The organism is Streptomyces sp. NPDC055013, from assembly GCF_053608645.1.
This window is the reverse complement of record NZ_JBSGVW010000001.1, coordinates 226,791-457,476: the sequence shown is the minus strand read 5'-3', so window position 1 is coordinate 457,476 and position 230,686 is coordinate 226,791. Positions and strand designations below refer to the sequence as shown.

Below are 230,686 nucleotides of genomic sequence, written 5' to 3'. Positions count from 1 at the left end.
GCCACCCGCACGAACTGTCCGGCGGGCTCTCCCAACGCGCCGCGACCGCCCTCGCGCTGGTCGGCGACGCGCCCCTCCTGCTCGCCGACGAACCCACCACCGGGCTCGACCGCGACCTGGTCGAGCACACGGTCGACGAACTGCGACGCCACATCGACGACGGCGACCGGGGCCTGCTGATGATCACCCACGACCTGGCGGCGGCCGAGCGCATCGCCGACCGGGTCGCCGTCATGTACGCGGGCCGCATCGTCGAACTCGCCGCCGCAGCCGCCTTCTTCGGCAGCCCCGGCCCCCGTCATCCCTACAGCCGCGGCCTTCTCGACGCCCTCCCCGACCGCGCCTTCGCGCCCATCCCCGGCATGCCCCCGGAGCTCGGCGACCTCCCCGCCGGCTGCGCCTTCGCGCCGCGCTGCGACCGTGCCACGGACGCCTGTGCCGGCCTGCCACCGCTGGCCGAGGCCGTGGCCTGCCACCATCCGCACGTCCCGGAGGACGCCCGTGCTTGAACTGCGCGCCATCACCGCCGGATACGACAGACGCGCACCCGTCGTACGGGACGCCTCCCTGACGGTCGAACCCGGCGAAACCGTCGGCCTGCTCGGCCCCAGCGGCTGCGGCAAGTCCACCCTCGCCCGCGTCGCCGCGCTCCTGCACCGCCCGGAAACCGGAACCGTCCTCCTGGACGGCACCCCGGTACGCCGCTGGCGCCACGCCGCCCCGCGCGAGCAGCGCACCGCCTTCGGCGTCGTCTTCCAGCAGCCCCGCCTCTCTGCCGACCCCCGGTTGCGCCTGGCCCAGCTGATCGCCGAGCCGCTGCTCGCCACCGGCCGACGGGAGGGCTCGGCCGACCGGGTCGCCGAACTGGCCGAAGCCGTCGGCCTCACCCCCGACCTGCTCTCCCGGCGCCCCCACGAGGCCAGCGACGGCCAGCTCCAGCGCGCCTGCCTCGCCCGCGCCCTCGTGCTCCGCCCGCGCTGGCTGGTGTGCGACGAGATGACGGCCATGCTCGACGCGTCCACGACCGCCGCCCTGGTGAAGGTGGTCGAGGACTACCGCCGGACCACCGGCGCGGGCGTACTGGCCATCGGACACGACCGCACGCTGCTGCGGCGGTGGTGCGACCGCACGGTCCACTGGGACGAGGTGGGCTCCGAGAAGCCCCTGGCGCGACGGCCCTGAACCACTCCACGCGCCCTGGACGCGGGTGTCAGTCCTCGGCCGGCATCACACGGGTCACCTTGCCCTTGGTATCGGCCTCCAGGTAGCCGGCCTGGTAGGCGTCCGTGAGGTAGACGGCGATGCCGGCCGGAGTGTCGAAGACGTCGCTGGGCTGCCGTACCAGCAGGTAGCGGGATTCCGGCTTGTCGACGTTGAGCTTCTTCTCGGCCTCTTCGAGGAGCGCGGGAACCCGGTCCCAGTTGAAGTCGTCGAGGCTGACGGGCTGGTCGCCACCGGAGAGGGTGCCGGAGATGATGCCCTTCTCCACACCCTGCCCCGGGCGGTAGGTGTAGGAGTCGTACTTCGTGTCGCTGCCGTCGACCATCAGCTCGGCGGACGCGTACTCCGGGTACACGGTGAAGTCGCCGAACCTGTCCCGGCCGGTCTCGTCCTTGAACGCATTGATGGCTTCGCGGATGCCGTCCGGGGTGAGCAGGGTGCCGGTCGTCGGCTGCTCCGACTGCCGGGCCGCCGGATCGGCGCCGGTGTCCGCGTCGGTCGGTGAGACGGTCGGCTTCGGGGTCGATGTGGCGGGCGTGTTGCCGCGCGCGTCCGCGTCACCCGACTCGCCCCCGACGGGCAGCAGCCACCACAGCAGAGCCAGCGCGCCGGCGAGGGAGGTCCCTGTGACGGCCAGCAGGGCGGTCCGGCCCGGGCGGCGTCGGGGGGCTGCTTGCGCGGGCATCGTCAGCGGCTGGGGAGGGGTCTGCCCCGGCCATGGGTGGACCGGTGGCGGCCCGAATCCGGCGGGGGCGGGCGTCGAGGCGGGGCCGCCCGACGGGAAGGACGTGGCCGGCGACGAGGAAGCCCCGCCGGGGTATGAGGGGGCCGTAGGGGCGGAGCCCGGGGCGGACATGTACGTGGGACCGGGCGGCGGGTTCAGCGGATACGACGTGGCCTCGTCCCGCACCGCCGGGCCGTCCGACCCGCCCGGAGCGGACTCGGCCTCCGCCAGCTTGAGGTCCAGCACGGCGGCGGACGGCCGCGCCGACGGGTCCCGTACGAGCACGCTCATCAGTACGTCCCGCAACGCGCCGGCACGCACCGGCGGCGGCACGTCGTCGTGGAGTACCGCGGCGAGGGTGGCCAGGGTGTTGGCCCTGCGCAGCGGGTGGTGACCCTCCACGGCGTTGTACAGCATCATCGCCAGCGACCACAGGTCGGAGGAGGAGCCGCCCTCGTGCCCCGAGATGCGCTCCGGCGCCATGAAGTCGGCCGTGCCGATGATGGAGCCGGTGGCGGTGAGGTTGGTCGACTCACGGATCGCGGCGATGCCGAAGTCGGTGAGCACGGGGCGGCCGTCGGGCCGCATCAGAACGTTGGCGGGTTTCACGTCCCGGTGCTGGATGCCGGCGTCGTGTGCGGCGGTCAGCGCGGCGAGCACTCCCCGGCCGATGCGCGCCGCCTCGGCCGGCGGCATCGGGCCCTGGGCCAGCCGGTCGGCCAGCGAGCCGCCGCTGACCAGTTCCATGACGATCCACGGGTAGGTGCCGTCGCCACCGTCGACTATGTGGTGGATGGTGACGACGTTCGGATGGTCGATCCGGGCCAGGGCCCTGGCCTCGCGCAGCACGCGTTCGCGCAGCATCCGCGCGCTGTCGGGATCGTATTCGGCGAGGTCCCGGTCGGGCGGCCGGACCTCCTTGACCGCCACCAGCCGGTGCAGCACCAGATCCCTGGCCCGCCAGACCGTCCCCATCCCGCCGCCACCGAGGCGGGCCTCCAACTCGAAGCGCCCGTCGACGACTCGTCCACCGGGACCTCTGTCTGCCTCACTCATGGGCGGGAGCTTAGTTGTCGCCACGGACAGTGCTCGTCGGCGGTCATGGCTACGGGGCGGATCGCGGGTGAGAGTGACGGGAGCGCCGTCTCGTACAAACGCACATGCGACCCCAAGAGGCATTCATCCCAGCTCATGCGATGCGACAGGAGACTTTCCCATCGTATCTGCGGCATTATCATCGACGGATGCGGCCGAATGGCGGCGTGGTCCGTCGGGACCGCCAGTGATTGTGCGTCCGTCAGGACCAGAGGGAGTGGACCCGTGATGACCCGTACCGCGCGCCGGAACCGCCGGACCCTGCAGGCGGCCGGCGCAGGCGCCGCCGCGCTGCTGGCGCTGAGCGCCTGCTCGTCGTCCGACGACTTCTCCTCGAAGTCGGACACCTCCGCGTCCGCCTCCTCCTCGGGCAAGCTCTCCGGCGAGGTGACCGTCTTCGCGGCGGCCTCGCTGAAGGAGAGCTTCACGACGCTGGGCAAGGAGTTCGAGAAGGAGCACCCGGGTACGAAGGTCACCTTCAGCTTCGGCGGCAGCGACTCGCTCGCCGCGAGCATCACGGGCGGCGCTCCGGCCGACGTGTTCGCCTCGGCCAGCCCCAAGACCATGAAGATCGTCACGGATGCGGGGGGCGCCTCCGGCACGCCTTCGACCTTCGTCCGCAACGAGCTGGAGATCGCCACCCTCCCGGGCAACCCCGACAAGATCTCCTCCCTCAAGGACCTCACCAAGTCGGGCCTGAAGATCGTGCTCTGCGACAAGGAGGTGCCGTGCGGTGCCGCCGCGCAGAAGGCGCTGGAGGCGAGCGACCTGAAGCTCACGCCCGTCTCCTACGAGCAGGACGTCAAGGCCGCTCTGACGAAGGTCGAGCTGAAGGAGGCCGACGCGGCCGTCGTCTACAAGACGGATGTGCACGCGGCGGGTGACAAGGTGGAGGGCGTGGAGTTCCCCGAGTCCGCCGACGCCATCAACGACTACCCGATCACGCTGCTGAAGGACACGCAGAACGCCGAGGCCGCCAAGGCGTTCATCGCGCTGGTGCAGTCCGCCGAGGGCCAGCAGGTCCTGACCGCGGCCGGGTTCCTCAAGCCGTGATCCCGAGCGACAAGGCCGGCGCGGCGACCGACTCCCTCCGGGGTGGGCCGCGGCGTCGCCGTATCCGTACGGGCGTGCCACTTCCCCTGCTGTTCCCCGCCCTGATCGGTGTGGCGTTCCTCGTCGTGCCGCTGATCGCCCTGCTCGTACGGACCCCGTGGCGGAATCTGCCCGAGCAGCTGACCAGCGCCGAGGTGTGGCAGGCGCTCCAGCTGTCCCTGGTCTGCGCAACCTTGGCCACCGCCGTGAGCCTGATCCTCGGCGTGCCGCTGGCCTGGCTGCTGGCCCGCGTCGAGTTCCCCGGCCGGGGCCTCGTACGGGCCCTCGTCACCCTCCCTCTCGTCCTGCCGCCGGTCGTCGGGGGCGTGGCGCTGCTGATGGCGCTCGGCCGCAACGGCATCGTCGGGCAGTGGCTGGACTCCTGGTTCGGGATCACGCTTCCGTTCACCACGGCGGGGGTCGTGGTCGCGGAGGCGTTCGTGGCGATGCCGTTCCTCGTCATCAGCGTCGAGGGCACCCTGCGTGCCGCCGATCCCCGCTACGAGGAGGCCGCCACCACCCTGGGCGCCTCCCGCTTCACCGCATTCCGCCGGGTCACGCTGCCCCTCATCGCCCCTGGCATCGCGGCGGGCGCGGTCCTGGCCTGGGCTCGCGCGCTCGGCGAGTTCGGCGCGACGATCACCTTCGCCGGCAACTTCCCCGGCCGCACCCAGACCATGCCCCTGGCCGTGTACCTGGCGTTGCAGAGCGACCCCGAGGCGGCCATCGCGCTCAGCCTGGTGCTGCTGGCTGTGTCGATCGCCGTGCTGGCGGGGTTGCGGGACCGATGGATGACAGCGGGATGAGCGGGGGTGCGGGACCGGGAGGACATGACCGCCACACACCCGCTCCCACCGACCGCAGCGCGACGACCAGGCCTGAACCACCGCAGGATCGCCCGCCCACCCCGGGCCGGCCCTGCCCGACCGTGAGATGACTGCCGGATGACCGAGACCTACGACGTCCACGCCGACGCCGTTCCGGACGGGCTCGACGCCCGACTCGTCGTGGACCGTGGTGCCTTCCGCCTCGACGTGACGCTGACCGTCGCTCCCGGCGAGGTGGTCGCGCTGCTGGGCCCGAACGGTGCCGGCAAGACCACCGCCCTGCGTGCCCTCGCCGGCCTGACCCCGCTCAGCGCCGGCCATCTGCGGCTGGACGGTGCGGAGTTGGACCGTACGCCGCCCGAGTCCCGGCCGGTCGGCGTCGTCTTCCAGGACTACCTGCTCTTCCCCCACCTCACCGCGCTCGACAACGTGGCGTTCGGGCCGCGCTGCCAGGGCGCGTCCAAGGCTGAGGCGCGGGCGCAGGCCGCCGAATGGCTCGGCCGCCTGGGGCTGACGGCTCACGAGGGCGCCAAGCCGCGCAAGCTGTCCGGCGGCCAGGCCCAGCGTGTCGCCCTCGCCCGCGCGCTCGCCACGAGCCCCCGGATGCTGCTGCTCGACGAGCCGCTGGCGGCGCTGGACGCCCGTACCCGCCTGGAGGTCCGCGCCCAACTCCGGCGTCACCTCGCCGAGTTCGAGGCGGTCGCCGTGCTCGTCACGCACGATCCGCTCGACGCCATGGTCCTGGCCGACCGCCTGGTCGTCGTCGAGCACGGCCAAGTCGTCCAGGAGGGCGCCCCGTCCCACATCGCCCGCCACCCCCGTACGGACTACATCGCCCAGCTGGTCGGCCTGAACCTCTACCGGGGCGAGGCCGAGGGCCACACCGTGCGACTCGCCGCCGGGCCGTCCGTCACCACGACGGAGGACCTGTCCGGTCCCGTCTTCGTGGCGTTCCCGCCCAGCGCGGTCACACTCCACCGCGACCGCCCGACCGGGTCCAGCGCACGTAACCTCTGGCAGTGCCAGGTGGCCGGCCTGGAGACGCACGGCGACCAGATCCGCGCCGATCTCACCGGCGAACTCCCCCTGGCCGCGGACCTCACCACGGTCGCCGCCGCCGAACTCGATCTGCACCCGGGCGCGGAGGTCTGGGCGACGGTGAAGGCGGCACAGACCCACGCGTATCCCGTTTGAGCCCCCGAGTCCGCGCGTCGAGGCTCGCGACGGCTGACGTGTGAGGCGGATAGGTCCGGTGGGCCTCGTCTCAGGACCGCCGCCCGCCGAACTGCCAGTCGTGGACCTCGACATCGGCGTACCGCTTCGGCGTCAGTACGGCGCGTGCCGTCGCCGGGTCCGGCGCCCGCACCAGGGCAGCCGTCCCCAGCCACGCGGTGCCGTCGTCGGACAGCAGGGGCCCGTAGGCGATCAACTCCTCCCGCTCGGGCGGCAGATCCTGGTCGGCGGCCTGTCCCGAGCCGAGGCCGAGGACCAGGTAGCGGTTGCCCTCGGTGGCGCCGCCGGGGAAATCCCACATGGTGCGTCCGAGCAGGTTCTGCCAACGCCGCAGCAGCACGTCCCGGTACACACCGGCCTGATAGTTGGGCTCGTCGAAGGCGAACGCGCGGGCGGTGGCGGCATCGGGCAGGTCGACGATGTGCACGCTGCCGGACGGCGTGTCACCGTCGGCGGCGAACGTCGGCCCCCGGGCGATCATCTGTGCCGCGAAGAGGTCCATGTACGACCAATGCTCCTCCAGCAGTTGGTCGCGCAGTTCCAGGGAGTCGGGCCGATCACGGTGGTAGCAGAAGAACTCCATGCCAACAGTCTTCACCACCCCCCTCGTACGCCGCCGAGAGCGGAGCGGAGCTCGCCACTTCCCGCACGTGAGGGCCAATGCCTCACTCGCTGTGGCATGATCCGCTGCCATGCCGTCGTTACCCGCGTGGTCGTCAAGGGCCGCCGGCCGTCTGCTGATTGTCCTGCTCGCGTTGCTCGCCGCACAGGGCGCCACCGGGGCCGATGCCGTCACGGCATCCGGGGCCGAGGCCACGACCACCGCAACGCCCGCCGCGACACCCGACCGGCTTCGCTACGACGTGTCGCTGCGCGGCAACGCCGACGGCTCTCGCTGGACGGGTCGGCAGCGCGTGTCGCTGCGCAACTCCTCCGATCGGCCGCTGCGCGAAGTGTTCGTCCGGCTCTGGGGCAACGGTGTGGACGAATGCGGCTCGCCGGGAGCGCCGTCACCGGTCGAGGTGTCCAGGATGAGCGGGGGCACTGCGGGCGGGCTCTCCGTGAACTGCACGGCTCTGCGGATCGCTCTGCCGAGGCCGCTCGCGCGCGGGGAGCGCGCGGTCGTCGCCTTCGACGTGTCGATCACCGTGCCCGAGCGCAACGGCCGCTTCGGCCGCTAGGGCGCCTTCCATTTCCTGGGTAATGCGCTGCCGGTGCCGGCCGTGCAGGATGCCAAGGGCTGGCACCTCGATCCGTACGTGTCGACCGGGGAGAGCTTCCACACCCTGGCCGGCGATTTCCGGGTGGCCATCGACCACCCCACGGCGCTCAAGGTCCCGGCCACCGGACGCACTTGGACGCGCCCCGGCAAGCACGGTCGCAGCCTGACGCTGAGTGTCGCGCACCGAGTGCGGGACTTCGCATGGGCGGCGGGCCCGTTCCGCACCGCCACCGAGACCACGCCCGGCGGCGTGCGGGTGAGGTCCTACTGGGCGCCGGGCACGTCCGCGGAGGGGGTGCGCCTCAGCCGCCAGGACGGTGCCGCCGCGGTCGACCGGTTCGGCGAGGTGTCGGCCGCTATCCCTACGACGAGCTCGACCTCGTGATGACCAGCGGGTTCGGCGGCGGGATGGAGTACCCCGGACTGGTCCTGCTCGGCACCCACCGAGGAGGGCAGTGCCGTCGTCCACGAGGTCGCCCACCAGTGGTGGTACGGCATCGTGGGCAACGACGAATACGGCGCGCCCTGGCTCGACGAGAGCTTCGCCCAGTACGCCAACGCCCGCTTCTACGGCTGGGAGACCCGCGACTGCTGGTCTCAGGTCGACTGGCCGAGCGACGAAACGGCGCTGACCCATTCGATGGCGTACTGGGCCGGACACCCCGGCGAATACCACTTGCTCTATACGGCCGGCCCCTGCGCGCTGGCGTACCTGGAACGCACTCTCGGCGCGAACACCATGGCCCGCCTCCTCAAGCAGTACGCCCGCGACCACTGGTACGGCGTTTCCACCACCGCGGAATTCAAGAAGGCCGCGCAATCCGTGACCGGCAAAGACCTCAACCCGTTCTGGAAGCTGCACCGGATCCGGTGAAGGACGGTCAGGGAACCAGCTTGATCGAGTTGTACGGCGTCAGCGAACCGTGGAACGCCTTCCCGGCGGGAATCGTCACGGTGCAGTTCGTGCCGTTGTAGCCGAGGCAGAGCAGTGCGCGCGCCCCGCCGGTCTGGTTGTTCCAGACGGTGTGGTCGTCGTACTCGTTCACGAAGTTGTACGTGCCGTAGTGGTAATAACGGTGCTCGGGGACCGGGTTGCCCATGGGAATCAACGTGTCGTAGACGCAGACGTGGCCGGGCGAGCAGTTGTCGACGGTGGGGCCGGGATTGTCGTCGATCCACATGGCCGCGGCAGGAGACGCACCGACCATGGTGGTGACGGCCGCTACGGCGATGGCGGCGGATACGGTGGCACCACGCAGCCTCAGACGTTCGATCCGGTTCTTGAGCGTCATTCGGAATCCCCCGGTTTCATGAAGTGCACTCGCACGAACTCGCCCGAAGCTACTGGTAGTTGAGCGAGTATCACAAGTCCCGCAATTATCGGTCGGATCAGTCCTTGGAGAATCGGCGCTGTATGTCGGGCCGGGACCTGAGGCGGTCCGGGTAGCCGGGGCCCATCCGTGCGGTCGTGTCGTCGGCGTGCAGCGGCTCGTGGCAGGCGGAGCACACCACTTCCGCCCGACCGTCGTGGCCGCAGGTCTCGTGGTGCAGGGTGACCGGGGGTCCCTCGGGCCCGGCGAGCCAGCGGTCACCCCAGCTCGCCATCGCGGCGAGGACCGGGAAGAGGTCCTTGCCCTTCTCCGTCAGCAGGTACTCGTGGCGTGGCGGCTCGCTCTCGTAGAGCCGTCGCTCCAGCAGCCCCGCCTCGACCAGGCGCCGCAGCCGGTCGGTGAGCGTGTTCCGGGCGATGCGCAGCTCTGTCTGGAAGTCGTCGAAGCGACGGCAGCCGTAGAACGCCTCCCGCAGGACCAGCGGGGTCCAGGCGTCCCCGACCACGTCCAGGGTCCGCGCGATGGAGCACGGCCAGTTCGCGAAGGACGTCCGCGCGCTCATGTCCGCGCTCCGGCCTCGTGGACCAGCTCGATCGCGCGGCCCAGGGTGTCGAGCCGGGCGGCCAGGTCCGCACCGGACGGGTACAGGCGGACGGTGTCCACGCCCGCGTCGCGCCAGACTCGGAGCCGCTCCCGGACCATGGGCTCGGTGCCGATCAACGTCGTCGCGAGGACCATCTCGTCGGTGACCAGCGCGGCTGCCCCGTCCCGGTCGCCGGCCTGCCAGCGCTGCCGTACCTCTGCGGCGACCTCCGCCCAACCCTGCCTGCTGTAGGCACGGTTGTAGAAGTTGGTGGACGCCGAGCCCATGCCGCCGAGGCTGAAGGCCAGTTCCTTCTTGCGGCCGGCCACCATGGCGCTCAGGGCTTCCTCGTCGGGGGCGAAGGCCACTTCGGCGCCCTGGCAGACGTCCAGATCCGCTCGGACGCGCCCGCCGTGCGCCAGCCCTTCGTCCAGGTGAGCGAAGTAGGCGCCCGCCGCTCCCTCGGGCACGAAGCTCGTGCCGAGCCAGCCGTCGGCGACCTCGCCGGTCAGCCGGAGCATGGCCGGTGACAGTGCGGCCAGGTACAGGGGCACTGGGTGCTCGGCCCGCATCGACAGTTTCATCGGTACGGCGTCGCCGCCGGGCAGCGGGATGCGGTACTCGGTGCCGGAGTGGTCGATCTTGCTGCCGGCCAGGACCTGCCGCACGATCTCCACCGTCTCGCGGACGCGCGCCAGCGGGCGGGCGAAGGGAACGCCGTGCAGTCCCTCCATCACCTGCGGGCCCGAGGGGCCGAGGCCGAGCAGGAAGCGTCCCTGGGAGAGGTTGGAGAGGGTGATCGCGGTCTGCGCGAGCGCGACCGGGGTGCGCGTTCCTACCTGCATGACTCCGGAGCCCAGCAGCATGCGTTCGGTGCGGGCGGCGTAGTAGCCCAGGGCGGAGGGCGCGTCCGAGCCCCAGGCCTCGGCCACCCAGCAGATGTCCAGGCCCAGCTTCTCCGCCTCGACGACGAAGTCCGCCTGCCGGGTCCAGGAACCGAGCCCCGACGCCTCGACCGTGATCGCGGCCCTCATCACGCCTCCGCCAGCTTCTTGATCTGCCCCAGCGTGACGGTCATGTTGCGCTCGAACTCACGCAGGCGTACGAACACGATCTTCTGTTCCTTGTCCGGCATCGCGTCGATGGCGAAGGACAGACCGGACCGGCCGGGGCCCATCTGCATCCACTCGGCCAGTTCGGTTCCGCCGTCCTTGGACTCCAGGCGGAAGCGCCAGACGGCAGAGGGACTGGCAGGGTCCGACACGGCCCAGGCGAGGAGGTGCGGAGGCCGGCACTCGATGACATGCGAGGTGGTCTCCCACTCGCCCAGGGACTCGTGCCTGCTCCTGCCGACGAACCGGGCACCCACGGCGGGCCGGACCGCGCCGTCGAGCCACTGCACCGACTGGAGCTCGTCGCTCATGTCCGGCATCAGCGTGACATCGGAGACGATCTCCCACACCCGGTCCGGCGGCGCGTCCACCCACGTCCGCACTTCGACCGTGGGCGTGTCCGCATAGCGTGCGCCCGTCCACTCCACTCCGCACCAACTCCATCCCCGACAAAGACCCGTGAAGCCTGTGACCTTCAGAGTTGCGTAACGAGACTCACTGCGTCAAGAGTGCTGCCGAGCCAGGTCGCGCCCGTCCCTGTCTCTACGCGTCGCCCCCTTACGCGTCAGCCCTACGCGCCGACGTCGCCCGTCTCCTTCTGCCGGACGGCTCTCCTCACTTGCGTTTCGACATCGCTGCGCTGCTCGCCCTGCGCCTTCGCATAGTCGGCAACCGCGGTCCGCACATCCCGAGCCAGGTCCCGCCAGGCCCGCAAGGCAGTGTTGTACGTGGTGGTCTGCCGCTGACTCCAGCCGCCTTCCTGAGTGGGCGGCCCGTACATGCCCCGCAGCTTCTCCACGCGGTGGTGCGCCTGCTCGGCCGCGCGCTGCTTCTCCACGAGCTCATCAAAAATGTTCGTCACACAAATGGAGCATAGGGAGGTAAATGCCGCACCGCGCGTCGAGCCGGGACCTGGCTGGGACGGACGCCCACCGGGTGTATCGCCCGGCTCAGGCCGACGGCGCCACGGCGGCCCGTTCCGCCCACTCCTGCACCGACAGATCGAGTAGCGCTTCCATGTCCTGCGAGCCGGGCAACGGACCGTGGTCTCCGGTCACTTGGAGGGCGGAGGCGGCGGTGATGTGGCCCAGTCGCAGGGCGCGTGCCGTGGTCCTGCCCCGCAGGAGGCCCGCGAGGAAGCCGGCCGCGAAGGCGTCGCCGGCGCCGACGGGCTCCACCACCGTCGCGCGCGGCGTCGGCACCGTGGCTCTGCCTTCGTCGCTGAACGCGGTCGCGGCGTTGGCGCCGTCCTTGACGACGAGGATGTGCGGGCGCGGGAGGTGCTCCCGTACGTCCTGCGGTGTCAGGTTCTCGCCCCACAGGGCCTGTGCCTCGTCCAGGCCGACGAAGACGATGTCCGCCCGGTCCGCCAGCTCGCGCAGCACCGTCGGGGCCGAGCCGTCCGGCCACAGGGCGGCACGATGGTTGACGTCGAAGCTCACCGCGTACGGGCGTGCGGCGCCCTCGGGGTCCAGCGCCCGCGCCACCAGGCGACGGCACGGCTCGGAGAGCGCGGGCGTGATACCGGTCAGGTGCAGCAGCGAGGCCGTGCGCAGGGGCTCGCAGTCCAGGACCTCGGGGCCCAGGGCGGAGGCGGCCGAACCGCGCCTGTAGTAGTGCACGCGGGTCCCGGCGGGGCTCGGGTCCTTCACCAGTAGGCCGGTCGGGCGGTGGGGGTCGGTGCGCACGTGCGACACATCGACGCCGGCGGCGGCGACGGTGGCACGCACACGCTGTCCCAGCGGGTCGTCGCCGAGCGCGGAGAGCCAGGCCACCGGGATGCCGTGGTCGGCGAGATACATGGCGACGTTCGACTCGGCACCCGCCACGGACACCCGCAGGTGCGCCGCGTCCACCAGCGGGGTCGGCGGGTCGGGGGCCATGGCCGCCATCGTCTCGCCGACGCAGACGACGGGGCCCGGGGTGGGGCGCCAGGGGGTGGTCGTGCTGGATGCCTGGGCGGCGGGCGTAGGGGGTGCCTCCGGGGGTGCCGTATCGGATGGCGGCGGGGCGGTCATGCCGGTCGGCTCGGCGGGTGCGGCCTCGGATGCTCCCAGAGCCCCCACACCGAACGGCGGCCCGCCCGTCATGCCGGAAGCCTCAGCAGGCGCGGCGCCGGATATCTCTACGGCCGCCATGCCGGACGGCCGCCCACCATGCACCCCGGAGGTCTCCGCGGCTGTTGCAGCAGACGGCTGAACAACGGCCGCACCGGAAACCTGAGCAGGCGCGGCGCCGAACGCCCCTACCGCTGCCATACCGGACGACCACCCGACACACACCCCGGAGGTCTCCGCGGCAGCCGCAACAGACGGCCGAACAACGGCCGCACCGGATGCCTCAGCAGCTGCGGCCCCTGATGCTCCCAGGGCCCCCACACCGAATGGCGGCCCGACCGTCACACCGGATGCCTGCGCGGCGGCGGCAGCGGATCCGGTACCGGACAGCCCCGCGGCGGTCACGGCTGGTCCCCGACGGCGGTGGGCCTCGGGGGATCGCCGGCATTGGTCCGGCTCGTCCGATCCCAGGTGGTCGTAGCATGCCGGGCGATGTCCAGCCGGACCGCGGGCGTCGGCGTGCCCGGCACGTTCACGCGGGTGGTGAACAGGGCGCCGTCGTCCGGGCCCGGTGCGGGCAGGCCCACGTGGGCGGTCGTGATGTGCAGGACGTCGTGGGCGAGGCACAGACCGGCCGGCTGTCGTGCGGGCAACCGCAGGGTGCGGTCGAGCGTGCCGTCGGGGAGATGGCGGCGGACGGTGCCGGTGCCCCAGACGGCGATCCACACGGCGCCCTCGACGTCGACCGCCATGCCGTCGGGACTGCCCTCGCCGATCGTCACGAAATCCCGGGGTGCGCCGAGGGCCGCGGTGACGGGGTCCACGGGGTAGCGCCGGACCACGCCCCGCGCGCTGTCGGCCAGATACATGACGCTGCCGTCCGGCGTGAACGCCGGTCCGTTGGGCACGGTGATGCCCTCCAGTACCCGTACGACCGTGCCGTCCCGGTCGAGGCGGTACAGCGAACCGGCACCCTCCTCGGCGTCGTAGGCCATGCTGCCGGCCCAGAAGCGGCCGAACGGGTCGGCGACGGCGTCGTTCATGCGCATCGGGGGCCGGGCGTTGTCCTCCGGCCGTGCCAGCCAGTCGGCCTTGCCGTCGGGGTGGAGGATGCAGATGCCGGTGCCCGCGGCGGCGATCCACGCGCCGACGTGACCGGCCAGGGGTGCCACGGCGCCCAGCGGGACGGGGAGTTGGGCCACCGTGTGCAGGGGTGCCGCGGGGTCGTCCGGGGCCGACATGAGGCAGCCGGTGAGGATGTCGACGAGGACGATGCCGGAGCCGGTCCAGCGGATGCCCTCGCCCAGTTCGAGGCGGTCGGGCCGGGTGGGGCGCAGCTCCGGCGTCACCGCGTCACCTCTTCCACAACCTTGCGGAAGGCACCGGCCCGCTCCCTGAGCGCGGTGATGCTGCCGCCGTCGGCCGCGTCGCCGACGAGGGGGGAGCCGACGCCGACCGCGATGGCCCCGGCCGCGAGGCAGGCGCGGGCGACGACCTCGTCGACTCCGCCCACCGGGACGAACGCGGCGTCGGGGAACGGGCCGCGCAGGGCCTTCAGATAGGCCGCTCCCCCGGCCTCGGCGACCGGGAAGACCTTCAGCGCGGCCACTCCCATGGCCTGCGCCGCGATGATCTCGGTCGGGGTCAGCACACCGGCCAGGACCGGCATGCCCAGCTCCCGCGCCGCGCGGACGCCGTCGCCGAGTCCCGGCGTGACGGCGAAGTCGGCTCCGGCACGGTGGGCGGCGCGGGCGTCCTCGGCGGTCAGGACGGTGCCGGCGCCGAGGGGTCGGTCCGGGCCGAGCGTGGTCCGGGCGCGTTCGATGACGGAGAGGGCGCCCGGGGCGGCGAGTGAGACCTCGATCAGTTCGACGCCCTCCTCGGCCAGGGCCAGCACGGTGCGCAGGGCGGCGTCGGGGTCGCCGCCCCGCACTATCGCGACCAGGCGGTGGGTGGCCAGCGCGGCGGTCAGGTCCACGGACGGTGCTCCTTCGGTGCGGGGGTCGAGGGGCAGCGGCAGGCCCCGGTGAGCGTGAGACGCCAGCGGACCTCGCCGGACGCCGGTACCCGCGCGGCGTCGTCGGGGCCGGCGTCGGCGAGGTCGAAGACGCGGCCGAGCATGGGCTCCACGCCCGTGCTCCGGTACGGGTGCGGCCGGGGGTAGCCGGCGAGGTTGCGCCACAGGGCGATCGACACGGGTTGTCCGTCCGCCACCAGTTCCAGGGCGAGCCGGTCGCGGTCGTCGTGGACGCAGCATCGCGCCGAGTCGACGACCGCCCCGACCGCGGTGCCGTCGTCGGGGCCGAGCCGGTCGAGGGGCAGCCCGTGCGGTGCGGGCCAGCTGCCGGTGATCCAGGGTGCCCCGGCGGGCCAGGTCCGGGCCATGAGAGGGGCGGCCTCGGGGAACAGGCGGGTGGCCGCGCCGGCCGGCATGCGCAGGGTGGCGTGCGGCGAGAGGTCGAGCAGGGCGTGCGCGGCCCAGACGAAGCGGAAGCCGGGCCGTGCGGTGAGCGTGTAGTCGACGTGGGTGCCGTCGGACATGGCGCGGATCGACCGTGCGAGGGCGAAGGACTCGCACTCGACGTGTTCGGTGTCGCCGGTGCGGGTCCAGGGGCGTGACCAGGCGTCGCCGTGATCGGGAAGGCCGCGGACGGTGGGGACGCACTCCTCGAGGCCGCCCGCGTCCACGAACGCATCACCCGGTACGGCCTTGTCCCGTTCCGGCGCCGTACGGTGCCACAGCCATTCACGGCCCCCCGAACGCAGGGACGTCCAGCGGCCGCCGTGCGCGGGGTCGGTGGTGATGGCCGGCACCCTCGTCACCATTCGGCGAAGGAGCCGTCGGCGTGCCGCCAGACCGGATTGCGCCAGGTGTGTCCGCTGCGGTCGGCCGCGCGTACGGCCGCCTCGTCGATGGTGATGCCCAGGCCCGGGGCGTCGTTCAGCGGTGCGTGACCGGCCACGAAACGGAACGGGGCGGGGTCGGCGAGGTAGGACAGCAGGTCGGCGTCCTTGTTGTAGTGGATGCCGCGGCTCTGTTCCTGGATCAGGAAGTTGGGTGTGGCGAAGGCGACTTGGAGGCTGGCGGCCAGCGCGATCGGGCCGAGCGGGCAGTGCGGGGCGAGCTGGGCGCCGTAGGTGTCGGCGAGGGAGGCGATGCGGTGGACCTCGGAGATGCCCCCGGCGTGCGACAGGTCGGGCTGGGCGACGGCGATGCCCGCGGTGAGGGCGGGCAGGAACTCGGCGCGGGAGTAGAGGCGTTCGCCGGTGGCGAGGGGGATCGGGGTCGTGGCGACCAGGCCGGGCAGCAGATGGCCGTGTTCGGGGACGACGGGTTCCTCGACGAACAGCGGGTGCAGCGGGGCGAGTTCGGCCAGGACCCGGCGGGTGCTCGCGGCGGTGAAGCGGCCGTGGAAGTCGACGGCGACGTCACGGTCGGGGCCGAGTGCCTCGCGGGCGGCGGCCACACGGGCGACCACCGCCGCGGTCTCGGCCGCGGTGCCGATCGGCGAGGTGGCGCCGGCGCCGTTCATCTTGACCGCGGTGAAACCGGCCTCGACCTGGGCGGCTATCTGTTCGGTGAGCTCGGCGGGTTCGTCGCCGCCGACCCAGGCGTAGACCCGGACGCGGTCGCGCACGGGGCCGCCCAGCAGGGCGTGCACCGGGGCTCCGTAGGTCTTGCCGGCGATGTCCCACAGGGCCTGGTCGAGGCCGGCGACGGCGCTGGACAGGACGGGGCCGCCGCGGTAGAAGCCGCCCTTGGTGAGGACCTGCCAGTGGTCCTGGATGCGCAGCGGGTCCTGGCCGACGAGGTACTCGGCGAGGACGTCCACCGCGGCACGGACCACCTCGGCCCGTCCCTCGACGACGGGTTCCCCCCAGCCGACCACGCCGTCGTCGGTCTCGATCCGGCAGAACAGCCAGCGCGGCGGGACCAGGAAGGTTTCTATTCGGGTGATCTTCACTTACCGCCGTTGCCTTTCGTGTCGTCGGGTCCGTCGATCCGGTCCAGGTCGCGTCCGGCCTGGACGAGAAGGGCCCGCATCGCCGCCTCCGCGGCCTGCGCGTTCCGGTCGCGTACGGCGTCCAGGACGGCCCGGTGGGCCGGTACGGGGTCCTCGCTGTGCGGGTGGCTGTGCACGATGCGGTCGCGGTGGGCGAGGCCGGGCTCGATGACCATCTCCATGCGCTGGAGCAGCTCGTTATGGGTGGCGCAGAGCAGGGCGCGGTGGAAGGCGAGGTCGGCCTCCACGGCCTGTCCCGGGTCGGAGCCCTGCTCACCCATCGCCTCCAGCGCCGCGTCCAGGGCCGCCAGGTCGGCGTCGGTACGGCGTTCGGCGGCGAGGCGTACGGCGGCCGGTTCGACGATGGCGCGTACTTCGGCGAGGTCGGCCAGCAGCGTCCGGTCGGCATCGGTGGCGACGTCGGCGCCCTCGAACTGCCAGCGCAGTACGTCGGCGTCGAGGAGGTTCCAGTCGGCGCGGGCTCTGACGAAGGTGCCGCGTTTCTGGCGGGCGTCGACCATCCCCTTGGCGGCGAGCACTTTCAGGGACTCGCGCAGGGCGGTGAGACTGACGTCCAACTCGCTCTGCAGCGCCACCAGGTCGAGCGTGGCTCCCTCGGGGATCCGGCCGCCCAGGATGCGGCGGGCGAGGGCCTCCACTGTCTGGCCGTGCACGCCGCGGCGGGCGTAGGGCGTCATGTCGTACAGCCTTTCTGCTGGGAACTGGGGACGGCGGCGGTCATGCGGACGCCTTCACGACGCTCCAGCCGCCGTCCACGACCAGGCTCGTGCCGGTGATGTAGGCGGCTTCGTCGGCGCTCAGGAAGGCGATGGCCGCGGCCACCTCCTCGGGGGTGCCGAAGCGGCGGGCGGCCGTCTCGGCGACGCTGCGCTCACGGTCCTCGGGCGGCACCCGGTCCCAGGCGGCGGTGAGGATGGGGCCCGGCAGGACGGCGTTGACGCGGACGTCGGGCCCGTACTCGACGGCGAGCTGACCGCACAGGGACAGCAGCGCGCCTTTGGACGCGGCGTAGGCGGGATGGCCGGGGATCCCCACGCGGGCGTGCACGGACGAGGTCAGCACGGTCGCCCCGCGCCGGGCCCGCAGATCGGGCAGCACCGCCCGGAAACCGAGGAAGCTCGCGGTGAGGTTCACGGAGAGCTGGCGCTGCCACGACTCCAGGGTCATCTGGTGGGCCGGGACGACGTCGACGGTGTAGGCGTTGCCGACGAGGACGTCCACGGGTCCGAAGTCGTGGGCGGCGGCCACGATCCGCTGCCAGTCGTCCTCCGCCGCCACGTCGGCCCGCACGAACCGGGCCCGGCCGCCGTCCTTCGCGATCCGTTCGGCGACCGCCGCACCGGCATCCTGCGACAGGTCGGCGAGGACCACGGCGGCTCCCTCCGCCGCGAGGCGTGCGGCGGTGGCGGCGCCGATTCCGGAGGCCGCACCGGTGACGACGGCCGTGCGGCCGGTGAAGCGGTCCATCGTGGGTCGACTCCTTCGTGAGCGTGTCGCGGGTGCTCCGTGAGCGGGGACAGGCCGTGCGGGAAACATATGCGGCTCACTGACGTGTCAGTACCACGAGGTCCGCGTCATGATCGGCACTCCAGGCGAACGGCAGCCCGTAGTGCAGCAGATGGGCGCCGCTGTACGTCGTCCCGGTGGCGGTGTCCCGATAGTGGGCCGTCGGCTCCAGTGCCCGCAGCCGGAGCCGGTCGGGGCGGCCGGGCACGAGGGGCGAACCGTCGAGCCGTCCGGTGCCGAGCGCTGCGACGACCGTGCGGTCCCCCGCGTCGTACTGGACCCCGCAGGTGGGGTCGGCCGGAGAGCCGAGCAGCCGGGCCTCGCCGTGGTGGACGACCTCGCGCAGATCCTTGTAGCGGGCGATCCACCGCGCGGCCTCGACCCGCTGCTCCGGAGTCCATGCGCGCAGGTCCGCGCCGATGCCCAGGACCCCGCACATGGCGTTCACGAAGCGGAAGGCGAGGCTGCGCGGGCGCGGGTCGAAGATGCCGGGCGCGTCGGTGACCCAGGAGCTCATGACGTGCGGGGCGTGGGCGTGCAGGAAGCCGTGCTGGATGGAGAGCCGGTCCAGCGGGGCGGTGTTGTCGCTGGGCCAGACGACGTCGGTGCGGGCCAGGGTGGCGTGGTCGACGCGTGCGCCGCCGCCCGCGCAGCCCTCGACGGTGACGTGGGGGTGGGTGGTGCGCAGGTGGTCGAGCACGCGCAGGTAGCCGTGGACGTGCTCGGCGTCCAGGTCGAGGCGGTCGGCGGGCCCGGCGCCGGGGCGGCCGCGTTCGGTGGGCGGGCGGTTCATGTCCCACTTCAGATAGCTGATGTCGTACGTGCCGAGGAGCCGGTCCAGGGTGCCGGTCACGAAGTCCTGGACGTCGGTGCGGCCGAGGTCGAGCAGGAGTTGGTTGCGGATCAGGCGGACGGGCCGGCCGTCGATGCGGTAGACCCAGTCGGGGTGTTCGGTGTGGAGCCGGCTGCCGGGGCTGACGGCCTCGGGTTCGACCCACAGGCCGAAGTCGAGGCCCAGGCCGTGCACCTCGTCGACGAACCCGTCGAAGCCCTGTGGGAACGCGGCCGGGTCGGGATGCCAGTCGCCGAGCCCACCGGTGTCGTCGCCGCGGCCGGTGAACCACCCGTCGTCGACGACGAACAGTTCGGCCCCGATGTCCGCCGCCGCCTTCGCCAGCTCCAGCTGTGCTGCGGCGTCGACGTCGAAGCCGGTTGCCTCCCAGGAGTTGTAGAGGACCTTGCGGGGGCGGTGCAGCCGGTCGCCCGCGAGGTGGCGTTCGTAGCGGTGCCAGACACGGGACAGCCCGTCGAGTCCGTCGGGGCTGAAGGCGCAGGCGAGGCGGGGAGTGACGAGGGTGTCTCCGGGCGCGAGGAGGACCGCGCCTTCGTGGGGGACCCGCCCGGCGCGCACGCGCACCGAACCGCCCGGTTCGGCCTCGGCGGTGATGTGCCAGTTGCCCGGCCATTCGAGCGCGATGCCGTACGTGGCCTGCGCGTCCCCGTCCTGCACGGCGAGCCAGGGCGCGTACGCGTGCCCGGGCGCGCCCTGGAGGCTGCCCATGGTGAACGTCCCCCTGAGCAGGTCGAGTTGGGTGCGCTGGAACTCCTGCGACCACTGGCCGGTGAGGTAGGTGAGCCGGGCCGCGTCGGTCACCGGGATGTTCACCGCGCCGGAGTCGAACCGCTCCAGTCGCAGTTCCGCCCTGCCGGTGTGCTCGGTCCAGCGGAGGATCACGTCCGTGCCCGGCACGGTCTCGTAGCACAGGACCGTGCGCAGACCGAGCACCTCGTCGGTGAAGGCGAGCCGCAGCGTCCCCTGCCCTTCCTCCGCTCCCTCGAAGTCCCACCACACGCCCCGCTCCTCGCCCGGGCGTGCCGCGATGAGGTCGGCGCCGGTGAAGGGCCGCAGTCCGTGCGGCACATACTCGGCGGGGGCTGCGTCGGCGGGCGTGACGAAGTGGGTACGCCGGGAACGGTCGAGGGCGGAGGGGCCGTACTCGACGCCGAGCGGGCCCCAGGCGTCGAGTTCGGCCCACGGGCCCTGCGGGGAGAGGCGGACGGTGTAGCTGGTGTGCTCGGTGTGCAGGGTCCAACGCCGGTGCGAGGTCACTTCACCGCTCCCAGGTTGAGGCCGGCCACGAAGTGCCGCTGGAACCGCAGGAACACGGCGACGGTGGGCGCGGCGGCGATGACGGAGCCGGCGGCGATCACGTTCCACATCGACACGTACTGGCCCTGGAGTCCGATGAGGGCGGCGGTGATCGGCATTTTGGTGTCGCTGCGCAGCACGGTGATCGCCCACAGCAGGTCGTTGAAGATCCAGGTGAACGACAGGGCGCTCAGCGCGGCGAGCGCGGGCCGGGTCAGCGGGAGGATGATCCGCCAGAAGATCTGCCAGGGCCCCGCGCCGTCGACGACGGCGGCCTGCTGGATCTCGGCCGGTATCGCCCGCATGAAGCCGTGCAGGACGAAGACGTAGAACCCGACACCGAAGCCGATCTGCACCCCGATGAGCGCGGTCAGGGTGTCGTGGACGCCCATCAGCTCGCTCAGCTTGGACACCGGGATGAGCAGGATCTGCGGCGGGAGCAGGTTGCCGCCGAGCATGAGCAGCAACAGGGAGCGGCGCAGGGGCAGTTCGTAGCGGCTGAGGGCGAACGCCGCCATGGCCGCCAGGGCCAGGGTCACCAGGACGCACGGGACGGTCACGAGCAGGCTGTTGATCAGGGCGCGCTGCTGACCGCCGTCGACCCAGGCGAGCCGGAAGTTGTCGAGGGTGAAGGAGTGGGGCCAGCTGCCCAGGCCGTGCGCGGCGATGTCGTCGAAGGAGCGCAGGCTGGTCACCAGGACCAGGGCGATGGGCAGCAGCCACAGCACCGCGAGCGCACCGGCGCCGAGGTGGAATCCCGCGGTGGCGGTGCGGCGGCGGCGCAGCGCCGCGGAGCCGGCGGAGGTGCGCGGGGCGGAGGTACGGGTGGCCGGCATCAGTCGGCCTCCCGGAAGGCGCGCACGAGGTAGGAGGCGATGACGCCGAAGGCCAGCAGGAAGATGACGACGGCCAGGGCGGAGCCGTATCCGAGGCGCAGGGACTGGAAGGCTGTCGAGTACATGTAGGTGCTCAGCAGTTCGGACGAGTGGTAGGGGCCGCCGCGGGTCAGCGACCACACGACGTCGAAGGAGCGCAGCGAGTCGATGATGATGACGGACACAACGACCGCGTTGACGCTGCGCAGTTGGGGCAGGGTGACGTGCCGGAAGCGCTGCCAGGCGCTCGCGCCGTCGACCTTGGCGGCCTCGTACAGCGCCGGGTCGATGCCCTTGAGCCCGGCGAGGTAGAGGACCATCACGTAGCCGATCTGCCGCCACAGCGCGGGCACGATGACCGCGTACAGGGCGGTGTCCTGGTCGGCGAGCCAGGCGTGCCGCAGGCTGCCGAGGCCCACCGACTCGAGGAGTTGGTTGAGGACACCGTCGGGCTGGTAGATGGCCTGCCAGACCAGGGCGGTGGCGACCAGGGAGAACACGACGGGCAGGAAGAGGGCGGCGCGGTAGAAGCCGATGCCGCGCCGCTCCTGCTGGAGCAGCATCGCGGCGGCGAGGCCCAGCAGGGCCGAGAGGCCGCCGAACAGCACCAGCCACAGCACGGTGTGCCCGACCGCGCCGCGGAAGACGTCGTCGCCCGCCATCTCCCGGAAGTTGTCCAGGCCGACGAACTTCGGTGCCGACACACCGTCCCAGCTGGTCAGGGCGAGGTAGAAGCCCTGCAGCGCGGGCCAGAACACCCACACCGCCTCGGCGAGCAGCGGGACGAGGACGAAGGCGACCACCAGCGGGGGTGTGCGCCCGGGTCCCCGGCCCCGGCCGCCACGGGACGGCGCCGGGACCGGGAGCTTGCGGTGGGGGGCGGTCAGGACGGCCATGTCAGGCGTTCCAGATCTTCTCGGCGTCGCGCTGCCAGTCGGTGAGGATGCTCCCGATCTCCTTGGGCTTGGCGAGGAACTTGGTCAGCGCGGTGTCGGCGGTGGGCTGGAGGGCGTCGCTGGAGTCGCGGTTGAAGTACTGGGTGATCTCGGCCGCCTCCTCGATGTGCTTACGGCCCTTCTTCACCAGCGCGGTGCCGGCGTCGGCGGCGTCGGGATGGCAGGGCAGGGCGGTGCCGGACGATCCCTTGATGTAGATCTCCTGCGCCTCGGCGGTGGCGAGGTAGCCCAGCAGGTCGAGCACCCCGTCGCGGCGGCCGGTGCGGGCGCTGGCGAAGTAGCCGTCGGTGGGGGCCTCTTCGGCCGGCGGGACCTTCGCGTCGATGACCGGGAAGCGGAAGAAGTCGATGTCGTCGAGGGCGTCCTTGGGTGCCGCGTCGGCGAAGAAGGTGCCGATCAGCATCATGCCGCTACGGCCGTTCAGCAGGGCGGTCGTGGCGTCCTGGAAGGCACCCGCGGTGCCGTTCGGGTCGAAGTACGGCAGCACTTCCTGCCAGCGGTCGAAGACCTTGCGGACCTCGGGGTCGTCGAACCGGTGCTGTCCGGCGAGCAGGTGGCGGTGGTATTCGGCGCCGTTGATGCGGATGTCGAGGTAGTCGAACCAGGCGGAGGCCACCCAGGCCGTGTTGCCGCCTGCGCCGAGCCCGATCGGGGCGACGCCCTTGCTCTTGAGCTTGTCGCACAGGTCGAGGAAGTCGTCCCAGGTCTTCGGCTCGCGCACGCCCCACTTGGCGAAGTTGGACTTCCGGTAGAACATGCCCCACCAGTAGTAGGTGGTGGGCACGAAGACCTTCTTGCCGGAGCCGGCGGTGCACAGTGAGTTCAGTGCCTTGGAGTAGCGCCCCAGGTCGGGCGACTGCCAGAGCTCGCCGAGGTCGAGCAGCAGGTCCTTCTTCGCGTAGGCGTCCGCCACCGAGCCCGGGTACCAGGTGTACACGTCCGGGGGGTTGGCGGAGGTCAGGTACGTCGGCAGCTGGGTCCGGAAGGTCTCCGCGGCGACCGTGTTGAGGCTGACGCTCCCGGCGTTCTTCTTGCCGTAGGCGGCGACGATGTCCTCCATCGCCGCCTTGGCCTGCGGTGCGGACAGGTTGGACTGGAGGGTGACCGCGCCCGTGGACGAGGACTTCGAGGAGGAGGTGGACGTGACACAGCCGCTGAGCAGCGAGGCCGTCCCGGCGGCGCCGAGTCCGGCGAGGAAGCGCCGTCGGCTGGGCTGAGGGTTGGTCATGAAGAGCTCCCTGTGGGTCCGCGCGGCGGATCCAGGTTCGCGTGGCGCTTCCACCACGTCAAGATTAATTACTAATTTATTTGAACTGGGTCCGGTGGACGTATCCGTCGACCCCGCGGAACACGGCGTCGACCGCACCGTCCTCCCCCGCGACCGCCCCGAGCGAGCCGTCGAAGGCGGCACTGGGGAACTCCTCCCGCTTCGACCAGCCCTGCCATGCCGCACCGTCGTGGCGGCGCTGCCAGAGCGTGTAGTCACCGGCCCGCGCGTACAGCACCACGGCGTCGCCCACGGCGACGAGCGTCGGACTGCCGCTCACGGTCCCGCCGAGCGAGGCCCACTCCGACCACTCCCCCGAGGCGTCCCGCACCCGTGTCCACACGTCGTCCGCCGAGGTCCGCACGGCGACATGGACCCGCCCCCGCGCGTCGACCGCGGCGGAGGGCCTGCCGTACGTCGGCCGGTCGCCCGGCGCACCGAGCGACGACCATCCGGAGGACGGCCCGCGCTGCACGATCCGCCCGTCCGCCCCGCGGGCGACGAGCGTCCAGTTCGTGGGGTCGGCGAACGCGACCGACGGCGCGTCGGTCACCCGTCCGCCCAGGCTCTGCCAGCCGCCCCACCGTCCGTCGGCGAACACCCGCCGGTACACACGGGGGTCGGCGCCGCGCGCGAACACGTCGATCCGGCCGCCGGAGGACGCGTAGGCGGCGGGCTGGCCGAGGATCCCGCCCCTGGCCGGGCCCCCGAGGTCCCTCGTACGCGGTGTGCCGCCGCCGTTCGTCGACGCCGAGTGCTGCACGAGGTTCCCGCGCGGTCCGCGGTAGAAGGTGGTCAGCGTGTCGCCGTCGCGCACCAGGGCCGGGCTCGCGGTCGCCTTCTCGCCCAGGCTCCTGCCGGGCAGGGCGTCCTCCCCGGTCAGCTTCAGGAACGCGGTGCCATGGGCGGGGACCTCGACGGTGTACGACCCGGTGTGCGTGCCGCGATCGGCGCGCGCCCTCAGGTCGCGTACCTTGACCGCGCCGCCCAGCGTCGCGTCGGCGAAGGTCACGGTGCGCCGGACCGGCCGGTCGGAGCGGTTGAGGAGAACGACCGCGCGGCGGCCCTGCCCCGAGAGGACCTTGCTGTAGACGTCGCCGACGGAGTCGGTGGCCACGCGGACGCCCTGGACGGCGAGCGGGTCCTGGTTCACGGCGATGATCTCGGGGTTGCGCAAGGTCTTGATCATCGACTCGGACAGGGTGCGCGGGTCGGAGCCGAGGACGAGCGGCGAGGCCATTTCGGCCCACATCACGAACTGGGTGGTGGACTCCTCCTGCGTCAGCTCGTACGACCCGTCGGTCATGCGGCGCATCGGGATGAGGTAGTCGGGGTCGTTGTAGTGGCCGGGCCCCTGAGCCTCGGGGTGCCAGGCGTTGGCGTCCATGTTGCGCAGGACGTTGGGCCACTGGCCCGGGCTGGGCGTACCCCAGGCGATGTCGGTCCCGGTGCGCCAGGAGTCCGCGATGGTCGGGGCGTAGGCGTAGGTGTTGTGCGCGTCCTGCTCGGGCGTGTGCGGCAGGCCCCAGTCGTCGGTGAGCGGGTTGCACAGGTTGAGCAGCATCCTGCGGCCGGACTTGGCGACGGCGTCGCTGAACTCCTTGAACGCGGGCCCGGGATCGAGCTTCGCGCCGATTCCGCACAGGAAGTCGACCTTGATCGCGTCGACCTTCCAGTCGGCGAACTGCCGTGCGTCCTGGTCGTAGTGGCCGCGGCTGCCGAGCCCGCAGGTCTTACCGCCGTCGTAGGCGCCGGCGTCGGTGTAGATGCCGGCCTTCAGACCGCGCTTGTGGAGGTAGGAGACCAGGGCGGGGATGCCGGACGGGAAGCGCTCGGGGTGGGCCGTCAACCGCCCCTGCGCGTCACGGGGGTTGTCGGCCTGCCAGCCGCCGTCCAGCCACACGATGTCGTAGCCGCTGTCGCGCAGCCCGCTGCTGACGAGCTTGTCGGCGACGGCCCGGACCTCCTTCTCGGTGGGCGCGCCGAGCCCGTAGTAGGTGTTCCAGCCCATGTACGGCGTGGGGGCGAGACCGCTGTCGTAGTAGTCGGGCGCGCCCTGGTCCACGGTGGTGTGCGCGGTGGCGGTGGGGGCCGCCGAGGCGGTCAGGACCACGGAGATCGCGGTCGCGAGAGCGAGTGAAGTCACGTGCCTCTCCCGGAGGTTGGGAAGCAGGAGGAGGTGTGACGCGGGCCGCGCCGGAGGCCGGGGCCGTCGGCGTCACGGCGATGACTGTGGCGCGCGGCCGGAACCCTGTCAATATTAATTACTAATTTAAAGAAACAAGGATCCGGCCCTGTCGGAAGTCTTGACGGGCCCACACCCACGGTGCAGGGTTTGGCAACGTTGTCAGCGATCCTCCGACAACGTTGTCACAATCATGCTTCCAGGTCGCCTCCTTCACCGGACATCCCTGATCGGAGCCCTCGCCCCATGCCGGATCAGCCTTCTGCGCCGTCCCGCCGTGCCGTACTCACCGCCGGGTCCACCCTTCTCGCGGGCTTCGCGATCGGCATGAGCCTGCCGCCCGGCGCCGCCGCGGCCGGAACCGGCCACCCGCGCCAGGCTCCCACCCGCGGCGAACTCGCCGCCTACCGGCCGGTGTCGGTCTCCTCCACGGACTACGCCCCCACGCCGGCCGAGTTCGCGGTGGACGGCCTCGACGGCACAGGGGTGCGCGGGACGGGCTGGCGTGCCGCGGGCGGTGACCCGCAGTGGATCTGCGTCGACCTCCAGGCGCTGTGCGAGGTGGAGTCGCTGCGGCTCACCTTCGAGGCGACCGTGGACGATCCGCCGTACGTCGACGCACCCGGGGGCAATCCGCGGGACAACACCACGGGGCAGGAGATCCTGTCCAGCTGCGCGGTCGGCTTCGTGATCGAGACCTCGCGCGACCGGCAGTCGTGGACGTCCGTGTACCGCACCGAATCCGGGCGGGGCGGCGTCGTGGAGCTCGCACTGCCACGGCCCGTCAGCGCGCGGTGGCTGCGCATGACCGTCCACAAGCGCTCCAACGCCAACCCTCTGGGCCTCAACGGCCTCCAGGTGTACGGCACTTGCGGTGAACGTCGCCCGGATGTCACCGGCTGGACGGACTGGGGCGTCCGGCACCGCACGCCGCCGGCGCTGAAGGTCGCCGCGGACGGCACCGTACCGCTGGAGTCCGGCTGGGACCTGACGATGGACGACTGGGCCGGCGGGGAGGGCACCGACCTGTCCGAGTCGTCGGTGGACACCAGCCGCTGGCTGCCGGCCACCGTGCCCGGCACCGTGCTGTCCTCCCTCGTGGACCAGGGACACCTGCCCGACCCGGTCACGGGGCTCAACAACCTACGCGTGCCGGAGGCCCTCTCCCGCCACGCCTGGTGGTACAGACGTGAGTTCCGCCTGCCCAAGCAACTGCGCACCGGCACCGGGCGCCGCATCTGGCTGGAGTTCGACGGCGTCAACCACGAGGCCGAGGTCTGGCTCGACGGCAGCCGCGTCGGCACCGTCACGTTCCCCTTCGCGCGCGCCGCCTTCGACGTCACGAAGTTGCTGACCGACGGCGGTGATCACGCCCTGGCGGTGCGGATCAAGCCGATGCCGTATCCGGGCAGCCCCGGCGACAAGGGCCCGGCCGGTCTGGCGTTCGTGGACGCCGGGGCGAACATGATGAACCGCAACTCGCCGACGTATCTGGCCGCTTCGGGCTGGGACTGGATGCCGGCGGTCCGCGACCGGGCCGCCGGCATCTGGAACCACGTCCGGCTCCGCTCGACGGGCGCGGCCGTCATCGGCGACCCGCGCGTGGACACCCGGCTGCCCGAGCTGCCCGACACCGCAGCCGAGCTGACCGTCGTGGTGCCGGTGCGCAACGCGGACCCCGTCGCCCGGAGCGTCACCGTCTCCGCCGCCTTCGACGACGTACGGCTGACCCGGACCGTCACGGTTCCCGCGGGCGAGACGGCCGACGTCACCTTCAGCCCGGCCGATCACCCGCAACTGCGCATCCGCAAGCCGAAGTTGTGGTGGCCCAATGGCTACGGCGAGCCCGCCCTGCACCGGCTGACGCTCACCGCCTCGGTCGCGGGCGAGGTCAGCGACCGGCGCACGACCCGGTTCGGCATCCGCCAGTTCGGCTACGAGTACGACGTCCCGCTCACCTTCCAGTCGGGCGGCGACGCCTACGCGCAGACCGTCGGCCTCGCCCGGCAGAAGGCCCGTCACGTGCGGATCCTGTGCCATACCCGGGCCACCGAGTGGGGCTCGTCGATGTGGAACCTGTCGGTCGTCGACAGCACGTCACCCGGCACCGACCTGGCCCTGCACAGGCCGGCCACGTCGTCCTCCGTCGACGACCCCGCCAACCGGCCCGGCAACGTCACGGACGGCGATCCGAAGACGCGCTGGTCCTCGGAGTTCGAGGACGAGCAGTGGATCGAGGTCGACCTCGGCGCGGCGGTGTCGTTCGACCGCGTGGTCGTCACGTGGGAGCAGGCGTACGCGAAGACGTACACCGTCCAGGTCTCCGACGACGGCGAGAACTGGCGGGAGGCCTCGGCCGTCGACAACACCGCCGCTCCGCTCCCCTTCCGCACCGGGGGCCCGGCCGCGCTTCAGAACGTGGAGTTCGAGGCGCGGACCGCGCGCCACGTCCGGGTGCTGTGCCACAGCCGGGCGACGAGCTGGGGCGCGTCGATGTGGAGCCTGTCGGTCGTGGACAGCTCCTCCCCCGGCACCGACCTGGCGCTGCGCAGGACGGCCACCGCGTCCTCGGAGGAGGGCTCCGGGAGTGCGGCCGCCAACGCCGTGGACGGTGATGCCCACACGCGGTGGTCATCGGCGTACGAGGACGAGCAGTCGATCCAGGTCGACCTCGGCGCGAGGGTGTCGTTCGACCGCGTGGTCATCCTGTGGGAGCAGGCGTACGCGAAGACGTACACCGTCCAGGTCTCCGACGACGGCGAGGACTGGACGGACGTGAAGTCCGTCGACAACTCCACCGTGCCGCTCAAGATCAGCGTCAACGGTGTCCGGGTGTTCTGCCGGGGCGGGAACTGGGGCTGGGACGAGCTGCTGCGGCGTATGCCCGCCGAGCGGATGGACGCGGCCGTGCGCATGCACCGGGACATGAACTTCACCATGATCCGGAACTGGCTGGGGAGCAGCAACCGCGAGGAGTTCTATGCCAGTTGCGACGAACACGGCCTGCTGGTATGGAACGACTTCCCCAACGCCTGGGCCATGGACCCGCCGGACCACGAGGCCTTCCTGAGCCTGGCGCAGGACACCGTGCGCCGCTACCGCAGCCACCCCAGCATCGTCGTGTGGTGCGGCGCCAACGAGGGCAACCCTCCCGGGCCTGTCGACGACGGCATGCGCGCCGCGGTCCGCGCCGAGGCGCCCGATCTGCTGTACCAGAACAACTCCGCCGGCGGCATCGTCTCCGGCGGCGGCCCCTACGGCTGGGTCGAACCGCAGCGCTACTTTGCCGCGACCACCTACGGCAGCGGCGGTTTCGGCTTCCACACCGAGATCGGCATGCCGGTACTGCCGACGGCGCAGACCATGCGCCGGCTCATGGGCGACGAGCCGGAGTGGCCGGTCAAGGGCGCCTGGTACCACCACGACTGGAGCACCCGCGGGAATCAGGCACCGCAGAACTACCGGGCGGCCATCGAGACCAGGCTCGGCGAGGCGAAGGACCTCGACGACTTCTGCCGCAAGGCGCAGTTCGTCAACTACGAGAACTTCCGGGCCATGTTCGAGGCGTGGAACGCCCGGCTGTGGGACGACGCGAGCGGGCTGATGCTGTGGATGTCCCATCCCGCCTGGTACAGCACGGTGTGGCAGACGTACGACTACGACTTCGACGTCAACGGTGCCTACTACGGCGTGCGCAAGGCGAGCGAGGCCGTGCATGTGCAGGCCGATCCGGTGAGCGGGGAGGTGATCGCGGTCAACCACACTCCGCGCCGCATCTCGGGCGCGACGCTCTCCGCGCGCCGCTACGACCTCTCCGGCCGTCGCCTCGGCGCCGTGCAGCGCGCGACCGTGGACGTCGCCGCCTCGTCGACCGCGCCGGCGTTCACCGAGGACCGGCCGGACGACCTGCCCGGCCTCCATCTGCTGCGGCTGCGCCTGGTGGACACGCGCGGGGAACTGCTGGCCGAGAACACCTACTGGCGGTACCGCGAGGCCGCCGACATGGGCGCCCTGAACCAGGTCGGCCGGACCAGGGTCTCGGTGGAGATCATCGATGCGGACCGCTCGGGCGACCGCCAAGGCCTCACCGTCCGCCTGCGCAACCGCGGCACGACGGTCGCGGCGATGGTGCGCGTCTCGCTGCTCGACGCCGAGTCCGGACACCGGGTCCTGCCCACGCTGTACGGCGACAACTACCTCTGGCTGCTCCCCGGCGAGTCCCGCGCGGTCAGGCTGTCCTGGCCGGCCACTTCCCTCACCTCCGGCAGGCCGGCCGTTCGGCTGGAGGGCTACAACGTGCCGACGACGACCGTGGGCCGGGCGCGCACGTGAGGCTGCCACGTCATTCAGAAACGGCATCGCTGAATCCGATGAAAAGGATGCGTTGGACGTCAGAATCAGGCAGGAGCACAGTGAACACGTCCTCACCTGGACCGAACCACCCCGACTGCACCCCTGCGGAGAACACTCGATGAACCACGTCGCGGATCCCGAGCGCTACGACGGCACCATGCGATACCGGCGCACCGGACGCTCAGGACTCGACCTTCCCGTGCTGTCGCTGGGGTACTGGCACAACTTCGGTGACGACCGGCCCTTCGAGGCCCAGCGCGAGATCGCCCTGCGAGCCTTCGACCTCGGCATCACGCACCACGACCTCGCCAACAACTACGGCCCGCCCTACGGCGCCGCGGAGATCAACTTCGGCCGGCTGATGAAGCAGGACCTGGCGCCGTACCGGGACGAGCTCGTGGTCTCCACCAAGGCCGGCTGGGACATGTGGCCCGGTCCGTACGGCCAGGGCGGCGGCTCGCGCAAGTACGTGCTCGCCTCGCTCGACCAGTCCCTGCGGCGGACGGGCCTGGACTACGTCGACATCTTCTACTCCCACCGGCTCGACGCGAGCACGCCGCTGGAGGAGACGATGGGGGCGCTCGACACGGCCGTCCGCCAGGGCAAGGCCCTGTACGTCGGCATCTCCTCCTACGACGCCGAGCGCTCCCGGCAGGCGGCCGCCATCCTCCGGGAGCTGGGCACCCCGCTGCTCATCCACCAGCCGTCGTACAGCATGCTCAACCGCTGGATCGAGAACGAGGGCCTGCTGGAGGCCGCCGGGCAGGAGGGCTTCGGCGTCATCGGCTTCACCGCGCTCGCCCAGGGACTGCTGACCGGGCGCTACCTCGACGGCGTCCCCGCCGACTCGCGCGCCACGCAGGGCAAGTCGTTCGACGAGACGTGGCTGTCGCAGGACATGCTGGGCAGGCTGCGCGCGCTCAACGACATCGCGGCCCGCCGCGGCCAGAGCCTCGCCCAGATGGCGCTCGCCTGGGCCCTGCGCGACCCCCGTGTGACCTCGCTGGTCATCGGCGCCTCGCGCACCGAGCAGCTGGAACAGAACGTGGCCGCGCTGGAGAACCTCGACTTCGGCGACGAGGAACTGGCCGAGATCGACAAGTACGCCACCGACGGCGGCGTCGACCTGTGGCAGGACGCGCGGACCGGAAATCTCGGCTGAGTTCCGGGCCGCCCGCCCTCCACTCGCCCCCGTCGCTGGTATGGACCTGATGCGTCGTCAGGGCTAAGCTCTGCCCGACCCGGAATGAGAGCGCTCTCAGATTGCGGTTGTTCCACCCCACCTTGTTGGAACGACGAAGGGCAACTCCCTTGAGACGCATCAGACTCACGTACGCCGGCCTCGCAGCGCTCCTGGTCCTCGGCAGCTGGACCGCGGGCGGAACCGCGCAGGCCACGGCGGACGACTCCGCCACCGTGGCGGACGCCGAACCGGCCTCCCCCGGACTGCTGCAGGCGATGCAGCGCGACCTCGGCCTGTCGAAGGAGCGGGCCGAGGCGCGCCTGGCCGCGGAACGCACCGCCATGGACGTCGCACCGATGGCACGCAAAGCCGCCGGGTCCGCCTACGGCGGCTCGTGGTTCGACGCGAAGAGCGAGCGGCTCGCCGTGGCCGTCACGTCGGACGCAGCGCCCGCGACCCTGCGGAAGGTCCGCGCCACCGGCGTGACGGTGCGCACCGTCACGCACAGCGCGCGCGATCTCGACGCGGCCAAGGCACGCATCGACCGTCTCCCCACACCCTCCGGCGTGAGCAGTTGGCACGTCGATCCGGCGGCCAACACGGTCGTCGTGAACGTCGTCCGCGACAAACGGTCGGACAACGATGTCCGCGGCTTCGTCTCCCGCGCCCTCGCGGCCGGACCCGTCACCGTCGAGACCGTCGCCGCGGCCCCGCAGACGTTCGCGGCGGGAACGGTCGGCGGCGATCCCTACTACACCGGCAACGTCCGCTGCTCCATAGGCTTCTCGGTGCATGGCGGCTTCGTCACGGCCGGGCACTGCGGTGGGCAGGGAGCGGGTGTCCGGGGCTGGGACGGCAGCCACATCGGAACGTTCCAGGGCTCCTCGTTCCCGGGCAACGACTACGCCTGGGTGAGCGTCGGCAGCGGCTGGTGGACCGTGCCGGTGGTCCTCGGCTGGGGTACGGTCCCGGACCGGCTCGTGCGCGGCTCGGCCGAGGCGCCCGTCGGGTCGTCCATATGCCGCTCCGGCTCCACGACGCGCTGGCACTGCGGCGCCGTGCTGGCCAAGAACGAGACCGTCAACTACAGCCAGGGCGCGGTGCACCAGATGACGAAGACCAGCGTCTGCGCCGAGGGCGGCGACTCCGGGGGCTCCTTCATCAGCGGTGACCAGGCCCAAGGGGTCACGTCGGGCGGCTGGGGCAACTGCTCCGGCGGCGGGGAGACCTGGTTCCAGCCGGTGAACGAGATACTCGGCCGGTACGGGCTGACCCTGCACACGGCCTGACGCGCCTGAGCTGATGCGCCGGAGCTGATTCGTGGTGCCACACCTGTGAAGCACGAGCCGCCGCGCGTCCGCAGGCGGCCGTGCGGCAGGATGAGGACCATGAGCGTAGTCAAGATCAACGTACTGACCGTGCCCGCCGAGCAGCGCGAGACGCTGGAGAAGCGCTTCGCCTCCCGTGCCCACGCCGTGGAGAACTCGGACGGGTTCGAGTGGTTCGAGCTGCTCCGGCCGGTCGAGGGCACCGACACCTACCTCGTGTACACGCGCTGGCGCGACGAGGGGTCCTTCCAGGCCTGGATGGAGGGCCCCATGAAGTCGGCCCACCAGGGCGGCGGCCAGGAAGGCGCCGAGCGCCCGAAGCCGGCGGCCAGCGGGTCCACGCTGTGGTCCTTCGAGGTCGTGCAGCAGGCCGGGCCGAAGGGCGAGTGACGACGAGCGGTCGGCGGTGAGCGGCGGGGGCTGGAGCAAGCCCCCGCCGTGCTCGGCTCCGGTCGCGTGCGGGATGCCAGAATGCGCGCATGGTGTCCTCGCGCAGTCTCCCCGCTTCCTCCGACGGGCGCCTTCGGGCCCGGTTGGTCGACCTGGTCGACGGCATCGAGCCCTGGGACGACCTTGAGCGGGACCACCTGCGCCTGGCCGGTGAGTGGCTCGCCGGCGGCGCACCGGTCTACCGGACGCGTAAGCCTGATGTCCCGGACACTCACCTCGTGAGCTACTTCGTCGTGCTGGACGCCGAGTGCGGCGAACTGCTGCTGGTCGCGCACCGCAAAGCCGGCCTGTGGCTGCCCCCGGGCGGGCATGTGGAGCCGGGTGAGGACCCGTGGGCGGCGGTTGAACGCGAGTGCCGGGAGGAGCTGGGCATCCCGGCACTGGCCTCGGACATCACCGGCGAGCACCCCCTCTTCCTCACCGTCACCCGAACCCGTGGTCAGGGGGAACACACCGACGTCTCGCTCTGGTACGTCATCACCGCGGACGCGCGAACCCTCACCTCCTACGACGAGGAGGAGTTCACGGCGGTACGGTGGCTGACTCCCGAGCAGGTGCTCGCCGAGCCGCTCGACTCCATGGACCCCCACATGCATCGCTTCACTCGCAAGCTGATGCACGTCGGCGGTGCGACCGGGTCACTGCCGCGAGGACGAACGTCACGCTGATCAGCAGGGCCCAGGCACCGAACTTCTCCACTCCCACGGGCTGCCAGCCGTCGAGTTGGTAGGGGTAGCGCCAGGCGCCCACGTAGGTGGCGAGGTTCTCCGCGACCCACAGGAAGAAGCCGATCAGGACGAAGGACAGCGCCAGGGGCATCCGGCGGCGGGTGGTGCGCACCGTGTAGCAGACCGAGGTGCCCGCGGTCACGGCCAGGAGCAGTGCGGCGAGGAGCCAGCGGACGTCGGGGAGCCAGTGGTGGCTGAAGAAGTTGACGTAGATGGCCGCGGCGACCACGGCCGTCGCCCGCGGGCGGTACCGGACCAGCTCCAGGTCGAACAGGTGCCAGGCACGGCAGACGTAGCTGCCGACAGCGGCGTAGAGGAAGCCTCCGTACAGCGGGACGCCCGCGAATTTCAGTACGGCGGGCTCCGGATAGCTCCACGAGCCGAGGGACACCTTCACCAACTCGAAGGCCAGGCCGATGACGTGGCAGACCGCGATGACCGCGACGTCCCGCGCATTCTCCCAGCCCCGCAGCCAGAACAGCAGCGTCAGCAGCACCCCGTAGACGACGAGCAGGTCGTAGCGGGCCACGGGAAGGCCGGGCAGCAGGGCGGAGGCGGCCACGCCGGACATCAGGGCGATGGCGAAGGCGCAGGACCGTGTCTGTATCCAGGCGAAATCGAGCAGCTGGCGCAACGACGCCGTCAGGGTGCCGGCGATACTTGTGGTGACCATGATCCCAAAGACGAGCTCGCGGCGCCCTCGGTTGCGTGGAGGACGGTGCCCGAGAAGTCTCAGGATCCGTGTGGCCTCGTGTTTCCCTGGAGTTCCGAGCACGGGTCGAGGCCGGGGGTGCCCTCTCCCGGTCACCGAAAATCCGTTGCGGCCGCCCTCCCCTCCCCCGACCCTTGGCCCATGCCCTACGCCCTTCGTCCGGCCGGCCTGACCGACGCGCCGGCCATCACCGAACTCCTCAACGAAGTCGACCGCATCGAGATCGGCCGGCCCGAGACCGACCTGCACACCGTCGAGGCCGACCTGAAGCACCCCGAGGTCGCGCTGGACCGCGATTCGTGGCTGGCCTTCGACGGCGACCGGCTGGTGGCGTACGGCCTGTTGTGGGACGAGTCGGCCGGTGAGCGCGTCGACGTCGACCACTACGTGCTGCCCGACCACCAGCGGGCGGGCGAACTGATCCTGGACGCGCTGCAGGCCCGAGCCCTGGAGAAGGCCCGCGAGAACGGTGCGGCCAGGGCGGTGGTGCATCTGCACCTCAACACCGTTCCCACGCTCGACACGGAACTGATCGAGCGACGGGGCTGGCACGTCGTACGGCGCTATCACGTGCTGCAGCGGCCCGTGGACGGCGCCGCGGACCTCGTACCGGAACTCCCGAACGGCATACGCCTGCGGCCGTGCGCCGAGGAGGCGGACCGTGCGCGTGTCCACGCGCTGTACCAGTCGAGCTTCGCCGAGCACTTCGACTTCCAGCCGCGGAGCTACGACCAGTGGCTGCACGACGTCGACGCCGATGTGCTCGACTGGTCCCTGGTGTGGATCGTCGGCACCGACGAGTCGGGGGACGCCGGATTCCTCATCGCCCGCGACGACCGTGAGGCGATGGGCTGGATCCGGAGCATCGGCGTGCTGAACGAGGCACGCGGCTCCGGTCTCGGCGGTCTGCTGCTGCGGCACGCGTTCGCCGCGTTCGCGGCGCGAGGGCGTGACACGGTGGGGCTGGGCGTGGACACCGCCAACCCCACGGGGGCGCCCGCGCTGTACGCCCGGCACGGCATGGCCGTTCACTACGCCGTCGACACCTGGGAGACGGTGCTCAGCTGACGTGGGCCTCAACCTGGCCGGAGCCCCTCGGCGCGCCGGCTCTCGAGGCGCAGGGCCGCGCCCGTGACCACCGCGCCGATCCCCTCCCACAGGCCCACGCCCAGGAAACCGGCGGGAGCACGGCCACTGACCACCGCCAGCGTGAACACCGTGCAGGTCAGCAGGCGGAAGGGGACCGTCCAGCGGAAGAACGCCTTCCAGTCGGAGAGCGCGGCCAGGACGTAGTAGACGCCCATGTTGAGCGCCGCCATCGAGGAAGCGGTCAGAAAGACCAGAGTGTGGTCTCCTTCCGCACGCCGGGAGCCCGCGTCGGGGGCGAAGCCCATGACGGCGAGCAGGGCGTCCGGGGCGACGAGCCCCACCGCACCCATGACGGCGGCGAGGACGCCGAACACCGCCATGGTCCAGCCGGACAGGGAGCGGGGCAGGCGTCGCACGCGGTCCTCCATGGGTGACGGGGTCAGCGGCCTCTCGCGCCCGGCTGGGCGCTGCTTCTACGGGTGTTGTTGTACAGGCGCAGCAGGTGTTTGGCGACTGCGCACGGTATCGAGTCGGCGTAGCACTGCCGGCAGGTCCGCATGTGGTGGTCGTAGTCGGCACGTGCCTGCTGCAGGGCATCGGTCTGAGACGACATCGAGGTCCTCGGAGTTGACGACGGAAGGGGGGTTGGTGGCGGAGCGGGTGTCGCGGTGACTGCGAGGTCCACCTGAGGACAAAGTTGATCATGTTACTTGTGGTACGGGAAAGTCGTGTTTCGTGTGCGACCGCACGCTCCGGCGCGGGTCCCCGAACGCCCCCAATGAGCCCCCCACCGACCGGAAAACGCTTGGACTTCGCGGTCGCCGCCACGGGACACTACGGTCGAAATGGGAACTCCTGAATCGCACAAGGTTCAGCCGGGCAAGCGCTCGGCACTTCTCGCACTTCGTTACTACGGACGGGAGTTGGCCCGGCTTCGCCTGCTGACGGCCCCCGCGATGGTGCTGTCGGCGCTGGGCAACATCGGCATCAACTACGTCGCGCCGCTGATCGTGGCCAAGCTCATCGGCGACATCGCCGGGGGCGGGGACGTCACGGTCGGCTCGACGCTGCCGTACGTCCTCGGCTTCGTCGGTGTGCTGCTGCTGGCCGAGGCGTTGTGGCGGGCCGCGCTGCACTGCCTGAACCGGCTGGACGCCCTCGGCATCGAACATCTGTATGTGATCGGGATGGACGAGCTGTTCGCGAAGGACGCCGCGTTCTTCCACGACAACTTCGCAGGGTCGCTGACCAAGCGCGTACTGAGCTTCGCCTCGCGTTTCGAGCAGTTCGTCGACACGCTGACGTTCCAGATCGTGGGCAGCTTCGTGCCGCTGGTGTTCGGCGCGGTGGTGCTGTGGCGCTACGAACCGCTGCTCGTCGTCGGGCTGTTGACGATGATCGCGCTGACGGGGGTGTGTGTGGTGCCCCTCATCCGGCGCCGTCAGGCCCTCGTCGACCAGCGGGAGGAAGCGATCGCCCGGGTGTCGGGGCACGTCGCCGACAGCCTGATGAACATGGACACGGTGCGCGCGTTCGGCGCCGAGGAGCGCGAGGCCGCCGAGCACCGCTCCCGGGTCGCGGTGTCACGTCGGCTGACGTTGCGGGCGTGGGACTACGGCAATCTGCGCATCGACACGCTGGTCGCGCCGATGTCGGTGCTGACCAACGCGCTGGGGCTGCTGCTCGCGGTCACGCTGGCCGGGGGCGCGCACGGTGTGGAGGCGATCGTGGTGGCCTTCACCTACTACAACAACGCGACGCGGATCATGTTCGACTTCAATCAGATCTACCGTCGGCTGGAGAGCTCGATGACGGAGGCCGCGCAGTTCACCGAACTGCTCCTGACGCCGCCGACCGTGCTCGATCCGCCGTCACCGGAGCCGCTGCTGCCCGCGCCCGCCGACGTCCGCTTCGAGAAGGTCACCTTCGCCCACGCCGGTGGCCGGCCCCTCTTCGAGGGACTCGAACTGGCCGTGCCCGCCGGGGCGAGGATCGGCCTCGTGGGCCGGTCGGGCGGCGGCAAGACCACACTGACCCGGCTGCTGTTACGGATGACGGACATCGACGCCGGGCAGATCCTGATCGGCGGTCAGGACATCACCATGCTCCGCCAGGCGGACCTGCGCGGCCTGATGGCCTATGTGCCGCAGGACCCGGCGATGTTCCACCGCACGCTGCGGGACAACATCGCCTTCGCCCGGCCGGACGCCACCGACACCGAGATCCGCCGCGCGGCGCAGGCGGCGCACGTCACGGAGTTCGCCGACGCGCTGCCGTACGGCTTCGACACCATGGTGGGCGAGCGTGGCATCAAGCTGTCCGGCGGCCAGCGCCAGCGGGTCGCCCTCGCCCGGGCGATCCTGCGCGACGCACCGATCCTGCTGCTCGACGAGGCGACCAGCGCTCTGGACTCCGAGAGCGAGATCCTCGTCCAGGAGGCGCTGTGGCGGCTCATGGACGGGCGGACCGCGCTCGTGGTGGCGCACCGGCTCAGTACGGTCGCAGGTATGGACCGGCTCGTCGTCCTGGATCGCGGACAGATCGTCGAGCAGGGGTCCCACGACGAACTGCTCACCCTGGACGGTGCCTACGCCAAGCTGTGGCAGCACCAGTCGGGAGGTTTCCTCGACGAGTCTCCCGCGCGGGCCGAGCTTCCCTGAGCCCGGCCCGCGTGCCGGAGCGCTATCCGCGTGCCGTACGGTGTCGGCGCACCAGCAGGAAGGCGCCCGCTCCGATGCCCACGGCTGCCGCAGCGGCGCCCGCGATGGGCAGGACCGAGCCGGAGCCGGTGCTGGCGAGGTCGCCGGAGACCCCGGCGTCGGTGGAACCGGTCGCCGACCCACCGGTCGCGGAGGAGCCCCCGTCGGTGCCGGATCCACTCGTGGCGCCGGAACCACTCGTGGCGCCGGAACCGCCGGTGGAGCCACTGCCTCCGGTGGACGAGGAGCCGCCGCCGGAGGACGAGCCACCGCCGGTCCCTCCGGCGCCGGTCACGTCGAGCGTGATGGCAGCCTTGTCATTGGCCTTGTCCGGGTCGAACGGCCGGGACTCGTCCGGCAGGGTCACGGCACCCTTGGCACCCGCGACGGCTTTGTCGATCCTCAGCTTGAAGGGGTAGGACGTGCTTTCGCCCTCGTCGAGCCAGACCTGACGGAAACCGCACTCGTAGGTCCCGGAGGCGACCTTCGTGCAGCTGCCCTTCTTCGTCACCGTCGTGCCGGGGGGCATCTTGACCAGGACCTTGGTCGACGGGATGCCGCCCTTGTCCTCGTTCACCCAGGCAGGCCCGGCGTTGGTGAACCCGACCTTCAGATCCACTGTCTGTCCGACGCGTCCCTTCAGCGAGGCACCCGTCACCTGGAAGTCGGCGGTGTTCGCCGCGGTCACCGCCACCTGCTGCATGTTCGCGTCCTCGCCCACCGCGGAGCCGGGTTCCGTGGTGGGGGCGTCGGGCTGCTCAGCCAGCTTCAGGGCGGGGCCGGTGCCCTGCACGGGACCCGAACTGGCCTCGTCCCCCGGAACATTGTCGTAGTCGGTGACCACGACGCTGAGCCTCTCGTAGAGCGCTCGGTCCAGGGCGTCGACCCGTAGACCGCCCTGAGGTGCGTACACCACGCCGGGCTTCACCGTCTGGTCGAACGCGCAGAGCGCTGTGGCGCCGGTGGGAACCTCGTCGTAGCCCCAGGTCTGCCAGGAACGGCAGTTGGAGGGCACGTCCCCCACGCTCATCCCGTGGCTGACCGTGTACCGCACCCACACCTTGTCGAGGGCTTCGGAGCCCGTGTATGTGAAGCGGGCGGGCACCTTGAGCGTGCTGCCCGGCTTCACCCCTTCGTACGGGGTCATCTCCTCCAGCACCAGTCCGGGGGCGGGGTCTTCGGCGGCGGCGGGTGTGGCGCCCAGCGCCATCAGGGCGACGGCGCCCATGGCGCCGGCGGTCTGGCGGAACACGCGGAGTCCGGGGACGGTGTGGGGCATGAGGTCCTCTGATTCGAACGACAGTGACGGACGGGTGAACTGTGGGGGAACACTGGTCCTCCACAGGAGACGTTCGCCACGGTCGAAGGGTTGTACGGGAGACCCGAATTCGATGAGCATGCTGAGTCCTGCTGGTGCACGCCGTGCCGGCCGGTGACTGCGAGACGGTGGCCTGCTGGCCGGACCGTGGATGTCGCTCCGTGTTGCTTCAGGGCTAAGATTTCTCCGAGGTTGCGCAGGGCCACGGAGCCCGCGTTTCCCGACAGGAATCCGCGAAGGGACGACATGGCTCAGCGCAGGGCGAAGCGGCCGGATGCCGTGGCGCGGATCGTGGAGGACTGGGCGCGCGAGCGACCGGGGCTGGACACCTCGCCGCTGGAGGTGCTCGCCCGGCTGCACCGTGCCTACCTGCAGTACCAGTCGCGGCTGACCGCGCAGATCGAGAAGCACGGCCTGTCGGTCGCCGGTTTCGACGTGCTCACGGCGCTGCGCCGGTCCGGTGCCCCCTACCGGCTCACCGCGGGCCAGCTGGCCGCCTCCGGCCTGATCTCCTCGGCGGGAGTGACGCTGCGTCTGGACCGGCTGGAGAACGACGGGCTCCTGGTGCGCGAGCGCGACGCGGTGGACCGCCGCGTGGTCTACTCGCGGCTCACCGACGCCGGGTTGAAGAAGGTGGACGAGGTGTTCGCCGAGCACCTGGACAACGAGCGGCGGATGCTCAGCGGGCTCTCCCTCACCGAGCGCCGTCAACTCGCCCGGCTGCTGTCCGGGCTGGAACTCTCGATCGTCGAATCCGACACGGCGGGGGAGGACGCGGCCGGCTGAGCAGCGGGCCGCGCCCCCGCCCGGGGCGTCACGCGGCCGGACCCGCCGCGACCGTCCCGGACCGCTGCGCCGACGCGGACTGCTGCGCCGCCCGGGCCTGGTAGAGGCGCCGCAGGCGGACCACGCCGAGGTCGTGCTGGTACAGGTTCTCGTACTGGTCGGCGTCGGCGGGCATGGCCTCCAGCATGACGCGGTCCTGTTCCAGGACCTGCCAGTGGCGTTCCTCGATGAGCGTCTTGTAGAGGAACCGCCAGCTGTCGCGCTGCCAGCCGTCGACCCTGCGGTAGCGCCAGAAGAAGACCCCGGTGCGTTCGGCGTCCACCGGGCAGGCCATGCCGACGATGCCGAAGGCGCCGCCCGGTCCGGCCGACGGCGGGTACGGAATGGACAGGTCCACCCAGTCGATGCCGGTCCGGCACAGCTCCACCCAGTCGAAGTTGACGCCCCGCTGGTCGGTCTTCTCGAAGAAGTAGCCGCGCTCGGTCTCCCGGATGCGGAACTTCGCCTGGGTGTCGCCGTCGTACATGGTGTGCGACTCGTGGTGCAGGAAGGCGCCGTGCATCGGGTCGAGGAGGTTCTCCATGGCGTAGCGCCACGGCACGTTCCACTCGGCGTAGCACAGGAAAGCGGAAACGGCGGGGTCGGTGAGCGGTTCGGGAAGGGTCAGGTCCGCCGGCTCCGGGTGCTCCTCGTCGCCGAAGTAGGCGAGGATCGCGCCGCCGACCTCGCGCACCGGCAGGGACGTGACGAGTGTCTTGCCCTCCAGGTTGCAGCCGGGCAGGCCGGGTACGGAGGTGACCGTGCCCGAGCCGTCCACCTCGACGCCGTGGTACCAGCACGCCACCCGGTCGCCCAGGTGTTTGCCGAGGGAGAGCGGCGCGCCGCGGTGCGGACAGCGGTCGGCGAGCATCGACAGGGTGCCGTCGGCCTTGCGGAACAGCAGCCAGTTCTCGCCGAGGGCGGTGACCTTGCGCAGACCGCCGGGCGCGACGAAGTGGGAGGGGACGACCGGGTGCCACTGGTTGCGCAGACCGTGGGCGTAGACGTGGTCCGCGGTGTCGGATACGGAAAGTGGCATGTCAGGCTCCCAGGCGGTGCATCTCGGTACGGAAGGTCTCCTCGGTCCAGGGCTCCCCGGACGGGGTGCGGACCTGCCGGGCGTTCAGCCCGGCGACGACGTCGGCCAGTTCGTGGCCGTCGTGGGTGAAGATCTCCTCCAGCGTCCGGGCGAGCTTCTGCTCGTAGGGGGTGGGCTCGTGGTCGCGGGTCTGGTGCGGGGCGAGGTAGGGCCAGGGGGTGGCTTCGGTGGTCATCAGGGTCTCCGTACGGGTCACAGGTCCAGGACGAGGCGGTCGGAGGCGCACCGGGAGACGCAGAGCATCATCGTCTTGCCGGTGGCGCGTTCGGCCTCGCTGAGCAGGAAGTCGCGGTGGTCGGGGGTGCCGGCGAGCACGCGGGTCTCGCACGAGCCGCAGACGCCGTCCCGGCAGGAGGAGTTGACGTTCAGCCCGGCGTTCTCGGCGGCCTCCAGGACGGAGGTGGTGGCGTCGACGGTCAGGGTCACGCCCGACGTTCGGCACTCGACCTCGAAGGCGGTGTCGTCACCGGTGCGCTCGACGACGGGGGCGGCGAACCGCTCCACCCTCAACTGCCCGGCGGGGCAAGCCGCTTCGACGGCGTTGAGCAGAGGTTCCGGCCCGCAGCAGTAGACCAGCGCGTCGGCCGGCAGGTCACGGAGGACGGCCGCCAGGTCGGGGTGGCCACGCTCGTCCTGCGGTACGAGGGTCACGTCGCCGGTGAGGGCGGACAGCTCGGCGCCGAAGGCCATCGAGGCCCGGGACCGGCCCCCGTGGACCAGGCGGTACGGGATGCCGTCGCGGTCCGCCTGGCGGGCCATGGCCAGGATCGGGGTGATGCCGATGCCGCCGGCGAGGAGGACGTACGAGGAGGCGGGCTCCAGCGCGAAGTGGTTGCGCGGGCCGACCGCACGGACGCTCTGCCCGGGGCGGAGCTTGGTGTGTACGTGCCGCGAACCGCCCCGCGATGAGGGCTCGTTGAGGATGCCGAGGCGGTACGTCGTCGAGTCGGCGGGGTCGCCGCAGAGGCTGTACTGGCGGACGAACCCGCCGATGTGCAGGTCCAGATGGGCGCCCGGGGTCCAGGCGGGCAGCGGCTTGCCGTCCGGCCGGGTCAGTTCGACGGAGAGCACGCCGTCCGCCTCCCAGGTCATCCGGCGTACGAGGAGGTCGAGTTCGTGCTCGTCGGCAGTGTTGGTCATGACGGTGGCCTCCCTACGCGGTGGGGATCTTGACGGGCGGGGTGAACGGGTTCTTCATCGGGCCGAGCGCGGCGAGGTCGACCTCGACGAGGGTCGGGCCGTCGGCGGCGAGGGCGGCCTCAAGGACCGGCACGGCGTCCGCCGGGGCGGCGATGCGGGCGTACGGCAGTGCGCAGGCGGCGGCGAGCGGGCCGAAGTCGGGCGTGAACAGGTCCACGCCGGAGCGGCGTTCGGCGTACTTGTCCTGCATGTTGCGCAGCACCCCGTACCCGCCGTCGTTGAAGACGATCAGTGTCAGGCGGGGCCGTTCCTGTGCGACGGTGAGGAGTTCGCCGAAGTGCACGGCGAGACCGCCGTCGCCGGCGATCACCACGGTCGGCTCGTCGGGGCGGGCGAGCGCGGCGCCGATGCCCATGCCGAGGCCCTGTCCGATGCCGCCGCCGCGCGGGAAGACGTTGGCGCGGGGGTCGTGGATCGGCAGAAGCCGGTTGCCCCAGGAGGACGACGGGATGGTGACGTCGCGGGCGACCACCGTGCCGCGCGGCAGGGCGGCGGCGAGTGCGTCGCAGATCGCGGCCTGGGGTCCGATGCCCTCGTGCAGGGCGGCTCGGACCTCCTCGCGGACAGCGGTGACACGGGCCGTCCAGTCGGTGTCGGCACGGACGGCGGCCCCGGTCAGGGTGGGCAGGACGCCGGCCGCGTCGCCGTGCAGGGCATGGCGTGCCGGGTAGACCCGGCCGAGGGCGTCCGCGTCCACGTCGATCTGAATGTGCGCGTCGGGAAGCTTCAGGCCGTAGTCGGCGGTCTCGTTGGACCGGAAGTGGGTGCCGACGGTGACGAGGACGTCGGCGTCGGCGAGCAGGGCGCGGGCGGCGGGTGTGGTGGCGAAGTTGCCGATCACGAGGGGGTGGTCCTCGGGAACGGAGCCACGCCCGGAGTTGGACGTGAGCAGTCCGGCGCCGGTCGCCTCCAGCAGCGCGAGGAGTTCCGGCCGGGCACGGCACGCACCGCCACCGGCCCAGATCAGCGGGCGTCGAGAGACGCTCAACAGCGCCTGCGCGGCGGCGAGTTCGGCGGCATCCGCGAAGGAAGCCGAGGCGCCGGGCACCGCCTCTTCGGGGTCCTCCTGCGCCGCGTACTGCAGGTCGATCGGCCACTCCACGCTGGCGGGGCCTCCGGGCACCGCGAGTGCCACCGACGTCGCCTCGCGCAGGACGCGCCCGGCATCACGAGCGGAGGTGACGGTGGCCGCGTACGCCGACACCGCGCTCAGCATGCCGAGTTGGTCCTTGGTCTCGTGGATGAAGCCCCGCCCGCTGCCCAGGTATGCCGACTCGACCTGTCCGGTGACGTGCAGGACGGCCGTCCCGGACGCCAGTGCCTCGATCAGCGAGCCGGCGGCGTTCCCCGCGCCCGTGCCGGTCGAGGTGAGGGCGCAGCCGATCGAGCCGCGCGCCCGTCCGTAGCCGTCGGCCGCGTTGACGGCGGTCGCCTCGTGCCGGACCGGCACGAAGCGCAGGTGCCGGTCGACGGCCTCCACGAGCGGCAGGTTGTGTACCGACACGACGCCGAAGACGGTGTCGATGCCGAGGGATTTCAGGTGGGCTACGAGGAGTTCGCCCCCGTTGTCGTACTGCATGGGAAGAGTCCTCACAGGATGCCGCGGCTGACTCCGCCGCAGACGTCGATGCTGGTTCCGGTGATGTACGAGGCGCGCGGGGAGAGCAGCGCGACGATCGCGTAGGCGACCTCCTCGGCGCGCCCGAGGCGTCCGAGGGCGACCCCGCGGTCGGCGGCGAGTTCGGCCTGCCACTCCTCGTACGTCCGGCCGCTGTCCGTGGCTGCGTGGCGGCGGGTCCACTGGCCGGTGTCGATCAGGCCGAGGCAGACGGAGTTGACCCGGATGCCGTCGCCGGCGAGTTCGACGGAAAGGGATTTGGAGAGGTTGAGGATGCCGGCACGTGCGGCGCTGGTGGTGATCAGGCGGGTCTCGGGCTGCTTGGCGAGGACCGCGTTGACGTTGACGACGGCGGCCGTGTCCGAGGCGCGCAGGTAACTCCGCGCGGCGGACAGCGGGTTGAGCACACCGGCGAACTTCAGCTCCAGTTCGTCGCGCCAGTCCTCGGCGGTCGTCTCGTCGAGGCGCTTCATACGGGACTGGCCCGCGTTGTTGACCAGACCGTCGAGTCCGTCGCCGAAGTGCTCGGCGGCCTCCTCCGTGAAGTGCCGTACGGCACCCGCGTCGCGGACGTCGCACGCTCCGGTGAACAGCCGGTCGGGGCCCGCGCCGAGCCAGGCGGCGGCCTTGTCGAGCCGTTCGGCGTCGCGCCCGCAGGTGGCGACGCGCGCGCCCTCGTCGAGCAGGGCGCGGACCGTGGCCAGGCCGACGCCCGAGCTGCCGCCGGTGACCAGGACGGTCCGGCCGGCGAGGCCGAGATCCATGACGTACTCCTTGCAGATCGGGTGGTTCAGTGCATGGTGAAGCCGCCGTTGACGGCGATCACCTGGCCGGTGAGGTACCGGGATTCCTCGGCGAGGAGGAAGGAGACGAGGCCGGTCAGGTCGTCGGGCCGCTGCGGTCTGGAGATGGCACGGCGCTCGGCGTAGAGCGCGTGACGCTCGGGCGGGACCGTCTCGGTGGCCTCGACCTCGGTGAGGCCGGGGGCGACCGCGTTGACGGTGATGCCCCGCTCCCCCAGTTCGCGGGCCATGGCCCGGGTGAGGGAGATGACCGCGCCCTTGGAGGCGATGTAGTGGGCGAGGCGCGGCGAGCCGTGAAGGGCCGCGTCCGAGGCGATGTTGACGATCCGGCCGGGCCGGGTCATCAGCGGCAGCAGGTGCTTGGCGACGAGCCAGGGTCCGCGTGCGTTGACCGCCATCAGCCGGTCCCAGGTCTCGACGTCGATGTCCTGGAACTCCCTGCCGCCCACGCCGTTGGCGAGCGCCGCATTGTTGACCAGGCCGTGGACGGGGCCGTTGGCGGCCAGCCGGTCCGCGAGCGCGGCGACCGACTCCGGGTCGGCGACGTCGAGCGGTACGAACTCCGCCGCGCCGCCCTCCTGTCGGATCCGCGTGGCCGTACGCTCGCCCCACTCCTGGTCGAGCTCGGCGACCACGACCCGGAATCCGTCCGCCGCCGCCCGGCGGGCCATGGCCTCCCCCAGGCCACGGCCCGCCCCGGTCACGACGACCGTGCGCGCAGAGCTCTGCTCAGTCACGGGTGACGCCGTACAGCGGCGAGTACTCGGGGTAGGTCGGCACCTGCGGCTTCTGCGTGCCGATGATCACGCAGAAGAGCGCGTCGGTGTCGCCCTCGTTCTTCAGGGAGCGGGTGACGCCGGCCGGCACCACGATCATGTCGCGGTAGCCGAGGGTGCGGTACTCGACCTCGTCCGGGCCGCGGTGGATGCCGACGCGGACCTGTCCCTCCAGGACGAAGAACGCCTCCTCCACGTCGTGGTGGGTGTGGGCGGGGCCCTCGGCGCCGGGCGGCAGCAGCATGTTGGAGAAGGTGAAGCCGCCGGAGGGGAGGATCCGGTTGTCGCTCTCGTGGTTGCCGGTGGCGCCGGAGCCGACGTAACGGATCTGCGCGCGCTTGTACTGCGGACCGGCCTTCTCCTGGAAGGACAGGGTGCCCCAGTCGGGCTCACGGGAGTCCTTGGTGGCGATCAGGGCGTCGGTGTACTTGGTGAGGTCGCCGCCGTTGTCGTACTCGGTGGTGGTCAAAGGCATGGGATTCGGCCCTTCCTAGCGGTGGGTGACGGTCTGTCGATGGGTGGCGATGTGCAGATGGGAGGCGAGCCACGCGTTGACGTGCTCGGGCTGCTCCTGGTTGGCCAGGTGACCGGCGTCCTTGACGATCACGTACGCGGTCCTGTGCAGACCGCCGGCCAGGACCTGTGAGGCGTCGGGACCGGTGACCCGGTCCTGGTCGCCGCACAGGACGAGGGCGGGCGCGGTGACGCGGTGCAGTTCGCCGCGCAGGTCGGTGGTGGCCATGGCCTCGGCGGCGTGGCCGTAGCCGGGCAGTCGGACGGCGGCCGCCATGGTGGCGGTGACGCGCTCGACGAGGTCGGCGGGCGCTGCGGCGGTCAGCAGCCGCGGACCGCGGACCGCGGCGAAGGCGTCCGGGCCGAGCCGGGCGAGCTCACCCGCGCGCTCCCGCATCGCGGCCGCCTTGTCGGGATCTGTGCCGGAGCCGGGCGTCGAGGCGACGGCCATCAGGGACTCGACCAGGTCCGGGTGCCGGACCGCGAGCCGCAGCGCGACCACGCCGCCCCAGGAGACGCCGAGGACGTGGGCGGCGCCGCCGCGAGTGCGGATCACCTCCGCCGCGAGGTCGGCGTAGTCGTCCATCGTCAACGGGCCGGTCGGGTCGGCCGACTTGGCGTAGCCGGGGGCGTCCCAGGCGACCATCCGGTACGACCCGCTCAGCGCCGCGAACTGCGGGGCGAAGGCGGCCGAGGACGAGCCGATGCCGTGCAGGCACAGCACCAGCGGGCCGCTGTCCCCCGCCTCCTCCAGGTGGAGCCCGGCCAGGGCGTACGGGGCCGCAGGGGCGGTCACAGGATCTGCCCCGTCCGGCCGGCGAGCGCGGCGAGGGAACGCAGTACCGCGTACGGGACGACCTGGCTGGTCGCCGGGTTGGCGGCGTCGGGCAGGTGCCGTACCTCGAAGCGGTAGGTGCCGTGCGTGCCGCTCGCCTCCACCACATGGGAGGTGTGCGCGGCGGCGGGATCGGCGACGACGCTCACCATCACCGCGTCCAGGTCTCCGGTCGCGAGGGCCACTGACGCGGCCACGTTCGTCGACTTGGGGAACTTCACGGGTACGTCCCGCGCGGTGCCGGCCATCACCTCGACCGGCCCGGTGGCCGACCGCATCCGGTCGAGCAACTCCTCGTCCATCCACGGCTGTTCGAGGGTGGACGGCAGCTTGGTGGTGGTCAGCCGTACTTCGTCGAGGGGGCCCATGGCGCGTACGGCCTGGAGCAGGTCGAGGCCGCCGACCGCGCCGCCGGTGAAGTACACCCGGCCCGGACCGGCGTTCAGGAGTTCCTTCGCCAACTGCTCGTCCGTGAGCGCCCCGGTCGAGGCGACGAGCAGGTCCGTGCCGGTGGCGAGGATCGCCGTGCCCCACTCCCGTACGACGCCCTGTCCGGCGGCCTCGACGATCAGGTCGCAGGATTCCAGGGCCTGTTCAAGGGTGCGCTGCGGTGCCGGAACCGAGTCGCCGAGCGGCCGGTTGTCGATCACGCAGACCAGTTCGGCGCCCGGAATCCCGCCCGCGGCGAGGGCACCGCCGACGACGCGGCCGATGGCGCCCCAGCCGATGAGGCCGACTCGGCGGGGGGTGGCGGACCGGCCGGGTGCGGTGCTGTTCATGCGGGGACTCCTTCGGCGGCTTCGGCATCTTTGGCGGCTTCGACGTCGACCGGCGGGACGACGGGGCTGCCGTCCGGCGTGCCCGCCATGTGCGCGCGGATCTGCGGGGAGGGCGGGCCTGCCGTGCCCCAGACGTCGGAGAGTTCGGGTGTGCGCCGCCACACCTTGCAGATCCAGGCGTCCTCGACGACCTGGGCGACCTCGGAGGTGTACTCGCAGACGAGGCCGGTCGGGTCGGTGAAGTAGGAGAAGGTGTTGTCGCCCGGCCCGTGCCGCCCGGGCCCCCACTCGGGGGTGACGCCGTGGTGCCGGAGCCGGCCGAGGCCGCGCATGAAGTGGTCGACCGACGTCATCTCGTACGCCACGTGGTTGAGCGACACCCAGGGCGCCTGGTTGAAGGCGATGCTGTGGTGGTCGGCGTTGCAGCGCAGGAACGCCATCTGGTGCTCGGACCAGTCCGAGACGCGCATGCCCAGGACGTCCCGGTAGAAGGCGACCGAGGCGTCGATGTCGGGCGTGTTGAGCACGGCGTGGGTGACGCCGACCGGCACGGCCGCGTCGCGTCCGCGGGCCGTGACGGCCCAGGTGTCGGCGGAGAGTTCGATGAGCCGTCCGTCGATGTCGTGGAAGCGCAGGCCGTAACCGCCCCCGACCTGGTCGAGCCGTCCCGGCCCGCTGACCGGCGTGATGCCGCGCGCTTCGAGTCGCCGTGCGGCTTCGTCGACCTCGGCGGCGGTGGCCACGGCGAAGGCGAGCCGGCCGAGGCCGATCCGGTCGGCGCGGGTGAGCTGCAGGGCGTGGTGCTCGTCACCGGTGCCGCGCAGCCAGCTCGTGCCGGGCTCGGCCTCGACGACCTCCAGCCCCCACACCTCCTCGTAGAAGTCGGTGGCCTGCGTGAACTCCGGGGTGTGCAGCTCGACCGAGCGCAGGGCGCGCAGCCGGGCTATCGGGGGGTGAGTCATGGTGAGGGTCTCCGGGGTGCGTTTCAGTTGGCCCAGGGCAGGGGCGTGGATTCGGTGCCCCAGTACAGGGACTTCTGCCGCTGGTAGGAGCGGATGAGGTCGCGGCCCTTCTCGGTGCCGAGGCCGCTGTCCTTCATCCCGCCGAAGGGCGTGGAGATGGAGAACTGCTTGTAGGTGTTGATCCAGACGGTCCCCGCGTCGATGCGCCGGGCGAGCCGCCAGGCGGCGCGGGCGTCACGGGTCCAGATGCCGCAGGCGAGCCCGTACACGCTGTCGTTGGCCTGCCGCACCAGGTCGTCCTCGTCGTCGTAGGGCAGCGCGACGAGCACCGGGCCGAAGATCTCCTCCTGGCAGGTCCGGGCGGAGTTCGGCAGGCCGTCGATGACGGTCGGCAGGTAGTAGGCGCCGTCGGCGTAGGCCTCCCCCGCCGGGATCGCGCCCCCGCACAGGACGCGCCCGCCCTCCGCCCGCGCGAGTTCCACGTACGCGGCGACCGCGTCCCGGTGCCGGGGATGGACGAGCGGGGCGACCTGGGTGCCGGGGTCGGTCCCGGGCCCGACGCGCAGCTTGCGCACGCGCTCGACGAGCTCGGCGAGGAAGGATTCGTACAGGGACCGGTGCACGAAGAGCCGGGAGCCGGCGATGCAGGACTGCCCGCTGGAGGAGAAGACCCCGAACAGCACGCCCGCGAGGGCCTGCTCGATGTCGGCGTCCTGGCGGACGATCGTCGGTGACTTGCCGCCGAGCTCCAGGGAGGCGGGGGCGAGCTTGTCGGCGGCGGTGCGGGCGATGGCGCGGCCGGTGGCGGTGCCGCCGGTGAAGCCGATGCGGCGCACGAGCGGGTGGGTGACGATCGCGTCCCCGACGACGCGCCCCTTGCCGGGCAGCACGGACAGCAGCGCGGTCGGCAGCCCCTCCTCGGCGAGCACCCGGTGGACCAGGCGACCGAAAGCCAGGGAGACGAGCGGGGTCCACTCGGCCGGCTTCAGCAGCACCGCGTTCCCGCCGGCGAGGGCCGGGGCGACCTTCTGGGCGTCGGAGGCGATCGGCGAGTTCCACGGGTTGATCGCGCCGACCACGCCGATCGGCTCGTGCACGCTCATCGTGACGTACGGCCCCCGGGCGGGGGTGAGCGCGTCCTCGGCGGTCTCCAGCGCGGCGGCCGTGTACCGGAAGGTGGCTGCGGCGCTCAGCGCGAGCGCCCGGGTCTCGGTGAGCGTCTTGCCGGTGTCGGCGGTCTGCAGGGCGGACAGGTCGTCGGCGTGCTCCTCGATCAGGTCACCGATGCGGTGCAGGACGCGGGCGCGCCGGTGCGGGAGCAGGTTCCGCCACGCGGGCGCCGCCACGGCTGCGGCGGCTGCCTCGGCCGCCTCGTCGACATCGGCGGGCGAGGCGGCGTGGACGGTGGTGATCGGGGTGCCGTCGGCGGGGTTCACGGTCTCGATCGGCGCGCCCGTGCCGCGCCTGAAACACCCCGCGATGAGGATCTCGTCGACTGGCGTGCGCGGCATGGCAGGACCTCCGGATCGGATGTATCGAAGTGCTGAACATCTAAGGGCTTAACTATTTTGACCGCAAGGGGAACCCGGCAAGTTTTTTACACGACGTGAGGACGAACCCTTGACTGGCCGCTCCACAGACGGGATAAAACTTGAGCGCTGAGAGATTTAGCGCTTAGCCAGCTGGCCTCACCGGGCCCCGATCTCCGAGCCCCGTCCCCCTCTGTCGCCGAGCCGGCGTACGGCTGTCCAGCCACCGCCGACCGGCCCGAACCGTCCCGTGCGTATCCTGTGCCTTTCCCAGCACCCCGTGCGCGGGTCCGGAGGACCCCTCCATGACGACCGACACTCCCCATGCCACCGCGGGCCGGCCCGCGGACACCGCGGCGCTCGTCGCCGCGATCGGCGCCCGCTTCGAACGCCTGCCGCTGTGCCGGTGGCACGTCACCGTCCGGCTCATCATCGGCGCGGTGACCTTCTTCGAGGCCTTCGATCAGTTGCTCATCGCCTACGCCCTGCCCGAACTGCGCGCCGAGTGGCAGCTGACCACCGGGCAGACCACGTCCCTGATCACGGTCGGCTCCCTGGGCATGCTCGTCGGCGCACTCCTCTCCGGCCGCCTGGCCGACCGCATCGGCCGGGTGAAGGTGATCGCGGCGTGCATCGCCCTTTCCAGCGTCTGCAGCCTGCTGCTCACACTGTGTGACTCGCCGGGGCCGTTCATGGCACTGCGCTTCGTGCAGGGTCTCGCCATCGGCGGCGAGGTGCCGGTCGCGGCCACCTTCATCGCCGAGATCACCCGCGCCCACAAACGGGGACGCTTCGTCCTGCTGTACGAGCTGGTCTTCCCGGCGGGTCTGACCGCGTGCGCCGTGCTGGCCTGGTGGCTGATGCCGATCCTCGGCTGGCGCTGGATGTTCGGCCTCGCCGCGATCCCCGGTGTCCTGTGCGTCCTGGTGACCCGCTTCGTGCCCGAGTCGCCGCGCTGGCTCGCGGACCACGGCCGGCACGAGGAGGCACTGGCGACGATGGCGTCGATCGAGACGAAGGTCGAGCGGATCACCGGCGAGCCGTTGCCGCAGCCGGCGCCCGCGGCTCCCGTCGCACGGCAGTCCGCCGCCAAGGGCGGTCTGCGCGAGCTGCTCTCCGGCCGCTACCGCAAGCGCACCCTGGTCGTCTGCGTCCTGTGGTTCTGCGGCTACTTCGTCAACTACGGCATCTCGTCCTGGCTGCCCACCATCTACGGTTCGCGGTTCCACCTGGACCTGTCCGACGCGCTGCTGTACTCGACCGTGACGTCCTGCGCGGGCTTCCTCGGCTGCCTCGCCGTCGCCCTGACCGTGGACCGCGTCGGCCGCCGGCACACCGTCACCTGGTGTCTGGGCGGCGCCGCCCTCAGCCTGCTCTTCCTCGGCCTCTTCGCGGGCGGCTCGGCGAGCAGCGTGCTGATCTGGACGTCCCTGTCGGCGGTGTTCTTCTTCGGCGCCAACATCTGCCTGTACCTGTACACCCCCGAACTCTTCCCGACCCGGATGCGGGCCCTCGGCACCAGCCTCGGCGGCGCCGTGAACCGGCTCGGCGTCATCCTCGGTCCGATCGTCGTCGGCGCGGTGTACGCGGGCGGCGCCCTCGGCACCGTCTTCGTGACCCTCGCCGCGGTCGCGCTGGTCGGGGCGGTCACGGCAGGAGTGGCGGCGGAGGAGACGAGCGGCCGGCGACTGGAGGACGTGGCGCCGTAGATCCCCGGCATGACGGGACACGCCGGCCGCCGGGATCCAAGGACCCCCGGCGGTCGGCCCCAAACCGTCCCCACCTATAGGAATTCAGGGAAATAGCCCATAATGCCTGCAAGGAGAACCCTTGTGAGCAATCCCGCCGACGAGCTCGACTACCGGACCCTCCGGCTCGACCGCACCGGTCAGGCCGAGGCCTTCGACGCCATCGGCGAGCGCTACGACGAAGCCTTCCCGCACAAGGAAGGGCAGGTCGCGGCCGCAGAGTGGCTCATCGGGTCGCTGCCGCCCGGATCCCGAGTCCTGGACCTCGGGAGCGGCACCGGCCTCCCGACCGCACGCCGGCTGGCGGAGGCGGGCTTCGACGTCGTCGGGGTGGACCTGTCGGAGCGGATGGTCGCGCTGGCCCGCGATCATGTGCCCGGCGGCGAGTTCCACCGGGCGGACATCGCGGACCTGCGGCCCGCAGGCTCCCTGGACCTCGGCCGCTTCGACGCGCTGACCGCCTTCTTCGCCCTGCTCATGCTGCCGCGCCCCGAGATCCCCCTAGCCCTGCGGACCATACGCCACCTGCTGGTTCCGGGCGCACCGTTCGCGCTGTCGATGGTGGAGGCCGACGTGGACGACTTCGCGATCCCGTTCATCGGCAGCAGCATCCGCGTCTCCGGCTATCTGCGGGACGAGCTGCGCGAGGTCGTCGAGTCGGCGGGCTTCGAGATCGTCGGGGAGTCCTCGTACAGCTACGCTCCGGCGGTCGCCGACATCCAGCCCGAGGTACAGATCTTCCTGCGGTGCGTACGGCACTCCTGACGCCCCCTGACCCGCCCGCCCCGGCGCAGGCCGCACGGACGGAAGGACAGGCATGACGAAGCAGCTCGGAGGTGGTGATCCCGCGCCGCCGGCCACACAGGCTTCCCCCGGCACCCCCCTCGCCGGCGGACCGGTCGACGCCGAGCCGCAACTCGACAGGCTCCGCTACCTCGACGCGGCGACCCGCCGCATCGCCCGGGGCATGGACCTCGACGAGACCCTGCACGAACTGTGCGGCGCGGCCGTCCCGGCCTTCACCGACACCGCCTTCGTCCACCTGTACGCCCCCCTGCCCGTCGGCGACGAGGCGGGCGCCGCCCCCGGCGTCCTGCGGCTGCACAGCGCGGACCGCGCGTCACCTCCGGACCCGGGCACCCGTTACTCCGGACCGCCCCCGACCGACCTGCGCGCCGTCCGGGCGGCAGAGGTCGTGAACCCCGCCGCCGACGGCCTGCTCAGCAAGCTGCTCCAGGACGGGCGGCCGGTGTTCGGAAACACCCCGGGCGTCACCTCAGCGGCGGCCGAACTGCTCGGGACGGCGGGCGCTCCCCCGGCCGTGCCGCCCGGGCGCCGGCTGATCATCGCCCCGCTGCACGGCCGCAGCCACGTCCTGGGCAGCCTCGTCCTCATCCGCGGAACCGGCCGCCCGGAGTTCACCGACGACGACCTGATCGTCGCCTCCCAGCTCGCCACGCACACCGCACTCGGGCTGGAGAAGGCGATGCTGTACGAGCGTGAGGCGGCCGTCGCCGACACGTTGCAGCGCACCATGCTCCCGCCGTCTCTGCCGGAGCCGCCCGGTGTCCGACTGGCCAGCCGCTATCTGCCGTCCTCGCGGACCGCGCAGGTCGGCGGCGACTGGTACGACGCGATCCCGCTGCCCGGCAACCGGGTCGCCCTGGTCATCGGCGATGTGATGGGCCACTCCATGACCTCGGCCGCGATCATGGGCCAGCTGCGCACCAGCGTGCAGACCCTGGCCGGGCTCGATCTGCCCCCGGACGAAGTACTGCACCACCTCGACGAGCAGGCGGGCCGGCTGGGCAGCGAGCACACGGCGACCTGCCTGTACGCCATGTACGACCCCGTGCAGCACCGGCTGGTGGTGTCCAGCGCCGGCCATCTGCCACCGGTGCTGCTCCATCCCGACGGCCGGGCGGAGGTCCTCCACGTCCCGCCCGGGGCGCCGATCGGCGTCGGCAGCGGCGGATTCGAGTCCGTCGAGACGCACGCACCGGCCGGGGCGACCCTGCTGCTCTACACCGACGGCCTGGTCGAGTCCCGCGCCTCGGACGTCCTGACAGGGGTGGAGGCGCTGCGGGCACGGTTGCGCGCGGCCTCGTCGGGGTCCGTGCCGCCGGCGCTGGAGAAGCTGTGCGACGAGGCGCTCGGCGCGCTGGGGGCGGGTGGCCGGGACGACGACATCGCGCTGCTCGCCGCCCGCTTCGAGGGGATCCTGCCGGAGACCGTCGCGTACTGGTACATGGCACCCCGCCCGCAGACCGCGGGCCAGGCCCGTCGGCTGACCCGCCGGACGCTGGACCACTGGGGAATGGAGTCCTTGGTGGAGACGACCGAGCTGATGGTCAGCGAGGTGGTGGCGAACGCCGTGCGCTTCGCGTCCCGGCCGATCACCCTGCGGCTGCTCTGCACGGACGTGCTGCGCTGCGAAGTGGGCGACGACTCGCCGATCGTTCCGAGGATGCGGCACGCCCGGCTGAGCGACGAGGGCGGCCGGGGCCTGTTCCTGGTGGACCAGTTGGCACAGCGCTGGGGCGCGACGAGGGTGAGCACGGGCAAGGTGGTCTGGTTCGAACAGCCCCTGCCCGACGCATCCACGGGTGACTGAGCCCGTCAGTCGGCGCAGCAGTCGCCCTCGGTGCTGCCTGCGGTGATCGCGTCGAGTCGGCAGAAGCAGGAGGCCTCGACCGGTACGTCCGCCAGTGCGGCGGCAAGACGCAGCTGCTTGGCGATCATCTGTGCCTCGCCGGTCCGGCCCAGGCGCGTCAGGCACTCGTGCAGTCCGTGCAGGGACCAGACGTTGTTGGGGTGCTGAAGGGCGCGCGGGAGGGTGCCGTCGAGGCCCAGGTCGGCCCGGTAGACCGCCTCGGCTTCCCCGACCCGGCCCTGTTCGAGGAGGAGGGCGCCGTAGGCGTGCCGGGTGGGCTGCATCCAGCCCCACGGTTCGTCGTAGGGGAGGTTGTCGTCCAGTTCGATGGAGCGTTCCAGTGCGGCGAAGGCGGCGTCGTGGTTGCCCTTGCGGTATTCCAGTTCGCCGTCGAGCATCGCCGAGGCGATCGCGAGGATGTCGGCGCAGGTGTTGTTGAAGAGCATGCGGGTCTCGGGGACCCGGGCGACGGCCTCGTGGAAGAGCCGGCGTTCCGTCTCCGCCTCCGGGACGCGGTGTGTCGAGGACAGGGCGACGCCGCGGGCGTAGTGGAGCATCGCGGTCGTCACGCAGTACAGCTCGGGGTCGGCGGGCATCGGCAGGGCGAGGATGTCGTGCCAGCGGCCGAAGCGGATCAGGGCGTGGAACCGCATGCCGAGGAAGGCCTCGAGCCAGTCGGCCATGGGCGGGCTCGGCACGCGCAGCAGGTCTTCGGGGATGGACGCCTCGAGTTCCGCGGCGGTCCTGAGGGCGACTTCCGACTGGCCGAGGAACATCGCGCCGTAGATCTTGAAGTGGTAGTTGTGCGAGCGGTACAGGGTGTAGAAGTTCATCGCGCCGGAGCGGGCGTGGTACTTCTCGTCGACCGCGATCGCCGCCGTGTTGTCCGAGACCACCCGACGGTAGTCGCCGCAGAGCACCTCCAGGTGCGAGGGCATGTGATGCAGGTGCCCGGCGTCGGGCACCAGCCCGCGCAGCCGGTCCGCGATCGACAGGGCGGCTTCGGGGGTCGGGGACATCTCCATCAAGTGGATGTAAAGGTGGACCAGGCCCGGGTGGTCGCGTCCCGCGTCGGTGGCGAGGGCGCGTTCGAGGACGGCCCTGGCGGCCACCGTGCGCGCGCCTTCGGCCGGCTCGCCGGTCCTGAGGTCCCACAGCTGCCAGGGAGTGAGGTTCATCAGGGCGTCGGCGTACAGGGTGGCGACGTCCAGGTCGTCGGGGGCGAGCTCGTAGACCGCGCGCATGCTGTCGGCGTAGGGGGCGTTCCAGACCGAGCAGTCGTCGACGGCCTTCGCCTGCGGGTAGCGGGCGCGCAGTGCGCCGATCAGGGCCTGCTCGACGGGGGTGGCGGCGGCCGCCTTCTCGTGGGCCGTCTCCACGGCGGCGTGGGTGCGGTCGACGGTGCGCACCAGGTCCTCGTCGTCGAAGAACTCCCACGGCTTGTTGTAGTTCGGGCCGAGCGCGTAGGCGATGCCCCAGTGCGCCATCGCGCAGTCGGGGTCGGCCTCGGCAGCCGCCTGGAAGCAGGCGACGGCCTCCTCGTGGTGGAAGGCGTACGTCCACATCAGCCCGCGGTCGAACCAGAGTTGGGCCTGCGCCGAAGAGGTGGTCACGGAGCGTGCGTAGGTGCCGAGGTCGTAGTACTCCATGGCTCTGTCTCCTGCCTGTGCGCCCCGCCGGTCTGTCCCCGAGTCTTCCCGAGAGCACCGGGTCTCGCACCGACAACGGGGACAGGCCCCGCCCGGTTGCGGGGAGCTGCCCTTTCGGGTGCCGGCGTCGGTCCGCGTCATCTGGGTACTCGGCACGGTGGTGCGGTGACGAGCCCGGTGCCGCGACCGGGTGAGTCGGTTCGTGCCGCCCAGGTGCGGGCGGGGGGCCTCGTGGCGCATTCTTGCTGTGTCGCGCGCGTGACGGCGTACGGACGAGGTAGGGCCGATGACTGGGAGCGCCGAGGGCGCAGAGCGGGCGCCGGGCAGGCTGGCGGCGCTGCTGATCGATGCCTCGGCGGAGGCGATCAGCGCGACCGGTGCCCACGCCGGTGGGGTCTATCTGCGCTCCGGCACGCCCGGCCTGCTGCGTCTGGCGGTGCTGGAAGGGCTTCCGGGGCCGTTGTTCCGGCCGTGGTGGCGGGTGCATGTGGAACGGCCGTTCCCCGTCGCGGACGCCTATCGGCTCGGGGTCGAGGTGGCGCTGCCCAACGCGACGGAGACGATGCGCCGCTATCCCCAGTTCGCGGCCGGGTTGCCGTTCCCGTTCGGGTCCCTGCACGTTCCCGTCGCGGGTGCGTCGAGCGTCTTCGGTGTGCTGACCGTGCTGCTGCCGTCGGCGGCGGACGGCACCGAGCTGATGCCCCTGCGCGACCGCGTCGCGCGGCTGGCCGAGGAGCTCGGGGTGGCACTGGAGAAGCTGGAGGACCAGGACGCGTCGGCGGTGTCCTGGGAGAGCGGGCCCCTGTGTCTGCGGCCGCCGGCCGGCCGCCCTCCGTCCGGGCAGCTCGGGCGGTTCACCTGGGATCCGGTGACGGGCGTCCTGGCGGCGGACGAGCGGCTGAACGTCGTACTCGGCATGGCTGAGGCGGAGGCCCACAGCACCGCGGAGGCGTTCGCGGACGCGGTCGCTCCGGCTGACGCGGTGCGGATCCTGGCGGCGCTGCGGGAGGCAGCCGGTGGCCGGCCACCCGCGCTGCCGCTGTACGTGCGCTCGGCGGACGGGGCACTACGCCTGGTCGAGGTCTGGGGGCCGTACGACGACTCCGCACGCTCCCGTTCGACGAACGTACGGGGTGTGGTGGTCGACCCGGGGCCGGGCGCGGTGGCGGACGCGGCGGCCGATCTGCTGCCGGACGGCGTGCTGTGCCTGGACCGGCTGGGGACGGTCGTCTACGCGAATCCGCACGCGGCGCGGCTGCTGCGCCGGCCGCGCACCGAACTGCTGGGCCGGGCTCTGTGGGAGGGCGTGCCGTGGCTCAACCAGCCCACCCTCGAGGACCATATGCGCGGCGCGCTGCTGTCCCCGGATCCGGTGCACTTCCACGTTCGAAGACCGTCCGCGCACGTCCGTGAGCGCGCCACCCACCCGGTGGCGGGAGACTGGCTCGCCCTGTCCATCTATCCCGGCCCGGACATTCTGACCTGCACGATCCGTCTGGGGCACCGGGTCGCGGACAGTCCGTCAGGTGCCCCGGAGGCGCACGGCACCCCGGCGCCGACCGGTGCGCCGTCGCTCGCCCCGCTGTACCGCCCGATCGTGCTAGCCATCGCGCTGACCGAGGCGGTCACCGCCCGTCAGGTGTCGGCGGTGGTGATGCGGGAGCTGCTGCCCGTGTTCGGCGGCCGACGGCTCGCGATCTACTTGCTGCAGGAGCGGCATCTGTACCTGGCATGGGAGACGGGCTTCCCCAAGGGGTTCCTCGCCCCGTTCGACGGGGTCGGGCTGGACGAGCGGCTGCCCGGGGTCGAGACGCTGACCAGCGGGCGCCCGTTGTTCTTCGACTCGATGCAGGAGCTCTCCGACGCCTATCCGGGCATCGCGCTGGACGCGACGGAGGGGGCCCGGGCCTTCCTGCCGCTGATCGCCTCCGGGCGCCCCGTCGGGTCCTGCATCCTCGGCTTCGACCGGCCGCGCAGTTTCAGCACCGAGGAGCGCACGGTGCTCACCGCCATGGCCGGACTGATCGCCCACGCCATGGAGAAGGCGCAGCGCTACGAGAGCGAGGCCGCGCTCGCCCGTGGGCTGCAGCAGGCGCTGCTCCCGCGGCGGCTGTCGCAGCACCCGCTGATGGAGACCGCCGGACGCTATCTGCCCGGCACCCAGGGCATGGAAGTGGGCGGCGACTGGTACGACGTCGTCGCCGCCGGGGACGGCCTGGCCCTGGTCATCGGCGATGTGCAGGGGCACGGCGTGCAGGCGGCGGCCACCATGGGCCAGCTGCGCAGCGCCGTGCGGGCCTTCGCGCTCGGCGACCGGCCGCCCGACGAGGTCATGAGCGGCACCAACCACCTGCTCATCGACCTCGACGCCGGCTTGTTCGCGAGCTGCTGCTACATCCGGCTCGATCCGAGGACCGGCATCGCCCAGGCCGCCGTGGCCGGGCATCCGCCGCCGCTGCTGCGCCGCCCGGACGGCCGTACCCATGTCGTCGACCTGCCCGGCGGGGTCGTGCTCGGCGTGGATCCGCAGGCCACGTATCCGGTGGCGGAGCTGCGGATGGAGCCGGGCGCCGTCCTCGCGCTGTACACGGACGGGCTGGTCGAGCGGCCCGGCGCCGACATCGACGACGGCATCAGCGCCCTGCGGGTGGCGCTGGCCAAGGCGGGTGCCCCCGGTGCCCGGCCGGGCGGACGCTCGCTGGCCGGCGTGGCCGACCGGCTCACCGCGGCGGCCCGGCACATGGCGGACCGCCCCGACGACATCGCGCTGCTGCTCGCCACTCGGCGCGCCACCGCCCTGCGCCCGAGCTGAGGCGCGCGGCGAGGGCACCGTGCGGCACTCCCGGCGCCGTAACCCTGCTGCGGGGACGGGAGTTGCCCCAATCCGGGCATCACACCCGTGGCCGTGCTGGGAGAGAGCCGGCAAGTCCTGTCACGGTCTGTGACGTCTCTCGCCTCCCGGGGCCCGGCAGTGTAGACATGGGCACATGGTCCGACTATTGGGTCGATCCGGGGCCCGGTCGGCCCCTCGTCCCAGCGGTCTGCGCACACGCGGTGCGTCCGACCGCTTCCTTGGAGTGTCCGAGCCGGGGGTCCCTGGCGACGAGCCGGCTCAGGGGCGGCGCAAGGGGTGGTTCTCCGCCCTGCGGGCGGCGGTGGGCGGACGCAGTGTCGCCGGGCAGGTGTTCCTGCTGCAGGTGGTGATCGTGCTCCTGCTGGTCGTCGCCGCGGTGGTGGCACTGGTGCTGCAGGTGCGCTACGACACCACACAGGAGGCCCGTAACCGCTCGGTGGCCGTCGCCGAGGCGTTCGCCAACGCGCCCGGCACCCGGGAGGCGCTGAGCAGCCCGGATCCGTCCGCCGTGCTGCAGCCCCGTGCCGAGGCGGCACGCGAGGCGACGGACGTGGACTTCATCGTCGTCATGAACACCGACGGCATCCGTTACACCCACCCCAAGCCGGACCGGATCGGCAAGCAGTTCGTCGGGAACATCGCTCCCGCGCAGGCCGGGCGGGTCGTGACCGAGGAGATCACCGGCACCATCGGACCGCTCGTGCAGGCCGTGGTGCCCATCAAGGCACCCGACGGGCAGGTCGTCGGACTGGTCTCGGCCGGGGTCACCAAGGCGACCGTGGGCGGTACCGCGGACCGGCAGCTGCCGCTGGTGCTGACCGCGGCGGCGGTGGCGCTCGCCCTGTCGACGGCGGGCACCGCACTGGTCAGCAGGCGGCTGCTGCGGCAGACGCACGGTCTCGGACCGCACGAGATGACGCGGATGTACGAGCACCACGACGCCGTCCTGCACGCCGTGCGGGAGGGCGTGATCATCGTCGGCACCGAGGGTCGGCTGCTGCTCGCCAACGACGAGGCGCACCGCCTGCTCGACCTGCCCGCCGACGCCGAGGGACACCGGGTGGTGCACCTCGGCCTCGCCCCCGACACCGCCGAACTGCTGGACTCCGGCCGCATGGCCACGGACGAGGTGCACCTGGTCAAGGACCGGCTGCTGGCGGTCAACCAACGCCCCACCACCCTGCGGGGCCGCCCGTCCGGCAGCGTCGCCACCCTGCGCGACTCGACCGAGCTGCGGGCCCTGTCCGGCCGGGCCGAGGAGGCCCGCGAGCGCCTGAACATGCTGTACGACGCCGGTGTGGGCATCGGCACCAGCCTGGACGTCACCCGCACCGCCGAGGAACTGGCGGAGCTGGCGGTGCCCCGGTTCGCGGACTTCGCCACCGTCGACCTGTACGAGGCCGTGCTGGGCGGCGGGCAGCCGGAGGCGGCGACGCGGCTGCGCCGCACGGCGAGCAGCGGCATACGCAAGGACGCGCCGCTGTACCCGGTGGGTGAGCAGCTGAGGTTCGTCGACTCCTCGCCGCAGGCCCGCGCGCTGAAGGACGGACAGGCCGTCATCGAGCCGCGGCTGGACGAGGCACCGGGCTGGCGTGCCCAGGACCTGGAGCGTTCGGCGCAGGTCGTGGAGTTCGGCATCCACTCCCTGATCGCGGTGCCGCTCAGGGCGGGGTCCCTGGTGCTGGGCGTGGTCAGCTTCTGGCGGTCGCAGAAGGGCGAGCCGTTCGACGCGGACGAGGTGGCGCTGGCCGAGGAGCTGGTCGCCCGGGCCGCGGTGTCGATCGACAACGCCCGCCGGTACACACGCGAGCACAGCATGGCGGTGACGCTGCAGCGCAGCCTGCTGCCGCGCCGTCTGCCCGAGCAGAACGCCCTGGACATCGCCTACCGGTATCTGCCGGCGCAGGCCGGAGTGGGCGGCGACTGGTTCGACGTGCTGCCGCTGTCCGGCGCCCGGGTCGCGCTGGTCGTGGGGGACGTCGTCGGACACGGGCTGCACGCGGCGGCGACGATGGGCCGGCTGCGTACGGCCGTGCACAACTTCTCCGCCCTGGACCTGCCGCCCGACGAACTGCTCGCGCTCCTCGACGAGCTGGTCGCCCGTATCGACCAGGACGAGGCCCAGGAGGGCGACAGCGCCCCGGTGACCGGCGCGACCTGTCTGTACGCGGTCTACGACCCGGTGACCCAGCGGTGCACGATGGCCCGCGCGGGCCACCCTCCGCCGGCCCTGATCGAGCCGGACGGCACCGTCGGCTTCCCCGACGTGCCCGCCGGTCCGCCGCTGGGCCTGGGCGGGCTGCCGTTCGAGACGGCCGAGCTGGAGCTGGCGCAGGACAGCCGGCTCGTGCTCTACACGGACGGTCTCGTGGAGGACCGTGAACGGGACATCGACGAGGGCCTCGAACTGCTGCGCGACGCTCTGTCCCAGGCCGGCCCGACGCCCGAGGAGACCTGCCAGGCCGTCCTGGAGGCCCGGCGCCCGGCCCGGGCCGGCGACGACATCGCGTTGATCGTGGCGGGCACCCGGGCGCTCGGGGCCGACCTGGTCGCCGAGTGGGAGGTGCCGTCCGATCCGGCGGCCGTGGGTCAGGTGCGCTCGGCCGTGACGCGGACGCTTCAGGCGTGGGATCTGGAGGAGCTGTCGTTCACCACGGAGCTGATCCTGAGCGAGCTGGTCACCAACGCGATCCGGTACGGCGGTGAGCCGATCCGCGTGCGCATGCTGCACGACCGCAGTCTGATCTGCGAGGTCTTCGACAGCAGCAGCACCTCGCCGCATCTTCGCTACGCGACCATGACGGACGAGGGCGGGCGCGGCCTGTTCCTCGTCGCGCAGCTGGCCGACCGCTGGGGCACCCGGTACCTGCCCGCGGGCAAGGTGATCTGGGCGGAGCAGCCGCTGCCGTAGCCGGCGGCCGTTCGTACCTAGGTACGAACCTTGGACGCGACCGGTGCTCCCACACCCGCCTTCTGATAGGAAACCTTCCTATCAGTGTCCCCCAACGGCCAACCCCCCACCCCCCACCTCCACTTGGAGCCGCCGTGAAGCACCCAGCACGCACGTCGCGCCGAACTCTGCTCGCCCTGATCGGCGCGTCCCTGGCGTCAGTCCCCCTCCTCAACTCCCCTCACGCCGCCGCGGCCGCGGTGGGACTCGACGACCCGGCGAAGAAGGAGATCGCCATGAAGCTGGTGTCGAGCGCGGAGAACTCCTCGCTCGACTGGAAGGCCCAGTACAAGTACATCGAGGACATCGGTGACGGCCGCGGCTACACCGCCGGGATCATCGGCTTCTGCTCCGGCACGGGCGACATGCTCGATCTCGTCGAGCTCTACGCCGACCGCCGCCCCGGCAACGTCCTCGCCCCGTACCTGCCGGCGCTGCGCCGGGTCAACGGCTCCGACTCGCACGACGGACTCGACCCGGACTTCCCGCGCGACTGGGCCCGGGCCGCGCAGGACCAGGAGTTCCGGCGAGCGCAGGACGACGAGCGCGACCGCGTGTACTTCGGCCCGGCCGTGCGGCAGGGCAAGACGGACGGGCTGCGCGCGCTCGGGCAGTTCGCGTACTACGACGCGATCGTCATGCACGGCGACGGCACCGACCCGACCAGCTTCCGCAACATACGCAAGCGCGCCCTGAACCAGGCCTGGCCGCCGGCGCAGGGCGGTGACGAGGTCACGTACCTGCACGCCTTCCTGGACGCTCGGGTATGGGCCATGAAGCAGGAGGAGGCCCACAGCGACACCAGCCGGGTCGACACGGCCCAGCGAGTCTTCCTGCGCGCGGGCAACCTCGACCTGAACCCGCCGCTCGACTGGAAGGTGTACGGGGACAGCTACCACATCGGCTGACCCACCCACGGGGTGCCGTACCGCCTCAGTCCGCTACGGCACCCCGCGTCATCCTCATGCCGCGCAGCCCATAGAATTGATTTATGAGCTCATAGGTTGGACCCGCGTACCGACTTAGGCTTGCCTTAGTTTAGGCTTCCCGACGAGATCGCTTGTCATCGCTCGAAGGGACCCTGATCATGCCCCGCCCCCTGCGGGTAGCCATCGTCGGAGCCGGCCCCGCCGGGATCTACGCCGCCGACGCCCTGCTCAAGTCCGACGTGGCCGCCGAACCCGGCGTGTCCATCGACCTCTTCGAGCGCATGCCGGCGCCGTTCGGACTGATCCGGTACGGCGTCGCCCCCGACCACCCCCGCATCAAGGGCATCATCACGGCCCTCCATCAGGTCCTCGACAAGCCGCAGATCCGCCTCTTCGGCAACGTCGACTACCCGACCGACATCAGCCTGGACGACCTGCGGGCGTTCTACGACGCCGTGATCTTCTCGACGGGTGCGACGGCCGACCGGGCACTGCCGATACCCGGCGTCGACCTCGACGGGTCGTACGGCGCCGCGGACTTCGTCTCCTGGTACGACGGGCACCCGGACGTTCCGCGCACCTGGCCGCTGGAGGCCGAGAAGGTCGCCGTCCTCGGTGTCGGCAACGTCGCCCTCGACGTGGCCCGCATCCTGGCGAAGACGGCGGAGGAACTGCTCCCGACGGAGATCCCGCCGAACGTCCACGAAGGCCTGAAGGCCAACAAGGCCCTGGAAGTCCACGTGTTCGGCCGACGTGGCCCGGCGCAGGCGAAGTTCAGCCCCATGGAGCTGCGCGAGCTGGACCACTCCCCCAACATCGAGGTCATCGTCGACCCCGAGGACATCGACTACGACGAGGGCTCGATCGAGACCCGGCGCGGCAACAAGCAGTCCGACATGGTCGCCAAGACCCTGGAGAACTGGGCGATCCGCGACGTCGGCAACCGGCAGCACAAGCTGTTCCTGCACTTCTTCGAGTCGCCCACCGAGATCCTCGGCGAGGACGGCAAGGTCGTCGGCCTGCGCACCGAGCGCACCACCCTCGACGGCACCGGCAACGTCAAGGGCACCGGCGAGTTCAAGGACTGGGACGTCACCGCGATCTACCGTGCGGTCGGCTACCTCTCCGACAAACTCCCCAAGCTGCCCTGGGACATCGACTCGGGCACGGTCCCGGACGAGGGCGGCCGGGTCATCCAGGAGTCCGGCGAGCACCTGCAGTCGACGTACGTCACCGGCTGGATCCGACGCGGCCCGGTGGGCCTGATCGGCCACACCAAGGGCGACGCCAACGAGACGGTGTCCAACCTGCTGGACGACTTCGCCCATGACCGTCTGCAGACGCCGGGTTCGCCCGAGCCGGAGGCGGTGGAGGCCTTCCTCGCCGAGCGCGAGATCCGCTTCACCACCTGGGACGGCTGGTACAAGCTCGACGCCGCCGAGAAGGCGCTGGGCGAGCCCGAGGGCCGTGAGCGCGTGAAGCTCGTCGAGCGCGAGGACATGCTCCGGGAGAGCGGCGCCTGAGACGCCGAAGCTGAAGCCGTGAGGGCCGGGGGTTCCAACCCCCGGCCCTCACGGCCGTTGTCAGCGCGCTCCGGATGATCAGTACCTGCTAGCGTCCCCCGGTGTTCTCACTCCTGGAGCCCCCTTTCTTCACCCGGCTGCGCGATGCGCGGCGGGTGCTCGTCGCCGGTGCGGGCGGCGGTTTCGACGTGTACGCCGGGCTGCCGCTGGCCCTCGCCCTGCGCTCGGCCGGCAAGGAAGTCCATCTGGCCAACCTGTCCTTCTCCGATCTGTACGGGCTCTCACTCGACGCGTGGGTGGACCACGACATCGCGGCGATACGCCCGGACACCGCGGCGCGCGGCGACTACTTCCCGGAGCGGACGCTCGCGCGATGGTTCGCCGCGCACGACCTGCCCGACACCGTGTACGCGTTCCCCCTCACGGGCGTCCAGCCGCTCAGGGCCGCTTATCGCGCGCTCCTGGAGCACCTGGGCGGCGTGGACGCCGTCGTGCTGGTGGACGGCGGGACCGACATCCTGATGCGCGGCGACGAGCACGGGCTGGGCACGCCGGAGGAGGACATGGCCAGCCTGGCCGCGGTGTCCGGGCTGGACGAGGTTCCGGTGCGACTCGTGGCCTGCCTCGGGTTCGGCGTGGACGCCTATCACGGGGTCAACCACTCCCTGGTGCTGGAGAATCTCGCCGCGCTGGACCGCGAGGGCGGCTACCTCGGGACGTTCTCGCTGCCGCGCCACAGCCACGAGGGGCGCCTGTACCTCGACGCGGTGGAACACGCCCAACGGGCCACGCCGGAGCACCCGAGCATCGTCCAGGGCTCCGTCGCGGCGGCCGTACGCGGTGACTTCGGCGATGTCCGGTTCACCGAGCGCACCAGGAACAGCGAACTGTTCATCAATCCGCTCATGGCCCAGTACTTCTGCGTCGACGCACCCGCCCTGGCCCGCCGCAACCTGTATCTCGACCGCATCGGGAACACCGCGTTGATGCGCCAGATCAGCTCGGTCATCGCGGAGTTCCGCGACGACCTCGCCCAGCAGCGGCCACCGCGCGTCTACCCCCACTGACGCGCCCGCGTCTCAGATTTCGGTGAAGCCTCCACACCGCGCCCGTGCGTTGCATACACTCCTGATCTTCACACAAGCTCCACACAGGGGGGATGTTTCTCCATGCGCATACGCATTGTCGCCACAACCGCCATCGCCGCCGGCACGCTCGCCGCGCTCTCCGCCGTACCGGCCCAGGCCACCGAGTACTCGTCCGCGCTGAAGATCCGCGGCATCCAGTACGACGCACCCGGCAGCGACTCGAACAACTGCCGGACCGGCAACACCGACGAGGAGTACCTGACGATCAAGAACTACTCGTCCGGTACCACGGTCAACCTCAAGGGCTACGTCGTGAAGGACAAGGCCGGCAACCGGTTCGCCTTCACCGCCAACCACTACCTCCAGCCCGGGGACTACGTGAAGCTCCGAGGCGGCAACGGCAGCGACTCCGACGCCAAGAACGTCGTCTACCGCGACAACTGCAACTTCATGTGGAACAACGACAAGGACTCGATCTACCTGAACAAGCCCTCGGGCGCCGGGGCCGACTCGCACTCCTACACCAAGAGCGGGAACGACGGGGACCGCAACGGCTACATCACGTACCACAACTGAGCGGACCCCGAGTCACGAGCAGGACCCGCCCCAATGCGGATGGTGGGCGGGTCCTGCTCACCGAGTCATTGTCATGACCGGAAGCGGTGCGGACCACGAGTGAGGGACGCCGGCCGGTGCGGATGGCGCACACCCCGTGTGCGGACCCCGCCCGGCGGGCAGGCATCTGCGGCGACGATACTGATACGAGCACGTGCTCCCGCCCACAGATGGACCCCATGCCCAGCTCCTCCAGCACCCGCCCCACGACTCCCCCCTCGGTGTGGTTGGCCCGTGGCCGCCACCTCGGGCCCGCCGCGGAAGAGGTACTCCGGCTCAGTCTGCGGCAGCTCAAGGACAGCCGGGCCATCGACGACTTCCTGGAGCTGCCCGAGACCGAGGGTGCCCAGGAGTGGATGTTCGAGGCCCGATGGCGGGTCGCCGGCTCGGTGACCGTGCGAGCCCGGCTGACCGTCGAGCACGACACCGGCAGCGGCCAGGACTGGATACTGATCGCTGAGGCGGAGGCGCCGTGGGACCCACGGTGGCCGTCGCCGGCCACCCTGTTCTGGCCGCAGGAGCCCGACGCGACCTGGGACCACACGCCGGTATCGGACCTGCGCCTGACGGACATCAACCCCCTGCCTTCGGACGACAAGGCCGTACGGCACCTGCTGCGGGACTGCGCGCGTGACCGCTGGAGCATCCATGTGGTCGTCCACGAGGCCATGACCACGGACGCGGCCGGCCGCGCGCCCCTGGCCGGCTTGCTGCCGCCGAGCCTGCGGCACCGGCTGGTCGAGCACCGCGCCGCACCCAGCCAACTGCGCGTCGTGAACTGGGCCCTGCGGGACCTCGGCGTACAGGTGCCGCGCGGGGGCGCCGTCGTGCTGCCCGGAAGTCCGGCGCCGTCCGGCTACGAAGCGGACGACTTCGCCGTACGCAGCGTCTTCCTCGACGGCACGGAGCCGGCCGAGCTGATTCACGCCGTGACGCGGTTCGCCGCCCTGTCGCGTCCCCTGCCGGACGGCGCCCAGGAGGCGCTCTCCGCCCTGCGGGAGGACTGGCGGCTGCTGACGCCGGCGGAGGAGCTCGATCGTGAGCGCAAGCTCGTGGCGATGTACGCCGACGCACTCGAGGCGATGACGAAGTCCCGCGACCTGTACCGGGAGGCCGCCGAGCAGGCGCACGCGGCGCTGGCCGCCTTCCGGGAGTCCGCGGCCGCCGTGCCCGAGAGCCGGCCCGACACCCCCGCGTCCCCGGCGGGGTCCCCGCTCCAGCAACTGACCCGGACCTTCGAGCGTTTCAAGGGCTCCGCCCGGACACGCAGGCCCGCGGCCGGGTCGGTGGACGCGCAGGAGGACAAGGCCGTCGAGGAGCAGCCGGAGATCCCGGGCCGCCGGAGGGCGTAGGACGGCTGCGCCGGATCCCCGGTGGGGGCGTACTGCGTCCTGCGGGCTCGCTTCGGCGCGCGGGTGGACGGGTCGTGCGCCTGCGCGAGCAGGTGACCGGGCCGATTTGTGCGTCTTCCGTCCTGACGGGTGACGGCGTGCGGCCGAGTGAGCGCTGCCATGCAATGCACAGGCCGCAAGGGGGAATCCGACCGGCAGGTGCGCATGGTGCGCGCCGCCGGCAGAAGGAGGGTCCATGGAGTCGACCACCGCGGTGATCGTCGTCATTGTCGCCCTCGCGGCCGTCGTGCTCGCCGTGGCCGTCTGGGTGCTGGCGCGGCTCGTGCGCACCCGACGTGTGATGCGGCGTGCCGGGCTGCCGACGGGGCCGCGCTGGGTGTTCTGGGGCGCGGTCCTGTACTTCGTGCTGCCGGCCGATCTGGTGCCCGATCCGGTGTATCTGGACGACATCGGCGTGCTCTTGCTGGCACTGCGTACCCTGCGCCGTTCTCCCGATGCGGGACCGCCGGACGCCGTTGATTACAGAAAGTAAGGAAACCAATCACTCGTTCGATTCGTTTAAGTAAGTGGAAACCGAAGGACGTCGCCGGGCCGAGGGACGCTCCTGGGTGACCAGCTCGATCGGAGCAGCACCTGTGAGGGAGAGACGATGCAACCGTTCGCGCTCAACTATGCACGGCCGGCAGCGGAGTTGGAGGTCACCGCTGCGTATGCTTACGACTCCGGTCTGCAGTTGAACGTGCTGCGTGACGGGCGAATAGCCGCTTGTGATCACGCGCTCTTGCGGGAGTTGGGGACCACTACATCCACGGCGGGCTCGAAGACCCACTTCGACGACTGAACGCAGGTCGCCGACGATGACGGTCTTGATTGTGACCAACGAAGAGGACGTGACGGCCGACATGGTGGTCGTGCACCTGAACGCGTCCGGTGTTCCGGTGGTCCGGCTCGATCCCGCCGACGTGACCGGCGGGGTCGCGCTGTCGGGCGAGTATGTGCACGGCTCGTTCCGTGGCCATCTGTCGTCCGCGGGACGCCTGGTGAGCGTCAACGGCCTGCGGTCGATCTGGATGCGCAGGCCGGGGGCCGCGGCGGCGCGGGCGGCGGCGCCCTCCCCCTGGCTGACTCAGGAGGCGGAGCAGGCGCTGTACGGCATGCTGCGCGGCTGCGACGTGCGCTGGATGAACCACCCCGACGCGGCGCGCCGGGCTCGCTACAAGCCCTGGCAGCTGCGACTGGCACAGCGCTGCGGTCTGCCCGTTCCGGCCACGTTGATCACGACTTTCCCGCAGGCCGCCCGCGAGTTCGCCGAGCGCTATCCGGATCTGGTGGTCAAACCGGTGTCCGGCGCGCATCCACAGGATCCGCCCCGTGCCGTGCCGACCAGCAGGGTGGGGCCGGACGCGGACTTCTCCGCCGTCGCGTTCGGGCCGACCCTGCTGCAGCGACGCGTGGCCAAGCGTGCCGACATCCGCCTCACGGCGGTGGGTGAGCAGCTGCTGGCGGCCCGCAAGGCGACCGGCGCCGAGGCCGAGGTGGACGTCCGGTTCGCCGCGTCCGACGCGCCGTGGTGTCCCGTCGAGGTCGCGCCGCGCGTCGCCGAGGGCGTCCGCGCCTATCTGCGGGACGCGGGACTCGCCTACGGCGCCTTCGACTTCGTCGAGGACGCCGACGGGACATGGTGGTTCCTGGAGTGCAATCAGTCGGGGCAGTTCGGGTTCATCGAGGTGGACACGGGCCAGCCGATCGCCCGCACCATCGCCGAGTGGCTCGCGCAGCCGGCCTCCGGGGAGCAGCCGCACGCCAACGGGGCGAGCGCGAAGGTGCCGTGACCGGTCCGCCCGGCCGTCCACGGCTCAGCGCGACTGCGGCCCCGGCGGCAGGGCGCTGCGCTGCCAGGTCGGGGCGGGGGGTGCGGGGCGTCCGGGAGGGGGTACGTGGCCGCCGGACTGCAGCAGGGGCTGCATGGCGAACTCGACTTCCCTGCTGACGCGTTCGGCCTCCCTGCGCACCTGGGTGGGGATGTCGCCGCGCTCCGCGATGAGCCGGTCGTAAATGGGGGAATCCTGGAACACCCGTCAACGCGCCTTTCATGTCGTGGCCCTGTGTGCAGATGGGCACGGCTGTCGAGTCTAGGCGCCGACGCACACTGAAGTGCGAATTCTGCCAGAGCGCTTGACGTGCGACGAACGGGCGGTTCCTCCCCGACGCGTGGACGCGGTGGCGCCCGTTCCCCGCCGGCTCCTCCGGGTGTCAGGCGCCCGTCGTGGAACCGGGCCGGACGATCATCAGCACCGTGACGGTCGCCCACAGCAGGTTGAAGATGCCGGTGAACATGGCGAGTTGAACCGTGGCCGCGTGCTCGACGGGCTTCTCGGCACTCAGTTGACCGACGAGCTCCTCCTGACGGGGCAGGACGAAGGCGATCAGGATGCCGGCGGCCGCGGCGGTCAGGGCGATGGAGGTGATGAGCCATCCGCTGCCCAGCACTCCCATCGCCAGGCCGGTGGCCAGGCCGAGGACGGGGACCGAGACCCCGACGGCACCGTAGACGCGGCAGATGCGGTGCAGGAGCCGGACGGTGCCCACCGCCACCGCCCCGTCGGTCGCCGGGACGCGGCGCGCGGCCGGGGGGAACATGCTGGCCGCGACGGTGACGGGGCCGACCGCGACGATGGCGGCCAGGACGTGAAGAGTGAGGAGGATCTTGGTCACCCGCCCCACGCTAGGGATCTCCCGGGTGATCGCACAGGGGCTGAAACGACAGCTTCCAACGGTTTCTCGCCAGCCGATCTGCCCGCTCCATCACCGCGGCCCACCTGAGCGACCTGCACTTATGGCCGTGGCGGGAATCCGCCTAGGGTGTCACTCATGCACACCGTGGCGATCCTGGTTCTCGACAACGTGGTGCCGTTCGACATGGCGACACCGTTCCAGATGTTCGGCTGGACCCGGCTGCCGGACGGCCGCCGCCCCTACCGGGTCCGGCTGTGCGCCGAGTCGCCGGAGGTACGCACGGAGGGCTTCGCCCTGCGGATCGACCGAGGGCTCGACGGGCTGGAGGACGCGGACACGATCATCGTGCCGGGCTGCGACGAGACCGGACCGCCCTCCCCCGGCGTGACGGCGGCCCTGCGCGAGGCGGCCCGGGCCGGCACCCGGATCGCGTCCGTCTGCGTGGGCGCCTTCGTCCTGGCCGAGGCCGGGCTGCTGGACGGACAGCGCGCCACCACCCACTGGATGGCGACCGACGAGCTCGCACGGCGCTTCCCGGACGTCCATGTGGAACCGGACGTGCTGTACGTCGACAACGGGCAGATCCTCACCTCCGCCGGGGCCGCGGCGGGAATGGACATGTGCCTGCACATGATCCGGCGCGACCTGGGCTCGGCCGTGGCCGCGCACACCGCCCGCATGTCCGTCGTACCGCTGGAACGGGAGGGCGGACAGGCGCAGTTCATCGTGCACGAGTATCCGCCCGTGCCGCGCGGCTCGGCGCTCGAACCGCTGCTGGAGTGGATCGAGGACAACCTGGCCGGGGAGATCACCCTGGGGGCATTGGCGGAGCGCTCGGGGATGAGCGAGCGCACCTTCAGCCGGCGGTTCCGTGAGCAGACCGGCACCACGCCGCTGCAGTGGCTGCTGCGGGCGCGTGTGCGGCGGGCCCAGTACCTGCTGGAGAACAGCGACCATCCGATCGAACGGATCGCGCGGCAGGCGGGGTTCGGGTCGCCCACCGCGTTCCGTGAACGCTTCCGCCGGGTGGTCGGCACCACGCCACACGCCTATCGGGCCGCGTTCCAGGCAAAGGCCCTGGCCGGCGCCCCCGTCATGACGTGCCGGCCCTGCCGTCAGGTCACGGTGGGATAAATCACCCGAGTCCACGCGGGCCGTCAGCAGTTGGACAAGGGTATCGATCCCGCCCCAAGGACGGTGTACGCCCATGAACTGCTCCAGCCGCCTGCTCTGCGTCCTCTACATCGCCACGAGCGCGGGGCTCGCCTGGACCTCGGTCCTGGAAATCCGGTACGGGCCCGCGTGGGCGGCGTGTCTGTTCGCCGCCGCCAGCCTCGTGCCGGTCATCGCCGTGGTGCGGGAGACCGTGATCGGCGAACAGCGCCGGTGGCTCCTGGAGTTGGTCGCGCGGGCCGGGCGCGCCAGCGATGCCGCCGAGGCGATCGTCCGTGCGGAGCTGGACTCCGCGTGCTGCGAGCGCTGGTGGACGAGCCTCGGCAGTGAGCACGAGCTGACGTGCCGGCACTGGATGCCGCGGAGCAGCAGCGCCGCGTGAGCGTCCGTGACGCCGTCCCACGCACCGAGCCGGCGCACGGCGGGACGGCGTCACGGACGGGCGTCACCGTCCGAGCGCCCGGTCGACCTCCTCGCTCAGGAGGGCGACGTAGTCGCGGGTCCAGCCCTCGATCGTGCTGCGGTCCCACAGGTCGGCCGAGTACTCGACGAAGCCCTTCAGTTCGTCGCCGGCCGGGACGAGCCCGAACGTGAGTTCCGTGCGGGCCGCGGCGGGCGCGAGGTCCTCGATGGCCGTGGTCAGGCCGGGCAGTTCGACCTCCGCGTCCAGCGAGCTCTGGTAGGCGAAGCCGACGTCCAGCCGGTCCGGCACGTCCACTCCCGTGTGCTCCCTCATCGCGGGGGCGATCCGGCGCACCGGCAGGGCCCGGTCCATGCACTCCACGGTCGTACGGGCGACCTGGTCCGTCAGAGTGGCGAAGGATCCGCCGACGCCCTGCCGCACCGGCAGCGCGAAGCCGGTGACCGTACAGGCCAGCAGGGATTCGAACGCGCGGCGCTCGCGGTTGGCGTAGGAGACGTTGAACACGACATCGGACTGCCCGGACTTGCGCGCGAGCATCCGGCCCAGGGCCGCGGCCGTGACCACGAACGGCGTCGTCCCCCGCTCCCTGGCCAGCCGCTCCACGGCGGCCCGTGCCTCGGCCGGCACGGTGAACATCACTGCGCCGCCCCGTCCGCTCGCGCTCTGCGGCCGGGGCCGGTCCAGCGGCAGGTCGACGGTGAACGGCACCCCGTCGAGCTCACGCAGCCAGAACTGCACCTTCCGCTCCTCGGCGGCGTCGTCCACCTGGTCCTGCTGCCACCGGGCATACGCCACGGGCTGGCACTGCACCGGCGGGAGGGCATGGGGCTCGCCCGCCGCGGCCGAGCCGTAGAGCGCGGCGAGTTCCTTCAGCAGCAGGCTGACGGACCATCCGTCGCAGGCGGAGTGGTGCAGGACGAGGAGCAGCGACCAGGTGTTCTCACCGGTACGCAGGAGGCGCAGCGCCACCGGAATCCCACCGGTGGGGTCGACAGGCGTCTCCGCAGCCTCGGAACTGGCCCGGTCCAGGGCCGCCTGCCGTTCCGGCACGGGCAGTCCGGTGAGGTCCTCCACCGGCAGTTCGACCGGGCGGGGCCGCAGCACCTGCTGCTCCCAGCCGTCGCCGCTGCGGGCCAGCCGGGTCCGCAACCCCTCGTGCCGCTCCACGAGCCCGGTCAGGGCGGTGCGCAGGGCTGCCACGTCCAGGGCACCGGTGAGGGTGAGCCGCAGGGCGACGTTGAAGACCTGCGGGAGGCGGTGGTCGGCGTGCACGGTGGCGAAGCGGGACTGCTGCACGGTGGCGGGGGCGCGCTGCTCCACCGTGCCGGGTCCGTCGTCGGCCTCGGGCGAGGGATGTGCGGAACCCGGCTCCGCCGTCTCGCCCGCCGCCGCGGCCAGTTGGGCCGTCATGGCCCGTAGCGTCGGCTCCTGGTAGAAGCTCAGCATCGGGTACTCGGTGCCGAAGTCCTCCCGGACCCGGTTGACCAGTCGCATCGCGGTGATCGAGTGGCCGCCCAGGTCGAAGAAGGAGGCGTCGGCCGCGATGCCGTCGGCGTCGACGTCGAACTCCTCGGCCCACAGCTCCCGAACCCGCCGCTCGATGCCCGTCGGGTGACCGGCGGCGGGTGCTTCGCCGACGGCACTCGCCGTGCGGGTGGGGGCGGAGGTGACGAGGTCGGGTGCCGGCAGCGCGGAGCGGTCCAGTTTGCCGTTGCCGCTCACGGGCAGGGCGGTCAGGACGCGCCACGCGCGCGGTACGAGGTACTCCGGGAGCCGGGCCGCCAGTTCCTCGGCCAGCAGATCGGCGTACGCCTGCCGGTCGTCGGCCTCTTCTCCTATCGGGTCGGCGGGGACGGCATAGGCCGCGAGGTACGCATCACCGCGGTCGTTGCGCCGGGCCAGTACGGCCGCCTCGCGCACGCCGTCCAGGGCGTTGAGCGTGCGGGAGACCTCCTCCGGCTCGACCCGGTAGCCCCGGATCTTCACCTGGTCGTCGGCCCGGCCGCAGAACTCCAGCGTCCCGTCCGCGGTCCAGCGGACCAGGTCGCCTGTTCGGTACCTGCGCGCGTCCGGGCCGCCGTCCGGGTCCGGCAGGAACCGCTCGGCGGTGAGTTCGGGGCGGTGGAGATAGCCGAGGGCCACGCCCGGTCCGCCGACGTACAACTCCCCGACCGTGCCGACGGGTACCGGGCCTCCCGACTCGTCGAGCACGCTCAGCCGTACGTTGTCCGCCGGGCGTCCGATCGCGATCGGACGAGCGGGGTCGTCGCTGTGCGCGGCGACGGTTTCCGTCGTGCACAGCACGGTGGTCTCGGTGGGCCCGTAGACGTTCACCGTCTCGTACGGCGCCTCGGGGCGCGGCCTGGTGCGCAGTACGTCACCGCCCAGCAGGAGGTGGCGCAGGGGCGGCTGCTCGTGTGGTGGCAGCCCCAGCAGTTGTTCGCCCAGGGCGGTGGGGAGGATGGAGAAGGTCACGTGCTCGCGGGCGTACCAGCGGGCCAGGGTCAGTGGATCCCTGCGGACTTCCTCTTCGGCGATGGTGACCGACGCGCCCGCGGTCAGGGCCGGCCAGATCTCCAGGATCGAGGCGTCGAAGCTCTGGCTGCACACGACTGCGCTGCGGTCGGCCGAGGTGAACGCGAAGCGCCGGTGGTGCCACTCGCACAGGTCGAGGACAGCGCGGTGCGCCAGCACGACGCCCTTGGGTGTGCCGGTGCTGCCCGAGGTGTAGAGGACACAGCACGGGGCCTGGTTGTCGATGGCGGACGCGGAGCGCGGCGGGTGCGATGCGGCCGCGTCGGGGGATACGACGGTCACGCCCGGCGGCAGCTTCAGAACGGCCGCCTCACCGGGCGCCGACACCACCGTCCGCGCCCCGCACTCGGCGATGACCTGCTCGGCGCGCACCCGGCCGAGCGACGGATCCAGCGGGACGTAGGCGCGGCCCGCTCCGAGCGCGGCGAGCATGGCGACGACGAGGTCGGCGGAGCGCGGCAGCCACAGCGCCACGACCTCGGCACCGCCGTCCGTGGCGGGCTGTTCCCGCAGGACGGCGGCCAACTGCGCGGCGCGGTCGTGCAGTTCGCGGTACGTCAGCCGGGTGTCGCCGCTGATCACGGCGGTGCTGTTCGGCCGAGCGGCCGTCTGCCGGGCGACCAGGTCGTGAACGGTGATGTCCGCGAGCGGGCGGGACGGGCCGTGCTGCCAGGAGCTCGGTACGGGCTCACCGTCGGCGGCGGTGTCGACGGGCGCCGGGGCGAGCCGGGACAGCGGCGTGTCAGGGGTGTCGACCGCCGCGGCGAGCAGGTCCCGGAAGGTGGCGAAGAACCCGTCGACCGTCTCCTGGTCGAACAGGTCGGTGTTGTACTCCAGGTGGCAGCGGATGCCCTCGGGCTGGTCCGTGAAGTAGACCGTGAGGTCCGTCAGGGACTTGTCCGGGCCGGCGTCCAGCGGCGTGGCCTCGATGCCGGGCAGGTCGAAGCGGAACGGTTCGGCGCGCTGGAACTCAGCGAACGCCTGGAACACCGGTGTCCGGTCGACGGCCCGGGGCGGGGCGAGCTCGCGCACCACGGTTTCGAAGGGCACGCGCGCGTGGTCGTACGCGTCGAGAGCGACCGTGCGCACGCGGTCCAGCAGCGTGCCGAACGCCGGGTCGCCGGACAGGTCGAGGCGCAGCGCGAGGGTGTTCACGAAGAACCCGAGCAGATGCTCGGCCCGCTCGGGCCGGTCCGAGATCGGGGTGCCGACGACGATGTCCGTCTGCCCGGTGACCCGGCGCAGCATGGCGCCGTATCCGGCGAGCAGGGTCATGAACAGGGTGCTGCGGCGGGCACGACTCAACTCCCGCAGTCGTGCGGAGAGTTGGGAGTCGAGGGTATGGAAGACCGCCCGGCCGTTCGAGGTCATCGTCGACGGGCGGGGCCGGTCGGTGGGCAGGGCGAGGACGGGCAGGTCGCCGCCGAGGGTGCGGCGCCAGTAGGCCAGGTCCTCGCCGGCCTCGGGGCTGTCCGCGGACGCCGCCAGCTCCCTGGCGTGGTCGGCGTAGTTCCAGGTGAGCGCGGGCAGGTCGGGGGTGTTGCCGGCGCGTTCGGCGCGGTAGAGCGCGGACAGGTCGCGGGCCAGGACGGTGGCGGAGGCCGCGTCGACCACGATGTGGTGGAGGGACAGCACGAGGACGTGCTCCGCCTCGGCGAGCCTGACCAGCCGGGTGACGAACAGCGGGCCGCCCGCCAGGTCGAAGCGCCGTGCGCTCTCGGCGGCCAGGACGTCCCGCAGGGCGGTCCGCGGGTTGCCGGTGCCGTCGACGACCTCGAAATCGGGCTCGACCGGCGCCGCCCGCACCACCTGGCGGGGCTCGCCTCCGCTCTCGCGGAAGACGGTACGGAGCCCCTCGTGCCGTGCGACGAGGCCGCGCAGTGCCGCGCGCAGAGCCGGCACGTCGAGGGGGCCTTCGAGGCGGATCGCCTTGACCTCGTTGTAGGCGGTACGGCCCGGGAGCAGGCGCTCCAGGAACCAGATCCGTTCCTGGCCGGGCGACAGGGGCGCGTCGGCGGGGGCGGAAACGGGTGCGGGCCGGTACGTGCGGCGCAGCGCGTCCAGGTGTGGCAGGCCCTCGCGCAGTTCGTCCGGAGCGACACCGAAGTCGACGAGGGCGACGATCTCGTCGGCGCCCGCCGCGGTGACCGCGTCCACCACCGGGCGGACGGTGTCCACCGTGCCGATCAGAGCGCGCTGATCGCAGTAACGGCCGTAGGCCCGGCGGAACACCGCGTCCAGGTCGTCCTCGCTGAGCTCGGCCAGGTCGACGTTGTGCCCCAGGCTGTTGGTGACGCCGCTGAACACGGACAGGGACGCGCGCATGTAGCGGGACAGCGGTTCGTAGGCCTCGGTGCGCGCGGTGTCGTGGTCGTCGGCGAGGTAGGTGTGCAGCAGGACCGCCACCCGCCCGGCGTCCGGGTCCAGGCCGTACCGAGCCCGGGTGCGCCGGTAGCGGGCGATGTTCTCCGCGAGCTGCTCGACGCTCTGGGTCATCAGGTTGGTGACGACGCCCAGGTCGTGGCGGGCGGCGAGTTCGAAGGAGGCGGGGTTGCCGACCACCGCTGTGTACATGGGCGGGGCGTCCTGCACGGGTCGCGGGAAGAGGCGTACCTCGGCCTCGCCGTCACCACTGGCCCGGCGCACGGCGTCGCCGCGCCAGAACTTCCGTACCTCCTCCAGCTGTGCGTACATCAGCTCCTTGTGCCGGCCGAAGCGGTCGGGGAAGAACACGAAGTCCTTGGCGCTCCAGCCGCTGGCGACGCCGATGCCGACACGTCCGCCGGAGAGGTTGTCCACCATCGACCACTCCTCGGCGACCCGGATGGGGTCGTGGAGCGGCAGGACGACGGAGCCCGCGTTGAGCCGGATGCGTTCGGTCTCCCGGGACAGCGCGGCGGCGAGCACGGCCGGGTTGGGGAAGAGGCCGCCGAAGGAGTGGAAGTGGCGCTCGGGCATCCACAGCGCGTGAAAGCCCTGCTTGTCGGCGAACCGGGCCACGTCCATGAGGAGTTCGTACTGGCCGCCCTGCCTCGGCGCGGAGGAGTCCTGGGGGTAGTCGCCGAAGAAATAGACGCTGAAGTCGGTGGTGCGGGCGGCGGGTTCGCTCGCGGATGCCGTGCGGGAGTCCGTGACGGCTGCGGCGTTCCAGGCCATGGCGGCGACCGGGGCGGGCGCCTCCGCGGGGACGGCAGGGTCCGGTGTCGGTTCCGCTGCCCGGCTCGGCGCCGGAGCGGGTGCCGGTTTCGGTGTGGGCGGCGCAGCCTTCGGCGCCACCGGCCGCCCGCCCGGGAAGAAGCCCGCCGTCCGCAGCTCGCGCAGTGAGTCCCGTACGGCGTCCGCCACGAACTCGAGGTCGCCGTCCGTGTGGGCGGTGGACAGGAAGAAGTTGCGCCACTCCCAGACATGCACGCCGCGCAGCATCAGGTGGTGGTAGAGGAGTTCCATGTCGGCGCGGTGCTCGAAGCGGAACTGGGAACCGAAGTGGCTCATCCGCAGCGGGAATTCCTCGGCCTCGAAGAAGCCGTTGAGCGTCGCGGCGAGTTCGGCGGTACGCGCGTTGAGCCGTTCCTGGAGGCGCGGGCTGTGCTCCTTGAGGTGGGTCAGCACGGCGCGCGCGGCGACCATCGACACCGGGTGCTGGATGTACGTACCGCCGAAGAACGTGGTGTCGGCGGGCGGGTAGCTGTCGTCGCCGTAGGACCAGTGGCCGCCGTCGACGCCGTCCATGATGTCGGCGCGGCCGGCGATGGCCCCGATGGGGAACCCACCGCCGAGCAGCTTGCCGTAGGTGGCGAGGTCCGGCGTGACGCCGTACAGGTCCTGCGCGCCGCGCAGCGCCGGGCGGAAGCCGGTCAGCATCTCGTCGAAGAGCAGCACGATGCCGTGGCGGCGGGTCAGCTCGCGCAGCTTTCGTACGAACTCGACGGGCCGCAGGGAGGGATGCCTGCTCTGCACCGGCTCCACGACGACCGCGGCGATGTCGTCCGCGTGCCGGGCGATCGCCTCCAGGGCGGCGTCGGTGCCGTAGTCGAGGACCAGCAGATCGGAGACCGAAGCCTGCGGGATGCCTCGGGAGACGGGCACCGTGACCTGGTCGGTGCCGCTGCCCGAGGTGCGGCCGAGGACGTTGTCGGCGTGGCCGTGGTACGCGCCCAGGAAGGTGACGATCTTGTCGCGGCCGGTCGCGGCGCGGGCGAGACGGATGGCCGCGGAGTTCGCCTCCGTACCGGAGTTGGCGAAGGCGACCCGTTCCAGACCGGTCAGTTCGGCGAGGAGTTCCGCCGCCTCGCCGGTCTCGACGTTGCGCGGGCCGAGCTGGATGCCCCGGGACAGGTGCTCGCGCACGGCCTCGGTGACGAAGTCGGGTTCGTGGCCGAAGAGGAGGACGCCGAAGCCCATCGTGATGTCGACGTACTCGTTGCCGTCGACGTCCTGGAGCCGCGCGCCACTCGCCCGGTGGCCCGCGATCGGGTAGAGCATCTCCTTCGTACCGCTGCGGAAGCCCACGACGGCACGGCTGTCGGCCAGGACGCGGCGGTAGCGCTGGGCGATGCTCTTGGAGGTCGGGGTCCTTGCGGTGTAGCGGCGGACGAGGTCGGCCAGGTGGTCCTGCTGGGAGTCCGGTGAGACGTCCTGCACCATGCCGGAGGTCCTGGCGACCGTCACCCGGGGGCCGTGGACGCGTGGTGCCTGCGGCGACCGCTGCTCCGGGACGGAGGCGTCGGCTCCGCCCATCTGCTCGGCTATGCGCTGGGAGAGTTCCGCCATCGCCGCCAGGTCCTGGTCCAGTGCCGCGGATATGCCGTGCAGCCCGGTCACTTGGCCACCTTGCCGTTGATCCGCTCGGTCACCGAGGCCGTCTGGAGGGCCAGCAACTGGGAGAGCTGGGACATCATCTGCAGCTGTATCTGCGATATCTGCTGGAGTTTGCGGGCGAGGTCCTCCAGTTCCTCGCGCGTGGCGTACTCGGGGGCTGCTGCGGGGGCGACGGGCGCGGGTGCGGGAACCGGTGCGGGTGCAGGTGCGGCGACCCTGGGCGGCGCGAGGGGCTCGGGAGCGACGGGCTCCGGAGCAGCGGGCGCGGGAACAGCGGGCACGGGTGCAGGAGGCTCGGGAGCGACCGGCTGCGCCAACCCCGCCGCCCCCGGCATGCGGGCGACGATGAACTCCGCGAGCCGCCGTGGCGTACCCGTCTCCTCGAACAGCTGCCGCATCGTCACCTTGACCCGATGTTCCTGCTCCAGCTCCCGCAGCACGCTGATCATCTGCAGCGAGTCGGCGCCGAGGTCGAAGAAGGACGCGTCACCGACGATCGCCGACGGCTCCTCGCCGAGGTGCCGCGACGTCGCCTCGACGATGCTGTGAAGTACGCGCGCCACCGCTGCCTCTTGCTGAACCACTTCGGCTCCTTCTCTCGCTGGTGTTTCTGTGCTGAGGGCCGTCAACTCCGGCCCCGTCCAGTGGTCCTTGTGCTGGAACCGGTATCCGGGCAGCGGGATACGCCTGCCGCCGCTGCCGGCCAGCAGCACCCGCCAGCCGACGTCCGCCCCGGCACAGTGCAGGCCCGCCGCCGCACCCCAGAGGGCACCGAGCCCGGTGCCGCGCCGCAGGGACGGCAGCGACCGCAGGTCGGGCAGTGCCCGGCGGGCCAGACCACTGAGGGTGGTGTGCGGCCCGATCTCCAGCAGGGCGTCGGGCCGCCCGGCTCCGATGCCGCGCAGTGCCTCGTCGTAGCGGACGGGCTCGCGGGTGTGCCGGAGGAGGTAGTCGGCGTCCGGGGTCCAGCCGGGCGGGCGGGTCATGCCGTCCAGGGCGCTGACGAACGGGATGCGTACCGGCTGGAAGTCGACGTCGTCGAGGATCTTCCGGAACTCCTCCAACATGGGTTCCATCAGCGCGGTGTGGAAGGCCCGGGTCACCGTCAGACGCTGCCCCGGCGTGCCGCGCTCGTCCAGCAGGGCACACGCCCGTTCCACGGCGTCGACCGGCCCGGCGAGCACCTGTGCGCGTTCCGCGTTGATCACGGCGAGCTCCAGGCCGGGCACTTCGGCGGCCAGGGCTTGGGCGGCCTCCCGGTCCAGCGCTGCGGCCACCATCGCGCCGGGGGCACAGCGTTGCTGCATCAGCCGGCCGCGCTCGATGGTGAGACGCAGACCGTCGTCGAGCGACAGGGCTCCGGCCGCGTACAGCGCGGCGTACTCCCCGACGCTGTGCCCGGTCACGGCGTACGGTTCGATGCCGGCGTCACGCCAGAGCCGGACCAGGGCGCACTGCAGGGCGAACAGCGCGGGCTGCGCGGTGTCCGTGCCTGCGAGCGGCCCGTCGGGCGTTCGGTCCGGTGCCCCTTCCCCCAATGCGTCCGACGCCCGCGGCGCCGCGAGCAGTGAGTCGCCGGTGAGGTCGCGGTAGTGGTCGTCGCAGGCGTCGAGCACCTCGCGTACGACGGGAAAGCGCTCGCGGAGGGCGTCGGCCATACCCGCGTACTGGCTGCCCTGCCCCGTGAACTGGAACGCCACCCGCGCGTGGCCCTCCGCCGGCGCGGTCCCCGCCGTGACCGTCGCCCCGGCCGTTCCGGTGAGCCAGGCGTCGAGGGCGTCGGCGAGGGCGGCCGGGGTGGTGCCACGGACCACCAGCCGGTGGCGGCCGTGGACGCGGCCGAGGGCGGCGGTGGTGACCAGGTCCGCCGGTCGGGGTGACGGCGGCCGGCGTAACCGGTCGCGGAAGGCGCGGGCGTTGTCGGCGAGGGCGGCCTCGCTGCTCGCGGAGACCAGCAGCACGTCGGCAGGGGCGGCGGCGTCGGTCCGGGGAGCGGGCTCGGGGGCCTGTTCCAGGATCAGGTGGACGTTGGTGCCGCCGACGCCGAGCGAGGTGAGGCCCGCGCGGCGGGGCACGGCGCTCTCGGGCCAGGGCCGGGCGGTGCCGGGGATGTAGAAGGGGCTGTGTTCGAGGTCGAGGCCGGGGTTGGGCTCGCTGAAGTTCGCCATCGGCGGGATGACGCCGTGCTTGAGGACCAGCAGGGTCTTGACCAGTCCGGCGAGGCCGGAGGCCGCGTCGAGGTGGCCGATGTTGGCCTTGGTAGAGCCGAGGGCGCAGTAGCCGGCCCGATCGGTGTCCTCGCGGTAGGCGCCGGTGGCGCCGTCGAACTCGATCGGGTCGCCCTTGAGTGTGCCGGTGCCGTGGGTCTCCAGGTAGCCGATGCTGTCCGCGCCGACGCCGGCGCGCCGCAGGGCCTGGCGGACGGCCACGCGCTGGCCCCGGGCGCTCGGGGCGGTGAACGCCTTCTTGTCGGCGCCGTCGTTGCTGATCCCCCAGCCACGGACGACCCCGTGGATCGTGTCGCCGTCGGCGACCGCCCGGCCCAGCCTCTTCAGTACGACGGCCAGGACGCCCGTTCCTCCGACGGTGCCGTCGGCTCCGGCGTCGAAGGCGCGCAGGCGGCCGGACTTGGAGAGGATCGAGCCCTTGACGTAGCGGTAGCCGACGACCTGCGGCACGTGGACGGCGGTGGCGCCGACGAGGGCGATGTCGCAGTCGCCCATGAGCAAAGACTGTGCGGCGGCCTGCACGCCGACCAGCGAACTGGAGCAGCCCGTCTGGATGTTGACCGCGGGGCCGGTCAGGCCCAGCCGGTAGGCGATCCGGGTGGCGGTGAAGTCGGCGTAGTTGCCGACCGTGATCTGCATGCCGGCCATCCAGTCGGTGGCGGCGTGGCTGGGCAGGACGTTGTTGAGGAGATAGTTCTGCAGGGTGTAGAGGTGATATCCGGTGCTGGCGTAGACGCCGACGCGGCTGCCGTCCCGTTCGTCCGGGTAGCCGGCGTTCTCCAGGGCGTGCTGGGCGCACTCCAGGAGCATGCGGTGCTGCGGGTCGGTGAGCCTGGCCTCGCGGGCGCTCATGGCGAAGTGCTGGGCGTCGAAGCCGGCGATGTCGTCCAGCACCCCGGAGGCGCCGACGAAGTCGGCCGCCCGGTACTCCTCGGCGGGTACACCGGCGGCGTCCAGCTCCTCGTCCGTGAACCGGGTGACGCAGTCCGTGCCGTCATGGATGACCCGCCAGAACTCCTCGGGCGTGTTCGCGCCGGGCAGCCGGAAGGCCATGCCGATGACGGCCATCCTCGGGTCGGGGTCGCTCGTGGTCATCAGCTGCGTCCCTCCGTCACCGTCGGTTTGTCCTGACTGACCGTTTCCTCGATGCCTTGGTCACCTGTGCGTCCCCGGCGCAGAAGCAGCAGGAGCAGCGCGCCGCACAGGACGATCGCCAGGCCGTGGAAGGAGGCGACGACCTGCAGCGGCGAGAACGTCTCCAGCAGGGCGCCGCTCACGAGCATGCCGAGACCGAAGCCGGTGTTCTCGGCCGAGGCGGAGAGTCCGAAGAGGCGGCCGCGCTGCTCGTCCGGGGCGGCCTGCAGCCGCGACACGTAGACGATCTCCGTGAACCCGTCGGCGGCGCCGGCGACGAGCGCGGCGATGACCGCGGGGACGGTCGGCAGCCCACTGAAGACGACGATGAATCCGGCCGACATCACACAGGCGCCGAGCGCGAACGCCCGCTCCCCGGGTGTGCGCCCGGTCTTCTTGGTGACCCGGCCGATCACCTGCTGGACGACGATGTTGCCGATGGCCCAGGTGGCCCAGAACTGGCTGATGAACGTGGCCGGATGGTCGGGGTCCAGGCCGCTGGAGTAGATGGGCAGGGCGACGTTGTGGGAGGAGGAACCCAGCCCGTCCACCGCCCGGATGGCGATCATCGCCATCAGCAGCGGAGCCGTGGCCAGCAGCATCCGCGCCGTCCAGCGGGCGGCGCCCGAGGACTCCGCGGCGCCGCCGCCCGCGGCGTCCTTCGCCGCCCTGGTGCGTACGGGCAGCAGGAACAGCACCGTCGCGGAGACCAGGAAGGACGCGGCGTCCAGGGCGAACGCAGCCGAGTAGCCGAGCTGCGCGACCACCACACCCGACGAGGCGAACCCGGCGATCATCGCGAGCGAACGCCCGGTGACCAGCAGCCCGTTGGCACGCACCCGGTGCTCGGCGCCGACGATCTCCGGGATGCTGCTGCGCAGGGCGACCTGGGAGAGCGTCGAGCAGCCGCCGGTGACCACGGCAAGGACGTAGAGCAGCCCCACGCGGGTGGCGTCCGGTGCGATCAGCAGTGTCAGCAGCGCCACGGCCTGGCACAGGTCGGCACCGACCATCAGGCGCTTGCGGTCGTAGGCCGAGACGAGACGACCGCTCACCCAGCCCGACACGACACTCGTCGCCAGGCGTACGGCCATGAAGAGGCCGGCGGCCAGCGCGCTGTCCGTGGCGTCGTAGACGAAGACGTTCAGCGCCACCATGTTCAGGTAACTGCCGTACGCCGAGATGCCGTTGCCCAGGACGAGCAGCCGGAAGTACCTCATGCACCTTCCTCTGGTCTGCAAGAAGGGTGTGAGTGGTGTGCGAGGCCGGGATGCGGCGCCCGCGCGCTCAGCGGCGGGGCGGAGTCGATACGGACGGCAGGCTCCGGGACGTTCGCCCGTCGCGTCGGCCGCGCGGGAAGCGATGCCGCGGTGTCCGATACCCGTTCATCGGCCCCGGCCGCTGTCGACCCGGCAGGGCGCACACCGTTGACGCAGGGCACGTCCATGCCCCCTTGCCGGCCCAGCACAAAAACCATTCCCCCTATGCGCCGCCGGTCGGCGGCCAATGGTCCGTCAGCCAAGCAGACCCGGACACGGGGGTTCAAGGCTCCGGGGGAGGTCTAGACGACTTCAGGTCCAGATTTGGCGAGTTCGGGCATCAGATTGCGCCAAATCTTTCGGGTCGTTGCGCCCCGGCACGGCGATCGTACGGTTCAGGACAGACCTTGACCGTGAGTGGAACGCCCGAGTCGGACTACGGAGCCGCCGACCGGTCGTCCCCGCGGGCACCCTCGTCAAGGTCGACTCGTCAAGGTCGAATGAGGGCACTCCGGAAACGGCCGGTGCGCGGGAGGAAGTGCCTCAGCCCTCCCCCCGCCGCCGTCCGGCGATGCGGCAGGGCACCGCGAAGTCGGCGACCCGGCGCTCGACTTCGGTCCTGGTGGCGGCCGGCGCCGAAGCGCGCAGCGTGACGGTGACCGTCACCGATCCGGAGCCGGCCTCGGCGCTGACGCCTGCCACGTCGTCGATACCGGTGAGGGCGTCGGTCAGTACGCGGCGGGCGGCGTCGGCTCGCAGGGGAAGCTTGAACGGCTTGCCGACCGCGGTGACGGGGAGCGCGTCGAGGACGTGGACGGCCTTGGGCGCGGCGGCTGCCTCACCGACGCGCTCGGCGGCCCAGGCCCGGAGGTCGTCCTCGGTCACCGTGGGGTCGGCGAGCGTCACGTACGCCACGGGCACCTCCCCCGCACGCCGGTCCGGCTGTCCGACCGCCTGGGCCCCGGTGACCGCGGGGTGCTTGAGCAGCGCGTCCTCGATGATCCGGGGGTCGATGTTGTGGCCGCCCCGGATGATCAGGTCCTTCGCGCGCCCGGTGAGGTGGAGGAAGCCGTCCTCGTCGAGGTAGCCGAGGTCGCCCGTGTCCAACCAGCCGCCGACCACCCTGCCCTCGCCGCTGAGCAGGTAGCCGTCGCCGTCGCGGCCCTGGACGTACCCGGGGAAGACCGTGGGGCCGCTGATGAGGACGGCGCCCACCTCACCGCTCGGCCGCTCCTCGGCCGTGGCCGGGTCGACGATCCTGATGCCCTGGTACGGCAGCCGCCTGCCGACCGAACCGGGCCGGCGGACCTCCAGGAAACCGCGGACGCTGGCGCAGGTCGCCTCGGTCAGGCCGTATCCCTCCAGCAGCGGAATCCCGGTCGCCGTCTCGAAGTCGGTGCGCACACCGTCGGGCAGCGCGGAGGCGCCGACCATCGCGCACCGCATCGAGCCGATGTCGGCCCCGTCGACCGGACACGTGGCGAGAACCGCGTACACCGTGGGCACGGCGCTCATGGCGGCGATGCGGTAGTGCTCGACGATGCGCCAGAACTCCGCGTACAGCGTGATGTCGCGGTAGCCCAGCGGTCCCGCCCACACGACCTGCTGGCCGCGCAGCAGCGGTGCGAGCAGGGTGACGACGAGTGCGTTGACGTGGAACAGCGGCAGGGCGGCGAAGACGACCGAGTCCTCGTCCAGCACGGAGTTGGCCGCGATCATCCACGCGTCGCTGACCTCGTTGGTGTGCGTGTGCGCGGCGAGTTTGGGCGCCCCGGTCGTACCGCCGGTGTGGAAGAAGGCGGCGAGGTCGGTGGCGGTGGGCGGCTCGCCGACGAACCGGTCGCGCGGGCGGTCGGCCGCGATGTCCGCGAGGCGGGCCACGGTGGCGTTCTCCGCGGTGGGCGGTGCGGGCGGCTCCTGCGGGTCGCCGGTGGGGCGCAGGACGAGCACGTGGTCCACCAGGCCCTGGCGGGCGAGTTCGGCGCTGGTGGCGAATGCCTCGGGGTCCAGCTCCGGGGAGGCGGTGATGATCACGCGGGCGCCGGCCCGGCGGACCAGCTCGGCCACGTGGTCGCGGGCGAGCGCCGGATTGACGGGGGTGACGATGCCGGCGAGCTGGGCGGCCAGGAGCGCGGTGACGAGCTCGTCGCAGTTCGGGGAGAGCAACGCGACGGTGTCGTGGCGGCGGACGCCGAGGCGGTGCAGGGCGTTGGCCGCCTGGTGCACGTCGGCGAGAAGCTCCGCATAGCTGCGGTTCCTGGGCGTACGCCAGGACGCCGCGTCGGGCAGGACCGTGAGCGCGGTCCGCTCAGGCCACTGCTCGGCCGCTCGCCGCAGCACGTCGTACGAGGTGCCGGGCAGTCCGCGTGCGGCGAGCGGCGTCGCCTCGATGACGGCCAGGTCGTCGGGGTGGTCGTAGCGCGGCCACGCCATGGGGGTCTCGGTGGTCACGCGTACCTCACCTTGTTCCGCTGGGTGCCGAGGTCGACGGCGCCGTCGGGGGTTGTGATGGACAGCTCGAGTACGTCGCCGTCCTGGAGGTATTTCGGGTTCTTCGCCTGGGAGTTGAAGAACGCCTTCCACTTCATCGCCGGCGGCAGGAGAGCGCCGATGATCTCCACCGCCCTGGGCGGCGCCTTGAGGGCGGTGCCGCCCGGGGTGCCGGTGAGGACGAGGTCGCCCGGTGCGAGGGCCTGGAAGCGGGAGAGCTCCTGCAGGGTCTGCAGGGGGCTGTAGATCATGTCGGTGAGGTCGCTGTTCTGGCGGATCTCGCCGTTGACCTTGAGGACGAGCCTCAGCTCGGACAGACGGTCGAGTTCAGTGGCATCGAACAGGACCAGGGCGGGGCCGACCGGGGTGAAGGTCGGATAGGACTTGGCCTCGTAGAACTGGGTCTTGGGCAGCTGTACGTCGCGTGCGGAGACGTCGTTGGTGATGACGAGGCCGGCGATGTGGTCCTTCCAGTTGGCGGCGGTCACGGTGGCGCCGACCTCGAGGGGACGTCCGATGACCAGGCCGAGCTCGATCTCGTAGTCGAGGAACCGGACGTGGGCCGGCTTCACGATCTCGTCGAACGGGCCGCTGATCGAACCGGAGGTCTTGCGGAAGAAGGTCAGCGGCACGGTCTCGGGGTTCATGCCCGAGTCCCGCACGTGGGAGACGTAGTTGGTCATCTGCGCGACCACCCGGCACGGCGCGCTGACCGGGGAGACGAGCGGGAGTTCGGCGATGCGGCGCGGCTGCGCCGACCCGTTGCCCGAGCGGGCCTCGGCCAGGGCCATGTGGACCGTGACCACGTCGTCGAGGAGTTCGGCGGTCGTCGTCGCGGAGGTCTCGACCGGGACGGCACGGTGCTCGTCGAGCGCGACCCACCAGGCATCGGAGGTACGGAGGACGGAGAGGGTCATGAGGAAGCAACTTTCAGCAGGCCGCGCAGGCGCTCGAGGTCGAACTCGTTGTCGTCGTTCCGGAGGGCGGTGATGATCGAGCCCAGCTCGGCGAGGGATTCGCGGCCGGGGGCCATGCCCATGAAGTCCTTGGTGGCCGGCGGCCCCCACTGCGCGAGGCCGGAGGCCGTCATGGGCGCCCAGCCGGGCTCCAGGGTGTTGTCGAACATGTCGCTGTCGGTGAAGTGCTCGACGAGGAGGCCGTCGGGGTCGCGCCAGTAGTCGAAGATCTGGCTGCCCTGGATGTGCCGGCCGATGCCCCACGAGCGCCGGTAGCCCGCGCCGAGCAGGTGCTCGCCGCCGGCGGCCAGCGCGTCGAGGTCGGTCACCTCGTAGGCCGAGTGCACATACCGGTTGGAGGGGCCCAGCGTCAGGGCCAGGGTGTGGTGGTCGGTCAGGGTCCGGCCGCGGTCGCAGCGGATGAAGCTCATGGTGGGGCCCCGCTCGCGCTGGCCCTCGTAGTAGAGGAAGTCGCTGACGATCAGGCCGAGGTGCTCCAGGTACCAGTTCAGCGTGCGCAGGTAGGTGGTCGTCTGGAGCACGACGTGCCCGAGGCGCCGTACGCCGGCCGGTTCGCGCGGCGGACGCCGGGTGGTGTTGGTCCGGTCGAGGCCGCCGCCGAAGTTGAACGACTGCGACCGCTGCCCGGGCACCGCGGGCAGCTCGTCCGCGTCGGCGATGACGCGGACCCGCAGGCCGCTCGGGTCGAGCACGTCCACGACCGACCCGCCCAGGGGCTCGGGCAGCGGGTGCACCCGGGTGCCGGCGGCGTCGGCCAGCCGCAGCAGGTCGCGGGCGTCGGCCGCGCGGAAGGCGGGGCCGAGGAACCGTGACTTGCGGCCCCTGCGGACGATCACGCACGGGGTTCCGGCCCGGGTGCCCCGCAGGTGCAGCTCGCCGCCGTCGCGGTACGACGTGACGAAGCCGAACGCCCGGGCGAAGGCCTCGGCGCGGTCCAGGTCGGGCTTGCAGAACTCCAGCCACGCGATGTCGTGGACCTTGATCACCGGGTTCGCCGCCCGGCCCGGATGCTCTCCGGGGAGCGCGCCCTGCTCGGAGTGCAGGTCGTTGTGCGTGCCACCCACGGTCACCACCTCCTGAAGAAATATTCACTTCCGAACTTGCCGTCAGTCAATAGAACTGAAGAAATCTTCAGGAAACAAGTGCGGGCCCGCTAGAGTGCGGGGTGAAGCGAGTGACGGGGTGGCATGGAGGATGGTGTGATGGCCGAGCGGACCGCATCCGGGCGCGTCGACCGGCGCAGGGCACGGACGCGCACGGCACTGGTGGGCGCGGCGCAGCGACTGCTGGCCGAAGGGCGGACGGACGTTCCGATCCTGGAGATCACCGAGCTCGCCGACATCGGGGTCGGCTCCTTCTACAACCACTTCGACAGCAAGGAAGAGCTCTTCCGCGTCGCGGTCGAGGAGGCCCTGGAGTGGTGGGGCACGCTCATGGACCGCCTCACCGCGGACATCGAGGACCCCGCGGTCGCCTTCGCCCAGAGCTTTCGGCTGACCGGCCGGCTGCACCGCCGCCACCCGGAGCTGAGCCGCGTCCTGCTGAGCCAGGGGCTCGAACTGGCCCACTCCCGGCGCGGTCTGGCGCCCCGCGCGTTCCACGACATCCGGGTCGCGGTGGACGCGGGGCGGTTCGAGGTGGAGGACCTGGACCTCGCCCTGACGATGACGGCGGCCGCTGTACTGGCGCTGGGCTCCTTGCTCCACGCCCAGCCCGACCGCGACGACGCCCGGTCCGCGGACCTGGTCGCCCGCGGCCTGCTGCGGCAGTTCGGGATCCCCGGCGCCGAAGCCGCGCGGATCTGCTCGCTCGACCTGCCGGACCTCGATGTGGTGGACACCCTGGTCGGTTGACCCAGCACCGGTCCTGCCGCCAGGGCACCCCTCCTGCTGCAGTGCCGCCATTCCTGCTGTAGGGGATGCTCCAATTAGAGTGGACGCTTCAGGACATGATCGTTCACAGAGGTCCGTCGGCCCTGTACGACCGGAGGGGCACCCCATGACCAGGCCGGAGACGGCGCGCAAGAAGCGCGCCAACGGGGTGGAGTCACGTCAGCGCATCCTCGACGCCGCCGTGGAGATCGCCGGTGAGCGCGGCTACGACGGCACGTCCATCGCGGCCGTCAGCGCCAAGTGCGGGCTGCCGGCCAGTTCCATCTACTGGCACTTCAAGGACAAGGACGACCTGATCGCGGCGGTCATCGAGCGCAGCTTCGAGGCCTGGCTCACGGCCGTCGAACTGCCGGGCGAGGAGACCGGTACGCCCCTGGAGCGAGTGACCGCCATGGCCGCCAACGTGGCCAAGTCACTCGTCGACGCACCGGACTTCCTCCGCCTCGGCCTCATGCTCGCCCTGGAGCGACGCCCCACCGAACCCCGGGGCCGCACGGCGTTCCTCCAGGTCCGTGACATCACCCACCGGAAGATCGCCGAGGTCGCCGCCGCCCTGTTCCCCGGCCTGGACGAGCACGCCGTGGACACGCTCACCACGTACGCCATCGCGGGCGCCGACGGCCTGTTCGTGCACCGCGAGGTCAAGGGCGAGACCGTCGACCTCGTGGCGTTGTTCGAGCTGCACGCACAGGTCGTCCACGACGCGGCGACCCGGATGTCGGCGGGGCGTTAGCAACCTGGGCGAGGCCTACGACACGGCCCCGCCGGAGCCGGCCGTGAACGCGCGGGCGTGTTCCGCCGCCCACTGTCCGAAGGTGCGGGCCGGTCGCCCGGTGACCTTCTCGACGGTGCCGGCGACCGTACGGCCCACCTCCGGGGTGTTGCCGTACGCCTCCAGCAGGAAGCCGATCACGTCCTCCGGGTGACCCGCCGCCCGCCACTGGGCGACGGCCTGCTCCTCCGTCAGCTCGACGAGAGCGATCTCCCGGCCGCGGGCGGCGGCGACGGCGGTCACCTTGTCGGTGACGGTGAGCAGTTCGGGCCCGGTGATCACGTACTCCTGGCGCCCGTGCCCCTCCTCGGTGAGCGCTACGGCGGCCACGGCGCCGATGTCGCCCTCGTGGACCATGGCGCTGAGCCGGGCGACGAAGGGCTCGCGGACCTCGTCCGAAGCCACGATCCCGTCCGCCCACTCGAGGGCGTTGGCCATGAACTCGACCGGCATGAGGACGGTCCAGTCCACCCCGTCGTCCGCCCGTACGGCGTCCTCCAGCAGGGACGGCCCGCCGCCGTGCAGCACGGTGACCCTGCGCACGCCGGCCGCGCGCGCGAGCTCCAGGATGCGCGGACCGGTCTCCAGCGGGGCGAAGTAGGCCCCGCCGAAGGTGATCAGATGAAGGCCGGTGACGCCTTCCAGGGCCGGGACCAGGCTGTCGGGCTCCGTCAGGTCGCCCCGGACGACCTCGACGCCGGCCGGGAAGTCGGACCTCGCCGGATCCCGGGTGAGCGCCCGGACCAGGTGGCCGCGGGCCAGCAGCTCGGCGACGACCTGACGGCCGACGGTTCCGGTGGCACCGGTGACAAGAATCTTCTGCGTCTCAGTCATGGAACGACCGTATGAAGGCTTGCGGTCAGGTTCTGTCCGCAAGTACCGAGAGGTCGTTGTCGACCGTGTAGTAGGGGCGCACCACGGAACCACCGACGTCGGTCGCGGGAAGGACGAAGATCTCTTTGCGGTCCGCCACGTCGTCCAGCAGGCGACCGATCCGGACACCTGCCGTCCCCGCGGCGGATCCGGCCTGGACGAACAGGTCCCAGACCCGATTCCCGGTGCCGCCGTCGGCGACCAACTCGCCGAACGCCACGGTGAACCGGAAACCGTGGCCGTCGTCCTCGACCTGCGGCACAAGGTTCAGCACGGTGCCGCCGCCACCCCGCAACCGCAGTCGCACAGAGGCACCCTCGGCGAGCGAGCCGCCGTGCAGCCTGGCCCCGACGGTCATCGACCGGTCCCTCATGTCGATGCCCTCGACCTCCGCGTGAGCGGCCCGCAGCCACGCCCGCAGCGCGAGGTAGCCGTCCTTGGTGACGTACGGAATCCGCACGGCGACCGGCGCCTGCCGGTCACTGCGGTGGCCGTCGACCAGGGTCCGCAGGTCACGCAGTCCGGGGCGCAGGCGCTGTCGTGGCGCACCGGGCTCGGGGAGCAGGTAGACGTCCCAACGGCCCTCGGCGAGCGCGGGCTGCGGATCCAGTACGGCACGAAGACGCCCGTCCTCAGCAGGTTCCAGGTCGAGGGCATGGAGGGTCTTCTCGGGCTGCCCCTTCTTGGGGCGAAGCCTCAGAAGCAGGTGGGCAGCATCCGACGACTGGAGGGCGGCGGCCGACGACGGCTGGAGGGCGAAGGTGATCCGGCCGTCGGAGTCGACCGTGCAGTCGGTGCGCAGGTTCGTGCCGCTCGCCGTCCCGGGTTCCATCATCATCACTGCCCCTTCCGTACCGTACGCAGCGCGCGTGAGGCCACGGCATACGCGGTGTCACGCGCGGCGAAGCCCTGGCTGACCAGGGCCCGCTCTATTCGGCGCGCTATCGGGGCGCCTTCCGGTGCCGGGGCCGGTCGCCCGGTCCCGCGCGCCGCCGTGGCCTCGTCGATCAGGCGCTCGGCCTGCTCGAGGACGGGGACCGGGGCGAACCGGCCCGCGTTGCGGACGGCGGTACGGCCCATCCGCCGGCGCCTTTCGTCGTCGCGGACGAGCTCGAGCAGTGCGGCGGCCAGTGCGTCGGGGTCGCCGACCGGGACCAGCCGGCCGTCGACGCCGTCCTTGATGATCTCGCCGGGCCCGTAGGGGCAGTCGGTGCTCACCACGGGCAGGCCGCAGCGCATGGCCTCGACGATGGTCATGCCGAACGGTTCGAAGTTGGACGCGCTCGCGGCGATCGAGCCCTTGACCCACTCCGCTTCCATGGGGGCTGCCGCGCCCATCAGAAAGGCCTTGTCGTACAGGCCGAGTCTCTCGATGAGCTGCCGCAGCCGCGCGTGTTCCTCCCCCTTGCCGTAGATGCGCAGGCGCCAGTCCGGGTGTGCGGCGGCGACCTGGGCGAACGCCTCGATCAGCAGGTCGTAGCGCTTCACCGGGACCAGCCGGCCGGCCGCGACCACCACCTTCGCGGTGCCGTCCGCAGCGGGCAGCAGCGGATCGGGGACGCTGTTGGGCAGTGCCTCGACCCGGACGCCGGGCAGCCGCATCTTGCGCCGGTAGGCGGCGGCGTCCGCCTCCGTGACCGTGGTCAGCACGTCGAGCCGGCGATAGGCACGGCGCAGTGTGGTGCGCAGCCGGGGCGGGTGGTTGTCGAGGGTGAGGTGCTCCTGCCCGACGCGGATCACGTGCTCCGGCGCCTGGCGGGCGAGGTGCACGTTGAGTCCCGGCCGGGTGCCGATGACGACCTCGGCGTCGGTCGCCGCCAGGCTCTCGCCGATCCGCCGGTCGGTCAGCTCGCTGTACTGCCGGTAGCGGTACTCGGCGACCGGGAACACCTTCGCGGGTCTGAGATGCAGGGGGTGTTCCTTCTCGTGCCGCAGGTCCACCAGTGGCTTTAAGGACACTCTCGGGTCCAGGGCGAAGTTGGGACGTTCCCGGTGCCGCAGCACGGAGACGATCTCCACCTCGTGACGGTCGGCCAGGGCGTGGGCCAGGTTGAAGGTGGTGGCGATCGTGCCTCCGATCCCGTAGGCGTTGTGCAGCAGGAAAGAGATCTTCATGGCGGACTAGACCGCGGTAAACCCCCTTTAGTTGCCTGTTGTTATATCTCCGTTGTCTTGCAGGTCATCGCGGTGCCGCCGGTCACACGACGAGACGGACCAGCACGACGGCGGGCGTGCGCGGCAGCGACACCCGCAGCCCGTCCCCGGTTCCGACGACCGAGCTCGCCGCGGACGACGGGTTCAGGATCTCCACGCGAGCGTCTCGGCCCGTCAAGCGGCCCACGGGCAGGCGCAGTTCCGGGTCGCCGCCGGCACGCCACACCAAGACGTACGACGTACGGTCGTCGGGGACCCGCATCCCCAGGGCCGGCCATTCGTCCGTCCACCCGTGCAGCCCGAGCGGCCGGAAGGGCCGTGCCCGCCCCAGGCCGGGCGGATCGCCTTGCACGTCGTCACCGCGCCTCGGACGAAGGTGAGTTGGCGCTGCGACATGCCGTCGAGGTGGCCCGACGCAGGGATCCGGCCGAGCATGGCCCCGCCGAGTGTGAAGGCGATCAGGTCGTCATCGAAGGCGGGCTGCGGGTCTGCCCGGACGGCGCGCCCTGGTGCCCACGCCCCGGTCACCGACGAGGCGATCCACCGTCTTGTCGAGGTGCGCGCGGGCCGCCGCATGGCGCAGCCGAGCTGGTGGCACGGTGCGCTGGAGGAGGCCGCGCAGATCGCCCGCATCCCGTGTCCGGCACCGCCTGCCACAGTCTGAACACCCCACACGGGCACAGCTGTTCTGGTTCCCACAAGAGCACGACCGTGCCATCAGCCGCACTTGGAGCAGCCACCATGGCAGCCACTCTTCCCACCACGGGCCCCACGACCGGTGCCGAGGCCGAGGTCGACCCGCAGCGCCTCATCGTGGACCTGTCCGCCTCCGAGGGGCCGGTGATGCTCGGCGCCAACGGCGCGCTGTACGGACTCAGCGACGACGGCGTGCCCAGCGACGCCGCGCTGGAGCCCCTGAAGGTCACCAGCGTCTCGCAGAAGCCGGAGGGCGGTGCCTTCAAGAACACCTGGAGCCCGGACGACCACTGGACGGTGGACATCCCCGTCGTACTGAGGAAGGGCGCGAACTAGGTGACGTTCGGCAACGCCGCGGCGTGGGCGCCGGACATCGACCGGATCGAACTCGGCCGGGTGGTGGACGGCCGGTAGTCCGGCCGTCCGAGCGGGTGCGTCAGGCGACCTGCCCGCTGTGCAGTGCGGCATACGCCCCGTTCCGGCGCAGGAGTTCCTCATGGGTGCCGATCTCCTGGATCCGGCCGTCCCCCATGACCACGATCCGGTCGGCGCCGCGCACCGTGGAGAGCCGGTGTGCCACCACGAAGGTGGTGCGGCCGTGCAGGAGACGGGCGAGGGCCTGCTGCACGAGCGCCTCCGAGTGGGTGTCCAGGGCCGAGGTCGCCTCGTCGAGCACCAGCACCCTCGGATCCCGGATCAGGGCCCGCGCGATGGCCAGGCGCTGGCGCTGTCCGCCGGACAGCCGTGCCCCGCGCTCGCCGACCACGGTGTCGAGGCCCTGGGGCATCCGGTCGACGAACTCCAGCGCGTTGGCGTCACGCAGCGCCGCGCGCACCGACGCCTCGTCGGCGTCGTCCATGCCGTAGGCCACGTTCTCGCGGATGGTGCCGTCGAAGAGGATCGACTCCTGCGGCACGACCGAGAGGAAGCGGCGGTACGTGCGCAGGTCGAGGGTGTTCATGTCCGTGCCGTCGAGCAGGAGTTGGCCGCAGGTCGGGCGGATGAAGCCGATGACGAGGTTCAGCACGGTGGACTTGCCCGCACCGGACGCGCCGACGAGGGCGATGGTCTCCCCCGGCGCGACGGTCAGGCTGAAGTCCCGTACGGCGGGCCGGCCGTCGTCCTCGTACGCGTACCCGACCTTTTCGAAGGTCACGGCGCCGTGCAGTGAGGCGAGTTCGGCCTTGCCCTCGTTGTCCTCCAGTTCGGGCGCCTGGAGCACCTCTCCGACGGAGCGGACGGACTCCAGGCCCTTGGTGATGACCGGGGCCAGTCCCGCCAGCGTGGTCGTGGAGTTGGTGAGGGTGGTCAGGAACGCGCTCAGCATGACGACGTCGCCGGCGGTGACGCCCCAGACGTCGTAGTACGAGATCAGCGCCGCGCCGGCGAGCACGAGCACGCCGACCACGTTCAGGACGACCCAGGCGAGCGAGCCGAAGCGGCCGTTGACGAGGTCGAGGCGCATGCCGGAGGTCAGCAGCCGGTGCAGGGTGCCGTCCATGCGGCGCAGCGCCTTGCCCTCCAGGCCGTGGGCACGGGTGACCGGGATGAGTCGGGTCATCTCCGTCACCCGGGACGACAGGGTCTCGACCTCGTGGCGGAAGTGCTCGTTGTGGGTGCGCAGCCGCGCCCTGAGGCGGGCGACGACCAGTGCGGCGGCGGGCACGACGACGAGGAAGACGGGCACGAACTCCGGTGTCCGTACGGCGATGATGACGAGCCCGCCGATCAGGACGGTGCCCGCGCCGAGCCCCGTCTCAGCCGTCTGCTGCACCATCTGCTCGACGGTCTCCACGTCGCGCACGACCTTGGCCTGCAGCACTCCGGCGCTGACGCGCGAGTGGTAGCCGATGGAGAGCTGCTGCATGCGCGTGCACAGCGAGGAACGCAGGCTGGTGCCCATTCGGCGCACGCTGCCGTACAGCAGACGGACGTACAGCACGTGCAGGGGGTAGTTGACCAGCAGGATGAACATGATCACGCCGGTGCTCAGCCAGAGCCTGCTGATCGGCTGGTGCTGGACGACGGTGTCGATGATGGACGCCGTGATCAGCGGCAGCAGCCAGACCGGGCTGTGCTTGACGGTGAAGACGCCGACCGCCGCCGCGAGGCGGTGGCGGTCGGCGCGGAACAGATAGGCGAGGGTGCGTACCGGGTGTTCGCCGCGGTAGCGGTGGTCGAGGGGTCTCTCGTGCGACGACGCCATCGGCGTTGTCCTTCCCAGGGTTCCGGACGAATTGCAGACGCCCGCAGTGCAGCAAGCGCTTTCTCGCTCCGTCCCGAGAGAGTACACACGCGTTCGGGAATGGATTCCCGGAGTGGTTCAGACCGCGTCCAGGCCGCGATCTCCTCCGCGGTGAGCGTGAGTTCGGTCGCGGCGAGCGAGTCCAGGATGGTTTCCGGCCGGCTCGATCCCGGGATCGGGACGACGACCGGCGACTTGGCGAGCATCCAGGCCAGGCAGACGCGCTGCGGGCTCACCCCGTGGGCCTCGGCGACCCGCGCGAACGGGGCGTAGGCGGAGCCCAGTTCACGGGCGCGGGAGATGCCACCGAGCGGGCTCCACGGCAGGAACGCGACGTCCAGTTCGTCGCACAGGCGAAGCTCCGGCTCGCTGGAGCGGAACGCCGGGGAGAACTGGTTCTGCACGGAGACCAGCCGACCGCCGAGGATGTCGTTCGCCTGCTTGATCTGCTCGGGGTTCGCGTTGGATATCCCGGCAAAGCGGATCTTGCCCTCGTCGAGCAGGTCGCGTACGGCGCCGACCGACTCGGCGTACGGCACCCTCGGGTCGGGGCGGTGGAACTGGTAGAGCCCGATGGCTTCCACGCCGAGCCGGCTCAGCGATGCCTCGCATGCCTCCTTGAGGTAGCGCGGGCTGCCGTCCAGCGTCCAGCTGCCGTCGCCGGGACGCAGATGGCCGCCCTTGGTGGCGACCAGGACGTCCGCGCCCCGGTCGTGGGAGGCGAGGGCCTTGGCGATCAGGGTCTCGTTGTGACCGACCTCGTGGGCGTCCCGGTGGTAGGCGTCCGCGGTGTCGATCAGGGTCACGCCCGCGTCGAGCGCGGCGTGGATCGTGGCGAGGGATCGCGCCTCGTCCGGGCGTCCCTCGATGGACATGGGCATGGCGCCCAGGCCTATCGCGCTGACCTCGGCATCCCCGATGCGGCGGGTGTGCATGGGCTCATGACCTCTTTCGGCTGTCGCGCGGAAAACGATGTCGCCCGGCGAGCCGCACCCTGGATCGCACGCGGCACCGGACCGACTCCAGGGTGGCTTTCGGGTCACGCAAGGTCCAATAGAAGAAAGCGAATGCATTCAGTGCTGCCAACGCTGAATCCTCGCTGCCGGTATCGCGCACGTAAGTGCTTGCGCCGCCTCCGGGTTGATGTGGCACGCTCACTTCGATCGATCGACGGCATTGTGAGAGGCGGCGGCATGCGCATCGGACTGCTCGGCACCGGCCCGTGGGCCCAGATGGCGCATGCTCCCGCCCTGGACCGGCACGCCGGGCTGGACTTCGTGGGGGTGTGGGGCCGCCGTACGGCTCCCACCAAGGAGCTGGCCGACAGCTACGGCGTCCGCGCCTACGACGAGGTCGACGCGCTGCTCGCCGACGTGGATGCCGTGGCCGTCGCCCTGCCGCCGGCCATTCAGGCCGACCTGGCGGCGCGGGCCGCGCGGGCGGGCTGCCATCTGCTGCTGGACAAGCCGCTCGCGCCCACGGTGGGGCAGGCACGGGCGGTCGTCGAGGCGGTCGAGGAGGCCGGCGTCGCCTCCGTCGTCTTCTTCACCACCCGTTTCCAGCCGGAGACCGAGGCGTGGATCACCGAACAGGCGGCTGTGGAAGGCTGGTTCACGGGTCGGGCGGAGTGGCTCGGCGCAGTGTTCAGCGGTGACGGCAACCCGTTCGCGGCCTCGCCCTGGCGGCAGGACAAGGGCGCACTGTGGGACGTGGGCCCGCACGCCCTGTCCGTGCTGCTGCCGGTCCTGGGCGACGCGAGGCAGGTGACGGCGGCCGCACACGGGCCCGGCGACACCGTCCACCTGGTCCTCGACCACGCCGGCGGCGCGTCCAGCACCCTGGCCCTGAGCCTCACGGCACCGGCCGCCGCGGCGGGAGCCACCGTGGAACTGCGGGGCACGGCCGGAGTGACGCTGCTGCCGGAGAGCACCGAGAGCGCGGTGTCCGCCCTGCTCCGGGCCGCGGACGCCCTGCTGTCGGCCTCCCGAACCGGCCGCCCGCACCCATGTGACGCGGCGTTCGGTCTACGGGTCACCGAGATCCTGGCGACGGCCGAGGTGTTGTTGAACGCCGACGTCTGACGAGTGGCGGCGGGTGAACCCAGCCCTGGAGTCGGGTGGATCGGCACCGGAGGCGAGTGGGTCAGCACTGGAGGCGGGCGACCCGGCACCGAGTCGTGTCCGCAAAGTCCCGTCGTTCGCCCCGAAGGCGGGCCCCTCGGCGTCTGGTGCGTGCTCTCGGCGTGCCGGGCGGAGGCCCTCGTACTGGACGTACTCGGGCCTTCGCCCTTTGCGGCGGTGGGAGCCCCTCCCGCTCGAGCGAAGCCGAGAGTGGGGGAGCATGCCAGGCGTCCCGGGACGGCACACCTAGAGGTTGTAGCCGCCCGACACCTCCAGGTTCTGGGCGGTGACCCAGCGGCTCTCGTCGGAGACGAGCGTGGCGATCATCGCGCCGATGTCGTCGGGTTCGCCGACGCGGCCGAACGCGGTCTTCGCGGCGAGGGCCGGGACGACCTCGGGGAACCGGGTGAAGGCGTCGTCGCCGAGGCGGGTGCGGGTCGCCCCGGGCGAGACCGCGTTGACCCGGATGCCACGGCCGCTGAACTCCTTGGCCATGTAGCGGGTCAGCACGTCCAGGCCGCCCTTCATGCCGGCGTACACCGAGTAGCCGGGCTCCAGGCCGGTGGTCGTGGACGCCGAGTTGCTGCTCGTGTTGACGATGGCGCCGCCGTCCGTGATCAGCGGCAGCAGCTTCTGCGTGAGGAAGTACGGACCCTTGAGCAGGACCCGCATCAGCCTGTCGAACGCCTCCTCGGTCGTGTCCTCGATCAGCGAGGTCTGTGCGAAGCCGGCGTTGTTCACCAGGTGGTCGAAGGAGTCGCGCTGCCAGGTGTCGCGCAGCACTCCGGCCACGGTGTCGCGGAACGCGTCGAAGGTGCCGGTCTCGCCGACGTCCAGCGGCAGCGCGACGGCCGTTCCGCCTTCCTTCTCGATGAGGGCGACGGTCTCCTGTGCTCCTTGCGGATTGTTGCCGTAGGTCAGGATGACTCCGACTCCGCGCTTGGCGATCTCGATCGCGGCGCTCCGTCCGATGCCGGAGCTGGCGCCGGTGACGATGGCGACCTTCATGGTGGTCCTCCCGGGTGCGGTCGTATGGAGCTCGATGACTCCATTCAACCGGCCTGACCTGCGGAAACGTTATAACGATGCTCGCTCGCGCTTGCACGATCCTCGCGTCCTCGGGAGCTGTGGCACGTGAGAGTGCTGCAATGGAGGCATGCAGCTGGAAGAGTTCCGCACCCTGCTGGACCGGCACGTCCGGCCCGACTGGACGACCGCCGTCGACGGCGTCCTGATCTCCAGGGTCGACCGGCCGGATCCGCCGGCGCCCTCCATGTCGGGCACGGTGCTGGCGGTCATCGCCCAGGGCTCCAAACGCCTCGCGCTGGGCGACCGGGTCTTCGAGTACGGTCCCGGGCAGTACCTGGTCGCATCCGTCGACCTACCTGTCACCGGTCAGTTCACCCAGGCCGGCCCCGAGCAGCCGGCGCTGGGGTTCGGGCTCGTCCTGGAACCGTCCGCCGTCGCCGAGTTGCTGCTGCGGGCCGGGCCCGCCGACACTCCGCGCACGACCGGAGGTGCGCCGTCGGGGATCGCCGTCAGCGACGCCTCGCCCGCCCTGCTGGATGCGGTGATCCGGCTCCTGCGCCTGCTCGACGAACCCCGCGACCGGGCGGTACTCGCCCCGCTGGTCAAACGGGAGATCCTGTGGCGCGTCATCACCGGTGAACAGGGCGCGACGGTTCGCCAGCTCGGCCTCGCCGACAGCAGTCTCAGCCATGTCTCGCGGGCCGTGCGCTGGATCCGCGACCACTACGCGCAGCCCTTCCGGGTCGAGGACGTGGCACGGATGTCCGGCATGAGCGTCTCCGCCTTCTACCGCAACTTCCAGGCGGTGACTGCGATGAGCCCCATCCAGTTCCAGAAGCAGATCCGGCTCCAGGAGGCCCGGCTGCTGCTCGCCACCCACCCGGGCGACGTCACCGGAGTGGGCCACCGCGTCGGCTACGACAACCCGTCCCAGTTCAGTCGCGAGTACCGCCGCCAGTTCGGCGCCCCGCCCAGCCAGGACGCCGCCCGCCTGCGCGACGCGGTGCGCACACCGGCGGGGGCCCTGCCCTGAGCCTTCTGGGGAGCGTCCGGCGGACCGGGTTCCTGCCCTAGATCGCGCAGCCGTTCGGGCCGGGTACGCCGTCGATCCAGTTGGTGCTGTTCTCGATGTAGTAGCTGGACACGATCCCGTACTTGTCCCAGCCCCGCGGCGAGACCATCACCCAGTACGGGTTGCCGCCGACCGTCTGGCCCGGGATCTGGCAGTACACGAGCACCTCGTCCCAGGAGTTGATCTGGCCGATGACCGTGGGGCAGTTCGAAGTGCTCGGTGAGGTGGAGCAGTTGCCCTGGTTCATGTCGCGGACGTTGACCCCGTTCGCCCACACGCCGTACCAACCGCGGCCGTGCCCGTCGGCCGCGGCGCTCTGAGCGGTGGTGAACACGAGGGCGAGCGCCCCGGCGGCGGCGAGTGCCGCGGTCCTCTTGCGCATGTCGTTCCTTTCGATGCCGTGGCGGGTCGGCTCGCGGGAGGTTTTCCCGCACTCATCGCCCCGCACTGTAGGCAGCCCCGAGAGCCCTTGGTCCCTGACATCTGTCAGGGACCAAGGGCTTGGACCGGCGGCAAGGCCTGGCCACTCGGAAGTGGCCGGGCCGGCAAAGCCGCCAGGGCGGCCCGGGCCTGACACCGAGGTCCGGGCCGCCCGGTATCCCCTACGACTCGGGGCTACTGCTCACTGCGGCCACCCGCCAGGTGGAAGTTGATGCGCTCCTTGACCACCGGGAACCCCGCCTTGGCGAAGTTCCGGGCCATGGGGAAGTTGCCCAGGTCCGTTGCTCCGGTGACGAACTCCGCGCCCTGCTCGACCAGGAAGTGGGTGCACTCCGCGAGGAGGTCGTAGGCGTAGCCGTGGCCGCGCTGTTCCGGGACGACCCCGATGAAGCCGATCGTCGGGCCGGAGGGGTTGTGAGCCGGGATGTGGATGCCGGCCAGCTCGCCCTCCGGGGTGTGCGCGACCTGCCACCACTCCCGTGGGGACGGGCACCAGTGGAAGAAGTCGAGCTCCTCCTGGGCGGCCTGGTCGAGGCCGCCTTCCGCGATGGCCCGCAGCGCGTGGGCGTCAAGGGTGACGGAGTGGATGCGGCGCAGTGCGTCGAAGAAGACGGCGTCATCGGGCTCGGTAACGAAGCGCAGCCGGCCGGGCCGTTCGGGCAGACCGAGTTCCGGGGTCCAGCGGTACAGGAAGCGTTCCACCAGGAGTTCGTAGCCGGCCGCACGCGCGGCACCGAAGCGGGCCTCGGCTGCGGCCTTCAGGTCGGGCTTCTCCCGCCAGTCGCCGGGCAGGTTGATCTCGAGTTCGACGTGCCAGGGAGCGGAGCGCAGCAGTTCGGCGCCGGCCTCCTCCTCACCCTCGGCCACGTCGAACCAGTTGATGTTGATGGGCTCCGAGTCGTCGGGACCGCCCCACCAGGCGCCGCGAGCGACGACCGTGCCGTCGCGCAGGGCAACTCGCTTCCACTCGGGGCGGAAACGGGTCCGCAGGTGGCCCTCACGGGCGTCCAGCGGGTCGGGGTGTGCGTCGAAGAGATGGGCGTCGCTCGTCGAGAGCGCGCGGATGACCAGATCGGTCACGGATTCCTCCGGGATACAGGCTGCTTGGAGCGCTCCCGGTCAGATCAGACGAAACACGCCGGGGCAACGGAAAGGGAGCGCTGGAAAGGTGTGGACCGCACGGCACTCGCCTCCTTCCGTCCGTCTCAAGGCGTGGAACCACACCGTACGTGATCTTCGGCTGGTCCGTCCATGGGTTTTTCGCGTGGGTGTGCAGGGTCGTCAAGAGCGCTCTCAAGACCTTCTCGGATGCCCTCGGAGCTTAAGCGGGACTTAGGGGAGAGTTAAGCGGTCGTGGTCATTCCGTGGCTTTTCAAGTTCCCGCAGTTCAGGGACGTTTGCTCACGATGCAGACCCGTTGGCCGTTGCGGCGAGCGTGCGTAGCATCGGGGCCCGTCGGTGGCGAACGAGACGCGTTCCGAGAGCGCTCTCACCGCTACGTGCCCCCTCGCCACCGCGGCCCAAGTACCCGCACAAGTACTCCGGGAGACCCCCCACATGACACCCCGTCACCAGCGCACTCTTGGTCGACGCAGGCTTCTCTTCGCCCTCGGCGGCACGGCGGTGGCCGTCCCCGCCATCGCCGCCGTGGCTCCGTACGCCCTCGCGGATGCGCCCGCGGGCGGTGCCGCGTCTGCCGCGGCGGACTCGCTGCCGCTGACGATCGTCAACGACAGCGGCTCCTTCGACAACGCCAACGTCCACGTCTACATCGTCGGGAACCAGGACGGCAGGCAGGTGCGCGTCACGCCCGACGGCACCCTGGCGCCGATCGCCCTGGCGGACAACGGCCCCGACGGCTTCACCGACTACGCCATCAGCCTGTCCGGCGGCGGCGAGACCCGGCTGTCCCTCCCCCACATGTCCGGCCGGATCTATGTGTCGCTCGGCACGAAGCTCAAGTTCAAGGCCGTCGCGGACGGCAACGGCAATGCGGCGCTGCAGTATCCCGCGGGCTGGGTGACGTCGGACCCGAACCACCCGGTGCTGCACGACTGCGCCGAGTTCACCTTCAACGCCGCCGGAATGTTCTGCAACACCACGATGGTCGACATGTTCAGCGTGCCGCTGAGCATCCGGCTGACCGGGGCCAAGGACCAGACGACGGGCAAGCTGCGCGCCGGTGGACGCGCGGCCGCGTTCGCCGCCGTGCGCCAGGTCGAGGAGTTCGCGCGGCTCGTTGTGGACGACACACGTATCGTCGCGCCGGGCCACGGCCTGGACTCCGGCCTCTTCGCCAAGGACTACTTCGCCCCGTCCATCGACGAGGTCTGGAGCACGTACACCGGGCGAGACCTCACCGTCACCACCAACGCGGGTACGTTCACGGGGCGGGTTCGCGGTGAGCGGTTCACCTTCGACGGGCCCGCTCAGGTGTCCTTCGCCAAGCCGTCGACACGGGACGTGCTGTTCTGCGACGGCAATCTCGCCGCCCCCAACGACGGCACGACCGGTCCCGTCGCCGCCGTCCTCGGCGCCGGCTTCAACCGCTCGACGCTGATCGGCCACCCCGCGCAGCCGACGACCGACGCCGCCACCTTCTACCGTGCCGACGTGACCAACCACTACGCCAAGGCGATGCACGCGGCCCACGAGGACGGCAAGGCGTACGGCTTCGCCTTCGACGACGTCGCGGACTTCGCCTCGTACATCCAGGACACGGCACCGACGGGGATCAAGCTGACACTCACGCCGTTCGAGGGCTGACGGGGGCCCGGGCGCGGGGCTCCCCCGGCGGCTCCGGATGCAGGGTTTGCTCAGGCGTTGAATGGTGTTAACAGACCCGATGACCGCACCGGGCCCGAAGAAGTCACCCGGATCCGAGGAGCAGAGATGATGCCGACGTCCCAGCCCGAAGCGTCCGGGCCGTCCGGGGAGCGCGTCACCCCGGACGACCTGCTCCACGCCCGCACCGGCACCGATGTGTCGCCCGAGGACATAGTGCTTGCCTCAGGCAAGGACCTCACCCCGCGCAATCTGGAATGGGCCAAGCGCAAGCTGGAGGCCGAGGGTCCCTCCGCCCTCGACAAGCTGCTGCCCTAGCCTGACCGGCCAGGTTCACACGGGCCGCCTACGGGTGCGCGACGACACCCGGGGCGGCCGCGTGCGGCTGGTCCCTGCCCGCAGCCTCACCGACCAGCCTCGTCCTCGCCCTCGTCCAGGCACAGCACCGGCACCCGCTGCACGAGGTTGTTGGCGAAGCCTCCGCGGTTCCAGGGCTGGTCCAAAGGCTGGGTGTGACCGTCGGCGTCGGTGGCCCGGGCACTCAGCACGTGCTCGCCGGGGAGCGCCGTCCAGCCGTACCGCCACCGGCGCCACGCCCACCGATGCCCGTCACCCGGGTCCAGCCCGGCCTCCTGCCAGGTCCGCCCCGCGTCCGTGCTGACCTCTACACGCGTCACCGGGGCGCGCCCGGACCAGGCGCGCCCCTCCAGGGTCACCGTCCCGGGCCGGACCACGCGTGCCCTCGACATGAAGTCGGGGAAGCCCGGCGGGACGAGCAGGGCGCGGGGGGCGATGCGGGTGACCGGCTCGCCCTCGTCCTCGGGGTGCCGGCGCAGCCGGTAGGCCACGGCCTGCTGGAACCCCGTGAACGGCTCGTCGACGACGGTGACCTCGCACAGCCACTTCACATGCGCCATGCCGTACCAGCCGGGCACGACCAGCCGCAGCGGGCGGCCGTGCTGCGGGGGCAAGGGGGCGCCGTTCATCGCGTACGCCACCAGCACCTCGGGATCGTCGCCCATGGCCACGTCGAGGGGCAGCGCGCGCTGGTAGTCCTGCTCGACGCCGCGCTCGACACCGTGGTCGGCGCCGGTGAAGACGACCTCGACCGCTCCGGGCTCGATTCCGGCCTCGGCGAGCAGCAGCCGCAGTGGCACGCCGGTCCACTCGGCGGTGCCGACCGCCTCGACGAGCCAGGGCTGGCTCACCGGCCGGGGCGTCAGCAGGGCCCGGCCGTTGCCGGCGCACTCCAGCGTGACCCGTGTGGTGACCTGCGGGAACGTACGCAGGTCGGCCTGGTTCAGTCGCAGGGGGCGGCGGACCCGGCCGCCCAGGGTCAGGTTCCAGGAGGTGTCGTCGGGGACGTACGGGATGTCGTAGTGGGTCAGTACGTAGTGCAGCCCGGGCGGGGTGATGTCGTGGCGCAGGGCTTCGAGCGGCAGGCCGTGATTTCTGGCCGCGAGCGCCAGTTCGTCCCGGCCGATGCCCTCCTCGGGGGCGGCCAGCCTGGCCGGTGCGCTCGCGTCGGCGAGTCGATGCCCCATACCTGCATTATCGGCCTATGGCGAGCATTTCGGCTTCGGGTCCGGCATGCTCTCCCGGCGGTGGGCGGGGGCCTTGCGGCATCGGCAGGGTGCAGGCGCAACTTCCCTGTCTCCCCCGGCACTTCACATCGCCGTCCGCCGGCACTTCACGTCGTCAAAGGTTTCCGGCTCACCCTTTCGAAGGGGTCTCGCGGCTGCCAGACTCCTGAAGGTGCCCGACTTCGACATGCTCGTCATCGGATCCGGCCCGGGTGGCCAGAAGGCCGCGATAGCCGCGGCCAAGCTCGGCCGCCGGGTCGCCGTCGTCGACCGCCCCGACATGGTCGGCGGTGTCTCCATCCACACCGGGACCATCCCCTCCAAGACCCTGCGCGAGGCGGTGCTGTATCTGACCGGCCTCACCCAGCGCGATCTGTACGGCCAGAGCTACCGGCTGAAGGAGGACATCACCGTCTCCGACCTGACCGCCCGTACCCAGCACGTGGTCGGCCGCGAGGTGGACGTCATCCGCAGCCAGCTGTCCCGCAACCACGTCGCCCTGTACGCCGGAACGGGGCGCTTCGTCGATCCCCACACCGTCGCCCTGCGCGAGGTCACCGGCCAGGAGCGGCTGCTGACCGCCGAGCACATCGTCATCGCCACCGGCACCCGGCCCGCTCGGCCCGCCAGTGTGGAGTTCGACGGGCGGACGATCCTGGACTCGGACAACGTCCTGGCGCTGGAGCGGGTGCCGCGCTCCATGGTGATCGTGGGTGCCGGGGTGATCGGCATGGAGTACGCCTCGATGTTCGCCGCGCTGGGCAGCAAGATCACTGTGGTGGAGAAGCGTGCCGGGATGCTCGACATGTGCGACGTCGAGGTGATCGAGTCGCTCAAGTACCACCTGCGGGACCTCGCGGTGACGTTCCGCTTCGGCGAGACGGTCGCCGCGGTCGAGCGGCATTCCCGTGGCACCCTCACCCTCCTGGAGAGCGGCAAGAAGATCCCCGCCGACGCGGTGATGTACTCGGCGGGCCGGCAGGGCCTCACCGACGAACTCGACCTGGACAAGGCCGGGCTGACCGCGGACCCGCGCGGCCGGATCACGGTCGACGAGCACTACCGCACCGAGGTGGCGCACATCTACGCCGTCGGCGACGTCATCGGCTTCCCCGCGCTGGCCGCGACATCGATGGAGCAGGGGCGGGCGGCCGCGTACCACGCCTGCGGGGAGCCCGTCGGCCGGATGCACAACCTCCAGCCGATCGGTATCTACACCATCCCGGAGATCAGCTTCGTGGGGAGGACCGAGGACCAGCTCACCGAGGACCGGGTGCCGTTCGAGGTCGGCATCTCGCGCTACCGCGAACTGGCCCGTGGGCAGATCATCGGTGACTCGCACGGCATGCTGAAGCTGCTGGTCTCCCCCGAGGACCGCACGCTGCTCGGTGTGCACTGCTTCGGTACGGGGGCGACGGAGCTCATCCACATCGGGCAGTCCGTGATGGGGTGCGGCGGAACCGTCGACTATCTGGTCGACGCGGTGTTCAACTACCCGACGCTGGCGGAGTCGTACAAGGTCGCCGCCCTCGACGCCACGAACAGGCTGCGCCAGATCGACCACATCGGGGACTGAGCCTCCCGAACCTCCTCAGGTGTCCACGCCGCCCTCGGGAAGGTCGGCGTCGTCCTCGACCACGTGCATCGCGGCCTCCTCCGCGCCGGCCGCTCCGCCGTCGATGCCCCGGTCGAAGGCGACCTGCTCCTTGGTGGTGCCGGCGTGGGCGCCCTCGTCCGGTGCGACCAGGCGGCCCGCGCGATCGGTGCCCGCCTCCGGGTCGACGGGTTCGCCGTCGCCGCCCGGCAGGTCACCGACGCCGTCACCGACGGGCTCGGTCACGTCGGGGACCTCCTGGGTGAGCCGCTCGTCGAGGCTCTCACCGGCGTGCTGTTCGGCGGCCGTGGTGCCGTACTTGGTGACGCCCAGCGGCTTCTCGGGCGGGGAGTAGCCCTCGTCGAGGGTGTCGTCGTAGGTCCGCTCGTCCAAGGCGTCCTGGAGGTCCGGCGGAGCCGCGTCCTGCTGTTCCTCGTTGCCTCCGACGGGCTGGTACGCGTTGTCGGCCATCGGCTCTGCGGGCGTGTGTTCGGTGCCCATGGCTGCCTCCTCACTCGCGCGCGGCGGCGGGTTGTGCCGGTGCATGTCCTGAACCGCGTTTCCCGTTGTGCGTTCTCCAACCCCGATAGATCTCATGGCCCTTGAAGCATCAAGGAGTGTGGCTATCATCACTCGCACACACGGCGTGACTGCACGACGACGCAACGGCGTACAGTGTCCGCCACCCCCGTTCGGCCGCCCCTGACCCGAGGTCATCCCTCTCCGGTTCGTGGCGTTGTTCCACCCCCCACCCCCTTACGCCGTCGGGGCCGGCCCGCCCCCACGTCGTGCACGACGGAAAGCAGCGCATCCATGAGCAACAACAGGGGAAGAGGGCTGCAGGCCAATGCCCTCGGTACGTTCGACACGGTGGTGATGGCGATCGCGGGCAGTGCCCCCGCGTACTCGATCGCCGCGACCACGGCGGTCCTCGTCGGCGCGGTGGGCCTGGCAAGCCCGGCCGCGCTGCTGTACTGCGCGATACCCATGCTGGGCATCGCCCTGGCCTACAGCTATCTCAGCCGGATCGACGTGAACGCGGGCGCCAGTTACTCCTGGGTCGGCCGTACCCTGCATCCCTTCCTGGGCTTCATCAGCGGCTGGGCGCTGGTGATCTCGGCGACCATCTTCATGGTGGCCGGTTCGCTGCCCGCCGGATCGATGACGCTCGCCGTCTTCGACGAGGACCTCGCCGACAACACCGCGCTGTCCACAGTGGTCGGCGCCGGCTGGTTCCTGGTCATGCTGCTCGTGGTGCTGGGCGGCGCGCGGCTGACCGTCCGCGCGCAGCTGGTGATGTCCGGCGTCGAGCTGGTAATACTGGCCGTGTTCGCGGTACTCGCCCTGCTCCACGCGGACAACGCCCGGGCGTTCGACTGGTCCTGGCTCGGCTTCGGCCACTTCGACGGGGTCACGGGATTCGCGTCGGGGGCGCTGATCGCCGCGTTCTACTACTGGGGCTGGGACGTCACCAGCAACCTCAGCGAGGAGACCCGCAACAGCCGCCGTACGACGGGCCTGGCGGGGCTCATCGGAGTCGGCATCGTCTTCCTGCTGTTCGAGGTGTTCACGATCGCGGTGAACGTCATCCTCTCCTCGAAGCAGATCCAGGACAACGACGCCAACGTACTGGCCGTGCTCGGTGAGGAGGTGTGGCCGGGCTGGGGCGGCAAGTTGCTGATCGTTGCGGTGATGCTGTCCACCATCGCCACCCTGGAGACCACGCTCATCCAGGTCACGCGCTCGCTGTTCGCGATGGGCCGGGACCGTACGATGCCGTCCGCGCTGGGCCGCGTGCACCGCCGCTGGAACACGCCGTGGGTGGCGATCGCGGTGGTCGGCGTGGTGGCGCTGGGGATGTTCGTCGCCGCCAACTCCCTGGGCACGGTGGGCGAGATCCTCTCCGACGCCATCTCGGCGATCGGGCTGCAGATCGCCGTCTACTACGGGCTGACAGGGCTCGCGGTGGTCGTCGCCTATCGCAGGATGCTGCTGAAGTCGGTGGGCAACTTCGTACTCGGCGGCGTGTGGCCGTTGTTCGGTGCCCTGTTCATGTTCTGGATCTTCGTCGAGTCGCTGGGCGAGCTGAGCACGTCCGCGATCACGATCGGCATCGGCGGTCTGGCGGCCGGGCTGATCCCGATGCTCTGGTACTGGCGGCAGGGCAGCGACTACTACCGGCCGGCGAAACTGGACGCCGCCGAGACCGTCGAGGCGGACTACGTTCCCGCCGGCGGTGACGGCAGCAGGTCCGGCACCGACTCCCTTGTCCACGAGGGTCTTCCCACCGATTTCTGAGAGAGCCCTCGATGGCGAAAGACCGCTTCGTTCCCGACTTCGACCCCGACTGCGGTGACGCCGCCCTCACCTGTGCCCGCCAGGACATCGTCATCGGCCGCTGGCAGGGGCTGCGGGAACTGCTGCGCGCAACCGGCCCCGACTGGCTGGTCCGCGGGCATCGGACCCGGCTGCTCGCGCAGGCCTGCGTGAGCAGTTCGACGGCGGAGTCGTGGCTGGCCGCCGAGCCGCACAGCGCCGACGCGCTGGTGCTGCGGGCGGCGACGGAGACGGCCCGGGCGTTCAACCTGGCGATCACCGCGGGCCGGGGCGTGCCGATCGACCGGCAGCGCATCGACACCGCGGTGCTGTCGTGCCTGAAGGCCGCCGACTCCTACCCGGACGATCCGACGCCGTGGATCTCGCTGATCTCCGTGGCGCGGCTGTATCCGTCGGGCGTACGGCGGCAGGAACTGGCGCGCTGGTGGGACGAGTTGCACCAGCGCGACCCGTTCAGCGTGGAGGGGCACCTCCAGGTGCTGCACTACTACTCCTCCCGCTGGCACGGCACCCACGGCCTGATGTACGACTTCGCCCGGGACGCGGCCGGCGTGGCACCGCCCGGCTGCCCGTTGCCGGTGCTCGTGCAGTACGCCCGGGTCGAGGAGTTCCGCTACGCCCTGGACGCGGCCCGGGGGCAGCATGCCTCGGTCGGTCTCGGACAGCACTGGAGCAACGACGGCGCCGCCAGTGACGTACGCCGGACCTGGGAGCGCTGGATCATGGGCCGCGCCGACAGCACCGTGTCCCCCGGCGAGCTCCGCGACCTCAACTACCTGACCCACGCGGCCTGTCACGCGGGCGCGCACGACATCGCCGCGGCGTTGTTCCGGATCCTGCAGCGCCGGGCCACGCGGGCGCCCTGGGCGTACACCGGCGATCCGGACAAGCAGTTCGTCAAGTGGCGCAGGGAGGTGGGGTTGCGGGGGTGATCGGCGATCGGCACGCCGTCGGGGAACGGGCGGCGCATAGCAGCGGGCCCGGACGGTGTGCCGCGAGGAACCTGCCGCTCACAGCGCCCCGCGCCGGACGAGCACGGCGAGCACGATCAGCCCGGGTATCAGCGGCAGCCACACCGTCAGCAGCCGGTAGCCGAGTACGGCGGAGGCGGCCACGGTGGCCGGGGCGCCGGCCGCGGTGAGCGCGAGGGCGAGCACGGCATCGAGGGAGCCGATGCCTCCGGGTGTGGGCAGCAGGGCCGCCGCGGTGCTCGCGGCGAGGTACAGCAGCGCGACCCGGGCCGGCGGGAGGGGCAGCTCGACCGCACGGCTGACGGCGATCAGCACGGCGCAGTGCAGCGTCACGAAGGCCAGCGAGCCGCCCCACAGGGCCGCCGCCCTCACCGGTCTCGCGTGGACGGCGACGATGTACGCCCATGCCGCGGCCGGTGCCCGCCGGCACCGGAGCCGGAGGGGGCCGCTCAGCAGGACGATCGCGGCGGCGACCGCGGCGCACCCGGCGATCAGGACTCCCCCGCTGACGTGCGGGAGGTGCAGCACACCGGGATTGGCGGCGAAGAGGACGGCGATCAGGGCGCCGCGCAGGACCGCGCCGGCGGTGCCCTTGACCGCGATGGCGGTGGCCGCAGCGGCCATCGGCATGCCGCAGCGTATGAGAAACCGCAGGTTCACCGCGCCGGCACCGAGTCCGGCGGGCAGCACGTGGTTGGCCGCGGAGGCGGCGAACTGCCCTGCCACGAGTCGGCCGGGCGGCAGCCGACGGGGCACCGCACCCTGCTGGGCGAGCGCCGAGCAGGGCCACGTCACCAGCGTGGCCGCGGCGGCCACGAGCAGCCAGCCCCGGTCGGCGACGGCAAGGCGCACCGCGCCGGTCTCGAGCACGGCCCAGTGACGCCGGGCCAGCCACACCACGGCCACGAGGACGGCGAGCGTGAGCAGGGCGTGCCAATAGGTCCGTCGGCGCTGGGGTGCGGCGAGGAACTGCTCCGACGTCATGCCCCTCCGCCCGCGCCCCGCGCCGGGGCGATGCGGACTTCCAGGCCGTCGAGGCGGTGCAGCTCCCAGCCGCGGGCGTACCGGGGAGGTGTGCTGCCGGGATTGGTGAGGGCGCCGACCGGGACCCTTCGGGCGGACCGCAGGATGTCGGCCGTGGTGGTGTTGGCGTTGTTGCCGCTGGTCGCGCCGGAGTCGCAACCGGTGTAGTACCCGACCGGAATGGCTTCGTGCCCGGTGAGCAGGCAGGGCGGGCGCACGCCGAGCCGGTGGAGTTCGGCGGCGGAGCGAGCCCAGGCCTCACGGTTGCCGGTGGTGCGGTCCACGGTGTGGTCCAGAACCGCGTACTGCACGGCCAGGTGCCCGGCCAGACCGAGCGCGATCACGGCAGCCACCGCCGGACGCCACCGGCCGGTCGGCTTGGTGACCAGGCGGAGCAGCGCCTGCGCGACCGGGATGGCGAGGAGGGCGTAGGCGGGCAGCAGGAAGCGGGGGGCGGCGTATCCGATCAGGAACAGGTACGGGAAGGCGGCCGTCGCGGCGCAGAGCAGCGGGACCAGGGTGCGGGTGGTGCGTCCGTCCAGGACGGCGACTGCGAGCGCGTAGGCGGCGAGCAGGGGGAGGACGAACCACCAGGCGTAGACGGCCGGGTCGGGCATCTCGCCGTTGCAGGGCCTGCACAAGGTGTTTCCGACCAGGCTGCGCAGCTGGTCGTCGACGGCGAGGTTCCAGCCCAGGTCGCCCTGGATGCGGGAGGCCTGGTTCAGCCGCTCGCGCAGACCGCCGTAGCTGACGAACGCCTCGACCACCCACGGGACGCCCCCGGCCAGGAGCCCCGCCGCGAGAGCGGCCCCGAGCCGCCAGTGCCGTACCGCGACGACGAGGACTAGCAGGGGCAGCGTGACCCATACGGCGTCGGTGGGCCGCATCCACGCCATCAGCGCGGCACCGGCCAGGACGCCCCACAGGGCCCATCGGTCGAAGCGGTCCGCGCGGGCCCGCAGGAAGCAGCCCACGCAGAGCAGGGCACCGAACGCGACCCAGAGGTTGGGCATGGCCTGCGGGCCGTAGAAGAGGGTCACCCAGAGGGAGGCGAAGAGGGCTCCGGCGCCTGCCAGGACGCGGGCCGGGAACAGGCCGCGCCAGACGCGCAGGGTCAGGTACAGGGCGAGTCCGGACAGGATGGCGATGTAGACGCGCAGCAGTGTCGTGGACGACGACCAGGAGGCGATGGGCCACACCAGCAGGGTGACGCCACGCGCGCGTGGCGCGCTGAAGAACGCGGCCGGCGCGTCGGTGCCGACCTGGCTGACGTACACGATCTCGTCCCAGCCGAAGCCCATCGAGGGCCGTACGAGGAGGAGTTGAGCGAGGGTGAAAGCCCCGGCCACCGCCGCGAGCAGGCCGTGGCCGCGTGCCTGCCACGGCCTTCCGGACGCGAGGGTCTCGTCGCGCCGTCCCACGCTCGTGAGCATGGGCTTCGTGCCGTGGGCCATCGTCCACCCCTCACCCCTACGAGTCGTAGGGTTCCGAGCCCCGCGGCCGGGCGAGTTGGCCGACGGGGGAACCGAGAAATCATCACAAACACGGACAAACTAACGCGCAGGGCACAGACGTGCAGTGTGATGTTCGGCCAGGTGCCTGACAGGGACGTCCTCGGCTGTGTGTCAGTCGTGCGGGAACGAGTGGTGCTCGTGGGCGACGACCCAGCGGCCGCCCTCCTTGCGCAGACCGAGCGTCAGACGCAGGCGCAGGGTGGGGCGTTCGGTGAGTTCGTCCGCGGTTCCGCAGCGCAGGAGGGCGTGGGCGTACGCCACGTCGGCGCCCGCGGTGACGTCGAGTGACTCGATCGCGAAGGAGGCGCCCTGGGCCTGCCACTCGAAGAACGGCGGCCAGGTGGCGCGGTACGCCGGCAGGCCGCGGATGCCGTCGTGGGGTGGCGGTACGTCGAACATGACGATGTCCTCGGCGTGGTCGGCGAGGACGCCGTCGAGGTCACCCCGGTGGACCGCGTCGGCCCAGGTGGTGATCAGTGTGCGGATCTGCGTGCTGTCGTCGTCCGGCATGGTGCGCGCCTCCCTCGCCCCCCTCGTGATGGCCCGTGATGACCTGTGATGACCTGTGATGAGGAGAATCCCCTCTTTCCAGGAGACTCCACGGACCGCCGGAAGTCATCGCCGACCGGGTGACACACTCTGCTGTGTGGCCCTGACCTTCGACGATCTCCTGACCCGTGCCCGGTCCCTCCCTCGCGACGGACGCCGCGCCGTCCTGGGCATCGCCGGCAGCCCCGGGTCGGGCAAGACGACGCTCGCCGAGCAACTGGTGCGGGAGCTGAACGGTGCCGGGGATCCCTGGGTCGCACATGTGCCCATGGACGGCTTCCACCTCGCCGACGTGGAGCTGGACCGGCTCGGCCGCCGGGACCGCAAGGGCGCGCCCGACACGTTCGACGCGGCGGGGTACGCGGCGCTGCTGCGGCGCCTGCGCGAGGAATCCGACGGTGACACCGTGTACGTGCCCGGCTTCGAGCGGGTTCTCGAGCAGCCCATCGCGGGCGCCGTGCCGGTGGAGGCCACGGCCCGGCTGGTGGTGACCGAGGGCAACTACCTGCTGCTGGACACGGGTGCGTGGGCGAGGGTACGCCCGCAACTGGACGAGGTGTGGTTCTGCGAGCTCGACGAGCCGGAGCGCCTGCGGCGGCTGATCGCGCGGCACGAGGAGTTCGGCAAGCCGCACGACGAGGCGGTGGCCTGGGTGCTGCGCTCGGACGAGCCCAACGCGGAGCTGGTCGCCGCGACCCGGGACCGGGCCGACCTGGTGGTGCCGGCCACGGTGGTGCCCGTCCCGCACGGTCCGTCGACGGCCCGTGCGGGGGCTTGAGGACCGCCCATACGGTCCGCAGGACCGGCCTATACGGCCTTCAGCGTCAGCTCCGGTTCTCCGTGCGCGTCGCCCGCCGCCTCGCCGACCACGGCGGTGAACGCCTCCGTGCGGACCGTCAGGCCCGGACCGACCTGGGCGAAGGCGGGCGCGAACGGGCCCGTCGCTCCGTGGCGTCCTGCTCCGTACCGTACGGCGAAGACGTGCAGGTCCTGCGGTGCGCCGGGGGCCGGCTCGGCCTCCAGCGCCGTGGAGCCGACCAGGTGGCTCCAGCCCAGGTCGGGGTTGCCGTAGCCGCGAGGGTCGGCCGCGAGGGCGAAGGCCGCCTCCTCCTGGGTCCGGTCCGCGCGGGCGTCGAAGTGCTCCGCGCCGTCCGACTCCGGGTGCGTCAGGCGGAGTTCCCCGGCCGACGTGACGTCGGCGTCCGCGGTCCTGCGCACGCGTTCGCCGTCGTCGGTGGCGTACGGCAGGCCCGCGAGCAGATACGGCGTGCCGGGCAGCCGTTCCACCGCGACCGTCACCCAAAGGGCCGTGCCGTCGGTGACGTACAGGGACCGGACATGGCGCAGGACGTGGTCGCGGCCGACGACCGGCTTGGTGACCAGCTTGGCCGTGAGACCGTCGGCGCGGACGTCCCGGACGCGGACCTCGCCCATCGGGCGGCAGAAGAGGAAGCCGTCCGTCACGGGGCCGAAGCCGTGCTGCCGGTTCACCGCCGCCGGGAGGTAGTACGTGCCGCCCGCCTCGACCAGGGACGGGGTCATACGGTCGTCGAAGGCCACCGAGACCGAACCCGCGCGGAGCTGGTGGCGGGCCGGGGCCGGGGACGGGGTGCGGTGCCAGCGCGCGGTGTCCTGGATCTGCCAGACCAGCATCCAGGCGAAGTGGCCGTCGACTCCGCCGTCCGCCTTGACCGCGTGCCGGCCCCACCGGGTGTCGCCCCGGTAGCGCCCCAGGTCGGAGCCGATGCGCCGGCTGAAGTAGCGCAGGCCGAGGACCGACTCGAAGCCGCTGTGCTGCTCGCTGTAGCGCGGGCCGCCGTTGTCGAAGCCGCCGCCGGGCAGGCGGGCGTCGATGTAGCGGGCGAGCGCGTCGCCGTCCTCGGCGAAGATCTCCTCACCGCTGACCCGGTGGGCCTGGGCGAGGAAGGACAGGGAGATCGGGCCGTAGTTGTTGTCGTAGGCGCCGCCGTGCTCGGGAGGCAGCAGTGCGCCGCGGTCGGCGACCCGGTGGGCGCGGATCTTGTCGCCGTACAGGGCGATCGCGCGCGAGCGCACCACCTCGCGCCGGCCCGGCGGGAGGTGGCGGGCCAGCATCAGGCCGCCGACGACGCAGCCGATGGCCTGGTTGCCGGCCTCCTGCGGATTGAAGAAGGTCGCCTCGGTCAGCCAGCGCCAGTAGCCGTGCGCCACCTCGATCAGCTCGGCACGCTGCTCGTCCTCTACGAGGCCCTCCGCGAGGTCCAGCACGTTGACCGCCTGGAGCAGCGCCCACACCGTGCTCGGCCAGTCGCCGATGGGATGGGCGCCGGGGGCGAGGGTGTAGCGGGCGTACGGCAGACCGCAGTTGCGGGCCCGCAGGTTCGGGTAGCCGGGGTTGTCCTCGGTGTGGACCCGCTCGCGCAGATGGAAGGCGAGGCTGCGGCGCACCGCCTGAGGCAGGCGCGGGTCCTGGCCGCGCTGCCAGGCCAGGGCGAGGAGTGAGGTGACGCCGAGCGAGGTGTCGCCGATGTCGTCGACACAGTCGGGGTGTTCCAGGTTGCCCTCCGGCGTGAGCCGGGCCAGGGCCTGTTCGGCGACGCCGGCGAGGACGGCGTCGTACGCCTCAGGGTTGTCCGGGAGGTCGTGCAGGGCGCCGAGCTGGCGAGGGAGATGCACGGGTGTCAGCCCTTCATGCCGGAGGTGGCCATGCCTTCCACCAGCCTCTTCTGGAAGATGAGGAAGCAGATGAGGGTGGGCAGGAGGGCGAGTGTCGACATGGCGAACATCGCGCCGTAGGAGGAGCCGCTGGTCTGGTCGAGGAACAGCGTCAGGCCCAGGGGGACGGTGAACTTGTCGTTCTGCTGAAGGTAGACGAGCTGGTGCAGGAAGTCGTCGTAGGTCCAGATGAAGGTGAAGATCGTGGTGGTGATCAGCGCCGGCTTCATCAGCGGCAGGATGATCTTCCAGTAGATCTTCCACGGGTTGGCGCCGTCGACCATGGCCGCCTGGTCCAGCTCGCGCGGGATGGAACGGATGAACTGGACCATCAGGAAGATGAAGAAGGCGTCCACCGCGAGGAACTTCGGCACGATCAGCGGCAGGAACGTGTTGATCCAGGTCAGGTTGTAGAAGATCGTGTACTGCGGGATCAGGACGGCCTGGGTGGGCAGCATCAGCGTGCCGAGCATCAGGCCGAACCAGATCTTCTTGCCGCGGAACTCGAAGCGCGCGAAGGCGTAGGCGGCCAGCGAGCAGGAGATGACGTTTCCGATCACCGCGCCGATCGTCACGATCAACGAGTTGGTGATGTAGAGGGAGAAGGAGTTGCCGGAGCCGCTCCAGCCCTCGGAGTAGTTCTCGGGGCGCAGCGCGGTCGGGATGAGCCCGGGGTGGGTGAAGATCTCGGTGTCGGGCTTGAGGGAGCTGCTGAGCATCCACATCAGCGGGTAGAGCATGACGATCGCCACGCCGATGAGCACGGTGTGGATGAAGATACGGCGGCTGCCGGTGGCCGTGCGGAGCTTGTGCAGCGGCGACGTCGAGGACCGGGGCGGGGTGATGGCGGACATGGGTGAAGGGCTCCTCGCTCAGTCGTCGTAGTGGACCCAGTAGCGGCTGGCGATGAAGTTGACCGCCGTGAAGAGTGCGATGACCAGGAACAGCACCCAGGCCAGCGCGGAGGCGTACCCCATCTGAAGGTCCGTGAAGCCCTTCTTGTACAGGTACAGGGAGTACAGCATGGTCGAGTTGAGCGGTCCGCCGGAGCCGTTGCTGATCACGAACGCGGGCGTGAACGTCTTGAACGCGTCGATGATCTGAAGGACCACGTTGAAGAAGACGATCGGAGTGAGCAGCGGCAGGGTGATCTTGAAGAACCGGGTGACGGCGCCGGCGCCGTCGATCGCGGCCGCCTCGAACACGTCCTTCGGCAGCTGCTTCAGCCCGGCGAGGAAGATCACCATCGGCGTGCCGAACTGCCAGACGGCCAGCAGGACGAGCGTGTAGAGCGCGGTGTCCGGGCTGGAGATCCAGTCCTGGCCGGTGTTGAGCCCGAACCAGCCCAGGAAGTCGTTGAACAGGCCGTCGCCGCCGAAGACCTGCCGCCACACGATGGCGATGGCCACGGCCCCGCCGAGCAGGGACGGCAGGTAGAAGGCGGCCCGGTACAGGCCGATGCCCTTGAGATCGCGGTTGAGCAGCATCGCCACCGCGAGGGCGAGTGCCAGCTTCAGGGGCACGGAGACGACGACGTACACGAGGGTGGCGTGCACCGAGTCCCAGAAGACCGGGTCGTCGGTGAACATCCGGTCGTAGTTGTCCATGCCGACCCACTGCGCGGGCGTCAGCAGGTCGAAGTTGGTGAACGACAGGTACAGCGAGTCGAGCATCGGGTAGATCGTCAGCCCGAACAGGCCCACGAACCAGGGGGCCAGGAAGAGGTACGGCCACCATCCCCCGCCCCGCCGTCTGGCGAGCCGGCGGCGCATACGGTCACGCTCCCGCTGGTCGGACGGGGTCGCGGGAACCGACGGCTCCTTGACGACCTCGCCGGTCTGCGCGGTGGTCATACTCATGTCTCCCTGGCCCTCTCCCGGTATTTCAGTTGGGGCGGTGCGTCTCGATGCCCCGGTTCACTGCCACGCCCCCAAGGGGCGCGGGTCCGTATCGATGTGCGGCTCCGCCGCGTGGGCGCGACCAGCCACGACGAAACCGCAGACGAACGACGGCATTCCGCGGCACTTGCGTCCTCGGCAGCCTCAGTGGAGCTAGCCCCCCAGAATCCCCGCGGCCTGGTCGAAGAACTCGGAGAGCTGCCCCTTGATCGACTTCTTGCCGAAGGCCACCGCGAGGTTCGACTGGAACAGCAGGTCCCAGATCTGGTCGGCCCCCTGCGGCGGCGGCACCGGCGCGGGCAGGGCGTTGGACGCCTTGGAGACACGCTGGGAGATGTAGTCCGCGTTCTCCATGTTCAGCTTGTCCGTCTCGGTCAGGCCCGAGGCGATCAGGTTGCGGGCCTTCTCGGTCGGCGGGATGCCGCGGAACAGCTGCATGTCCTTGATCGCCGTATCGTCCTGGGCGAAGAAGTTCATGATCTTCACCGAGTCGGCGACCTTCTTGCTGGCCTTGGTCGCGCACAGCAGCACGCCGCCGTTGACGAAGTTGCCCTCGCGGGCACCGGAGAAGTCGCCCTGCGGGGTCGGCAGGAAGTCCAGCTGGGCGTCGGTGATGGAACCGCCCGCGCCGTAGACGCCGGAGTCGAAGGTGAACAGCGCCTTGCCGATGACGACCGCGTTCTTGGTGAGGTCGTTGTGCGCGGCGGAGGTGATCGCCGGAGGCGGGGACGCGTTCGTCTTGCGCATCTCGGCCCAGTACTCCCACCACTCCTGGAGGGTGTCGGAGGTGAAGCCGAGCTTCTTGCCGTCGTCCGAGAAGAAGGTCTGCCCCTTCTCGCGGGCGAACACCTCGAAGCACTGGAGGGTGGAGCCGCCGCCGTCGTCGACGCCGTACGTCTTGCCGCCGCTCTTCTTGTACACGTCCTGGGCGACCTTCTTCAGGTCGGCCCAGGTCCACTCGCGCTCGGGCAGCTTCAGACCGAGCTTCTCCAGGCCGCTGCGGTTGACGGTGAGCTGGTTGACGCCGATGCCGGACGGAACGCCGTACAGCTTGCCGTCCACGGTGCCGGCGGCGAGGAGCGTCTTGGAGAAGCCCGTCAGGTCGAGGGCCTTGCCGACGTAGGAGTCGAGCGGGGCGAGGACGCCCTTGCGCGCGTACTGCGCCACCAGGGCGGTGTCCATCTGGAGCAGGTCCGGGGCGCTGCCGCCGGCGATGTTGGTGTTGAACTTGTCGAAGTAGCCGTCGTAGCCCTGGTAGGTCTCGCGGATCTTGATCTTCGAGTTCTGCTTCTGGAAGTAGGCGAGCGACTTCTTGTAGGCGTTGTGCCGGTCGTCGCTGCCCCACCACGTCATGGTCAGGTCGCTGCTGGTGCTGCCGGCGCCCGTGCCGCCGGCGCATGCGCTGAGCGAGCTGCCGAGCGCGCCGGCGACGGCCAGTCCGCTCGCGGTGCGGAAGAGGGTTCTGCGCGAGATCTGGTGACCCACCGGGTCCTCCCTGGATGTGCGTGACGGATTGCCCGGCCGGTCAGCGCGGCTCGGATCCTTCTGTGGATGGCGCCCTACGGCCCGCGACCTCGCCCGGTCGTTCCGCCGTGTCGGACGAGGTCCACGGCCGTCGTCCTGGCCGTGACCGTACGAGCACGCCCTCGCACGGCTCGCCGTACGCGATGTACGGCGGAGTACCTCGTCCCGAGCCGGGTCCCGCCGGCTCAGAAAGCGCTTGTCCGGACATTGGCAGAAGCGGGCGGAGTCCGTCAATGCTTCGCCTGGACCGCCGCGGTCACGGTTTGGATTCCACGGGCGACGGCGAGGCGGGTGGCTCCGACCACGGTGCCGCTGTCGCCGAGCGCGCTGCTGACGACCTCGGTGGGCCAGCTCAGCCGGCCGAGCTCGGCCCGAACACCCGGCACGAGCTGCGGGTTCGAGCCGACGGCACCGCCGAGCACGATCAGCCCGGGGTCGAGGACGGCGGCCACTGCGGCGGCCAGCCGGCCGATGTCGGCGGCGTGCCCGGCGACCGCGGCAGCGGCCGTGCCATGGCCCGTCCCGGCGAGGGCGAACAGCTGCTCGGCGGTCTCGGGGCACGGCTCGCCGTCGTCCTGCCACGCCTCGGCCGTCCGGCGCAGCAGGGAACGTACGCCCATGCGGTCCTCCAGCGCCTCGTGGCGCGGCTCGCGGCCCTCGTCCCACGGGTACGGCAGCCGGGCCACCTCACCGGCGGCCCCGTTCGCGCCGCGCAGCACCTGGCCTCCTACGACGATGCCGAGACCGATGCCCACGCCGATGCGCAGATATCCGAACGTGCTACGGCCCCGGGCCGCGCCCTCGTGCAGTTCGGCGAGGGCGGCGCAGTTGACGTTGTTCTCCAGGTGGACGGGTATGCCCGGTGGCAGTGCGACGGCCATGGCGTCGAAGACAGGGCCGGCCTTCGCGGTCGCGGGCCGCATCCCGCTGCCGTCCCGGTCCCGGGTCGTCACATCACCGACCGCGACGACGACGGCGCGCAGCGGGGCGTCGTCGGGCAGTGCGTCGAGGACCTCGCGCACGGTGCCGGCGGCGTCGTCGCGGGAGCCGGCGCACTCGGCGAGCAGGGTGCCGTCGAGGGCGCAGCCCCGCACCTGGGTCCGGGCGGGGCCGAGGTCGACGGCGAGCACGGCGCCGGCGGCGGGCCCGAGCCGGTAGACGGCGGCGGAGCGGCCGGTGGCTCCGGAGGCGGTGCCGGAGTGGGCGGCGAGGTCGGCGGCCTCCAGTTCGGCCACGGCGGCGGAGACGGTCGGCTTGGACAGGCCCGCACCGGCCGCCAGCTGGGGACGGGTGGCGGTGCCCGCCCCGGCCAGCACCGCGAACACCGCACGCGCGCTCTCGCTCAGGTCCATGGTCTCCCCTGGTCGTGCTGCGGCGGCCGGAACCGCCGAAATGATCGTTCGGCAACGGGAATTCCGCGCCTCTTGACGCACCCTACTTCGTTAGTTAACTTCCTAACGAACTGGTGCGGTACTCGCCTGCCGCACCCGGCAACGAAGCCCGTCCCGGGGCTTCCCTACGCTCAACGGCGCGGATCCACGCCGCTCATCGCGACGTCTCCGCACGCCCAGGCACGGTTCGCCCACCGTCGCAGCCACCGCGCAACGACGAAAGAGGATCCGTGCAGGACACTCCCCACTCGCCTCCTCTCGTGGTCGGTATCGACGTGGGCGGCACCAAGACGCATCTGCGCGCACACGCGGGGGACGTCATGGTCGCCGATCACGTCCGCACGAGCAGCGGCTGGCGGCCGCACGACCCGGTCGCCGCCGCCGGCTGGCTGGCCACGCTGATCGCCGACACCCTGCCGGCCGGCGGGCGCCCCTCGGCCCTCACGGTCGGCGGGCACGCCTGCGAGACACCCCGCCAGTGCGGCCAGATCCGTACCGCGCTCCAACTCCACTTCGACGCACCCGCGTCGGTGGTGGGCGACGCCGAACTGATCGTCCCTGCCGCCGGGTTGGACAAGGGGGTCGGGCTGGTCGCCGGCACCGGGTCCGTCGCGGTCGGCCGGCTGACCGACGGCAGTGCGGTCCAGGTCGGCGGCTGGGGCGCGGTCCTCGGCGACGAGGGCGGCTCGGCGGGTCTCGTCCGCGAGGCCGTACGGGCCGTGTGGGCGGCGCACGATCTCGGCGACGAGCCCGACGCACTGGCGCGCGGGCTCGTCGACGCGTTCGACGTCGCCGAAGTGCCCGCCCTCGGCGCGGCGTTGGAGAGCGCCGAGAGCCCCTCCGCTCAGTGGGGCCGGCACGCGCCGGTGGTGTTCGCGGCCGCCCTGGCCGGTTCACCGCTCGCCCCTGCGGTGATCGACGAGGGCGGCCGGTCGCTGGCCGCGCTGGTCGGCCGACTCGCCTCGCGCGGAGTCCCGGTGGACGACGTCGTGGTCGCCGGCAGCACCATCCTCGCCCAGCCCGTCCTGTACGACGCCTTCACCACCGCGCTCGCCGAGAGCGTGCCGGGGGCCCGGCCGTCGCGCCTGGAAGTGCCGCCGGTCGAGGGCGCCTTGGCGCTCGCCCGTTCACTTGTGTGACAACTGCCGGACTCCGCACCCTCCCGAGTCCGACACAAATCGCCCGTAGATCTTCGCTCGTAAGACTCGATCCCCCTGCGTTTCGTGCGTCTCATGTGCACCAGACGGTCGAGTCGATCATTTCGATCTCCTCCCGGCCGTTCGGGCCGATGAACTCGAGAGAGGCACCATGCCGGCACCCGTCGGGCACCACGCCACCCCGCCCCCCAATAGAAGGCGCTTTCTCCTGACTTCCGCCGGTGGCGGTGCGGCCCTGCTGGCCGTCCCTGCCCTCGCCGGCTGGCTCCCCGCCGCGGACGCCAAGTCCGCCGCGAAGGCGGCCGCGTTCGTCGACGACTACAAGACCAACGTGGTCGCGAACCTGACGCCCGAGACCAATGCGGTCGTCCGCGTTCTCGGCGGCTTCGCGAGGATATGGAAGACGGGCGGCGCCTGGAACAGCGGCACGCCGCTCATGCGCGACCTGCTGCGCGCCAACATGCGCTACAGCGTCCGGATCACCGCCGCGCGCACGGACGCTCAGGCGAAGGAATCGTTCATCATCGACCGTCAGCACCAGAGCTACTCGGTGATCGCCGGTCTCGGTCCGCTGGCCGACCTCTACAAGTCGGGCGCCAAGGCGGTCACATCGATCACCAGCGCTCCGGACGGCACTCCCTCGGGGAAGATCAGCGACGCCGTGCCCGCGGACGCCCCGGCAGGTTCCGCGATCGGCGCGGGATCGTACGACTCGGAGCTCGGCCAGGTGGCCAAGCTGGTCGACACCGTGCGCGGCCCCTTCGCCTCCGGCAACCCGGCCAAGTTCGCCTTCCAGTACCCGCGTCCGTGGCGGATGAACGAGGACAGCGAGGTCGTCGACACCGGCAGGAAGGACGAGTTCGGCTTTCCCGTCTACGAGTCGAAGGTGGTCGTCGCCCCGCAGCTGCTGCGCCAGCGCGGCGAGAGTGCGACCGAGGACGGCGGCTTCCCCAGCGGGCACACCAACGCCCTGCACCTGGCGGCCCTCGCGTACGCCTACGCCGTGCCCGAGCGCTTCCAGGAGCTGGTGACCCGCGCCTTCGAGCTCAGCCACACCCGCATCGTGGCGGGCATGCACTCCACGGTCGACGTCCTCGGCGGCCGCATCATGGCCACCGCCCTGGCCGCCGCAGCCCTCACCGACCCGGCCAACGCCGAGCTCAAGGCCGCCGCCCGCGCCCAGGCCCTCGCGTACTTCGAGCAGCGGACCGGCACGACGGCCGGCACCCTCAACGCGTACGCCCACTCGGCCGACCGCGCCACCGACCCCTACGCCGACCGTGACGCCAACGCCCGCACGGTCGAGCCGAAGCTGACCTACGTGCTGACCCGGCGCGGTCGCGACGAGCCGCCGGCCGTGCCGAAGGGCGCGGAGGTGCTGCTGGAGACGCGGCAGCCGTACTTGACCGCGGCCCAGCGCCGCGAGGTGCTGCGCACGACCGCACTGCCCGGTGGATACGTCCTTCTCGACGGCTTCGAGCAGTGGGGACGGCTCGACCTGTTCACCGCTGCTGACGGTTACGGCGCTTTCGACGCCGACGTGACCGTGACGCTCGACGCGGCGGCCGGGGGCTTCGGCGCGGCGGACAGCTGGCGCAACGACATCCGCGGCGACGGTGGTCTGACCAAGCGCGGCACCGGCACGCTCATACTGACCGGGCACAACCGGTACCAGGGCGGCACGGTGGTCGAGGACGGCGTGCTGGTCGCCGCTTCCGCCAACGCCCTCGGAGAGGGCGACGTGCGGGTGAAGCGCGGCACGCTCCGCGCGGACAAGGTGCTACGGGTGCGCGGCTCGTACGTCCAGGACGGCGATTGCGTCCTGGAACTGCTGGTCCGCAAGAACCACGGCCCGGCGCTCGAAGTGTCCCGCCGGGTCACCCTGGGCCGGGGCAGCATCCTGTCGCTGCGCCTCGACGCGGAACGTCCGCCGGTCGCAGGCACCACGGTGCCCGTCATCGAGGCGTCACAGCTGCGCGGACAGTTCGACCGCGTGGAGCTGAACTCCCGCACGCTGCGAGCCGTACCCGTCTACACGACGGACGGTCTGTCGGTACGACTCCTCAAGCGGTAACGCCGTCCCCGGGCGGGAGCTGGTGCAGAGTGGGCCCATGGGCCGGCTCCGGATCAGCTCCCGACGCCGCGGGGTCGACGGCTCCGCGGTGCGGAAGATGGCGCTCGAACAGCACTCGGTCCCTGCCTCGGCCCCGGAGGCGCTCTCCGGCGTGCCCGACCGTTCCGCCGGTTCCGACGCCTCCGTCGTGCAGCCTTCGCGGCTGTCCGGCAGGCGCCGGCTCGTGCCGCTCCTCGTGGTCCTGCTGCTCGGCCAGATGGCCGTCGCCATGGTGACGGCGGCGGTGCAGCAGACTCCGACGATCGACGAGCCCGTGTATGTGGGCACGGCGGCGGAGTACCTGCACGAGCACCGACTGATCCACAACCCCGAGCATCCGCCGCTCGGAAAACTGATCATCGCCGTCGGGGTGGCGGCGGCCGATCCACAGGTCGACCGCTCCTTCACCGGCGATCAGGGCCAGTTGGGGCGGCATCTGCTGTACGAGTCGGGCAACGATCCATGGCGGCTGATGCTGTTCGCCCGGCTCCCTGTGATCGTTTTGACGCTTTCGTTCGGGTTGATCGTCTTCGCCTTCGCCCGTGAACTGGCCGGTGGTGCGGGCGGTTTGGTGGCACTCGGTCTGTACGCCTTCTCCCCCGACCTCGTCGCGCACGGGTCGCTGGCCACACTGGACGTTCCGGCGGCCGGGTTCGTGCTGACGTCGGTCTGGCTGCTGTGGCGGGCCCGACGCCGACCGCGCTGGTACGTGCCGCTGGCCGGGGTGGCCCTCGGCGCGGCGCTGGCCACGAAGATGAGCACCCTGGCTGCGGTCCCGGTGCTCCTGGCGCTCACGGGGCTGTCGGTCTGGTGCGCGAAGTCGCCCTCGGAGTCCCGCCGACGGGTGCTCGGCCGTGCCGCCGTGAGCGCCGGGGTCGTGGCGGTGGCCGCCATCGCGGTCGTATGGGTCTCGTATCTGGTGGTCGACCCACGGCTGCGCTGGACGCCGCAGCAGCCTGTCCCCGTCGTGCACGGGCTGCGCGATCTCGTCATCGATCTGCTGCCGTTCCCGGAGGCCTACGGCGACGGGATGCGGGTCCAGTTCGGCTTCGAGGAGTACCCGTGGCAGGGCTTCCTCTTCGGCCGGCTCTACACCGGCTCGCTCTGGTACTACCTGCCGGCCGCGCTGCTGGTGAAGACGCCGCTCGGCATGCTCGTCCTGTGGGCGGCGGGTGTCGTGGCGGTGGTGGCCGTACGGCGGCTGCGTCCGGCGGCGCCCTATCTGCTGGTGCCGGCCGCCGTGCTGCTTGTCGCGGCGATGCTCGGGTCACGGGACTTCGGCACGCGTTACGCCGTCTTCGTGCCGATGTTCCTGGCGGTGGCGGCGGGTTGTGTGCTCACGCTGCGGTGGCGGTGGGCGCCGGTCGCGGTGGGGGCGCTGGTGGCGTTCGTCGCGGTCAGCTCGCTGCGGACATACCCGTACTACCTGCCCTACTCCAACGAGGCGTTCGGCGGTCCGGCGAAGACCCATCTGCGGCTGCACGACTCGAACGTGGACTGGGGCCAGGACCTGGGCCGGCTCGCGGACCGGCTGGACGAGCGGTATCGGGGCGAACGGATCTGGCTGGTGTACAAGGGCAGCGGAGTGCCGTCCTTCTACGGCATCCAGGCCGGCGATCCGCGCAAGGTACCCGCCCGTGAGGTGCGCGGACTGCTGGTCGTGTCGGACTCCTCGGTGGCCAAGGCGACCGGCCGACTGGCCGAATTGATCGACAGCAGTCGCCCGATCGATACGGTCGGCCATTCGATCACCATCTATCGTCGGTGAGCGCGGGCCTCATACCAGCCCAGGTCACCACAGTGTGTGAGCTATGTTGAAGCACTGTGGAAGACAATGGAGCCGCCTCCCTGCCATCGCCGCAGCAGGCACGCGCACAGGCATCCGCGATCACCTCGGGCAAGTCCGCCGGCGAAGCGGAGGCGTCCCCGACTTCCCAGCTCAGGACACTCTTCGATCAGCCCCGGCTGTCCCCCGGGCAGCGGCGCATCGCCCAGTATCTGATCGAGCACATCACCGAAGCGGCGTTCCTTTCGATCACCGATCTCGCCGAGCGCGTCGGTGTCAGCCAGCCGTCGGTGACGCGCTTCGCCGCGGCGGTGGGCTTCAGCGGTTACCCCGCGCTACGGGAGAAGCTCCAGTCGATCGCGCTCGGCCATCTCGCCGGGGGCCCCGCGGCCGAGGAGAACGGCGCGAACGAACTGCAGTCCGCCGTGGACGCCGAGATCGAGAACCTCGAGAACCTGCGGCGCGACTTCGGCGACCCCGACCAGGTCATCGACATCGGCCGCAAACTGTCCCGGTCGACCCCGCTGACCATCCTCGGACTGCGCATCTCGGCGTCCCTTGCCGAGTACTTCGCCTACGCGGCGCGCCGCGTCCACCCCGATGTGCGGCTGGTGACCCGGGGCGGCAGCGTCGCCTACGACGCGCTGCTGCAGTCGCGCGAGGCGGGCGGCACCTGGGTGCTGGCGTTCTCCATGCCCCGGCACGCCCAGGAGACCCTGACGGCCGTACGGGTCGCGCGCAGCGCCGGACTGAAGGTCGCACTGATCACCGACCTGGCGCTCGGGCCGGTGGCCGACAACGCCGACGTCGTCTTCGCCACCGGCACCGGCTCACGGCTGGTCTTCGACTCCTACGCCGCACCCGGCGTGATGGCCGCCGCGCTGCTGCAGGCCATGACCGACGCCGACCCGGAGCGGACGCAGGCGCGGCTCGAGGACTACGAGCACATCTCCGACCAGCACCAGTTCTTCCTCCGGGACTGATCCCGCCCCACTTCGCTCGTACCGCACCACAGGGGGACCATTCACTTCAAATCACGCATGAATGTTTTCATACGTCTTGCAAAGCGGACGGCATATATAAATACTTCACACGCACCATCCGCCCGCAGAGAGCAGCCGGTCCGTTCATGCGCACGTCACCCCATCCGTCGTGCGATTGCCGTCTGCCCTTCCGGGCTCCTCAACGAACACCCGTTGCCGCCGTCTCCTACCCGCGTCGGCGCGCGGGCTGTTCGGTCGGGCATCGCCTGCGCGAGCGCCCGTGGCGGCGGCCCCGGTCATCCCCTAGGCCGGGGCCGCCCCGACCACGTCGAACACCCCGGACGACGCCGCACACCCGGAAGCGATGATCATGCCTCTGACGACCACGCGCATCACCCCGGACTGGCCGTGCCAGGTCAAGACCCCCGGTTCCTACGACTGGGAACGCTCGGCGGCCAAGTGGCTGCGTGAGCTGGTGCCGGCCCGCTACGCCAGCTACCCGGCCCTGATCCGTCACCCCGTGCTGCTCGCCCGCCATGCGCAGATCCAGGTCCAGAACGAGATCCGGGTCGCGCGCACCGCACTGCAGACCGCCCGGGCCGACCTGCCCGCCCTCGGCATGCCGGAATCGGTCATCGAACACACCATCAAGCTGTACGCGGCTGAGGTCATGCAGCTGCAGCACATCGCCCGCAGCGTGCGTGCGGTGTCGCAGGCGCTGGTCGATCACGGGCGCTGACCGGCCGCGCCGCACTCGACCCGAGGCGCGCGGCCGTGCGGGGGCGTCAGGAAGCATCCGCCGTCGCCGCGCAGGTGACCTCCGCGGACGGGGCTCCGGACGCCGAGGTGTCCGCGATGAAGCCGAACTTGACGCTCGCGCCGGGCGCCAGCTTCCCGTTCCATGACGCGTTGGCGACGGTGGCTGTGCCGTCCCCGGTCGTGGTGAGGGTGCCGTCCCAGACCTGGGTGAGGCGGGCGCCGTCGGCCGGTACGACCGTCGCGGTCCAGCCGCCGGCCGAGGACGCGGGCGCGCCGGTCACCGTGACCTCGCCCTGATAGCCGCCCTGCCAGCTGCTGACTGTCCGGAAGGACGCGCTGCAGGCGGGAGGGTCACCGGGCCCGTCGGCGCCGGGTGCGCCGCCCGTGCCGGGGGCGGCCCGGGTGGGTGCGGCCGACGCGGAGGCTGTGGCGGACGGAGCCGGATCCTTCGCCGCCGCCGCACCGTCGTCGCGGCCGGAGAGCAGGAGAGCTCCGCCGAAACCGATGACCGCGGCGGCCGTCACGGCGACAGCGACGGCCGCGCGGCGAAACCCCGGGCCTGACGCGTCCGGGCCGGGCACGTCCGGGCCGGGGCGGACGGCACTGCCGCGCGGTGCGATCCTCGTGTCCCCGGCGACGGCCGGGAGTTCCTGTGTCGCGTCCTCGGCGCCGGGCAGGGAACCGGGCACGACGACGGTCTCGTAGCCGTTCCTTTCCTGCTCCAACTCCTTGAACAACTCGGCGAGGGCGTCGGTGCGACGTGGGCGCAGGACGTGGATCGGTTCCAGGGCCGGGTCTTCGTCGGGCTGCGCGGGGTCGGGCCGTGTGGGCACGCCGCTCTCCTTCCGTCCCGTTTTCACGGGAGTCGCCAATCCCCGAGGAGTGATACGGGGTTGCCGTCCCGCCGGTTCAGCGGAGAGCCCCACCGGCGGGACGGAGGGCGCCTACCACCTCGCGCCGGTTCACGCTCCCCTCTCTCCATCTCTCCATCTCTCCATCTCTCCATCTCTCCATCTCTCCATCTCTCCATCTCTCCATCTCTCCATCTCTCCAAATGATCGATACGATCAATTCGGTATTCACTATTGAGCGTTTGAACGTTCCCCTGCTAGAAAGCGCCGTCATGACGACTCGTTGGTCACGTCGCGGCTTTCTGGCCGCAAGCACCGGCACCGCTGTCGCGCTCGGCCTGTCCGTCCAGGCGAGCGCCGCGCCTCCGTCCGCCGAACCGGCCGCGGAGGTTGACGAGTTCACCACACTGCGGGCGAAGTGGCGCTCGCTCATTCTGGGCGAGGGGTTCAGCCCCACCTCGGAACCGTTCAAGAGCCGGCTCGCCGAACTCGGCAGCACTGGGGGCCAGTTGCGGTCCTCCATGGCCCCGGCGGCCGGCTCGCTCTGGCCGGATCTGGTGTACGCCGATCCGGAGCCCGACACCGATCAGGAGTCGTACGGCTACTCCGGCAACATGAACACCAGCTACAACCGGCTCAACACGCTCGCCCAGGCGTACTCCCAGCAGGGCACGGGTCTGACCGGCAACACCGGGCTCAGGGACGCGATCCTCACCGGCCTCGATCACCTCCACTCGGAGGTCTACAACGCGAGCCAGACCCGCTACGGCAACTGGTACAGCTGGCAGATCGGTGCTCCGCAGGCGCTGCTCGACGTCTGCGTGCTGATGTACGACCACCTGGCGGGGGACCGGATCGCCGACTACCTCGCCGCGGTGGACCACTTCGTGCCCGACTCGGCGGTCGCCCATTACACCGGCACCAGTACCGGCGCCAATCGCGTGGATCTGTGCCGGGTGCTGGCGCTGCGCGGGATCGTCGGTGCGAACTCCGCCAAGGTCGCGCTGGCGCGGGACGCCCTCTCCCCCGTCTTCCCCTACGTGACCAGTGGCGACGGGCTCTACACCGACGGATCGTTCATCCAGCACACCACGGTGCCGTACACCGGCTCGTACGGCTCGGTGCTGCTCGGCGGGCTCGGGTCGCTGTTCGCGCTGCTGGCCGGGTCGAGTTGGGAGGTCACCGACGCGAACCGGCAGATCGTGTTCGACGCGGTGGAGCGGGCGTGGGCGCCGTTCCTCTACAACGGGCTGGTGATGGACAGCGTGTCCGGGCGAGCGATCAGCCGGGGGCTGTCCGCGTCCGACACGAAACAGATCCAGCAGGACGATCACCTCAGGGGTCATCCGATCCTCGCGTCGATCGTTCTGCTCGGTCAGGGAGCGAGTGCCACGGAGAACGCTCGCTGGCGCGGTCTGGTCAAGGGATGGCTGCAGCGCGACTACTACAGCCCGCCCATGAGCAATCAGACGATCGGGCTCACCGCTCTGGCCCGCCTCAAGTCGGTCCTGGACGACACCTCGATCACTTCGATCGCCGAGCCGACCGGCCACCGGCTGTTTGCCAACATGGCCCGGGCCACGCACCGCAGACCCGGCTGGGCCGCCTCGCTCAGCATGGCCGACCGGCGGATCACGTACTACGAGACCGGCAACGGAGAGAACCTGCGCGGCTGGCACACCGGCTCCGGGATGCTCTCCTGGTGGGGTGACACCTTCGGCAACGGCCAGTACAGCGACGCGTTCTGGCCCACGGTCGACCCGTACCGGCTGCCCGGCACGACCACGTCGCGCAAAACGCTCGCGGACGCGGCAGGCGGCGACTGGGGTGCTTCCCTGCCCGACGTGAACTGGGTCGGCGGGGCCACCGACGGGCAGCGGGCGGCGATCGGGCAGTACCTGAAGGGCCTCCGGTCCACGCTGCTCGCGAAGAAGTCCTGGTTCTTCCTGGACGACACGGTCGTCTGCCTGGGCGCCGGCATCAAGTGCACCGACGGCCTGGCAGTGGAGACGACGGTCGAGAACCGCAACCTCGGCCCCACGGGCGGCGCCCCCCTCGTCGTCGACGGCACCACCAAGCCCGCCGAATACCCCTGGTCGCAGACGCTCACCGGCGCCACCTGGGCCCACATCGGCGGGCACGGCGGCTATGTGTTCCCCGGCGGCGCGACCGTCAAGGCGCTGCGGGACGCGCGGGACGGTCGATGGAGCGACATCAACAAGGGCGGCTCCACGACGGTCCTCAACCGCAAGTACCTGACCCTGTACGTCGATCACGGCACGAATCCGACCGACGGCCGCTACGCCTATCTGCTCATGCCGGGCGCGACAGCCGCCCAGACCCAGGCCCGCGCCGCCGCCACGACCTGGCTGACCGTCCTCGCCAACACCGACGACCAGCAGGGCGTCGCCGTCCCCTCGCTCGGCTTCACCGGCGTCAACTTCTGGTTCGGCGGCACGGTCGGCCCCCTCGTCGCGAGCAATCCGTGCTGCGTGATGATCAGTGAGAGGTCCGACGGCACGGCGGTCATCTGCGTCAGCGATCCGATGCGGATGCAGACGAGCCTGACGCTCACCTGGAACAGGGCCGTGTCCGCGGTGGTCTCCAAACCGTCCACGGTGACCGCGGCGACGACCGGTTCATCACTAGGGCTCACCTTCGGCGACCTGAGCACGACGAAGGGCGCGACGCAGAGGATCACCGTCCGCGTGGGGTGAGCGCGCGCCCTCGGACCGGTGTGAGCGCGGCCCCGGTCAGCCCTCCGCGGAGAGGAAACGGTGCAGGGACGCCTTCATCGCGATGACGAAGGTGTCCCTGCGCCTGTCGTCCAGGGCGTCCAGGGACAGATAGGGGTTGAGGTCCTCAAGCTCGACCAGCAGCAGTTCGCCGCCCGGCGCCCGGCAGGCGTCGACGCGCTGGATGCCGTGGTCGATGCCGTTCCACTCGATGAAGCGCCGGGCGAACTCCAGGTCGCCGTCGGTGGGCTCGTACGGCTCCAGCTGCCAGCGCCGCTCCGTGTGCGGCGCGTACAGGGCGTACTGGAAGTCGTGGTCGACGAAGTAGAAGGAGACCTCGTAGGCGAAGTCGACGCACGGCTGGATCAGGACGGTCCCGCCGGCCTCCTCACCCACGCCCTCTTCGACCGGGTCCGAAACGATCCTCAGTCCGATCGAGTCGGCGCCGAACTTGGGCTTGACGACATACCGATCGGACTCGGGCAGCAGGTGCAGGTCCTCGCGGCGGTCCACGGTCGGGATGACCGGGTACCCGGCGACGGTCAGGTCGAGCAGGTACTGCTTGCCAGCCATGTCCGCCTTGCCCGACAACGGGTTGTACACCCGCGTCCCCTCGGCGACGGCACGCCGGCGGAACTCGTCGTACGCGTCCTGGTGGCCCAGCACCGGACCGCTGTTGCGGACGACGACCGCGTCGAAGGCGTCCATGAGCGCGGCCGCGTCCCGGGGGTGGCACAGGGCGAGGTCGAAGTCCTCGCGCAGCCGTGAGGTGAGGAAGATGTCCTCGTCGCAGTAGCGCCGCCCGCGTGCCTGGTAGGCCAGGTCGGTGACGTACAGGAGGCGGGGTCGGGCGGGTGGCATGCGGGCTCCTCGGCTGCGGCGGCAGCCGATCGTAAGCGGACCGGCTGGCACCGAACAAACGTCGGGCCGGTCGAGGTCACAGCCCGGCCGCCCACAGTTCCGCCCTCCCGATTCCCTCCAGGCCCTGCCGCACGGTGCGCCGAGGACCGGGGTCGATGGGCGCGTAGGACGGGACCGCGAGCACCCGGCAACCCGCCGCCTCGGCCGCGGCGACGCCCGTGGGCGAGTCCTCGACGGCCAGACAGGCCGCGGGGTCCACCCACAGGGCCCGGGCGGCGGCGAGGTACGGGTCGGCGGCGGGCTTGCTGCGCGGAGTCTCGCCCTCCGCGACCGTCGTACGGAATCTGTCGGCGCCCAGCGTCTTCAGTACGGCGTCCATCACCGGCCGAGACGATGCCGAGACGAGCGCCGTCGGGATGCCCGACTCCTGGAGCAGATCGAGGAGTGCGAGGGCGCCGGGAAGAGGGGCGGCTTCACGCTGGACGGCCGTGAGGAAGCGGGCTTCCAGGTCCGCCGCGAGGGGCTGCGCGTCGTTGTCGCCGGTCAGGGGCAGGAGGCGGGCGGCGGCCTCGCCGGCCGAACGGCCCAGGACGTCGAAGAGCTCGTCGGCGCCGATCCGGGGCACGGCCTCGCGCACCGTGCGCAGCCACAGTGACTCGGTGTCGACGAGCGTGCCGTCCATGTCGAGGAGCACGGCGTGCGGGGCAGCGGCGAAGGGACGGCCGTCGAGGGTCCAGTGCCGGTCCGGGTGCCGGCCGAGGGCGGCGAACACCTGGGCCGCGACATCGGCATGCCGGACCGGGCGCGGCGCCGGGCCGATGCCCGGTCCGGCGGCGACCAGCCATGCCGTGCGCTCCTCGGACGTACGGCCGCCATGGCCGCCGGCGTCGACATGGCCGTGGTCGGTCACGACCAGGAACGTCCACTGCTCGTCGGCGTACGAGGGCCGGGAGCGCACGGCTGCGAGCAGCCGGCCGAGGCGGGCGTCGGCGCGGCGGATCGAGGCCTCGTACTCCTCGCCGCAGCCCAGGAAGTGTGCGGTCTCGTCGGGTGCGCCGAGGTAGACGAACGACGCCACGACATCGTCGGCGGCTTCGGTTCCCGCTACGCCTACGGATGCCGCTTCGGCATCGGCCAGCACGCTTAGCGCCGCCTCGGTGATCTGCTCGTCGCAGTGTTCCCAGGCTTCGGGCGTGTCGGCCGTCGGGGAGATGTACGCCGTTCTGGACGGGGCGCGGAAGAGGGGCCCGCCGTGGTGTGCCTGCATCAGGGGTTGCCAGCCGGCGGCGACGAAGCTGCGGCGGCCGTCCTGGACGGCGAGGCGGGTGGCGAAGTCGGGGAAGACGTCGAGGCGGTTGCCGGTGAAGTCATTGCTCCACACGCCGTGTTTGGCGACCGTGACGCCGGTGACGACGGTCGCCCAGCAGGGGCCGGACATGGTGGGTGTGTCGGCGTCCACCTCGATCGGGGCGAGGAAGCCTTCCGCGGCCAGGGCATCGAGGTGCGGGGTGGGCAGTCGGTTCAGTACGTCCAGGCGTACGCCGTCGATGCCGACGACGAGGACGCGGTGCGCGGCTCGGTGCACGGAAGGTCCCTTCCCTGACTGGTTGTTGGCGGGCTTGACGGGCTTGACTGCATGGACGGGGTGGGCCGGCTTCGCCTGCTCGCTCACGCCGAGCGGGTCAGCTCGTCCGGCGCGACCTCGTACGCGAACGGCACCCCCTGTGCGTACCGCACGACCTCCTCGACGGCCCAGTCGGTCATCCGGCCGAGTTCGTTGCCGAGGGAACCCGCGATGTGCGGGGTCAGCAGCACGTTGGGCAGGGAGTACAGCGGCGAGTCCGCAGGCGGTACCTCGGGTTCGGTGACGTCGAGGACGGCGTGGATACGGCCGGTGACCAGGTGCGCGGTGAGGGCGTCGGTGTCGACGAGGCGGCCGCGGGCGGTGTTGATGAGGGTGGCGCCGTCCTTGAGGAGGGCGATGCGGCGGGCGTCGAACATGTGGTGTGTCTCGGGCAGTTGGGGTGCGTGGACGGAGACCACGTCGCTGCGCCGGACGAGTTCGTCGAGGCCGACCTGCGCGGCGCCGAGGGCGTGCGCCTCCTTCGGGGCCAGGTAGGGGTCGTGGAGGAGGACGTCGAGGTCGAACGGGCGCAGCAGGTCCAGGACCCGGCGGCCGATGCGGGAGGCGCCGACGATGCCGACGGTGCGGTGGTAGTTGCCGTAGCCGTTGTAGTACGGCAACAGGTCGGGCCGGCTTCGGGTGGCTGCGTAGGTACGGGAGGCGTCGAGGACGCGTTTGCCCGCGAAGAGGATGGCGGCGAGGGTGAATTCGGCGACGGGCACGGCGTTGGCGGAGGCGGCAGACGAGACGGCGATGCCGTGGCGCCATACGGCGTCGGTGATGTGGTGCTTGACGGAGCCGGCCGCGTGGACGACCGCGCGCAGTCGGGGCATGCGGTGCAGGGCGTCCTCGGTGAGCGACGGTGCGCCCCAGTGGGTGAAGAGGATTTCGGCGCGGGCGAGTTGGTTGAGGTCGGCGGTGGTGAAGTCGGTGACGGCGGTCGTGGTGTCGACGCGGGCGACGGATTCGAGGCGGTCGAGGGCGTTGCCGGCGAGGAGTTGGCTGTGGATGCCGGCTCCCATGGCCAGCACGGTGTGGGGTCGGCGCAGGCTGTTCAGGAGGGTTCCTTCCGGAGCGGGCGTGGCGGAGGGCGTCGTCACTTCACCGCGCCCGCGGTCAGGCCGGAACGCCAGAAGCGCTGCAGGCAGACGAAGGCGACGATCAGCGGGACGACCGCGACGAGCGAGCCCGTGATGACGAGTGAGTAGAACTCGGGCTGTTGCTGGGTGACGCTGTTCCACATGAACAGCCCCAGGTTGACCGGGTAGAGCTGCTCGTCGTTGAGCATCACGAGGGCGCCGAAGAAGTTGTTCCAGCCGGCGGTGAACGAGAACAGGAAGATCGTCATGAAGCCGGGTGCCAGCATGGGCAGGGCGATGCGGGCGAAGGTGCGCAGTTCGCCGACGCCGTCGACGCGGGCCGCTTCCAGGATCTCGTTCGGGACGTAGCCCTCGGAGAAGACGCGGGCAAGGTAGACGCCGAACGGGTTGACCAGGGCGGGCAGCAGCAGCGCCCAGTAGGTGTTGACGACGCCGGCCTTGGTGGCGAGCAGGTACATCGGCAGCTGGATGACGGTGGTGGGGACGAGGACGCCACCGAGGACCAGTCCGAACAGTTTCTCCTTGCCTCGGAAGTCGTACTTGTCGAAGGCGTAGCCGGTGGCGACGCAGATGAATGTGGAGGCTGCCGAGCCGACGACGGAGTAGAGGATGCTGTTGCCGAACCAGCGCAGGTAGATGCCGTCGTTGAAGGTGAGCACCTGGTGCAGGTTGGTGAGGAGGTTGAAGTCGCCGAAGGCGAACCCGGATGTGGCGAAGAGGTCGCGGTGGTTCTTGGTGGCGGCGAAGAGCAGCCAGGTGACGGGCAGGAGGGTGTAGCCGGCGGCGACGATCAGCAGACCGTTGACCATGCCCTTGGACAGCAGGGTGTTCGGGGTGGTGCGGCGGCGGGTGCCCGCAGGGCGCCGGGGAGCGGCGGAGGGCTCGGCGGTGGGTGTGGGTGTGGTGTCGTGGGTGAGGGTGCTCATGACGTGGCCGCCTTCCACCGGTTGCCGATCCGGGTGACGAGGTAGGACAGGACGACGCCGAGGGCGGCCAGCAGCAGGGACGCGGCGGCGGCCAGACCGTAGTCGTGCTGCACGAATCCGGCCTTCCAGATGAACAGGGTCGGGGACCACTCGGTGTCGATCGAGGGCGCTCCGCGCTGGTTGAGGAGCTTCGGCTCGGTGAAGATCTGGATCGCGCCGACACAGGTGAACAGAACGGTCATGACGATCGCCGAGGCGATCATCGGCACCTTGATCTGCAGCGCGGTGCGCAGTGCGCCGGCACCGTCCACGACGGCCGCTTCGATCACTTCGCGCGGAACGGCCTGCAGGGCGGCGTAGAAGATGACCATGTTGTAGCCCATCCACTGCCAGGCGCTCAGGTTGACCAGCGACGCCAGCACATGATCGTTGGCGTAGAAGTCCCAGGAGCCACCGAGCGCGCCGATCCATTCGAGCACCGGGCTCAGTCCCGGCGTGTACAGATAGATCCAGATGATCGAAGCGATCAGTCCGGGGATCGCGTGCGGCAGGAACAGGGCGAGTTGAAAGAACCGCTTGGCGCGGGCGAGGGCCGAGTCGACCAGGAGGGCCAGGGCGAGGGAGCCGCCGATCATCACGGGGATGTAGAGGGCGCAGTAGAGCGCGATGTGCGCGAACGATGCGCGGAAGCCGGTGTCGGCCAGCGCCTTGGTGTAGTTGCCGAAGCCGGCGAACACCCGCTCGGTGCCGCCGAACCCGAGCCCTGAGGAACGCTCCTGGAACAGGCTCATCCACACGGCGTAGCCGATGGGCGCCACCATGACCACGGCGAACAGCACGAAGAACGGCGTGATGAGCAGGGCGGCCGTACGCCGTTGGCTGCGCAGGAGACGCGAGGTGCTCGTGGACTGGGCGTGCAGCTGGGCCGGGAGCTGCGTCCGGGATCGGGACGGGATGCGGCGGCTCTTGGCCGGCCGGCTGGTGGGGTGGGCTAGGGGTGGGGCCACTGCGGCTCCTTGGTGAGTGGGGCGGGAGAGGCCGGTGGAGGAGGCGCGAGGGCTGAGGGCGAGGCCGGGTGGCGGCGCGGGTCGGCGGGCCGCCGATTCCTTGGGCGGCGAGGCGCCACTGAAACAACCCCGCCGCCACTACTCCGCCGCCCCGCACCGCATCGTCACTGCGCGAGCTTCAGACCCCGTTCGGCGATGCCCGACTCCGCCTTGTGCTGCCCCGCCTCGATGCCCTGTGCGAAGCCGGACTTGGCGGTCTCGTCCTGGATGGCCGTGTAGACGTCCATCTGGTTCGGCCCCCAGGTCCAGCCAGGGACGATGGTGTCGACCTGCTGGGACGCGAGGGCGTAGAGGTTCTGGCCGTTCAGGTACGCGGTGTCGAACCTGGCGGCGGCCACTTCGCGCATCTCGGGGTTGGCCGGCAGGGCGCTGCTGGGTGACTCGAGGTCGGCGAGCCGGGCTTCGACGCCGGCCTTGTTCGTGGTGAGCCAGGCGATGAACTCGGCGGCGGCGTCGGCGTGTTCACTGCCCTTGAGGACGCCGTAGGAGGTGCCGCCGTAGTTGCCGCTGGCGGCGGTGCCCCAGTTGGGCATGGGCGCGGCGGCCCACTTGCCCTTCTGGTCGGGCATGGCGGTCTGCATGCCGCCCGCGGACCAGGAGGCGCCGAGGAAGGAGAGGGTCTTGCCGGAGGTGCGGGCCTTGGTCTCCTCGGGGCTGTAGGCGGTGAAGGACTGCACGAGGTCGTCCTTGATCAAGCCGTCCCAGTAGGCGGCGACCTTGTTGCTCGCCGTGTCGTCGACGGCGGGCTTCCAGGCGTCGCCCTTCGTGTCGAACCACTTCCCGCCCGCCTGCCAGGCCAGTGCGGCCAGCAGCGCGGGGTCGCTTTTCGGCATGGAGGCGAGCCGTGCGTTCTTGTCCTTCTTCTTGACCTTCTCGGCGGCCGTCTTGAACTCGTCCCAGGTCTTGGGGACTTCGATGCCGTACTTCTTGAACAGGTCGGTGCGGTAGTAGTACAGCTGCGGCGCGGCGTCGTAGGGCACGGTCCAGGTCTTGCCGCCGAAGGTCACCAGGTCCTGGATGGATTGTGGGAATTTCGTCTTGACCGTTTCACCGGCGTGCTCGGTCAAATCGATCAGATTGCCCTGGCTGGCGAACTCGGGGACCATCTGGTACTCGATCGTGGCCACATCGGGTGCGTTGCCGGCCTTTACCGAGTTGACGAGCTTGCTGTAGCCCTCGGTGCCGCTCGGTATCTCGGTGAACTCGACCTTGATGTCCTTGTGCGTTCTGTTGAACGCCTCCACGGTCGACTTGGCCCCGAGTGTCCAGGTCCAGTAGGTGAGCGTGACGGGCTTTGCGCCCGCCTCGCTACCGGCCGGGTCACCGTCGCCATCGCCGCTGCCGCCGCAGGCGGTGGCGAGCAGGCCGAGCGCGGTGACGGCGGCGAGAGCGGCGGTCGTGCGGAACGAACGCGTGGTGCGGGGCGAACGTGAAGTGCGTGTCATGGCACGTCTCCTACGAGACCTCGTACGGGCAGAGGCGGTCGCAGGACATCTTTTGTGCACACACGATCAGAGTCAAGAGCGTTCGCGCGAAACAATCAAAACGATCGCAGTTCGCTCATTGGGCGATCGATTCGCCGCCGCAGGATGAGCGGACCCTCAACTCCGGGAGCAAATCCAGGTGTTGACGCGGCCCCGGCTGCCGCCCGCTCCGGCGCTCGGCCAGGCGTTCCAGCAGCAGCTTGGCGGCGAGTTCCCCCACGGAGCGCGTGGGCGGCGCGACCGCGGTGAGCGGCACGTCGGAGAGCCCGGCGACCTCGTCCTCGTACGCGATCAGCGCCAGGTCGTCGGGGACCCGGATGCCGCACCCCTGGAGCCGTGGCACCAGCACGATCGCGTCCTCGTCGCTGTGCACCAGCGCGGCGGTGACGCCACGCTTCTTCACCGCTTCGACGAGATAGTCGACGCTCGCCTCGTAGTCCCCGTGTTCCCGCACGGTCGGGGCGGCGGTCTTGTCCACGTCGAGCCCCAGGGCCTGCACGGCAGCCCGGTAGCCGGCGGTGATCTGGTTGGCGTGCGGACCCTCCTGCAGCACGGCGGTGATCCTGCGGTGGCCGAGGCTCGCGAAGTGACCGACGGCGACCGCGGCGCCGTGGGCCCGGTCCGTGCGCACCCGGTCGAGCACGGCGGCGGGGTTTCCGGGCTGGGCCAGGCGTTCGACCAGGACGGCGGGGACGTCGTGCTCCAGCAGCCACTTCTCCTGACCGTTCTCGGGCACGCCGCCGAACCAGCTGGGCGCGACGAGCAGTCCCTCCGCGCCGCCCGAGAGCAGGTGGTCGGCCTGCACCGAGTCCTCGGTGTCGACATAGCCGGACACTCCCAGCACGAGCCGGCCGCCCTGGGCCGCGACCGCCTCCCGGGCGCCGCGCACGATGTCGGCGAAGATGTAGTTCGTGGTCGGGACGATCATTCCGATCACCGCACCCTCGGCACCCGCCGGCCGTTCGCGCACCTCGGCGGTCGTGTCCCCCGGCCATACGACCGCGCCGTGCAGCCGCTGCACCCGGCCCTGCGCCGCGAGCGCTTCGACGTCGCGCCGCAGGGTGACGGCGGAGACGCCGAGTTCGGCGGCGAGTTCGGCGACGCGGAGGCTGCCCCGCTCCCGGACGAGTTCGAGCACCCGCTCGTGGCGCTGGTCGACGTGCAGTCGCATGGTTCCCCCTGGGGCAAGGCGGTCGAACGATCCCGCGGGCCACGCGGAGCGTGATCCCGAAGCGCTCACTCTACGCCCACAATCGTATCGATCATTTCCGATCAATACGATCATCCCACCGCATTGGCCCTGGCTGGACGGCTGCCCCCATCCCATCGGGGCAACGCCCGCGGACAGCACCCAGTTCCCCCACGCCACTGCACTGAGTGCCATCAACCCAGCTCAGGTGCTACGTTCCCGTCCATGAGCTCCAGCAGTGCGGCATCCGGCCGTGGCGAGAAGGCCGAGAGGGCGGACAAGGGTGGGAAGGCGCAGGCCACGGCCGCCAAGCCCCCCATGCGGGACGCCCTCGTCGCGGCGGCCTTCCAGCTGTTCCTGGAGCGGGGCTACGAGCAGACGACCGTCGACGACATCGTGACGCTCGCGGGCGTCGGGCGGCGGTCGTTCTTCCGCTACTTCCCGTCCAAGGAGGACGTGGTCTTCCCCGACCACGAGCGGTGCCTGACCGACATGACGGCCTTCCTCGCGGCGAGCGGCGACGAGCACGAGCCGGTGCGCCGGGTGTGCGACGCGGCCCGGCTGGTACTGCGCATGTACGCGGAGAACCCCACCTTCTCGGTGCAGCGCTACCGCCTCACCAAAAGGGTGCCCGGACTGCGGGCGTACGAGTTGTCCGTGGTGTGGCGTTACGAGCGGCAGCTGGCCGAGTACCTGCGTGGGCGTTTCGCCGGCCGGCGTGACGGGTGGCTCCAGGCCGACGTGATCGCCGCCGCCGTGGTCGCGGCCCACAACAACGCGCTGCGGTCCTGGCTGCGCTCCGCCGGCCAGGGCGACGCGAGCGCCGAGGTGGACCACGCGCTGGGATATGTGCAGTCGGCCTTCGGCACCGGTCCCGCCCCGCGCCCGGACGGCGACGAACAGGCCGAGGACGTGGTGGTCGTGGTGTCCCGACGCGGTGCGCCGCTGTGGCGGGTCGTCCAGGAGATCGAGACGGCGCTCGGCCCTGGCACATGATCTGCAAGCTCGGCCCGGCCACATGATCCGCGCGCTCGACCCCTTCACATAATTCAGGGTACGCAGTGCCTTTACGGGTGGCACTGAGTGCCATACGCTGAGGCCGTGCACGGTGGCACGGTGAACCGGGCATGTGCGTGCTCGGGTGACCCGCGCACGTGGGATTCCGGCCGAGCGCAGGGAGTTGACCAGCGTGTACCACCACTCAGGAAGCGTTGCTCGCCAGACCGTCGGTTCCGGTGCCGGCGTACTCGACCCCGCGGCCCCCGACAGGGACGCCATCGTCTTCCAGCGCTGCACCTGGTGCGGTACCGCGATGTACCACCGGCTGCTGTGTCCGGTCTGCCAGGGCAGTGACCTGCGGACCGAGCGCAGCGAGGGGGTGGGGACCGTCCGGCATTCCACGGTGGTCCACCGCAACACCCCCGCGGCGCGCAATGTGTCCCTCATAGAGATGGCCGAGGGGTTCGTCGTGCGTGGCCGGGTCATCGGCCCGCCGATCGGCATTCACAGCGGGGACCGGGTGCGGTTGTCCACGGCGAAGGACCCGGTCCGCAGCGAGCCGGTGTTCCAGCTGATCGACGAGCCCTACCGCGCCTGGACCTGACCCGCTCCCCCGACTCCCGCGCACCGGGGCCGGCCCGGGGGCTGCCGACGGTTCTCCTCGCCCGCCCCACCGCGCATGCGACCCGTCGCTCGCGCTGTCATCTCCCGCTGTGCCCAACCTAGTTCGCCGCTGAGGCAAGCGCTCTTCTCTGCCGCCACAGGCAACGCACAAGAACCACCTTCCGTCCTTCCCAGGTGAGGGGCCCGGGGCCGTCCCGGTGCGAACGGAAGGAGGGGCACGTGATTCGTGCCCGGCGAATATGGGTCACCGCGTTGACGGTGCTCACGATGGCGGGGTCGTCGCCAGGGTGGGCTCAGGCCCAACCGGCGTCCGAGGCAAGGCCGTCGGCGAACTCGACCGACGCCGCCGGTGGTGAGGGCCTGCCGGACGACTGGACCATCACCGGTGACGGGTCCGCGCGCAAGCTGGTGTGGCGGTCCGACGACCGGGTGCCGATGGGCGACGCCCGGGTCGAGTTCTACGCCGGTGACCGACTGCTCGGCCGTCCGGCGCCGGCGAGGGACGGGCGTACGTTCCGGCTCGGCCTCGACGGGGTCCGGCTGGACTCCGTGCAGGACCTCGAAGTACGGGCCGCGGGCCGCCGTTTGGACGCGCCCGACCCGACCGCCGGCAACGCCCGCGCGGCGGTGACCGTCCCGCCGCGACTGCCGGTGAACCAGGTCGACCCCGGCAAACCGGGCGCGTACCGGACCGTCACGGGTGAGTACGACCTCGACCCGGTCCGGCTTCCCGGATATGCCGAGCCGGTCGAGATGCGGGCCGTGGTGGTGGCGCCCAAGGGTGCCGACGGCCGCCGTCCGCTCGCCCTGTTCCTGCACGGCCGCCACTCCACCTGCTACACACCGCAGGGCGACATCAGCGGCGACTGGCCCTGCGCCGCCGGCGCCGAGCCGGTGCCGAGTCACCGGGGCTATCTGCGCGACCAGCGGCTCCTGGCCTCCCAGGGCTATGTGACCGTGTCGATCTCCGCCAACGGCATCAACGGCCAGGACTGGAGCTCCGAGGACGGCGGCGCGCAGGCCCGTTCCTCGCTCGTACGGCAGCATCTCGCCCGCTGGGCCGACTGGTCCGCCCACCCGGCCTCGGCCCCCGCGGCCGTACGGCAGACGCCCAGGACCGATCTGTCACGTGTCCTGCTCGTCGGGCACTCGCGGGGCGGTGAGGGCGTCAACCGGGCGGCGATGGACAGCCTTTACCCGCCGCCCGCGAACCAGGACGGCTATCGCGGACCGGTGCGCTGGCACATCCGCGGCACCGTGCTCATCGGACCGACGATCTTCGGCCAGAACCCGGTCCCGGACGTACCGTCGATGACGATCCTGCCGGGCTGTGACGGGGACGTCTCCGACCTGCAGGGCGAGGTGTACGTCGACGGTACCCGCCGGGTCAGCCGCGGTACCGCGCTGCACAGCGCGGTGTACATGGTGGGCGCCAACCACAACTACTTCAACAGCGAGTGGACGCCGGGCCAGGCCGAGGCGCCCGCCGACGACGACTTCTGGAGCGACCAGGAGCAGCCCGACCCGGTCTGCGCCCCCGGCACCCGCACCCGGCTGACGGCCGACCAGCAGCACAAGGCGGGCGCCACCTACATCGCCGCGGCGGCGCGGCTGTTCGTCGCCAAGGACGACCGGGTCCGCCCGCTGCTCGACGGCTCGGGCCGCCGCGCACCCTCCGCCGGCCCCGCGCACGTCCTCACCCATGCGGTGGGCGCGCGGCGCGGCGCGGGATTCCTGCCGGACGGCAAGGTCACGGTGAGCGGAGGAGGCGGCCGGCTGTGCTCGGCCGTGCATCCCACGGCGGCCACCGCGTGCCTGTCGTCGGAGACGGCCGGCGGCTCCCCGCACTTCGCGCGGTGGGAGACCGACCGCGAGCCCGGCCGCAGCGCGGCCGCGCTGCGCTGGTCCGCGGCGGGGTCGGCCGTGCGGGTACGTCCCGAGCGGCCGCTGTCCCTGACGGGTGCAAAGGCGTTGGCGCTGCGCGTGATCGTGCCGCCGAACACCACCGGGACACAGCTGGACGTCTCGGTCACCGACAAGGCCGGCCGGCACCGGACCCTCGGCCGGGTCAAGGTCGACGGGCTGCCGGGGTCGGACCGGACGGCGTCGTACTGGGCGCGCGAGGTACGGGTGCCGATCGGCGCCGATGACGCGGCGGCGCTCGACCTGCGGCACGTCAAGTCACTGGAGCTGACGCCGCGTACGCGGTCCGGGCGGGCCTGGCTGATGGACGCCTGGGGTTGGCAGCCGGGGACGCCGGAAGTGCGGGAGGCTGCGTTGCCCCGGGTCGACGTCGGACGGCTGACCGTCAAGGAAGGGAACTCGGGCGAGCGGTCGTACTCCGTACCGGTGCAGGTGTCGGGGCGCGGCAGCGGGCAGGTACGGCTGTTCGTCGCCGACCCGGTCACGGGCAAGTCCACGGACCGGCTGGTGACGGTGCGGCCCGGTGCGCAGGACATCGACGTACCGGTGAAGGTCCGCGGCAACACCCGCTACGGCTACGACCTCCCGCACAACGTCTTCGTCAAGGCGGTCCGCATGGCCGTAGTCGGTTCGCACCTGGGCGGGGTGACCGCGGAGAACGACGACCCGTTGCCCACGATCGGGGTGAAGCCGGTCGCGGACCGGGTGACCGAGGGGAAGCCGTTGAAGTGGCGGGTGACTCTCTCCGCAGTGGCCGATGTGGAGGTGGGCGGCGTGTTCGCCCTGGTGCCGGTCCTCGACGGTGCGGCGCTGTCCACCAAGGACGTCGATCCCGAGTGGCTCGAGGGGACGTCCGGTGCCTCGCCAAATCCGGAGCGCCCGCTGTCCGAGGTGGACGACCTCGGATTGTGGGTGTCCGTCCCGGCGGGCGCCACGAGCACGGAGCTGACGGTGCCCACGGTGAAGGACAGGGTGGCCGAACAGGCTGAGTCCGTGCGCTTCCGGTTGGCCGACGACGAGGGCGAACCGGTACCCGGTGCGCCGGTGGTGAAGGGCACGGTGGTGGACGCGTCCTGACGCGACGCAGCTGACGCCCTTGAGGGCGACGCATCTCGCGGGCGGGCTTCCGGATGCCCGCCCGCTGGGGCGCGTACGGCGATTCAGCCGCTCAACATGGTGTGCGTCCCGAAGCGCTGCTGCCACCCGCTGGGCGCGCCACCACCGGCGATCAGCCGGCCGGCGTCAGCGTCACGCGAATGCCGACGGTGCCCTTCACGCCTCGGCGCAGTCGGCTGCCGAAGAGGGTGAGGCGGCCGGTGATGCCGTACTTGCGGGCGATGAGCCGGCGGTAGCGGGCGCTGGTGGCCTCGTCGCAGATCTCGGCGGTGGCGGGGACCTGGTCGCCGGTCGGCCTGCCGCGCAGGTCGCAGGGGCCGACGAGGACGTCGGCCCTCGCGCGGATGCGCTTGACCTTCCACGAGTCGGCCACGGTCCAGACGCCCAGGGCGTCTCCGTCGCGGACCACCCAGACCGGCGTGGCGACACCGGTGCCGTTCTTGCGGTAGCTGGTGATGAGCAGGTACTGGCCCGTGCCGAGCGTCTCGAGCGACGTATCGTCCATGGCCGGAAGTGTAGGCAGGGCGGGTGCGGGCGGCGCAGGTGGGGACGCCGGTCGGGGCGCCCCCACCGTGCGGCTCAGCCGAGGGCGGCCGCCATGCGCCGTACGCCCTCCGTGATCAGCTCGGGTGATGTCGCCAGGTTCAGCCGTACGTGGCCCGTTCCGCCGGTGCCGAAGGGGATGCCGGAGGTGAGCGCGACCCGGCCGCGCCGCAGGAAGACGTCCGCCGGGTCGTCGCCCAGGCCGAGGGCGCGGCAGTCGAGCCAGGCGAGGTAGGTGGCTTCGCCCGGGCGGTGGGTGATCGCGGGGAGGTGCTCGGTCAGGAGGTCCACGAGCAGGCGCCGGTTGTCGTCGAGGCCCGTCAGCAGGGCGTCGAGCCAGTCGGTGCCGTCACGCAGGGCGGCGCTGTGGGCGATGATGCCGAGGTGGCTGGGACCGTGGCTGACCTCTTCCGGCAGCAGGGCCAGGTCGGCGGTGGCCGCGGGTCCGGCGATGGCGAGGGCCGCCTTGAGTCCGGCCAGGTTCCACGCCTTGGACGCGGACATCAGCGACAGCCCGTTCTCGGCGCCGGGGACGCGCAGATACGGCACGAAGTCGACGCCGCCCGCGGTGAGCGGGGCGTGGATCTCGTCGGCGACGACACGCACGCCGTGGCGGTCGGCGAGTGCGGCCACGGCGGCCAGCTCGTCGGCGGTGTGCACGGTGCCGGTCGGGTTGTGGGGGCTGCACAGCAGGAAGGCGGCGCGTCGGCCGTCCGTGGTCGCCCGCCGGAAGGTCTCGTCGAGGGTGTCGAGGTCGATACGCAGGTCGGCGCCGAGCGGGGCCTCGATCACCTGGCGATCCATGTGCTCGACGAACATGTAGAACGGCGGGTACACGGGTGAGTTCACCACGACCGGATCGCCCGGTCCGGTGACCAGTTTGAGCATTTCGACCACCCCGAGCATCACGTCGGGCACGATCGCCGTTCGCTCCACGGCCGGTTCCCAGCCCCACCGCTTCTCCGCGAAACCGGCGAGCGCCTCGGCGTAGCCGGTGCCCGCGGGATATCCGGTGTCGCCGAGCGCGAGGGCGTCGGCGAGCGCGCGCATGATGGGCTCGGCCAGCGGTACGTCCATCTCGGCCACCCACAGGGGCAGGACGTCCTCGGGGTAGGCGCGCCACTTCATGCTTGTACGACATCGGAGCCGGTCGAGACTCAGTGCGCGAAGCGGATTCGGTTCACCGGTCGTTTCGTGCGGGATCCTGGTCATGAGGCTCAAGATAGGGGGATGTGCGCCGGCCGGGAACGATGGGGACGGGCAGTGGCCGGGTGACGGTCGGTGAATTCCTGAATCCGCTGCTGGTCGGGGCGTCGGCGCAAGAACGATCAGTCGTGCGGTGAACACGCGCGTACCGGGCCGCGTATGGAGTGAGGGTGCTCAACCACGGGAGGGCCCCGCGGCGTTGACGCCGCGCTGTACTGGTTCGGGAGCCACGCATGAGGCACGCACGACGACGTCTCGTCCGGCGAGTGACACGGCTGGCGGCGGTCGGCGGACTCCTCCTCGGAGGAACAATGGTCACACGCGCCGTGGCGAGCGAACCTCCGGACGCCTCGGCCGTCCCGCGTACCTACGCCGCGTCGGCCGGTGACTCCGGCAGCGAGCTGGTCTCACGTCTGGGCACGTCCCGTACGGCGGGCAGCTGGATCGGTGCCGACGGGAAGGCCGTCGTCGCGGTCACCGACGAGGGCGCGGCCGCCGAGGTACGCAAGGCGGGCGCCGAGGCGAAGATGGTCGACCACAGCATGGACGAGATGAAGTCGGCGACGTCGACGCTGCGTTCGGCGCCCCGGGTGGCCGGTACGGCGTGGGTCATGGACTACCGCTCCAACGAGGTGGTCGTACGGGGCGACAGCACCGTCACCGCGGCCGACTGGTCCCGGATGACGGACCTCGCGGCGGACATGGGCGGCTTCGTCCGTATGGAGCGCACCGAGGGCACGTTCACGACGCGCCTCAACGGCGCGCTGCCGCTGTTGTCGACCGCCGGGCGCTGTTCGGCCGGCTTCAACGTCACCGACGGTCGGCGCGACTTCATCCTCACCGCCGGGCACTGCGGTCCGAACGGGTCGGTGTGGTTCTCCGACAACCGGGGTCGGCAGCAGATCGGGCAGACGATCCAGCAGAGCTTTCCCGGCGGCGACTTCTCGCTGGTCCAGTACGCGAACGGGGATGCCGGTGCCGGGGCCGACGTCGTGTCCATCGGCAAGGGCAAGGGGGTGCGGATCACCGGCGTGGCCGATCCGGCCGTCGGCCAGAAGGTGTTCCGAAGTGGCAGCACGAGCGGGCTGCGTGACGGCGAGGTGACGGCGCTCAACGCCACGGTCAACTACCCCGAGGGCACGGTCACGGGGCTGATCGAGACGAATGTGTGCGCCGAACCCGGTGACAGTGGTGGTCCGATGTTCTCCGAAGGGGTCGCGCTGGGTGTGACGTCGGGTGGCAGCGGCGACTGCAACGCGGGCGGCACGACGTTCTTCCAGCCGGTGACCAAGGCGCTGGCCGCGCTCGACATGAAGCTCATCGTGGCCGCGCAGAACGGCTCCGGCCAGGGCGCCGCGCCTGCCCCGTCGCAGGACGCGGGCGCGCCGGGTGACGCGTCGCCCGGTTCGTCGGCGCCGGTGGCCGGCGAGGCCGCCGTGACACTGCTGTCCCGGCTCGCGGACCCGAAGAACGTCGGTCCCGGTCTGCTGGTCATCGCGGGCAGTCTGGTCGCCCTGGCGGCGACCCGGTTCATCCGCGCCGAGCAGGACCGCAAGGCGTACCAGCGGTACTACTCGGCGACCTGGGGGTGAGGGTCCCGTCACCCGAGGGTGAGCAGCACGGTTGCCACCGCCGCGCCGGCCAGCCCGATCACGCGCCGTGCGGTGAGGGGCTCGCGCAGGAGCGCGAACCCGAGGACGCCGGACAACGCCGGGTAGAGCGAGGCGGGGACCACGGCGATGGCCGGCAACTGCCGCTGGGCGGCGAGCAGGTAGAGGACGAGCCCGAGTGCCGCTCCGGCGCCCGACCAGCGGCGTCGCGCCGAACTTCCGGCTCGGCAACAGCAGCTCGCGGCCGAGCCGGAATCCACCGGCAGCAGCACGAGTACGGCGGCGACGCGGCACTGGCGAGCAGTCCGTCGGTCACACGGCCGGCGGCCCTTGTGCCGGGCCGGCGGCTCCCCGGCCCTCCGGGCCCGGGGTGTTGTGCACCGCAGCGCCGGTCGACACTCCGCCGGCCGTTTCTGTGCCCGGCCGCGCGCGGCCGCCTTGCCGCCGGCCCCCGCCGTCGTCCCCGACGAGCCGGAGCGCGGGCACGGTGACGAGGAAGCCGGTCCGTGCGGGTGCTGCTGCCCGGTCGCCGAGCAGCAGCACCCGCACAGGACGGACAACACGACGGAGGTGACGGCGCTCACGGGGACGACGGTGTTCATGGCGCCCCGGCTCAGGCCGCGGTCGAGGAAGTGCATCGCCGCCGCGCTGCCGACGCCGGACAGGACAGGGCGCCCCACGCCGGATCCGTGAAGATCACGTCACCGGCGGGGGACGAGGAGTGCGGCCGTGGTGGCGAGGAGCAGACCGCCGAACCGGCCGATCAGGGTGATGGCGGCGAAGTGTGCGCGCCGGGAGAGCATGCGCCGGCGAAGTCGACGATGCCGTAACAGACGGCCGAGGTCAGTGCGAGAAGGGCACCCAGTGGATCAGGGGTGCCCGCGCGGGGTGTTCCGATGCGTGGCGAGACGGGCCGAGGAGGATGCTCGGGCCTGCGCCGAGGCGAGTGTTCAGGCCGCCTTCACCGGCTGCAGGGCCGCTGCGGCCCACTCCAGGACGAGGCGTTGGTATTCCTCGCGCTGCTCGACGCTCAGTGTCCCGCCCGACCGGCGCCACAGCGCCCGGATCTCCTCGTTGACCTCGTCAGCCGATCGATCGGAGGCGATTTCAACAGTGGTGGACATGCTGTGAAGCATACGGCGCCGAAGGTGAAGGCCATGTGAGTGAGAACGTACAAACACAGACAAAACGGACAGTGTTGCTGATCACGTCCATCTGTCCCCGCAGATCGCGGAGTTCAGGCTTCCGTCGCCCCCAGCACCAGCACCTGGATCGCCAGAACGGCGGCGCCACGGGCCCAGTCGTGAAAATCGGACACCTTGGTCTCGAGGTCGATCGGCGCGGCCAGCGGATGCCGCTGGGCACGGATGGTCTCCGTCACGGTCTTGCCGGCGACGTCCATGAGGCCCACCCCCTCTCCGGCGAGAAGGATCTTCTGCGGCAGCACGAAGTTGGCGATCTGTGCGACCAGGGTGCCCAGGGCGCGGGCAGCCTCCTCGATGACCCGGGCGGGCATCGGCTCGCCCGCCGCGGCACCGACCAGGATCTCCTCGTAGGTGCGGTCGCGGCCGGTGGCGGCCTGGACCTGGTAGCGGATGCTGGGGATGGTCAGCAGGGAGACAGCGCTGCCGCGCGCCCCCTCGGGGGTCAGCGGACCGTTGGGATGGACGATCCAGTGGCGGCCGAAGCCGCGGTCCTCCTCGGCATAGGGCACCCGCTTGCCGCCGAGGACCAGCCCGTAGCCGATGCCGGCGCCGATGGTGAGGACGACGAAACGGTCGAGGCCCCGGCCGGCGCCGAACCACGTCTCCGCCTCGACGAGGGCGGCGACGTCGTTCTCCACGACGACCGGCAGCCCCGTGCGCTCCCCGACCAGTTCGGCGAGCGGCACGCCACGCCAGTCAAGGAACGGTGACTCCCCGACCACGGCCCGGTCCTCGACGAAGCCGCCCACGCCGATGCCGATGCCGGCGAGCCGTGGGTGGTCGCCGGCCAGCGCGTCGGTCATCTCCCCCAGCAGGTTCACCACCGCGGCCGGTTCACGGGTGACCAGGGGGCGGTCGTAACGGGCGACGATCTCGCTCCTGAGGGTGGTCAGGACGCCGTAGACCATGTCATCGGTGATCTTGAAGCCGAGAAAGGAGAGGGATTCGGCGACGACGTCCAGCGGCTGCGACGGGCGCCCCTGACGCACCTCCGCGGGGCCGCCCGCCTCGGGCACCTCGACGAGGAGGCCCGACTCGATCAGCGGTTTGGTGAGCCGGGTGAGGCTGCCCGCGGACAGGTCGAGTCGCCGGGCGAGTTCGGTGCGCGACAGGGGCCCGCCGACGAGCACCTCGATCGCGACCGAGCGTTCACCGGGACTGAGAGGGGGCCAGCTGGCGGCTACTGGGGTCATGGTCGTCAGGCTCCCACATGATCTTGTTTCTGATTTTTACTCTCTGATTTTTTTCTCTGCAAAACCAACCAGGCCATTCTAGAGCGGTTGACCCGGCTTGAAGAAGATGTTTGCGTACCCCTTGACGGCTGAATTCTTCCGCGACAAAAGTAAGTGGCGCCGAGGACGAGCCGCAGACGAGGGAGTCTCCTGATGACCATCGCCTCCAGCAGCCCACCTTCGCGCCTGCCGCTGGGTGGCGCCGAGGGAGCAGGGACCAAGTCGAGGACGCGGCGGGCGCGCTCCCGCGAGAACGAGGGGGACGGGCGGCTCGCCGCGGTGTTCATCGCCCCGGCGATGCTGGGTTTCCTGGTCTTCCTGCTCTGGCCGACGCTGCGCGGCATCTACCTGAGCTTCACCCGCTTCAACCTGCTCACGCCGGCGGAGTGGGTGGGCCTGGACAACTACGTGCGAATGGTCCACGACCCGATCTTCTGGGAGTCGCTCGCGGTCACCGTCGAGTACGTGGTCATCAACATCGGCGTCCAGACGGTGTCGGCACTCGCCATCGCCGTGCTGCTGCAGCGGCTGACCCAGTCGGCGGTCTTGCGCGGGGTCGTACTCACGCCGTATCTGATGTCGAACGTCGTGGCGGGCATCGTCTGGCTCTGGATGCTGGACACCCAGCTGGGCATCGGCAACGAGATCATCGCGGGGATCGGCGCCGACCGCATCCCGTTCCTGGCGGACGAGACCTGGGCGATCCCGACGATCGCCCTGATCAACGTGTGGCGGCACGTCGGGTACACCGCACTGCTGCTGTTCGCGGGCCTGATGGCGATCCCCAATGACATGTACGAGGCCGCGAAGGTCGACGGCGCGAGCGAGTGGCGCATGTTCTGGCGGATCACGATGCCGCTGCTGCGACCGGTCCTGGCGGTCGTTCTGATCATGACGGTGATCGGTTCGTTCCAGGTGTTCGACACGGTCGCCGTGACGACCGCGGGCGGACCGGCGAACGCCACGAACGTCCTGCAGTACTACATCTACGGCGCCGCCTTCGGCCGCTTCCAGTTCGGGTACGCCTCGGCGATGTCGGTGGCCCTGCTGGTCGTGCTGAGCGCGATCACCGTCCTGCAGTACCGGCTCACCCGGGCCGGCCAGAGCGACCTCGGCTGAGGGAAGGGAGACACCGACATGGCTGCCGTGGCAGACACCACGACCGTACGGCGCGTCAGGCGCAGGCCCTCCTTCGGGCGGGCCATGGCCTGGGCGATGATGGCCGCCGTCGTGCTCATCACGCTGTTGCCGTTCTACTGGATCCTGCGCACCGCGCTGTCCTCGAACACCGCGCTCGCCGCCCATCCCGGCGATCTGCTGCCCGTGGATCCGACGACCGGAGGCTTCGAGCGTGCGCTCGGTCTGCAGTCGGCCGAGGAGGCGATCGCTCAGGGCGGTTCGGGCGGCGGGCTCAAGTTCTGGCGCTATCTGATCAATTCGGTGATCGTCTCGACCCTGATCACCGTCTGCCAGATCTTCTTCTCCGCCATGGCGGCGTACGCCTTCGCGCGATTGCGCTGGCGCGGGAGGGAGAAGGTGTTCGGGCTGTTCCTGGCGGGGCTGATGGTGCCGGCGATCTTCACCCTGCTCCCCAACTTCGTGCTGATCAAGCAACTCGGCCTGGTGGACAACCTGTTGGGGGTGGCCCTGCCGACGATGTTCATGACGCCGTTCGCGGTGTTCTTCCTGCGGCAGTTCTTCATGAACGTGCCGCGGGAGGTGGAGGAGGCCGCCCTGCTGGACGGGGCCGGGAAGATCCGGATCTTCTTCCGGGTGATGCTGCCGATGGCGTCCACGCCGATCCTCACGCTGGGCCTGCTGACGTACATCACCGCCTGGAACGACTACTTCTGGCCGTTGATGGTGTCCTACAGCGACAGCTCGCGCGTGCTCACCGTCGCGCTGGCCATCTTCCGGGCACAGACCCCGCAGACGGGCTACGACTGGTCCGGCCTCATGGCGGCCACGCTGATCGCCGCCCTTCCGATGCTCGTGCTGTTCGGCTGCTTCGCACGGCGCATCGTCAGCTCCATCAGCTTCACCGGCGTCAAGTAAGGGGACGGGAATGCGAGTTCGGATGCGTACGATCCTGGCCTTGACCGGGGCGATGGCGCTGTCCCTGGCCACCGGCTGCGCGCAGGGCGGCGCGGCCGGGGCGGGCGGGAACACGGTGACGTACTGGCTGTGGGACGCCAACCAGCTGCCCGCGTACCAGGCCTGTGCGAAGGGGTTCGAGAAGCAGAATCCGGGCGTGAACGTGAAGATCACGCAGATGGGCTGGGCCGACTACTGGACCAAGCTCACCGCGAGCTTCATCGCGGGCACCGAGCCGGACGTCTTCACCGACCACATCCAGAAGTTCGGGCAGTTCGCCGACCTGAACGTGCTCGAACCGCTGGACGATTTGGGCATCGACGACTCCGCCTACCAGGCGGGGCTGGCCGCCAACTGGAAGGGCCAGGACGGCCATCGCTACGGCGCGCCCAAGGACTGGGACACCGTCGCCCTCTTCTACAACAAGAGGATGGTCGAGGAGGCAGGGCTCACGGCCGACGGGCTCGGCGGCCTGTCCTGGAACCCGGAGGACGGCGGCACCTTCGAGAAGACCATCGCGCATCTGACCGTCGACAAGAACGGCAAGCGCGGCGACGAGAAGGGCTTCGACAAGAACAACGTCAAGGTGTACGGGATGGCCACCGGCGGCGCGGGCGACGCCGACGGGCAGACCACCTGGAGCCCGTTCGTCGCCTCGGCGGGCTGGCACTACACGGACCGGGCGCGCTGGGGCAGCAAGTACCAGTACGACAGCAAGACCTTCCAGTCGGTGGTCGACTGGTACTTCGGCCTGGCGAAGAAGGGCTACCTCGCGCCCTTCACCGACTACACCGACGGCGCCAACCCGGCCAACGCCCAGGTCGCCTCCGGCAAGGCGGCGACCTCCTTGGACGGCGCCTGGATGATCTCCACCTACTACGGCACCAAGGGTCTCGACGTCGGCACCGCACCCACGCCGACCGGCCCGACCGGCAAGCGGGCCACCATGATGAACGGCCTCGCCGACTCCGTCACCAAGAACGCCCGCAACAAGGAGGGCGCGAAGAAGTGGGTGCGGTATCTCGCCTCGAACGAGTGCCAGAAGGCCGTCGGCGGCTACGGCATCGTCTTCCCCGCGACCCCTGACGGCACCGACGCGGCCGTGGCCGCGTACGAGAAGAAGGGCATCGACGTGTCCGCGTTCACCGAACCGGTCACCGACAGGAAGAACTCCACCACCTTCTCCTTCCCGATCACCGACTACGCGGCGGACGTGTACTCCCTGATGCGCCCCGCGATGCAGGACGTCTACGCCAATGACGCCCCGGCGAGCGGCCTGACCAGGACCAACGACCAGATCAACCTCATCCTCGGCCAGTGAAAGGCACACACTCCATGACGTTCTCCCTCGGCATCGTCGGCGCCGGCCAGTTCTCCGGCCAGTTCGCCACGCTGTTCCAGGCCCACCCCGGTGTCAGCGACGTGTACGTCACCGATCTGCTGCCCGAGCGGGCCGAGCAGCTCGCCGACGCACAGGGACTGGCCGGCACCTTCCCCTCGTACGAGGCGATGCTGGAGTCGGCGGCCGTCGACGCGGTCGCCATCTTCACCCAGCGCTGGACCCATGGGCCGCTGGTGCTCCAGGGTCTGAACGCCGGCAAGCACGTCTACTCCGCGGTCCCCATGGCGATCACCACGGAGGAGATCGCGGCGATCATCGACGCGGTCAAGGCGACCGGCCTGACCTACATGATGGGCGAGACCAGCGAGTACAACCCGGCGACCGTGCACGCGCGCAACCAGATCGCCGAGGGCGCCTTCGGTCGGCTGTTCTACGCCGAGGGCGACTACGTCCACGACATGGACCTGGGGTTCTACGAGGCGTACCAGTACAGCGGCGGCGAGAACTGGAAGGCGACCGCCTCCTATCCCCCGCTGCTGTACCCGACGCACGCGGTGGGCGGTGTGCTGGGGGCCTGGCGGACGCACGCGGTGAGCGTGTCGGCGATCGGGGTCGTGGACGACCGGGGTGACGGGGTCTTCGACAAGAGCGTCAGCCAGTTCGGCAACGACGTGTCCAACGCGACCGCGCTGTTCGAGGTCGCGGGCGGCGGCTCGTTCCGTACGAACGAGTTCCGGCGGGTCGGCTACCCGTCGCACATACGGGAGTCGCGGTTCCGGTTCTTCGGCACCGAGGCGAGCATGGAGCAGCTCGCCACCGTCGCCCTCTGGCAGGACAAAAAGGGCGTCAAGGACATCAGTGAGCTGTTGGAGCCCAAGCCCACCATGTCCCCCGACGACCCGTCGCTCCAGCACATCGCGCCGGAGCTGCGGGCGGCCTTCACCTCGGGGTCGGCGCCGGTGCACGACCGCGCGCGGCTGCCGCGGGCCTTCGACCATCTGCACAACGGCCACGAGGGCAGCCACCACTTCCTGGTGGACGACTTCGTGACCGCGGTCAACACCCGCACCCTGCCGTCCGTGAACGCGTGGGTGGCCGCCCGCTACACCCTGCCGGGCATCGTCGCGCACGAGTCCGCGCGACAGGGCGGGGCCAGGCTGGAGATCCCGGACTTCGGGGACGCGCCGGAGGCGTGACGTTTCTCCCCGTTCTCGCGAGCCGGGTGCCTGCGTGTGTCAGGTGCCCGGCTTGCGGCCGTACACGTAGACGTCGTCGCCGTTCTTCAGCAGCGACCAGTACTTCTTCGCGTCGGTCTTGGTCATGTTGACGCAACCGTGCGAGCCGGGCGGGTTCCACATGCTGACGCCGACCGAGTGGAAGGCCTGGCCGCCGTCGAAGAACTGGGCGTAGGGCATCGGCACGTCGTAGATGGTCGACACATGGTCGATGTTCCGCCAGTAGATCTTCTTCAGGCCGGTGCGCGTCTCGTAGCCGTTACGGCCGGTGCGGACCGGCACCGGGCCGTACACCAGCTTCTTCCCGTCCTGGATCCAGCTCAGCTGGAGCGTGAGGTTCACGCAGGCGATGCGGCCCTTGTTGACGGGGCACTTGCCGTCCTTGTTGGGGTTTTTGCCGACGGCCTTCTGCTTGTTCATCAGGTCCATCACGCCCCATGTGACGGGACCCGCGTAGCCGGCGTTCGGGGTGATGCCGTGCTTGGTCTGGAAGGCCTGGATGGCCTTGCAGTCGGCGCTGGACTGCTTGCCGTCGACCGGCCGGCCGAGGAACTTCTCCACCTTCTTCTGATACGGGCCGGCCTGCGTGGTGCAGCTCGGAGCCGCCTGCGCCGGTGCGGCGCCGAGCGTCAGCGCGAGCGGTGCGACGAGTCCTGTGGTGATGCCGAGTGCGACGGCACGCCGTCTGCGTATGTCCCCCATGGCCGGGCCTCTCCCTTGGGTGTTCCTGTGGACTTCTGCCAGGTAGACCGCTGTACGGGGGCTTCGGTTGTGGCGCGCGCCGGGCTGTGACCGAACGGTGAAATTTCGCCAGGCCTGAATGTGACCTATGTGTCCTGGGTCACTCTCTGGGTGGGGAGTTTCAGGCGTCGTCCGGGCGGCGCACCGCTGCCCGGAACCCGGTGTTGACCGCGGTGAGGCCGCCGTCGACGGTGAGGGTGGCGCCGGTGATCCAGGCGGCGTCGCGGGACGCCAGGAAGGCGACCGCGGCAGCGATGTCCTCGGGCTCGCCGACCCGGCCCAGCGGGTACAGCGGGCGGATCGCCTCGAGTTCCGCCTCCCGTCCCTCCCACGCCGAGGTCCGCACCGTGCCCGGCGTCACCAGGTTGACGCGGACCGAGCGGGCGGCGGCGTGCCCGGCGAGGGTGCGGGTGAGGGAGCCGAGTCCGGCCTTGGCGGCGCTGTAGGCGTGGTTGCCGAAGTCCTGCAGGCCGTTGACGGAGCCGATGTTCACGATGGCTCCGCGGCCGGTGGCGGCCAGGTGCGGGAGTGCGGCACGGCAGCAGCGGTACGTGCCGGTGAGGGTGACGTCGAGGTCGCGGGCCCACGCCTCGTCCGGACCGTCCTCGAAGAGCGCGGTGTCGGGCGAGCAGTGGGCTGCGCTGTTGACCAGGACGTCGAGCGAGCCGAAGGCGTCGACGGCGTTGGCGACGGCCGCCTCGACGGACGCGGGGTCGGCGACGTCGCATGCCGACGCCTCCGCCGCGAGCCCCTGCCCCCGCAGCCTCGCCGCGGCCCGCTCGGCCTCGGGCCCGTCCACGTCGGTGACGAGCACGCGGGCCCCCTCCTCGGCGAACCGGCGGGCGGTCGCCGCGCCGATGCCGCGGGCAGCGCCGGTGATCAGAACTCCGTGACCTGCAAAGCGCGTGGTGTCCGTCATGACCCGAACCGTAGTGCCGGAAGGATCATCCGGGCAGATAGCGTGCGTCCATGTCCGCGTTCATGCAACAACTCCCCGCACTCATAGGCGTCGTGATCGGCGCGCTCGGCTCGTACATGGCGGTCGTGCGGGGCGACCGGATGCGGTTCCGGCGGGAGCAGACGGCGCGTTGGGAGGAGCGGCGGCTCACGGTGTACGCCGAGTACGCGCAGTCGGTGAAGAAGACGGTCACGGTGACGTACCGGGTCGCGGCGCGGGCGGGCGTCGATCCGTACCCGGATCCCCTGAGCCTCGAGGAGGCCCAGCCGCTGCTGGCCGAGGCGAGCATCCGCCGGGACCCCTCGGGTGAGGCGCTGATCATGCTGGGCAGCGCCGCGGTGGTGGAGAAGGCACGGGACTGGGTCGTGGCGGCGATGGAGATGGAACGGTTCGTGCGGGAGGGCCGGGACGACCGTACGGCCTGGCAGGCGCTGCTGGAGCGGCAGCGCGCCGGCCGCGAGGGCTACTACGCGGCCGTACGCGACGATCTGGGCCTGCCGCCGGGCCACTCGGCGCGCTGGCCGCTCCCGGTCATGGACCCGCCGCCCCCTCAGCGGTAGCCGGTCGTGTCCGCAGGCTTGCCCGCGTCCTGGACCTCCACGAGGTACCGCCAGGCGTCGGGGCGGCTGCCGTCGAGATCGGTGAAGCCGTACACCGGCGCGAGCTGTCCGCTGGAGAGGGACTCGCCGTTCCAGCGGGCCACGTCGGGGTCGGCGGCGAGGGCGGCGACGGCGCGGCCCACGTAGCGCGGGGTCTCGGAGATGGCGAAGTGCTCGACGCGTTCGAGGGCGTCGCGCCAGTTGTCCTCGCGCACCTCGAACGCGTCGAGCATCATCTCCGAGCGCAGCCAGCCCGGGGTGAGCGCGACCGCGGTGGCGCCGCGCGGTCCGAGTTCGTGGCCGAGGGAGAAGGCCATGCGCAGGACGGACGACTTGGCGAGGTCGTAGAAGAAGGAGTTCCGGTAGTTGGCGCCGTTGTACTCGGCCGTGCCGTCGGTCATCTCGACGACCAGTCCGCCGGGATGGCGCAGGAGCAGGGGCAGGGCGTGGTGGCTGGTGATCGCGTGCGTCTCGACCCCGAGCCGGAGCAGCCTGAGGCCGTTGTCGAGGTCGTGCTCCCAGACGGGGCTGTCCCAGGCGAAGAGCTTCTCGCCGCCCCAGACGTCGTTGACGAGGACGTCGAGGCGGCCCTGTTCGTCCGCGATGCGGTCCACTAGGACACGGACCTGGGCGGGGTCGAGGTGATCGGTGGGTACGGCGACGCCGTGCCCGCCCGCTTCGGTGACGAGGTCGGCGGTGTCCTCGATCGTCTCGGGGCGGTCGTACTCGGAGCGCCGGGCGCGGGTGCTGCGTCCCGTCACGTAGACGGTGGCGCCGGCCGCCCCTAGCTCCACGGCGATGCCGCGTCCGGCGCCCCGTGTCGCGCCTGCGACGAGTGCGACCTTGTCCTTCAACGGCTGTGACATGTCCGGCCTCCCGACCCTGTGCGCCCGGCCCTGTGCGAGCGGTGTCGTCTTCGAGGGTGCCGGGTAAGCCGGACATCTTCTGTCGTCTTTTGCTGGTCCTGTTCCGGTCTTGCCGTGGGGTCACCCGACCGGGCGCAGGCGCGCGTCGGGCGCGTCAGTGGCCGCGGTCGATCCACTCCTGAAGCTGCGGTGCCTCCGCGCCGATGGTGGTCCCGTCGCCGTGGCCGGTGAGGACCTTGGTCTCGGGCGGGAGGGCGAGCAGGCGGGTGCGGATCGAGTCGATGATCGTCGGGAAGTGGGAGTAGGAACGGCCGGTGGCGCCGGGGCCGCCCTGGAAGAGGGTGTCGCCGGTGAAGACGACGCCCAGCCCGGGGTCGTACAGGCACACCGCGCCCGGCGCGTGTCCCGGGGTGTGCAGGACCGTCAGGTCGACGCCGGGGCCCTCGATGATCTGCCCGTCCACGAGGTGGGAGTCGGGGTCGCGGTCCGGGTAGGTCTGCTTCCACAGGGGCAGGTCGTCGGGGTGGAGCCAGATCGTGGCTCCGGTGCGGTCGGCGAGGGCGGGCGCGGCGCCGATGTGGTCGTTGTGGGCGTGGGTGCACACGATCGCGGTGAGGCGCCGGCCGCCGATGGCCTCGACGATGGCGTCGGCGTCGTGGGCGGCGTCGATGACGATCACCTCGTGGTCGTCGCCGACGAGCCACACGTTGTTGTCGACGTCCCAGGTGCCGCCGTCGAGCTTGAACTGGCCCGAGGTGACGAGGCGTTCGATGCGGGCGGTCATCAGAACATCACCACCGAGCGCAGGACGTCGCCGTGGTGCATCCGCTCGAACGCCTTCTCCACCTCGTCGAGTTGGATGGTCTCGGTGACGAACGCGTCCAGGTCCAGACGGCCCTGCAGGTGCAGGTCGATCAGCATCGGGAAGTCGCGGGAGGGCAGGCAGTCGCCGTACCAGGACGACTTCAGGGCTCCGCCGCGGCCGAAGACGTCCAGCAGCGGCAGTTCCAGCTTCATCTCCGGGGTGGGCACGCCGACGAGGACGACCGTGCCGGCGAGGTCTCGGGCGTAGAAGGCCTGCTTGTAGGTCTCCGGGCGGCCGACCGCCTCGATGACGACATCCGCGCCGAACCCACCGGTCAGCTCACGGATCGCCGCCACCGGGTCGGTCTCGCGCGAGTTGACGGTGTGGGTGGCGCCCATCGTGCGGGCCTTGTCGAGCTTGCGGTCGTCGATGTCCACGGCGATGATCTTCGCCGCGCCCGCCAGGTTCGACCCGGCGATCGCGGCGTCCCCGACGCCGCCGCAGCCGATCACCGCGACGGTGTCGCCCCGGCCGACGCTGCCGGTGTTGATCGCGGCGCCGATGCCGGCCATCACACCGCAGCCCAGCAGCCCGGCCACCTGCGGGGTGACCGCCGGGTCGACCTTGGTGCACTGCCCCGAGGCGACCAGAGTTTTCTCGGCGAAGGCTCCGATGCCGAGCGCCGGCGAGAGTTCCCGGCCGTCCGAGGCGAGGGTCATCTTCTGTGTCGCGTTGTGGGTGGCGAAGCAGTACCAGGGCCGGCCGCGCAGACAGGCCCGGCACTGGCCACACACCGCACGCCAGTTGAGGATCACGAAGTCGCCGGGCGCGACGTCCGTGACGCCCTCGCCGACCGACTCCACCACGCCGGCCGCCTCGTGGCCCAGCAGGAAGGGGAAGTCGTCACTGATACCGCCCTGTTTGTAGTGCAGGTCGGTGTGACAGACGCCGCAGGCCTGGACCTGTACGACGGCTTCTCCCGGCCCCGGGTCCGGCACGACGATCGTCTCCACGCGCACGGCTTCGTCCTTGCCCGGTGCGATCACGCCGCGTACTTCCTGCGCCATGGTGCTCCACCCTTCCCTCGGCGGGTCCTCGTCCACTGCCGACCCTAGTCGTGACTGATCGGTAAGGGGGTCCGACAGCCGCCATCCAGCCAGGCAGTCGCCCTTTGCCGGCCTCGAAGCGGCCCTCGCCGATCGGGAGCGGACCGGTCGGACGCCGGTCACCTGAGGAAGTCCCGGACCGCCCGCGCCAGGGCGTCCTCGTCCAGGCCGTCGGCGCCGCCGCCCAGGGGCAGCAGCCGGTGCGGTACGTGGACGAGGGTCTCGGCGACGTGCCGGGCGGACAGGCCGGGCAGGCCGGGCAGGCCGGGCAGGCCGGGCACGACTTCCGCGTGGTCGGCGGCCACAACGGCTGTTCGGAGGCGACCTCGTCGAATCGCTTCCGGCCTGCAGCAGCTCGGGGTGCTCTTCGACGCCGCACCGGACGACTACCGCCAAGCCTTGGAGTCGCTCGGCCTGGGCATCAAACGCCTGCCCCTCCTCTCCGGCACCACCCCGCGCCGGTCGGAGCCGAGGCTGTGACGCCAGGCGTCCGGAACGTCCTCAACGGCAACCTGCCCGACCAGCCCTGGCACTCGCGGTGGCACAGAACTGGCAGGCTCCGCAGGAGAGGGCCGACGTAGCCTGAAGGCTCCGTTCGACTCCGGAGGAGCCCCGTGAGCATCGCAGCGACCGAATCCACCCCGCCCACCTGGCGGTTGCTCCTGGGCTATGTGCGCCCGCACCGGTGGACCCTGCTGGTGGGTGCCGTGCTCTCGCTGGTCACCGGGGCCACGGGGCTGCTCCTGCCGCTGGTGGCAAAGGGGTTGATCGACGACCTGTCCCACGACCGGGCCATCACCGGAGCGTTGGTGATCATGTCCGGGCTGGTCGTGACCAACGCGGCGGTGGGGGCGCTCGGTTCGTATGTGCTGCAGCGCACCGCCGAGTCGGTGGTGCTCGGGGCGCGGCGCACCCTGTCGTCGTATCTGCTCAGACTGCGGATCACCGCCGTGGACCGCAGTGAGCCGGGCGATCTGATGGCCCGCATCACCTCGGACACGACGCTGCTGCGCGAGGTCACGACCGACTCGCTCGTGGGCCTCGGCACCGGAGGGCTCACCCTGGTGGCGACGGTGGCGATGATGGGTGTGGTGGAACCGGTGCTGCTGCTGGTCACCCTCGCTGTGATCCTCGGCGCGGGCACGATCCTCGGCGTGATCGTGCCGCGCATCAACCGGGCCAGCCGGCAGGCGCAGGACGCCGTCGGGGTGATGGGGGCCTCGCTGGAGCGGATCCTCGGCGCCCTGCGCACGGTGAAGGCGTCCGGCGCCGAGCACCGGGAGGAGCGGACGCTGCACGAGGCCGCCGAGGAGTCGTGGCGGCAGAGCGTGCGGGCCGCCAAGTGGTCGGCGGCGGCGGGCAACACGGCCGGACTCGCGATGCAGATCGCGTTCATCACGGTGCTCGCGGTGGGCGGGGCGCGGGTGGCGACCGGGGCGATAGACGTGGGCACACTGGTCGCGTTCCTGCTGTACGTCTTCTATCTGATGTCGCCGATCCAGCAGGTCGTCGGCGCGATCACGCAGTACCAGACCGGCGCGGCGGCGCTCGCCAGGATCCAGGAAGCGCTGCAACTGCCCGCCGAACCGGCCGCCGCGCCCGCCCCGCTGCCCTCCGCCGGTGCGCAACCCGCCGCGCTGGCCTTCGAGGACGTCCGCTTCCGGTACGCCGACGATCTGCCGTACGTCCACCACGGGGTGACGTTCGCCGTGCCCGCGCAGGGCATGACCGCCTTCGTCGGACCGTCGGGTGCGGGCAAGACCACCGTCTTCTCCCTCATAGAGCGGTTCTACGACCCCGAGACCGGGACCATCACCCTCGACGGGCGGGACCTGGCGGACTGGGAACTGCCCCAACTGCGGTCGGCGATCGGCTATGTGGAGCAGGACGCCCCGGTCCTGTCGGGTTCGCTGCGGGACAACCTGCTGCTGGGCAATCCCGACGCGGACGACACCGCCGTCACGCGGGTACTGAAGACGACCCGCCTCGACGGCCTGGTCGCCCGGCTGCCCGGCGGCGTCGACACGCTCGTCGGTCACCGGGGCACCAAGCTGTCCGGCGGCGAACGCCAGCGTGTCGCCATCGCCCGCGCCCTGCTGCGCCGCCCCCGGCTGCTGCTCCTGGACGAGGCCACCTCGCAGCTGGACGCGGTGAACGAGGCGGCGCTGCGCGACACGGTCGCCGATGTGGCCCGTACGACCACGGTTCTGGTCGTCGCACATCGCCTCTCGACGGTGACGATGGCCGACCGGATCGTCGTGATGGACGGGGGCCGGGTGCGCGCGGTGGGCACGCATCGCGAACTCGTGGCGGCCGACCCGCTCTACGCGGAGCTGGCCGCGACGCAGTTCCTGGCGACGGCCGAGTGACGCCAGCCGACCGACCACAGCCGGGCGGCGCCGCGTGACGACGTCCGGGCGGGACCGTGCCCGGCCGGTTCAGCCCTGGAGCCTGCGCAGCCGCTCCGCGTCGCAGGTGCGGGGGCAGGTGCCGCACGCCTCGGCCGGGCGGATCGTGTAGTACATGCAGCACCCGGTGCGCGTGCGCGTCGGGTGCCGGCTCCCGTCGTCGGCCGTGAGGTGACGGAAGTCGGCGCCGTCGGGATACGGGGTCACCGCGGTCGGCAGCAGCCGGGTGGCCGCCTCGACGGCGTCGTCCTCGCGGCCGAGCGTGCGGCCCAGGTACCAGATGCCCGAGACCAGGTCGTCGGCGACCATGCCCCACAGGGCACGTGAGCGGCGGCGCGTGACGGGGCCTATCGCGTCCAGGAGCGTCCCCATGTGGTCGGCGACGGCAGCGCGCAACTCGGCACGCAGGGCCTCCTCATGAGGGACCGTCAGCACGCCCGGCAGCTGGGCCGCGCGGTCGTCGGCCAGGCAGGCGAGGTCGCTCCCCGGTGTAAGGGTGAACTCGGCCGAGCCGAGGTCCAGACGCAGGTCCTCGGGCCGGATCCGCGGCACGCGGCGTTCCAGGTACCAGACGCCGCTCATGAGGAGTGAGACCGACCATGCGTAGTCGTGCAGGGCGCGCGAGGCGGCGACGTCGCGACGCGGAACTGTCCCGTAGCGATCGTGGATTCGGGCCGCCTCCGCCGCGACGAACGCGTCGAGCACAGCCTCGTCCTTCACCAGCTCCGCCGCCGACACTCCCGCTCCTGCCTCGCCGCCACCGGGCTCGGCGATCCGCACGGACAGGACGTCACAGAGATCGGTCAGCCGCGCATAGGCGTCACGGAGCGTACGCGCTACGGCGCCGGCCGGAGGGGTCGTCAGGGCCACGGACATCGGTGCTCCTGTGCGGGTTTCAGCGACAGCTGGATAGGTAAGGCTTACCTTACACTCGCGATCAAGCGGAAACAGCCAGGTGGGGCTCTCCGCGATGCGCGATGACTGATCACCTGCCGCGACCACCGCAGCGATCGCATGGCAGGTTGAGGTCTAAAGCAAGGCTAACCTAAGCTCACGCCTTGTGACTGCGACCAGCAGGGCGCACCCATCGGTGCGCCCTTCCGTGCCCTCAGGCACGTACCGCTCTTCCTCACCGGCCCCGCCCCTCTGGCGCTCCGGCGCTCCGACCGGCGCTGACCTCCTCGGGTGGGCCGTGCCCGACCGGCGCCCGGCACCACCCTCAACACCCCACCCGCTAGCGGAGGTTGTTCATCCGGCATGCGCCTGTACCTGCTCGCTCTCAACCCCACCGACTCCGTCACCGAGGGCTTCCTGCCGGGCGCGGCCCGGCTGGGACTGGACGTCACCGTCCTCACCGACCAGCCCGGGGCCCACCGCCGCGCCCACCCCGACGTCGAGATCCTTCAGTGCGACGTCCGTGACTTCCGGGCCGTGATCACCCGGATCTCCACCCATCACAAGCCCGACGCCGTCTTCACCAACAGCGACCACCTCCAGACCCAGGCCGCCCTGGCCGCCGCCTACTTCGGCCTCCCCGGCAAGGCCTGGCGGGCCACCCTGCGCTGCAAGGACAAGGCCGAGATGCGCCGCCGCCTGGCCGCGGCCGGCGTGGACACCGTGTGGTCGGCCGAGCTGACCGAACCGGTCGCTCCCGGCGACACGCCGTACCCGTGTGTCGTCAAGCCGCGCGAGGGCGTGGCCAGCGAGGACGTCGTCCTCGTGCACGGCCCGGAGGAGCTGGTGACGCACACCAAGGCGATCCTGGAGCGCCGCCCCGGCGCCGTCCCGGTCGTCGAGGAGTATCTGCCCGGTGACCTGTTCACCCTGGAGACCCTCGGCGACGGGCGGGTCCGCCATGTCCTGGGCGGCTTCCGCACCGAGCTGTCACCGCCGCCGTACTTCATCGAGGAACGCCTCACCTTCGTCCCCGCCCACCCCGAGCCGGTCGTCGCGCAGGTCCTGGAGCAACTGGACGCGCTGGGTGTCGGGTTCGGCGCCTGTCACACCGAGTTCGTGGTGCACGAGGGGCGGGCGCGGATCATCGAGGTCAACTACCGTGCCATCGGCGACCAGTGCGACCTGCTGCTGGCCCGCCTCCTGGAGATCCCGCTCTTCGAGCGCATCCTGCGCACCCACCTGGGCGAGCCGCTCCCGGCCGACCTGGGCGCCCGCCGGGGTGGCGCGGCCCGCCTGGAATACCCGTGCGCCGACCGCACAGGCACCCTCGTCGACGCCCCGGACGCCGCAGAACTCGACGTCGACGGCGTGCATCTGACGTACCGTCCGCTGCGCTCGGTGGGCGAGCGGCACGAGCTGTACCGCACCAACCGGGACTACCTGGGCGTCCTGCGAGCCACCGGGACCCACCAGCCGACGGTGGACCGCGTGGTGGCCGGCTTTCTGGCCGAGCGGAACTGGGAGATCCAGCCGTGACCGCGCCAACCGTACGGGACACCTGCGAGGAGCAGTTACTGACGCGGGTGCTGAGTGCGCTGCTGCGGGAGGACGTGGTCGGGCTGCGCACGCGGAGCGCGCTTGTGCACCGGCCGGACGGGGACTGGCTGCGCCTGGCGACACCGGACGGCGACGCGCTGCTGCTGCCGGTCGCCGAGGACGGCTACCAGTGCGTGTACGCCGCCCGGCTGCCGCTCCTGCTGCGCGAGTCGGACGGCGCCGAGCTGACGTCGTACGACAGGGTGCTCGGCGTGTTGCGGGAGCTCGCCGAACCGGAGGACCGGGGCGGCTTCGACGCGTTCGCCGAGGAGTGCCGTCAGACGCTGGCCACGATGCGGTTGCACGCGGTGACGCATGCGGAGGCCATGGAGGGTCTTGCCGACAGCCTCCGGCGCGGTACGGGACTCGGCGCCGGCCTGGCGTACGACACCCTCGCCGCTCGTCACGACCATCCCGTCTACCCGACGGCACGTGGCCGCTTGGGGCTCGGCGAGCGTCAACTTCGCGCGTACGCCCCGGAGTTCCGTCCCCGCTTCGCGCTCCGCTGGATCGCCGTGCCACGGCTCGCGGTCACCCTGGCGGGCACGCTCCCGGAGTTCTGGCCGGCGCCCGAGAGCCTCGCACTCCCCGAGGTTCAGGGCACGCATGTGATGCTGCCGGTCCATCCGCTCACCGTCGACGCCCTGTGCGCCGCCGACCTCCCGGACGGCACGGTGCTCGCCGACCGGGCTCACCTGGACGTCGTGCCGACGCTGTCCATGCGGACCGTGGCCACGGTCGCCGATCCTTCCGTACACCTCAAACTCCCCCTCGCCACCGCCACGTTGGGGCTGCGCAACAAGCGGACCGTCAAGCCCGGCACGCTCGTCGACGGAGCGGCCGGGCAGCGGCTGCTGGAGGCGGTGATCGACCGTGAGCCACGGTTCCGGGACACGATCCTGCACGCCGACGAGACGACGTACGCGCACGCCGGGCACGAACTGCTCGCCGTGCTGTGCCGCCGCCACCCGGCCGATCTCGACGACGCCGTGGTGGTGCCGATGGCGGCGCTCCTCGCCCGGGCCCCCGACGGACGGCCGGTGATCGACGGTCTCGCCGACCGTTTCCACGGCGGCGACCCATTCGCCCTGCTGGACGCCGCCCTCACCCTGCTGTTCGACTGGCAGACCACGCTGTTCGGCTACGGCATCGCCCTGGAGTCGCACCAGCAGAACGTGTCGCTGGTCCTGCGGCCGGGCAGCCTGCGGCTGTTGCTCAAGGACGACGACGGGCCCCGCGTCAACACCGAACGGCTGGACGCGGTTCTGCCCGGGCCGTGGGGCTTCGACGACGCGCGGATCCTCGGCACGGACGACGGGCCGGTCGCCGACCTGTTCGCCACGATCACCGTGCATCTGTGTGCCGGCGCGTACGCGTTCGGGCTGCCCCGGTACCGCCGCGCGCTGCTGGATCTCATCCGTGTCCGACTGGCGGAGGCCGTCGACCGGCTCGGCGGCGACGCGGCGGGCGTCCTGCGCGCCCGGGTGCTGGAGGCAGCCGAGCTGCCGGTCAAGGCGATGGTGTCGGCCGGGACGCTGCTGTCCAAAGAGCGGTCGGGTGCGGCCGACATCAACAAGCACTACACGACGGGACCCAACTACCTGCTGCACAAAGGGGGTTCGGCATGAGCGCGCAAGCTCCGCGGATGTCGCGGTCAGGGTTCGGGCGCGGGCGGGTGCACACGGTGGCGGGCTGCTGCTTCGTGGCGTCGTTCGCCGCGCCGGGGCTGCCGCCGTATCTCACCGAGATCCTGCCGGAGTTGGGTGACCGCAGCGCCCACTGGGCGGGCGTGCTCCATGTCGTGCCGGCCGCACCCGTGCTGATATGCGGTGCCGCTGCTGCCGTCACAGCCGCTCTTCTCCCCACTCTGCACCTGCGCACCCGCTGGAGCCACTGATGCCTTCCCTGACCGACTCCCTCGGCACCTCCCCCGAGCTCTCGACGCGGCTCGACGAGCGGAGCGGTAACCCGCTCGCCCGCGCCGACCTGCCCACCGCCGACGAGGCCGTGGCCCACACCCTCCTCAACTGCCTGCTGCGCGAGGTGTCCGGACCCGAGCACCAGTGCGTCGTCACCGAGGGCCGTCTGCTGCTGCGGCTGCCGCGCCGCGGGGTCCTGCTGCGCGTGGCCCTGCGCCGGACGTCGCTGCTCGGGGCGCACCGGTTCACCGGCCCGGTGAGCGAGCAGCGCGGCGGCGCATGGGCCGAGGTGGACTGGCGGCGCCTGTCCGAGTACACCCACGACGAGCTGTCGCTGCGGACGGGCGTGCGCAACGAGGAGTTCCTGGAGCAGATCGCCTCCAGCCACGAATCCGTCGACACGGCTCTCGCCACCATGCCCTCGGCCCATCACCCGACGGACGACCGGCTGTCCGCCTACCTCGCCTCCGAGCAGTCCCTCCTCTTCGGCCACCGCTTCCACCCCACCCCGAAGGCGCGTACCGGTGATCCGCGTGCCTGGTCCGTGTACGCCCCGGAGGCCGGGGCCTCCTTCCCGCTGCGGCACCTCGCCGTGCGCGCCGATCTGATCGCCGAGGAGCATGCCGACCCGTCGGCCGTCGCCGCCCTGGACCGGCAGCGCGCGGACGTCCCGGCCGGCTACCGGCTGTTGCCCGCCCACCCCTGGCAGTACGAGACGCTCCGCGACCACCCGCTGCTGCGCGCCGCCCTCGACCGCGGTGACGTCGTCGACCTCGGCCCGGGCGGACGGCCGTTCGCCGCCACCGCGTCGGTGCGCACGCTGTACGACGGGCAGACGTTCCTGAAGTTCAGCCTGAACGTGCGGATCACCAACTGCCTGCGCAAGAACAGCAGTTACGAGCTGTCCGGAGCCGTCGCCCTCACCCGCGTCCTGGCCCCGGCGCTGGCCGACCTGGCCGAGCGCTTCCCCGGCAACGCCGTCCTGCGCGAGCCCGCCTATCGCACGCTCGCCCTCCCGGGCCCCGACGGGACGCCGGACCGCGCACTGTTCGAGGGCTTCGGCGTCATCGTCCGTGAGGGCCTGCCGCGGCGGCTCGCCCCGGGCGCCACTCCCCTGCTGGCGGCCGCCGTCGCCGACGAGTACCCGACCGGCCCCGCCCACATCTCCCGCCTCCTCTCCGGGGCGGACGAACAGGCCGCCCTCGACTGGTGGTCGACGTATCTGGACCTTCTCCTGCCGCCCGTGCTGGCCGCCTACTTCGACCATGGGCTCGTTCTGGAACCCCACCTGCAGAACGTCCTGATCTGCGTCGACGGCGACGGCCGGCCCACCCAGGTGCTCTTTCGCGACCTGGAGGGCACCAAGCTGGTCCCCGACCACCACGAGGACACCCTCGCCGCGCTGCCGCCCGAGGTCGCGGGGCCCCTGACGTACGACGCGCAGCGCGGCTGGGACCGCGTCGTGTACTGCCTGCTGGTCAACCACGTCGCCGAGCTGCTGGCCGCGCTGGCCGATCTGCACCCGCAGGCGGAGGCGGCGCTGTGGGGCCGGGTGCGTGACACGCTCCGGGCGTACACCGACCGGTTCGGCTGCCCGCCCCGGCTGTCCGCTCTGCTCGCCGGGGTGCCGTTGCCCGCCAAGGCCAATCTCCTCACCCGCTGGGAGCGCAAGGCCGACCGGGAGGCGGGCTACGTCCGGCTGCCGTCGCCGCTCGCCGCGGACATCCTGCGCGACACGACCGGGAGTGCTCCCCGATGACCGACCCCACGCCCGCGGTCCGCGACCGTGTCCTTTCCCTGCCCGCCACCGAACTGCCCGCGTACGTCTACGACATGGCGGCCCTGCGCACTCACGCCGCCGCCGTGCGCGACGCGCTGCCCGAGCGGGTCGAGCTGTACTACGCCGCGAAGGCCAACCCGGAGCCGGAGATCCTGGCCGCGCTCGGTCCGTACGTCGACGGCTACGAGGTTTCCTCGGGCGGCGAACTCGCCCATGTCGCCAAGGCGGTGCCCGGCCGTCCGCTCGCCTTCGGCGGCCCGGGCAAGACGCCGGACGAGGTGACGGCCGCGCTGGAGGCGGGAGTCGAACGCTTCCACGTCGAGAGCGGCCACGAGTTGCGCGTACTGGCCGAGTTGGCGCGACGTGTGACGCCCGGGCGGCGAGTGGCGGTGCTGCCGCGCGTCAACCTGCCGGTGGCCGACGGGTCGTTGGCGGGCAGCGCACTCGCGATGGGGGGCCGGCCGACCCCGTTCGGCATGGATCCCGAGCGAGCCGCAGCGGTGATGGGCGCGCTGACGGACGGCACGTTTCCGCAGCTCGAACTGCGTGGTGTGCACGCCCACCTGGCCAGCGGGCTCGAAGCCCCTGAGCAGGTGGCGGTGGCCGAGTCCGTCGTCGCGTGGGTGACCGGGCTCGGGGTCCGGCTCGCCGAAGTGAACGTCGGCGGAGGCATGCACGTCGACTACGCCGCCCCGGAGCGGCGCTTCGACTGGAAGACGTACGGCATCGGGCTCGCCCGGCTGACCGAGCGGCACCCGGAGCTGACCCTGCGCATCGAACCGGGCCGGGCGCTGACGGCGTACTGCGGCTGGTACGCCACCGAGGTGCTGGACGTGAAGCGCAGTCACGGCGAGCTGTTCGCCGTCGTGCGGGGCGGCACGCACCATCTGCGGACCCCGGCGACCAAGGGCCACGACCAGCCGTGCTCCGTCCTGCCGGTGGACGCCTGGCCGCACCCCTGGCCACGGCCGGCCGTCGAGGACGAGCGAAGCGAGACGGGGGCCCCTGCGGACGAGTTCCAGGGGAGGATCACGCTGGCCGGTCAGCTGTGCACCCCGAAGGACGTCCTGGCCCGCCGAGTCCCGGCACCGCGGCTACGGGCCGGGGACCGGGTGGCGTTCGCGCTGGCGGGGGCGTATGCGTGGAACATCTCCCACCACGACTTCCTGATGCACCCACGGCCGGGATTCCACTTCCTGGACGAGGATTCCGGTGCGTGGACGGGCCGGGTCGGGCTCGTCGGTTCGGCTGGGCTTGCCGAGTCCGGCGGGGCGGAGGAGCCTCAAAGGTGAGGTCCTCGCGGCCGCTCCTCGTCCTGCCGCGGGCCTCGGAGGAGGTCACCATGGGCACCGCTGCACGCCCGTCTTTCGACACCGAGACACTGCGCCGGGCCGTGGAAGGACAGAGCCCGGAGACGCTGCTGTCCCTCTACACGGACGACGCCGAGATACGCGTCGTGAACCGCAACGCCCAGCCCAGCCACCCGAAGGTGCTGCACGGCCGTAGCGAGATCACCGACATGCTCACCGACGTCTACAACCGCGACATGACGCACAAGCTGGAGGCATGCGTGGTCCAGGGCGACCGCGCGGCCTACAGCGAGTCCTGTGAGTACGCGGACGGTGTGCGCGTCATGTCCGAGTCGATGATCACGCTGCGCGACGGCAGGATCGCCCGGCAGATCATCATCGAGGCATGGGACGAGTAGGGAGGACGCTGCCGGAGGTCCAGGTCACGTCACGGCTGAGCTGGACCTTCTCGGCACGTGCCGCCGCGGGCCGGTCACGCCCGGTCCGGTCCGGGCGGCGATGGCCGGTTTCCGCGGCGGGCCGCCTGCTGTCCGCCGCTCTCGCCCGGACGGCGCTGCGAGCGGTGCGGCCTCGTCGGCTCCCTCCGTCGCCGCGCGTCGTCCGTACCCGGCGCACCCGGCATCGGGCGTGATCAGCGCATCCAGGCGCTGTACGACATCACGTCGCCGGCCTTGACGCCGTACTCGGGTTCCGCCTTCTTGAAGGTCGTCTCCAGCCCGAGTACGACACCGGTGACGGGGTCCATGATCAGCATCCTCCGGCTGTCGGGCCGGTCCAGAACGTACGCCTGTCCGCGCCGGCCGAGCCGGTCCGTCACCTGTCCGAGGGGTCTGAGCCCCTCCGTGTCCGCGAGGAGTTGCGCAAGCGTCGCCGACTCACGGGCACCGAGGGTCCAGGTGTCGAGCAGCGACGCGACGGCGTCGAGGAGTTCACCGGAGGTCAGCGCGGTCTTGCTGTAGGCGGTCTCCTGCAGGTAGGCGCGCAGGCGTGCGACGTCGGTCGGCGGCGGCGCGTGCGGCGGGGCGTCGTTCCAACTGGGCGGGTAGGTCTGACTGCTGAGGACGTGACCGTCCTCGACGGGACGCGGCTCGCCGTCCTGGTCGCTCAGCACCGGCCGGCCGGGGTGCCGCGGATCGGTCGCCACGACGACCTCCGTGTGGCTGTCGTCGGCGTTCCACCGCACGATGCGCTCGATCGGGAGGGTGATCGGCGGCTTCTTGTCGCTCATGGCCAGGCTCCACGCCTGTACGTGCGTGCCCTTGCGCAGCGCGGGCGAGTTGTCCGCCGCCGCCCGCTCGGCACGCTCGGCCAGCTGCTGCAACGGGACGGGCGAGGAGTCGGCCTGCACGACCAGGGGCCGCGGTGCGGCGACAGCGGGGGCCGTCGTCTGGCCGGTGAACAGCAGCGCCGAAACGAGCGCGGCGACGACGGCCGTGGCCGCGAGGCCCCAGGCCAGCCGGGTGCGGCGGCGGGGGACGACGGTGGTGCTGCGTTCGTGCAGCAGCCGGTCGAGGTGGCGTTCGGCGTGTTGGTCCAGCGGTCCGTCGCCGAAGTGGGGTCCGTCGACCGGTACCGGGTTGGCGCCGCGCAGCAGTTCGAGTTCGTCAGCCATGGCTTCGTTCCTTGGACACGGTCGTCGGGCTCAGACGGTCGATCTCGGCTCTGAGTCGGCGCCGGGCCCGGTGCAGCCGCATGGCCGCGGCCCGCCTGCCGCAGCCGAGTGCCACGGCGACCTCCTCGACGCCCAGTTCCTCCCACGCCGTCAGCCGCAGGACCTCCTGGTCGGCCGGGGACAGCCGGTGCAGCGCCTCGTGCACCCAGGCGCCCGGTGCCTCCGCGTCGGGGCTGTCCACGATGTGCCGACCGTGCGCGGTCTCGTCGTTGCCGAGCCGGTCGACCAGTCGCCGCCGGCGCCCGAAACCGCGTACCGCGTTCGCCAGGCAGTTGCGTGCCACGCCGTACAGCCAGGGCAGCGGTGGGGACGGGAGGTCGTCCCGGCGCCGCCAGGCGACGGTGAACACCTCCGCCACCACTTCCTCGACCTCACTCGTACGCCCGTCCAGTCGCCGCGCGACATAGCGGCTGACCGCCCAGTAGTGCTCGCGATAGGCAGCGGCGAAGATCTCGTCGTTGCTCATGTTCCGTTCGTGTCCGGCACCGGCCGGATCGTCACACCCGTTTCCGTGATTCTTGTCGCGTCCCCCGAGTGTGACGTGCGGGTGGGCCGCGGACACAGGCGGGGCGTGAAGAGGAACAGAAACGTCACAGGCACCAAGGTCGTCCAGTGGCTGACCACCACTGACCACAAGACGATCGGAACGCTCTATTTGGTCACTTCGTTCGCTTTCTTCTGCATCGGTGGCGTGATGGCGCTCGTCATGCGCGCCGAGCTCGCCCGGCCGGGTCTGCAGATCGTGTCGAACGAGCAGTTCAACCAGGCGTTCACGATGCACGGCACGATCATGCTGCTGATGTTCGCGACGCCGCTGTTCGCCGGCTTCGCGAACTGGATCATGCCGCTGCAGATCGGCGCGCCGGACGTGGCGTTCCCGCGGCTGAACATGTTCGCCTACTGGCTGTACCTGTTCGGCTCGCTCATCGCGGTGGGCGGCTTCCTCACCCCGGACGGCGCGGCCGACTTCGGCTGGTTCGCCTACAGCCCGCTGTCGGACGCGGTCCGCAGCCCGGGCATCGGCGCCGACATGTGGATCATGGGCCTGGCCTTCTCCGGCTTCGGCACGATCCTCGGCTCGGTCAACTTCATCACCACGATCATCTGCATGCGCGCCCCCGGCATGACCATGTTCCGCATGCCGATCTTCGTGTGGAACGTGCTGCTGACGGCCGTCCTGGTCCTGCTCGCCTTCCCCGTCCTGGCGGCGGCGCTGTTCGCGCTGGAGGCGGACCGCAAGTTCGGCGCGCACATCTTCGACTCGGCCAACGGCGGGGCCCTGCTGTGGCAACACCTCTTCTGGTTCTTCGGCCATCCGGAGGTGTACATCATCGCCCTGCCGTTCTTCGGAATCATTTCCGAAGTGATCCCGGTCTTCTCCCGCAAGCCGATGTTCGGCTACATGGGCCTGATCGCGGCGACCATTACGATCGCGGGTCTGTCCGTGACGGTGTGGGCGCACCACATGTACGTCACCGGCGGTGTGCTGTTGCCGTTCTTCGCGTTCATGACGTTCCTCATCGCCGTCCCGACGGGTGTGAAGTTCTTCAACTGGATCGGAACGATGTGGAAGGGCTCGTTGTCCTTCGAGACACCGATGCTCTGGGCGGTCGGCTTCCTGATCACCTTCGTCTTCGGTGGTCTGACCGGTGTCATCCTGGCCTCGCCGCCGATGGACTTCCACGTGTCCGACTCGTACTTCGTCGTCGCCCACTTCCACTACGTCGTCTTCGGCACCGTCGTCTTCGCGATGTTCGCCGGGTTCCACTTCTGGTGGCCGAAGATGACCGGCAAGATGCTCGACGAGCGCCTGGGCAAGATGACCTTCTGGACGCTGTTCATCGGCTTCCACGGCACCTTCCTGGTGCAGCACTGGCTGGGCGTGAACGGAATGCAGCGCCGCATTCCCGACTATCTGGCGGTGGAAGGGCTGACGGCGCTGAACAGCCTGTCGACCGTCTTCTCGTTCGTTCTCGGCGCGTCACTGCTGCCGTTCTTCTACAACATCTGGAAGACCGCGAAATACGGGGCGAAGGTCGAGAGCGACGATCCGTGGGGCTATGGCCGCTCCCTGGAGTGGGCGACGTCGTGCCCGCCGCCGCGGCACAACTTCCTCACCCTGCCGCGGATCCGTTCCGAGTCCCCGGCGTTCGACCTGCACCACACCGCCGCGCCGAAGAGGGAGTTGACCACTCTGTGAGCGTCACTGACGAGTTCCTGAACGATGTCGAGGGTCATCTGCTGCTCGCCGCGACCCGCGATGAGGGCCGTACGGCCGCCGCCCGTTTCGGTGCGCCCCTGCACTGGCTGACGGACACTCAGCGGGACGAGATCGAGCGGCGGTTCGAGGCGGAGTACCTCGCACTCGCCCGCGCCTCCTGGCAGCACACGGCGGCGCGTGCCGGGAGACTGCGGGACGAGTACGAGGCGAGGTACCGGGACCTGCGGCGCCGTCTGCTGGCCGGGTGGCTGCTGACCTGCGCCCTGGCACTCGGTGTTCTCGTGGTGTGCCTCGTCTAGGCCTGCGCTAGCTCACCGTCCACTTCTGGTTGTCCTGGCCGTTGCAGCCCCAGAGCACCAGCTTGGTGCCGCCCGCGGTGGCCGCCCCGTACGCGTCGAGGCAGAGCCCGGCGTTGACGTTGGTGATGGTGCCGTCGCTGTTGATGTTCCACTTCTGGTTGCTCTGGCCGTTGCAGTCCCAGATGACGACCCGGGTGCCGTTGGTGGTGCCGAGGTTGTAGGCGTCGAGGCACTTGTTGCCGTGGACCACCAGCTCCTTGCGGGTGCTGTTGTACTGCCAGACCTGGTTCTGGCCGCCATTGCAGTCCCACAGCTGGGCGTCGGTGCCGTTGGCGATGGTGTTGTCGTCGATGTCGACGCAGCGGCCGGACCCGGTACCCGTGATCAGCGTGCCGTTCCTGCCGGGCAGCGGACGTACGACGATGCCGTCGAGGGTCGGGGCACCGGAGAAGGAGAGGGTGTTGGCGCTGCCCTTGGCGAGGGAGACGTTGACGGAGATGGCGCCCGGAGCGGAGCCGGTCGGCGGGAAGGAGACCTTGGTGGGTGTCTGGCCGTTGACGGTGAGCGTGGCCGTGCGGGCCGTGGACGTGTTGTTGGTGTAGGAGACCTCGACCGTCTTCAGGCCGGCGCTTCCCGCGACCACGCCGGAGAAGCTCGACGTGCCGCTGTAGGTGCTGGCGGACTGCTCCGTGCCGCCGGTGACCGTGAGCATCACCGAGCCGCCGGCCGGGACGCTGGTGGTGTAACTCGTGCCGGTGGTGGCGAGGTTCTGCCGGGCCCACAGGTCACGGACGGTCGCGGCGGCGTTCGTCAGGCCCAGGTCGGACCAGCGGACGGTCATGTTCTGGGTGGTCGACGCGCGGTTGAGGAGGACGACGGCACGGTTGCCGCTGCCGGACAGGACCTTGCCGTAGACCTGGAGACCGGTGGTGTCCTCGGCGACCTTGATGCCCTGCAGGCCGCGCGGGTCCTGGTCGACGGCGATGACCTCGGGGTTCTTGAGGATGCTCGCCGTCTCCGCGGTCATGGTGGTGAGGTCGAGGCCGGTCAGGAGCGGGGCGCCGGAGATCGCCCACAGGTTCATGTGGCTGCGGTTCTGGGCAGCGGTCAAGCCGGTCATGCCGACGACCATCATGTCGGGGTCGTTGTAGTAGCCGGTGTGCTGGGCCGTGGGGTGGATGTTCCGGTCGAAGGCGGTCAGGACGTTGCCGTACGACGGTGTGCCGCCGTGGAAGAAGATGTCCGTGTTGGTCCGCCACATCGGGCCCATGCCCGGGGCCCAGTTCCAGGGGTTGTCGTAGCCCCAGTTGCACAGGGAGAGGGCGAGCGGGCGGCCGGTGGTCGCGCTCGCCGTGGCGACGGCGTCACTGATCGCCTGGTAGGTCGTCCTCGGGTCGAGGCCCTCGGCGTCGCCGCCGCACCAGTCCACCTTGACGAAGTCGAAGCCCCACCGGGAGAAGGCCAGCATGTCCTGCTCGTAGTGGCCCTCGCTGCCGGAGCCGGGCGCGGCCGGGCGGCCGGTCGGGAAGTAGTAGCCGCAGCCGTCCTTGCCGGCGTCGGTGTAGATGCCGGCCTTGAGTCCCTTGCTGTGGATGTAGTCGGCGATGGCCTTCATGCCGCCCGGCCACTCCGCCTCGTCGACGGTGATGTTGCCGGCGGCGTCACGGGTGCCCTGCCACCAGCCCTCGTCGATGTTGATGTACTCGTAGCCGGCCTCGGGCAGGCCCGCCGCCACGAACGCGTCGACCTGCCGCTTGATGACGTTGTAGTCGACCTTCGCGGCGAACGCGTTCCAGGACGCCCAGCCCATGGGGGCGGTGGGCACCGGTATCTGACGTGCCGTGGCCGCCTGGGCGGGGGCGGGCGCCGCGAACAGCAGGGCGGCGACGGCGGTGAGCACCAGGGCGAGGGCGCGCACCGCGGTGGCTCTGCGGCGGCGGAGGGGACTCATTCGGGGCGGGGGGTACATGCGGCTCCTTCGTGCGGGAGAGACTCAGCCCGGTTCGTTATTTCGAACGTGATTCGGAAAGTCGAACGCGTGGCGCTGAAAGTAGAGCCACGGGAGAGGGAAGTCAACGGGTGGGGCAGACCTGAAGTCGCCCTTGCGGAGGCACAGTTGGCGCCATCGCCGGCCCGCCCCGCCATACTGGCCGATGTGCGCGTAGCGATCATGACGGCGGGCTCCCGGGGCGATGTCGCCCCCTACACCGGACTCGGGCACGCCCTGTCCGCGGCCGGACACGAGGTCACCCTGGTCACGCACGGCTGCTTCGAGTCGCTGGTGGCGGGGTCGGGCGTGCGCTTCCATCCGATGCCGGTGGATCCGCGGGCCGAGCTGGAGTCGGAGCGGGGGCGGAGTCTGCACCGCAGTGCGACCGGGCCGGGCAAGCTCGTGCGGGTGGTCCGGATGGCGCGGGCGCTGGCCGGACGGATGACGGACGACATGCTCGCCGCCGCGAGAGCCTGCGACCTCCTGCTCCTGTCGGCCTCCACCGCACCGTTGGGGCACGCGATCGCCGAGGGTCTGTCCTTGCCGACCATCGAACTCCCCCTGCAACCCCTTGCTCCGACGCGCGAGTTCGGGCCTCCGATGCTCGGGGGCGGCTCCTGGGGAGCCGTCGGAAACCGGGTCGCCGGACACGGCGTGAACCTCGCCATCCACCGTGTCTTCTCGGCGGCCGTACCGGACGCGCGGGCACGGCTCGGGCTGTCGCGCGGCAAGCCGCGCACCACGGCGCGCACGGGCCGCGTCCTCCATGGCTACAGCCCGCTGGTGGTGCCCCGCCCTCGCGACTGGCAGCCGCACCTGGAAGTGACGGGCTACTGGTGGCCGTACGACGGTGAAGCTCAACTCCCGCGCGTGCTGCGCGAGTTCCTCGACGCGGGCCCGCCGCCGGTGTTCGTGGGCCTGGGCAGCGCGACCGTGCCCGATCCGGCGGCGCTGAGCACCGAGGTCGTGCGCGCCCTGCGCCGGGCCGGGCTGCGCGCGGTGATCCAGCGGGGCTGGGGTGGTCTGGAGGCCGCGGGCGACGACGTACTGACCATCGACGAGGTGCCGCACTCCGCGCTGTTCCCGCGCATGGCCGCCGTGGTCCACCACTGCGGTGCGGGCACGACGGGTGCCGGGCTGCGTGCCGGAGTCCCGGCCGTGCCCGTGCCGATCCAGTTCGACGAGGGCTTCTGGGCCACCCGCCTGGTCGCGCTCGGCGTGGCGCCCCGGGCCGTGCCGCTACGGAAGTTGACGGCCGAGGCGCTGACGGCGGCCGTCCGGGAGGCGACCGGCGGCCCCTCGTACACCCGACGCGCCCAAGCCCTGGCCGAGGGTCTGCGCGCCGAGGACGGTACGGCTGCGGTCGTCGAGGCGGTGAACCGGCTCGCGGCCTGAGCCACCGACGAGCGCACATCGTCCAGCCTCGAAAGCCCGTCCCAGGGACCGGCCCTGGGAACCTGCGTCATGGACCTGCGAGTCGGGGGTCCGCCGGCTGGAGAATGCCCAGCAGGATACGGACGAGTTCGTCGACGACCTCGTCCAAGGTGGCGTCCACCCACCCCGCGCTCCAGTCGTGCAGCAGCCCGTTGACGCTGCCGATGAACGCGGTCACGGCGAGACGGTAGTCGCGCGGGGCCGCTTCTCCGCGGGCAACGGCCGACGCCACCTCGGCGCAGACGAGGTCGACCCAGCGGGCACGGCGGGCGAGGCGCTGTTCCTCCAGGCGGGCACTGACGCCGACGATCTCGACGAACGTGATGCGGATGCGGCGCGGGTCGGAGGTGACGTTCGCGGCGTACTCGCGGAAGATCACGGTGGCGCGCTCGGCCAGCGGCAGGTCCCGCGCCTCGGCCACCGCCCCCAGGACGGCCTCCTCCGCCCAGGCGTTGACCTCGAGGTGGAGGGCGGTCAGGACCTCCTCGAGGGCGCGGAACTCCTCGTAGAACTGACGGGTCGACAGTCCGGCGGCCTCGCTCAGTGCGGCGACGGTCGTGCCCCGGTATCCGGGGTTGTCGCCGAAGAGTTGGAGCGCCGCGTCCAGGAAGCGTCGCCTCCGCTCCGCCTTTCGCTCCTCGGCCGACTTGCCGCCGTAACGACCGGTGGGCGCCTTGAGCCTGCCCGCCACGCTGTCCTCCCACCGCCACGCCGACCCGACGATCAATTTTGTCGTGTACGCACTCTTGCAGAGAAGGGGCTCAGCCCAAAGCTTTCAGCACCGCACCCATTCCGTCCTCGGTCGCCATGGGCCGCGCGGCGACCGAGGCGGCACGGGCGTACGTCCGCTGCCGCACGGCCCGGCGCGTTACCCGATGGTCCGCGCGGCCCACGCGGAGAGCTCGGACCGTGCGGCGTTCAGCACGGCGGACGAGGGGCTGGTCGCTCCGTTCGTCACCAGCGCGTAGTGCAGGACGCCGGAGTCCGGGTCGGTGAGCAGCAGGCGGCGGCTGCCGGTGCCGCCCGGTTCCGCGGCCACGCCGATCGGGGTCGTCGAGGTGTACGACGGCGGGGCGTGTGCCGTGCCCAGGTCGGAGACCACCGTGGTGGACCCGGTCGGGAAGGATGCCGGCAGGTGCAGTTCGGTCGGTGCCGTGCCGGTGTTGGAGCGCCACAGGAGCAGCCCGTACTGTCCCGACCCCACCAGCTGTGCCACGTTCGGCAGCGAGCTGGGTACCGGGTTCCAGGTCAGGGTGGTGGTGCCGTCCCGGGAGCGGTCCTCGTAGGTGAAGGCGACTGTCGTGCCGGACGTCGCGCTCGGGTAGACGCGGTCGAGCAGCCGGGCGTCCTGGCGGAGCACGGGCGTGCCCGAGTCGTCGAGGCGTACGGCGGAGAGGTCCTCGTCGTTCCAGGCGTCCCCGGCGCTGAGGACCTTGTCGGGGTTGCCGTTCATCAGCTCGTGGTGGCGGCCGTTGTAGATGTCCCACTGCCACTGCGAACCGGACAGCACGGGGCCGGAGCCGGCGGGGCTCGACCACCAACTCGCGCCCGGCACCCGGGAGTCGAGGGCCTGGTACATCGCCTTGAGCACGGTCGGCGCCTTGTCGGAGACCGAGCCCGCCAGGGGATGGCCGAACTCGCTGATGATCGCGGGCGTGCGGGTGGCCGCGGCGCGGTCGCGGACGGTCCCGAAGTCACCGGCGTACTGGCCGTCCTGCGCCTTGCCCCACATGAAGATGCCGGAGATGGCCTTCTGGTCGTAGAAGTGGGTGTTGAAGACGTACCGGGGTCCGAGTGTGCCGGCGTCGAGCAGTCCGCCCTCCTGCTTCTGGAAGTCGAGGTTGGCGTTCCAGAAGAGGTTCGGCTCGGCGAACAGCGGCTTGTCCTGCCAGCCTGCCGTGTCCATGCGGGCCCGGAACTTCTCGTAGAACGGCCACAGCACGTCGCGTTCCCAGGTGCGGCTGGTCTGGCCGGAGTCGAGGACGCCCGCGTGCGGCTCGTTGTAGGGGTCGAAGCCGACGACGCCCGCGAACTCGGCCTCGGAGAGGTTCTGTTCGATGTGGGCCATCGTCTTCTGCGCGGTGGCCAGGAAGGCGTCCTGGAGTCCGTACTCGTTGTGCCAGAAGTCGTACGACGCCTGCTTCACAGCCTCGTTCTGGGTGATGTTCTGCCCCCAGAAGAGGCAGATCCCGCAGTTCTCGTCCGGGTAGTTCCCGAGGTCGACGGCCCACTTGGGGGCGCCGTCGCCCGTGTACCAGGAGTCGTGGTCGAACAGGTACCGGGAGTAGAGGTCCTGGTGGAAGTCGGGGTAGACGCGGATGCCGGCGTCGAGGAAGGCACGCATCTGGGCGGTGGCGGCGGTCAGATACGTGGCGTCGACCTGGCCGCGTACGGGTTCCGCGTAGGCCCAGGACAGCAGGAAGCGGATCGAGTTGCCGCCGCCGAGGGCGCGCAGGGCGGTCGCGGACTTCTTCGCGTCGGCGACCGAGGCGAAGGGCAGGCCGTTGTTCTCGGCCAGCTTGGTCTCGCCGGAGACGTTGTAGCCGCGCAGCACGACCTCGCGGCCGTGGCCGTCGGTGAAGCGGCCGTTCTGGACGGTGAGGGGCGTTTCGTCGAACCAGAGGGAGCCGGGCAGGGTTGCTGCGGTGGCGGGAGCGGGGCCCGCCACCGTCAGGGATCCGAAGAGGACGACCAGGACAACGAGCAGACGCGTCCGGATGTTCGGCATGTCCACTACAGTCCGGTGATATCACGACACAGTCAACACCCCTGACTCTGGAGTAAGTTCCGTCCCTGCTGTCACTTTTCAGCCGCCGACCCTGCGCGTCAGGTTCAGCAGGTACTCCTTCCGGTTCAGCGGGTTGAAGTCGGTGCGCCGGCGCTCCGGGAGCGTGCCGCGCGCGGCCGGCGCGTAGTGGTCGAAGGCGCTCTCCAGCTCGCCCTCGCCGCGCGTCAGGCCGGGCAGTTGCTGCTCCAGCTCGTGCACGTGGGCCGCGGGCACCGAGCCCTCCAGGACGCAGGAGGCACCGCGTGTCTCGGTCGTCTGCGGCACCGCGCGCAGCCTGGCGAACACCGGCAGCAGAGCCGCCAGGGTGTCGGTCGGGGCCTCGATGCGGAAGCGGTGCATCGGCTCGTGGACCTCGGTGCCCGCCCGGCGCAGGGCCTCGATCAGGACCAGCGGCGTCAGGCCCCGGAAGTCGTAACCGGTGCTGGACATGCTCTTGTCGAAGCCCTGGTGGGCGTGGCTCTGCCGGGGCGAGTAGCCGGAGTGGGTCATGGTGACCGTGCAGTCGGGGACCTGCCAGCCGTGCAGGCCCTGGCCGAGGGTCTCGCGGACGGTGTCCTCGACGGCTTTGAAGAAGGCGTACGGCATCGAGCCGAGCTCCACCTCCAGCCGGAAGGCCACTCCGGCGCCGACCGGGGCGGGGTCGACGCGCAGGCCGACCGTGGCGAGGAAGGGGTTGTCGTCCTTCTTGTTGAACTCGACCGCCGCACCCGGGCCGACCGCCCGCTCGATGCACAGCGGAGTCGTCCGACGGAACGTGACGTCCAGGCCGAACTCCTCGGCGAGCGTGACCTGGATGACCTCCTTCTGCACCTCGCCGTAGAGGGAGACGAAGGTCTCCTGCCGCACCTCGTCATGGCGCAGGCCGATGAGCGGGTCCTGTTCGGCGAGCAGGGTGAGCGCGCGGTGCAGGGCCCGCCGGTCCGTGTCGCCGGCCGGGACGACGACCGATTCGAGGGTGGGCGGAGCGAAGAAGTGCCCGTAGGCCTTGCGCGGTTCGCCGATGGCGTCGCCGATCCTGATGTCGGCCAGGCCCCACAGCTTGGCGATCCGGCCGGCCGGCACCGAGTCGTCCCGGACGTCGGCGCCCTGGTCGAACATGTTGATCGCGGTGATCCGCCCCTCGGCGCCGGCCTCGTCGAAACGGATCCGGTCGCGGGTGCGCAGGGTGCCGGAGAACAGCCGCGCGTAGGCGACCTTCTCCCCCGCCGGCCCACGCTCGACCTTGAAGACGGTGCCCGAGACCGGCCCGTCCGGGTCGCCGTCGGCGGCGGGCAGCAGCCGCTTGATCCCCGCGATCAGCGGGCCGACCCCTGCGCCGGTGATGGCGGAGCCGAAGTACACCGGGTGGACGAGGGCCTGCCGGGTCTGCTCGGCGAGGGCGGCGCCGAGCCGGTCGTGGGAGACGGTGTCCTCGACGTACGCCGTCAGCAACGCGTCGTCGTGGTCGGAGAGGACGTCGAGCGCAGACGAGCCGAGGCCGGGGAGGAAGCGGGCCTCGCGGGTGCCGAGGCCGCCGGTCGTCCCCATCGGTACGAGGGCCGCGGTCAGCCGCTCGGAGATGGCGCGCAGGACGGCGTCGTGGCGTGCCCCGCGTCGGTCGATCTTGTTGACGAAGACGAGGGTGGGGATGCGCAGCCGCTGCAGGGTGCGCATCAGCACGCGGGTCTGCGGCTGGACGCCCTCGACGGCGGAGACGACCAGCACGGCGCCGTCCAGGACGCCGAGCACCCGCTCCACCTCGGCGATGAAGTCCGGGTGGCCGGGGGTGTCGATGAGGTTGACCGTCACGTCGTCGAGGGCGAAGGAGACGACGGCGGACTTGATGGTGATGCCGCGCTGCCGCTCCAGCGCGAGGGAATCGGTCCGGGTGTTCCCGGCGTCGACGCTGCCGATCTCGTCGATCACGCCCGCCGTGTGCAGCAGGCGTTCGGTCAGGCTGGTCTTACCGGCGTCGACATGGGCGAGGATCCCGAGGTTGATCACATGCACGAAGCGTCATGTCCTTCGATGAGGGGGTCGTTCCTTCCTGGGGGGACATGAACGCAGTGCGCATTGCGGCTCCTCTGTGCGTGACGAAGGGTCCCGTTCGCGTGCCGACGGGCCACGTGCAGTGCAGCAGGAGCGGCCCCGCACCGGCAATGGATTAACGCTCAACGAACGCCGCCGCAGCACTCGCCGTGACACGGCAGCCGCCATAGAGTGACGTACATCACGCCCGGCCGATGTTTCCCTCTCTCATCTCCACTCGGCCTCTGGAGGGCACATGACTCACATCTCGGTGCAGGTGGACGGCACGACGTACGAGGACGACGTGGAGCCCCGCCTCCTCCTGATCCACTACCTGCGCGACCGTCTCGGTCTGACCGGCACCCCGATCGGGTGCGACACCTCGAACTGCGGCTCCTGCACCCTCGAGCTGGACGGCACCGCCGTCAAGAGCTGCACCGTGCTCGCCGTCCAGGCGGACGGCTGCGAGGTGACCACCGTCCAGGGGCTCGCCCACGACGGCGAGTGGACGGCCCTGCAGCGGACGTTCCACGAGCGGCACGCGCTGCAGTGCGGCTACTGCACCCCGGGGATGATCATGGCGGCCCGCGATCTGCTGCGCGAGCACCCGCACCCCACACCGGACGAGGTCCGCCACGGCCTGGAGGGCAACATCTGCCGCTGCACCGGCTACCAGAACATCGTCCGGGCCGTCCTGGACGCCTCCGAGGAGGAGGTCACGGCATGAGCGAGACCGTCGAACGCGAGGTCGGCCGTGCCCGGTTCCGCAAGGAGGACGCCCATCTGATCACCGGGCAGACCAACTGGACCGACAACATCAGCGTCAACGGACTGCTGCACCTGGCGATCCTGCGCAGCCCGATGGCCCACGCCCGCATCGACCGCGTCGACGTCTCGCCGGCCCTCGAACGACCCGGCGTCATCGCCGCGTTCAGCGGACGCGACGTCGCACAGGCGATGGGCTCGCTGCCGTGCGCCTGGCCGGTCGCCGAGGGCACCGTGGTGCCGGACCATCCCCCGATCGCGGTCGACGAGGTGCGCTACGCCGGCGACCCGGTGGCCGTGGTGGTGGCCCGCGACCGGTACACGGCCGCCGACGCGCTGGAGGCCATCGAGGTCGACTACACCCCGCTGCCCGCCGCCCTGGACATCGAGGGGGCGCTCGCGGACGGCGCGCCGTTGGTCCACTCCGACAAGGGCACCAACCGCTGCTACGACTACCGCACGTCCGACGGCGACTACGCGGCCGCCAAGGCCAAGGCGGACATCGTCCTGACCCGTCGCTACCACCAGCAGCGCCTCATCCCGACCGCGATGGAGCCGCGCGCGGTCGTGGTCACCCCGCTCGCCGCGTCCGGCGACTTCACCCTCTACTCCTCCACCCAGGTCCCGCACGTCCTGCGGGTCCTGCTCGCCGTCACCACCGGCATCCCAGAGAACAAGATCCGCGTCGTCGCCCCCGACGTCGGCGGCGGATTCGGCTCGAAACTCCAGGTGTACGGCGAGGAAGTGATCACCCTCGTGCTGGCCAAGCGCCTCGGCCGGCCGCTGAAGTGGACCGAGTCCCGCTCCGAGGCCAACGTCGCCACCCACCACGGCCGCAGCCAGGTCCAGGACATCGAGGTCGCCGCCCGCAGCGACGGCACCCTGCTGGGCCTGAAGGTCTCACTGCTGGCCGACATGGGCGCCTACCTGATGCTGCTCAGCCCCGGCATCCCGATCCTCGGTGCGTCCATGTACCCGGCGATCTACAAGATGGGCGCCTACGAGTTCTCCTGCACCGGCGTCTTCACCGACCGCACCCCGATCGACGCCTACCGCGGAGCCGGCCGCCCGGAGGCGACGTACGCGATCGAGCGGATCATGGACGACCTGGCCGCCGAACTCGGCATGGACCCGGTCGACCTGCGGCGCCACAACTGGATCCGGCACGACGAGTTCCCGTACACGACGATCGCGGGGCTCACCTACGACAGCGGCAACTACGAGGCCGCCACCGACAAGGCGCTCGCCCTGTTCGACTACGACAAGCTGCGCGCCGAGCAGGCCGACCGCGTCGACCACGCGGACACCGTCCGCCTCGGCATCGGCGTATCCACGTACACCGAGATGTGCGGTCTCGCGCCGAGCCGCTGGCTGGGCGAGATGAACTACGCGGCGGGCGGCTGGGAGGCGGCGGACATCCGGGTGCTGCCCACCGGCAAGGTCGAGATCATCACCGGGACCAGCCCGCACGGGCAGGGCCATGTGACGTCCTGGAGCCAGATCGCCGCCGACGTCCTCGGAGTGCCGTTCGACGACATCGAGGTGATGCACGGCGACACCGTGCTGGCGACCCACGGCATGGACACCTACGGCTCACGCTCGCTGGTCATCGGCGGCGTCGCCGTCCACGAGGCGGCACGCAAGGTGGTGGACAAGGCCCGCAAGGTCGCAGCGCACCTGCTGGAGGCCAACGAGGCGGACCTCGACTTCAAGGACGGCGCCTTCACCGTCAAGGGCTCGCCCGAGGCGAGCAAGACCATCCAGGAGGTGGCCTTCGCGACCTTCTCCTCGCACGACCTGCCCGACGGCATGGAACCGTCGATCAACGCCGAGCACGTCCTGGACCCCGACACGTTCTCGTTCCCGCACGGCACCCACCTGTGCGCGGTCGAGGTCGACACCGAGACGGGCGCCGTGCACATCCGGTCGTACGTGTGCGTCGACGACGTCGGCAAGGTGATCAACCCGATGATCGTCGACGGCCAGCTGCACGGCGGGATCGCCCAGGGCATCGCGCAGGCGCTGTACGAGGAGGCCGTGTACGACGAGGAGGGCAACCTGGTCACCGGCACGCTGGCCGACTATCTCGTGCCGGGCGCCCCCGACCTGCCCGAGTTCGTCACCGACCGCACCGAGACACCGGCGACCTCCAATCCGCTGGGCGTCAAGGGGGTCGGCGAGGCGGGCACGATCGCCTCCACGCCGGCCGTGGTCAACGCGGTCGTGGACGCCCTGCGTCCGTTCGGCGTCGAGGACATCCGGATGCCGTGCACTCCCGAACGGGTCTGGCAGGCCGTTCGGTCCGGGAAGGAGGCGTCGGCATGATTCCCCCCGCATTCGACTACGCCCGTCCCAGCAGCGTCGACGAGGCGGTGCGCACGCTCGCCGACGCGGGCGAGGACGCCAAGGTGCTGGCCGGCGGGCAGAGCCTGCTGCCGCTGATGAGGCTGCGGCTCGCCTTCCCGGAACTGGTCGTGGACGTCAACCGGATCCCCGAGCTCCGGGGCGTCCGCGAGGACGGCGACACGCTGGTCATCGGCGCGATGACCACCCACCACGACGTCATCGTGGATCCGCTGGTGCGGCGGCACGCCGGGCTGCTGGCAGCCGCCACCTCGACGGTCGCGGACCCTGCCGTACGGCATCGCGGCACCCTCGGCGGCTCGCTCGCGCACGCCGACCCGGCCGGTGACCTGCCCGCGGTGGTGCTGGTGATGGACGGTGAGCTGGTGGCGCAGGGGCCGCGTGGACGACGCACGATCCCGGCGCGGGAGTTCTTCGTCGACTATCTGCAGTCCGCGCTGGAGCCCGACGAGCTGCTCGTCGAGGTCCGGATCCCGAAGGCGGACGGCTGGGGCTTCCGCTACGAGAAGTTCCACCGGATCGCCCAGGCCTGGCCGATCGTGGGGGTGGCCGCGCTGGTGCGGCGCGACGACGGGCACATCGCCGAGGCCCGGGTCGCCCTGACCAACATGGGGACCACCCCCTTGCGCGCCGCGGCCGCCGAGGAGGCGCTGTCCGGCGCCGGGGACCCGGACGCCGTCGCGCGGGCCGCCCAGGAGGCGGCGCAGGGCACCCGGCCGTCCCGGGACACCTCGGCCTCACCCGAGTACCGGGCGCATCTGGCCCAGGTGCTCACCAAGCGGGCGGTGCTGGCGGCCGCCGGGATGGGGTGAGCGACGATCACCGGATGGGACGGCCCGGAGCAGGTGCGGGCCCGACTGGAGGAGACGGGGTACCTCGTCGACGACGGGCTGGCCATCGCCTGCTTCCTGGCCCTGCGGCTCGGCCGGCCGCTGTTTTGCGAGGGCGACGCGGGCGTCGGCAAGACCGCGCTCGCCTCCGCCCTCGCCGAGGCGCTCGACGCGCCGCTGATCCGGTTGCAGTGCCATGAGGGCATCGACGCCTCGCAGGCCCTGTACGACTGGGACTTCCCGCGTCAGCTGCTGCATCTGCGGGCCGCCGAGGCCGTCGGGGTGACCGATGCGGACCGGCTGGAGGGCGAGCTGTACGACCGGCGGTTCCTGGTGGCACGGCCGCTGCTCAGGGCGCTGCAGACACAGCCGTCGGTGCTGCTGATCGACGAGATCGACCGGGCCGACGACGAGTTCGAAGCGTTCCTGCTGGAGCTGCTGTCGGAGTTCTCGGTCACGATCCCCGAGCTCGGCACCCTGCGGGCCGAGGAGCCGCCGGTGGTCGTGCTGACCTCCAACCGCACCCGCGAGGTGCATGACGCGCTGAAGCGGCGCTGCCTGTACCACTGGTTCGAGCATCCCGGCTTCGCCCGGGAACTCGCCATCGTGCGGCGGCGGTTGCCGGAGGTGTCGGCCCGCCTCGCCGAGCAGGTGACCGTGCTGGTGCAGGAGCTGCGCGGGCACGACCTGCTCAAGCCGCCCGGTGTCGCCGAGACCATCGACTGGGCCGAGGCCCTGGACGCGCTGGGTGCGGACGAGGTGGACGCGGAGCTGGCGGTGGCCACGCTCGGGTCGGTGCTGAAGTACCGGGAGGACGCGGAACGGGCACGGGGGATGGACCTCGCGGCGGTGCTCGCGGCACGAGGGGCGTGACAGCGGTGAGGGACGTGACCGGGGCACTCGCCGCGGACGCCGCGCTCCTCGGCTTCGCGCGTGCGCTGCGCGCGGCGGGCGTCGACGCCGACGCGGAGCGGGTGCACGCCTTCCTGTCCGCGGTGGACGTCCTGCGGCCGGGGATGCGGGCGGACGTGTACTGGGCGGGGCGGCTGACGCTGTGCGGGGACCGCGACGACCTGGAGCGGTACGAGCGGGTGTTCGCCGCGTACTTCGGTGACGGTGGGCGGGCCGGCCGTACGGCGTCCGCTCCTCCCCCGCCTCGGCTGCGTCTGGTCGTCAGCGGCGGCACCGGCACCGCGACACGCGCCGAGCGCGAGCACGAAGCGCCGCCGGCGGCCTCCCTTGCCAGCGCCGCCGAGGTTCTGCGGCACCGCGATGTCGCCGATCTGGACGCCGCCGAGCGCGAGCAGGTGCGCCGGCTGCTGGCCGCGTTCGCGTTGCGCGGTGCGGCACGGCGCTCCGCACGCCGCAGTCCGGCCCGGCGCGGCGAGGTCGATCCGCACCGGACGGTGCGGGAGCTGCTGCGGCGCGGTGGGGAGCCCGCGCGTCTGCGGCGGCACGCGCGCACCGAGCGGCCCCGCCGGGTGGTGCTGCTCGTGGACGTGAGCGGCTCCATGTCGCCGTATGCGGACGCGCTCCTGCGCTTCGCGCACGCGGCCGCCCGAGGCAGCCGTACGGAGGTGTTCACGATCGGCACCCGGCTGACCCGGGTGACCCGGGAGCTGGCGCACCGGGACCCCGACCTGGCGATGGCCGCGGTCGCGGCGGCGGTGCCCGACTGGCGCGGGGGTACCCGGCTGGGCGAGCTGCTACGGGCGTTCCTGGACCGCTGGGGGCAGCGCGGCATGGCGCGCGGTGCGATCGTGGTCCTGCTGTCCGACGGCTGGGAGCGTGGCGATCCGGAGCTGCTCGCCGCCCAGATGCGCCGCCTGCACCGGCTGGCGCACCGGGTGATCTGGGCCAACCCGCGCAAGGCGCGCCCCGGTTACGCGCCCCTGGCGGCCGGGATGGCGGCCGCCCTGCCGAGCGTGGACGCCTTCGTCGAGGGGCACAGCCTGGCCGCCCTGGAGCGGCTGGCGGCGGTGGTGAGAGGAGCGGACGATGCGTGAGATTCTCCCGGTGATCAGCCCCTGGTACGCGGCCCGGGTGCCGTTCGGACTCGCCACCGTGGTCGCCACCAGCCGCAGCGCCCCGCGCGACCCCGGGGCCGCGATGGCGGTGGGCCCCGACGACGAGGTCGTGGGCAGCGTGTCCGGCGGCTGTGTCGAGGGGGCCGTCTTCGAACTCGCGCAGGAGGTGGTGGCGAGCGGCGAGGCGCGGCTGGAGACCTTCGGCTACAGCGACGAGGACGCCTTCGAGGTCGGGCTCACCTGCGGCGGCGAGATCACCCTGCTGGTACGTCCCGTGACGGCCGCCTCGGATCCGTCCTTCGGCGAGGTCGCGGAGACTGTCGCGGCGGGGCGTCCGGTGACCGTGGCGACGGTTACCGACGGGCCCGCGCCGCGCGGGGCGACGCTCGCCGTGTGGCCGGACCGCGTCGCGGGCACGCTCGGCGCGCCCGGCCTGGACGTGGCCGTCACCGCCGACGCGCGCGGCGAACTCGCCCTCGGTGCCACGGGTCTCCGGCACTACGGCCCGCACGGCGAGCGCCGTGAGGACGCGGTCTCCGTCTTCCTGCACTCCTTCGCACCGCCGCCGCGGATGCTGGTGTTCGGCGCGATCGACTACGCGGCCTCGGTCGCCCGCATCGGCGACTTCCTCGGCTATCGGGTCACGGTGTGCGACGCCCGCCCGGTCTTCGCCACACCGAAGCGCTTCCCGGCGGGCGTCGAGGTGGTCGTGGACTGGCCGCACCGCTATCTGAGCGGCACCGACACCGACGAACGCACGGTGATCTGCGTGCTCACCCACGACCCGAAGTTCGACGTGCCGCTGCTGGAGGAGGCGCTGCGCCGTCCGGCGGCGTACATCGGGGCGATGGGCAGCCGCCGTACCCACGAGGACCGGACGAAGCGGCTGACCGAAGCCGGGCTCGGCGAGGCCGAGTTGGCCCGGCTGCGCTCCCCCGTGGGCCTCGACCTCGGCGCCCGTACGCCCGAGGAGGTCGCCGTGTCCGTCGCCGCCGAGATCGTCGCCCTGCGGTGGGGTGGCACGGGAGCACCGCTGACGGCCACGGCGGGCGCGATCCACCCATCGTCGTAGCACCCGGTTGGAGGAAGTCATGGAGCTGCACCACGAGTTCACCGTCCCCGTCCCGGTCGACGAGGCCTGGCGCACGCTCCTCGACATCGAGCGCATCGCGCCCTGCATGCCCGGGGCGAGCGTCGAGGAGTACGACGGCAAGACCGTGACCGGTGCGGTGAAGGTCAAGGTGGGTCCGATCACCGTGGCCTACAAGGGCACCGCGGTCTTCGAGGAGCAGGACGAGACGGCGCACCGCATGGTGCTGATCGCGAGCGGCCGCGAGACGCGCGGGCAGGGCACCGCGCGGGCCACGATGACCGGCACGCTCAGCGAGCGCGACGACGGGACGGCCGTGTCGGTGGACACCGATCTCACCGTGACCGGGCGGCCGGCGCAGTTCGGGCGCGGGGTGATGGCCGAGGTGGGCGACCGGCTGGTCGGGCAGTTCGCCACGTGCCTGTCGGAGCGGCTGACCGAGCCGGCACCAAGTGCGCCGCTCGCCGAGGACGAGGCGGATCAGCCGCTCGATCTGCTGCGCACGGCCGGAGCGCCGGTGGCGAAGCGGGCGGGGGCGGCCGTGGCGGCGGTCGGGGTGGTGCTGGCGCTGGTGCGCCTGTTGCGGGGGCGGCGGACGCGTCGCAGGTGAACTCGGGCGTCGATCGGCTCCCGAGCGACCCGGAATCGGGTGTGTAAGGCGGACGCGAAGGGGTAGGTGGCGACACAAGGAGGCCTGAGGGCCCCCGAACAACGCCTCTGAGCGGGAAGGAGGTCCATGACAGCGCATCGCAGCGCCCGGGCCGCTTCCCTGCACACGGAGCGGCCCGGATCTTTTTGAGCTCAGCGCGGCGGCAGCCGGTGCAGCTCCACGTCCCCGAGCCCGCCTCCGGTCACGGTCGCCGTCATGTAGGTGCAGTGGGGCTGCCGGCGGCGATCCGTCGGAGAGCCCGGGTTGAGCAGGCGCAGGCCGGTGCGGGCCGTGGTGTCCCAGGGGATGTGGCTGTGGCCGAAGACCAGGACGTCGAGGTCGGGGAACCTCGCCGCGCAGCGCGCCTCACGGCCCTGGGCGGGCCCGGTCTCGTGGACCACGCCGAAGCGCAGGCCGTCCAGCTCGGCGTACGCCACCTCGGGCAGCCGGGCGCGCAGGTCCGGTCCGTCGTTGTTGCCGTGGACGCCGATGAGTCGGGTGCTGCGGCTCTCCAGCAGGTCGAGCGTGGCCGAATCGACCCAGTCCCCGGCGTGGAACACGACGTCGGCGCGCGGGAGTTCGGCGAGCAGCGGACCGGGCAGTTCCTTGGCGCGTTTGGGCAGGTGGGTGTCGGACATCAGCAGCAGGCGCACCCCCTCAGGCTACCGGCGCAAACGCTCTTCGGCCCGGTTCCCGGCGCCTGCCGGCACGGTTGAGCGGTGGACAAACCCGGTGTCAGGGTTAGCATTTGGCCACGAGCACCGTAATGTGACGCAAACGCCCAGCGACCCCTAGGGGGCTCGGAGACCGATGCCGGTCAAGGTCAGCGTGGTCGTCCCCGTGTACAACCCGGGGGTTTATGTCGAGGACTGCATCGAGTCGCTGCTGCGGCAGTCGCTGCCTCCGGACGAGTACGAAGTGATCTTCGTCGACGACGGTTCCACCGACGACACGCCGGCCCGGCTCGACACGCTGGCCGCCGCGGAGTCCCGGGTGACCGTCGTTCACCAGGAGAACTCCGGCTGGTCCGGCAAGCCCCGCAACGTCGGCATCGCCGCCGCCCGGGGCGAGTACGTGATGTTCGTGGACAACGACGACCACGTCGGCGACGAGGCCCTTGAGCGGATGTACGACTACGGCGTCGCCAACGGCGCGGATGTCGTGGTCGGCAAGATGGCCGGCAAGGGCCGCGGCGTGCCGGTGGAACTGTTCCGCCGCAACCACCCGCGCGCCACCGTCGAGAACGCGCCGCTGATCGACAGCCTCACCCCGCACAAGATGTTCCGCCGCGCCTTCCTCGACGACATCGGCCTGCGGTTCCCCGAGGGCAGGCGGCGGCTGGAGGACCACGTCTTCGTCACCGAGGCCTTTCTGCGTGCGAGCAACGTCTCGGTGCTCAGCGACTACGTCTGCTACTACCACGTCCGCCGGGACGACGCTTCGAACGCCGGCTTCCAGCGCTTCGACCCGGGCGGCTACTTCAAGAACCTCCGCGAGGCCCTGGACGTCGTCGAGCGGTACACCGAGCCGGGGCCGCTGCGCGACCGGCTCTTCCGGCGCTGGCTGCGGGTGGAGATGGTCGAGCGGATGCGCGCCCGGCGGCTGCTCGCCCTGCCGGCGGACTATCGCCGGGACCTGTTCGAGGAGATCCACCAGGTCGTCGTGGAGCGCTTCGGTCCCGGTGTCGCGGCCGGGCTGCAGCCGACGCAGCAGGTCGTCGCCGCGCTGATCGCCGCGGATCGGTACGACGACGTCGAGGCCTTCGCCGAGTGGGAGGCCGGCATCGCCCTCACGGCCGTCCCCGAGCGCGTGGCGTGGGAGAACGGCACGCTGCGGGTCGCGTTCACCGCCGAGTTCGCGTCCGCCGGTGAGCCGATGACCTTCGCCGCCGGGACGGCCCGTACGCCTCTCGACGGCCCGCCCGAGGACCTGGCCGCGGCCGTCGCCTGGGTGGGCGCCGACACCGTCGACCGGTTCGACAAGGCCACCGCGGACCTGCTGGTGCGCGAGCGTGCCAGTGCCGCCCAGTACTTCCAGACGGTGCAGTTCACCCGGGAGGAGGTGCCGGCCGGCGACGACGGCCGGGTCCGGCTGGTCCTGCGGGCGACCGCCACCGTGGACCCCGCCGGCCTCACCCGCGACGGCCTGTGGGACACCCTCGTCCGCGTCAAGCTGGGCGGCTGGACCAAGGAATGCCGCCTGGGCCCGGCCCCGCGGGGGAACCGCCCCACGCCGTACGCCGCTGTGGCCGGCGGCCATGTGGTCCTGCCGTACTGGACGTCCCCGCACGCCCATCTCGCCCTCGACGTCGACCGCGCGACCCACCGCGTCGGCCTGGGCGCGCTCACCCCGGCCGGGATGACGCTCTCGGGCAACCGCCTGAGGGCACAGCTTCCCTTGCATGTCCCCGACGACGGCACCGAGGTGACGCTCCGGCTCACCGCGTCCGGCACCTCCCACGAGGTTCCCGCCACGCTGTCCCCGCACGACGCCGGGGCGCTGCTGACTGCCGTGCTGCCGCTCGGCGAGCTGAGAGGGGCGACTTGGCGGGCGGCGCTCGGCGTGCCGGGGCCGCGCTTTCTGCCGCTGCCCATCGCGCTGCGCTCCGGGGCAGGCGGAGTGCACGTGGTGCAGGCGCCGCGCCCCGGTGCGCTACGACGTCTCGCCCGCAGGGCACGACGCAGGCTCGGTACGGCCCTGGGGCGGACGACGGCCCGGGTGCGGGCCCTGGCCACGAGGCGGTGAGGACATGCGATCGCTCGGCATCGAAGGCGCCTGGGCGCTGGAACCCAAGGTCTTCCCGGACGACCGGGGACGTTTCCACGAGTGGTACCGAGGCGCGGAGTTCCGCGAGGCAACCGGCTACGACCTGTCCCTGGCACAGGCCAACTGCTCCGTCTCCCGCTGGGGCGTACTGCGGGGCGTGCACTTCTCGGACGTGCCGCCCGGTCAGGCCAAGTACGTCACCTGTGTGCGCGGCGCCGTCCTCGACGTGGTCGTGGACATCCGCCTCGGCTCCTCCACCTTCGGCCGCTGGGAGGCCCTGCGCCTCGACGACGACAGCCGGCACGCCCTGTTCCTCGCGGAAGGCCTCGGCCACGCCTTCATGGCACTCACCGACGACGCCACGGTGGTCTACCTGTGCTCGACGGGGTACGCCCCCGGGCGCGAACACGGGGTGAACCCGCTGGACCCGGGCCTGGCCATCGCCTGGCCCGAGGACATCCCACCCGTGCTGTCCCCCAAGGACGCGCAGGCGCCGTCCCTGGCACAGGCCCGAGAGGCGGGCCTGCTCCCGTCGTACGAGGACTGCACCTCCCACTACGCCCGACTTCGCACCGGAGGCGGTTCGGCAACGTCCTGAGGGGCGCGCGGAACTGCGCGACCGGCCACGACGAGCCCGCAGACATGCGGCTGCAGAACCGGGCACTGCCGCTCAACCGCCGGAGGCAACCCCCGCAACCTCAGCCCGCAACGGCACCCACGCCCGCCCACGCCGCACACCGAGCCTGCGAGCCCGCGCCAGCGGCCGCCAGAAGCGCGCCCCGAGCAGCGTCTCCGGAGCCACCGCGGAGGCCCGGTCCAGGATGGCCTCGGGCACCTTCTGCGGATCGGGTACCTCGTACTCGGCGACGATCTCGTCGTACCGGTCCCGCAGCACGGTGTTCCGGGGGTCGGCCCCGAAGACGACGAGCTGCCCGGTGGGCTGGGTGTCGACCAGAACGGTCACCAGATCGGGCCGGTACCGGCCGAGGATCTCGGCGATCTTGTACACGTCACCGGTCCACGCCCCGGTGTGCCGGTCGCGCGCGGCCTCGTCGACATTGCGGGGCAGCATGTCGTCGAAGACGATCACGCTGGTCCAGTCGGAGTGCCGCTCGATGTTCATGAAGTCCCGCAGCGCGTACTCGAACAGGTGCATGCCGTCGATGAACGACAGGTCGAGGACGGTACGCCGCCAGTACCCGAACGGCTTGCGGCCGCGGCGCAGGTTCCGCACCGGATGACGGCCGCCCTTGAGGTGGATGAGCGGGTTGTCGCGGGCGAAGAAGTCGTCGCTGGTGGCCTTGACCAGGTGCACGTCGCAGCGGATTTCCGTGACGACCTTGAAGGCGGGGTCGACTGCGATGGTGGGCACGCGGGAGAGCCGGAGGCTGCGGCCGTCGTTGACGCCGATCTCCAGGTAGTTGCGGTTGCCGCTGACCTTGTGCAGTTCCCGCAGGAACTCATGGCGTTTCACGAAGGGTCTCCTTGCGGATCCGGGGCAGTGCTTCGTGCAGGGCGGTGCGCCAGTCACGGGCTCGCGCGAGACCGAGCCGCTGCCGACGGCCGTGCGCGAGGACGCTGTATGCGGGGCGGGGCGCGGGCCGGGGGAAGGCCTCGCCGGTGACGGGGCGCACCCGGTCGGGGTCGGCGCCGAGGAGCCGGAACACCTCGCGGGCCAGGTCGTACCAGGTGGCCTCGCCCGAGTTGGTGGCGTGCAGGACGCCGGTCATGTCACGGCCGACGCGCGGGCCGAGGTCGGCGATCGTCGCGGCGACGTCGGCGCTCCACGTGGGCTGGCCGCGCTGGTCGTCCACGACGTCCACGGTGTCCCGGCGGGCTTCGAGTTCCATCATCGTCCGGACGAAACTGCGGCCGTGGACGCCGTAGAGCCACGCGACGCGCACGACTGCGCTCGCGTCCGGGAGTTCGTCCAGTACGGCCCGCTCACCTGCGAGTTTGGTGCGGCCGTAGGCGGTGCGGGGCGCGGGTGCCGCGTCCTCGGCGTAGGGGGTGCGGGCGTCGCCGGCGAAGACGTAGTCGGTGGAGACCTGAATCAGGCCGGCCCCGTACGCGGCGCAGGCGCGGGCGAGGATGCGCGGGCCGTCGCCGTTGACGTGCAGGGCGCTTTCCTCGTCCTGTTCGGCGTCGTCGACGGCTGTGTACGCGGCGCAGTTGACGACCACGTCGGGGCGGTGTGCGGCGAGGGCACGGTCGACGGCGCCGGGGTCGGTGATCTCGAGAGCGGGGTGGTCGAGGCCGGTCACCTGCTCGTCGCGGGTGCGCAGTTCCTCGACCAGGTCGCGGCCGAGCGTGCCGCCCGCTCCGGTGACCAGCCACCTCATCCGTGCTCCCCGCCGACGCGGCGCTTGAGGGGTTCCCACCAGGCGCGGTGGTCGCGGTACCAGGCGACGGTGCCGGCGAGGCCCGACGCGAAGTCGTGGCGGGGCCGGTAGCCGAGTTCGGTGCGGGCCTTGGTCCAGTCGACGGAGTAGCGCAGGTCGTGGCCCTTGCGGTCCTCGACGTGCTCCACCCGGTCCCAGTCGGCGCCGCAGGCCTTCAGGAGCAGGGCGGTGAGGTCCTTGTTGCTCAACTCGGTGCCGCCGCCGATGTTGTAGACCTCGCCGGGGCGGCCCTTGGTGCGGACGAGGTCGACGCCGTCGCAGTGGTCGTCGACGTGCAGCCAGTCGCGGACGTTGAGGCCCTCGCCGTACAGGGGTACCGGCTCGCCGTCGAGGAGGTTGGTGATGAACAGCGGGACGACCTTCTCGGGGAACTGGTGCGGGCCGTAGTTGTTCGAGCAGCGGGTGACGCGGACGTCCAGGCCGTGGGTGCGGTGGTAGGCGAGCGCGAGCAGGTCGGAGGAGGCCTTGGAGGCGGAGTACGGCGAGCTGGGCCGCAGGAGGTCCGTCTCGGTGGCGGAGCCGGTCTCCAGCGAGCCGTAGACCTCGTCCGTCGAAACGTGCACGAAGGGTGCGACGCCGTAGCGCAGGGCCGCGTCCAGCAGGGTCTGGGTGCCGACCACGTTGGTGAGGACGAAGTCGCCGGCGCCGGCGATCGAGCGGTCCACGTGGGACTCGGCGGCGAAGTGCACGACCTGGTCGGCCTCGGCCATCAGCTTGTCGACCAGTTCGGCGTCCCGGATGTCGCACTGCACGAACTCCAGCCGGGGGTGGTCGAGTTCGAGGTTGTCCAGGGTGCCGGCGTACGTCAGCTTGTCCAGCACCGTGATCCGCGGCGCCTCGGGCGCGTCCGGTGCATCGCGGGCGAGCAGCGTGCGGACGTAGGTCGAGCCGATGAAGCCGGCGGCGCCGGTGACGAGAAGGTTCATGTGTGGATCTGCACCTTGCTGTGGTCTCCGAGGACGAGTCGGTGGGCGCTGGGGACGCTGGGTGCGGGGGTGACCTCGACGTGCCGGCCGATGAGCGAGGACTCGATCCGGCCCACCCCCTGGATCGAGGAGTCCCGCAGCACGATGGAGAACTCCAACTCGCTGTCGCCGATACGGCAGTTCTGCGCGATGGAGGTGAAGGGGCCGACGTAGGAGTCCTCGACGACGGTGCCGGCGCCGACGACGGCGGGGCCGACGATGCGCGAGTTGACGATGCGCGCCCCCTCCTCGACGACCACGCGTCCGACGGTCTCCGAGGCGTCGTCGACATCGCCGTCGATGCGGCGCGTGAGGCCCTCCAGGACGGTCCGGTTCACCTCCAGCATGTCGGCGACGTTCCCGGTGTCCTTCCAGTAGCCCTTGATGACCGTGCAGCGCACGTCGGCGCGGGCGTCGATCAGGTGCTGGATGGCGTGGGTGATCTCCAACTCGCCGCGCCAGGACGGTGTGATGGCGCGGACCGCGTCGTGGATCACCGGGGTGAAGAGATAGACGCCGACCAGGGCGAGATCGCTCTTGGGGTGCTCCGGTTTCTCCTCCAGGCCGACGACCTGGCCCGCGTCGTCGAGTTCGGCGACGCCGAAGGAGCGCGGGTCCTGGACGCGGGTGAGCAGGATCTGGGCGTCGGGACGGTTGATGCGGAACTCGTCGACGAGGCCGGCGATTCCGCCGACGATGAAGTTGTCGCCGAGGTACATCACGAAGTCGTCGTCGCCGAGGTAGTCACGGGCGATGAGCACGGCGTGGGCCAGCCCCAGGGGCCGTTCCTGGGGAATGTAGGTGATCTCCAGACCGAATTTGGAACCGTCTCCGACGGCGTCCTGGATCTCCGGGGCGGTGTCACCGACGATCACACCGACCTCGGTGATCCCGGCCGCGGCGATGGATTCCAGCCCGTAGAAGAGCACGGCCTTGTTCGCCACCGGCACGAGTTGTTTGGCCGAAGTGTGCGTGATCGGCCTCAGGCGCGTACCGGCGCCACCGGACAGCACGAGAGCCTTCATCGGTTCACCTTAGCCCCGAATCGGCCAATTTGACGGTGCCGGGATTGGCTCGCTCGCAACTGCCACGCCATCGACCGTTCACCGGAGCGCGGTCTCAGCCGCCCAGGACGATCTCGCTCCACACCTGTTTTCCGCCACTGACCGGCACCGTTCCCCAGGTCGCCGCCATGGCCTCGACCAGGAGGATGCCGCGCCCGCCGGTGGCCTCCCAGCTGATGCTGGTCGGTTTGACCGGCGTGCGCGGCGAGGAGTCGGCGACGGACACACGCAACCGCTGGTTGACGAGGGTGAGGTCGAGGCGGACCCGGCCGTCGGTGTGCACGAGGGCGTTGGTGACGAGTTCGGAGACGACGAGCAGAACGGCGTCCATGTCCTGCGGCGGCACCCCCCAGCCGCGCAGCGTGCGCCGGGTGAAGCGGCGGGCGTGGCCGACGGCTTGCGGGACGCGCCAGACGGTCCAGCTCTCGCGCAGGGGCCGTACGGCCATGCCGTCGTAGCGCATCAGGAGCAGCGCGATGTCGTCGCTGCGGCGGGCGCCCTCGAGCAGGGCGTCGGCGACGAGGCCGAGGTGGGCGGGGTCGGAGCGGGCGAGGTCCTGCGCGAGCCGGGCCATGCCGGTGTCGATGTCGGCGTCCGCGGACTCGACGAGGCCGTCGGTGGTCAGGGCGACCACCGTGCCGGGCTGCAGCCCGAGCGGGCTCATCGGGAAGCCGGCCTGCCGCAGCACGCCGAGCGGCGGGCCGCCCTCCGCCTCGGCGATCTCGGTGCTGCCGTCCGGGTGGCGCAGGACCGGCGGGGGGTGACCGGCGCGCACGCACCAGGCGGAGCCCTCCTCCAGATCGACGTCGACGTAGCAGCAGGTGGCGAAGAGGTCGGTCTCCATGTCCATGAGGAGGCGGTTGGCGTGGTCGACGACGACGTCCGGGGGGTGTCCTTCGGCGGCGTAGGCGCGCAGCGCGGTGCGCATCTGGCCCATGAGGGTGGCGGCGGCCGCGCTGTGACCCTGGACGTCGCCGATGACCAGGGCGACGTGGTTGTCGGGCAGCGGGATCACGTCGTACCAGTCGCCGCCGACCTCCAGTCCGGCGGTGGTCGGCAGATACCGGGCGACGGCCTCCGCGCCGGGCAGCCGGGGCAGGCGGCGCGGCAGCAGCTGGCGCTGGAGCATGCCGACGAGTTCGTGCTCGGCGTCGAAGGCGTGGGCGCGCAGCAGGGCCTGGCCGGCGAGGCCGGCCGAGGCGGTGAGCAGGGCACGCTCGTCGGGGCCGAAGTCGTGCGGGGCGTCCCAGCCGATCAGGCAGGCGCCGACCATCCGGCCCCCGGCGGGCAGCGGCAGGACGGCCAGGCCGCCGGGGCCGACGTCGGCGAGGGCCGGTTCCAGCAGGCTGCCGGCGGGCCAGATCTGGGCGCGGCCCTCGCGCAGGGCGGCGGCGAGGGTGGGCATGGCGCGCACGGGCGCGTCCGGCCATTCGGTACGCCACTCCACGCGCCACAGCTCCGGCCAGGACTCGGGGTCGGGCGGGTCGAGGACGGTGACGACGAGGCGGTCGCTCTCCAGCTCGGCGAGGGCGATGCGGTCGGCGCGCAGCGGCTTGCGCAGGGCCGTGACGACGGCGTGGCTGACGTCGCGGACGGTGCCTGCGGTGGCGAGCGCGGCGGCGAGGCGCTGGACCCGGGCCACGTCGGTGACCTCGGCGCGCAGGGTGGAGGCGTCGGCCACGGTGCCGACGATGCGGGCCGGGAGTCCCTCGCCGCCGGGCAGCAGGCGGCCGCGCAGCCGGAGCCATCTGGGCGGGCCGGCGGGCTGAAGGACCCGGAACTCCAGGTCGCGGTCGCCGAGGGCCGTGTGGTCGGCCTCGACGACGGACATCAGCGACGGCAGGTCCTCCGGGACGGTCAGGCCCAGCAGGGTCTCGACCTTGCCGTCGAAGTCGTCCGGGCCGAGACCGAACAGCGCCAGGATGTCGTCGCCGACCTCGACGCGGCCGGTGTCCATGGCGAGGCTGAACGCGTTGGCCGGCAGCTCGCCCCCGTCCGTTGCCGCGGGCAGGGCGGGGAAGGCGACGGCCTCGGCGATCAGCTCCAGGCACTCCCGGTCGTCGGAGTCGAAGCCGCCGGGGCGCTCGCTCACGGCCAGCAGACACCCGTCGCCCTCGTCGCCGCGGGTCGGCAGGGCCGCCAGGAAGAAGTCCGGACCGGACGCGCGTCGGGACTCCGTCCGCGCGGCCAGTTCCGCCGGGCCGAGCCACCGCGCGTCTCCGGTGCGCAGCGCGCCGGCCACCGCGGACCGGCCGGAGCGCGGGTAGCTGTCGCGCAGCCCGTAGAAGGTCCTCGGCACACCGGCGGACTCGACCAGGCACAGCAGGTCCTCGTCCTCGCCCGGCGCGTACACGGCGGCGAGTGTCGCTCCGCCGAAGACGAGGGCCTGTTCGAGCACGCGGCGCAGCCGGTCCGGTGAGTCCGGATCGGCGGCGACCGTCTTGAGGGCAACTTCGGCACGCAGCCTTCTCGTTCCGCGTTCCGCGGCGCCCTCACCGACCACGTTCGCCATTACAGCGCTTATCAGACACCTGCGCAGCCCCTGTGGCGCGTTCCGTGGAGCGGGCGGGGTTTCGGTGCTCGAAAGGGCCCGAACATGTCTTTACGCATGCGTTCCGCACGGCGATCTCGTGACAGTCATGACTGTCCGTAGCCGTTGCATCGCTGGAAGTCTCGGTGCCGGACCAGTGAGGGGGACGCATGGACAAGCGCTACGAGGTGTACGCGCTCGCCGACAGGCACTTCTACGAGACGCCGGACCGGCTGTCGGCGGGCACGCAGGGCGCCGCGCGTGCGTACGGGGCGGCGCGGGACGAGGTCCCCGACGGCTGGACGGCGGCACGGATCGGCGACTGGCTGACGCTGACACCGCTCGGCCCGGACGGCGCCCCGCTGCCGGGCCCGGCGCAGGGCTGGAAGATCCATGCCTCGGCCACCCTGGCGAACGCGGAGCAGATCGCGCGGATCGTGTGGGACTACTGCGTGCCGAGGGGCATCCCGTTCAAGTTCGTGCCCGGCCCGCAGCTGCTGCATCTGCGCAACGCCAAGTACGCGGGCCGCGACTCCAGCGGCAAGTTCGTCACCGTCTACCCGGCCGACGAGCAGCAGCTCCACACGGTGCTGCGCGAGTTGGGCCGGCTGCTGGAGGGGTTCGAGGGACCGTACATCCTCACCGATCTGCGGTGGGAGGACGGTCCGCTGTACGTGCGCTACGGCGCCTTCGCACGCCTTTTCGTCGTCGACGACCGCGGTTCGCTGGTGCCGGCGGTGCGGGACGGGGAAGAGCGGTTGGTGCCGGACCGGCGGGCGCCGTCCTTCCAGGTGCCGGAGTGGGTGACGCTGCCCGAGTTCCTCGCGCCGCAGCTGGCGGCCCGCAACACGACGACGGTCGGCGAGTTGCCGTACCGCATCGAGAAGGCACTGCACTTCTCCAACGGCGGCGGGGTGTACACGGGCACCGACACCCGGGACGGACGCAAGGTGGTCCTCAAGGAGGGCCGGCCGCACGCGGGTCTCGCCGCGGACGGCGCGGACGCCGTGACCCGGCTGGAGCGGGAGCGGCAGGCGCTCGAGCAGCTGGCGGGGACCGGTGTGGTGCCCGAGGTGCGCGACTGGTTCCTGCTCGGCGATCACCGCTTCCTGGTCATGGACTTCGTGGCGGGGCGCCCCCTCAACTCCTTCTTCGCCGAACGGCACCCGCTGATCGGCCCGGACCCCGATCCGGGCGCCGTGGCCGACTACACGGCCTGGGCCCTGCGCATCCACCGCGCCGTGGAGCGTGCGGTGGAGACGGTGCACGCGCGCGGGATCGTCTTCAACGACCTGCACGTCTTCAACATCATGGTCGCCCCCGACGACGAGTCGGTGTCCCTGCTCGACTTCGAGGCGGCGGCCCCGGTCGGTGAGAACGGCCGCCAGGTCGTCGCCCACCCCGGTTTCCTGGCCCCGGCCGACCGCAGGGGCGTGGACGTCGACCGCTATGCGCTGGCCTGCCTGAGGCTGGCCTTGTTCCTGCCGATCACCTCGTTGTTCGTGGTGGACCGCGACAAGGCGGCGCACCTGGCGGACGTGATCGCGGGGCAGTTCCCGGACGTGCCCCGGGAGTTCCTGGACGAGGCGGTCGCCGAGATCTGCCGGGACGTGGCCGGTCCCGAGCGTGCCGCGCACACGGTCCGCGCCCGCTCCGCGTCCTTCGTGGAACCCGGCGACTGGCCCTACAGCCGCGACTCCATGGTCAAGGCGCTGCTCGCCTCGGCCACCCCGGAGCGCGAGGACCGGCTCTTCCCCGGCGACGTCGGCCAGTTCTCCGACGGCGGCGGGCTGGGCCTCGCCCATGGTGCGGCCGGCGTGCTGTACGCCCTGGCCGCGACCGGCGCCGAACGCTACGACGAGGGTGAACGCTGGCTGCTGGACCGCACCGACCCGCCACCGGTCGGCACGCCGCTGGGCCTGTACGACGGGCTCGCGGGCGTGGCCCATGTCCTCGACCTGCTGGGCCACCGGCAGCGCGCCCTCGACCTGATCGACACGGTCCTGCGCGAGAGGTGGCAGCGCCTGTCCTCCGACCTGCGCGGCGGACTGGCCGGGCTGGGGCTGGTCCTCGGCGGGCTCGCCGACACCACCGGCGAGCCGGAGCTGCGCGAGCGGGCGGCGGAGGCCGCGGACATCCTCGTACAGCGGCTGACCGCACCGCCCCCGTCCGGGGCCCGGCCGCGCGCCGGACTGCTGCGGGGCGCGAGCGGACCCGCGCTGTTCCTGCTGCGCCAGTACGAACGGACCGGCGACCGGCGGCTGCTGGACGCGGCCGGTGAGGCGCTGCGTCAGGACCTGGCGTGCTGCGTGGAACAGCAGGGCGGCTCGCTGGAGATCGACGAGGGCTGGCGGACCATGCCGTATCTGGGCGACGGAAGCGTCGGGGTGGGGATGGTCGTCGACGACTACCTCGCGCATGCCGCCGCCACCGACGGCGGGCCCGGACGGTCCGAGCGGGACTCCGACGTCGGCACGGACGCGTTCGAGCGGGCCCGCGCCGGCATCCTCACCGCCGCCACCTCACGTTTCTACGCTCAGCCCGGCCTCTTCCAGGGGCGTGCCGGGATGATCCTGCACCTCAGCCGCACGACGGCACCGGGCGCGGACGCGGACCGGCTGGCCGGGCAGATCGCCGGGCTCGGCTGGTACGCGATGTCCTACCAGGGCCAACTGGCCTTCCCCGGACACCAGATGATGCGGCTCTCCATGGACCTGGGCACCGGAACGGCCGGCTGCCTGCTCGCGCTCGGAGCCGCCCTCGGCGCCGACGCGGCGAGCGCCACCCCGGCCCACCTGCCCTTCCTCCCGCCGCCGACGCGGCACCCGGAACGCGGCTCCGCCACCTGACGGAGTCGTGACACAACCCCGTCCCCACCAATGAGAGGACCCGACATGGCACTGCTCGACCTGCAGACGATGGAGACCGAGGAGTACACCGGCGGCGGCAGCGTGGCCAGCCTCCTCCTGTGCGCCAGCCAGGCCAGCATCACGCTCTGTCTCTGACGGACATCGCGCAACCGCGGCCCCGGGCGGTCTCCCTCCTTCACGGGAGGGCCGCCCGGGGCCCTTGCCCGGACGAGGGAGCGAGGCCGCAGCCGTATGAGGCGCACGACGACTCCTGCCGACGACGCTTCCCGCGCGCTGCTGCGTGCGGCCACCCGGCACAGCGGGGCCCGTACGGCGGCCCTGTGTCTGGTGGCGACGGCCGCGACCGGGGCCGGGCTGCTGCTGCCCGCCGCGCTCGGGCGGACCCTGGATCTCCTGCTGGCCCGGGCACCGGCGACGGGCTGGGTGCTGTGCTGCGCCGGACTCGTGCTGCTGCTCGCCCTGCTCGACGGATGCCAGAGCGTCCTCGTCGGCACCGTCGACGCCCGGAGCGCCGCCTGGCTGCGGCGGCGGCTGACCGGGCACGTCCTGGCCGTGGGCCCGCGGGCCACCGCCCGCTTCGGGGCCGGCGACCTGGTCGCACGGATCGTCGGCAACGCCGCGCAGGCCGGCACGGCACCGGCCGCCCGAGCCGCACTGCTCGCCGCGCTCGCCGGACCGGTCGGGGGCATCGTCGCCCTCGGTCTGATCGACCTGTGGCTCGCGGCCGTGTTCCTCGCCGGGGCGCCGGTACTGGCCGCCCTGCTACGGACCTTCGCCCGTGACACCTCCCGCTGTGCGACCCGGTACCAGCAGGAACAGGGCCGGATCGCCGCCGCGCTCGCCGAGGCCGTCGACGGCCGGCGCACCATCCGCGCGGCGGGTGCGACGGACCGGGAGACGGCGCGGATCCTGCGGCCGCTGCCCGAACTCTCCCGCGCCGGGCACCGGATGTGGCGGGTGCAGGGGCGGGCCGCCGCCCAGGCCGTCACCGTGGCCCCGCTGCTGCAGCTCGGTGTCATCGCCGTCGCCGGCGTCCTGGTCACCCGGCACCGGCTGTCCGTCGGCGAGATGCTCGCCGCCTCCCGTTACGCGGTGCTGGCGACCGGTGTCGGCGTGCTGGTCGCCCAGCTCGCGAGCCTGGCCCGCGCCCGGGCTGCGGCCGGACGCCTCGGTGAGGTCGTCGCCGAGCCCGCCCCAGCCCATGGCGGGCGCCGGCTGCCGCCCGGCCCCGGCCGCCTGGAGCTGCGCGGCGTGACCGCCCGGCGCGGCGGACACACCGTGCTGGACGGGGTCGACCTGGTCGTCCCCGGCGGGACCACCGTGGCCGTGGTGGGGCGTTCCGGCGCGGGCAAGTCACTGCTCGCCGCGCTCGCCGGCCGTCTGGCCGACCCGGACGACGGCGAGGTCCTGCTAGACGAAGTGCCGCTGCCCGAGCTGACCCACGACGAACTGCGCCGGGCCGTCGCCTACGCCTTCGAACGTCCCGCCCTGCTGGGCGGCACCGTCGAGGACGCGATCGGCCTGGGTCTGCCGGACCCCTCACCCGCCCGCGTCCGGGAGGCTGCCCGCACGGCCCACGCGGACGACTTCATCCGCCGCCTGCCCCACGGCTACGGCACCGCAATCGCCGACGCCCCGCGCTCCGGCGGCGAGTCCCAACGCCTCGGACTCGCCCGGGCATTCGCCCACGACGGCCGCCTGCTGATCCTCGACGACGCGCTGTCCAGCCTCGACACCGTGACGGAGGCCCGCGTCACCGAGGCCCTGACCGGCGGCTCGTCCGCCACCCGCCTGCTGGTCGCCCACCGTGCGGCGACGGCGGCCAGGGCCGACGCGGTGGCCTGGCTGGACGGCGGGCGGGTACGCGCGTTCGGGCGGCACGAGGAGCTGTGGGACATCGCGGAGTACCGGGAGGCATTCACCGGGGAGGAACCGGCGTGACCCGTGGCCTCTACCCCCGCGGGCTGCGCTTCCTGCGCTCCCGATGGCCCGTCCTCGTACGGCTCGCCCTGTGGTCCGTGCTGGAGACGGGCCAGAGTTTCCTCATCGGATACGCCCCGGCCCGCGCCCTGGACGACGGGTTCCTCCGGGGCCGTACGGAGGTCGGCCTCGGGTGGCTCGGGGTCGCCGGTCTCGGGGTCGTCGTCGGCGCGTACGGCACGGCTCGCGTGTACGGGGCGGTCGCGGCGCTGGTCGAACCGCTGAGGGACCGGCTCGTGACCAGGGTGGTGGAGCGCGGGGTGCGGGAGGCGGACCGCGGGGCGCTGTCCGGGCTCACCCAGCAGGTGGAGATCGCGCGGGACACCTTCGCGGGACTGGTCATGGTGTCGCGGTCGTTCGTGTTCACCGCGGTCGGCGCGCTGGCCGGCCTGTTCTCGCTGGCTCCGCTGCTGCTGCTCGTGGTGCTGCCGCCACTGGCCGCGGGGGTGGGCCTGTTCGCGGTGACGCTGCGTCCGCTGGCCCGCAGACAGGAGGTCTTCCTCGCGGCCGACGAGGCCCTGGCCGACCGGCTCGGCGCCGTCTGCCCCGGGCTGCGGGACATCACGGCGGCCGGCGCTCAGGAGCGGATGGCCGCCGACACCGGGGACCTGGTGGCCGCCGAGCTGCGGGCCGCCCGTTCCCTCGCCCACTTCGGTGTGCTCCGTGTGGCCGCCCTGGCCCTCGGCGGACAGCTCCCGATCGTGCTGCTCCTCGCCGCCGCGCCCTGGCTCCTGCGACACGGCGTCACCACCGGCGCCCTGGTCGGCGCCCTCGCCTACGTGACCCAGTCCCTGCTCCCCGCCCTGCACAACCTGGTCCACGGCCTGGGCACGAGCGGCTCACGGCTGGCGGTGGTGCTAAGGCGGCTGGTGCCGGAGGAGGGCGGGTCGGACAAGGCCCGGAGGCGCGGCGTGCCGGGCGCGGCCAGTGCGCCGAGCCCGCCGGATGCGTCCGCAGCGGCGACCGGCCGAGTCAGGCTCGGCGCGACCGGTGCGGTGGCCGACCGGGCCGATCCGCCCAGAGCCGGCGGCCCCGGCGCGTCACCCACTCATCCGGACGACGGCCCGGCACCGTCCCTGCCTCCCGTCGGCACACCCGCACCATCCCCGGACCACGCCGACTCCCCGCGACCGACCGCCGGACTCCCACACCCCACCGCTCCCGCACCTCCCGCCCTCACCCTCACCTCCGTCACCTTCGCCTACGGCCCCACCGCACTGCCCGTGATCGACGACCTCGACCTCACCCTCCAGGCCGGCTCCCACCTGGCCGTCGTCGGGCCGAGCGGGATCGGGAAGTCCACGCTGACGGCGCTGGTGGCCGGGCTGCTGGAGCCCCGGCGCGGCACCATCCGAGTGTGCGGGGAGGCGGTGCCGGGGCCGGGTGCGGCCGCGCGGCGGGTGCTCATTCCGCAGGAGGCGTACGTGTTCACCGGCACCCTCGCCGAGAACCTCGGCCTGCTGCGGCATGACCCGGTCTCCGACGCGGAGCTGCTCACCGCCGCCGAGGCGGTGGGGCTGGCGCCGCTGCTCGACGCGCTGGGCGGGCCGGAGGGCCGGGTGGATCCCGGGGCGCTGTCCGCGGGCGAGCGGCAACTGATCGCGCTGACCCGGGCCCACCTGTCGTACGCCCCGCTCGCGCTCCTCGACGAGGCCACCTGTCACCTCGACGCGCGGGCCGAGGAACGCGCGGAGCAGGCCTTCGCGGCCCGCCCCGGCGGCACGCTGGTCGTCGTCGCGCACCGCATCAGCTCGGCCCGCCGCGCCGACCGCGTCCTGATGATGGACGGCAGCGACACGGCGTACGGGACACACGACGAGCTCGTACGGCACTCGGCGCGCTATCGCGAGCTCGTCGGCGGCTGGACGCCCGTGCCGCGGTAATGGTTCAGAGCCAGCCCTCGCCCTGGGAGATCCGGATCGCGTCGATGCGGTTGCGGGCCCCGGTCTTGCGGGTGATGGCCGCCATGTAGTTGCGCACCGTTCCGTGGGACAGGTGCAGGCTCCCGGCGATCTCCGCGACGGAGGCTCCCTCCGCCGCGAGGGACAGCACGCTGAGCTCACGCCGGGTCAGCGGCATCTCGGCGGCCTTGAGAAAAGCAAAGCCCAGCGAATCGTCGACGAAACGTTCCCCCTTGGCGACGCGCCGAATTCCGCGCACCAGCCGGTCCGGGGAGTTCTCCTTGTCGACGTATCCGAGCGCCCCCGCCTCCAGGGCCCGCTTCAGCAACCCCGGCCGGTGCGCGCTCGCCAGCACCAGCAGGTGCGGCGGCGTCCGGCCCGCGTCCCGTAATCGCAGCTCGGCGAGCGGGGGTATGCCGTACGTATCCGTGCACTCGAGGTCCACCGCGCACACGTCCGGTCGGACGGAACGCGCGCGTGCGGACGCGCTGCGCCACGGGGCGTCGTACACCTCCAGGCCTGGATCTCGGCGCAGCCACTCCGCCAGCACCGATCGCACCAGACACGCGTCATGCACCACAAGGACCCGGATCACTGCCGCCCCTCCACCCCGCCGTTCGTCGCTCTCATGGTGTTGAGCGCGTGCCCCATTGTTGGCGTCCATGACCGTCTGCGGGCGCGAAGATCCGGCCAACAGGGTGCGCGGGGGCGCACGCGAGGCGCCCGTACGCCGGGGTCGCGCATCGACTGTGGGGGCATGGGATCACGGCCATGGGGTACCAGCCCCCGGCTCTCGCAGTGCGGGGGGTCCGGCAGGACAGGGTGCCGCTCGCCGTGCGCGGCGGGCCGTGAGGGGGGAGATTTGAGCCCTGGGACCCGTCGCGCGGCCCTGCGGAGGAGGTGGTCGGCGTGTCCGACGGGCAGACGTCCGCCCAGGCGCCGGCCGCCGCGCGGACCCGGGTCGGCCGGCCGCTCCTGTCGCTGGCGCTTGCCTCGATGATGGACGAGGTGCACGCGCACTCCGGTGCGGTGTACCTGCTGGCGGCCGACGAGCCCGTACTGGAGATGGCGGTGATGGCCGGCCTGCCCCGGGCGTTCGCGGCGCCCTGGGAGCGGGTCGGGCTGAGCGCGCCGATCCCGGTCGCGGAGGCCGTGCGTGAGCGGCGGCTCGTCTGGGTCAAGGGCGAGGAGGACATGGCGGCCCGCTATCCGCGGATCGCCGTCGTGCTGCCCTACCCCTTCGCGCTGGCCGCGCTGCCCGTGGCCACCGAGACCACCGCCTATGGCGCGATCTTCGTGACCTGGCCCGGCGCACACCCCCCGGAGCTGTCGGAGCGGGAGCGCGACCATCTCACCGCCGCCTGCCGACGGCTCGCGGTGCGGCTGGAACGCGCCCTGGAGGAGAGCCTTCCGCCGCTGCCGGAGCCCGATCTGGTCGCCGGGCCGGCCTTCAGCGGCGCCGCCGGCACGCTCGGCACGGTGGAGGCGGCACGCATGGTGTCGCGGCTGCCGTACGGCCTGTGCTCGCTCGATCTGCACGGCCGGGTCAGCTTCGCCAACCCCGCGGCGGCCGAGCTGATCGGCGTCCCGGTCAACCGGCTGCTCGGCAACCAGCTGTGGGCGTCGGTGCCGTGGCTCAACGACCCGGTGTACGAGGACCGCTACCGGGGCGCGCTGATGAGCCAGCACACCACGTCCTTCCTGGCGCTGCGCCCGCCCGGCGACTGGCTGTCGTTCCGTATGTATCCGAGCACGACCGGTCTGAGCGTGCGGATCAGCCGGGCCCGCGCGGTGGCGGAGATGGGCCGCAGCGAGCCGCAACAGGACGACCCGCCGGGCCGGCTCGTGACCATCTCCCAGGTGCTGAGCCTGTCCGGCGCGCTCACCGAGGCGGCGGGTGTGCAGGACGTGGTGCAGCTGGTCGCGGACGAGATCGTCCCGGCTGTCGGCAGCCAGGCGCTGGTCGTCCTGGGGACGCGGGCGGGCCGGCTGCACGTGCTCGGTCACCGAGGCTATGCGGATCCGCAGATCGTGGAGCGCTTCGACGGTCTGCCGCTGACCGAGCAGACCCCCGGCACGCACGCGCTGACCACCGGTGTGCCCGCGTTCTTCGACTCCCAGGAGCAGCTGGAACGCCTGTATCCGACGCGGTACTCGACGCCCGACGGCTTCGCGGCCTGGGCGTATCTGCCGCTGATCGCCTCGGGACGGCCGGTGGGCACCTGTGTGCTCGCCTACTCGGAGCGGCATCCCTTCCCGGCGGACGAGCGAGCGGTCCTGACCAGCCTCGGCGGGCTGATCGCGCAGGCGCTGGAGCGCGCCCTGCTCTACGACGTCAAACACCAGCTGGCGCACGGACTGCAGGCCGCCCTGCTCCCGCACTCGCTGCCGACGCTGCCCGGCGTCGAAGCGGCGGCGCGGTATCTGCCCGCCACCCAGGGCATGGAGATCGGCGGCGACTTCTACGACCTGGTGCGGACGGAGGACGGGCTGACGGCTGCGGTGATCGGGGACGTGCAGGGGCACAACGTCACCGCGGCCGGCCTGATGGGCCAGATCCGCACCGCCGTACGGGCGTACACGACCGTCGGTCAGGCCCCGGAGGAGGTCATGCGCAGCACCAACCGGCTGCTGCTCGACCTCGGCTCCGACCTGTTCGCCAGCTGTCTGTATCTGCGCCTCGATCCGGAACACGGGCGGGCGGTGATGGCCCGTGCCGGGCATCCGCCGCCGCTGCTGCGACGGCCGGACGGACGCGTGCGGGTCCTCGACCTCGCGGGCGGGCCGCTGCTGGGCATCGACGGCTCGCCCACGTATCCGACGACGGAGGTCGACCTCACGCCCGGCTGTGTGCTCGTCCTCTACACCGACGGGCTGATCGAGTCCCCCGGCATCGACATCGAGGACGCGCTCGCCGAGCTCGGCCAGTTGCTCACCGAGTCCGGGGAGCTGCCCTTGGACGAACTCGCCGATCTGCTCGTGCAGCACAGCGCGTCCAGGCACGAACGGGTCGACGACGTGGCGCTGCTGCTGTTGCGGGCGCGCGGCTGACGGCTGACGGCTCCGGACACGACAGCGGTCCGACCCTCCCGCCGGAGGGCCGGACCGTGTTGTCGTCCGGATCACTCGGATCCGTGCGCCGGTGTCAGGGCGTCAGTTCCCGACGCCGTTTCCGACGACCTCGCCGAGGCCGTTGCCCGTGCCGTCGGCGTTGCCGCCGCCGACCTCTTCACCGGCTCCGGCCTCCTCGCCCGCACCGGCTTCCTCACCGGCACCGGCTTCCTCGCCCGCGCCCGCTTCCTCGCCCGCGCCGGCCTCTTCACCGGCACCGGCCTCTTCACCGGCACCGGCCTCTTCACCGGCACCGGCTTCCTCACCGGCACCCGCGCCGCCCGCGGCGTCGCCGCCGAGGGTCGCGCCGACCGCTTCCAGGGCGGTGGTCACCGGCTGGAAGAAGGTCTCGCCGCCGACCGTGCAGTCACCGCTGCCGCCGGAGGTCAGGCCGATCGCCAGCCCGTCCTGGGTGAACAGGGAGCCGCCGCTGTCGCCGGGCTCGGCGCAGACGTCGGTCTGGATGAGGCCGGTGACGGTGCCCTCCGGGTAGTTGACGGTGGCGTCGAGTCCGAGGACCTGACCGTCGTTCAGCCCGGTGGTGCTGCCCATCCGGAAGACCTGGAGTCCCACCTCGGCGTCCGCCGCCTGGCTGATCGGGACGGCCTGGTCGCCGACGTTGACCTCGCTCGGCGCCTCGGTCGCCGGGTCGTCGTACTTCACGAGCGCGAAGTCACCGTCGCCGGGGAAGGTGGACTGGTCGACGGTGGCGATCGGCTGGCCGCCCTCGGTGTCCGACCACTCGTTGCCGCCGAGGCTGCAGTGACCGGCGGTCAGGAAGGCGGGGGTGCCGTCGCCCGCGGTGACGTTGAAGCCCGCGGAGCAGCGTGAGCTGCCGGCGAAGATGGCGTCGCCGCCCGAGAGGAACGTCTTGAAGGTGCCGGCCGACTTCTTGATGGTCGCCATGCCCGTACCGAGGCCGTCGACGGTCGACTCCAGCTGGTCCCAGTTGTCGCCGGTGACGGTGCTGTCGGCGGTGACGAGGATCTTGTTCGTTCTGGGGTCGACCGACCAGGCCGTGCCCGGGATGGTCGCCTCGGACTTCAGGGTCTGCGCGCCGGACGCGAGCTCGTTCAGGCTGTTCTCGACCTCGCGCACCTTCGCGCCGGCCCGCTTCGCCTGGACGATCACGTTGTTGTTGTCGCCGGGGATGACGTTGACGACGAGCTGCTGGCTCTCGGCGTCGTAGTAAGAACCGGCGAAGGCGTCGCCCAGCATTCCCGCGAGCTGAGAGGCGAGATCCGACGCGTCCGCCGCCTTCAGAGTCTTGGGAGCGGCGGCGTTGTCCGTCGCGGCGTCCTGCGACGCGTTGGCGTTGGGCAGCAGGATCGCGGCCGCTCCGAGCGCCACCACGCTGCCCGCTGCTATCGCGGCCTTGCGCTTCGGAATTCGCTTGTGACTCAAACTTCTCGACCTCCTGGGGGACGGGGTCTGCGCCGCCTTGTGCGGCGGCTTTTCGGGGCGCCTGGTTGGCAGTTGGTACGCACGGGTCGCCCGGGGCGTTCAATTCCGTTTCAGCGCGTCGCGTTCGCAACACGGAATCGGCCAAGGACCGCACCTGCCGGTCCGGCGGCGGGAACAATCCCCCATATGACGATGACCACCGCTGAAGCCGACAAGATCCTCTCCGCCAACTTCGCCCCCTGGGTCCTCGACTTGGGCCTGTCGGTCGAGGCGGTGGAGGGCCACCGGGCGATCCTGCGCATGCCCTGGTCGGACGGGCTGGCCCGGGAGGGCGGCGCCCTGTCGGGGCAGGCGCTGATGGCCGCCGCCGACACCGCCACCGTGATCGCCGTGTCGGTGGCGCGCGGGTCGTACGTACCGATGACGACGGTGCAGCAGTCGACGTCCTTTCAGCGCGCCGTGATCGGTGCGGATGTCCTGATCGAAGCGGTCGTCACCAAGCTGGGCCGGCGCATGGCGTTCGCCGACGTCGCGATGACCGACGAGGGGTCGGGAGAAATCGCGGCCCGGGCGAGCACGGTCTACGCGCTTCTGGGCTGACCCGAGCCGACACGAGCTGACACGATCCGCTACCGATCAGTAACGGTCAGTTGAGAAAGTGGAGCGGAATCCATGCTTCAGCGAATCTGCACATTCAATACTCAACCAAGTCACCGTGGGCCGAGGTTCTGCACAGGGGCGCTACCGGCGGTCACCCCCTTGGGGCCGGAGTGTCGCATTCGCCGCGACCTTCACCGCCCCCCTGTGAGGCGATGCAACAGCTCGCCCGAGCCGATGCTGTGACGCATGTGAAGAAGTCGCCGACAAGACGTGGGCACTTCTGCACCGATCGATGCCGCTGAGATCGAAGTGCCCTGGTGAGGCCGAAGTTTGATTGGAAGCCCGTACCCGCAGCGTGCTTTGATCCATCGCACCGCAGGGGTCGTGTACGGCTCCCGGAAACGGGCGCCGGATGCCTGCGGTCGCGGCCGTCATCTGTCCCCAGAGGGGGCCGCTCCCCCTTGTGAGATATCCATTAGGAAGGGAAGTTCCATCATGAACTCCACCCCCCAGGTTGCGACCGTCGAGATCTCCGACGCCGAGCTCGACAACGTCTCCGGCGGCCTGCAGGTCAACGCCGTGAACGGTGCCCTCGACGCTGTCAACGGCATCGCCCCGGTCTCCGGCCTGGTCGACACGGTCGTCGGCACCGTGGAGGGTGTCACCGGCCTGAACACCGCCCCGGTCTCGGGCCTGGTTGCCGGTCTCTGATCGCACCTTGCATACCACTGAGTCCCGGAGCCATTCCCCGGCTCCGGGGCTCTTGGGTGCCTGAAAACAACTGGGCACCGTCCGCATCACGACCGGCCCCCGCGCGCCGGTCTCCACTCATCCTCAGGTGAGGGAAAGTTCCGTGCAGTTCCGCCAACAGGCCCTCGCCAAGCTCCAGTCACCGGAGGAGCTCGACCTTCCGGTGCGCTTCGCCCGTCCCCAGGGCTGGCTGGTCCTCTCCGTGACGGTGGTCGTCATGGCCGCCGCGTCCGTGTGGGCGGTGACCGGCTCGGTCGCCTCCACCGTCGGCGCGCCCGCCATCCTCACCCACGGGCAGGGCAGCTACATCCTGCAGAGCCCGGTCGCCGGGCAGGTCACCTCGGTCCTCGCCAAGCAGGGCCAGCAGCTTCCCGCCAAGTCCCCCGTACTGAAGGTCCGTACCGCCGAGGGCGAGACGGTCGTCCGTACGGTCGCCGCGGGCCGGGTCACCGGGCTCGCCGCCACCATCGGGCAGATCATCCAGACCGGCGCGAACGTCGCCGCCGTGGAGAAGGTCGCCCGCACCGAGGACCCGCTGTACGCGACGGTGTACGTCCCCGCCGAGAACGCGGCGTCCATCCCCGACAAGGCCGCTGTGGACCTGACCGTCCAGTCGGTGCCCACCCAGGAGTACGGCGTCCTGCGCGGCCATGTGAAGTCGGTGGACCGCTCCGTGCAGTCGGCGCAGCAGATCGCCGCGTTCCTCGGGGACAACCAGCTCGGCGAGCAGTTCACCAAGGACGGCAGGCCGGTCGCCGTACTGGTGAAGCTGGACGAGAAGTCGAGCACCGAGAGCGGCTACAAGTGGTCGTCCGCGGACGGGCCGCCGTTCTCCCTCACCTCCATGACCATGGCCGAGGCCTCCATCCGGCTGGCCGACGAGCGTCCCGTCGATTGGCTGCTGCCGTGAGCGCCGCACAGGAGGCGCGCGGCAGGCGCCGCGCGGCGCCGCCGAAGCGCCCCGTGCCCAAGGGCAGGTCGAAGACCGTCCGCACACCCACCGTGCTGCAGATGGAGGCCGTGGAGTGCGGCGCCGCCTCCCTCGCGATGGTGCTGGGCCACTACGGCCGCCATGTCCCGCTGGAGGAACTGCGCATAGCGTGCGGCGTCTCCCGCGACGGCTCGCGCGCCAGCAACCTCCTCAAGGCCGCCCGCAGCTACGGCCTCACGGCCAAGGGCATGCAGATGGACACGGCCGCCCTCGCCGAGGTGAAGACGCCGGCCGTCCTGTTCTGGGAGTTCAACCACTACGTCGTCTACGACGGCATGGGCCGCCGCTTCGGCCGCCGGGGCGTCTACATCAACGACCCCGCCAAGGGCCGCCGCTTCGTGCCCATGGAGGACTTCGACGGCAGCTTCACCGGCGTCGTCCTGGTCATGGAACCCGGCGAGGACTTCGCCAAGGGCGGGCGCAAGCCGGGCGTGCTCGGCGCGATGCCGGCCCGGCTGCGCGGCACCGCGGGCACGATGCCCGCCGCGGTGCTGGCGAGCCTCCTCCTGGTGGTGGTCGGCGCGGCGGTGCCCGCGCTGAGCCGCACCTACATCGACATGTTCCTCATCGGCGGCCAGACCTCCCTGCTGGGCGTGCTGTTCGCGTCGATGGGGACCTGTGTCGCGCTCACCGTGGTGCTGACCTGGCTGCAACAGACGAACCTGCTGCGCGGCCGGATCATCTCCTCCACCCTCTCCAGCGCCCGCTTCCTGCGTCATCTGCTGCGGCTGCCGGTGACGTTCTTCTCCCAGCGCAGCCCGGCCGACCTGGTGCAGCGGCTCCAGTCGAACGACGCGGTGTCCGAGACGCTGGCCCGCGACCTCGCGGCGGCGGGCGTGGACGCGGTGGTCGTCGTCCTGTACGCGCTCCTCCTCTACACCTACGACCCCCAGCTCACCTTCGTCGGCATCGGCGTCGCCCTGCTGAACGTCGTCGCCATGCGCGTCGTGATCCGCCTGCGTGCCACCCGTACGGCGAAGCTGCGCGCGGACAGCGCCCGGCTCACCAACACCGCCTACACCGGTCTTCAGCTGATCGAGACGATGAAGGCGACCGGCGGCGAGGACGGCTACTTCCGCAAGTGGGCCGGACAGCACGCCACCACGCTGGAGGAGCAGCAGCGCCTCGGCGTGCCGAGCGCCTGGCTGGGCGTGGTCGCCCCGACGCTCGCCACGCTCAACAGCGCGCTCATCCTCTGGATCGGCGGCATGCGCGCGATCGAGGGGGGCATATCCGTAGGCCTGCTGGTCGCCTTCCAGGCCCTGGTCACCCGCTTCACCGCCCCGATCACCCGCCTGAACGGCGTCGCGGGCCGCATCCAGGACTTCGCCGCCGACGTGGCCCGGCTGAAGGACGTGGAGAACTTCGAGGCGGACCCGCTCTACGGCCGCCCCGGCACGGGCGATTCGACGCGCCGGCTGCACGGTCACGTCGAGCTGCAGAACATCTCCTTCGGCTACAGCCCGCTCGACAAGCCGTTGCTCACCGGCTTCGACCTGACCGTCGGCCCCGGCCGGCAGGTGGCCCTGGTCGGCGGCTCCGGCAGCGGCAAGTCCACGGTGTCCCGCCTCATCTCGGGTCTGTACGCCCCGTGGGAGGGCGTCATCCGCATCGACGACCAGCGCATCGAGGACATCCCGCGTGGTGCCCTCGCGGCCTCCGTCTCCTTCGTCGACCAGGAGGTCTTCCTGTTCGAGGGCACCGTCCGCGACAACGTGGCGCTGTGGGACCCGTCGATCCCGGACGAGGCGGTGGTGGACGCCCTGCGCGACGCGGCGCTGTACGACGTGGTGATGCGCCGCCCGGGCGGCATCCAGAGCAGAGTGGAGCAGGACGGCCGCAACTTCTCCGGCGGGCAGCGTCAGCGCCTGGAGATCGCGCGGGCGCTGGTGCGGCGGCCGAGCATCCTGGTGCTGGACGAGGTGACCAGCGCGCTCGATGCCGAGACCGAGCTGGTAGTGATGGACAACCTGCGCAAGCGCGGCTGTGCCTGTGTGGTGATCGCGCACCGGCTCAGCACCGTGCGCGACAGCGACGAGATCGTCGTACTCGAGCACGGCACGATCGTGGAACGCGGCCGGCACGAGGACTTGGTGGCGCGCGGCGGCGCGTACGCGGCACTGGTCAAGGAGCGGTGAGATGACCTCCGTCCACGAGGGAGACCTCGTTCTCAACGCGCTCGGGCAGATGGGCACGCGCATCGACTGCGCCGGGCACAACCGACTCGACCTCGAAGGGCCGCAGGTGCTGTGGCTGGTCGCGTCCGGCGCCGTCGATCTGTTCGCGGTGGACGCCGGGCAGCAGGGCCACTGGCACCACCTCGGCCGCCTGGAGGCGGGCTCGCTGCTGCTCGGCCCGGTCCCGGGGCCGCAGCACACCCTGGTGGCCCGCCCGCTCAGGGACTGCGTGGTGCACCGCATCGGGCTGCGCGAGCTGTACCAGCCCGCGAACACGCAGACCTGGTCCTACGACGAGTACGGCAACCCGCAGTACGTCCCGCCGCAGACGAGCCCGCTGGAGTACGCCCTCGCACTCGGCGTCGGCCGTAGCCTCACCATCCTCTTCCAGGCGCCCATGGCCACCGATCGGGCGGCCTCGAGCATGGGGGACGACGACGATGTCTTCTGGATGCAGGTGCCGCCGGGCAGTGTGCAGTACGGCTCGCTGTACGGTGCCGAGGCCGCCGCCGATCTGCTGATGGACCCGGCGGTCTGGCAGTCCATGGTCGACCAGCAGTACCGCCTGCTGACCACGCTGGACCGCTGGATCGAGCAGCTGGAGCGCACCCACGAGTCGCGCACGGCGGAGGGCATCAAGGCCGGCGAGGCGGTGCGCGTCCAGGCCGACCGGACGCTGCTGGCGTCCATCGGCAAGCGCAGCGACAAGCGCACGACGGCCGCCGACGCGGACGCCAGTCACGCGGCCTGCAAGCTGGTCGCCCAGGCGGCCGGGATCACGCTGGCCGAGCCCGCGCAGAGCGGCACCGAGAGCGACCGGCTCGACCCGGTCGAGCGCGTGGCCATCGCGTCGCGCGTGCGCACCCGGGCCGTACGGCTGGACGGGCACTGGTGGCGGGACAACGTGGGGCCGCTGGTGGGTCACCGGGCGCTGTCGGGTGCGCCGGTGGCGCTGCTGTGGCGGCGCAGCGGCTATGTCGCCGTGCATCCGGCGACCGGCCGCGAGACGCCGATCGAGAAGGCCAACGCGGAGGAGTTCGAGCCGCGGGCGGTGATGTTCTACCGGCCGCTGCCCGATCGCGCGTTGAGCCCGCTGCGGCTGCTGCGCTTCAGCATGCGGGGCACGGGCGGCGACCTCACGAACCTCATGATCAGCGGCCTGGTGACGGTCGCGATCGGCGCGCTGGTGCCGATCGCGACGGGCAAGGTGCTCGGCGAGTTCGTGCCCAAGGCGCAGACCGACCTGATCGTGCAGTTCTGCCTGGCCGTGATGATCAGCAGTGTCGTGGCAGCGGCGTTCATGCTGCTTCAGAACCTGACGATCCTGCGTCTGGAGGGCCGTATCGAGGCGACGCTCCAACCGGCCCTGTGGGACCGGCTGCTGCGCCTGCCGACGAAGTTCTTCACCGAGCGCTCGACCGGCGAACTGGCGAGCCAGGCCATGGGCATCAGCTCGATCCGCCGTCTGATGGCCGGGGTCGGCCCGGTCGTCGCCCAGTCGGTGACCGTGGGCGCGATGAACCTGTCCCTGCTGTTCTGGTACAGCGTGCCGATGGCGCTGGCGGCGATCGGCATGCTCGTCGTCATCGCCGCGGTGTTCCTGGGGCTCGGACTGTGGCAGGTGCGCTGGCAGCGGCGGCTGGTGGTGCTGAGCAACAAGCTGAACAACCAGGCGTTCCAGACGCTGCGCGGGCTGCCGAAGCTGCGGGTAGCGGCGGCCGAGAACTACGCGTACGCCGCCTGGGCGGACCGGTTCGCGCGCAGTCGTGAGCTCCAGCAGAAGGTGGGGCGGATCAAGAACCTCACCACGGTGCTGGGTGCGGTGTATCTGCCGCTGTGCACGCTGCTGATGTTCATGCTGCTCGCCGGTCCGGCGCGCGGCTCGATGTCGGCGGCGGCGTTCCTCACCTTCAGCACCTCGGTGACGATGCTGCTGACGTCGGTCACCCAGCTGACCGGCGCGTTCGTCTCGGCGGTGGCCGCGTTGCCGCTGTTCGAGGAGATCAAGCCGGTGCTGGAGGCCACGCCCGAGGTACGCACGGCGAGCACCCGGCCGGGCCCGCTGACCGGTTCGATGGAGGCGCGCCGTCTGTCCTTCCGGTACTCCGACGACGGTCCCCTCGTCCTCGACGACGTCTCCTTCGACGTGCGGTCGGGCGAGTTCGTGGCAATCGTCGGCCCCAGTGGTTGCGGCAAGTCGACGCTGCTCAGGCTGCTGATCGGCTTCGACAAGCCGGTCTCGGGCAGTGTGCTGTACGACGGCCAGGACCTGGCGGCGCTCGACCAGTCGGCCGTTCGACGGCAGTGCGGGGTCGTGCTCCAGCACGCCCAGCCCTTCACCGGGTCGATCCTGGACGTCATCTGCGGTACGGAGCCGTACACGCCGGAGGAGGCGATGGCGGCGGCCGAGATGGCGGGGCTCGCGCAGGACATCAAGCGGATGCCGATGGGGCTGCACACCATCGTGTCGGGCAGCGGCGCGATCTCCGGTGGGCAGCGGCAGCGCCTGATGATCGCCCAGGCGCTGATCCGCCGTCCGCGCATCCTCTTCTTCGACGAGGCGACCAGCGCCCTGGACAACGAGACGCAGCGCACGGTCATCGAGAGCACCAAGGCCCTCAACGCCACCCGCATCGTCATCGCGCACCGCCTGTCCACGGTGCTGGACGCCGACCGCGTGATCGTGATGGAGGACGGCAAGGTCGCCCAGCAGGGCCCGCCCGCGCAACTGCTGGCGGACACGCACGGGCGGCTGCACGAGCTGGTGCGGCGCCAGATGGCGTGATCCGTGGCCTGCGCGGAGCCGTACCAGGTCCGGGGCGGTCTCAGGGGTTCGGTCGACAACCCTTGAGGCATCTCCCCCAGACGACCCCGACCATGACCCGGTGCCTTCCCTGATTCCGGTCCGGAACGGTTGTGACCCCGAGTGGATCACTGCCACGTTCGATCATGCGGGCATTCCCGTGATCGGTTCGCAGGACCCTTGGAAGGGACGTCATGCACCCACTCATCAGAGGGCTCACCGGAGTGCTCGCCACCGGATTACTCGCCGGTTCCCTCACCGGAGCGTCGACGCCGAGCGTGGCGGCGGCGCAAGCCGACCGTCCCGGCGCGGGGTCGACGAAGCAGCAGGCCATCGACTGGAAGCCGTGTCCCGAGGACGCCACCGCGGAATGCGGGACGCTGCGCCTGCCGGTCGACCGGGCCCGTCCGTCGGGCGGGACGTTCGAGCTCGCGGTGGCCCGCCGCAAGGCCACCGATCCGGCTCGCCGGGTCGGTGTACTGCTGGTCAACCCGGGTGGACCGGGCGCTTCGGGTGTGGACTTCGCCGTGGACGACGCCAAGTCCCACTTCAGCTCGGACATCCGGGAGAGGTTCGACATCGTCGGGTTCGACCCGCGGGGCGTCGGCCGCAGCCACCCGGTGAAATGCTCCAGCGACCTACTGCGCCGAAGGCCGTCGGTCTACCCCCGCAACCAGGCGGAGTTCGACCGACTCGCCTCCTACAACCGCGCGTTGCGCGAGGACTGCAGGCGGCACACCGGTCCGCTCTTCGACCACGCCGACACCTTGAGCGTCGTCCGGGACATGGACGCGTTGCGCAGGTCGCTGGGCGAGAAGAAGATCAACTACTTCGGCCACTCCTACGGCACCTTGATCGGCGAGCAGTACGCCGAGGAGTACGGCGACCGCATCCGTTCCATGGCCCTCACCGCGAACATCGACCACAGCCTCGGCGCCCGGGATTTCCTCGTCTCCTCAGCGGCCGCCGCCGAGGACTCGTTCCAGGAGTTCGTGAAGTGGTGCGATCGCACCAGCTCCTGCGCCCTGCACGGCCGTGACGTCACCGCCGTGTGGGACGGTCTGCTCGCCCGGGCGGACCGGGGGGAGATCCGCGACCCGGAGCGTCCGGACCGGGTCCTCACCGCGCACGAGATCACGTTCGACGTCTTCAGGACGTTCTACGGCCCGGACCGGGAGGAACTGGCCACCTATGTGGCGGGCCTCGACGCGCAGGAACCGAGCGAGCCGCAGCGATCCGCGCAACCTCGGCAGGTCCAGCCGTCGACCTCGCAGGCCGCGGACGACCGGACGGAAGCCGAACCCTTCTACGCGGTCTTCTGCCAGGACTGGCGCATCCGCGCGAAGGACTACCGGGAGTACGCCAGGCTGACCCGGGCCGAGGTGCGGGCCGCACCGCACATGCGCGGTTCACCACGCGTGCATCCCGCGGTGGCCGGCTGCATCGGCTGGCCCGACGAGGTGAACAACCCGCAGCACAGTCTGCGCATCACCGAGGCGCCCAGGATCCTCATGCTGCATTCGCGGCACGACCCGGCGAACCACTTCTCGTGGGCGGCCCATGTGCACCGTCAGACCCGCGGGACGACCGTGCTGCTCCCGTACGAAGGCGCCGGACACAGTGTCTACGGCCGCAGTGACTGCACACGTGACGCAGTGGACGACTACCTCACGGAGCTGAGAATCCCGAGCCCCGGGAGCAGTTGCGCGCCTGCCGCGACGAACTGATCGCGCTCAGACGTCCAACCCCGGCACCGGGGCGCCGGAGGGGAGGCCCGCGGCCACATAGCCGTCGTAGAACTCCTTCCAGGGCGCTTCGGCCCCGGCGTGCGGCCCGTCGAAACGCTCCCCGCGCGCGTGCGCGTCGAGGGCGGCCAGGCAGACCTCCCATCCGGCGCCGTTGCGGGCGGCGGTGTTCTCGGCGACCAGGACGTTGGTGAGCGTGAAACGGGTTCGCCCCTCCTCCAGTGCCTCCAGGTCGAAGTGCACCTCGTCGCCGCCCCACTCGAAGGACAGGTGCCGGGGCTCGTCGACGGCGATCACCCTGGCCGTGGAGTCCTCCAGGTTCGGATCGCCGCTGAACTTGATGGTTCCGCCCGGGCGCAGCTCGATCTCGGCGCGGGAGGGGAACCAGTGCGCGAGTTCGTCGGCGTCGGTCACGAACTGCCAGACGCGCTCGACGGGATGGTCGTAGGTACGGCTGAAGCGGACGGCCGGGCGGCCGTCGTCCAGGGTCAGGTAGTTGCCGGTGAGGTCGGCGGTCATGGTGGATCAGTCCTTCGCGGTGGGTTCCTCGGGGCCGGCCGACGTCTCGTCGAGGCGGCGGCCCAGCCTGTCCAGGCTGGTGTTCCAGAGCCTTCGGTACGGGTCCAGCCAGGCGTCGAGTTCGGCGATGGGCGCGGGGTCCAGGGCGTAGACGCGGCGCTGCGCGTCCTGCCTGACCTGCACCAGGCCCGCCTCCCTCAGCACTTTCAGATGCTTGGAGGTGCTCGGCTGGCTGAGCCCGGATGCCTCCACGATCTCGCCGACGGGCCGGGGCCGCTCCAGGAGGAGCGCGACGATGGCCCGCCGGTGCGGATCGGCGAGGGCGGTCCAGAGCGAGACGTCGGCCATGGATCCAATATGCCTCGACGGTTATATTCCAGTCAAGGAATACGCCACTCGGGCGACGGTGATCCACGCCGGCCCGGGAGCGCGGCGCTCGGGTCGTGGCGACGGCGCACAGTGGCTGAGTCCGTTGCCGGCACGGGGAAACGGGTACGTGCGCAGTCATGCGAATCAGCGTGGTGGACGTGGGGTCGAAGACGGTGCGGCTGGTAGTGGCCGACGCCGCGGACGGGGTGCCGCTGCCGGTGCACACCGCCAAGTGGCGGCTGAGGCTGTCGGAGCAGGTCAGGCCCGGGGAAGTGGTCCCCGAGGAATGCGTCGAGCGGTTGGTCGACGCCGTCGCGGCGGCGAACCGCACTGCGCACAGATGGGGCGCGAGCGCACCCTTGGCCTTCGCGACCGCTGTGGTGCGTGCCTCCCCGAACCGCCAGGAGGTACTGCGTACCGTGCGGACGCGGACCGGGGTGAGCCTGTGCACGCTGCCCGGCGAGCTGGAGGCCGAGCTCACGTTCCTCGGGGCGCGACGGTGGATGGGTTGGCGGTCGGGACCGCTCGCGCTGCTGGACATCGGCGGCGGCTCGCTCGAAGTGGCCTTCGGACGCGGGCGGTTGCCCGACTTCGTGGCGTCGCTGCCGCTCGGCGCGGCCCGGCTGACCCATGAGTTCTTCGCCGGCGAGGACCCGCCGGCGGCGGCACAGGTACGGGACTTGCGCCGCAAGGTCCGCCATCAGCTGCGGGACGTCGCGGCCCGGATCCGCTGGGAGGGGCCGCGCACGGCGGCGGTCACCTCGCGTACGTTCCAGCAACTGGGCCGGCTGTGCGGAGCGGCACCCGGGCGCCACGGGCCGTTCGTGGAACGGAGGTTGGAGCGCTCCGCGCTGCGCGAGGCCGTCGGCCGGCTGGCCGCACTGCCCACCACCGAACGCGCCCTGCTCCCCGGCATCTCCGCGCCACGCGCCGAACAGAGCCTGGCAGGCGCGGTGGTGGCGCACACGGCGATGAAGCTGACCGGCCTCAGGGCGGTCACGGTCTGCCCGTGGGCGATCCGCGAGGGAATCATGCTGCGGCACATCGAGGACGGCGCGTCCTGGTGGGCGGAGGTCGCCCGCCTCGGCGAGGAGGACGCCCCCGCCGACCCGGTGCCCCTACGGATCGCGCCGGCGACCAGCTGAGTGCGACGAGGATGAGGAGACTCCGGTGCCCACCGCACCCGGGAGTCCGCCGAGGACCGCCGCCGCGGCGAGGCCGTCACCCCGAACCGACGGGCCCGGGAGGAGTCCGAGGGCGAGTGACCGGTCCGGGCCCCGCCCGCTGCTCGACCTGCCTACTCGGACAGCTGGTCGCACGGGTGGCCGCGCACCCAACGGGTACTCGGCCGCCATGGCACACGACGTCCGTAGGGCAGGCGGCGGCGAGGGCCCCCGGCTGCCGTCCGCGCGGGGCAGCGTCTCCGCCGCCGTGGAGCGGTATCTGCGAGGTGCCGGGCCACCGCCCCGGCGCCTGGACGTCGCGCGCACGGACGTCTACGGCGACGACCTCCAGCTGGCCCTCTACCTCTGCTACGAGCTGCACTACCGCGGTTTCGCCGGCGTACCCGAGGACCACGAGTGGGACCCCGAGCTGCTGCGTGTCCGCGCGGCGCTGGAGCACCGCTTCCTGACCGCCCTGCGCGCGGACGCCCCCGCCCACGACAGCGTCGAGGACGCTCTGGCCGACCTCCTGGTCGAACCCGTCGACGGCGCCGGCGTCAGCCACTACCTCTGCGCCGAGGGCGAGTTGTGGCACGTGCGCGAATACGCGGCCCAGCGCTCGCTGTACCACCTCAAGGAGGCGGACCCGCACGCCTGGGTGCTGCCCCGGCTGTGGGGCAGGGCGAAGGCGGGCATGGCGGCGGTGGAGTTCGACGAGTTCGGCGGCGGTCGCCCCGACCGTGTCCACGCACGCCTCTTCGCCGACCTGATGACGGACCTCGGCCTGGACACGGCGTACGGCCGGTATCTCGACGAGGCGACCGCGGAAGCCCTGGCCACGGTCAACCTGATGTCCCTGCTCGGACTGCACCGGGCGCTGCGCGGCGCGCTCGTCGGTCATTTCGCGGCCGTGGAGATCACCTCGTCGCCGGCCTCCCGGCGGCTGGCTGAGGCGATGCGCCGCACGGGCGCCGGGCCCGCCGCCGAGCACTTCTACGACGAGCATGTCGAGGCGGACGCGGTGCACGAACAGGTCGTCCGCCAGGACGTCATCGCGGGTCTGCTCGCCGAGGAGCCACACCTCGCCCCCGACGTCGCCTTCGGCATCGACGTCACCGGCTATCTGGAGGACCGCCTCGCCGAGCGGCTGCTGAGCGCCTGGCGGGCGGGGCGCTCGTCGCTCCACGATCACCACCAGCGATCCGGAATTCCCCTTATTTCCTAAATGCCGGGGTACCCGGACGCCGTGAAACCACTGGTGCCGCCGGGTGTGTACACCCCTCAGGAAGACACCGACCTGCTCGTCGACGCCCTGCTCGACGAGCCGCTGCCGGACGGCGCGGACGTCCTGGACGTGGGGACCGGTTCGGGCGCGCTGGCGATCGAGGCCGCGCGACGCGGGACGCGGGTGACCGCGGTGGACGTGTCGTGGCGGGCGGTCTGCACGGCACAGCTGAACGCCTGGCTGGCCCGGCTCCATGTCCGCATCCTGCACGGCAACCTCTTCACGCCCGTGCGGGGACAGTCCTTCGACCTCATCCTGGCCAACCCGCCGTATGTCCCCGCACCCGACACGGGTCGAGCGCCGCAGGGTGCGGCGCGGGCCTGGGATGCGGGCCGGGACGGCCGGCTCGTCCTCGACCGCATCTGCCTGGAGGCGCCCGCCCTGTTGCGTCCCGGCGGGGTCCTCCTTGTCGTGCACTCGACGCTCAGCGGCCCGGGACAGACCGTGTCGTTTCTGCGCGAGTCCGGGTTGAAGGCATCCGTGACCCGGCGTCGCATCATCCCGTTCGGCCCGGTGCTGCGCACCCGGGCGGACTGGCTGCGACAGCACGGCCTGCTGTCCGCCCCGGAACAGAGGGAAGAGCTGGTGGTCGTCCGTGCCGAACTCCCGGTCTGACGAACCGTGCCGGATCAAGGTCCAGCGCCAGGGCCCTGTGCTGGTGGAGGGCCCGGTCGAGGTGGAGCTGGAGGACGGCACGGTCGTCTCCTCCGACCGCTTCCGCGTGGCCCTGTGCACCTGCCGGCGCAGCCGACGCTACCCGTGGTGCGACACCAGCCATCGCGATCGGGCCCGGGAGCGCTGAGTCCGCCCCCGCGAAGTCAACCGTTGTGGAAGAAATTCAGCACGTCGAGTGAACCACGTCTTGCGCGCGACGCCGCAGGGATGCTCACGCTCGGCCCCGGGTAAAAACCCTGACCAATGCGCCCCTTGCAGAGGTGGAGCGGACATGACGCCGGACGCCGACGACCGCGCCCCCCATCCGACCGAGGGCCTGGCCGCGGACTCGTCCCGGTTCGTGCCGCCCCCGGCGAACACCCATGCCCGCACCCGCAGACACGGCCCGTTCACCGTGATCGAGGTGACGGGTGAGATCGATCTGGCGACGGCGGCGCTGGTCACCGAGCACCTGGACGCGGCAACGGCGCGACCGGAGTCGGATGTGCTGGTCGACCTGCGGCGGGTCGACTTCTTCGACTGCTCGGGACTGCACGTCCTGTGCCGGGCCGAAACGCGCGCCAGGTTCCGCGGCGGGCGCCTGCGGGTCGTTTCCGACACGCCGCGCATACGGCGGCTGTTGCGCGGCGCGGGCCTGCTGGACCGGTTCGCGCTCCTGCCCGGGATCCCCACGGACGAGGGGATCCTCGGGCAGGAGGGGGTCCCCGGGGAAGACGGGTGATCCGTATGCCCCCACGGCAACGGTGACCCGTGTCCCCCGGGAAGTCGGGCTGATCGGCGATGAACCGAGGTGCCGACCGGGCGGCCCCACTCCGCCCGGCCGACCCCCGGTGCGAGATCGCCGGGGCCTCCTCGGCAGGGCTCGCACTCCCCAATCCGCGAGCCGCTGCCGAACTGCACGAGGCCGTGCGATCCCGGTCCCTAGAACGCGAAGAGACTCGTCCCGTAGGAGCTCTTCACGCACTCGTTGGCGAAGGTGCGCTGATAGGAGACGCGCTGGCCCTGCCAGACCCCGTCGACCGTGACGACCACGGGGTCGTACTGCTTGGTACACAGCACCCCGTCTCTACTCCCGAGGGCATCGAAGTTCCCGCCCACACTTCGCAGTTCACCGCACGCCGAGGAGGCGTCGGGATGCGTCCCGGAGGAGGTCGGGGCGCAGCTCAGAGTGACGGCACGCACCGGCGTCGTCATGGTGGGGTCGTCACCGTGGGCCAGGGTGAGCACCAGGGCCGACGGGGCGTACAGGGAGGCGGGCGCAGGGTCCGGGGCAGCCAGGGCGGATCCGGTGAGGGGTCCGCAGACGGCGGTGGCCGTGAGAGCGAGGGTCGCTGCCCAGCGCGCGGTGTTCCGCATTGTGTGCATCCTTCCGCTTGAGTAACAGGGTGTGTCGACTCCGACGCGATCGGTGTCGGAGCGACGAGCGGGAGTCTGCCGAGTCCGGCGCCGAAACTCACATCGACACCACGGGTTTCAGTAACCTTGCGTATTGAAACAGTGGCGTGAAGTAACGGAGTTCGAACGTTCCAACGCCGAAACCTGGCGGCTCTTGATCGTTCCAAGTCGCCAAGTGGCCGGATCCAGCACGCTCATTAATAGGCCTGAAACATTCCGGTTGAGCCCTCGGCTGACACACCCCGACGCCCCTTGCGTTCACGACCGAGCCGAGTAATCGTGATTACATGATTACGAGCGAACAACGAGAGAAGCTGGGCGGCTGGTTCGCCGGCCGCCTGCCGGACGACCTCTTCGAGGAACCGGCCGAGGTCACGGTCGACCGCGAGGAGATCACCGTGATCGGCCGCATCCCCGCACCTCAGCTGGCTGAGGGCAGCTCGGCCGCCGAGCGGGAGGCCGCCGTGGAGGGCCGGATCCAGGAGTTCCGGGAGCGCACCCGGGAGACCCGGATCGAGGTGGCCCGCGAGGCGGAGCACCGATTCCGCAGAAAGGTTTCCTGGGGCGTGGAGTGCGACGGCCGGCGCGCCATGTTCACGCACATCGCCGCCCCCGTGATGACCCGGCTCCGGCAGCCCGAGCGCCAGGTCCTCGACACCCTGATCGCCGGCGGGGTCGCCCGCAGCCGCAGCGACGCCCTCGCCTGGTGCGTACGCCTCGTCCAGCGGCACACGGACGACTGGCTCACCGAACTGCGCGAGTCCCTGGAGAACGTCCAACGGGTGCGGGCACAGGGGCCGGACGCACCTGACACCGACACGGAGGAGGCTCCCAAGGACGGCAACTGATGGAGGATTCGTCCACTCACGGCACCGAAGATGGATGAACCGTCCTCTGGTGCGGTTCCCGCGGACCGCCTTACCGTCTGCAGACCCCGAGAGGACGGCATCCGCGCTGCCCGCACATCCCAGCGGCAGCGGCAGGCACCGGCCGTCGGCCCGCCGCGCCACAACGCGCTCCACCGCCCCGCCCACGCTGGAGCCCTCCCTTGTCCCCACAGTTCCCAGCGGCCTCACCGGCCCAACGCCCCGCCCCCTCTCCCTCCTTGACCGAGGTCGAGACCCACGGCGTCGACCGCATCCCCGACACCGAACGCAGCGCCTCCCCGCTGGACCTGTTCCGCCTCGCCTTCGGCGGCGCCAACACCTTCTCCACCTGTGTCCTGGGCGCCTTCCCGATCCTGTTCGGCCTCTCCTTCTGGCAGGGCCTCGCGGCCACCCTCCTCGGGGTCGTCGCGGGTGCGCTGATCCTGTGCCCCATGGCCGTGTTCGGACCGGTCAACGGCACCAACAACGCCGTCTCGTCCTCCGCGCATCTCGGTGTGCACGGCCGCGTGGTCGGCTCGTTCCTGTCCCTGCTGACAGCCGTGGCGTTCTTCTCCATCTCCGTGTGGAGTTCGGGCGACGCCCTGGTCGGCGGCGCGCACCGGCTCTTCGGCCTGCCGCGCGGCAACCTGTCGTACGTCGTCGCGTACGCCCTGTTCGCGGGGCTGGTTCTGGCGGTGTGCGTGTACGGGTTCCGCTTCATGCTGTTCGTCAACAAGGTCGCCGTGCCCGCGGCGAGCGTGCTGTTCCTGCTCGGCATGGTCGCGTTCGCCGGTGACTTCGACCCGTCGTACACGGGCGTCTTCACGGCCTCCGCGGACGCGGCGACCCAGTCGCTGTTCTGGCCGTCCTTCATCGGCGCGGCTCTGATCGTGCTGTCCAACCCCGTCTCCTTCGGGGCGTTCCTCGGTGACTGGTCGCGCTACATCCCGGCGAGCACCCCGCGCCGCAAGGTGATCGGTGCCGCGTTCCTGTCGCAGATCGCGACGCTGCTGCCGTTCCTGTTCGGCCTGGCGACCGCGAGCATCATCGCCGCCAAGGTTCCGGAGTACGTCGATCCGGCGGCGCCCGACTTCGTGGGCGGACTGCTGGCGATCTCGCCCGGCTGGTACTTCCTGCCGGTGTGTCTGCTGGCGCTGATCGGCGGCATGGCGACGGGCACCACCGCGCTGTACGGGACCGGCCTCGACTTCTCCTCGGTGTTTCCGCGGCTCTCACGGGTGCAGGCGACGCTGCTGGTCGGCGCGCTGTCGATCGGGTTCATCTTCGTCGGGCGGTTCGGCCTCGACCTGGTGCAGTCGATCTCGACCTTCGCCACCATGATCATCACCTGCACCACGCCGTGGATGGTCGTGATGATGCTGGGCTACTGGACCCGACGCGGCTGGTACGACCCGGACGCCCTGCAGGTCTTCAACCGCCGTCAGCGCGGTGGCCGTTACTGGTTCGCGCACGGCTGGAACTGGCGGGGCATGACCGCCTGGTGGGTGGCGGCGCTGCTCGGCGTGCTGTTCACCAACATTCCGGGCCAGTTCGTCGGCCCGCTGGGCGATCTCGCGGGCGGGGTGGACATCAGCCTGCCGTTGTCGCTGGTCGTCGCGGCCGTACTGTTCCTGGCACTGCTGCGGGTGTTCCCCGAGCCGAGGGCGGTGTACGGACCCCAGGGGGCGCGGCTGGCCCGGACGGTCGAGGTGGCCGTACCGCCGATCACCGGGCCCGGCGCGAAGGGCGACGAGGAGCCGTTGTCGGACCCGTCCGCTACGTTGCGAGCATGACCAACTTCGTACTGGTGGCAGGGACGTGGCTCGGGGCGTGGGCGTGGGACGAGGTGGCGGGCGAACTGCGCGCCGCCGGGCACGACGTCCATCCGCTGACGCTGTCCGGACTCGCCGAGAAGCAAGGTGTTGCCGCCGGGCAGCAGACCCACGTCCAGGACATCGTGGCGGAGGTCGAGCGCCTCGACCTGCGGGACGTCGTCCTCGTCGGGCACAGCTATGGCGGCATTCCGGTCGGACAGGCGGCCGAGCGAATCGGTGACCGGCTGAGGCGCGTGGTGCTGGTCGACGCCAATGCCGCGGTCGACGGGGAGTCGTTCCTGTCGGGCTGGCTGAGCGACGAAGTGCGGGCGGCGATCGAGGACAACGGCGGCGTCTGGCCGCCGCTCGCAGCGGCCGACTTCGCGGGCCAGGGGATGACGGACGAGCAGATCGCCCGCATCGTCGACGGCGCCACCCCGCACCCGGGTGCCACGCTGACCGAACCGGCGGACATGCCACGCCCGCTGAGTGAGCTTCCGGGCCTCTACATCAAGTGCCTGCTCGACGGCGACGAGCCGATGCCCGCCGCCGCCGAACTCCTCAAGGGCGACCGCTGGGAACTCGTGACCCTGGACACCGGCCACTGGCCGATGTTCTCCCAGCCACGCGAACTGGCACGCATCCTGCACGAGTCGGTGGCGAGCCCCTGATCCACTCCCCCGCCTACCGGTCGGTATGGTCGGCGTACAGCGCGTTCTCAGTGACGAGAGGCGGGGCCTACGCATGGGCAAGCACTGGGCGGACTTCCAGTACGAGATCTATCTGAACGGCATGACGGGGGTCGTACCCCGGCTGCCCACCGATCTGACCCGGCTGGAGGAGCTGACCGAGCAGCGCCTCGGTCCCGGTCCCGTCGGCTATGTGGCGGGCAGCGCGGGCGACGGCAGCACCGCCCGCGCCAACCGGGAGGCGCTGCGGCGGCGCCGGATAGTGCCACGCATGCTGCGGGACGTCCACGAACGGGACCTGTCCGTGGAGGTGTTGGGCCGCGCCCTGCCCGCCCCGCTGGCCCTGGCGCCGGTGGGAGTGCTGTCGATCATGCACCCGGACGCGGAGTGCGCGGCCGCGCGGGCCGCCGCCGCGCAGGGCGTGCCGTTCACCCTGTCCTCGGCGTCCAGCACTCCCATGGAACAGGTCGCGGAAGCGATGGGGGATGCCGAGCGCTGGTTCCAGCTGTACTGGCCGAAGGACCCGGAGGTGGCCCGGAGTTTCCTGAACCGGGCGAAGACGGCCGGGTTCACCGCCCTGATCGTCACCCTGGACACACCGATGCTGGCGTGGCGACCGCGCGATCTCGACCAGGCGTATCTGCCGTTCCTGCACGGCGTGGGCACCGCCAACTACTTCTCCGACCCGGCTTTCCGGGCGGGCCTGGCCAAGCCCGTGCACGAGGATCCGAACGCGGCCGTCATGCACTTCGTCGGCATGTTCTCGGACCCCGCGAAGACCTGGCCGGACCTGGCGTTCCTGCGGGAGAACTGGGACGGCCCGATCGTCCTGAAGGGCGTGGTGCACCCGGACGACGCCCGTGCGGCCGCCGACGCCGGAATGGACGGCGTCGTCGTCTCCAACCACGGCGGCCGCCAGGTTGCCGGCTCCGTAGCGGCGGCCGACGCTCTCCCCCGGGTGGTGGAGGCGGTCGGTGACCGGCTGACCGTGCTGTTCGACAGCGGCGTGCGCACCGGCGACGACATCTTCAAGGCCCTCGCGCTCGGCGCGCGAGCGGTGCTCGTCGGACGCCCGTATGTGTACGGGCTCGGCCTCGACGGACAGGCCGGCGTCGAGCACGTCATCCGCTGCCTGCTGGCCGAACTCGACCTGACCCTCGCCCTGTCCGGGCACGCCACCCCCGCCACGATCGGCCCCGCCGACCTCATCGAGGAATCCGCATGACCGTCACGAAGAACGTCCTCGCCGTCATCTCGCCCCACGTGGGCGGGCGGGACATCGGAGCCGGACTGGCCACCCTCTTCCCCGAGGGAGCGAACGTCACCGTCGTCGAGGCGGCCGACGAGGACCCTGCCGCCCTGCGCTCGGCACACGTCGTCATCACCGCCCTCGCCCCGGTGACCGGCGAACACCTCATCGGCGCACCGGAGTTGGAGCTCGTGCAGTGCGCGAGCCACGGCTTCGACTACGTCGATGCGGAGGCGGCGCGTGAGCGCGGCGTGCGGGTGTGCAACATCGGCTCCAGCGGCGCCGAGGCGCAGAACGTGGCCGAGCAGACCTTCGCCCTCATGCTCGCGCTGGCCAAGCAGATCGTTCCCGCCCACACCGCGCTCGTCGCGGCCGACTGGGCACTCCCCCGACTCCAGCAGTCACTGACCGAACTGTCCGGCAAGACGCTCGGCATCGTGGGCCTGGGCCAGATCGGCCGGCAAGTCGCGCGCCGCGCCGCCGCGTTCGACATGAGCGTGGTCTATGCCGGACGGCGCCGGCTGCCGCCGGAGACGGAGGCCGAGTTCGGCGGCGCCCGTCATGTCCCGCTCGCCGAACTGCTGGGCACCTCCGACTACGTCTCCCTGCACACCCCGCTCACCGACGAGACCCGGCTCCTGCTGAACGCCGAGCGGCTGGCGTTCCTCAAGCCGACGGCGTTCGTGATCAACACCGCGCGAGGCGCCCTGATCGACCAGGACGCCCTCGCGGACGCGCTGGAGAAGGGCGCCGTGGCCGGGGCGGGCATCGACGTCTTCGACCCCGAACCGCCCACCCCCGCCCTGCGCCTGCTCCGCGCCCCGAACGTGGTGCTCTCCCCGCACGTCGGCGGCGTAACCCGCGAAACCCTCATCCGCATCGCCCTGGCCGCCGTCCAGAACGTGACGGACTTCCTCTCGGGCGGGGCACCGCGTGATGTCGTGAACTAGGGCGGTTTTACGGGCGCCCGGCGGGCTGGGCTCGCGCTTGGCAGCGTGACCTGGCGCCGCTCCACCTCTGCTGAGTGCGGCAGCGGGCCAGCGGCCCAGGCAGCCCATGGTGGAGCGGCTCAGGGCGGAGTCGCCCCACGCCTCCCGCCGTCCCAGCCCCCGACACCGACCCACCCCGGCGGCCGCCGCGCGGTTCGGCGGTGTCCGCGCGCCCGGCC

192 protein-coding genes and 3 pseudogenes (1 of these 195 running past the window's edge) are annotated in these 230,686 nt (G+C 71.4%); 96 read left to right on the top strand and 99 right to left on the bottom strand.

The features are described 5' to 3' along the window. Positions 1-509: the 3' portion of an ABC transporter ATP-binding protein gene (locus ACWGDB_RS01960; RefSeq protein WP_453820592.1), read on the top strand. The gene continues 457 nt to the left of window position 1, outside the view; only the last 509 of its 966 coding nucleotides appear in the window; the start codon falls outside the window, past its left edge; its stop codon occupies positions 507-509. Further along, positions 502-1,182 carry an ABC transporter ATP-binding protein gene (locus ACWGDB_RS01955; RefSeq protein WP_453820591.1) on the top strand — a complete coding sequence of 227 codons (681 nt, stop codon included), beginning with the start codon at positions 502-504 and terminating at the stop codon, positions 1,180-1,182. The genes ACWGDB_RS01960 and ACWGDB_RS01955 overlap by 8 nt, the downstream gene beginning before the upstream one ends. Positions 1,183-1,210: 28 nt before the next feature. Here the strand turns inward: ACWGDB_RS01955 and ACWGDB_RS01950 are convergent, their stop codons facing one another. Continuing rightward, positions 1,211-3,001 (bottom strand): protein kinase domain-containing protein, encoded by a 1,791-nt coding sequence (locus ACWGDB_RS01950; protein WP_453820590.1) that lies wholly within the window; start codon positions 2,999-3,001, stop codon positions 1,211-1,213. Between the two features lie 267 nt (positions 3,002-3,268). Between ACWGDB_RS01950 and modA the strand changes: the two genes are divergently transcribed. The 3 genes from modA (at position 3,269) to ACWGDB_RS01935 (ending at position 6,153) form a co-directional block, all read left to right on the top strand. After that, positions 3,269-4,093 carry a molybdate ABC transporter substrate-binding protein gene (modA, locus tag ACWGDB_RS01945; RefSeq protein ID WP_453820589.1) on the top strand — a complete coding sequence of 275 codons (825 nt, stop codon included), beginning with the start codon at positions 3,269-3,271 and terminating at the stop codon, positions 4,091-4,093. After that, positions 4,090-4,938: a molybdate ABC transporter permease subunit gene (modB, locus tag ACWGDB_RS01940; protein ID WP_453820588.1), complete on the top strand. Its 849-nt coding sequence runs from the start codon at positions 4,090-4,092 to the stop codon at positions 4,936-4,938. Before modA ends, modB begins: the two co-directional genes overlap by 4 nt. A 138-nt stretch (positions 4,939-5,076) precedes the next feature. Further along, on the top strand, positions 5,077-6,153 hold the full coding sequence (locus ACWGDB_RS01935) for an ABC transporter ATP-binding protein (protein WP_453820587.1): 1,077 nt from the start codon (positions 5,077-5,079) through the stop codon (positions 6,151-6,153). A 70-nt stretch (positions 6,154-6,223) separates the two neighbouring features. Here the strand turns inward: ACWGDB_RS01935 and ACWGDB_RS01930 are convergent, their stop codons facing one another. Beyond that, complete coding sequence (locus ACWGDB_RS01930; RefSeq protein ID WP_453820750.1) at positions 6,224-6,775, bottom strand: YciI family protein; 552 nt, start codon at positions 6,773-6,775, stop codon at positions 6,224-6,226. Between the two features lie 109 nt (positions 6,776-6,884). On the opposite strand from ACWGDB_RS01930, the pseudogene ACWGDB_RS01925 reads away from it, so the two are divergent. Further along, positions 6,885-8,288: pseudogene (locus tag ACWGDB_RS01925) on the top strand (M1 family metallopeptidase). A gap of 7 nt (positions 8,289-8,295) precedes the next feature. Here the strand turns inward: ACWGDB_RS01925 and ACWGDB_RS01920 are convergent. The 17 genes from ACWGDB_RS01920 to ACWGDB_RS01840 form a co-directional block, all read right to left on the bottom strand. Next, positions 8,296-8,706, bottom strand: coding sequence for a hypothetical protein (locus ACWGDB_RS01920; protein WP_453820586.1), 411 nt, complete (start codon positions 8,704-8,706; stop codon positions 8,296-8,298). Between the two features lie 97 nt (positions 8,707-8,803). Then, on the bottom strand, positions 8,804-9,307 hold the full coding sequence (locus ACWGDB_RS01915; protein WP_453820585.1) for a winged helix-turn-helix transcriptional regulator: 504 nt from the start codon (positions 9,305-9,307) through the stop codon (positions 8,804-8,806). After that, a complete protein-coding gene (locus ACWGDB_RS01910) occupies positions 9,304-10,362 on the bottom strand; it encodes an LLM class flavin-dependent oxidoreductase (RefSeq protein ID WP_453820584.1) in 1,059 nt (352 codons plus the stop codon). Before ACWGDB_RS01910 ends, ACWGDB_RS01915 begins: the two co-directional genes overlap by 4 nt. Further along, on the bottom strand, positions 10,362-10,868 hold the full coding sequence (locus tag ACWGDB_RS01905; protein ID WP_383602003.1) for an SRPBCC family protein: 507 nt from the start codon (positions 10,866-10,868) through the stop codon (positions 10,362-10,364). The genes ACWGDB_RS01910 and ACWGDB_RS01905 overlap by 1 nt, the downstream gene beginning before the upstream one ends. Before the next feature lie 143 nt (positions 10,869-11,011). Next, positions 11,012-11,302 (bottom strand): hypothetical protein, encoded by a 291-nt coding sequence (locus ACWGDB_RS01900; protein ID WP_453820583.1) that lies wholly within the window; start codon positions 11,300-11,302, stop codon positions 11,012-11,014. Between the two features lie 88 nt (positions 11,303-11,390). Further along, positions 11,391-12,332, bottom strand: coding sequence for a sugar kinase (locus ACWGDB_RS01895; RefSeq protein ID WP_453820749.1), 942 nt, complete (start codon positions 12,330-12,332; stop codon positions 11,391-11,393). A gap of 566 nt (positions 12,333-12,898) precedes the next feature. Then, entirely contained in the window at positions 12,899-13,846 is a 948-nt protein-coding gene (locus tag ACWGDB_RS01890; protein ID WP_453820582.1) for an SMP-30/gluconolactonase/LRE family protein, read from the bottom strand. Next, complete coding sequence (locus ACWGDB_RS01885; protein ID WP_453820581.1) at positions 13,843-14,475, bottom strand: bifunctional 4-hydroxy-2-oxoglutarate aldolase/2-dehydro-3-deoxy-phosphogluconate aldolase; 633 nt, start codon at positions 14,473-14,475, stop codon at positions 13,843-13,845. The genes ACWGDB_RS01890 and ACWGDB_RS01885 overlap by 4 nt, the downstream gene beginning before the upstream one ends. Further along, complete coding sequence (locus ACWGDB_RS01880; RefSeq protein ID WP_453820580.1) at positions 14,466-15,323, bottom strand: hypothetical protein; 858 nt, start codon at positions 15,321-15,323, stop codon at positions 14,466-14,468. The genes ACWGDB_RS01885 and ACWGDB_RS01880 overlap by 10 nt, the downstream gene beginning before the upstream one ends. After that, positions 15,317-16,462 (bottom strand): galactonate dehydratase, encoded by a 1,146-nt coding sequence (gene dgoD / locus ACWGDB_RS01875; protein WP_453820579.1) that lies wholly within the window; start codon positions 16,460-16,462, stop codon positions 15,317-15,319. The genes ACWGDB_RS01880 and dgoD overlap by 7 nt, the downstream gene beginning before the upstream one ends. Beyond that, positions 16,459-17,199, bottom strand: a complete 741-nt coding sequence (locus tag ACWGDB_RS01870) for a FadR/GntR family transcriptional regulator (RefSeq protein ID WP_453820578.1) — start codon at positions 17,197-17,199, stop codon at positions 16,459-16,461. Before ACWGDB_RS01870 ends, dgoD begins: the two co-directional genes overlap by 4 nt. A 40-nt stretch (positions 17,200-17,239) precedes the next feature. After that, positions 17,240-17,989 (bottom strand): SDR family NAD(P)-dependent oxidoreductase, encoded by a 750-nt coding sequence (locus ACWGDB_RS01865; protein ID WP_453820577.1) that lies wholly within the window; start codon positions 17,987-17,989, stop codon positions 17,240-17,242. Positions 17,990-18,065: 76 nt separating this feature from the next. After that, complete coding sequence (locus ACWGDB_RS01860) at positions 18,066-20,138, bottom strand: alpha-galactosidase (protein ID WP_453820576.1); 2,073 nt, start codon at positions 20,136-20,138, stop codon at positions 18,066-18,068. Further along, positions 20,135-21,013 carry a carbohydrate ABC transporter permease gene (locus ACWGDB_RS01855; RefSeq protein ID WP_453820575.1) on the bottom strand — a complete coding sequence of 293 codons (879 nt, stop codon included), beginning with the start codon at positions 21,011-21,013 and terminating at the stop codon, positions 20,135-20,137. Before ACWGDB_RS01855 ends, ACWGDB_RS01860 begins: the two co-directional genes overlap by 4 nt. Next, a complete protein-coding gene (locus ACWGDB_RS01850) occupies positions 21,013-21,948 on the bottom strand; it encodes a carbohydrate ABC transporter permease (protein ID WP_453820574.1) in 936 nt (311 codons plus the stop codon). The genes ACWGDB_RS01855 and ACWGDB_RS01850 overlap by 1 nt, the downstream gene beginning before the upstream one ends. Position 21,949: 1 nt before the next feature. Continuing rightward, on the bottom strand, positions 21,950-23,236 hold the full coding sequence (locus ACWGDB_RS01845; protein WP_453820573.1) for an ABC transporter substrate-binding protein: 1,287 nt from the start codon (positions 23,234-23,236) through the stop codon (positions 21,950-21,952). A gap of 76 nt (positions 23,237-23,312) precedes the next feature. Next, positions 23,313-25,421 (bottom strand): glycoside hydrolase family 27 protein, encoded by a 2,109-nt coding sequence (locus ACWGDB_RS01840; RefSeq protein WP_453820572.1) that lies wholly within the window; start codon positions 25,419-25,421, stop codon positions 23,313-23,315. Between the two features lie 285 nt (positions 25,422-25,706). Between ACWGDB_RS01840 and ACWGDB_RS01835 the strand changes: the two genes are divergently transcribed. From ACWGDB_RS01835 to ACWGDB_RS01815, 5 genes are all read left to right on the top strand, one after another. Next, positions 25,707-29,792 carry a discoidin domain-containing protein gene (locus ACWGDB_RS01835; RefSeq protein ID WP_453820571.1) on the top strand — a complete coding sequence of 1,362 codons (4,086 nt, stop codon included), beginning with the start codon at positions 25,707-25,709 and terminating at the stop codon, positions 29,790-29,792. Between the two features lie 139 nt (positions 29,793-29,931). Next, positions 29,932-30,975 (top strand): L-glyceraldehyde 3-phosphate reductase, encoded by a 1,044-nt coding sequence (gene mgrA / locus ACWGDB_RS01830; protein ID WP_453820570.1) that lies wholly within the window; start codon positions 29,932-29,934, stop codon positions 30,973-30,975. Between the two features lie 149 nt (positions 30,976-31,124). Further along, complete coding sequence (locus ACWGDB_RS01825; RefSeq protein WP_453820569.1) at positions 31,125-32,285, top strand: S1 family peptidase; 1,161 nt, start codon at positions 31,125-31,127, stop codon at positions 32,283-32,285. A 99-nt stretch (positions 32,286-32,384) separates the two neighbouring features. Continuing rightward, positions 32,385-32,714 carry an antibiotic biosynthesis monooxygenase family protein gene (locus ACWGDB_RS01820; RefSeq protein WP_453820568.1) on the top strand — a complete coding sequence of 110 codons (330 nt, stop codon included), beginning with the start codon at positions 32,385-32,387 and terminating at the stop codon, positions 32,712-32,714. A gap of 89 nt (positions 32,715-32,803) precedes the next feature. Further along, the gene (locus ACWGDB_RS01815; protein WP_453820567.1) at positions 32,804-33,442 is read left to right on the top strand and encodes an NUDIX hydrolase; all 639 of its coding nucleotides are present in this window, start codon (positions 32,804-32,806) and stop codon (positions 33,440-33,442) included. Here ACWGDB_RS01815 and ACWGDB_RS01810 read toward each other — a convergent pair. Continuing rightward, on the bottom strand, positions 33,375-34,175 hold the full coding sequence (locus ACWGDB_RS01810; protein WP_453820566.1) for a DUF817 domain-containing protein: 801 nt from the start codon (positions 34,173-34,175) through the stop codon (positions 33,375-33,377). The genes ACWGDB_RS01815 and ACWGDB_RS01810 overlap by 68 nt on opposite strands. A gap of 180 nt (positions 34,176-34,355) precedes the next feature. Between ACWGDB_RS01810 and ACWGDB_RS01805 the strand changes: the two genes are divergently transcribed. Next, positions 34,356-35,282, top strand: coding sequence for a GNAT family N-acetyltransferase (locus ACWGDB_RS01805; RefSeq protein WP_453820565.1), 927 nt, complete (start codon positions 34,356-34,358; stop codon positions 35,280-35,282). Positions 35,283-35,290: 8 nt separating this feature from the next. Here ACWGDB_RS01805 and ACWGDB_RS01800 read toward each other — a convergent pair whose 3' ends face one another. Both ACWGDB_RS01800 and ACWGDB_RS01795 read right to left on the bottom strand, forming a co-directional pair. Then, the gene (locus tag ACWGDB_RS01800) at positions 35,291-35,683 is read right to left on the bottom strand and encodes a hypothetical protein (RefSeq protein WP_453820748.1); all 393 of its coding nucleotides are present in this window, start codon (positions 35,681-35,683) and stop codon (positions 35,291-35,293) included. Positions 35,684-35,742: 59 nt separating this feature from the next. Next, positions 35,743-35,916, bottom strand: a complete 174-nt coding sequence (locus tag ACWGDB_RS01795; protein ID WP_453820564.1) for a hypothetical protein — start codon at positions 35,914-35,916, stop codon at positions 35,743-35,745. 232 nt (positions 35,917-36,148) lie between these two features. Here ACWGDB_RS01795 and ACWGDB_RS01790 point away from each other — a divergent pair, with 232 nt between their 5' ends. After that, positions 36,149-37,963 carry an ABC transporter ATP-binding protein gene (locus ACWGDB_RS01790; protein WP_453820563.1) on the top strand — a complete coding sequence of 605 codons (1,815 nt, stop codon included), beginning with the start codon at positions 36,149-36,151 and terminating at the stop codon, positions 37,961-37,963. Positions 37,964-37,985: 22 nt separating this feature from the next. Here the strand turns inward: ACWGDB_RS01790 and ACWGDB_RS01785 are convergent, their stop codons facing one another. Then, complete coding sequence (locus ACWGDB_RS01785; RefSeq protein ID WP_453820562.1) at positions 37,986-39,281, bottom strand: hypothetical protein; 1,296 nt, start codon at positions 39,279-39,281, stop codon at positions 37,986-37,988. A 285-nt stretch (positions 39,282-39,566) separates the two neighbouring features. Between ACWGDB_RS01785 and ACWGDB_RS01780 the strand changes: the two genes are divergently transcribed. Beyond that, entirely contained in the window at positions 39,567-40,106 is a 540-nt protein-coding gene (locus ACWGDB_RS01780; protein WP_453820561.1) for a MarR family winged helix-turn-helix transcriptional regulator, read from the top strand. 28 nt (positions 40,107-40,134) lie between these two features. On the opposite strand, the gene ACWGDB_RS01775 is transcribed toward ACWGDB_RS01780, so the two are convergent. Genes ACWGDB_RS01775 through ACWGDB_RS01725 form a run of 11 tightly spaced genes read right to left on the bottom strand, consistent with a single transcriptional unit; the run spans position 40,135 to position 50,241 of the window. Beyond that, the gene (locus ACWGDB_RS01775) at positions 40,135-41,184 is read right to left on the bottom strand and encodes a Rieske 2Fe-2S domain-containing protein (RefSeq protein WP_453820560.1); all 1,050 of its coding nucleotides are present in this window, start codon (positions 41,182-41,184) and stop codon (positions 40,135-40,137) included. A gap of 1 nt (position 41,185) precedes the next feature. Further along, on the bottom strand, positions 41,186-41,419 hold the full coding sequence (locus ACWGDB_RS01770; protein ID WP_453820559.1) for a recombinase-like helix-turn-helix domain-containing protein: 234 nt from the start codon (positions 41,417-41,419) through the stop codon (positions 41,186-41,188). A gap of 17 nt (positions 41,420-41,436) precedes the next feature. Beyond that, positions 41,437-42,384: a PDR/VanB family oxidoreductase gene (locus tag ACWGDB_RS01765; RefSeq protein WP_453820558.1), complete on the bottom strand. Its 948-nt coding sequence runs from the start codon at positions 42,382-42,384 to the stop codon at positions 41,437-41,439. Positions 42,385-42,397: 13 nt separating this feature from the next. Next, a complete protein-coding gene (locus tag ACWGDB_RS01760; RefSeq protein ID WP_453820557.1) occupies positions 42,398-44,023 on the bottom strand; it encodes a thiamine pyrophosphate-binding protein in 1,626 nt (541 codons plus the stop codon). Between the two features lie 11 nt (positions 44,024-44,034). After that, the gene (locus ACWGDB_RS01755) at positions 44,035-44,826 is read right to left on the bottom strand and encodes an SDR family oxidoreductase (RefSeq protein ID WP_453820556.1); all 792 of its coding nucleotides are present in this window, start codon (positions 44,824-44,826) and stop codon (positions 44,035-44,037) included. Between the two features lie 26 nt (positions 44,827-44,852). Next, the gene (locus ACWGDB_RS01750; RefSeq protein WP_453820555.1) at positions 44,853-45,602 is read right to left on the bottom strand and encodes an SDR family oxidoreductase; all 750 of its coding nucleotides are present in this window, start codon (positions 45,600-45,602) and stop codon (positions 44,853-44,855) included. After that, entirely contained in the window at positions 45,595-46,116 is a 522-nt protein-coding gene (locus ACWGDB_RS01745) for a cupin domain-containing protein (RefSeq protein ID WP_453820554.1), read from the bottom strand. Before ACWGDB_RS01745 ends, ACWGDB_RS01750 begins: the two co-directional genes overlap by 8 nt. A 15-nt stretch (positions 46,117-46,131) precedes the next feature. Next, entirely contained in the window at positions 46,132-46,950 is an 819-nt protein-coding gene (locus ACWGDB_RS01740) for an alpha/beta fold hydrolase (protein WP_453820553.1), read from the bottom strand. Next, a complete protein-coding gene (locus ACWGDB_RS01735) occupies positions 46,947-47,768 on the bottom strand; it encodes an aspartate dehydrogenase domain-containing protein (RefSeq protein ID WP_453820552.1) in 822 nt (273 codons plus the stop codon). The genes ACWGDB_RS01740 and ACWGDB_RS01735 overlap by 4 nt, the downstream gene beginning before the upstream one ends. Further along, the gene (locus ACWGDB_RS01730; RefSeq protein ID WP_453820551.1) at positions 47,765-48,730 is read right to left on the bottom strand and encodes a VOC family protein; all 966 of its coding nucleotides are present in this window, start codon (positions 48,728-48,730) and stop codon (positions 47,765-47,767) included. Before ACWGDB_RS01730 ends, ACWGDB_RS01735 begins: the two co-directional genes overlap by 4 nt. A gap of 23 nt (positions 48,731-48,753) precedes the next feature. Beyond that, a complete protein-coding gene (locus ACWGDB_RS01725) occupies positions 48,754-50,241 on the bottom strand; it encodes an aldehyde dehydrogenase (protein ID WP_453820550.1) in 1,488 nt (495 codons plus the stop codon). 323 nt (positions 50,242-50,564) lie between these two features. Between ACWGDB_RS01725 and ACWGDB_RS01720 the strand changes: the two genes are divergently transcribed. The 3 genes from ACWGDB_RS01720 to ACWGDB_RS01710 all read left to right on the top strand — a co-directional run bounded on the left by ACWGDB_RS01720 (position 50,565) and on the right by ACWGDB_RS01710 (position 54,621). Then, positions 50,565-51,968 (top strand): MFS transporter, encoded by a 1,404-nt coding sequence (locus ACWGDB_RS01720; protein ID WP_427845514.1) that lies wholly within the window; start codon positions 50,565-50,567, stop codon positions 51,966-51,968. Between the two features lie 102 nt (positions 51,969-52,070). Beyond that, positions 52,071-52,772 (top strand): class I SAM-dependent DNA methyltransferase, encoded by a 702-nt coding sequence (locus ACWGDB_RS01715; protein ID WP_453820549.1) that lies wholly within the window; start codon positions 52,071-52,073, stop codon positions 52,770-52,772. Positions 52,773-52,824: 52 nt separating this feature from the next. Continuing rightward, positions 52,825-54,621 carry a SpoIIE family protein phosphatase gene (locus tag ACWGDB_RS01710; protein WP_453820548.1) on the top strand — a complete coding sequence of 599 codons (1,797 nt, stop codon included), beginning with the start codon at positions 52,825-52,827 and terminating at the stop codon, positions 54,619-54,621. A 5-nt stretch (positions 54,622-54,626) separates the two neighbouring features. Here the strand turns inward: ACWGDB_RS01710 and ACWGDB_RS01705 are convergent, their stop codons facing one another. Then, positions 54,627-56,309, bottom strand: a complete 1,683-nt coding sequence (locus ACWGDB_RS01705) for a hypothetical protein (protein WP_453820547.1) — start codon at positions 56,307-56,309, stop codon at positions 54,627-54,629. Between the two features lie 286 nt (positions 56,310-56,595). On the opposite strand from ACWGDB_RS01705, the gene ACWGDB_RS01700 reads away from it, so the two are divergent. The 10 genes from ACWGDB_RS01700 to tgmB all read left to right on the top strand — a co-directional run bounded on the left by ACWGDB_RS01700 (position 56,596) and on the right by tgmB (position 69,452). Next, positions 56,596-59,121 (top strand): SpoIIE family protein phosphatase, encoded by a 2,526-nt coding sequence (locus ACWGDB_RS01700; protein ID WP_453820546.1) that lies wholly within the window; start codon positions 56,596-56,598, stop codon positions 59,119-59,121. Between the two features lie 175 nt (positions 59,122-59,296). Further along, positions 59,297-62,074 carry a SpoIIE family protein phosphatase gene (locus ACWGDB_RS01695; protein WP_453820545.1) on the top strand — a complete coding sequence of 926 codons (2,778 nt, stop codon included), beginning with the start codon at positions 59,297-59,299 and terminating at the stop codon, positions 62,072-62,074. A gap of 134 nt (positions 62,075-62,208) precedes the next feature. Continuing rightward, entirely contained in the window at positions 62,209-63,021 is an 813-nt protein-coding gene (locus ACWGDB_RS01690; protein ID WP_453820544.1) for a chitosanase, read from the top strand. Between the two features lie 179 nt (positions 63,022-63,200). Then, positions 63,201-64,565 carry an FAD-dependent oxidoreductase gene (locus ACWGDB_RS01685; protein WP_453820543.1) on the top strand — a complete coding sequence of 455 codons (1,365 nt, stop codon included), beginning with the start codon at positions 63,201-63,203 and terminating at the stop codon, positions 64,563-64,565. Positions 64,566-64,666: 101 nt separating this feature from the next. Continuing rightward, positions 64,667-65,632: a DUF1152 domain-containing protein gene (locus ACWGDB_RS01680; RefSeq protein ID WP_453820542.1), complete on the top strand. Its 966-nt coding sequence runs from the start codon at positions 64,667-64,669 to the stop codon at positions 65,630-65,632. A 102-nt stretch (positions 65,633-65,734) separates the two neighbouring features. Then, positions 65,735-66,229: a lamin tail domain-containing protein gene (locus tag ACWGDB_RS01675; RefSeq protein WP_453820541.1), complete on the top strand. Its 495-nt coding sequence runs from the start codon at positions 65,735-65,737 to the stop codon at positions 66,227-66,229. Positions 66,230-66,447: 218 nt separating this feature from the next. Further along, positions 66,448-67,620, top strand: coding sequence for a hypothetical protein (locus ACWGDB_RS01670; RefSeq protein WP_453820540.1), 1,173 nt, complete (start codon positions 66,448-66,450; stop codon positions 67,618-67,620). 235 nt (positions 67,621-67,855) lie between these two features. Further along, positions 67,856-68,152 carry a DUF1232 domain-containing protein gene (locus ACWGDB_RS01665; RefSeq protein WP_383627485.1) on the top strand — a complete coding sequence of 99 codons (297 nt, stop codon included), beginning with the start codon at positions 67,856-67,858 and terminating at the stop codon, positions 68,150-68,152. A gap of 117 nt (positions 68,153-68,269) precedes the next feature. Continuing rightward, positions 68,270-68,461: a putative ATP-grasp-modified RiPP gene (tgmA, locus tag ACWGDB_RS01660; protein WP_369275309.1), complete on the top strand. Its 192-nt coding sequence runs from the start codon at positions 68,270-68,272 to the stop codon at positions 68,459-68,461. A 16-nt stretch (positions 68,462-68,477) separates the two neighbouring features. Continuing rightward, complete coding sequence (gene tgmB / locus ACWGDB_RS01655) at positions 68,478-69,452, top strand: ATP-grasp ribosomal peptide maturase (RefSeq protein ID WP_453820539.1); 975 nt, start codon at positions 68,478-68,480, stop codon at positions 69,450-69,452. Between the two features lie 24 nt (positions 69,453-69,476). Here the strand turns inward: tgmB and ACWGDB_RS01650 are convergent, their stop codons facing one another. Next, positions 69,477-69,695, bottom strand: coding sequence for a hypothetical protein (locus ACWGDB_RS01650; protein ID WP_383601868.1), 219 nt, complete (start codon positions 69,693-69,695; stop codon positions 69,477-69,479). A 178-nt stretch (positions 69,696-69,873) separates the two neighbouring features. Further along, the gene (locus tag ACWGDB_RS01645; protein WP_453820538.1) at positions 69,874-70,335 is read right to left on the bottom strand and encodes a DUF2269 family protein; all 462 of its coding nucleotides are present in this window, start codon (positions 70,333-70,335) and stop codon (positions 69,874-69,876) included. Between the two features lie 156 nt (positions 70,336-70,491). On the opposite strand from ACWGDB_RS01645, the gene ACWGDB_RS01640 reads away from it, so the two are divergent. Further along, complete coding sequence (locus ACWGDB_RS01640; RefSeq protein WP_453820537.1) at positions 70,492-71,490, top strand: GlxA family transcriptional regulator; 999 nt, start codon at positions 70,492-70,494, stop codon at positions 71,488-71,490. Between the two features lie 73 nt (positions 71,491-71,563). Further along, positions 71,564-71,911: a hypothetical protein gene (locus ACWGDB_RS01635; RefSeq protein ID WP_453820536.1), complete on the top strand. Its 348-nt coding sequence runs from the start codon at positions 71,564-71,566 to the stop codon at positions 71,909-71,911. Between the two features lie 63 nt (positions 71,912-71,974). Here ACWGDB_RS01635 and ACWGDB_RS01630 read toward each other — a convergent pair whose 3' ends face one another. The 6 genes from ACWGDB_RS01630 to ACWGDB_RS01605 form a co-directional block, all read right to left on the bottom strand. Next, positions 71,975-79,258 carry a MupA/Atu3671 family FMN-dependent luciferase-like monooxygenase gene (locus tag ACWGDB_RS01630; RefSeq protein WP_453820747.1) on the bottom strand — a complete coding sequence of 2,428 codons (7,284 nt, stop codon included), beginning with the start codon at positions 79,256-79,258 and terminating at the stop codon, positions 71,975-71,977. 47 nt (positions 79,259-79,305) lie between these two features. After that, complete coding sequence (locus ACWGDB_RS01625; protein ID WP_453820535.1) at positions 79,306-82,629, bottom strand: type I polyketide synthase; 3,324 nt, start codon at positions 82,627-82,629, stop codon at positions 79,306-79,308. Continuing rightward, entirely contained in the window at positions 82,629-83,888 is a 1,260-nt protein-coding gene (locus ACWGDB_RS01620) for an MFS transporter (RefSeq protein ID WP_453820534.1), read from the bottom strand. Before ACWGDB_RS01620 ends, ACWGDB_RS01625 begins: the two co-directional genes overlap by 1 nt. Before the next feature lie 582 nt (positions 83,889-84,470). Next, positions 84,471-86,378: an acyl-CoA synthetase gene (locus tag ACWGDB_RS01615; RefSeq protein ID WP_453820533.1), complete on the bottom strand. Its 1,908-nt coding sequence runs from the start codon at positions 86,376-86,378 to the stop codon at positions 84,471-84,473. Further along, entirely contained in the window at positions 86,375-87,334 is a 960-nt protein-coding gene (locus ACWGDB_RS01610; protein ID WP_453820532.1) for a fumarylacetoacetate hydrolase family protein, read from the bottom strand. The genes ACWGDB_RS01615 and ACWGDB_RS01610 overlap by 4 nt, the downstream gene beginning before the upstream one ends. Further along, complete coding sequence (locus ACWGDB_RS01605; RefSeq protein ID WP_453820531.1) at positions 87,331-88,458, bottom strand: VOC family protein; 1,128 nt, start codon at positions 88,456-88,458, stop codon at positions 87,331-87,333. The genes ACWGDB_RS01610 and ACWGDB_RS01605 overlap by 4 nt, the downstream gene beginning before the upstream one ends. A 138-nt stretch (positions 88,459-88,596) precedes the next feature. Here ACWGDB_RS01605 and ACWGDB_RS01600 point away from each other — a divergent pair, with 138 nt between their 5' ends. Both ACWGDB_RS01600 and ACWGDB_RS01595 read left to right on the top strand, forming a co-directional pair. Further along, a complete protein-coding gene (locus tag ACWGDB_RS01600; protein ID WP_453820530.1) occupies positions 88,597-89,247 on the top strand; it encodes a TetR/AcrR family transcriptional regulator in 651 nt (216 codons plus the stop codon). 145 nt (positions 89,248-89,392) lie between these two features. Continuing rightward, positions 89,393-90,019: a TetR family transcriptional regulator gene (locus ACWGDB_RS01595; protein WP_453820529.1), complete on the top strand. Its 627-nt coding sequence runs from the start codon at positions 89,393-89,395 to the stop codon at positions 90,017-90,019. A gap of 15 nt (positions 90,020-90,034) precedes the next feature. On the opposite strand, the gene ACWGDB_RS01590 is transcribed toward ACWGDB_RS01595, so the two are convergent. From ACWGDB_RS01590 to ACWGDB_RS01575, 4 genes are all read right to left on the bottom strand, one after another. Beyond that, positions 90,035-90,892 (bottom strand): NmrA family NAD(P)-binding protein, encoded by an 858-nt coding sequence (locus ACWGDB_RS01590; RefSeq protein WP_453820528.1) that lies wholly within the window; start codon positions 90,890-90,892, stop codon positions 90,035-90,037. A 25-nt stretch (positions 90,893-90,917) separates the two neighbouring features. Further along, positions 90,918-91,769 carry a transferase gene (locus ACWGDB_RS01585; RefSeq protein WP_453820527.1) on the bottom strand — a complete coding sequence of 284 codons (852 nt, stop codon included), beginning with the start codon at positions 91,767-91,769 and terminating at the stop codon, positions 90,918-90,920. After that, positions 91,769-93,046, bottom strand: a complete 1,278-nt coding sequence (locus tag ACWGDB_RS01580; protein WP_453820526.1) for a glycosyltransferase family 4 protein — start codon at positions 93,044-93,046, stop codon at positions 91,769-91,771. Before ACWGDB_RS01580 ends, ACWGDB_RS01585 begins: the two co-directional genes overlap by 1 nt. Before the next feature lie 82 nt (positions 93,047-93,128). Then, the gene (locus ACWGDB_RS01575) at positions 93,129-93,437 is read right to left on the bottom strand and encodes a hypothetical protein (RefSeq protein WP_453820525.1); all 309 of its coding nucleotides are present in this window, start codon (positions 93,435-93,437) and stop codon (positions 93,129-93,131) included. An 81-nt stretch (positions 93,438-93,518) separates the two neighbouring features. On the opposite strand from ACWGDB_RS01575, the gene ACWGDB_RS01570 reads away from it, so the two are divergent. After that, positions 93,519-93,749: a hypothetical protein gene (locus ACWGDB_RS01570; protein ID WP_453820524.1), complete on the top strand. Its 231-nt coding sequence runs from the start codon at positions 93,519-93,521 to the stop codon at positions 93,747-93,749. 77 nt (positions 93,750-93,826) lie between these two features. After that, positions 93,827-94,042, top strand: a pseudogene (locus tag ACWGDB_RS01565) (hypothetical protein); the annotation flags it as partial. A 175-nt stretch (positions 94,043-94,217) separates the two neighbouring features. Here the strand turns inward: ACWGDB_RS01565 and ACWGDB_RS01560 are convergent. Then, entirely contained in the window at positions 94,218-95,987 is a 1,770-nt protein-coding gene (locus tag ACWGDB_RS01560; protein WP_453820523.1) for an ABC transporter ATP-binding protein, read from the bottom strand. A gap of 134 nt (positions 95,988-96,121) precedes the next feature. Further along, positions 96,122-96,961: pseudogene (locus tag ACWGDB_RS01555) on the bottom strand (aldo/keto reductase); the annotation flags it as partial. Between the two features lie 258 nt (positions 96,962-97,219). Between ACWGDB_RS01555 and ACWGDB_RS01550 the strand changes: the two are divergent. Then, on the top strand, positions 97,220-98,107 hold the full coding sequence (locus ACWGDB_RS01550; RefSeq protein ID WP_453820522.1) for a Gfo/Idh/MocA family protein: 888 nt from the start codon (positions 97,220-97,222) through the stop codon (positions 98,105-98,107). Between the two features lie 285 nt (positions 98,108-98,392). On the opposite strand, the gene ACWGDB_RS01545 is transcribed toward ACWGDB_RS01550, so the two are convergent. After that, positions 98,393-99,154 (bottom strand): SDR family NAD(P)-dependent oxidoreductase, encoded by a 762-nt coding sequence (locus ACWGDB_RS01545; RefSeq protein ID WP_453820521.1) that lies wholly within the window; start codon positions 99,152-99,154, stop codon positions 98,393-98,395. A gap of 148 nt (positions 99,155-99,302) precedes the next feature. Between ACWGDB_RS01545 and ACWGDB_RS01540 the strand changes: the two genes are divergently transcribed. Continuing rightward, positions 99,303-100,208: an AraC family transcriptional regulator gene (locus tag ACWGDB_RS01540; protein WP_453820520.1), complete on the top strand. Its 906-nt coding sequence runs from the start codon at positions 99,303-99,305 to the stop codon at positions 100,206-100,208. Between the two features lie 37 nt (positions 100,209-100,245). Here ACWGDB_RS01540 and ACWGDB_RS01535 read toward each other — a convergent pair whose 3' ends face one another. Continuing rightward, positions 100,246-100,629 carry a hypothetical protein gene (locus ACWGDB_RS01535; protein ID WP_453820519.1) on the bottom strand — a complete coding sequence of 128 codons (384 nt, stop codon included), beginning with the start codon at positions 100,627-100,629 and terminating at the stop codon, positions 100,246-100,248. Positions 100,630-100,862: 233 nt separating this feature from the next. After that, positions 100,863-101,768, bottom strand: coding sequence for a GNAT family N-acetyltransferase (locus ACWGDB_RS01530; protein WP_453820518.1), 906 nt, complete (start codon positions 101,766-101,768; stop codon positions 100,863-100,865). A 477-nt stretch (positions 101,769-102,245) separates the two neighbouring features. Here ACWGDB_RS01530 and ACWGDB_RS01525 point away from each other — a divergent pair, with 477 nt between their 5' ends. Continuing rightward, positions 102,246-103,454, top strand: coding sequence for a beta-1,3-glucanase family protein (locus ACWGDB_RS01525; protein ID WP_453820517.1), 1,209 nt, complete (start codon positions 102,246-102,248; stop codon positions 103,452-103,454). Positions 103,455-103,583: 129 nt separating this feature from the next. Then, complete coding sequence (locus ACWGDB_RS01520) at positions 103,584-103,790, top strand: hypothetical protein (RefSeq protein WP_453820746.1); 207 nt, start codon at positions 103,584-103,586, stop codon at positions 103,788-103,790. Between the two features lie 86 nt (positions 103,791-103,876). Here ACWGDB_RS01520 and ACWGDB_RS01515 read toward each other — a convergent pair whose 3' ends face one another. Continuing rightward, positions 103,877-105,016: a sulfite oxidase gene (locus ACWGDB_RS01515; RefSeq protein ID WP_453820516.1), complete on the bottom strand. Its 1,140-nt coding sequence runs from the start codon at positions 105,014-105,016 to the stop codon at positions 103,877-103,879. Positions 105,017-105,227: 211 nt separating this feature from the next. On the opposite strand from ACWGDB_RS01515, the gene sthA reads away from it, so the two are divergent. Then, entirely contained in the window at positions 105,228-106,631 is a 1,404-nt protein-coding gene (gene sthA / locus ACWGDB_RS01510) for a Si-specific NAD(P)(+) transhydrogenase (RefSeq protein WP_453820515.1), read from the top strand. A gap of 15 nt (positions 106,632-106,646) precedes the next feature. Here sthA and ACWGDB_RS01505 read toward each other — a convergent pair whose 3' ends face one another. Beyond that, positions 106,647-107,150 (bottom strand): DUF5709 domain-containing protein, encoded by a 504-nt coding sequence (locus ACWGDB_RS01505; protein WP_453820514.1) that lies wholly within the window; start codon positions 107,148-107,150, stop codon positions 106,647-106,649. Positions 107,151-107,462: 312 nt separating this feature from the next. Between ACWGDB_RS01505 and ACWGDB_RS01500 the strand changes: the two genes are divergently transcribed. Both ACWGDB_RS01500 and ACWGDB_RS01495 read left to right on the top strand, forming a co-directional pair. Then, the gene (locus ACWGDB_RS01500; protein WP_453820513.1) at positions 107,463-108,947 is read left to right on the top strand and encodes an APC family permease; all 1,485 of its coding nucleotides are present in this window, start codon (positions 107,463-107,465) and stop codon (positions 108,945-108,947) included. An 11-nt stretch (positions 108,948-108,958) separates the two neighbouring features. Next, a complete protein-coding gene (locus ACWGDB_RS01495) occupies positions 108,959-109,918 on the top strand; it encodes a hypothetical protein (RefSeq protein ID WP_453820512.1) in 960 nt (319 codons plus the stop codon). A 78-nt stretch (positions 109,919-109,996) separates the two neighbouring features. Here the strand turns inward: ACWGDB_RS01495 and ACWGDB_RS01490 are convergent, their stop codons facing one another. From ACWGDB_RS01490 to ACWGDB_RS01480, 3 genes are all read right to left on the bottom strand, one after another. Beyond that, positions 109,997-110,941, bottom strand: a complete 945-nt coding sequence (locus ACWGDB_RS01490; protein WP_453820511.1) for a lysylphosphatidylglycerol synthase transmembrane domain-containing protein — start codon at positions 110,939-110,941, stop codon at positions 109,997-109,999. Further along, on the bottom strand, positions 110,938-112,434 hold the full coding sequence (locus ACWGDB_RS01485) for a hypothetical protein (RefSeq protein ID WP_453820510.1): 1,497 nt from the start codon (positions 112,432-112,434) through the stop codon (positions 110,938-110,940). The genes ACWGDB_RS01490 and ACWGDB_RS01485 overlap by 4 nt, the downstream gene beginning before the upstream one ends. Before the next feature lie 171 nt (positions 112,435-112,605). Then, positions 112,606-113,004, bottom strand: a complete 399-nt coding sequence (locus ACWGDB_RS01480) for a YybH family protein (RefSeq protein ID WP_453820509.1) — start codon at positions 113,002-113,004, stop codon at positions 112,606-112,608. Between the two features lie 136 nt (positions 113,005-113,140). On the opposite strand from ACWGDB_RS01480, the gene ACWGDB_RS01475 reads away from it, so the two are divergent. Continuing rightward, on the top strand, positions 113,141-113,821 hold the full coding sequence (locus ACWGDB_RS01475) for a nucleoside/nucleotide kinase family protein (protein ID WP_453820508.1): 681 nt from the start codon (positions 113,141-113,143) through the stop codon (positions 113,819-113,821). A 29-nt stretch (positions 113,822-113,850) separates the two neighbouring features. Here the strand turns inward: ACWGDB_RS01475 and ACWGDB_RS01470 are convergent, their stop codons facing one another. From ACWGDB_RS01470 to ACWGDB_RS01450, 5 genes are all read right to left on the bottom strand, one after another. Then, positions 113,851-115,698 carry a hypothetical protein gene (locus ACWGDB_RS01470; protein WP_453820507.1) on the bottom strand — a complete coding sequence of 616 codons (1,848 nt, stop codon included), beginning with the start codon at positions 115,696-115,698 and terminating at the stop codon, positions 113,851-113,853. Positions 115,699-115,703: 5 nt separating this feature from the next. After that, complete coding sequence (locus tag ACWGDB_RS01465) at positions 115,704-116,591, bottom strand: carbohydrate ABC transporter permease (RefSeq protein WP_453820506.1); 888 nt, start codon at positions 116,589-116,591, stop codon at positions 115,704-115,706. An 18-nt stretch (positions 116,592-116,609) separates the two neighbouring features. Then, positions 116,610-117,590 (bottom strand): carbohydrate ABC transporter permease, encoded by a 981-nt coding sequence (locus ACWGDB_RS01460; protein ID WP_453820745.1) that lies wholly within the window; start codon positions 117,588-117,590, stop codon positions 116,610-116,612. A 198-nt stretch (positions 117,591-117,788) separates the two neighbouring features. Next, the gene (locus ACWGDB_RS01455; protein WP_453820505.1) at positions 117,789-119,120 is read right to left on the bottom strand and encodes an ABC transporter substrate-binding protein; all 1,332 of its coding nucleotides are present in this window, start codon (positions 119,118-119,120) and stop codon (positions 117,789-117,791) included. A 269-nt stretch (positions 119,121-119,389) separates the two neighbouring features. Continuing rightward, complete coding sequence (locus tag ACWGDB_RS01450; RefSeq protein ID WP_453820504.1) at positions 119,390-120,511, bottom strand: ROK family protein; 1,122 nt, start codon at positions 120,509-120,511, stop codon at positions 119,390-119,392. A 269-nt stretch (positions 120,512-120,780) separates the two neighbouring features. On the opposite strand from ACWGDB_RS01450, the gene ACWGDB_RS01445 reads away from it, so the two are divergent. The 5 genes from ACWGDB_RS01445 (at position 120,781) to ACWGDB_RS01425 (ending at position 127,328) form a co-directional block, all read left to right on the top strand. Continuing rightward, entirely contained in the window at positions 120,781-121,689 is a 909-nt protein-coding gene (locus ACWGDB_RS01445) for an N-acetylglucosamine kinase (protein WP_453820503.1), read from the top strand. A 169-nt stretch (positions 121,690-121,858) separates the two neighbouring features. Then, positions 121,859-123,781, top strand: a complete 1,923-nt coding sequence (locus tag ACWGDB_RS01440; protein WP_453820502.1) for a phosphatase PAP2 family protein — start codon at positions 121,859-121,861, stop codon at positions 123,779-123,781. A gap of 37 nt (positions 123,782-123,818) precedes the next feature. Further along, positions 123,819-125,588, top strand: a complete 1,770-nt coding sequence (locus ACWGDB_RS01435; protein WP_453820501.1) for an ArnT family glycosyltransferase — start codon at positions 123,819-123,821, stop codon at positions 125,586-125,588. Between the two features lie 80 nt (positions 125,589-125,668). Further along, the gene (locus ACWGDB_RS01430) at positions 125,669-126,589 is read left to right on the top strand and encodes a MurR/RpiR family transcriptional regulator (RefSeq protein ID WP_453820744.1); all 921 of its coding nucleotides are present in this window, start codon (positions 125,669-125,671) and stop codon (positions 126,587-126,589) included. Between the two features lie 364 nt (positions 126,590-126,953). Further along, positions 126,954-127,328 (top strand): hypothetical protein, encoded by a 375-nt coding sequence (locus tag ACWGDB_RS01425; protein ID WP_369275263.1) that lies wholly within the window; start codon positions 126,954-126,956, stop codon positions 127,326-127,328. 46 nt (positions 127,329-127,374) lie between these two features. Here the strand turns inward: ACWGDB_RS01425 and ACWGDB_RS01420 are convergent, their stop codons facing one another. Then, positions 127,375-128,181 carry a cellulose binding domain-containing protein gene (locus ACWGDB_RS01420; protein WP_453820500.1) on the bottom strand — a complete coding sequence of 269 codons (807 nt, stop codon included), beginning with the start codon at positions 128,179-128,181 and terminating at the stop codon, positions 127,375-127,377. Positions 128,182-128,471: 290 nt separating this feature from the next. Between ACWGDB_RS01420 and ACWGDB_RS01415 the strand changes: the two genes are divergently transcribed. Then, positions 128,472-130,916, top strand: coding sequence for a polysaccharide lyase 8 family protein (locus ACWGDB_RS01415; protein WP_453820499.1), 2,445 nt, complete (start codon positions 128,472-128,474; stop codon positions 130,914-130,916). Positions 130,917-130,952: 36 nt separating this feature from the next. On the opposite strand, the gene ACWGDB_RS01410 is transcribed toward ACWGDB_RS01415, so the two are convergent. From ACWGDB_RS01410 to ACWGDB_RS01380, 7 genes are all read right to left on the bottom strand, one after another. Continuing rightward, positions 130,953-131,795 carry a hypothetical protein gene (locus ACWGDB_RS01410; protein ID WP_453820498.1) on the bottom strand — a complete coding sequence of 281 codons (843 nt, stop codon included), beginning with the start codon at positions 131,793-131,795 and terminating at the stop codon, positions 130,953-130,955. Positions 131,796-131,871: 76 nt separating this feature from the next. Continuing rightward, on the bottom strand, positions 131,872-133,380 hold the full coding sequence (locus ACWGDB_RS01405; RefSeq protein ID WP_453820743.1) for an HAD-IA family hydrolase: 1,509 nt from the start codon (positions 133,378-133,380) through the stop codon (positions 131,872-131,874). 83 nt (positions 133,381-133,463) lie between these two features. Beyond that, positions 133,464-134,441, bottom strand: a complete 978-nt coding sequence (locus ACWGDB_RS01400) for a hydroxyacid dehydrogenase (RefSeq protein ID WP_453820742.1) — start codon at positions 134,439-134,441, stop codon at positions 133,464-133,466. A gap of 74 nt (positions 134,442-134,515) precedes the next feature. Then, positions 134,516-135,445, bottom strand: coding sequence for a carbohydrate ABC transporter permease (locus ACWGDB_RS01395; protein ID WP_453820497.1), 930 nt, complete (start codon positions 135,443-135,445; stop codon positions 134,516-134,518). Further along, positions 135,442-136,266, bottom strand: a complete 825-nt coding sequence (locus ACWGDB_RS01390) for a carbohydrate ABC transporter permease (protein ID WP_453820741.1) — start codon at positions 136,264-136,266, stop codon at positions 135,442-135,444. The genes ACWGDB_RS01395 and ACWGDB_RS01390 overlap by 4 nt, the downstream gene beginning before the upstream one ends. Positions 136,267-136,616: 350 nt before the next feature. Next, positions 136,617-137,957: an ABC transporter substrate-binding protein gene (locus tag ACWGDB_RS01385; RefSeq protein ID WP_453820496.1), complete on the bottom strand. Its 1,341-nt coding sequence runs from the start codon at positions 137,955-137,957 to the stop codon at positions 136,617-136,619. Positions 137,958-138,072: 115 nt separating this feature from the next. Next, the gene (locus tag ACWGDB_RS01380) at positions 138,073-139,167 is read right to left on the bottom strand and encodes a substrate-binding domain-containing protein (protein ID WP_453820495.1); all 1,095 of its coding nucleotides are present in this window, start codon (positions 139,165-139,167) and stop codon (positions 138,073-138,075) included. Positions 139,168-139,503: 336 nt separating this feature from the next. Between ACWGDB_RS01380 and ACWGDB_RS01375 the strand changes: the two genes are divergently transcribed. From ACWGDB_RS01375 to ACWGDB_RS01365, 3 genes are all read left to right on the top strand, one after another. Beyond that, the gene (locus ACWGDB_RS01375) at positions 139,504-140,181 is read left to right on the top strand and encodes a TetR family transcriptional regulator (protein ID WP_453820740.1); all 678 of its coding nucleotides are present in this window, start codon (positions 139,504-139,506) and stop codon (positions 140,179-140,181) included. Between the two features lie 193 nt (positions 140,182-140,374). Next, positions 140,375-140,788, top strand: a complete 414-nt coding sequence (locus ACWGDB_RS01370) for a Zn-ribbon domain-containing OB-fold protein (RefSeq protein ID WP_453820739.1) — start codon at positions 140,375-140,377, stop codon at positions 140,786-140,788. A 239-nt stretch (positions 140,789-141,027) separates the two neighbouring features. Continuing rightward, positions 141,028-143,808, top strand: coding sequence for an alpha/beta hydrolase family protein (locus ACWGDB_RS01365; RefSeq protein ID WP_453820494.1), 2,781 nt, complete (start codon positions 141,028-141,030; stop codon positions 143,806-143,808). A 151-nt stretch (positions 143,809-143,959) separates the two neighbouring features. Here ACWGDB_RS01365 and ACWGDB_RS01360 read toward each other — a convergent pair whose 3' ends face one another. Continuing rightward, positions 143,960-144,352 carry a PPOX class F420-dependent oxidoreductase gene (locus tag ACWGDB_RS01360; RefSeq protein WP_453820493.1) on the bottom strand — a complete coding sequence of 131 codons (393 nt, stop codon included), beginning with the start codon at positions 144,350-144,352 and terminating at the stop codon, positions 143,960-143,962. Positions 144,353-144,426: 74 nt separating this feature from the next. Beyond that, positions 144,427-145,602 carry a MalY/PatB family protein gene (locus ACWGDB_RS01355; RefSeq protein ID WP_453820492.1) on the bottom strand — a complete coding sequence of 392 codons (1,176 nt, stop codon included), beginning with the start codon at positions 145,600-145,602 and terminating at the stop codon, positions 144,427-144,429. A 227-nt stretch (positions 145,603-145,829) separates the two neighbouring features. On the opposite strand from ACWGDB_RS01355, the gene ACWGDB_RS01350 reads away from it, so the two are divergent. Then, a complete protein-coding gene (locus ACWGDB_RS01350; protein WP_453820491.1) occupies positions 145,830-147,188 on the top strand; it encodes a S1 family peptidase in 1,359 nt (452 codons plus the stop codon). Positions 147,189-147,196: 8 nt separating this feature from the next. On the opposite strand, the gene ACWGDB_RS01345 is transcribed toward ACWGDB_RS01350, so the two are convergent. From ACWGDB_RS01345 to ACWGDB_RS01335, 3 genes are all read right to left on the bottom strand, one after another. Further along, positions 147,197-147,886 carry a multidrug DMT transporter permease gene (locus ACWGDB_RS01345; RefSeq protein WP_453820490.1) on the bottom strand — a complete coding sequence of 230 codons (690 nt, stop codon included), beginning with the start codon at positions 147,884-147,886 and terminating at the stop codon, positions 147,197-147,199. A 270-nt stretch (positions 147,887-148,156) separates the two neighbouring features. Next, on the bottom strand, positions 148,157-148,342 hold the full coding sequence (locus tag ACWGDB_RS01340) for a hypothetical protein (RefSeq protein ID WP_369275248.1): 186 nt from the start codon (positions 148,340-148,342) through the stop codon (positions 148,157-148,159). Between the two features lie 101 nt (positions 148,343-148,443). After that, positions 148,444-149,604, bottom strand: a complete 1,161-nt coding sequence (locus ACWGDB_RS01335) for an ROK family transcriptional regulator (RefSeq protein WP_453820489.1) — start codon at positions 149,602-149,604, stop codon at positions 148,444-148,446. A gap of 192 nt (positions 149,605-149,796) precedes the next feature. Between ACWGDB_RS01335 and ACWGDB_RS01330 the strand changes: the two genes are divergently transcribed. From ACWGDB_RS01330 to ACWGDB_RS01315, 4 genes are read left to right on the top strand one after another with little or no spacing between them, the layout of a single operon-like run. Next, the gene (locus ACWGDB_RS01330; protein WP_383601723.1) at positions 149,797-150,762 is read left to right on the top strand and encodes a carbohydrate ABC transporter permease; all 966 of its coding nucleotides are present in this window, start codon (positions 149,797-149,799) and stop codon (positions 150,760-150,762) included. Between the two features lie 18 nt (positions 150,763-150,780). Further along, complete coding sequence (locus tag ACWGDB_RS01325) at positions 150,781-151,698, top strand: carbohydrate ABC transporter permease (RefSeq protein ID WP_453820488.1); 918 nt, start codon at positions 150,781-150,783, stop codon at positions 151,696-151,698. Positions 151,699-151,708: 10 nt separating this feature from the next. Continuing rightward, positions 151,709-153,058, top strand: a complete 1,350-nt coding sequence (locus tag ACWGDB_RS01320) for an ABC transporter substrate-binding protein (RefSeq protein ID WP_453820487.1) — start codon at positions 151,709-151,711, stop codon at positions 153,056-153,058. 14 nt (positions 153,059-153,072) lie between these two features. Continuing rightward, positions 153,073-154,275, top strand: a complete 1,203-nt coding sequence (locus tag ACWGDB_RS01315) for a Gfo/Idh/MocA family protein (RefSeq protein WP_453820486.1) — start codon at positions 153,073-153,075, stop codon at positions 154,273-154,275. A 39-nt stretch (positions 154,276-154,314) separates the two neighbouring features. On the opposite strand, the gene ACWGDB_RS01310 is transcribed toward ACWGDB_RS01315, so the two are convergent. Both ACWGDB_RS01310 and ACWGDB_RS01305 read right to left on the bottom strand, forming a co-directional pair. Continuing rightward, positions 154,315-155,016, bottom strand: coding sequence for a L,D-transpeptidase family protein (locus ACWGDB_RS01310; protein WP_453820485.1), 702 nt, complete (start codon positions 155,014-155,016; stop codon positions 154,315-154,317). Between the two features lie 160 nt (positions 155,017-155,176). Next, the gene (locus ACWGDB_RS01305) at positions 155,177-155,974 is read right to left on the bottom strand and encodes an SDR family NAD(P)-dependent oxidoreductase (RefSeq protein WP_453820484.1); all 798 of its coding nucleotides are present in this window, start codon (positions 155,972-155,974) and stop codon (positions 155,177-155,179) included. Between the two features lie 50 nt (positions 155,975-156,024). Here ACWGDB_RS01305 and ACWGDB_RS01300 point away from each other — a divergent pair, with 50 nt between their 5' ends. Beyond that, positions 156,025-156,573 (top strand): hypothetical protein, encoded by a 549-nt coding sequence (locus ACWGDB_RS01300; protein WP_453820483.1) that lies wholly within the window; start codon positions 156,025-156,027, stop codon positions 156,571-156,573. Here ACWGDB_RS01300 and ACWGDB_RS01295 read toward each other — a convergent pair. The 4 genes from ACWGDB_RS01295 to ACWGDB_RS01280 all read right to left on the bottom strand — a co-directional run bounded on the left by ACWGDB_RS01295 (position 156,564) and on the right by ACWGDB_RS01280 (position 159,694). Continuing rightward, positions 156,564-157,478, bottom strand: coding sequence for an SDR family oxidoreductase (locus ACWGDB_RS01295; RefSeq protein ID WP_453820482.1), 915 nt, complete (start codon positions 157,476-157,478; stop codon positions 156,564-156,566). The genes ACWGDB_RS01300 and ACWGDB_RS01295 overlap by 10 nt on opposite strands. 154 nt (positions 157,479-157,632) lie before the next feature. Beyond that, positions 157,633-158,262 (bottom strand): MBL fold metallo-hydrolase, encoded by a 630-nt coding sequence (locus tag ACWGDB_RS01290; RefSeq protein WP_453820481.1) that lies wholly within the window; start codon positions 158,260-158,262, stop codon positions 157,633-157,635. Continuing rightward, positions 158,262-159,350, bottom strand: coding sequence for an S-(hydroxymethyl)mycothiol dehydrogenase (locus tag ACWGDB_RS01285; RefSeq protein WP_453820480.1), 1,089 nt, complete (start codon positions 159,348-159,350; stop codon positions 158,262-158,264). Before ACWGDB_RS01285 ends, ACWGDB_RS01290 begins: the two co-directional genes overlap by 1 nt. 158 nt (positions 159,351-159,508) lie before the next feature. Beyond that, positions 159,509-159,694: a hypothetical protein gene (locus ACWGDB_RS01280; RefSeq protein ID WP_453820479.1), complete on the bottom strand. Its 186-nt coding sequence runs from the start codon at positions 159,692-159,694 to the stop codon at positions 159,509-159,511. A 309-nt stretch (positions 159,695-160,003) separates the two neighbouring features. Between ACWGDB_RS01280 and ACWGDB_RS01275 the strand changes: the two genes are divergently transcribed. Beyond that, a complete protein-coding gene (locus ACWGDB_RS01275) occupies positions 160,004-161,758 on the top strand; it encodes an ABC transporter ATP-binding protein (RefSeq protein ID WP_453820478.1) in 1,755 nt (584 codons plus the stop codon). 69 nt (positions 161,759-161,827) lie between these two features. Here the strand turns inward: ACWGDB_RS01275 and ACWGDB_RS01270 are convergent, their stop codons facing one another. Then, positions 161,828-162,673 carry a (2Fe-2S)-binding protein gene (locus ACWGDB_RS01270; RefSeq protein ID WP_453820477.1) on the bottom strand — a complete coding sequence of 282 codons (846 nt, stop codon included), beginning with the start codon at positions 162,671-162,673 and terminating at the stop codon, positions 161,828-161,830. Between the two features lie 381 nt (positions 162,674-163,054). On the opposite strand from ACWGDB_RS01270, the gene ACWGDB_RS01265 reads away from it, so the two are divergent. The 6 genes from ACWGDB_RS01265 to ACWGDB_RS01240 are packed head-to-tail and all read left to right on the top strand — an operon-like array spanning position 163,055 to position 169,697. Next, positions 163,055-164,230, top strand: a complete 1,176-nt coding sequence (locus ACWGDB_RS01265) for an ATP-grasp domain-containing protein (RefSeq protein WP_453820476.1) — start codon at positions 163,055-163,057, stop codon at positions 164,228-164,230. After that, positions 164,227-165,918, top strand: coding sequence for an IucA/IucC family protein (locus ACWGDB_RS01260; protein ID WP_453820475.1), 1,692 nt, complete (start codon positions 164,227-164,229; stop codon positions 165,916-165,918). Before ACWGDB_RS01265 ends, ACWGDB_RS01260 begins: the two co-directional genes overlap by 4 nt. Continuing rightward, positions 165,915-166,187 carry a hypothetical protein gene (locus ACWGDB_RS01255; protein WP_453820474.1) on the top strand — a complete coding sequence of 91 codons (273 nt, stop codon included), beginning with the start codon at positions 165,915-165,917 and terminating at the stop codon, positions 166,185-166,187. The genes ACWGDB_RS01260 and ACWGDB_RS01255 overlap by 4 nt, the downstream gene beginning before the upstream one ends. Then, positions 166,187-167,968, top strand: a complete 1,782-nt coding sequence (locus tag ACWGDB_RS01250) for an IucA/IucC family protein (protein ID WP_453820473.1) — start codon at positions 166,187-166,189, stop codon at positions 167,966-167,968. Before ACWGDB_RS01255 ends, ACWGDB_RS01250 begins: the two co-directional genes overlap by 1 nt. Further along, complete coding sequence (locus tag ACWGDB_RS01245; RefSeq protein ID WP_453820472.1) at positions 167,965-169,281, top strand: type III PLP-dependent enzyme; 1,317 nt, start codon at positions 167,965-167,967, stop codon at positions 169,279-169,281. The genes ACWGDB_RS01250 and ACWGDB_RS01245 overlap by 4 nt, the downstream gene beginning before the upstream one ends. 50 nt (positions 169,282-169,331) lie before the next feature. Beyond that, the gene (locus ACWGDB_RS01240) at positions 169,332-169,697 is read left to right on the top strand and encodes a nuclear transport factor 2 family protein (protein ID WP_383601676.1); all 366 of its coding nucleotides are present in this window, start codon (positions 169,332-169,334) and stop codon (positions 169,695-169,697) included. 233 nt (positions 169,698-169,930) lie between these two features. Here ACWGDB_RS01240 and ACWGDB_RS01235 read toward each other — a convergent pair whose 3' ends face one another. Continuing rightward, complete coding sequence (locus tag ACWGDB_RS01235; RefSeq protein WP_453820471.1) at positions 169,931-170,911, bottom strand: CU044_5270 family protein; 981 nt, start codon at positions 170,909-170,911, stop codon at positions 169,931-169,933. After that, positions 170,904-171,437 carry an RNA polymerase sigma factor gene (locus ACWGDB_RS01230; protein WP_383601671.1) on the bottom strand — a complete coding sequence of 178 codons (534 nt, stop codon included), beginning with the start codon at positions 171,435-171,437 and terminating at the stop codon, positions 170,904-170,906. Before ACWGDB_RS01230 ends, ACWGDB_RS01235 begins: the two co-directional genes overlap by 8 nt. Before the next feature lie 105 nt (positions 171,438-171,542). On the opposite strand from ACWGDB_RS01230, the gene ctaD reads away from it, so the two are divergent. Together ctaD and ACWGDB_RS01220 are read left to right on the top strand one after the other, a co-directional pair. After that, positions 171,543-173,171, top strand: a complete 1,629-nt coding sequence (gene ctaD, locus ACWGDB_RS01225) for an aa3-type cytochrome oxidase subunit I (protein ID WP_453820470.1) — start codon at positions 171,543-171,545, stop codon at positions 173,169-173,171. Then, positions 173,168-173,491: a hypothetical protein gene (locus tag ACWGDB_RS01220; RefSeq protein WP_453820469.1), complete on the top strand. Its 324-nt coding sequence runs from the start codon at positions 173,168-173,170 to the stop codon at positions 173,489-173,491. The genes ctaD and ACWGDB_RS01220 overlap by 4 nt, the downstream gene beginning before the upstream one ends. 7 nt (positions 173,492-173,498) lie before the next feature. Here ACWGDB_RS01220 and ACWGDB_RS01215 read toward each other — a convergent pair whose 3' ends face one another. Then, positions 173,499-175,460, bottom strand: a complete 1,962-nt coding sequence (locus tag ACWGDB_RS01215) for a ricin-type beta-trefoil lectin domain protein (protein WP_453820468.1) — start codon at positions 175,458-175,460, stop codon at positions 173,499-173,501. A 201-nt stretch (positions 175,461-175,661) separates the two neighbouring features. Here ACWGDB_RS01215 and ACWGDB_RS01210 point away from each other — a divergent pair, with 201 nt between their 5' ends. Beyond that, on the top strand, positions 175,662-176,876 hold the full coding sequence (locus ACWGDB_RS01210; protein WP_453820738.1) for a glycosyltransferase: 1,215 nt from the start codon (positions 175,662-175,664) through the stop codon (positions 176,874-176,876). Between the two features lie 67 nt (positions 176,877-176,943). Here the strand turns inward: ACWGDB_RS01210 and ACWGDB_RS01205 are convergent, their stop codons facing one another. The 3 genes from ACWGDB_RS01205 to ACWGDB_RS01195 form a co-directional block, all read right to left on the bottom strand. After that, on the bottom strand, positions 176,944-177,606 hold the full coding sequence (locus tag ACWGDB_RS01205) for a TetR/AcrR family transcriptional regulator (protein WP_453820467.1): 663 nt from the start codon (positions 177,604-177,606) through the stop codon (positions 176,944-176,946). 177 nt (positions 177,607-177,783) lie between these two features. Then, on the bottom strand, positions 177,784-179,643 hold the full coding sequence (locus tag ACWGDB_RS01200) for an endoglycosylceramidase (protein ID WP_453820466.1): 1,860 nt from the start codon (positions 179,641-179,643) through the stop codon (positions 177,784-177,786). A gap of 78 nt (positions 179,644-179,721) precedes the next feature. After that, on the bottom strand, positions 179,722-181,692 hold the full coding sequence (locus tag ACWGDB_RS01195) for a GTP-binding protein (protein ID WP_453820465.1): 1,971 nt from the start codon (positions 181,690-181,692) through the stop codon (positions 179,722-179,724). 274 nt (positions 181,693-181,966) lie between these two features. On the opposite strand from ACWGDB_RS01195, the gene ACWGDB_RS01190 reads away from it, so the two are divergent. The 7 genes from ACWGDB_RS01190 to ACWGDB_RS01160 are packed head-to-tail and all read left to right on the top strand — an operon-like array spanning position 181,967 to position 189,396. After that, entirely contained in the window at positions 181,967-182,437 is a 471-nt protein-coding gene (locus ACWGDB_RS01190; protein ID WP_453820464.1) for a (2Fe-2S)-binding protein, read from the top strand. After that, positions 182,434-184,800 carry a xanthine dehydrogenase family protein molybdopterin-binding subunit gene (locus ACWGDB_RS01185; protein ID WP_453820463.1) on the top strand — a complete coding sequence of 789 codons (2,367 nt, stop codon included), beginning with the start codon at positions 182,434-182,436 and terminating at the stop codon, positions 184,798-184,800. Before ACWGDB_RS01190 ends, ACWGDB_RS01185 begins: the two co-directional genes overlap by 4 nt. After that, positions 184,797-185,651 carry an FAD binding domain-containing protein gene (locus ACWGDB_RS01180; protein ID WP_453820462.1) on the top strand — a complete coding sequence of 285 codons (855 nt, stop codon included), beginning with the start codon at positions 184,797-184,799 and terminating at the stop codon, positions 185,649-185,651. The genes ACWGDB_RS01185 and ACWGDB_RS01180 overlap by 4 nt, the downstream gene beginning before the upstream one ends. Before the next feature lie 6 nt (positions 185,652-185,657). Further along, positions 185,658-186,542, top strand: a complete 885-nt coding sequence (locus ACWGDB_RS01175) for an AAA family ATPase (protein WP_453820737.1) — start codon at positions 185,658-185,660, stop codon at positions 186,540-186,542. Positions 186,543-186,556: 14 nt separating this feature from the next. Further along, complete coding sequence (locus tag ACWGDB_RS01170; RefSeq protein WP_453820461.1) at positions 186,557-187,675, top strand: vWA domain-containing protein; 1,119 nt, start codon at positions 186,557-186,559, stop codon at positions 187,673-187,675. Further along, positions 187,668-188,768, top strand: coding sequence for an XdhC family protein (locus ACWGDB_RS01165; RefSeq protein ID WP_453820460.1), 1,101 nt, complete (start codon positions 187,668-187,670; stop codon positions 188,766-188,768). The genes ACWGDB_RS01170 and ACWGDB_RS01165 overlap by 8 nt, the downstream gene beginning before the upstream one ends. Positions 188,769-188,787: 19 nt before the next feature. Next, entirely contained in the window at positions 188,788-189,396 is a 609-nt protein-coding gene (locus ACWGDB_RS01160) for an SRPBCC family protein (RefSeq protein WP_453820459.1), read from the top strand. A 191-nt stretch (positions 189,397-189,587) separates the two neighbouring features. On the opposite strand, the gene ACWGDB_RS01155 is transcribed toward ACWGDB_RS01160, so the two are convergent. Further along, complete coding sequence (locus ACWGDB_RS01155; RefSeq protein ID WP_453820458.1) at positions 189,588-190,088, bottom strand: metallophosphoesterase family protein; 501 nt, start codon at positions 190,086-190,088, stop codon at positions 189,588-189,590. A gap of 157 nt (positions 190,089-190,245) precedes the next feature. Here ACWGDB_RS01155 and ACWGDB_RS01150 point away from each other — a divergent pair, with 157 nt between their 5' ends. Continuing rightward, the gene (locus ACWGDB_RS01150) at positions 190,246-192,180 is read left to right on the top strand and encodes a glycosyltransferase family 2 protein (RefSeq protein WP_453820457.1); all 1,935 of its coding nucleotides are present in this window, start codon (positions 190,246-190,248) and stop codon (positions 192,178-192,180) included. Positions 192,181-192,184: 4 nt separating this feature from the next. After that, positions 192,185-192,799: a dTDP-4-dehydrorhamnose 3,5-epimerase gene (gene rfbC, locus ACWGDB_RS01145; protein WP_453820456.1), complete on the top strand. Its 615-nt coding sequence runs from the start codon at positions 192,185-192,187 to the stop codon at positions 192,797-192,799. 72 nt (positions 192,800-192,871) lie between these two features. Here the strand turns inward: rfbC and ACWGDB_RS01140 are convergent, their stop codons facing one another. From ACWGDB_RS01140 to ACWGDB_RS01120, 5 genes are all read right to left on the bottom strand, one after another. Next, positions 192,872-193,675 (bottom strand): class I SAM-dependent methyltransferase, encoded by an 804-nt coding sequence (locus ACWGDB_RS01140; protein WP_453820455.1) that lies wholly within the window; start codon positions 193,673-193,675, stop codon positions 192,872-192,874. Continuing rightward, the gene (rfbD, locus tag ACWGDB_RS01135; protein WP_453820454.1) at positions 193,662-194,543 is read right to left on the bottom strand and encodes a dTDP-4-dehydrorhamnose reductase; all 882 of its coding nucleotides are present in this window, start codon (positions 194,541-194,543) and stop codon (positions 193,662-193,664) included. Before rfbD ends, ACWGDB_RS01140 begins: the two co-directional genes overlap by 14 nt. Further along, a complete protein-coding gene (gene rfbB, locus ACWGDB_RS01130) occupies positions 194,540-195,529 on the bottom strand; it encodes a dTDP-glucose 4,6-dehydratase (RefSeq protein WP_453820453.1) in 990 nt (329 codons plus the stop codon). The genes rfbD and rfbB overlap by 4 nt, the downstream gene beginning before the upstream one ends. Continuing rightward, entirely contained in the window at positions 195,526-196,593 is a 1,068-nt protein-coding gene (locus ACWGDB_RS01125; protein ID WP_453820452.1) for a glucose-1-phosphate thymidylyltransferase, read from the bottom strand. The genes rfbB and ACWGDB_RS01125 overlap by 4 nt, the downstream gene beginning before the upstream one ends. Before the next feature lie 94 nt (positions 196,594-196,687). Then, positions 196,688-199,144, bottom strand: coding sequence for a SpoIIE family protein phosphatase (locus ACWGDB_RS01120; protein WP_453820451.1), 2,457 nt, complete (start codon positions 199,142-199,144; stop codon positions 196,688-196,690). Positions 199,145-199,332: 188 nt separating this feature from the next. On the opposite strand from ACWGDB_RS01120, the gene lanKC reads away from it, so the two are divergent. The 4 genes from lanKC to ACWGDB_RS01100 all read left to right on the top strand — a co-directional run bounded on the left by lanKC (position 199,333) and on the right by ACWGDB_RS01100 (position 205,895). Then, positions 199,333-202,011 carry a class III lanthionine synthetase LanKC gene (lanKC, locus tag ACWGDB_RS01115; protein ID WP_453820450.1) on the top strand — a complete coding sequence of 893 codons (2,679 nt, stop codon included), beginning with the start codon at positions 199,333-199,335 and terminating at the stop codon, positions 202,009-202,011. A gap of 45 nt (positions 202,012-202,056) precedes the next feature. Continuing rightward, a complete protein-coding gene (locus tag ACWGDB_RS01110) occupies positions 202,057-202,167 on the top strand; it encodes a SapB/AmfS family lanthipeptide (protein ID WP_048578973.1) in 111 nt (36 codons plus the stop codon). 96 nt (positions 202,168-202,263) lie between these two features. Continuing rightward, the gene (locus ACWGDB_RS01105; RefSeq protein WP_453820449.1) at positions 202,264-203,973 is read left to right on the top strand and encodes an ABC transporter ATP-binding protein; all 1,710 of its coding nucleotides are present in this window, start codon (positions 202,264-202,266) and stop codon (positions 203,971-203,973) included. Beyond that, on the top strand, positions 203,970-205,895 hold the full coding sequence (locus ACWGDB_RS01100) for an ATP-binding cassette domain-containing protein (protein WP_453820448.1): 1,926 nt from the start codon (positions 203,970-203,972) through the stop codon (positions 205,893-205,895). Before ACWGDB_RS01105 ends, ACWGDB_RS01100 begins: the two co-directional genes overlap by 4 nt. 4 nt (positions 205,896-205,899) lie before the next feature. Here ACWGDB_RS01100 and ACWGDB_RS01095 read toward each other — a convergent pair whose 3' ends face one another. Further along, positions 205,900-206,508 (bottom strand): LuxR C-terminal-related transcriptional regulator, encoded by a 609-nt coding sequence (locus ACWGDB_RS01095; RefSeq protein ID WP_453820447.1) that lies wholly within the window; start codon positions 206,506-206,508, stop codon positions 205,900-205,902. 305 nt (positions 206,509-206,813) lie between these two features. Between ACWGDB_RS01095 and ACWGDB_RS01090 the strand changes: the two genes are divergently transcribed. Beyond that, positions 206,814-208,964, top strand: a complete 2,151-nt coding sequence (locus ACWGDB_RS01090; protein WP_453820446.1) for a SpoIIE family protein phosphatase — start codon at positions 206,814-206,816, stop codon at positions 208,962-208,964. A gap of 102 nt (positions 208,965-209,066) precedes the next feature. On the opposite strand, the gene ACWGDB_RS01085 is transcribed toward ACWGDB_RS01090, so the two are convergent. Beyond that, positions 209,067-210,428 (bottom strand): S1 family peptidase, encoded by a 1,362-nt coding sequence (locus ACWGDB_RS01085; protein ID WP_453820445.1) that lies wholly within the window; start codon positions 210,426-210,428, stop codon positions 209,067-209,069. A gap of 186 nt (positions 210,429-210,614) precedes the next feature. Between ACWGDB_RS01085 and ACWGDB_RS01080 the strand changes: the two genes are divergently transcribed. From ACWGDB_RS01080 to ACWGDB_RS01055, 6 genes are all read left to right on the top strand, one after another. Continuing rightward, positions 210,615-211,028 carry a PaaI family thioesterase gene (locus ACWGDB_RS01080; RefSeq protein ID WP_453820444.1) on the top strand — a complete coding sequence of 138 codons (414 nt, stop codon included), beginning with the start codon at positions 210,615-210,617 and terminating at the stop codon, positions 211,026-211,028. 495 nt (positions 211,029-211,523) lie between these two features. Then, on the top strand, positions 211,524-211,739 hold the full coding sequence (locus ACWGDB_RS01075; RefSeq protein ID WP_030052098.1) for a hypothetical protein: 216 nt from the start codon (positions 211,524-211,526) through the stop codon (positions 211,737-211,739). 142 nt (positions 211,740-211,881) lie between these two features. Beyond that, positions 211,882-212,688, top strand: coding sequence for an HlyD family efflux transporter periplasmic adaptor subunit (locus ACWGDB_RS01070; protein WP_453820443.1), 807 nt, complete (start codon positions 211,882-211,884; stop codon positions 212,686-212,688). Continuing rightward, complete coding sequence (locus tag ACWGDB_RS01065; RefSeq protein ID WP_453820442.1) at positions 212,685-214,907, top strand: NHLP family bacteriocin export ABC transporter peptidase/permease/ATPase subunit; 2,223 nt, start codon at positions 212,685-212,687, stop codon at positions 214,905-214,907. The genes ACWGDB_RS01070 and ACWGDB_RS01065 overlap by 4 nt, the downstream gene beginning before the upstream one ends. Position 214,908: 1 nt before the next feature. After that, complete coding sequence (locus tag ACWGDB_RS01060; RefSeq protein ID WP_453820441.1) at positions 214,909-217,731, top strand: NHLP bacteriocin export ABC transporter permease/ATPase subunit; 2,823 nt, start codon at positions 214,909-214,911, stop codon at positions 217,729-217,731. Between the two features lie 212 nt (positions 217,732-217,943). Beyond that, positions 217,944-219,476 carry an alpha/beta fold hydrolase gene (locus tag ACWGDB_RS01055; protein ID WP_453820440.1) on the top strand — a complete coding sequence of 511 codons (1,533 nt, stop codon included), beginning with the start codon at positions 217,944-217,946 and terminating at the stop codon, positions 219,474-219,476. Between the two features lie 6 nt (positions 219,477-219,482). On the opposite strand, the gene ACWGDB_RS01050 is transcribed toward ACWGDB_RS01055, so the two are convergent. Further along, a complete protein-coding gene (locus ACWGDB_RS01050) occupies positions 219,483-220,013 on the bottom strand; it encodes an SRPBCC family protein (protein ID WP_453820439.1) in 531 nt (176 codons plus the stop codon). A 6-nt stretch (positions 220,014-220,019) separates the two neighbouring features. Then, complete coding sequence (locus ACWGDB_RS01045; protein ID WP_383601571.1) at positions 220,020-220,361, bottom strand: ArsR/SmtB family transcription factor; 342 nt, start codon at positions 220,359-220,361, stop codon at positions 220,020-220,022. A 158-nt stretch (positions 220,362-220,519) separates the two neighbouring features. Here ACWGDB_RS01045 and ACWGDB_RS01040 point away from each other — a divergent pair, with 158 nt between their 5' ends. The 5 genes from ACWGDB_RS01040 (at position 220,520) to ACWGDB_RS01020 (ending at position 224,226) form a co-directional block, all read left to right on the top strand. Further along, positions 220,520-221,527, top strand: a complete 1,008-nt coding sequence (locus ACWGDB_RS01040) for a Ppx/GppA phosphatase family protein (protein ID WP_453820438.1) — start codon at positions 220,520-220,522, stop codon at positions 221,525-221,527. Positions 221,528-221,735: 208 nt separating this feature from the next. Then, positions 221,736-222,770 (top strand): iron-containing redox enzyme family protein, encoded by a 1,035-nt coding sequence (locus ACWGDB_RS01035; RefSeq protein WP_453820437.1) that lies wholly within the window; start codon positions 221,736-221,738, stop codon positions 222,768-222,770. After that, positions 222,771-223,445: a HemK2/MTQ2 family protein methyltransferase gene (locus tag ACWGDB_RS01030; RefSeq protein WP_453820436.1), complete on the top strand. Its 675-nt coding sequence runs from the start codon at positions 222,771-222,773 to the stop codon at positions 223,443-223,445. It abuts the gene before it with no gap. Continuing rightward, positions 223,426-223,632 carry a CDGSH iron-sulfur domain-containing protein gene (locus ACWGDB_RS01025; protein WP_453820435.1) on the top strand — a complete coding sequence of 69 codons (207 nt, stop codon included), beginning with the start codon at positions 223,426-223,428 and terminating at the stop codon, positions 223,630-223,632. Before ACWGDB_RS01030 ends, ACWGDB_RS01025 begins: the two co-directional genes overlap by 20 nt. A gap of 144 nt (positions 223,633-223,776) precedes the next feature. After that, on the top strand, positions 223,777-224,226 hold the full coding sequence (locus ACWGDB_RS01020; protein WP_453820434.1) for an STAS domain-containing protein: 450 nt from the start codon (positions 223,777-223,779) through the stop codon (positions 224,224-224,226). Positions 224,227-224,426: 200 nt separating this feature from the next. Here ACWGDB_RS01020 and ACWGDB_RS01015 read toward each other — a convergent pair whose 3' ends face one another. Further along, the gene (locus tag ACWGDB_RS01015) at positions 224,427-224,861 is read right to left on the bottom strand and encodes a protease inhibitor (RefSeq protein WP_453820433.1); all 435 of its coding nucleotides are present in this window, start codon (positions 224,859-224,861) and stop codon (positions 224,427-224,429) included. A 326-nt stretch (positions 224,862-225,187) separates the two neighbouring features. On the opposite strand from ACWGDB_RS01015, the gene ACWGDB_RS01010 reads away from it, so the two are divergent. From ACWGDB_RS01010 to ACWGDB_RS00990, 5 genes are all read left to right on the top strand, one after another. Then, entirely contained in the window at positions 225,188-225,748 is a 561-nt protein-coding gene (locus ACWGDB_RS01010) for a hypothetical protein (RefSeq protein WP_453820432.1), read from the top strand. Between the two features lie 200 nt (positions 225,749-225,948). Continuing rightward, entirely contained in the window at positions 225,949-227,559 is a 1,611-nt protein-coding gene (locus tag ACWGDB_RS01005) for a purine-cytosine permease family protein (RefSeq protein WP_453820431.1), read from the top strand. Further along, positions 227,556-228,251, top strand: coding sequence for an alpha/beta fold hydrolase (locus ACWGDB_RS01000; protein ID WP_453820430.1), 696 nt, complete (start codon positions 227,556-227,558; stop codon positions 228,249-228,251). The genes ACWGDB_RS01005 and ACWGDB_RS01000 overlap by 4 nt, the downstream gene beginning before the upstream one ends. Positions 228,252-228,324: 73 nt before the next feature. Continuing rightward, positions 228,325-229,494: a lactate 2-monooxygenase gene (locus ACWGDB_RS00995; RefSeq protein ID WP_453820429.1), complete on the top strand. Its 1,170-nt coding sequence runs from the start codon at positions 228,325-228,327 to the stop codon at positions 229,492-229,494. Continuing rightward, positions 229,491-230,468 (top strand): 2-hydroxyacid dehydrogenase, encoded by a 978-nt coding sequence (locus tag ACWGDB_RS00990; protein WP_453820428.1) that lies wholly within the window; start codon positions 229,491-229,493, stop codon positions 230,466-230,468. The genes ACWGDB_RS00995 and ACWGDB_RS00990 overlap by 4 nt, the downstream gene beginning before the upstream one ends. Positions 230,469-230,686: the final 218 nt, after the last annotated feature.

Bases quoted from the DNA above. Each gene is read 5' to 3' on its own strand.
- ACWGDB_RS01190 (WP_453820464.1), top strand. From the start codon at position 181,967: ATGACTCACATCTCGGTGCAGGTGGACGGCACGACGTACGAGGACGAC.
- lanKC (WP_453820450.1), top strand. From the start codon at position 199,333: ATGGACAAGCGCTACGAGGTGTACGCGCTCGCCGACAGGCACTTCTAC.
- mgrA (WP_453820570.1), top strand. From the start codon at position 29,932: ATGAACCACGTCGCGGATCCCGAGCGCTACGACGGCACCATGCGATAC.
- ACWGDB_RS01285 (WP_453820480.1), bottom strand. From the start codon at position 159,350: ATGGCGCAGGAAGTACGCGGCGTGATCGCACCGGGCAAGGACGAAGCC.
- ACWGDB_RS01245 (WP_453820472.1), top strand. From the start codon at position 167,965: ATGACCGACCCCACGCCCGCGGTCCGCGACCGTGTCCTTTCCCTGCCC.
- ACWGDB_RS01380 (WP_453820495.1), bottom strand. From the start codon at position 139,167: ATGCGACTGCACGTCGACCAGCGCCACGAGCGGGTGCTCGAACTCGTC.
- ACWGDB_RS01745 (WP_453820554.1), bottom strand. From the start codon at position 46,116: ATGCCTTTGACCACCACCGAGTACGACAACGGCGGCGACCTCACCAAG.
- ACWGDB_RS01465 (WP_453820506.1), bottom strand. From the start codon at position 116,591: ATGTCCGCCATCACCCCGCCCCGGTCCTCGACGTCGCCGCTGCACAAG.
- ACWGDB_RS01705 (WP_453820547.1), bottom strand. From the start codon at position 56,309: ATGGAGTACTACGACCTCGGCACCTACGCACGCTCCGTGACCACCTCT.
- ACWGDB_RS01325 (WP_453820488.1), top strand. From the start codon at position 150,781: ATGGCTGCCGTGGCAGACACCACGACCGTACGGCGCGTCAGGCGCAGG.
- ACWGDB_RS01790 (WP_453820563.1), top strand. From the start codon at position 36,149: ATGGGAACTCCTGAATCGCACAAGGTTCAGCCGGGCAAGCGCTCGGCA.
- ACWGDB_RS01340 (WP_369275248.1), bottom strand. From the start codon at position 148,342: ATGCTTCACAGCATGTCCACCACTGTTGAAATCGCCTCCGATCGATCG.
- ACWGDB_RS01120 (WP_453820451.1), bottom strand. From the start codon at position 199,144: ATGGCGAACGTGGTCGGTGAGGGCGCCGCGGAACGCGGAACGAGAAGG.
- ACWGDB_RS01495 (WP_453820512.1), top strand. From the start codon at position 108,959: ATGGCGAAAGACCGCTTCGTTCCCGACTTCGACCCCGACTGCGGTGAC.
- ACWGDB_RS01620 (WP_453820534.1), bottom strand. From the start codon at position 83,888: ATGAGGTACTTCCGGCTGCTCGTCCTGGGCAACGGCATCTCGGCGTAC.
- ACWGDB_RS01630 (WP_453820747.1), bottom strand. From the start codon at position 79,258: ATGGCGGAACTCTCCCAGCGCATAGCCGAGCAGATGGGCGGAGCCGAC.
- ACWGDB_RS01035 (WP_453820437.1), top strand. From the start codon at position 221,736: ATGGCACACGACGTCCGTAGGGCAGGCGGCGGCGAGGGCCCCCGGCTG.
- ACWGDB_RS01500 (WP_453820513.1), top strand. From the start codon at position 107,463: ATGAGCAACAACAGGGGAAGAGGGCTGCAGGCCAATGCCCTCGGTACG.
- ACWGDB_RS01540 (WP_453820520.1), top strand. From the start codon at position 99,303: ATGCAGCTGGAAGAGTTCCGCACCCTGCTGGACCGGCACGTCCGGCCC.
- ACWGDB_RS01200 (WP_453820466.1), bottom strand. From the start codon at position 179,643: ATGCCGAACATCCGGACGCGTCTGCTCGTTGTCCTGGTCGTCCTCTTC.
- ACWGDB_RS01330 (WP_383601723.1), top strand. From the start codon at position 149,797: ATGACCATCGCCTCCAGCAGCCCACCTTCGCGCCTGCCGCTGGGTGGC.
- ACWGDB_RS01030 (WP_453820436.1), top strand. From the start codon at position 222,771: ATGCCGGGGTACCCGGACGCCGTGAAACCACTGGTGCCGCCGGGTGTG.
- ACWGDB_RS01355 (WP_453820492.1), bottom strand. From the start codon at position 145,602: ATGACCAGGATCCCGCACGAAACGACCGGTGAACCGAATCCGCTTCGC.
- ACWGDB_RS01525 (WP_453820517.1), top strand. From the start codon at position 102,246: ATGACACCCCGTCACCAGCGCACTCTTGGTCGACGCAGGCTTCTCTTC.
- ACWGDB_RS01770 (WP_453820559.1), bottom strand. From the start codon at position 41,419: ATGACCACCGAAGCCACCCCCTGGCCCTACCTCGCCCCGCACCAGACC.
- ACWGDB_RS01710 (WP_453820548.1), top strand. From the start codon at position 52,825: ATGACGAAGCAGCTCGGAGGTGGTGATCCCGCGCCGCCGGCCACACAG.
- ACWGDB_RS01435 (WP_453820501.1), top strand. From the start codon at position 123,819: ATGGGCCGGCTCCGGATCAGCTCCCGACGCCGCGGGGTCGACGGCTCC.
- ACWGDB_RS01780 (WP_453820561.1), top strand. From the start codon at position 39,567: ATGGCTCAGCGCAGGGCGAAGCGGCCGGATGCCGTGGCGCGGATCGTG.
- ACWGDB_RS01580 (WP_453820526.1), bottom strand. From the start codon at position 93,046: ATGAAGATCTCTTTCCTGCTGCACAACGCCTACGGGATCGGAGGCACG.
- ACWGDB_RS01665 (WP_383627485.1), top strand. From the start codon at position 67,856: ATGGAGTCGACCACCGCGGTGATCGTCGTCATTGTCGCCCTCGCGGCC.
- ACWGDB_RS01105 (WP_453820449.1), top strand. From the start codon at position 202,264: ATGAGGCGCACGACGACTCCTGCCGACGACGCTTCCCGCGCGCTGCTG.
- ACWGDB_RS01450 (WP_453820504.1), bottom strand. From the start codon at position 120,511: ATGGACCTGAGCGAGAGCGCGCGTGCGGTGTTCGCGGTGCTGGCCGGG.
- ACWGDB_RS01040 (WP_453820438.1), top strand. From the start codon at position 220,520: ATGCGAATCAGCGTGGTGGACGTGGGGTCGAAGACGGTGCGGCTGGTA.
- ACWGDB_RS01310 (WP_453820485.1), bottom strand. From the start codon at position 155,016: ATGGGGGACATACGCAGACGGCGTGCCGTCGCACTCGGCATCACCACA.
- ACWGDB_RS01425 (WP_369275263.1), top strand. From the start codon at position 126,954: ATGATCATGCCTCTGACGACCACGCGCATCACCCCGGACTGGCCGTGC.
- ACWGDB_RS01625 (WP_453820535.1), bottom strand. From the start codon at position 82,629: ATGACCACGAGCGACCCCGACCCGAGGATGGCCGTCATCGGCATGGCC.
- ACWGDB_RS01755 (WP_453820556.1), bottom strand. From the start codon at position 44,826: ATGGATCTCGGCCTCGCCGGCCGGACCGTCCTGGTCACCGGCGGCAGC.
- ACWGDB_RS01015 (WP_453820433.1), bottom strand. From the start codon at position 224,861: ATGCGGAACACCGCGCGCTGGGCAGCGACCCTCGCTCTCACGGCCACC.
- ACWGDB_RS01490 (WP_453820511.1), bottom strand. From the start codon at position 110,941: ATGACGTCGGAGCAGTTCCTCGCCGCACCCCAGCGCCGACGGACCTAT.
- ACWGDB_RS01395 (WP_453820497.1), bottom strand. From the start codon at position 135,445: ATGAGCACCCTCACCCACGACACCACACCCACACCCACCGCCGAGCCC.
- ACWGDB_RS01150 (WP_453820457.1), top strand. From the start codon at position 190,246: ATGCCGGTCAAGGTCAGCGTGGTCGTCCCCGTGTACAACCCGGGGGTT.
- ACWGDB_RS01930 (WP_453820750.1), bottom strand. From the start codon at position 6,775: ATGGAGTTCTTCTGCTACCACCGTGATCGGCCCGACTCCCTGGAACTG.
- ACWGDB_RS01480 (WP_453820509.1), bottom strand. From the start codon at position 113,004: ATGCCGGACGACGACAGCACGCAGATCCGCACACTGATCACCACCTGG.
- ACWGDB_RS01910 (WP_453820584.1), bottom strand. From the start codon at position 10,362: ATGAGGGCCGCGATCACGGTCGAGGCGTCGGGGCTCGGTTCCTGGACC.
- ACWGDB_RS01360 (WP_453820493.1), bottom strand. From the start codon at position 144,352: ATGGACGATACGTCGCTCGAGACGCTCGGCACGGGCCAGTACCTGCTC.
- ACWGDB_RS01805 (WP_453820565.1), top strand. From the start codon at position 34,356: ATGCCCTACGCCCTTCGTCCGGCCGGCCTGACCGACGCGCCGGCCATC.
- ACWGDB_RS01160 (WP_453820459.1), top strand. From the start codon at position 188,788: ATGGAGCTGCACCACGAGTTCACCGTCCCCGTCCCGGTCGACGAGGCC.
- ACWGDB_RS01235 (WP_453820471.1), bottom strand. From the start codon at position 170,911: ATGGCTGACGAACTCGAACTGCTGCGCGGCGCCAACCCGGTACCGGTC.
- ACWGDB_RS01250 (WP_453820473.1), top strand. From the start codon at position 166,187: ATGCCTTCCCTGACCGACTCCCTCGGCACCTCCCCCGAGCTCTCGACG.
- ACWGDB_RS01725 (WP_453820550.1), bottom strand. From the start codon at position 50,241: ATGCCGCGCACGCCAGTCGACGAGATCCTCATCGCGGGGTGTTTCAGG.
- ACWGDB_RS01800 (WP_453820748.1), bottom strand. From the start codon at position 35,683: ATGGCGGTGTTCGGCGTCCTCGCCGCCGTCATGGGTGCGGTGGGGCTC.
- ACWGDB_RS01350 (WP_453820491.1), top strand. From the start codon at position 145,830: ATGAGGCACGCACGACGACGTCTCGTCCGGCGAGTGACACGGCTGGCG.
- ACWGDB_RS01935 (WP_453820587.1), top strand. From the start codon at position 5,077: ATGACCGAGACCTACGACGTCCACGCCGACGCCGTTCCGGACGGGCTC.
- ACWGDB_RS01520 (WP_453820746.1), top strand. From the start codon at position 103,584: ATGCCGACGTCCCAGCCCGAAGCGTCCGGGCCGTCCGGGGAGCGCGTC.
- ACWGDB_RS01320 (WP_453820487.1), top strand. From the start codon at position 151,709: ATGCGAGTTCGGATGCGTACGATCCTGGCCTTGACCGGGGCGATGGCG.
- ACWGDB_RS01300 (WP_453820483.1), top strand. From the start codon at position 156,025: ATGTCCGCGTTCATGCAACAACTCCCCGCACTCATAGGCGTCGTGATC.
- ACWGDB_RS01020 (WP_453820434.1), top strand. From the start codon at position 223,777: ATGACGCCGGACGCCGACGACCGCGCCCCCCATCCGACCGAGGGCCTG.
- rfbC (WP_453820456.1), top strand. From the start codon at position 192,185: ATGCGATCGCTCGGCATCGAAGGCGCCTGGGCGCTGGAACCCAAGGTC.
- ACWGDB_RS01640 (WP_453820537.1), top strand. From the start codon at position 70,492: ATGCACACCGTGGCGATCCTGGTTCTCGACAACGTGGTGCCGTTCGAC.
- ACWGDB_RS01700 (WP_453820546.1), top strand. From the start codon at position 56,596: ATGACTGGGAGCGCCGAGGGCGCAGAGCGGGCGCCGGGCAGGCTGGCG.
- ACWGDB_RS01595 (WP_453820529.1), top strand. From the start codon at position 89,393: ATGACCAGGCCGGAGACGGCGCGCAAGAAGCGCGCCAACGGGGTGGAG.
- ACWGDB_RS01110 (WP_048578973.1), top strand. From the start codon at position 202,057: ATGGCACTGCTCGACCTGCAGACGATGGAGACCGAGGAGTACACCGGC.
- ACWGDB_RS01265 (WP_453820476.1), top strand. From the start codon at position 163,055: ATGCGCCTGTACCTGCTCGCTCTCAACCCCACCGACTCCGTCACCGAG.
- ACWGDB_RS01550 (WP_453820522.1), top strand. From the start codon at position 97,220: ATGCGCATCGGACTGCTCGGCACCGGCCCGTGGGCCCAGATGGCGCAT.
- ACWGDB_RS01185 (WP_453820463.1), top strand. From the start codon at position 182,434: ATGAGCGAGACCGTCGAACGCGAGGTCGGCCGTGCCCGGTTCCGCAAG.
- ACWGDB_RS01870 (WP_453820578.1), bottom strand. From the start codon at position 17,199: ATGACGCCCTACGCCCGCCGCGGCGTGCACGGCCAGACAGTGGAGGCC.
- ACWGDB_RS01735 (WP_453820552.1), bottom strand. From the start codon at position 47,768: ATGAACAGCACCGCACCCGGCCGGTCCGCCACCCCCCGCCGAGTCGGC.
- ACWGDB_RS01010 (WP_453820432.1), top strand. From the start codon at position 225,188: ATGATTACGAGCGAACAACGAGAGAAGCTGGGCGGCTGGTTCGCCGGC.
- ACWGDB_RS01815 (WP_453820567.1), top strand. From the start codon at position 32,804: ATGGTGTCCTCGCGCAGTCTCCCCGCTTCCTCCGACGGGCGCCTTCGG.
- ACWGDB_RS01215 (WP_453820468.1), bottom strand. From the start codon at position 175,460: ATGTACCCCCCGCCCCGAATGAGTCCCCTCCGCCGCCGCAGAGCCACC.
- ACWGDB_RS01720 (WP_427845514.1), top strand. From the start codon at position 50,565: ATGACGACCGACACTCCCCATGCCACCGCGGGCCGGCCCGCGGACACC.
- ACWGDB_RS01485 (WP_453820510.1), bottom strand. From the start codon at position 112,434: ATGGCCCACGGCACGAAGCCCATGCTCACGAGCGTGGGACGGCGCGAC.
- ACWGDB_RS01730 (WP_453820551.1), bottom strand. From the start codon at position 48,730: ATGACTCACCCCCCGATAGCCCGGCTGCGCGCCCTGCGCTCGGTCGAG.
- ACWGDB_RS01855 (WP_453820575.1), bottom strand. From the start codon at position 21,013: ATGCCGGCCACCCGTACCTCCGCCCCGCGCACCTCCGCCGGCTCCGCG.
- ACWGDB_RS01845 (WP_453820573.1), bottom strand. From the start codon at position 23,236: ATGACCAACCCTCAGCCCAGCCGACGGCGCTTCCTCGCCGGACTCGGC.
- ACWGDB_RS01000 (WP_453820430.1), top strand. From the start codon at position 227,556: ATGACCAACTTCGTACTGGTGGCAGGGACGTGGCTCGGGGCGTGGGCG.
- ACWGDB_RS01545 (WP_453820521.1), bottom strand. From the start codon at position 99,154: ATGAAGGTCGCCATCGTCACCGGCGCCAGCTCCGGCATCGGACGGAGC.
- ACWGDB_RS01695 (WP_453820545.1), top strand. From the start codon at position 59,297: ATGGTCCGACTATTGGGTCGATCCGGGGCCCGGTCGGCCCCTCGTCCC.
- ACWGDB_RS01920 (WP_453820586.1), bottom strand. From the start codon at position 8,706: ATGACGCTCAAGAACCGGATCGAACGTCTGAGGCTGCGTGGTGCCACC.
- ACWGDB_RS01240 (WP_383601676.1), top strand. From the start codon at position 169,332: ATGGGCACCGCTGCACGCCCGTCTTTCGACACCGAGACACTGCGCCGG.
- ACWGDB_RS01880 (WP_453820580.1), bottom strand. From the start codon at position 15,323: ATGGTGACGAGGGTGCCGGCCATCACCACCGACCCCGCGCACGGCGGC.
- ACWGDB_RS01865 (WP_453820577.1), bottom strand. From the start codon at position 17,989: ATGGACCGCTTCACCGGCCGCACGGCCGTCGTCACCGGTGCGGCCTCC.
- ACWGDB_RS00995 (WP_453820429.1), top strand. From the start codon at position 228,325: ATGGGCAAGCACTGGGCGGACTTCCAGTACGAGATCTATCTGAACGGC.
- ACWGDB_RS01600 (WP_453820530.1), top strand. From the start codon at position 88,597: ATGGCCGAGCGGACCGCATCCGGGCGCGTCGACCGGCGCAGGGCACGG.
- ACWGDB_RS01715 (WP_453820549.1), top strand. From the start codon at position 52,071: ATGCCTGCAAGGAGAACCCTTGTGAGCAATCCCGCCGACGAGCTCGAC.
- ACWGDB_RS01050 (WP_453820439.1), bottom strand. From the start codon at position 220,013: ATGACCGCCGACCTCACCGGCAACTACCTGACCCTGGACGACGGCCGC.
- ACWGDB_RS01560 (WP_453820523.1), bottom strand. From the start codon at position 95,987: ATGGCGTCGTCGCACGAGAGACCCCTCGACCACCGCTACCGCGGCGAA.
- ACWGDB_RS01775 (WP_453820560.1), bottom strand. From the start codon at position 41,184: ATGCCACTTTCCGTATCCGACACCGCGGACCACGTCTACGCCCACGGT.
- ACWGDB_RS01390 (WP_453820741.1), bottom strand. From the start codon at position 136,266: ATGGTGGCGCCCATCGGCTACGCCGTGTGGATGAGCCTGTTCCAGGAG.
- ACWGDB_RS01950 (WP_453820590.1), bottom strand. From the start codon at position 3,001: ATGAGTGAGGCAGACAGAGGTCCCGGTGGACGAGTCGTCGACGGGCGC.
- ACWGDB_RS01305 (WP_453820484.1), bottom strand. From the start codon at position 155,974: ATGACGGACACCACGCGCTTTGCAGGTCACGGAGTTCTGATCACCGGC.
- rfbB (WP_453820453.1), bottom strand. From the start codon at position 195,529: ATGAACCTTCTCGTCACCGGCGCCGCCGGCTTCATCGGCTCGACCTAC.
- ACWGDB_RS01180 (WP_453820462.1), top strand. From the start codon at position 184,797: ATGATTCCCCCCGCATTCGACTACGCCCGTCCCAGCAGCGTCGACGAG.
- ACWGDB_RS01460 (WP_453820745.1), bottom strand. From the start codon at position 117,590: ATGACCACCGCGCAGACCGGCGAGGTCGTCAAGGAGCCGTCGGTTCCC.
- modA (WP_453820589.1), top strand. From the start codon at position 3,269: ATGACCCGTACCGCGCGCCGGAACCGCCGGACCCTGCAGGCGGCCGGC.
- ACWGDB_RS01125 (WP_453820452.1), bottom strand. From the start codon at position 196,593: ATGAAGGCTCTCGTGCTGTCCGGTGGCGCCGGTACGCGCCTGAGGCCG.
- ACWGDB_RS01375 (WP_453820740.1), top strand. From the start codon at position 139,504: ATGCGGGACGCCCTCGTCGCGGCGGCCTTCCAGCTGTTCCTGGAGCGG.
- ACWGDB_RS01270 (WP_453820477.1), bottom strand. From the start codon at position 162,673: ATGTCCGTGGCCCTGACGACCCCTCCGGCCGGCGCCGTAGCGCGTACG.
- ACWGDB_RS01765 (WP_453820558.1), bottom strand. From the start codon at position 42,384: ATGACCAACACTGCCGACGAGCACGAACTCGACCTCCTCGTACGCCGG.
- ACWGDB_RS01045 (WP_383601571.1), bottom strand. From the start codon at position 220,361: ATGGCCGACGTCTCGCTCTGGACCGCCCTCGCCGATCCGCACCGGCGG.
- ACWGDB_RS01295 (WP_453820482.1), bottom strand. From the start codon at position 157,478: ATGTCACAGCCGTTGAAGGACAAGGTCGCACTCGTCGCAGGCGCGACA.
- ACWGDB_RS01675 (WP_453820541.1), top strand. From the start codon at position 65,735: ATGCGCATACGCATTGTCGCCACAACCGCCATCGCCGCCGGCACGCTC.
- ACWGDB_RS01570 (WP_453820524.1), top strand. From the start codon at position 93,519: ATGGCCCCGCCGAGTGTGAAGGCGATCAGGTCGTCATCGAAGGCGGGC.
- ACWGDB_RS01415 (WP_453820499.1), top strand. From the start codon at position 128,472: ATGACGACTCGTTGGTCACGTCGCGGCTTTCTGGCCGCAAGCACCGGC.
- tgmA (WP_369275309.1), top strand. From the start codon at position 68,270: ATGCAACCGTTCGCGCTCAACTATGCACGGCCGGCAGCGGAGTTGGAG.
- ACWGDB_RS01610 (WP_453820532.1), bottom strand. From the start codon at position 87,334: ATGACCCTCTCCGTCCTCCGTACCTCCGATGCCTGGTGGGTCGCGCTC.
- tgmB (WP_453820539.1), top strand. From the start codon at position 68,478: ATGACGGTCTTGATTGTGACCAACGAAGAGGACGTGACGGCCGACATG.
- ACWGDB_RS01515 (WP_453820516.1), bottom strand. From the start codon at position 105,016: ATGGGGCATCGACTCGCCGACGCGAGCGCACCGGCCAGGCTGGCCGCC.
- ACWGDB_RS01210 (WP_453820738.1), top strand. From the start codon at position 175,662: ATGACGGCGGGCTCCCGGGGCGATGTCGCCCCCTACACCGGACTCGGG.
- ACWGDB_RS01850 (WP_453820574.1), bottom strand. From the start codon at position 21,948: ATGGCCGTCCTGACCGCCCCCCACCGCAAGCTCCCGGTCCCGGCGCCG.
- ACWGDB_RS01410 (WP_453820498.1), bottom strand. From the start codon at position 131,795: ATGCCACCCGCCCGACCCCGCCTCCTGTACGTCACCGACCTGGCCTAC.
- ACWGDB_RS01165 (WP_453820460.1), top strand. From the start codon at position 187,668: ATGCGTGAGATTCTCCCGGTGATCAGCCCCTGGTACGCGGCCCGGGTG.
- rfbD (WP_453820454.1), bottom strand. From the start codon at position 194,543: ATGAGGTGGCTGGTCACCGGAGCGGGCGGCACGCTCGGCCGCGACCTG.
- ACWGDB_RS01075 (WP_030052098.1), top strand. From the start codon at position 211,524: ATGAACTCCACCCCCCAGGTTGCGACCGTCGAGATCTCCGACGCCGAG.
- ACWGDB_RS01315 (WP_453820486.1), top strand. From the start codon at position 153,073: ATGACGTTCTCCCTCGGCATCGTCGGCGCCGGCCAGTTCTCCGGCCAG.
- ACWGDB_RS01535 (WP_453820519.1), bottom strand. From the start codon at position 100,629: ATGCGCAAGAGGACCGCGGCACTCGCCGCCGCCGGGGCGCTCGCCCTC.
- ACWGDB_RS01785 (WP_453820562.1), bottom strand. From the start codon at position 39,281: ATGCCCCACACCGTCCCCGGACTCCGCGTGTTCCGCCAGACCGCCGGC.
- ACWGDB_RS01895 (WP_453820749.1), bottom strand. From the start codon at position 12,332: ATGGCGGCCATGGCCCCCGACCCGCCGACCCCGCTGGTGGACGCGGCG.
- ACWGDB_RS01255 (WP_453820474.1), top strand. From the start codon at position 165,915: ATGAGCGCGCAAGCTCCGCGGATGTCGCGGTCAGGGTTCGGGCGCGGG.
- ACWGDB_RS01290 (WP_453820481.1), bottom strand. From the start codon at position 158,262: ATGACCGCCCGCATCGAACGCCTCGTCACCTCGGGCCAGTTCAAGCTC.
- ACWGDB_RS01820 (WP_453820568.1), top strand. From the start codon at position 32,385: ATGAGCGTAGTCAAGATCAACGTACTGACCGTGCCCGCCGAGCAGCGC.
- ACWGDB_RS01585 (WP_453820527.1), bottom strand. From the start codon at position 91,769: ATGATGATGGAACCCGGGACGGCGAGCGGCACGAACCTGCGCACCGAC.
- ACWGDB_RS01385 (WP_453820496.1), bottom strand. From the start codon at position 137,957: ATGACACGCACTTCACGTTCGCCCCGCACCACGCGTTCGTTCCGCACG.
- ACWGDB_RS01505 (WP_453820514.1), bottom strand. From the start codon at position 107,150: ATGGGCACCGAACACACGCCCGCAGAGCCGATGGCCGACAACGCGTAC.
- ACWGDB_RS01335 (WP_453820489.1), bottom strand. From the start codon at position 149,604: ATGACCCCAGTAGCCGCCAGCTGGCCCCCTCTCAGTCCCGGTGAACGC.
- ACWGDB_RS00990 (WP_453820428.1), top strand. From the start codon at position 229,491: ATGACCGTCACGAAGAACGTCCTCGCCGTCATCTCGCCCCACGTGGGC.
- ACWGDB_RS01795 (WP_453820564.1), bottom strand. From the start codon at position 35,916: ATGTCGTCTCAGACCGATGCCCTGCAGCAGGCACGTGCCGACTACGAC.
- ACWGDB_RS01835 (WP_453820571.1), top strand. From the start codon at position 25,707: ATGCCGGATCAGCCTTCTGCGCCGTCCCGCCGTGCCGTACTCACCGCC.
- ACWGDB_RS01440 (WP_453820502.1), top strand. From the start codon at position 121,859: ATGCCGGCACCCGTCGGGCACCACGCCACCCCGCCCCCCAATAGAAGG.
- ACWGDB_RS01760 (WP_453820557.1), bottom strand. From the start codon at position 44,023: ATGCAGTACGACAACGGGGGCGAACTCCTCGTAGCCCACCTGAAATCC.
- ACWGDB_RS01055 (WP_453820440.1), top strand. From the start codon at position 217,944: ATGCACCCACTCATCAGAGGGCTCACCGGAGTGCTCGCCACCGGATTA.
- ACWGDB_RS01810 (WP_453820566.1), bottom strand. From the start codon at position 34,175: ATGGTCACCACAAGTATCGCCGGCACCCTGACGGCGTCGTTGCGCCAG.
- ACWGDB_RS01635 (WP_453820536.1), top strand. From the start codon at position 71,564: ATGAACTGCTCCAGCCGCCTGCTCTGCGTCCTCTACATCGCCACGAGC.
- ACWGDB_RS01670 (WP_453820540.1), top strand. From the start codon at position 66,448: ATGCCCAGCTCCTCCAGCACCCGCCCCACGACTCCCCCCTCGGTGTGG.
- ACWGDB_RS01400 (WP_453820742.1), bottom strand. From the start codon at position 134,441: ATGGGAGCCGGCATCCACAGCCAACTCCTCGCCGGCAACGCCCTCGAC.
- ACWGDB_RS01230 (WP_383601671.1), bottom strand. From the start codon at position 171,437: ATGAGCAACGACGAGATCTTCGCCGCTGCCTATCGCGAGCACTACTGG.
- ACWGDB_RS01685 (WP_453820543.1), top strand. From the start codon at position 63,201: ATGCCCCGCCCCCTGCGGGTAGCCATCGTCGGAGCCGGCCCCGCCGGG.
- ACWGDB_RS01915 (WP_453820585.1), bottom strand. From the start codon at position 9,307: ATGAGCGCGCGGACGTCCTTCGCGAACTGGCCGTGCTCCATCGCGCGG.
- ACWGDB_RS01060 (WP_453820441.1), top strand. From the start codon at position 214,909: ATGACCTCCGTCCACGAGGGAGACCTCGTTCTCAACGCGCTCGGGCAG.
- ACWGDB_RS01590 (WP_453820528.1), bottom strand. From the start codon at position 90,892: ATGACTGAGACGCAGAAGATTCTTGTCACCGGTGCCACCGGAACCGTC.
- ACWGDB_RS01080 (WP_453820444.1), top strand. From the start codon at position 210,615: ATGACGATGACCACCGCTGAAGCCGACAAGATCCTCTCCGCCAACTTC.